Genomic DNA, 180,969 nt, shown 5'->3' with positions numbered 1-180,969 from the left:
CACGGCATCGTGCTGGACAGCGCCCGGCGTCAGGTCACCCGGAACGGCGAGTACATCCGGCTCGCGCACAAGGAGTTCGCGGTGCTCGCGACCCTGATGGCGGCCGACGGCGCGGTGGTCAGCGCCGAGGAACTGCTGGAGCGGGTATGGGACGAGAACATCGACCCGTTCTCCAACACCGTACGGGTGACCATGTCCAAGCTGCGCGCCAAACTCGGCGACCCCCAGGTGATCCGGACCGTGCCGGGCTCGGGATACCTGATATGAGCACACGGCACAGACGTGGTGGAAGCGGCCCGAGGGGATCCCGGACGAGCCGTGCGATCGCAGACGCACGGCTGTTCTCCCGGGCGCTGTTTCGCCGGCCTTCGGCGCGGGCCCGACTCGCCCTGATGTACGGCGGCATGTCGCTCGTCGTCGGCACGGTGCTGCTGGGCATCGTGTACTGGTTCGTCGATCAGCGGCTGTCCCAGCGGTTGCCGATCGCGTTGGCGAGGACGCTGACGGTGGATGCGTCGTCCGCGTACTTGTACACGGGCGGGTGCGGCCCGACGCAGGTGGGCCGGGCCGAGCCCGCGCAGCCACCACCGGGTACGCAGGCCCAGGCCACCACGATCCCTGCGGACGCGATCCGGCGGGCAGTCGACACCGGCCAGGACGTGACGATGAGTCAACTGCTGACCGTGCTCATCGCGGCGCTGCTGCTGCTGGCCGCGACCTCGATCCTGGTCGGTTGGTGGATGTCCGGCCGCGTACTGCGCCCGGTGCACGGAATCACCGCGACGGCGCGCCGGTTGTCCGAGCACAACCTGCACGAGCGGATCGCCATGCCGGGGCCGGACGACGAACTCAAGCGACTCGCCGACACCTTCGACGGGATGCTCGATCGACTGGAGAAATCCTTCGACAGCCGGAGGCTGTTCGTCGCCAACGCCTCACACGAGTTGCGCACCCCGCTCACGATCCAGCGTACGGCGATCGAGATCGGCCTCGCCGACCCGTACTCGCCGGAGGATGTCGTCGAGACACGCGAACAGTTGCTGGCGCTGAATCGGCGCACCGAGCGCCTGATCGACGGGCTGCTGAATCTGGCGGTGAGCGAGCGTGGCAACGTCCAGGCATCGCCGGTCGCGCTGGACGAGCTGACCGCCGACGTGCTCCGTCAGACGCGACCCGCGGCCGAACGCGCCGGAGTCCGGGTCGACGCGAACCTCGCCGGGAGCGTGGTGTCCGGCGACCCGCTGCTGCTGCGCCAGTTGGTCACCAACCTGGTGGAGAACGCGGTACGACACAACCACGCGGGCGGCTTCGTCACGGTCGGCGTCTCGGCCGGCTCCCTCCGCGTCCGCAACACCGGCCCGATCGTCCCCGCCGACCGCATCCCCGAACTCTTCGAGCCCTTCCGCCGCTTCCGCCCCAACCGCACAGGCTCCGCCCAAGGCTCCGGCCTGGGCCTGTCCATCGTCCAAGCCATAGTCCATGCCCACGCAGCCCAGATAACCACAACAGCCAACCACCACGGCGGCCTCACCATAGCCATATCCCTACCGAAACCACCCCCCGCCCCCACCCCCACCTCCACTCCGAATCCCCCCACCCTGACCGCCATCCCCCAAACATGACCACCCGGCCGGCGACTGAGGCCAAATCCCCCACCCTCACGTGCGCAGGAGGCCCCCCTCGGCGACCCGCAACAACGCGTCGGCCACCTGTTCCGCCGCGTCCCCCCGCCCCTCCCGCGCCCACCGCCGCATCGCCACACGAACCGCGACGTTCGCCGCGCCCGCGGCCAGGTCCACCGCCAACCCGTCCGCCCCGGCCCCGGCCCGCGCCGCAATCACCGGCCGCAACCGCTCCTCGCAGTCGTGGTGCACCCCCAACCACACCGCCCGCAACGCCGGATGCCCGTCCGCGGTCCGCAGCACGACTCGCAATTGCGCGTCGTCGACCCCGTCCACCTCCCGCGCATGCCGCATCGCCGCGCGGTAACTGGTGGTCATCGCCTCCAGCAGCCCGACCGCCGGATCACACGCCGCCAGCCGGTCCACCCAGTCCGCGATCCCGGCCGACAACACCGGCGCGACGGTCTCCTCCTTGCTCCGGAAGTAGCGGTAGAAGGTCCGCAGTGCCATCCCGGACGCCTCCGCGATGTCCTCCACGGTCGTCTCGTCGAACCCGCGCTCCGCGAACAACCGGACCGCCGCCCGTGACACCTCGGTCCGGGTATCGGCCTTCCGCCGCTCGGTCAACGAAGGCCGCCCGACCCGGGCGGACCCTCCCCGGCGAGCCGCACGAGGCACCCGGTCCGAACCGACCGAATCCGTACCGACCGAAGCAGCATCCATCCGCTCAGTCTAATGCCGCCGGGGGGAATTAATGGCACAACGTGCATGATAGGCGTAGCGTGCAGGAACGGGGACACCAAGCGCCCGTCCGGAAAGAAGGCATTCAGATGAACCGCTTCGACACCCGCCGCATCCTGGTCACCGGCGCCGGCTCCGGCATCGGCCAGGCGACAGCCCTGCGGCTGCTCCGCGAGGGCGGCCGGGTCGTCGCGGCCGACGTGGTCACCGACGGCCTCGCCAAGACCCGCGAAATCGCCGCGACGGAAGGCACCGCGGAGCGCCTCACCACCCTCGTGGTCGACATCGCCGACGAGACCTCCGCGGCCGAAGGCGTCCGTACCGCCGTCGCCGAACTCGGCGGCCTCGACGTCCTGGTCAACGCCGCCGGCATCCTGCGCACCGAGCACACCCACCTGACCTCGCTCGACCTGTGGAACCGGATCATCACGGTCAACCTCACCGGCACGTTCCTGGTGACGCGCGAGGCGCTGCCCGCCCTCCTGGCCGGCGGCAACGGCGTCGTTGTCAACTTCAGCTCGACCTCGGCGGCCTTCGCCCACCCGTACATGGCGGCCTACGCGGCCAGCAAGGGCGGCATCCAGTCCTTCACGCACGCCCTCGCCCTCGAATACGGCAAGCAGGGGCTGCGTGCCGTCAACGTCGCGCCGGGCAGCATCAAGTCCGGTATCACCGACGCGACTTCGGGATACCTCCCGGCGGACACCGACTGGGAGCTGTTCGCCAAGCTCTCCCCCATCCTGGCCACCGACCTGGAATCCGGCGGCGCCCCGATGGCCGGTCCCGACGCCATCGCCGGCGTCGTCGCCATGCTCGCCTCCGACGACGGCGCCTTCATCACCGGCACCGAAATCCGCGTGGACGGCGGCACACACGCCTGACCGCCATCCGGGTACGCGCGCGCCTCCGGCTACCGCGTACCCGCCCCCGCGCCCCTCAGCCGTCCGCGCCGACCCGACGCGCGAGGGGTGCGGGCAGCGGATACGGCTTCTCCGCCGGCAACAACCGCTGGGCCTGAGCCGCCCGGCCGTCCTTGAGCAGCCCGGCCACCCGCCGCACCAACGGCGTCAGGTCGGTGATGCCGACGATCCACTCGTCGTTGAAGGTACGAATCAGCTCGCGCCCGATCCCGACCTGGATGCTGTAGTGGTTCAACGCCGCGCCGCGCAACGACCGTTCCGGATCCCATTGCACGTGCACCGGCGCGCCCGCCACCGACCCCTCGGTCGACACCGCCCGCGCGAGCGCGTGCTCGAATCCCGCCCGGCTGATCCGCACGGCCAACACCCGCTCCTGGCCCGCCTTCCGGCCCCAGTCACTACGGTGCATCAACCAGCGGAACGACGGCTTGACCCACGTCATCCGCCCGAACGAGAACGGCGCCACGAACCGCCCCTCCCGCAACGCCGGTTCGGCGATGGCCGGCGCATAAGCCTGGTACACCACCAACGAAGCGGCATCGAAGTCGGCCCGAACCCGCCGCAACATCACCATGCCGCGTCACGTTGCCAGGCACTCCGAACCACCGGCCACACATTTTCCACACCACGCTCACGAAGTGCCATCACTCACTACAACCTGTTGGCCGCGCCAAGTGTCGACCCGGTCGCTCAGATGCCGACGTATTCGAAGACGCCGCCGTCCGGGTGCCGTAGGACCGCGCGGCGTCCGTTCGGCGTGGCCGTCGGCGGGGCGATCGACGTGGCGCCGTGGGCGATCAGGTCGGCGACCGTCGCGTCGAGGTCCTCGACGCCGAGGGTGGCGGCCACCGCGGCGAAGCGGGCCGCCGCCTCGTCCGGGCCGGTGAACACCAGGAATGGCCCGGTGGCCGCCAACTCCAGCCCCGCGAAAGCGAATCGGGCCGCCGGTTCACCGCTCAGCCGCTCGTAGAACGCGATCGCCGCGTCCAGGTCCGGTACATGTCGACGCACTGTCACCGATGTGATCGTCATGCGCACAGTCTTTCGTACCCGATCGGAGCTCCCACCGCGGGTCACCCGCCCGCCCCGACCTGCGCGCCGGCCCCACATGCCTCGGACCACCGGCGCCCGGGCGGGTTTCGCGCCTTCAGCGCAGTACGCCGCGTTCCGCTCGCATGTGCGGCGCCACCAGGTTGCGCGGCCGGTTGTACAGGATCACCGTCGCCTCGATCACCGCGACGGCCAGCAGGACCACGACCGCGGCCATCGACAGATATCCCCAGAACGCCGCCGGGCTCTCGTCGTCCGCCGCGAACCACGGCGACACCGCGATCACGATGGACACGCACCACATCTGGATCGCCACCAGCCCCATCGCCCGAACCAGCCCGCGCCGAGCCGGGTCACCCAGCGGCACCGCGCGAAACGCCGACACGATGTCGTCGGCCACACGCGCGCTGCGCCAGATGTCACTGGTGCGGTTGGTCAAGCCCACCGAGGACATGAACGCGAAATAGGACAGCCACAACCGCATGCGTATGCACCTCGTCCCCGCCGGCCCGACCCGTGGCTCCCTGTCGCACGTGTCACCGGCCATTCTCGCGCAGCGCCCTCGGGTCCGACACAGCGGCTCGGAACAAAGCGACCGCGACACATGACAGGCAGCGTGACACGTGCGCGACGGGCGCGTGACAAGCAGCGCCGAGAGGCGCGACGTGTCGCATGACCCGGCACGCGGCAAGCCGCGTGGCGACCCGCCGGATTCGACCGGGCCGGGCCGGCTACTCGATGACGGGGTTGCGCTGCTCGCGCTCCTCGATCGTGCGCCGGTGTTCCTCGACGTTGCCGGTCAGTGCCTCGGTGCGGTGGCCGCGTGCGATGTAGTCGAGCACGATCGCCTCGATCGCGTCCTGTGCGTTGCGCACGCCCGACAGGACCATGACCTCGATCACGACGTTCGCGTCCAGACTGATGTTGACCTTGGCCATCGACGACTCCCTCGACTCGACCCGCTCCGTCCGAACCCGCGCCCGCCGGTGCGCGACACGTGTACCGATGCGCACAACGACCCGATCCCGCGCCCGAATCCACGCACTCGTACCCGCGCACCCAACCATTCGGGCGCCCCGCCGGCCGCCGACCATGCACGTGTCACCCGTGCGAGGGGACTCTATCGGCCGTTAGAGGGGTTGGCGGCGCCGACGCGACTGAATCGACCCGCCGGGGTCCATGCACCGGGCATGTGCGCTTGCGCACGGCCCCTGCCCTCGTGTCGAAGGCGAGTCGAATACCTGTGACTTCGGAAGACCCACTCGTTGTCCTCTCAGGCGTGAACAAGCACTTCGGGTCGCTGCACGTACTGCGCGACATCGACCTGACGGTGTCCCGCAACGAGGTGGTCGTCCTGATCGGCCCCTCCGGCTCCGGCAAGTCGACGCTGTGCCGCACGATCAACCGGTTGGAGACGATCGACTCCGGCAGCATCACCATCGACGGCCGGCCGCTGCCCGCCGAGGGTCGTGGACTGGCCCGGCTGCGCTCCGAGGTCGGCATGGTGTTCCAGTCGTTCAACCTCTTCGCGCACAAGACCGTGCTGGAGAACCTGACCCTGGCACAGATCAAGGTACGCAAGCGCAGCAAGGCCGAGGCGGACAAGAAGGCCCGCGAACTCCTGGACCGGGTCGGCCTCGCCGACCAGGCGCCCAAGTATCCGGCGCAGCTCTCCGGCGGCCAGCAGCAACGGGTCGCCATCGCCCGGTCGTTGGCGATGGACCCCAAGGTGATGCTCTTCGACGAGCCGACCTCCGCGCTCGACCCGGAGATGATCAACGAGGTCCTGGAGGTCATGCGCACACTCGCGGTCGAGGGCATGACGATGGTCGTGGTCACCCACGAGATGGGCTTCGCCCGCTCGGCGGCCAATCGTGTGGTGTTCATGGCGGACGGTCGGATCATGGAATCGCGCAGGCCCGAGGACTTCTTCGACCACCCGGAGACCGACCGGGCCAAGGACTTCCTGTCCAAGATCCTCAAGCACTGACGGGGGTCGGACATGCGCACCCGAACCGGGGCCCAAGCCCGGACCACCCGCATCGCCCGCCGCAACACACCACGAATCGCGGCCCTGTTCGCCCTCGTCCTCGCCGCCCTGCTGCTGGCCGCGTGCGGCAAGTCCGGCACTCCCCCGCCCAAGGGCCCCAAGCCCAAGGATTTGCCGTCCTATCAGGTCGCCACCGACGTCACCGTCGACTCGCCCACCTTCCGCGCGGCCAAGTCGCGCGGGCGATTGATCGTCGGCACCAAGGCCGACCAGCCCTATGTCGCCCAGCAGGATCCGGCGACCGGCTACTACTCGGGCTTCGACATCGAGATCGCCAAGATGGTGGCCGCGTCACTGGGCTTCCCGGCGGACCGGATCGAGTTCAAGACGATCACCTCCGCCAACCGCGAGACGTCCTTGCAGAACGGCGAAGTCGACTACTACGTCGGGACGTACACGATCAACGACAACCGCAAGAAGCTGGTCGGCTTCGCCGGCCCGTACTACATGGCCGGGCAGGCGTTGCTGGTCCGCAAGAACGACAAGGACATCAACGGCCCGCAGGACCTGGCCGGCAAGAAGGTCTGCTCGGTCGCCGGCTCCACCCCGTATCAGCGCCTGGTCACCGACTACCCCAAGGCCACCGCCGTCGCCTACGACAGCTATTCGGTCTGCGTGGACAACCTGATCAGCCTTCAGGTCGACGCCGTCACCACCGACGACACCATTCTCAAGGGCTACGCCGCCAAGGTGCCCGACCAACTCCGGCTCGCCGGAGAGCCGTTCTCGAAGGAGCCGTACGGAATCGGCGTGCCGCGCGGCGATCGCAACTTCCGCCTCGCGCTCGACGACGCGATCGTCGCGCACGAACAGAACGGCGACTGGAAACGCGCCTACGACTCGACCCTCGGCCTCTCCGGCGTACCGGCTCCCCAGCCGCCACCGGTGGACCGGTACTAGCGGAAGGCGTCGACGATGAATGTCCTGCTCGACAACTTCGCCCTGTTCCGCAAGGGCTTCGTGGGCACGCTCGAACTGACCCTGGCCTCCTCGGCGATCGCACTCGGGATCGGGGTGCTGATGGCCGGGTGCCGGGTGTCCCCGGTCCGTCCGCTGCGCATCCTCGGCGGCGTGTGGGTGACCGTGCTCCGCAACACCCCGCTCACCCTGCTGTTCTTCGCGGTCGTGTTGGGTCTGCCGCGATTCGGCGTGGTGCTCCCGTTCTTCACCCTCGCGGTGCTCGCCCTGGGTTGCTACACCTCGGCGTTCATCTGCGAGGCGGTTCGCTCCGGGATCAACACGGTGCCGGTCGGTCAGGGTGAGGCGGCTCGCAGTCTGGGGATGAACTTCGGCCGGACGCTCAGCCTGATCGTGTTGCCGCAGGCGCTGCGCGCGGTGATCCCGCCGGTGGGCAGCACACTGATCGCGCTCGCCAAGAACACCGCGATCGCCGGTTCGTTCAGCGTCGTCGAACTGCTGGGCACGTACCGCACGCTCAACGAACTCGGCTACGACATCGTCGTCACGTTCCTGTGGATCGCGGTCGGCTACCTGATCATCACGCTGTCCATCAGCGCTCTGTTCCGCTTCCTGGAGAAGCGCTTGGAGGTGGCCCGATGAGCACCGAGAGTTCGGCCCTGTACGACGTCCCCGGACCCAAGGCCCTGGCCCGGCACCGCACCTACGGCTGGATCGTGACCGCGCTGTTGGTGGGCGTGCTGGCATGGGTGGTCTACAAGCTGTTCGACACCGACCAGTTCGCCTACGACAAGTGGGCGCCGTTCGAATACGTGGGCGTGCAGAAGCTGTTGTTGCGGGGTCTGCGGAACACCCTTCAGATCTTCGCGTGGGCCGCGGTGCTCTCGCTGGCCTTCGGCGCCGTGTTCGCGGCCGGCCGGCTCTCCGACCACCGGGTGGTCCGCTGGGTCTCGGGCCTGGTGGTGGAGTTCTTCCGGGCCATGCCGGTGCTGGTGCTGATCTTCTTCATCTTCATCGCGATGAAGGTCGAACCCCGTCTGGCGCTGATCGCCGGACTGACCCTGTACAACGGATCGGTCCTGGCCGAGGTCTTCCGCGGCGGCGTCAACGCGGTCCCCAGGGGGCAGAGCGAGGCGGCCTACGCGTTGGGCATGCGCAAGACCACGGTGATGGTGAGCATCCTCATCCCGCAGGCGGTCCGGACCATGCTGCCCACGATCATCAGCCAGTTGGTGGTCACGCTCAAGGACACCTCGCTGGGCTACCTGATCTCCTACGAGGAATTCCTCTACGCCGGCAAGCAGATCGCCACCAACCTCGACTACAGCCTCCCGTTCATCCCGGTGGTCATGGTGATCGCGCCGATCTACATCGGCATGTGCATGCTCCTCTCCGGCCTCGCCCGCTACCTGGAGAGCAGCGGCCGCCGCCGGAACAAGACCGCCGCCTGACGCGATGCGCCGGCACCGGCCCGACTCGCCCGGCCCCGCTCGGCCTCGCCTCGCCCCGCCCCGCCTCGCCTCGCCTCGCCTGCTGAATAATCCTTCGGCGGCGCACCGTTCGTCGCGCTAGGGTCGGCGTGCGGGGGCGGCTCCGCGGTGTGCTTCCTTCTCACTCTTCGATAACCGACAGCGCACCCACTCTCCGCCCTCGCTTCGTCTTTGGTTCGGGGGAATCCGGTTCATGAGTGGTGGCGTTCGCAGCGTCGTTCGCGTCGATACGAGTACGGCGGCCGATGATCTCGACGGCTTGCTGGTTCGCCGGCTCGCGAACGTGTATGTCGATGCGAAGCGGGTGGTCGGGCCGGATCGAGTGGGCGTGAACACCGGCGGGATCGCCGCGCTGGAAGCGGATCTGGTGCAGCGCGGCCATGTGCTGACCGCGCCGTTGCGAACCGCGCTGGGCGGATTGCGGCCGGTGGACCTCGCGACGCACGGAATGCGGCTGCTGGCGCGGCTGGACGCCCGATTGGGCAACGATCGCCGGCATCGGCCGCTGTTCGCCGGCTTCCCGGCGCGGGTGCCGAACTACGCGCAGGCGCGCTACTCCACCCGAATTCGGGCGTTCCTGCTCAACCAGCCGAACCAGCCTTGCGCGATCTGCGGTCGGACCGGCGACATCGGCGCGCTCGCGCCCTGCGCGCACCTGTTGTGCTCGACCTGCGCGCCGGTCCACGAGTTGCGCGCGTGCCCGGTGTGCGCCGAACCGATACGCCTGCGCGAGCCGCACCTGACGCCGGCCGGCAGCCGGACCGCCGACATGCTCGTCCCGATCACCGGCACGCTGGCGCCGCTCCGCCTGGGCGTCGACCGCGACGCGGACGCGCTCGGCGAACTGCTGGCCCTACTCGCCCGACGCACGCCGCTCGGGCCGCAGGACCGGGACGATCTGACCCTGCTCGCCGCGCACGCGCCGGCCGACGCCGAGCGGTGGCTGCCCACCGAGATCCCGGTACGCGAAAGCAAGGCCGTCGTGCTCGCCGGCCTGCTTCCCGACCATCTGCCCGCGGATCGACTGGACACCGCGACCGATGTGCTCCGGGTGTTGTGGGCCTGGTCCGGCGCACACCCCGACCTGCTCACTCCGCCTCGGCTGCGCGCGGTGCCGCGTCGGCTGCGGCGCACGCTGCTCGCGGTGCTGGACGGGCTGCCGCTTGAGCACGTGTACGAGGACCTGTGCCGGCACCGCGAGGCGTGGCTTCGCGCGGGTGAACTGCTGCACCCGTTCGACTACATCGACGCCTACCCCGATGCCGCGCTCGCCTTCGCGGCGCTGCGTGGCACCGACCCGCGGACCCACCGGGCCGGCCCGGCGCTGCTGATCGCCGCCGACGCGCACGGCGACTCGGTGACGGTCGCGGCGAACCGGATCGTGGTGCGCACCTTCGCGTCCCGGGTCGAAACGCTGCTCGCGGCGGGCGACGCGGCCGGCGCGACCGCCCTGCTGGTTCGGCGTCCCGGCGAACTGGTTCGCCGACTGCACCACCTGCTCCGGGTCCGAGCGGGCAACGAACCCACGCTGCCCGCCGAACTCGCCGCCGCGCTGCCGGGCGTGCTGCGTCGGGTCGGCCCCGGTCCGCTGCTGGGCGCGTGGGGTCGGCTCCGGGCCGAGCGTACGGTGGGCGAGCGGCGGGTGTGGTTCCCGCGCGGCAGTGTCGCGGGAGCGTACGCGCGCAACGACCCCGGCGAGCCCGTCCCGGTCGCCCTCAGCGCACCGGTCTGCGCGCTGATCGAGCAAGAACTGACGTGCCGGGCAAGTAAGTTGCCGCGCCACGACGTCGCGTTCCTGGACGCCGGGCTGGACGACCTGATCGCGCCGTTCGCCGAGCACTCCACCGCCAGGGCACTGGTCGCGATCCCGCGCGGAAGCATCCAGCCGATGCCGCCGGGCGGCCGGATCCGACTGTTCCTGCACTGGATGCAGGCCGCGGACCAGCGGGTCGACCTGGACCTGTCGGTCGCGCTGTACGACGCGAACTGGGAATACCTCGGTCTGTGCGACTACACGAACCTGGTCTACGGCCCTGACCGCGCGGTGGTGCACTCGGGCGACTTCACCGACGCGCCCGCACCGCACGGCGCGACCGAGTTCGTCGACCTGGACATCGCCAAGCTCGCCGCGCAGGACGTCCGGTACGCCGTCGTGGTCGTCTTCAGCTACAACGACGTGGCGTTCGACGACCTGCTCGACGCGTTCGCCGGCTTCCAGGACCTGGACGCGGTGGCCGCCGGGCGCCCGTTCGATCCGAGCGCGGTCCGGCAACGCTTCGACCTGACGGGCGACGCGCGGATCTGCGTGCCGATGACCGTCGACCTGACCGCCCGCACCGCCCAGTGGACCGACCTGAATCTGTCCGGCCGGGACGGCCTGCACAACGTCTTCCGGCACACCGACCGCCTCGCCGAACTGGCCCGCGACCTGCGCATCCACTTCGCCCCCGGGGGCCGGGCCACGCTCGGCGACCTGGCCCGGATCATCGCCGCCGCGACCACCGACCGGGTACTGATTCGCGGCCGGCGCACCGAGGAGGTCACCGAGTACCGCCGGGACGCCGACGAGGACGTCGACGCCTTCGCGGCCCGGGTGCGCGAGGGCGTCGGCGGTACCGCGATCCGGCTCGACCCGGCCGAACGACTCGCCGCCGGCCGCGCGTTCGTGGCCCTGGTGCACGGCGACGTCCCGATCGCCGGCCCGGGCACCCTGTACCGCCTCTATCCGGGCCCCTCCGACACCGCGCCCGCCGACATGCGCCGCTGGTCGGCCTCGGATCTCGTCTCGGCCTTCGGCCCGACGGATCAGGGCGTGTCCCGGACGTCAGGCGGCGGGACCGTGGTGAAGCTGCCCTGATCGGCGGAGCGGACCGGTACCGGCGGGTCGGTGACGGCGAGGTCGAGCAGTACGTCCGGGCCCACGCCGGCGTCCGGCGCCGGTACGAGCGTGGCCGGGTCGAGGGCGACTCGGGTGGCCGGTCCGGCTCGGATCGCGGGTAGTGCGCGGTCGCGAACTTCGTCCGGGCCCGTGCTCAGCACCCGAACCGGGCCGCGCGGCGCTCCTGCTTCGGGTTGTGCCGTCCGCGCGTGGATCGCGGCCGCGTCGGGAGGAGGCACCCGACCGACGCGGCCGGTCCACCTCAACGCGCCGCGACCGCCCGCCGCCGGTCCCACACGACCGCGAGATACGCGATCGCGCCCGCGAGCGCGAACGAGAACAGTGAGGCCGAGGTCCACGCCTGCGCGTGGATGTGCAGCGCGTCCTGGATGTGGCCCCAGAACGTCGCCCACCACTCGACCGAACCCGGGTTGATCAGCTGGTACATGCAAAAGCCCAGCACCCACGGCGCGATCATCACCCAGCGGGCCGGCGCGTGGTCGCCCAGGTCCCAGCCGGCCCGACCACGCCCGGCGAACAGGTCCACCGCGAGCACGCCCAGCAGCGGGATGAAGATCGAGCCGATCAGCGACAGGAAGCTCGCGTAGGTGGCGAAGTCGTTCACCATCAGCGCGAACGCGGTGACCAGCGCACCCACGCCCAGGCAGAGCACCCGGCGGTCCACGCGCGGCGCGAGGTTCTGGATGGACATCGCGGTGCTGTAGACGTTGGCGAAGCTCTGGTCCACCTCGCGTACGACCAGGACGGCGAAGAACACCCACCCGGCGGTGACGCCCAGGAACGAGTCGAAGATCTTGTCCGGGTCACCGCCCACCTGGGCGAGGGCGACCAGGCCGAGGAGGTAGCACCAGATGCTGGTGATCGAGAACCCGCTCAACGCGGCCCAGAACGCGGGCTTGGTGCCGCGCGAGTGGCGGGTGTAGTCCGACGCGAGCGGAACCCAGGAGACCGCGACCGCGAGCGCCGCGTCCATCGCCGGGAAGAACCCGGACCACGAGCCCTCGGTCATCGGTGGCAGGCCCTCGCGCCACAACTGGACCGAGAAGTAGAGCATCGCGATGCCCACCGCGATGGTCACGTAGCGGCGCAGGATCCGCAGCATGCCCAGCGGGCGCAGCGTCATCGCCGTGGTGACCGTGCCGGCGGCGACTATGTACAGCCAGTGCGGGCCGTCGCCGTCGGTCATCGCCTCGATGCCGATCGAGATCACCAGCAGCTCGAAGGTGCCCCAGCCGATGCACTGGACGATGTTGAACACCGTCGGCACGTACGAGATCTTCGTGCCGACCAGGCCGCGCAGCACGGTCATCGCGGGCGCGCCGCTGCGGGCGCCGGGGATGCCGGCGATCGCGACCATGAGCGTGCCGATCAGGGTGCCGCCGACGGCCGCGACGATCGCGGCGACCATCGACAGTTGCGGGTAGCCGGCCGGGGCCAGCACGTACAGGGCGCCGGAGAAGCCGAGCAGGCTTACGCCGAGGTTGGCCCAGAACGCCGCCTGGTCGCGAAATCCGAGGGTGCGGGGCGGTGCGGTGTCCAGGACCAGGGGCGCCTCGGCACTGCCGTGTGGCACCTCGGGGCGTGTGTCGTCGATGACCGGAGCCGACATGGCTCTACCTGCTCTCCCTACGCCGGCATTACCCGGACAGGTTCAAGCGGTCGGTGGCCCCGGGCGCGCCGGCTCACCGCCGACACCCCATGCCGCCCTCTCAGCCCGGTTGGTCCGAGCTCCCGCGATGGCGTGGCGAACAGTACGCGCCTCGCGGGCCGCTTGGAAAGGCGGGGTGGGCGAAACCGCCCCGGGGGCCGACGGCCTGCCGGACGCGGCGCGTCGTCGCGTGTGGATTCGGCTCACCATCCCGAGTGGGTGAAGCCCGCCCAGCCGGTCGGGTCGTCCGGCATGATCGCGCGGGCTCGGGCGGCCAGTTCGGCCGGCATCGCGGACGGGATTCCACGCTTGGGGTCGCGCAGCCACAGCTGCGCCGTGCGGACGGCCTGGGCCGGGGGCAGGTCGCGGCGGTCGAGGTAGTGGTGGGCCATGTACAACACCAGCGCGGTGGTCGTCTCGTCCACCGGCCACAGCGTCGACACCACTGTGTGAGTACCGGCCGTCAGGTATTCGGCGCCCACCCGCCAGGTCTCGTCGTGTCCGCCGGCCGGCACGAACGCGATCGGATCGCCCGCGGCCCGGCCGATCTCGATCGGGTACCGCCGGGCCGGCGCGCTCGTCGGCCGCGCCGCGACCTCGCACAGCAGGCGCGGCGCGCCGATGTAGGAGATCTGCGCGTTCTGGAGCGCATGTCGGCGGCGGCCGTCGACGAGCGACCAGGCCGCATGCCACGGCACCATGCCGAACGGTCCGGCGGGCAGCAGGACCAGGGACGGTGCGCGGCCGAACGAGCCGGGCAGCGCGGTCAGTACCGGTTCCATCACCGCGGCCCAGGCCCATTCGCACAGCGCGTCGAGCATGTCGGCCCAGTTCTCCCGGTCGCCCCCGGCCAGGTCCAGGCCGTAGTCGAGCTCGGGCAGGTCGAGCACCCGCGTCGTGCCGTCGGCGCCGCTCAGCACCGCGGCACCCGGTACGAGTTGCACCAGCGCCTCGGTGCCGAGTCGGCCGAGTGCGGCGGCGATCTCACCGGCCGACGGCGGGTCGAGGAGGAGGCGCCACGGTGTACCGCGCGGGTCGAGGCCGATCCGGGCGGCGGCCACCTGCGCGGCCGCCCGGAGCAGGTGGGCGTCCGCCGGTGCGGCCCGGTGCGCACGGCGGAAGCAGATCCGCGCCTGGTCCCAGGACCGCCGATCGCCGGTCGGTGCCGCGCTCGCGGCGTACGCGATGCCTGCCACGTAGGCGAATTCCGGCCAGCGCGCATCGGCGCCGTCCAGCGCGCCGAGCGCGTCGGTCAGCAACTCGATCGCCTCCGCGAACAACTCGCGCACGGCGTCCGCACCCTCATCCGTCGACGCCGCGGCCAGCGCCTCGGCACACCGGGCCCGACCGCGCTCGCCCCGTTCCCACGCCCGCCGCGTCTCCGCGTCGACGTCCTCCACGCTCACCCCCGCTTGCCCCCGCTCGCCGGAACCACGGTACCGGGACGGGAAGCAGCGCTCACCGACGTCGCGGTCGAGGAATCCCCCGATCCCACCCTGCCGACTCGCGCCGCGCCGCCGGCCCGCCACCGCCACCGGAACAACGCGTACCGGCCTGCCTCGTGGCTCTTCCGTCCTGATTTACCGGCGCGTAACTTACTCGTGAGTCACCTTCAGACGCCGTCCCTGGGCGTCGCTTCACCATGCTTTCTCGCGGGTCGGGCCACGCCCCGACCATGACGTCAGGAGACCCTCATGGGTCAATTCCGCATGCGTTCACGCGCGTGTGCGCGTCCACGCGCTCGTGCGGTCGCCGTCGTCTCGGCCGCGATCCTCGCCGGGACCGCCCTCGGTCCCGCCGCGGCGGCCGGCACCGTCCCCACGCACATCCCGACGGCGGCCGTGCAGGCCGCCGCCGGTACGTCCCTGCGTTTCGTCGACATCCCCGGCGACGGCGGCACCAAGCTCGCCGCCAATGTCGTCACACCCACCGGCGGCGCGCCCGGCACCCGCTACCCGGTCGTGGTCCTTCCGACCAGTTGGGCGATGCCACAGATCGAGTACGTCGTCCCCGCGCGAAAGCTCGCGGACAAGGGCTACGTCGTGATCGGCTACAACTCGCGCGGCTTCTGGCAGTCCGGCGGCGAGATCGAGACGGCCGGCCCCGAGGACATCGCCGACGCGTCCAGGGTGATCGACTGGGCGCTGGCCAACACGCCCGCCGATCCGGGTCGAATAGGCATGGCCGGCGTCTCGTACGGTGCCGGGATCAGCCTGCTCGCGTCCGCGTTCGACCCCCGGATCAAGGCCGTCGTCGCGATGAGCGGCTGGGCCGACCTGATCGACTCGATCTACAGCGGCCGCACCGAACACGCGCAGGCCGCAGCACTGTTGGGCGGCGCCGGCTTCCTCACCGGTCGACCCAGCGCCGAACTCACCGAGATCCTCGCAAACTTCCTTTCCGGCAACCTGGCCAAGGAGGCGGAGATGCTCGCGTGGGGTGCCAAGCGCTCGCCCGCGACCTACCTGGACCGGATCAACGCCAACGGCGCGGCGATCATGCTCGGCAACGCCTGGGGCGACTCGCTCTTCCCGCCGAACCAATATGCGGACTTCTACGGGAAGTTGACCGGCCCCAAGAGGCTGGAGTTCCGTCCCGGTGACCACGCCACCGCCGAAGCGGGCGGTTTGCTCGGACTGCCGAACGACATGTGGGCCGATTCGACCCGTTGGTTCGACCACCACCTCAGGGGCGTCGACAACGGCATCGACCGGGAGCAGCCCGTACAGCTCAAGTCCCGTACCGGCGACGGCGGCTACGAGGGCTATCCGAGTTGGCCGGCGGTGCCGTCCTCGACCCGCACCATCGCGCTCAGCGGAACCCAGCGCGTCCTGGCCAACGTCGATTCGGGGGCGGACGGCGGTACGGTCTTCCTGTCCAGCATCCTCGACCAGTTCCTCCAAGTCCCGCCGGTCGCCTCGATCCCGCTGCTGCCCAGGGCGTTCGCAGGCGTCTGGCAGAGCGACCGCTACGGCACGCAGACGAAGGTGCGCGGTACGACGAAGCTGCACACCACGGTCACCGCATCGCACGAAAGCGGAACGATCTTCGCCTACCTGTACGACGTCGGCCCGCTGGGCGTCGGCAAGTTGGTGACCCACTCGCCGCTGAGCTTCCACGGGAAGGCACCCGGAGTGGCCTTCCCGGTCGACATCGACATGTACGCGACGGCCTATGACGTGCCGGCGGGCCACCGCCTCGCGGTCGTGGTCGACACGGTCGATCCGCTCTACCTGGAGCACAATCCGTTCGGCGCCGGGATCGCCTTCTCGTCGCCGGCGAACGACCCGTCCACGGTGACGGTGCCGGTCCGCGACTGAGTCCGCCCGCGCAACGGCCGGTCCTCCCCGACGGAGGACCGGCCGTTGCCGTCCAGGGGGCGTCAGCAGGCGCCGGGGCCGACGCCGTCGATCCGGCCACCGAAGTCGCCGAGGTAGCGCGAGCGCCAGTCGCCGTTGAACACGTCGCGCTTCTCCAGCGGGCTCCAGTTGATGAAACACGCCCTGGTACTGGAGACGGCCGAACCGACGTGATCATGGAAGGCCGGCGGCATATCCCGGTACCCGCTGCGCGAGGTCCACTCCCACGTGCTGCCGTGGAACCCTTCGCCGGTCCAGAAGCAGACCGAACCGTCGGTGCACGACGGCGGCGCGGCCGGCGCGGCACTCGCGCCCGACGCCGGGAGGAGGATGGCGGTCAGCGAGAGGGCGGCGGCAAGCGCCAAGGTACGCATGTGCATCGGTTCTCCACGATCGAAACGGCAACGGCAACGGCGAACTGCCGCGACGCCGCCATGCTCCTGACCCGGCCCCCGAACCCGCCAGACTTGTCGGTTGTTTCCACCCGATCGGGGACATTACCTCCCCATCCGGCCCAGTGCTCCGCGGCCCTGGTCGCCGCGCGGATCAGGCCGCTACGCTGCGCCGGTGACTACTTCCCCTGTCCACCCGCGACCGGCCCTCAGGGCAACTTCGAGCCGCACCGGGCGCTGACATGGCGCCTTTCGTGTACCGCATCACCCCGTACGACCCGGCCGACGCGACCTCCGGCAAGCACATCCGGTACGACTGCCGCGAAGGCGTCGCAGCCGCATATGTGGCAGCACTGGGCGCATTCGCCCTCGACGCCGGAATCGACCGGCTCGCGATCGACAACCCGATGAAGAACGGCTTCCATTCCTTCTCCGTGCGCTCCGGGCTCGGTGGGCACGGACTGGTCGGCCTCTTTCCGTACGACCTCACCGGCTGTCACGACGGCGCCCTCGTTCCGCTCGGCACCGCTCTCGGCCTCGTGCGGGCGATGCTGCTCGGCCACGGCCTCTGGTGTCGACTGATAGGCGACGACGGGTTCTTCGTGCACGTCGGATACGAGCACGACGTCTACGTCGGCAGCGCCGACGCACTTTTCGAAGCCGAGAATCGTGCGCGTGCGCTGGGCCTGTTCGTCGAACAGGTCGACGCCTCACCGTACGATCCGGACACCGACGAACTCGCCGACGACCGAGCCGCCGACGATGCCTTCTGGGCCGAGTCGACCAAACTGGTCGCCGAGCGCGGCGGAGTCCTGTTGGAAGAGCGACGCGTCGGCAACGCGTACCGCTGGCACCGCCTCACCACCGCATCGGAAGTTGACGCGGTCCGGCGAGAGTTGACTCCACGCGCTCGATTGGCGGTGTGGCCGGACCTGACCGAGGACGGCGAGGCGATCCATGCCGCCATCGTGCGCCAGGAACGCCTCGCCTTGCTCGTGCAGCAGTACCCGGGCGGCGGGTTCTACGACGAACGCATCGCCGAATCGACCATGACCCGCCGCCAGATCATTTCGGCTCCGGGCCACCGCGCCGCACTCGTTCCACTGGAACCGTGCGATCGGCATCCGCTCCTGGCCGGCGTTCTCCCCGACTCCGACGGCATCTTGCGAGCCCGGTGGCGAACCAACCGCACACGGGCCGACGAACGTCGCACGTTCATCGCCTCGTTGCGGGTCGGCGACGTCGTCACCGGGGTCGTGGCGACCGGACTCAACGACGCGTCGGGGTCTACGTCGACCTGGCCGGTGCCCCGCACTGTTGTCCGGGCTTTCTCCGCGTCCCCGAGATGTCCTGGACCCGCTTCGAATCGGTCGACGAGGTTGCACCGATCGGCCGGGAAATCCGTGCGAAAGTCCTTTACATCGACTGGGCCTGGGAACAAGTGAGCCTGTCCATCAAGGAACTTCAACCCGATCCCTGGCAGCAGTACGCGGACACCCACAACGTCGGCGACACCATCACCGGCACCGTCACCGCGGTGATTCCCATCGGGGTGGCCGTGGAAATCGGCGACCGCATCGAGGGCTTGGTACACCTCACCGAACCCACGGGCCCACCGGTCGAAGTCGGCGACCGAGTAGACGTGTCCATCGCCGAGATGGACCGCGAACAGCGCAGGATCTCCCTCGTCTTCACTCCGAAACACACCGACTGACCCACCCGGTCGGAGGCCCGTCCCACGACCCGGGATCGGGCCTCCGACCGGAGGGTCGGCTACCGCGGCCGCAGTCGGTCCACCAGCGATATCCAGGCCGGATGTGCCACGGATATCACTGGGGATCGGGGTACTTTGCTGTCCCGGATGCCCAGGGCAGAGCTGATGACCGCAACTTCGACGCAATCGTCATTTCCGGTGTAGCCGGCCTTGATCCCACGAGATTCGCGCTGAACTCGATGGATCCGCGAAGCTCCTGCCGCCAATCCGCGATGGCGCTCTGGGAAGCCATCTGGGACAACGCGGACGTGTGCAGGCGATCGAACGTCGCTCCGAAGTGCTCGACGTCATCGGGTCTGTCGATCAGAAGCGAACCGGCGAACTGTTCCAACCAGGCGGCATACCGACCTCGCTTTGGCTCCAGGATCAAGCACGGCGTGGATGCCATGAATCGCGCCCCGGGCGGGAGGATTTGCACTCTGACATGCGGATGTTCCGAAATGACCTGCACCAGGTGGTCGAGCTGCTCTGCCAGGATCTCCGGACTTCCCACCGGCTGATACAGAGCGCTCTCGGTAATGACGAACCAGGCGGGTCGGCCGCCGCGAAACAGCCGATGCGCCCTCTCCATCCGCAGTTGCTGTCTCTCGCGGGCCTCTACCATGGACAAGGTGGGGTCGTGCATGAGGATGATCGCGAGGGCGTAGTCCGCGGTTTGGAGTTGTCCCGGAATGAACATCGTCTGAAAGCAGCGGACGGTCGCTGTCCCGCTCTCCAGCCGCATCAATCGATGAAGACGTTCAGGCCCCTCGGTAATGAAGGTGTGCCAGGCTTGGCTCATCTGCTCTTCGCCCGCCTCGTCGGAGGCGGTAAAGCCGAGAGCACTCAGCGGCCTCCCGAACAGATCCTCCAGCACCCGCCGATAGTCCGGCGTCGGATACGGCGGATCCGCGCTCTCCCACCGCCGGACCTGACGCACACTCACCGCCAGCCGCATGCCCATCGCGAGGGCATGTTCCTCGAAGGCGTCGGCGAACCCCGCCTGAGAGTGCAGGCCGAGCGTGCGTCGTGCGGTCACCAGCTTGGAGTTGGCTCCGAGTGGTCGTGCGGGCATGTCATCTCCGGTTGGTCCATCCCCACGCGCCGGCCCCGGCGTTCGCGTGAGTCACAGGCATCACGGGGATCACCGTGCGGCGAGCCTCCCGCACACACCGTAGCAAATCGGACACGGCGCTTGTAACGAAACGGAAAGACCCGAACCCATCCCGCGGCCGTCGAGCAGTTTGCCCATTCCTGTGACGACTCGGGTGCTTTCGGTGAGACGCTGCAACAACGTGCAGGAGCGCCGACACCCGAGGAGACCACGCGTGCCGAACGACGACATCTTCCAAGTGGAGACCACCTACGGTCCGGTCACCGGGCTGGTCGCCGACGACGGCACGGCCCGCTTCCTGGGCATCCCGTACGCCGCCGCTCCCACCGGGGTCAACCGGTTCGCCGCACCGGCCCCGCCGGAGGTCTGGCATGATCCGCTCCCGGCCCACACGTTCGGCCCGACGGCCCCCCGGCCGACCGACAGCGCACTCGACGAACTGCTCAGCGGCAAGGACCCGGTGCCGGGAGAAGGCTGGCTCAACCTCAACGTCTGGACCCAAGCCCGCGGCCCGGCCGTCCGCCGACCGGTCCTGGTCTGGATTCACGGCGGCGCCTTCGTGCGCGGCTCCTCGGCCGGAACCGCCTACGACGGCGCCGTATTCGCCCGGAACGGCATCGTGTGCGTATCGATCAACTACCGGCTCGGCGTGGAGGGATTCGGCTACATCGCGGACGCGCCCGCCCCGGCCAATCGCGGGTTGCTCGACCAGATCTTCGCCCTGGAGTGGGTGCGGGACAACATCGCGAACTTCGGCGGTGACCCGGACCGCATCACGGTGGCCGGCGAATCGGCCGGCGCCATGAGCATCCTGGCGCTGCTCTCGACCGGCCGCCGCGATCTGTTCCACCGGGCCATCGTGCAGAGCGGCAGCGCGCACGTGGCCCAGACTCCCGAGGACGCCGCCCTCGTCGTCGGGGCGATCGCGGCGGACCTACGCGTGGAAGCCTCCTTCGCCGGGCTGTCCACCGTGTCGCCCGCCCGCATCGTCGACGCGCAGACCCGGGTACACGACGACATCGTCGCGACCGCGGACCCGGCGAAGTACGGTGACAGCACCATCCAGACCTGCGGCATGTCCCTCGTACCGGTGATCGACGGCGCGCTGTTGCATCGGCGGCCCATCGACACGATCGCCCGCGGTGCGGGCGCGGACATTCCGCTGCTGATCGGCACCAACATCGAGGAAAACCGTCACTTCGTCCCGCTCGCCTCGACCGAGGTGCCACCGGCGGCCTGGCAACAGCGGCTCACCGATTACGGCGTGCCGGACAGCGCCACCATGTACGAGCGCTACCAGGCCGGTTCCGCGAAGCCCTACCCCCGCGACACTTCCCCGGACGTCTTCGCCGCGGTGATGACCGATCGGCTCTTCCGGATTCCCTGCCATCGGATCGCCGAGGCCCGAGCGAATGCGCCCGCTGCCTCCGCCGCCACCCACGTATACGAGTTCGGCTGGCGTACACCCAAGACGCGCGGCGAGGGCCCGCCCCTCGGGGCCTGCCACATCGCGGAGATCCCCTTCGTGTGGCAATCCCTGGACGCCTCCGGCGTGGACGAACTCGTCGTCGCTCCGCCTCGGGACCTGGCCGACGAAATGCACCGACGCTGGGTGGAGTTCATCCTGACCGGAGCACTCACCGAGTGGCCCGCCTACGACACCACACACCGCCCGGTGATGACCTTCCACCGGGACAACGAGCCGCCGAACGAGATCGTCCTGGACCCGCGCGGATACGAGCGGAGTCTGTGGGATGGCTCGCTGGACCCCGAACAGGCGATCCCGTAGCCAAACCCGCTCCCCGGGCCCGAGGCGCCCGGACCGTGGCACGGGTCGAGCCGCGCGGGCCATGGCGCAGTCCGCCCCTCGACCCGCGCCCGGCTCGGTCCGCCGTGCCCGAAAACGGCTTGACGCTCGCCGGCGCCGGCGGTCGGATGGCCATCCATGAGCACTGTGCCGCCCCCTTCCGCCATGCATCCCGACATGCATCCCATCGACGAGGAGCTCGTCCGGGCGCTGATCACCGAGCGCTTCCCGCAGTGGGCCGGGTCGGCCGTACGGCGCTTCCCCTCGGCGGGCACGGTGAACGCGATGTTCCGGCTGGCCGAGGACATGGTCGTACGCCTGCCGCTGGTTGCGGGCGGGGCCGAGGACGTGTTGATGGAGCGCGAGTGGCTCCCGCGGCTGGCGCCCCTTCTGCCGACCGCCGTCCCCGAGGTACTCGGGGCGGGTGAGCCTGCCGGAGGCTATCCGTGGCCGTGGTCGGTGTACCGGTGGCAGGCGGGCGGCAACCCCGAGGTCGGGGCGCTGAAGAATGCCGTGGCGCTCGCCGAGGACCTGGCCGGCTTCGTCACGGCGATGCGCGGCATCACCCTCCCCGGCGGGCCGCAGGCCCATCGCGGTGGCCCGCTCGCCCGGCTCGATGCCTCGACCAGGGCGGCGATCGAGGAATTGCGCGAGATCCCGGAGGAGGGCATCGACTGCGCTGCCGTAACCGCCGTGTGGGAGGACGCCCTCCGTGCTCCCGCCTGGGACGGGCCGCCCGCGTGGCTGCACGCCGATCTGATGCCGGGCAATCTGCTGGTGGACGACACCGGCAGGCTGACCGCGGTGATCGATTTCGGGTGCACGGGAGTCGGCGATCCGGCCTGCGACCTGTTCCCGGCCTGGAATCTACTGCCGGCCGACGCACGGCGGGTCTTCGGAACGGCACTCGGCGTGGACGACGCGACCTGGCGCCGAGGCCGAGGCCGAGCACTCTCTCAGGCGCTGCTCGCCCTGCCGTACTACCGCACCACCAACCCGGCGATGGCCGGCAACGCCCGACACGTGATCCGCGCGGTGCTGGGACGAGACTGATCCTGCGGCGTTCGACCGGCGGCTCCCTGCCAACGCGCGAGCGCTCAGCGCGTACCCACGGTTCGACGTCACCGTGCGCACAACCGGTCCAAGGCCGACTGGCTCTCATCGTCCGCGGCGCGGTAGATCACCAACCGCTGGTCCGGATCCTGTAGTGGCATGAGCACTTCGAATTGCACCGTGATCGCACCGACGTCGGGATGCCGCATCACCTTGTGCCCGCGGCCGTTGACGCTGACGTCCCGCTCGGCCCACAATCGCGCGAATTCCTCGTCGAGATCGGTGAGTTCGGCGATGAGGTCGGTCAACGCCCGATCCTCCGGATGTTCGGCCCACGCAGCGCGCAGGTGGGCGATCCCCTCCCGCACGACGCGTTCGCGGTCGACGTAGAACTCGCGTATCTCCGGGTGCACCAGGCACAGCCACATCGAATTGCGCTGCGACGGCGGCAGGGTGTCGAAATCCAGGAGCAACCTCGCCATCTCGCGGTTCCAGGCCAGGATGTCGTAGCGGTGGTTCATCAGCATGGCCGGCAGCGGCGACAGGTCGGCGACCAGCCGGGCCAGCGGCGGCACCGCAGTGGTGGCGGGCTCGTCCGCGTTGCGGGGGCGGCGCTGCCGGGCCAGGTCGAAGAGGTAGGTGCGTTCGTCGGGGGTCAGGCGCAGCGCCCGGGACAGCGCCTCCACCACGTCCGCCGAGGGCCGCAGCCCGCGAGCCTGTTCCAGCCGCACGATGTAGTCGACGCTGACCCCGGCCAGGTCGGCGACCTCTTCGCGGCGCAATCCCGGGGTCCGCCGGGACTGTCGACGCGACGGCAGACCGAGATCGCGCGGGTCCAGGCGTTCGCGCCGGGTCCGCAGGAACGCGGCCAGCTCGTGTGTTGTGTCCACGGTGCGGGTCGTCATGTTCGATTCAACAGCCAGGGTAGGACTGGCGTTCCCAGGAGCTTCCTTCCCTTACCCCCGGCTCGCGGCGATCACAGACTCGTTCTCGGCAACGGATCACAAGCACAGGAGGACACGATGTCGCTCACCCTCGACACCTACCGGCTGCTGGGCCGCTCCGGGCTGCGGGTCTCACCGCTGGCGCTGGGCGCGGCGACCTTCGGCACCGAGTGGGGCTGGGGCGCCGAGCAGGACGAGGCGCGCAAGCTGTTCGATCTCTACGTCGAGCGCGGCGGCAACTTCATCGACACCGCCAACACCTACACCGATGGCAGCTCCGAGCGCCTGCTGGGCGAATTCACCCGTGGCATCCGCGAAAGCCTGGTGCTGGCGACGAAATACACGGCGCTGCGCCGGCCCGGCGACCCGAATTCCGGGGGCCCGCACCGCAAGAGCCTGTTCGCGTCGGTGGAAGCCAGTCTGCGACAGCTGAACACGGACTACATCGATCTGCTCTACCTGCACGTGTGGGATTTCACCACGCCGGTCGAGGAGATCCTGCGCGGCATGGACGATCTGGTCCGGCAGGGCAAGGTCTTGTACGTGGCGATCTCCAACGCCCCGGCCTGGCAGGTGTCGCGCATGCAGGCGATCGCCGACCTGCGCGGCTGGTCGCCGCTGGTCGCGCTGCAGATCGAGTACAACCTGATCGAGCGTACCGGGGAACGCGACCTGATCCCGATGGCACGTGAGATGGGGTTGGGCGTGGTGCCGTACTCGCCACTGGCCGGCGGGGTGCTCACCGGCAAGTACAGCCGCGACGACCTGACCGCGACGCACACCGCGGTCAACGACGGTACCCGTAAGGATTTCAACATCGCCAACGGCGGGCTCACCGAACGCAACCTGGACATCGCCGATGTCGTGCGGGAGGTCGCCACGGAGCTGGGCCGCACACCCGCCCAGGTCGGGCTGGCCTGGACCCTGCAGAACCCGGGTGTGCCGGCATCGCTCATCGGCGCCCGCACTCTCGCACAGCTGGAGGACAATCTGGGCGCTCTGGAGGTCGACTTCACGGCCTCTCAACTGGCGCGCCTCGACGAGACCGGCGCGATCGAGCTCGGCTTCCCGCACAACATGCTCGCCGGCGACAGGATGCGCGCGGTGACCCGCGGCGACCTGAAGATCGAAACCCGCCACTGATACCCGATCGAGCCCCGAGGACAGCGCTACCGCCGCCCTCGGGGCGATCTTCGAGCCGCCCCACCCATCGGGGTCCCGGATTCTGGGAGGACGCCCTGCGGGCCGCTGCCTGGGACGGACCGCCGGTGTGGCTGCACGCCGATCCGATGCCGGGCAACCTTCCGGTGGACGGTGGCGGCCGGTTGACCTCGGTGATCGACTTCGGGTGTATGGGGGTGGGCGATCCGGCCTGCGATCTGTTTCCGGCTTGGAACCTGCTGCCGACCGAGGCAAGGCAGGTCTTCCGCGAGGCACTCGGTGTGGACGACGCGACCTGGCGCCGCGGCCGGGGCCGCGCACTCTCCCAGGCCGTGATCGCGCTGCCGTACTACCGCACCACGAATCCGGTGATGGCACGCAATGCCCGACACGTGATCCGGACGATCCTTGACATCAAGTTCGCTTGAGGTTCTAGATTTGGGCTCGAAAACGAGCGGCCGGGGCCTCAGGGGCCCGGCAAACACGGACGGAGCGCGGCGGACATGGCGACGTACACCGAGATCGAACGGGCGTACCTGCTCGGACAGGGGCTGGGTCGGCTTGCCACCGTAGGGCCCAACGGCGAGCCGCAGGTGCGGCCCGTCGGCTTTCGGCTCAACGAGGACGGGACGATCGACATCGGCGGGCCCAACCTCAGCGCGAGCCGGAAGTGGCGCAACGCCGAGCGCGATCCGGCCGTGGCGTTCGTCGTGGACGACATGACGCCGGACGAGCCGGGGGCGTACAAGCCGGGCTGGGGGCGCGGCGTGGAGATCCGCGGCCGGGCCGAGTTGCTGCGCGACCACGAACCGCCGTTGGCGGTCGGGTTCTTCAGCAACGAGGTGCTGCGGATCCACCCCGATCGGGTGATCGGCTGGAACCTCGAAGACGCTTCCTGACCCGAACGGGCACGGGAATGGGCATGGACACGCGGACGGTCGGGGCTCCGCGACACTCCGACGGACCGACATCGCCGGCTGCCCGGGTGATGTCGGTCCGTCTGCCTACGCTGGCCGAATGAGGATCAAGCGCGTCGTACCCAGCGTCTCCGCCACCGAGCTCGGCCCGAACCGGGACTTCTATCAGGACTTCCTCGGTTTCGAGCCGGCCATGGACGAGCCCGGGTTCCTGATGTTCCGCTCGCCGAGCAACCCGACCGCGCAGGTGATCGTGGTCACCGACGACTGCGACTGGGACGCCCAGTCCGGCCGCACGGCGATGTCGATCGAGGTCGAGGACGTCGACGCGGCCTACGCCCAGGCCCGCGAACGGGGCTACGAGATCGTCTACCCGATCACCGACGAGGTCTGGGGCGTGCGCCGCTTCTTCATCCGTGACCCCAACGGCTACGTGCTCAACATCAACATGCACATCGCCGATCGAGGCTGAGCCGCAGCCGCTCGGCCATCAGCACCGGCCGAGCCCGCTCGGCCCACCGGGTCACCGGGTCACCGACTGCCGATCGAGGCACCCAGCGCATGGCCGCCGAAGCCGTCGTCCGCATGCTGTGCCGCCCACCAGTCGACCATGTGCTCCGGCGTCATGACGGTCCAGTCCGGGGTGTCCTCGACCATCGCGTAGCCCATCGCCCGGGCCACCCGGACCAGGTCCGCGCCCGCCGGGTGACGCTCCGCCTGATAGCGCGCCAGCACCTCGTCCCACGAACCGTCCCGGCCCACCTCCCGGCACGCGGTCTCGAAGGCCACCGCGTCCTGGATGCCCTTGACCGCGCCACTGGCCACGTGCGGGCGGGCGATCGCCGCCGCATCCCCGGCGACCAGCGCGCGGCCGCTCGTATAGGCGTCCACCACCAGGTCGTTGATCGGCTGGATCAACGTCTCGCTCTCGGGGGTGGCGGTCACCAGGTCGGCCCAGAACGGCGGGAAGTACTTGCGGGCCAGTTCCAACAGAGCCGGCCGCGGGTTGTCCGTACCGCCCACGGCGCTGTACAGGCCCCACGACATCCGGTCGCCCGCACTGCCGGGAATGCGGTACATCACGCCCTGGCCGTTCGGGATGCAGACCGAGATCAGGTGGTCGAGCGGCTCGTGCTCCCACGCGCAACTCCCGCGCCACATCGTGTAGCCCGCGTATTGCGGCACGGCGGCCGGGAACAGCGCGGTACGCACGGCGGAGCCGTACCCGTCGGCGCCGACCACCACGTCGTAGTGCTCCCGAGTGCCGTCCGGCAGCACCACCTCGCCGTCCGCGCCCAGGGTGACCGGCGTGCCGCCGCGGTAGTCCACCTCGGCCGGCACCCGGCGTCGCAACCCCTGCCACAACTGGCCCCAGTTGTACATCCGGAACGCGGCCGACTGGTCCCAGAGCAGCCGGCCCCGGGGCGAACTCCCGTCGTCGACGAGCCATTGGCGCCCGACCACGTTGCGCCAGGGGGTGCTGTCGTCGATGTAGCCGGCGGCCTCCAGTTCCACGTAGCGGTCGACGTGCAACGCGATGCCCACACCTCGGTCGGCGAGTTCGCCGGTGGTGCGCTCGTACACGGTGACCTCGGCCCCGCCGCGCGCCGCCGCCAGCGCGAAGGCGCAGCCCGTGATACTTCCGCCGACCACGGCGACCCTGCCTATCGGCATGCCCATCTCCCCTTGTCCGCATCCGACTTCGTACGGATGCCCGAACGCGCTTGCGTCCGGAAGGACCCTACGGGATGTCGGCGATGATCCGATCACGGACAACGACCAGTTGGGCTCGCCTGGTTTCGTCGAACCGAATCTCGGCTTCCGCGCTGCCGTCGTCGACCGGAAGCCGACGCCGATCCTCGATCAACGCGGTCAGCCGCGGCAACGCACCGACCGCGTGCCGCCCCATGTCGGCGAGCACCGGCAGCGCGTGTGCGCCCACGTACTGATCACCGGCGACCGCGGACAATTCGGCGACGAGACGCTCGGCGATGTCGGCGTCCACGGCACCCCGCAGTCGCCAAACGACCCCCGCCAACTCGTACTTGAGCACCGACTCGGACTCGAACAGGGCCATCGCCTGCCGGCCCTGACGCTCGGTCAACCCACCGCACGCCATCAGCCCGATCAGCGCCCGGCCGACCCGGCGCCGGGACTCGACCACGTCGATCGGCTGTTCCGCCAACCATGGCTCGACGTCCGATCGCCCGCCGGGCGGCCGTCGGGCGGCGAAGACCGCGTGCAACTCCGGCACATGCGCCTCGATCGGTGCCGGCGCACCCGGTTCGTCCGACAGCGCCCGTCCGACGTCGTCCGCGTCCGCCGCCCACAGCTCGACCGCCGCCCGCCACAGGTCGCCCGACAACCGCGCCACCCGCAGCGTCTCCGCGCGAAGCGCCGGGTCCCCACCGGCCGCGACCTCGGTCAGGGCGGGCAACAGCTCGACCGGGGCGGTACGCCACAACCGAATCGCCGCCGACGCCATGTCCAGACCGACCCACCGCACACCCGCGTCCTCGGCCGCGAGGAGCAGTCGCACGACGCGGTGGCACTCTTCCTCGTGATCGTTGCGACCCAACCGCCACGCCCAGGCCGAACCCCAGGACCGAGCGCCGAGCCCGACCCGACGCACCGCCGTCGGCAGATCGGCCGCGATCGCCTCGTCCAGCGCCTGTACCCACGCCCACGGCACGCCCTCCGTGCCCAGCAGTCCCAGCGCCGCGAGTACCCGCACCGCCGGATCGCCGTCCTCCAGCAGCCCCGTGAGCACGTCCTCGAACGCACCGGCCCGACCGAGCAGGGCCGTCACGCCCGCCACCCGCACATCCGGATCGGCCAGGTCCGGCAACCGTGACGACACCGTCTCGGCATCCTGTGTCGCCACGAACAGCGCCACCGCCGCGACCCGCACGCCGGGCTCCGCGTCCACCACGTACACCGCGGCGCGCTCGGCGACGACCGGCCACGTGCGCCCGAACTCGGCCAGCGAGTGGAGCAGTTCGATCGCGCTCACCCGCGTCTCGACCGTTCCGGCGTCGGCGAGCGCGAGCAGCAACCGGGTCACCGGTCCGTCCCGATCGGCGCGCACCGCCGTGAAGATCGCCGTGCGCTCCGGGCCGGCCGCGACCGCCGCTCCCGAGGTCACGGCTCGTCTGATCGTCTCTTGATCCGTCATCGCGCCCGACGGTGTCATATCGGGCCGGGTGGGCGCAGCGAATTGCGCCCACCCTCAGGGGCGCTCGGCCCACGCGCCGGCGCTGCCGCGGACTTCCGCGCATCCGGTCGCCCGGCCGGCTCGGCCGGGACCGGGTGCCCCGACGCGGTCAGGTGCATGGTCATCCGGACCATCACGCCCTGCGCGCACTCCGCCACTTCGACCTCGTCGCACAGCGCGCGGGCGATCCACAGGCCGCGGCCGGGGGTCTCGTGTTTGTCGGTCAGCCGCGGAAAGGCCCGCCGTCCGCAGCCGTTGTGCTCCTCGCCACTCGCGTGGATCTCACACACCACCTGCCCGGCCCGGGGCACGCAGCGCAGCAGGGCCGGCTTCGAGCCGACCGTGACCGCACACGCCGCGATCTCGTGCACCGCCAGGACCAGACAGTCGGGTCGGTCGTCGGCCAGACCGACCGCGTCGGCGTGCCGGCGCACCATCGTGCGCACCAGGCACAGGTCCGAGGCGCCGAAGGGCAGCACCTCCACCGGGCCGCCGCCGGGTCGGGCTCGATCGTGGTTCGGGCCGGTCACTGCGTCCCCCCGCTACGCTCCCCGGACGGACGGTCCCCGTCCACGACCAAGCCACCGGCGCCGCTCCAGCCGAGCAGGTCGAGCACCTTGCGGACGGCCGGACCCGCGGCACGCAGCACCAACCGCCGGTCCGGGCCCAGCGCGGCGGCAGTGCGGTACAACGATTCCATCGCACCCAGGTCGGCGAACTCCAGTGCGGACAGGTCGACCACCAGATCGCGTCCCGACTGCGCCGCCGTCGCCCGCCGCAGCGCCTCTTCCAACAGGGCCCGGGTCGCCACGTCGGCCTCGCCGATCAACCGCAGGCCCTTTGTCGTGTCGGTGACCTGGAGGCTGGGCGGACGGGCACGCCCGGTACCCGCGACGAGCGGGTGCAGGCTTTCCTGGGCGTCGACCTGGACGGAGCTGAACTCGCGCGGGTCGTACAGGCAAAAGCCCATCGCCCGGCGGCCGGGCAGGCCCAGACCCGCGAGTCGTTCGAACTCGTGCAGGTCGTCGTAGGCGACGCCGCCCGCCCGACCCCAGGTCATGTCGCCGCATACCCGCAGGCCCCGAAAGCCGTCCGCGAGTGCCTGTTCCACCGCCGCGAAGAACGTCTGCGCCATCCCCTCGGGGGAGAACTCGCCTTCCCACAGCGGCGTCGCGCCGACATCGACGACCACGAGCGAGCCGTCGGCCTCGCGTTCGGCCGGCCACGCGGGTCCTTCGGACAGCGTACTCATCAACCAGGTCCGGTCCCGCCGACCGAGCAGACACAACACCCGGTCGTCGGCGGACAGACCGTCCCGAACGTAGCTGTGCACCGCGAGCCGGACGATCTCCTCGTCGGCCGACACGAAGCAGCAGTGGCTTCCGTACGCCATCGATCCCACCGCGGCCACCGTGGCCCCGGCCTGGGAAGTGTCCATCCGCGTATGCCCCCCGGTCCTGGTGCGCCTCGGGCGGACCCGGGCGCGCGTCCCGCTCCAGACCGTAGACCCACCGAGCGGTGCCGCCGAGCGAGAACAGTCAAGAAAGCTTCTTTCGGGGGTATCGGCCGACCGGCGGAGGCACAATCGTTGCTTCCCGGTCACCACCTCGGCCGGTCCCGAGTCGCGGCATCAACCTCCCTACGATCGCAAACCCGATCGGGTGATGCCGACACACCGGTTGGCCCAATACCACCCGGGTGCCGACCGTTGGGCGACTAGCGTCCTGACGAACCCACCCGTCCAGGGAAGACATTGATCACGCGTGCCCCGGCGCAGCGCGCCATCGGGCCGGACTCGCCGCGCGTCGACACGGCCGACACGACGCCCCGTCGGGCCATCCGGAAGAACTGCAAGGAGCTTGTTGATTCATGCGCGTTGCCATCACCGGAGCCACCGGATTCCTCGGCCTCCATCTGCTCCGCGAGCTACTCGACCGACACCGCACGATCACCGTGCTGTCCCACTCCGGCTCGCGCGGCACGATGGACCGGATTCGGGCCTTTCTGGAAGTCAGCGCCGCTCCGGACGAGTTGGTGCGGCGGCTCCCCGAACGGCTGCGGATCGTCGAGACCGATCTGACGCTGCCTCGACTGGGTCTGCTCCGAGCAAACTTCACTTCGCTGGCCGACTCGGTCGACGTGATCTGGCACTGCGCCGGCGATCGCCGGGTCGACGCCACGTTGGCCGACCTGCGCCCGGTCAACGTCGAAGGCACCCGGCACCTTCTGGAATTGGCGGAGATCGGGCGGCGCCGACCGCGCTTGTTGCACATCAGCACCGCGTATGTGGCCGGATCCCGGCGCGAGGGCACGGTGAAGGAGGAGCTGTCGGATGACGCCGACGGTTTCGAGAACGACTACGAGCGGTCCAGGTACGAGGCCGAGCTGCTCGTCCGGGACTGGGCCGCACGCCTGGGCCGGTCGGCGATGATCTTCCGGCCGACCACGCTGGTCTCCGACCGGCCGGGTTTGCCGAGAAATGCCTTGCGATACATGGTCGAACGAGCGGAGGTGACCGGCGGTTGCGCGGCACTGGGCTGGGCGGCGCGGTTGCCGCAGCGGGTGCGGCCGGTGGTGCGAGTGGTCTCGGCGCCGGAGGGCCGACTCAACTTCATGCCGGTCCACGAGGCCGCACGGGTGATGACCCGGCTCGCCGACGTCGCCGGGGGCGGTGGTGTGGATGTCTTCCATGTACGGCATCCGCACGATGTGCCGGTCGAGGTCGTTCACGAGGTATTGGCCGAATTCCTGCCGGTCCGGCTGCGGTTCGTGACCGAGCCGCCCATCGAGCCGACCGGGGCGGAGCGGCTCGCGGAGGCGCACCTGGCGTCCACGCCGTATCTGACGCACCGTCGAGGCTACGACGACTCGGGCGTGCGGGCGCTGCTCGGCGAGCCGCGCTCGGCCGTCGGGATCGATCGCGACTACCTGGTGGACTGCGTCCGGCCGGGTCGCAGTGGGCTGCGGACCGGCGGCCGGCCGCACGCGCGCCCGGAGCACGGAGACGCGGAGCAGACCGGGTCGGTCGAACTCGGGTGCGTACTGCGCTTTCGGGGCCTCGTGCCGACCGTCGAGGACCTGCGCGAGGGGGTGGCGGCGCGGCTGTGGCGGGTGCCCATGCTGGCGTACCGCATGGAGGGCGGGTATCGCCGACGCGGCCCGGTGGATCCGGCCCGGCATGTACACGTGCAACAGGTCGGCCCGGATCGCCTCGACGTGGCGGTGGACGCCGCGCTGGCGGATCGGCTGCCGCGGGATCGGCCGCTGTGGGAGACCCGGCTCGTCCACGGCCATGCGCACGACGAATGGGCGGTGATCGTCAAGGCGCACCCCTCTCTGCTCGACGGCGCGTCGTTGGTCGAGGTGAGTCGGCGGCTGTTCGGCGTCGAGCCGATCGACATCGCGCCGGCGCACCCGCACGCGGCCGGCGACCCCGGCGCGCGCGCCCGCGTGCGACGTCTGATCCCGCCGTCCACCCGGCCGTTCGCCACACGGGGGCTGACCGGCACGCGGCACCTGGGCCGGCTGAGTCTGGACGCCGAGCGACTGCGTACGGCCGAGGCCACCCCGGACGAGTTGTTCCTCGCCGCGCTCGCGGGCGCGCTGCGGGACTGCGCGGGCGTCCCGTGGCGACGCAGGCCGCGACCGGTCTGGGCCCTCGTACCGGCCCCCTCCGCCGACGGCGACGCGGACCTCACGGAGCCGGGCGGCCATGCCCGGCCCACCCGGGTACGGCTGCCGTGCAATCAGGCGGACCCGGCGCGCCGGCTGGCCCTGGTCAAGGAGGCGCTCAGGGCGGCGCATCCGGCATCCGGGGCGCGGTGGAACCTGCGGGCGGCGACGTCGCCGTGGCAGGTGGACCTGGCGGCGGGCCCGGTCCACCAGTGGTTGCGTGGACCGTACGCGTTCCGCGGGTCGCCGATGATCGGCGCGATCCCCTTCGACGGCATGCCCCAGGGCATGCCGTTCGGGATGTTTCTCGCCATGTTCGAGGACTCCCTGTGCGTGAGCGCCGTGGTCGACACCGGCCTGACCGCGGGGTTGGCCGAGTCCTTGTGCGCGTCGTGGTCGACGGCGCTGGACGAACTCACGCTCTGAGGCTTCGCGCGGGAGCTTCTCCCGAGCCGGGGCCGTAGTCCGCAGCGGGGCGGCGGATCCGGTTGGGGCGGGGTCGGCCCCCCGGCCGTGGGGTGGCAGGGTGGCCGACGTCAACGTTGCGGGACCCGCGTGTGGCCGCGCCGAGTACTCGTCGGACCGTCGGGGGTGGTCCGGCTACCCCGGCTCGGAGGTGGCGACTCCGGCGAAGCGGGCGGCGGCGATCAGCTGGGGGTCGCCGGTGCGGAGTGCGTCTTCGACCAGGGCGGTGGCCAGCGCCGGGTCCCGCCGGGCGACCGAGAGGTAGGGCAACGCGCGCAGCACGGCCCGGCGTTCGTGCGCGTCGCCGCGCCAGTACAGGGTGCGCAGATGGGCGGACAGGTCGACCTCGGGGGTGCGCGCCGCCAGTTCGGCCAGGGCCAGCACGCGCGCGGCGTCGTCGCAGGTCCAGCCGGGCAGCCCGATCAGCGGGGCCCGGCCGCATGCGCGGCCGGCTGCGGCGAACACGGTGAAGTCGGCGAGGGTGGGCCAGTCCTGGCTGCCCGGTTTGGCGGACGCGGTGAACGCGCTTCGCAGAGCTGCGATCGGCGGGTGGGGCATGGGCGGATTCCTCCCGATGGCCGGCGATGCGGATTACGCATCCGTGGCTGTGCGTTCCCCATCCACGGTGATCGCCAATCGACGAATCGCGGGCGGGCGCATCGGCCGGCGACAGCGGGCGTTTCAAGCCGGTTCGCTTTTTCCGGCGAAAGCCATGAATCGCCCACAAACCATCGCCTGCGCGCCCGGTACCGGCCACATCGCGGCAGCACCCTCCGGCCGCGGAGGCGCACGCGGCGCGCACACGGCGCAAACTTGACCTTCAGCGAACCGTTCGCGAACCGTCAGCGGGCTGACGTGGGCGTTCGCGAGATCTACCGTTGGTTCATGGTTCGTGAACCGCTCGTCGAGGTCAGTGTCGTGATCGCCGCGCCCGCCGAGGCGGTCTGGCGTGCCCTCGTGGACCCGGACACGCGCGCCTTGTGGTGGAGCTACCTGGATCTGGACGCGCGGGTGAACGGTCGGCTGTCCGAGCGCTGGAGCGGGGCCAACGGCGAGGCCCGCCTGACCACCGGCCGCGTGGAGGCGCTCGACCCGTGCCGGATGCTGCGGTTCACCTGGGCCGACGACGACTGGGCGGTGTCCACGACGGTGACCATCGAGCTGACCCGGGCACGCCCGGGCACCCAGCTCCGGGTCCGCGAGACCGGCTGGAACCACCTCCCGGACGGCCCGAGTCTCGCCGCCGCGCACCGCGACGGCTGGGGCGCCCATGTCGAAGACCTCCGCCGCTTCACCGAAGCCGCCGGCGGCCCCCGCTGACCACGCCCGACGACCCGGCGGCTCGGCAATCGGACCGGCAATCGAACCGGCAAACAGGCCGGGCGACAGGCCCGCAACCGGGTCACCCGCGGATCACCGAGACGTCGACGACTCGCCCGTCCGGGTCGGTCAGCCGGTGCCGCCCCGGTGGGAGCAGCGAGGTGTCCAGGGTCAAGCCGAGTCGCAGGTACCCGGTGAGCCGATCGGGCCGCGCCGGATAGAGCTCGACCACGACGCCGTCGGCAAGCGTCGCCGCGTAGTGCTCGGGTCCGGCGCCGTGGCGCTCGCGGACGAGATCGAGGCCGAGCGACCCGTAGAAGTCGCGGCACGCGTCGAGTCGGGACGTATAGAGGACGATCAGGCCCAGCGACATGCCGGTCAGTCAAGCACGGCCGCCCCACGACCATGCGGTCCTCCCGAGGTCGACCGGTCCTCGGCGCGAACGACAACCGACGGCCGACGCGTGGTCGCCGACGGTCGACCTCGGCGTGGGCGGTAGTGTTGTGCCGCCGCTCGGAGGACGAACGGCGGAGCGGACCGGCTGCGGTTCGTGCGACCGGTTCGGCCGGTGGCACGGTCGTGCGGCTGCACCACCCATGGGAGTCATCGTGTTGAACGCCCTCGGCGCCTTCGCCGAACTCACCCCTTTCCTCGTGGTCGCGGCCGGCTTCACGTTCGTGATCCGCGGCATTTTGCGAGCGGACCGGCGCGAGCGTGAGCACTACGCCAAGAAGGACGCCGAGGCGCAGACGCACTCGTCCTGACCGGACGACCGTCGCGAAACCCCGACGGTCGCCCGGAGGCGCCGGGCACCCGTCAATTGCCTGGCCCCGAGCCGGCCCGGCACGCTACGGTTCCGGTCGGCCCACCGGTGCGTAGGTCGCGGATACTCCATGGAGCCCGCAAGGGCGGTGAAATGTACGGGGCCTCGAGTCCCGGTCTCCGCAGCCGCCTGGATCTCGGCGGGCCGATCCTCTTCTCACATCGGCCCGGGTCACCGTTCGGTTGACCCGGCGGCCCGGTCGTTGCCCGGCGCCGCAGGCCGCCGCCCGACCTCTCTCCCCTTCGCGGCCCCGACCGCCCGGGTCCGGCGTACCGACCCGCGCGATGTCGCCCGGGCATGCCGCCCATCGCGCGTCACCGGCTCCGAACCCGCCGGTCGGCCGACCCCCTACCGCGGTATCACTCCGGAGTTGGCGCCGCAGTGTGATGTCCACCGCCGCGCCCGCTCCTACCTTGGGAAACACGGTGCCGAAGCCGGCACCCGCGCGCCGCGCATCGCGCACCGACCGCCCGCGTACCGAACAGCACGTACCGCGTACTCGTGGGCACGCCCCAAGGACCTCGCCATGACGCTCACCCCGGCCCGCCACGCCCCCGTCCCCGTCCGCTCGCGGCGCGTCCTGCGCCGATTCGCGCCCGATTCGCCGCGCCACGCCGCCCGACGCTCCGCGTACGCACTGATCGCACTGCCGCTGGGCCTGTTGAGCATCGGCCTGGTGCTCACCGGTGGGTCGTCCCGCGCGGCTCGACTGCGACTCGCGGCGGCCCGGCGGTTCCTGGATCCGCGGTTGGGCGAGGCAACCGATCGGGCCGCCCCCGGTGCGCTCCGGGTGCTTGGCCACAGCGTTCCCGACGCCGCGCTGGGCATCCCGACCCTGGTCCTGGCCGGGTACGCGTACGGCAACACACTCCGCAACCTGACCTACCCGATCCGGTATGGCGACGGCGACTATCACGACGCGTGGGGCGGACCGACCCTGGGCGGGGTCCGGGCCGTGCACGCGATCGGCGGGCTCGCCTTCTTCGCGGTGTGCCTGTGCCTGATCAAGGCGCTCACCGACGTACAGGCGGGCCTGGCCCGCCGGACGTTCGTGTCACCGGCCTGATCCGCGCGTCCGCCGACCGTACGCCCGTTCGCCCCCACCCCGGAGATCGCCATGAGCGCCGTCCTCGCCCCGCCCGACCGACCGGGCTCTCCGGGCATACCATCACCAACCGTGAAGATCGTTCGACCCTCGACCGTCCTGGCCGCGCTGCGCGAGGCGATGTCGCCGGACGCGGTGGCCCCGCTGCCGCACACCCCCCGCACGACGTGGGTGTTGTCACTGACCGCGCTGCTGATCGCCGTGGCCGGGTGGCTCGACCTGTACCAGCACTACGACGTGTCGGCGCCCGGCGCGACCGTCGCCGCCATCGCCCGCGCGCTCCCGGTCCTGCTGTGCCTGTATCGCCCGCTGGCCGCCTGGTGGCTGGCGCTGGCCGCGGCGATCGCGACGGCGGCGCCGACCCACCCGGTGTCCGACTCCGAGCCGTGGCCGTGGGCGGTGACCTCGGTGTTCTGCCTGGTCGTGGTGCTGACCGTGATCGCGCTGCGGGCGCCGCGCCGCGTGCTGGTCACGCTGTGGCTGATCCTGCTCGCGGCCGGCACGGCCCTGGTGGTGCTCAGGGGTCCGGTCCGGCTCGGCGACCTGCTGCCGATAACGATCCTGTCCGCGCTGGCCCCGCTCACCGCCGAGGCGATCGGCAGCCGAGGCGCCGCCCAGCGCCGGCTGGTCGTGGTCGAGGAGATCAGCCAGGCCGAACACGCCCGGCGTACCCTCCTTGAGGAACGCACCAGGATCGCCCGCGAGTTGCACGACGTGGTGGCCCACCACATGTCGGTGATCACCGTGCAGGCGGACAGCGCTCCGTATCGGATCGCCGACCTGCCACCCGCCGCCGCCGACGAGTTCGGTTCGATCGCGGCCGAAGCGCGCCGCTCGCTCACCGAGATGCGCCGCCTGCTGCACGTGCTGCGCCAGGACACGGACGCCGGCGCCGAAGTCAGCCCGCAACCGGGTCTGGCCGAACTGCCGGTGCTGATCGAGACCGCGCACCGGGCCGGCCTCGACGCGCACCTGTCCGTCGCGGAGACCGTGCCCACGCCGGATCGGGTGCCGGTGGGCGTACAACTGTCCGCGTACCGGCTGGTCCAGGAGTCGCTGAGCAATGTGGTCCGGCACGCGCCGGGCACCACGGTTCGGGTCACCGTGACCGGCGACGCCTCGGCGCTGCGGATCACCGTCGTGAACTCCGCGCCCGAAGCGCCCGAAGCGCCCGGATCACCCGGAGCGGCCGGCGCATCCGGAACGCCCGAGGCACCGGGAGCGAGAGGAAGCGCGGGAGCGCCCAACAGACCCGTCGAGACCCACGACCACACCGCAGATTCCGGCCCGGGCGGCACCGGCACCGGCACCGGCCAAGGTCTGATCGGCATGCGCGAGCGGGCCGCCATGCTGGCCGGCGAGTTGCACACCGAGGCGCTGCCCGACGGCGGCTTCCGGGTCGCTGCCATGCTTCCCCTACCGCCGGCCGACGCCACGCCGGCCACGACCACCCCCGGAGCGGCATGACCACCGTAGTGATCGCCGACGACCAGGCCATGATCCGCGCCGGCTTCGCCGCGCTGCTCGCGGCCCAGCCGGACCTGGAGGTGGTCGGCGAGGCGGCCGACGGCCGCGAGGCCGTGCGATTGACCAGGCAGACCCGGCCCGACGTGGTCCTGATGGACGTGCGGATGCCGAACCTGGACGGCCTGGCCGCGACCCGCGAACTGCTCGGCGAACCGGGCGGGTTCGACCGGGTGCCGAAGGTGTTGATGCTGACCACGTTCGACATCGACGACTACGTCTACGAGGCGCTGCGCGCGGGCGCGAGCGGCTTCCTGCTCAAGGACGCGTCGCCGGCCGACCTGATCGCCGCGGTCCGGATCGTCGCGGCCGGCGACGCCCTGCTCGCGCCCTCGATCACCCGGCGCCTGATCGCCGACTTCGCCCGCAACCGGCCGATCACCCGCGCGAGTTCGACCCGACTGGGCATCCTCACCCCGCGCGAGACCGAGGTGCTCGGGCTGATCGCGCAGGGCCGCTCCAATGGCGAGATCGCCGCCCATCTCGTACTCGCCGAGCAAACGGTGAAGACCCACGTGAGCCGCATCCTGGACAAGCTCGACCTGCGCGACCGCGCCCAGGCGGTGGTCTTCGCCTACGAGAGCGGTCTGATCACCCCGGGCACCCCCGGTGCTTCGAACAACCCGAGCACCACGGGCCCGCCGAACTGACCCGTCCCACAGCCGAACCGGCCCACCCCACAGCGGAGTCGAGCCGTCGACGGCATCCGGGCGGCCCGACGCCGACCCGACGCGGTCGCGTCGGGTCGGCGTCCGCCGGTTCATTCGGTGGGCAGCCCCAGCAGTCCCCCGAGCTTCGGGTCGACCGGCCCGGTGGGACCGGCCAGCTCCTCGATCTCGGGCCGAGCCAGGCGGGTGGGGTCGGCGAGGATGTTGATCTCGACGATCTTGTCGCCGACGATGGTGAAGTCCATCACCCCGAACGCACGACCCCCCGGCGCGTTCAGCAGGCCCGGCGCGCCGTTGATCAGCACGGGTCGGGCGTACTGCGCGAAGCGGGCGAAGCTCAGCGCCTGCTCGACCACCGCGCGGGCGCCGCGGACCAGTTGCGACACGCCGATCGGGCCGCCGCCGGTGTCGGCGCGGAGCAGCACGTCGGGGTCGAGCAGGTCCAGCAGGGCTTGGAAGTCGCCGCCCCGGGAGGCGGCGAGGAAGGCGTCCACGATCCGGCGTTGACGGGGCAGGTCCGGCTCGGGCGCGGCGCCCTGCACCTTGCGCCGGGCCCGGCTGGCGAGCTGTCGGGTCGCCGCGGTCGACTTGTCCACGATCGGCGCGATGTCGTCGAACGGCATCGCGAACATGTCGTGCAGGACGAAGGCCAAGCGCTCGGCGGGCGGGAGCGTGTCCAACACGACCAGCATGGCCAGTCCGACCGAGTCGGCGAGTACCGCGAGTTCCTCGGGGTCGGTCCCGTCCGCGCGGGAGACGATCGGGTCCGGCACGTGGGTGTCCCACATGTCCTCGCGTCGGGACTTGCGCGAGCGCAGCATGTCCAGGCACACCCGGCCGACCACGGTGGTCAGCCAGCCGCCGAGGTTGTGCACATCGCTGATGTCGGAGCGATCCAGGCGCAGCCATGCCTCTTGGACCGCGTCCTCGGCCTCGCTGAGCGAGCCGAGCATGCGATACGCCACCGCCCGCAGGTGGCTCCGGTTCTCCTCGAACCGTTCGGCCAGCAATTCGTGCTCCGTCATCGTTCGTTTCTCCCGTTCCCGTTCCCGTTCCCGCGGCGCTGTGACCGACGGTTTCCAGACGATATGACACCCGGAAACCGTCGCCCCGATGCCCCGGGCCACAACCACGCCGATCGGGATCCACCCGCACGGCCGACCGCCGCGTCGGTGGTGAGGCTCTTGTGAGGGACTTCCCGCCGATCCACCCGCAACGGTGTCCCCCCGGCCGAACCCCTGGTTGCATTGGCGGAGCAACCAGGATCGAGGAGGAGAGTGCGTGTCCAGGCCACGGCGGAGTATGCCCGTGCGGCGTGGCGCGGTACCGCCGAGCGTCCTCGCCCTGCTCGCCGCCGCGTGCTGTGCGGCCTGCGGCGACACCGCGGCCGCGGCTCAGGATCGGGAGATCACCGGCTATTCCGACGGCGTCGTGTCCGCCACGACGTCATGGCAGGGTCGCCCGGTCACCTTCGAGTTGGCCGTGGGCGTCACCACCGCGCCGGAACCGCCCCGGGTCACCGATCGCCTGCCGCAGGTGGGCACCGCTCCGCAGGGTGCGAAGTTCGTCCTGATCGGCCTGCACGCCCGACTGCGCTCGACCGCCGCCGGCGGCTCCACCGGCTTCGACCCGGCGGGCTGCACCTTCGCCTACGGCCAAAAGCTCGCCGACGAGGTGGTGCTCCGTCTCCCGGACGGCCGCCGCGTCCCGGTCCTGAACGCCTCGCCGCAGCCGGACCCCTACCTCGCCTCGGTCGAACTCGCGTTCCAGGTCCCGCGGTCCTTCCGCGCCGGGACCCTCGACCTGACCCCGGCCGGCACCCTGCACGCGACCTGCCCGACCGGCCCGAGCGACATCCCATTGACCTTCCCCACCCACCACTTCACCCTCACGACCGACTGAGCCGACCCACCGGACCCTCCTCGGTGCCGCCCGAACCCGGCCTCCGTACACCGGCACCCGACATCGGTCCCGGCACCCGGCACCCGGCACCCGGCACCCGGCACCCGGCACCCGGCACCAAGCTCACCCGATCCACACCAGGTTGATCACGCTCACCATCACCCGGTTCTCCTGCACGATGTAGGTCGCGAAGCCGTGCGCCGCGAACGCCGCCTCCAGGGTGTCCTTGAGGCCGCCGCTCATCCGCGCGCCCGCATTCCACGGGTCCTTGCGCAACCGTCGCTCCAATTCGACCCAGGCCCGACGCGCGGCGGCCGGCAGGGTGCGCCGGATCGCCTCCGCCTCGACGTGATACTCGACGCCATAGTTCACCGGTGTGCCCGGATCAACCGGCCCACCCGCGGCGGAACGATGCCCGACAGATCGCCGTCTCGGATCCGCCGGGCCCGCTCCAACACGGCCTCGTAGTCCCCGTTGCGGTGGTGCACCAGCCGCCGCTGCCACGGGATCAGCACGTTCGCGAGCTGGGCCAGATCCCCCGCGTCGCGCGCGTGGTCCAGCGCCCGGCCGTACTCGTCCTCGAACTGCTCCCGCGCCCCGTCCGGCAGCTCGGCGCGCAACTGCCCCGGCGTGGGCCACAGCGCGCCGCCGGTAAGGATGGTCACGTCCGGAGCGGATGGATCACGAGGTGCGGTCATGCAACCCAGCGTCGCACCACCGACCCCTCCGGCACCTCGGCACGCCGAAAATCGATGTCCCCGACGACCCGATCCGCCTAGGCTTCCCGACGAAGCAACGCACCTCCCGGTGCGCACACGACCGGTTACTTCCATTTCAAGGACGATGGGACACAGTCCCGACCGGGCGTGGTCATGATCTCGGGAGGACCAATGTCGGGGTGCCCGGTGCGCAGGCCGGGATTTCTTCCACTGATAATGGGGCAGTCCCGGGTTCGAGTCCCGGTCGCCGGTTCGCCGGCGGTAGCTCAGCGGTAGAGCACCTTGAACGCCCGGCCGACCTTGATCTCGGGCACCCCGACGCGGCACCTCCCCCCATCTCCACGGGGGTTCCCATGTCTCGATTCAACCTGCGCGGTGCCCGACCCGCCACCGCCTCGCCGATTCGCAGCACCGGCGAGAAAACGGTCAACCACCAGGGCGGCACGGGTTACACGCGCGACGCACGCAGCGAACTGTTCCTGCTCGCCGTCACGAACTTCGTCGGCAACGACACGTTCTACGAGAGCGGCGGCGCGCGCGACGACCGGTTCACCCAGCTCGTCCAGGAACTGGCCGTATACGACGGCGAATGGCTGCTCGGCCTGCTCACCTGGCTGCGCCGCGATGCCAACATGCGCACCGCCGCCATCGTCGGCGCCGCCGAAATGACGCGGGCCCGCCTGGAGTTCGGGCTGCCCGGGTTGTCCCGGCAGGCGGTGGACGCGGTGTTGCGGCGCGCCGACGAGCCCGGTGAGCTGCTCGCCTACTGGACCTCGCGCTACGGCCGCAACGTACCCAAGCCGATCAAGCGCGGGATCGAGGACGCGGTGCGCCGGCTGTACACGCCGCAGGCGCTGCTCAAGTACGACACCGCGACCAAGGGCTACCGCTTCGGCGACGTGCTCAACCTGATCCACCCGCGCCCGGCCCCGGAAAAGCCCTGGCAGGGCGCGCTGTTCGGTTACGCACTGGACCGCAGGCACCACCCCGACACGGCCACGCCGCCCGCGTCGGACCCGATGCTCACGGCGCGCGCCGAGCTGATGGCCGTACCCGTCGCCGACCGCGCGGCGCTGCTGCGCGCACCCGACGCGGGCGAGCGGCTGCGTGCCGCCGGGATCACCTGGGAAGCGCTGGCGGGTTGGCTCCAGGGGCCGATGGACGCCGCGGCGTGGTCCGCGGTGATCCCGTCGATGGGGTACATGGCGCTGCTGCGCAACCTGCGCAACTTCGACGAGGCAGGCGTGGACGACGTGCTCGCCGGGCAGGTCGCGGCTCGCCTGGCCGACCCCGAAGAGGTGCTTCGGGCCCGACAGTTGCCGTTCCGGTTCGTGTCCGCGTACCGCGCCGCGCCGTCGCTGCGCTGGTCCCAGCCACTGGAGCTGGCGCTCGGCCACGCGCTGGCGAACATCCCGAAACTGCCCGGCCATACGCTGATTCTGGTGGACACCAGTTCCAGCATGGACTCGGGCTTCTCTCGGGACGGCACGCTCCGACGCTGGGACGCCGCCGCGCTGTTCGGCATCGCGCTGGGCCGCCGTTGCGGCTATGCCGACGTGGTGTCCTTCTCCAGCGCCCGGCGCACCTGGAACGACCCGTCCGGCGCGCGGACCAAGGCGTTCCCGCTGGGCCGCGGCGAGTCGCTGCTGCGCTCGCTGGAGCGCTGGCGCCACGACGGCTTCTTCCTCGGCGGCGGCACGGACACCGCCCTGGCGCTGCGTCAGGAGTACCGGGCGCACGACCGGGTGCTGATCGTCACCGACGAGCAGAACAATCACGACGCGCAGGCAATCACCGCATCGCTCCCGGAGAGCACGCCGCTGTACACCTGGAACCTGGCGGGCTACCACACCGGACACACCCCGTCCGGCGCACACAATCGGCACACCTTCGGCGGCCTGACCGACGCCGCGTTCACCATGGTTCCGCTGCTGGAGGCGGGCCGGGACGCCGCCTGGCCGTGGGGGTCGACCGCGAGCTGAGGCGGGTCGGGTGCCGGCGCGCCCGAACCGCTCACCTCCTCAGCTTGTCCCACGCCGTCCGCAGCGCCTCCAACTCCCGCCGCGGAAAGGGCCGTCGCCAGTCGGCGCACCAACCGTCCCCACCGAGGTCGGAGTCCACCCGGTCGAATCCGCGCAGCACGCTTCGCGCGAGCAGCTCGATCGGGTGGCGCGCCTCCCACAACACGTCGCCGGGCCGGGTGCGCACGGACGCGTCGGCGTATTCGACGATCCGGACGTCCACCGCGTCGCCATCCGGACTCAGGTGCCACAGATAGCCGTTCGGTTCGGCTTCGAACATCACCTTGTGATCGCCCGGCTCGCCGAGCGCGAGCCGGGTCACCGCGCCGATCAGTTCCTCGGGCGCGTGGGTGACGCAGGAGACGACCAACTGCGCCTCTCCGGAGGTGTCGGCGATGGTGCAGTCGGCCCAGCCGGAACCCGACAGGGTCCAGGTGAACCACAGCGATGCCTTCATTCCGGACATGTTGCCGGCCGGTTCACGGCCGCGGCTCTAGGATCACCGGATGAACCGCACGAATCTCACCCGGCCGGGCGGCGACTGGGACGCGTTGCGCCTGGACGTACCCGAGTCGGCGCGGCCGTCGCTGCGGCTCCTGGCGGCAGGCAACCGCAGATTCGCCCTGGTCGACGCCTCGTCCGAGAGTGGTCCCGAGGTGGACGCACCACCGCTGCTGCTCGCCGAGTCCGACCCCGGCTGGTACGGCGTCGACTATCGCTGCCCCACCCCGTACCGCTCCCCGCTCGCCCCGCTGCGCGCCGCCGAGGCACGCGCCCTGGGCACCCCGAACGACCCGGTCTGGTACGCCCGTTGGGCGCATCGCATGGCGGACGAGCTGAGCCGGACCGGGCCGCTGTACGGTGGTGCGTGGGTGCTCTCACGGGACATGGATCGCACCCGATTGCGCTTTCCGGAGTTCGCCGCGCCGACACTGGCCACGTGGCCCGAGGGGCGGATCGACTTCAACGCGCACACCTACCACTACTGGGAGATCCTGCCGCTGCACCCGCTCGCGTCGGCCGAGGACGGGCGGGTCAAGGCGTATCGCAAGCAGGTCCGGGACGGCTCGCTGCCCCCTGTCCTGGTCTGGTGGATCAGCATGTTCCAGACGCACGTGGTCCTCGACGGCCACGACCGACTCGCCGCGTCGCTCGCCGAGGGCCGGGTGCCGCCGTTGCTGGTGCTCTCCCGCCCGGCGGAACACGACGTCTACGTGGCCGGCCCGGTGGGCGGGTACGAGCGGCGCATGGCCGCGATCGCCGGTGTGCCCGAGGCCGCCGTCGGGAACGCGATACGCGACGCGGGCCGGCAACTCGCCCGGGACCTGCACCGACTGCGTGAGGGCTACGGCCTGACCCGGGCCTGGCCGCTCAAGGGTGGCGTCCCCGCGTGGCAGCGCCTGGTCGCACGGCACGCCCCCGACTGGACGCGCTGAAACGCGGCTCACCACCGGGCATCGGGTCGACCCGGTCGGTACCGCCGCGGATGCGCACATCCAGCACCGCCGCCGCGCCCACCCGCCGATCGCACACCGCCTCGGCCCGCACCGCCGCGTGATACAACAGCCCCGCCGCCGAACCGCCGGACGCACCCGTCGGACCCACCTCGCGCGGCACCCGGTAGCGCACGATCCACACCACCTGCGCCCCCGGTCCGATCGGCGCACCCGGCTCCGGCTCCGCCACCGCGACTCGCTCCGCGTCGAACACCCGGACCCGGAACCGCTCGGCCGCGCCGCCGCGATTGCGCACCATCAACCGCGCCTCGACCACCTCTCCGGGGGCCGCCGCCACCCGCGCCCGCTCGAATCCGACCTGCACCGCGAGTGCCGGATTCCCCACCCGCTGCCCGGCCAGATCGGCCCCGCACAGCGGCCCTTCGCAATACCCGTGGCGCTCGTCCGCCACCGGAGTCCCACACAGTCGGCAGTGCCCCGTCACACCCATGGCTGCCCCCGAACGTCGATCCCCCGCCACCGAAGACGCCCAACGGACACCCCCCGTTCCGCCCGCACCCCCACACAAGGGAACCCCCTCGCCCCTCCCTTCCCCCCAATCGCATCCTGCACTAACGTGCGCCCACACCCACCACCCCAACCCGCCCACCAAATCCGGCCCGCCCGCCGCCCGAGGACAACAACCCGCGCGACACCCCGACAGCAGCTCGCACCACCAGCCACCCGACCCACCGAGCGCGCCTCCAGCCCGTCCGGCGTTCGAGGACAGGAAATGCCTCCGCCCCCGGACCCGCCACCTCGCGCAACCCCCACCGAATCCATCCCGCAAGCAAAGCGCAGCGACCCGCACGGAGGACCCCCATGGCATCGACCCTCACAGGCGCCAAAATCGTCGTCACCGGAGTCACCGGCCAAGTCGCCGAACCGGTCGCCAAGATCCTCGCCCGGGACAACGACGTGTACGGCGCAGCCCGCTTCCACGACGACGAGGCCCGCGAGCGCCTGGAGGCCGCAGGCGTCACGTGCGTCCGGATCGACCTGGCCGCCGGCGACGTCGCGGCGCTGCCCGCCGACGCCGACTACGTGGTCAACTTCGCCGTCGCCAAGAACGGCGACTGGGACGTGGACCTGGACGCGAACGCGGGAGGCGTCCTGTCCCTGATGGAACACCACCAGGCCGCCCGGGCGTTCCTGCACTGCTCCTCCACCGCGGTGTACCAGCCCGCCGGCCACAAGGAACTCACCGAGAGCGCGTCGCTCGGTGACAACCACGGCGTGTGGTCGTTCCTGGAGACGTACAGCATCTGCAAGATCGCGGCCGAGGGCGCCGCCCGCTGGGGTGCGCGCCGCTTCGACCTGCCGACCACGATCGCGCGCCTGTCGGTGCCCTACGGCGACAACGGCGGCTGGCCCGGCATCCACCTGGAGATGATGCTCGGCGGCGCGCCGATCGACGTGCACACCAACGCGCCGAGCATCTACCACCCGATTCATGTGGACGACATCGCCGGCACGCTCCCCGCACTGTTCGCGGCGGCCACACCCGAGGTCACCACCGTCAACTGGGGCGGCAGCGACCCGGTGAGCATCGAGGAGTGGTGCGGCTATCTGGCCGAACTCACCGGTGTCACGCCCGAGTTCAACTCCACCGACGCGACCATCGACTCGGTCACGCTGGACCTGACCCGGATGCACGAGATCACCGGCCGCACCACCGTGCACTGGCGGGACGGCATGCGCCGAATGGTCGAGGCACTGCACCCGGAGCTGCTCAAGTAACCGGGTCGAACCCGCTCCTCACCCCGCGAACGCATGCTCGGTGACCGGCCCGAGTACCTGGAAGCCCAACTTCCGGTACACGGGCTCGCCCGCCGCCGATGCCTGCAACACCGCGACGGGATGCCCCTCGTCGACCGCCACGTCCAGCGCGGCCCGAGTCAGCGCCGCGCCGTACCCTCGCTGCCGGTGCGCGGCGAGCGTCGCGATGTTGTACACCCCCGCGACCCCGGCGTGCAGGAACACCTCGGCGGTGGCCACCGGCCGACCCTGCGCGTATCCCACCAGGTAGCGCGCGGCGGACCCGAGCGCGGCCTCCGCGGTCAGCTCGACGAACCGTACGACGTCCTGCGCGGACGGCGTCCAGAGCGCGGCGAGCACCTCGGCGTAGTCGAGCAACCCCGCGCGCGTGAGCACCGGTTCGATCCGCAACCCGGCCGGGAACACGGCCTCGGCGGACGTGGTCCCACCCCACCGCGCCCACATCGCCACCTCGCTCTCGTTGATCGGCAGGCCATGCGCCACCAGCCGCTCGGCCAGATCCGTCGGCCGAGACCCCTGCGTGACCCACCACGAGAAGGGTCGCCCGGTCGCCGCGACCCGGCGCACCGTGCGCTCGACGACCGGCCCCACCGTCTGCGCGGTCAGCCGCGCGCCCGCGACGAGGTTGTACGTGTCGTGCGCCAGGCCACTGTCCGCGACGATCACGTGATCGTCCTCGTCCACCCGCATCCCGGGGGTGACCCGGTGCAGGTGGCACGCGTGCTCGGCGAGATTGCGGTCCATCGCTTCGATCGGTGCGCCCATCCGGCCATTCTCACCGGGCCACCGACCCCCGCCCAACCTCATTCGACGCCGAACACGTGCACGAGGTGCGGGGTGTCCGCGAGGGTGTGTGGGCGTACCGGTCCCGAAGGGCAAACGTGCCGAACCCGTGACCGGGCGCCGGCACACTCGGCCGCGTGACCGAATCGCCTGACACCCCGACGCACACCGAGGACCCCGCCTGGCACTCCGTCCGCTGTCTGTTCCATCATCAGCCGGACATCTACGAGGAACGCATCACGTTGTGGCGCGCCGGCAGCTTCGCCGAGGCCATCGCACTGGCCGAGGCCGACGCCCTGGAATACGCCCGCGCCGTGAACGATGCCGAATACCTCGGTCTGGCACAGGCGTTCCGGCTGTTCGACACGCACGTCGGACACGGCATGGAGGTCTTCTCGCTGGCCCGGGACAGCCCCCTGGAACCAACCGAGTACCTGGACGCGTTCTTCGATACGGGAACCGAACGACAGCGGCGGATCACGGCCGACACCGACCCCCCGGACGCCCGGTGACCACACGGCACAACCCGTCGCCCGGTGTTCATCTGCGTCGGGTTCACAATGTCGGCTTCGCACGGGACCATGGAGGGCAACTGCCCTATAGGTAGGTAGGGAGGAGCACCATGGACGGACTCGTCGTGCTCGCCGTGTCCGCGTGTCTGCTCGGACTGACCGTGCTCCTGGTGGTGCGTTCACTCGGCCGTCGTGATCTCAGCACCGCACCGAGGGACCTGCTGCGCGAGGACCGGCTCACCGATCCGAACGAGACGGCGTGGACGCAGGACACCGAATGGCCTCGTCAGGCGAACCGGCACACCGCGCCGGACTCGCACACCTGTCGCTGACCGACCGCATCCGGATCGGCGTCGGGCCGCCACGACGGCGGCCCGACGCCGGCCGGATCCGGCCCGCTCCCGACCGGGCGAGGCCGTCGACGACCGCGGCCGGCCTAAGGCACGTCCGGCAGTTCGCGGCGCACCTTCTCATGTGGCGTCGGCGCTTCGGGCGACTCGGGCGGTTCCGCGTCGGCGGCCACCACCTGGGCTCGGGCCCGGTCGATCCGGCGGTGCCAGCGGGCCACGCCGGGATCGGTGTCCGGGTCGGCGGAGCGGGCGAGCGCGACACCGTAGCCCAACTGGGCGCGCTGCAACCGGCTCTGCGCCCGGGCCGCCTTGCGGCCGTGTTCGCGCCGGGCCGCCTCCACCGCTTCCTTGCGGGTCTTGTTCGAGGCGAGCGCGGCGAGTTCACGCAACGGCAGCAGGTCCGGCTCGTCGCCCACGGCGCGCGCGAACCAGCGATACTCCTGCCGGGCCGCGAGCCGGTAGACGAAGCGCGCGATGGCGAGCACGACCAGCCCGTTGAGCACGATCTGCACGATGGTCAGATACCAGTCGGTGCGCTCCAGGACGATCTCCAGGATCGGCGAGTTGTTCACGAAGTGCAGGGCCCAGGCGACCGTGTACAGCGCGCCGGCCGCCGCGAGCCGTACCGCGATCGGCCGCCGCACGCCGACGACCACGTACGCCACGCCCGCGCCGGTCATCGCGGTGAACGCCGCGTGGCTCCACAACCCGTTGACGACGGCGCGGACGAAGAAGCTGACCACGACGCCGGCGGTCCACGTCTCGCCCGCCTGGATCGCCGCGTTCAGCGCGTACATCACGTTCTCGACCACCTGGAACCCGAGGCCGACCAGCGCGCCGAAGACGAAGCCGTCGAGCACACTCTCGAAGACTCGGCGGTTGATCAGGATCAACACCACCACGCCGAGCAGTTTGAGCGTCTCCTCGATCACCGGCGCCGAGATCGAAGCGCCCCAGTCGGTGGCGAACTTCGGATCCAGCTTGGACAGATAGCTGAGCACGTTGTCGTTGGCCACGAGCGCGAATCCGGTCGCCACCACGCCGCCCCAGAGCACCGCGGCCACGCAGAACGACAGCGGCTCGCGCTCGAACAGGTCCAGATGGGTGATTACCGCGAGCGCCGGGATCAGCCACAACGTGTGGATCAGCGCGCTCAGCCCGAGCGCGCCGGAGGGCGCCGCCGAGGAGAGCCGGACGAAGTTGGGCACCACGCTCGCGGCGCCGAGCGCGAGCACGATCGGATACAGCCAAAACGCCGCGCGCGCGGGCTGCACGATGCTGCCCGCGTCCCGACGGCCCCGGCGATCGGTCAGCGGAGCCACGCTCACGAGTCGGCCACCTCCACCGAGTCCAGCATGGTCGCCACGTCGTCGGCGATGGCCTCGGTCAGCGGCGCGGTGTGCCGAGCGGTGAGCGAGACCCCCAGGCCCTGACCGCCGGCGACCAGGACGGTGAGCGTGCCGGCCACGGTGTTCCCACTGATCGGCGCGACCAGGCCGGCGAGCCCGCGGGCGGTGGTCACCGAGGCCGGGTCGCCGCCGATCCGCCCGCGTCCGGTCGCCTCGTAACGGCGCGCCGCCGCCTTGAACGCGCCCGCCGCCGAGGACTGCCGACCCAGCGGGGTCAGCCGGTACGTGGTCGCGCCCTTGACCAACACGCTGACCAGATCGGCCTGGGAGGCACCCCGGTCGATCTGCCAGCCGGGCGCCGGCTGGTAGCGAAAGGCGCCCAGTGTGACCACCTGACCGGCGCGCACCGGCGCGGCGCCGATGACGGAGCGGTTGAGCAGGTACGGGATCGCGATCAGGAACGCCATCACGAGGACCACCACGATCGTCGCGCGCAGGCCGTGCGTACGCGGTATCGACCCCGACCTCGAACTCGTGCTCGAATCCGGGGAGGGGGGTCGCGGGACGGGCGCGGTGAAAGACAAGCGCAACTCCTGATGGCGGCCGACGGCGTTGTCGCCCGTACCCTCGCCGTCGGTAAAAGTCACGCGTGGCTCCACCGAAGGGATGACTCGGTCACGGTAAAATCACGAAAACGCTGTTTTCGTCCCGCCGATCGATGGACGGCTGTTACAGAGCCGTCGAATGACCGTCTCGCTGTCCGGTTAGGGTCGTTTTTGACAACAGCACTCCCTGACGCCTGCCGGAGCCTTTCCCTTGAACTCCCTTTCCGCACGCCGTCGTCGCGCGACGGCATTGGTCGGTGCCGTACTGCTCGCGGTGGCCGCGTCCGCGTGCGGCTCGTCCGGTGACACGACGGCCGAACACGCCAGGTCCACGGTGGCGCCGTCCCAGTCGGGCGGCGCGCCGAGGCCGCCCGCCAAGCCGAGCAAGGTCGTCATGCCGACCGGCCCCACGACGAACTTCACGACCGCCACGACCTCACCGGTCGGGCCGATCCTGATGACCTCGTACACCGGCCCCAAGTCGGGTGTCACCGGCAAGGTGTGGGTGTGGCTGCCGCCGGAGTACAACGACCCGGCGTTCGCGAAGCACGGCTTCCCGGTGCTCACGCTCTACGCGGGTGGCCAGAGCAGTGGCTACAACACCTGGGCCGACAACCAGTTGCCGATCCAGGAGGAGGCCGTACGTCAGAGCCGGGCCGGCACGACCCATCCGTTCATCATGGTGATGCCGGTGCAGAACCTGGAGAAGGACGAGAAGCGCAGCCTCGACTGCAGTGACATCCCGGGACAGCCCAAGATGGGCACCTGGATGGCACAGGACATCCCCGACATGGTCAAGGCCAATTTCCGCACCCTGCGCGACCCCGCCGGGTGGGGGGTGATGGGTGCGTCCACCGGAGCGTTCTGCAGCATGAAGCTCGCGCTCCAGAACCCGGATCGGTTCAAGGTCGCCGTGCCGATCGACGGCTACTTCAACCCGGATTCTCCGCTGTGGAAGGGCTACGAGGCCGAGCGGCTCGCCAACAGCCCGGAGAAGCTGATCGCGGCGGGCAAGGCCGACATCGACGTGCTCGCGACCGCGGGCGGCGCGGACGCGGGCGAGGTCCGTCTGGTCAAGGCGTTCGTCGCGAAGGCCGCACCACCCGTACGCATCGAGTATTACGAGCAGCCCGCCGGTAGGCATCTGACCGTGCACTTCAAGAAGATGATCCCGGATCTGCTCGGCTGGCTCGGCCGACACATGTCCCCGCCCACCGCCGACTGACCGTGTCCGGATCGTCGCTGAATCCCCCTGGAAGACCACAGTGAGCCTGACCGGTACTCCCTTCTATATAACGACCATCGTGCTGGCCATCGCCGCCCTCGTGCTGGCGCTGGTCGCGTGGAACCGCATTCCCGGGCCGAAGCCCGTCAAGGTCGTCGGCCGGCTGTTCATGCTGGTCACGTGCCAGGCGACGGCCATCCTGATGGTCTTCGTGATGGTCAACAACGCGAACAGCCTCTACGACACCTGGGACGACTTCCTGGGCACCGGTGGCGGCCACGTGACCGAGGCCCGCGAACCGGCCCCGCCGCCTGCGCCCGAGCACAAACTGGTCAGCAAGTTCGAGCCCGCCTCCGACGGCAAGATGGGCGACGGCGTCCAGCAGACCAACCTCAAGGGCCCGCAGTCGGCCGTCGAGGCCGAGGTCTACGTGTGGCTGCCGCCGCAGTACAAGGACCCGGCGTTCGCGGACAAGAAGTTCCCCGTCGTCGAGCTGCTGCCCGGCTACCCGGGCTCGGCCAAGGCGTGGTTCGGCACGCTGGACGTCAACAGCCAGCTCAAGAACCTGATGAACAAGGGCGAGGTGGCGCCGTTCATCCTGGTCTCGCCGCGGACCAAGCTGCTCGCGGGCAACGAGGACACCGGCTGCGCGGACGTGCCCGGCAAGGCCAACGCGGACACCTGGATCTCCGGCGACGTGCGCCGCATGGTGATCGACAACTTCCGCGCCGAGACCGACCCCAAGCACTGGGCCATCGCGGGCTACTCGGCCGGCGGTCACTGCGCGGTCCGAATGGCGCTGCTGCACCCGGACCGTTACGGCGCGGGCGTGAGCCTGTCCGGTTACAACGACCCCAAGGGCGAGTCCGACTCGGTCACGTCCAAGGACCCGGCACTGCGCGTGTCGGCGAACCCGCTGACCATCCTCAAGGGCGCCCCCCAGCCCCCGAAGGTCTCCCTCTACCTGGCCGGCGAAAAGGGCGACGGCTACGGCGACGCCCAGGCCCTGAAAGCCGCCGCCAAACCCCCCACCGCCATAACCCTCGCCGAAATCGGCGGCGGCGGCCACGGCACCGACGTCTGGCGCCGAATGGTCCCCGACGTCTTCCGCTGGCTGACCAAATCCATGACCTGACCACCCCACCTCAAACACCGGCAAACCCACCACAACCCAACCGACACCCGAGCCCAGCCCGGCCGGCGCCTGAGGCCACTCAGCCCGGCCGGCGCTTGAGGCCGCCCAGCCCGGCCGGCGCTTGAGGCCGCCCAGCCCGGCCGGCGCCTGAGGTCAGCCAAAAACCCCATCAGCCCGGCCGGTGCTCGAGGCCAACCCGGCAACCTCCCGAACGTGCCCCCTCGCCCCCTCCGCAAGGAGCGAGTGCAGGGAGAGAAACACCTTCCGAGCCTCCACCGCATTCCAATCCGCCGGCAACAGCTCCGCAGGCAACCCCGGATCCAGATACGGCAACCGCCGCCATTGCGTCAACATCGGCACGTAAGTGCGAAACGCATCGACCGTGTCCACCACCGGCCGCCGCACGAGTTCGGCAGCGGCCGGCCCGTACTCGTCGGTGAACAGCGCGTACTGCTCCTCGATCGCCTCGAAATCCCACCAGTCCCCGACGGCGGAGCCCAACTGCGCGAACGCCGCATCGCCGGTGAACAGGTGTACGTAGTCCGCGAGTTCGACCCGAACCAGGGTGCGCCGCGCGTCCTCCAGGAGCCGGGCCGGCGCGATCCACACCCCCGGCGACACATTGCCGAAGCCCAGCCAGGTCAGCCGCGACCGCAGTTGGTGACGATGCGCGCGCTCGGACTCGGGCACCGAGAAGATCGCCAGCACCCAGCCGTCCTCCAGCCGCGCCGGCTCCAGGTTGCCGAAGATCCGCCGATCGCCCTCGTCGAAGATCGACTCCATCGCCGGACTGAGCCGATACCCGGTGCCGTCCCGCCGCTCCTGGGTGAGCGTGCCGCGCTTCTTCAGCCGCGAGATCGCCGATCGCACCGCCGGTGCGTCCACGCCGAGTTCGCCCATCAACACGATCAGGTCGGCGATCGAGATCCACCCGCCGAGACCACGCACGAACGCGCCGTACACGGTGTTGATCAACGAACTGGGCCGGGCCGGGGTCTCCGCCATGGTCGCCTTCCTCGCGGAGTCTGGTTCGCCGGCGATCCTATCCGGGAGCCGGTCCCGCCTCGGCTACCGGCGTACCCTCGGCCGCGCGCCGACGCAGTTCGCCGCGCCGCAGCTTGCCCGTGTCGGTGCGCGGCAACTCGGGCACGAACTCGACCGACCGCGGGTACTTGTACGGTGCCATGGTCTGCTTCACGAACGTCTGGAGCGCGCGCGCCGTAGCCTCGTCCGCGGTCACCCCCGGGTGCAGCACCACGTATGCCTTGACCACCATGCCGCGCCGCTCGTCGACGGCGCCGACCACCCCGCACTCGGCCACGTCCGGGTGGGTGCACAGCACCGCCTCGACCTCGGGGCCGGCGATGTTGTAGCCGGACGAGACGATCATGTCGTCGCTGCGGGCCTGGTACCAGAGATAGCCGTCGGCGTCGCGGATGTAGGTGTCGCCGGTGATGTTCCAGCCGTCGCGCACGTAGTCGAACTGGCGCGCATCGTCGAGGTATCGGCACCCGGTCGGGCCCTTGACCGCGAGTTGCCCGGGCGTGCCGTCCGCAACCGGTTTGCCGTCCGGCCCCAGGACGACGGCCCGATAGCCCGGCACCGGCAGCCCGGTCGCCCCCGGCCGGATCGCGTCGTCGGCGGCGGAGACGAACACGTGCAGCATTTCGGTCGCGCCGATCCCGTCGATGATCCGCGTCCCGATCGCGTCGCGATACGCCTGCCACACGCCGACCGGCAGCGCCTCGCCGGCGGACACGCAGCGCCGCACGCCCGCGAGCAGGTCGGCGAGTCCGGCGCCGAGGATGGCCCGGTAGGCGGTCGGTGCGGTGAACAGTACGGTGACCCCTCGCTCGGCGACGACGGCGGCGAGTTCCTCGGGAGTCGCGCGCTCCAGGAGCAACGTGGCCGAGCCCGCCCGCAGCGGAAACACCACCAGCCCGCCGAGGCCGAAGGTGAAGCCCAGCGGCGGGGTGCCGGTGAACAGGTCGGTGGGCTCGGGGCGCACGACGTGCGCGGAGAAGGTGTCGGCGATCGCGAGCACGTCCCGGTGGAAGTGCATCGTGGCCTTGGGCCGCCCGGTGGTCCCGGAGGTGAACGCGATCAGCGCGACGTCGTCGCACGCGGTGTCCACCGCCTCGAACACGGTGCTCTTGGCGGCGCAGCGGGCGGCCAGCGTGTCCTCGCCGGGCCCGCCGTAGGTCAGTACGCGCAGGCCGGGCGTTTCGGCCGCGTCGAGTTCGGCGGTGAAGCGGTGGTCGCACAGTGCGGCGGTGGGTCGGCCGATCTCGTGGATGGCGTCGAGTTCGTGGGCGCGCAGCAGCGGCATGGTGGTCACCACGACCGCGCCGGCCTTCAGCGCTCCGAACCAACCGGCGACCAGCCAGGGGTTGTTGGGGCCGCGCAACAGGACCCGGTTGCCGGGCACCACGCCGAGGTCCTCGGTCAGGACGTGGGCGACCTGGTTGGCCCGGGTGAGCAGGTCGCCGTAGGTCCAGGTCTCGTCGGCGGTGAGCAGGCACCGCCGGTCCGACCCGTGGCGCGCGATGGTGTCGTCGAGCAGCGCCACCGCGCAGTTGAGCCGGTCCGGATAGCGCACTTCCGGCAGCTCGAAGATCAGCTCGGGCCACTGCTCGACCGGCGGCAGCCGATCCCGGGAGAACGTGTCGACGTGCGCGGAGGGACGGAGCTCCATGGCCGGCACCTCATCATCCTGTTGCCATCGTGACGACAGTCAACGGTACGCGACATTCGTCCACGAGGACATCCCCTTGCCCCGGCAGGCGGCAGGCGGCAGGCGAGCCGGCGATGGGCCGCGGTGACTCGCGGTGGCCCGTCAGTCGGCGGTGCCGTCGACCACCAGCACCGTGCCCCGGCCGATCGCACAGACCGTCTCGCTGCCGTCGGTGGCCGACATGATCAGGTCGCAGTCGCAGACCGCCTGGCGGCGTCCGGAGTGCACGATTCGTGCCTCGGCGCGCAACACGGCGCCGAGCGCCGGCCGCAGGTATTGAACGGACACACCGCCGGTCAGCACGGCCGAGCCGAGCGTGCTGCCGGCCGCGAAGGTGATCGCGTTGTCGGCCGCATAGGCGAGCACGCCGCCGTGCAAGTAGCCGTTCTGTTGCCGGAGTTCGTCACGGACGTCGACCTCCAGGGTGGCTCGCCCGCCGCCGAACTCGGTGATCCGGGCCCCGACGAGCCGGCTGAACGGCTGGGCGGCGAGCACGGATCGGGCGAAGTCGAGCGCCTCGGGGTCGGTCGGCGCGTCGGTGGGGGTCTCGGTCATCGCGGTATCACCTTTCGCTCGGGAAGCGGGCCCGGCGGGGGCGGACATGGGCAGGTGATCATCGAACCAGATTCCGAATCACCGCCGCCGGGGCCTCGTGTGCACAATCGGAGCATGTTCGAACTACTGCCGGGCGTGGGCGTGGTGTTGCCGCGCGGCGCCGGACTGCTGCGCTTCGGGATGAGCGAGCGGCAAGCCCAATGGGCGCTGTCCACGGTGGTGGACGTGCGCGCCTACTGGTCGTGTGCCGGCACCGGCCCGGCCGACGACGACCACCGGGAGTTCTGGAGCTTCGGCGGCCGATTGGGCACCCTGCGCATCGACGTGACCGGCTCCGAGCACGGGTGCCGCACGATCGCCTTCGAACGGGAGCCCGGCACCGAAACGGAGCCGGTCGCCTGGCGGGACGTCGACGTGTTCGGGTATCCCGCCGTCGAGGTCGAGGCGGCGCTGCCGACGAGGGCGGCACGCGCGGAACTCGGGCTGATCCTGGTCCCGGAGTCGACGGTCGCCGCGAGCCGGATGGCGCGGGCGCGGCTGAGTACCGAGGACGTGTCGGCGTACCGGAACCGCTGACCCTGCCGGATGCAGTTCGTCACACGACGGCGTCATGGCGAAATTGGACAGCCTCCCTTACCGTAGGCGCGCGTTTCGGCCCGGCGGGCCCGGGGTGAGCCCGCCCCCGCCGTGGCCACGGCCATCCTCGGCCCCGAAGAAGGAGAGACGTCATGGCGCGGAACAAGCTGGGTGTGGCCATCGTGGGGACCGGCTTCGGGTGCATCACGCATCTGCCCGCCTTCCGGGACGCGGGCTTCGAGGTGCGGGCGCTGGTCGGCCGGGACCCGGTGCGCACCGCCGAGCGGGCCGAGCGCTTCGGGGTGCCGTACGCGTTCACCGACCTCGACGCGGCGCTCGCCCTGGACGGCGTGGACGCGGTGACCGTGGCCACCCCGCCGCACACGCACGCCGAGATCGTGCTCGCGGCGGTCGCGGCGGGCAAGCACGTGGTGTGCGAGAAGCCGTTCGCGACCGACGCGGCCGAGGCGGCCCGGATGCTGGACGCCGCCGAGAAGGCCGGCGTCGTACACATGCTGGGCACCGAATTCCGCTGGCAGTCCTCACAGGCCCTGCTCGCGCGGTTGATCGCGGCCGGTGCGATCGGCGAACCCCGGCTCGCCACCTGGTTGTTGCACATCCCGGTACTGACCGGACCGGCCGCCGAGGTGCCCGCGTGGTGGGGGCGGGCCGAGGACGGCGGCGGCTGGCTGGGGGCGCACGCCTCGCACTGGATCGACCAGATCCGGCACACGCTCGGCGAGTTCGCGGGCGTCAGCGCGGGCCTGCCGCTGGTCGCGGACCGGCCGGGGCAGACCGCCGAGGACACCTTCAACATCCGCTTCCGCACCGTGACCGGCGTCGAGGGCGCGCTGCAAAGCTCCGCCGGGATCTACGGACCGCCGCTGATGACCACGCGCGTGGCCGGCACCCACGGCACGGCCTGGGTCGAGTTCGACGACGTCTGGCTCGCCGACGCCTCCGGCGACCGCCGCGTGGAAATCCCCGCCGACCTGACCAACCCGGATCCGATCGCGCCCCCGTCCGACCTCATGCACACGGCCTACGACCTCCTTCACTCGATGGGCATCGACCGCGCGCCGTACACCCGCCTCGCCGGCACGTTCGCCGCCTTGATCAACGGCGAGCCCACTCCCGAGAGCCCGCGCCACGCCTGCTTCGCCGACGGCGTCGCCGGCCAACGAGTCCTCGACGCCATCCGCACCTCCGCCGCCGCCGGCGGCCACTGGACCCCGTGCACGTAGAGTCTTTCGCACAGCCGGAATCGCCGATTCCGCCGACGGGAATCCAATAGAAATCCGCGACGCCTCGGAACCAAAACGATCAAGCGTGCCTTCGGGAAATTCCCGCATCGACTCACGGCATTTACACGTGTCAATGGAAAAAGCCCAGGTCTGTTTCCGGTCGACTATCCGACGAGCGAATATCAGTCGACCGTCCCGCACCCATCCGCCCGAAAAGAAAACAATTCGGGCAACGGGGTCGATGATTTCGACGGGGCGCGCCACATCCGGCGGGGAATACCGCCACCAAAATCCGCACGAACGGCTGCGGCCGGGCCGGTCGAGCGATGGCCGAATCCCGTCACGCAAACACGAGGTTGCTTGAGAGATCACCCCTCCCCGGCCATCCTCTGAGCCACCCGAGCGCCCGATCCCGGATGGGCGGCGGGGACCCCGACGGAGGCTGAAAATGATCAAGAAGATCGCCGGCGTACTCACCGCGTGTGCGCTCCTGGTGCTCGCCGTTCCACAATCCGCGTCCGCCATGGTCATTCCGAATCATTTCTCGCGCATGCTCATCGGCAACTGGAAATGTCTGGATGCCGATGCCAACACCATCGGCACGAACGGCGCGACGGTCCAGCAATGGCAGTGCATCGGCAGCCCTGTCGACAACACCACGCCCAGCAATCAATTGTGGCTGGCCGTCCCGCGGGACAGCGGGGGGTACAGCATCTTGGTCGGCGGCACCGGGGTCCAGTGTCTGACGACTATGGGCGCACTGCCGTATTCCCGGGCCGGATTGTGGGACTGCAACGCCGGCACCGCCCAAGCCTGGTATCCGGTCTACAACAACGCGTGGTTCAATCCGGCCACCCAACTGTGCCTGGAAGCCGATCCCAACCAGAACTACAACGGCGGCGGAATGTACATCGCAGCTTGTGCGATCGCCGACGGCAAGCCGGCCCCGCGGCAGACCTTCGGCTTCATCGACTGACGCCCGTCGCGCGGCGCCCGACGTGGTGCGCATCGGCATCCGCCGGTGCGCACCACGCGTCGCGGCAACCGTGTCGACCACGTGCGGACGGCACTTCGGGCGGCGCTCAGGGGCGGTTGTGCGCGCTCAGTGGGGTCGGGTGGGCGTGGTGCAGGGCGGCGAGGCCGTGCAGCACCCGCACGTCCGGCCAGTCCACTTCGACCCGGTACTGGTTCTCGAAGTCGTCGCCGACGAACCGGAACACTTCGCTTCCGGCCCGGGTCCACCGGGTCGTGATCGGCATTCGGGGAAACTCGCCGCCGAACAGGATCGCCGCCGCCATCACCGCCCACACCGGCGAGAAGAGCCACCACCAGCACCAGGCCGGCACGCCGCCCTTGACCGCGTACAGCGGTGCACCGTCCGGCAGTTCCACGTGCCACGAGGTCCGCCGGCAGCCGATCACGCTGCCGCGTCGGCGAGTGACCCGGCCGAGCAGTTCGCCCGACGCGCCGAGGATGCGGTAGACCGCGCTCGCGTCGTGCGCCGACTCGGATCGATCAGCGCTGCCGGACCGGTTCGTCGAAGTGCTCCAGCAGCGCGGCGACGTACTCCTCCAGGCGCCCGGTCACGAGCGCGGGGGTCAGATCGGGTCGACCCGACTCCCGCCACGGGACGGCGACCTTCTCCGCGTCGGGGGCCTGGCCGAGCGCGTCGAGCAGGCGCCAGTACAGGTGTGCCGCCGGGTCGTCGGCGAGTCGCCCGCCGGCCGCGGTGTAGGCGGCGGCGAAGCTCATCCCGGCGGCCGGGCCGTGCAGCAGCGCCAGTGCGGTCGAGCAGTGGGCGACGTCCAGGTCGGCCGGACCCCACGAGGTCTCGACCCAGTCGACCACGCCGGAGACCCGGGTGTGCGCACCGCGGCCGGTGAAGAGCACGTTGCCCGGATGGAAGTCGCGATGCAGGAAGCACCCACGATACGGCGGCGGTTCGCGCCGGATCAGGTCGATCGCGCGCCGCCAGAGCTCGGGTCGCCCGGACTCCTCGGGTACGCGCACCCGCTCGGGGGCGGTCCACGCCTGATAGTCGCGAGGCCGGGTGCGATCGTTCACCACGACCGCGTGCACGGCCACGAGTTGGCGGGCGAGCAGCACGATCCGCTCGTCGGCCCCGTCGTCGCCCAGCCGAATGCCGCCCGGTAGCAGCGACATCAGCAGGGACGGATGATCGCAGAACTCGCCACGCGGATCCACGGCCAGGCACGTCGCCGCCGGAATGCCCGTATGTGCCAGCAGTCCGAGGATCGCCGCTTCACGACCCAACAGCCCCTCGGCATGCATCAGAAAGAACGGCTTCACGAACGACCGCAACACCAGAGCCCGTTCGCTCTCGGGCCCGACCACGCGCAGCCGCCGCATCTCCGAGGTCCACCCACCGACCAGCCGCTCGCTCCCCACCACCCGCTCCCCCGACGGCAACACCGACCCAACCCACACCCGCGTCCGCCGCCACCCCATCCCTTCACCATCCACGCCGGCAGCGTACCCACCGAAACCCGCCGGCCCTGTCTCACCAAATTCGTGTCCGCGTCGAGGCGCTGATCATGTGTCGTGGGGGCTCGGGCGGAGGTCGAGGCGGCGGAGGAGTTGGGCGTTGAGGGCGACCACGACCGTGGACAGACTCATCAGGATGGCGCCGACCTCCATCGGCAGGACCACGCCCGCCCAGGCCAGGGTGCCTGCGGCCAGCGGCACCGTGAGGATGTTGTAGCCCGCCGCCCAGACCAGGTTCTGCCGCATCTTGCGGTAGACGGCCGTGGACAGGCGACGAACGCCCAGCACCGCGCGCGGGTCGTCCGAGGCCAGAACCACGCCCGCCGACTGGATCGCGACGTCGGTGCCCGCGCCGATCGCGATGCCGACGTCGGCGCGGGCCAACGCCGGCGCGTCGTTGACACCGTCGCCGACCATGGCCACTCGCAGGCCGCGGGACTGGAGTTCGGCGACCTTGGCATCCTTGTCACCGGGCAGCACCTCGGCGAAGACCTCGTCCACCCCGAGGTCGCTCCCGACCCACTCGGCCACCTGCCGGGCGTCCCCGGTGAGCATCCCGACACGCACCCCCGCCGCGTGCAACTCCCGCACCGCCGACCGGGACTCGGGCCGGATCTCGTCCTCCAGCACGAGCGTCCCGGCAAACTCGTCGTCGGCCAACACGTACAGCACCGCGGCGCCGCGCCCGACCCGGTCCCCGACGGCCGCCGAGAGCCCGTCGGGCACCCGTACGCCCGCCTCACGCAACAGCGCCGGCCCGCCGACCCGCACCCGGGTGCCGGCCACATCCGCCTCGACTCCCCGGCCGGTCATCGAGCGGAATCCGCTCGCCGCGACCGGCCGACCGCGCTTCTCGGCCGCCCGTACGATCGCCCGGGCCAGCGGGTGTTCGCTCTCCCGCTCGGCCGCGCCCGCGAGCAGCAGCACCGACGTCTCCTCCCGGCCGGGCGCCGCCGCGACCCCGGTCACCGCCGGTGCGCCGCGCGTGAGCGTGCCGGTCTTGTCGAACAGCACGACGTCGACGTCGCGCATCCGCTCCAGGGCGATCCGATCCTTGATCAGGATGCCCTGCCGCGCGGACAGTTCCGTCGAGATCGCGATAACCAGCGGGATGGCCAGTCCGAGCGCGTGCGGGCAGGCGATCACCAGTACCGTGACGGTCCGCTCGATCGCCGACCCGCCCTCGCCGAGCAACGACCACACCCCCAGCGTCAGGACCGCGGCGCCGGCCGCGTAGTAGAACAGCAGCGCCGCTGCCCGATCCGCCAACGCCTGGGCCCGGGAGCGGGAATGTTGCGCTTCGGCGACCAACCGCCTGATGCCCGCGAGTTGGGTCCCTTCCCCGGTCGCGGTCACCGTCACCCGTACCGCGCCGGCCACCGCGACGGTGCCGGCCACGACGGTGTCGCCCGCGCCGTGCGCCACCGGTCGGGACTCGCCCGTGATCATCGACTCGTCGAACTCGGTCCCGCCGTCGGTGATCGTCCCATCCGCCGGGACGCGCCCCCCGGAACGCACCAGGACGGTATCGCCGATCGCCAGATCCGAAACCGCGATCGGCTCGAACTCCCCGTCCGGACGCACGCGTTCCGCCTCGTCCGGGAGCAGCGCCGCAAGGGCGTCCAGGGCCCCCGAGGCGGCGCCGAGGGCACGCATCTCCAGCCAGTGGCCGAGCAGCATGATGTCGACCAGCAGGACCAGTTCCCACCAGAAGTCCAGATCGTGTGTGGCGAGTTCGAGCGTCGAGGCCCAGGACGCGACGAACGCGACGGTGATGGCCATCGCGATCAGCGTCATCATCCCGGGCCGTCGCGCGTCGAGTTCGTCGCGCGCGCCGGTCAAAAACGGCCATCCGCCATAGCCGAACACGACCGTGCCGAGGAGCGGCGGGATCCACGACGATCCCGTGAACGACGGCTCCCGGTAACCGAGTACGTCCGCGAGCATCGGGCTCAGTACGAGCACCGGGACGGAGAGCAGCAGGCTCAGCACGAACTTGCGGCGGAACATCTCGGCGTGGCCGGCGTGACCCTGCTGCCCGTCATGGCCACTGTGGTCGGTGTGGGCTTCGCGCCCTTCGCACCCTTCGCGCCCGGCGGGCTCCGCGTGACCCGCACGTCCCTGGGCGCGTACAGGTCCCGCGGGTTCGGTCCCGGCCACGTGACCCGGGCCATCCGGACGACCCGTACCGCCCGCCGGCGGCTCCGCACGGCCCGGATCCTCGTCCCGCCCGGCTCGGCCGCGCTCCATCTCGTTCCCTCCCTCGTCCACCGTCGATCTCCCATCTATACCACCCAGGGGTATAGTCAACCCTCGATCGACCCGCACTCATTCCTTGCGATTCCGGCGGAACCATCCGCATCTCGGGCCGACGGCGGTATAACCAGAGACCAGCTCCTCTCCCTCGGGAGGCAAAATGGTGCGTCAGCCACGCTCCCGCAGCGTCGACTGGTTGTGGTGGGCGACCTCGTCGGGCGAACTGCAACCCTTCCTGGACCATCCGGATCACGATCAGCAGGAAATAGCCCGGGAAAAGTCGGCGGTCGCGGTCCAACTCGCCCGCCTCGGGGACCCACTCGTGGACTGTCTCGCGGCAATCGCCCCGGACGTCCTCGCCGACGCCCTGTGGCGATTGCCCAACCCCACACGGACCGACACCCTGCGCGCGCTACGCGTACCGCCTGCCCGCCGACCGACGCCCGCGATCGCCGAACACGCGCTCAAGCGGCTGCGCAAACAGACCCCGAGCGTGCGCGGCTACACCGCGCAGGTGGTCACCCTGCCCGTGTTGCGCGTGCTGCTGCCCGCGACCCTGGACACCGACTCGGGCGCGCTGGACGGCGAAATCCTGGAAAGCCTGAAGACCACGGCGTTCACCCCGGATCTGATCAGGCTGACCGCGGTCGCCGACTGGGGGTTCAGTTGCCAGGCCGCCGCGCTGCTGCGGCTGGCGCTGACCGAGGCCGACCTCGCGTTGCCGGGGTGGCCCGCCGACGTCATCGCGGACGTGGTGGCCGCGTGTCGCCGATTCGAGGCGTTCTGCCGGGACCGCACATGCGGCGCCGGCGAGCCCCCGTCACCGCTGCGTTCACTCGACGACGCACTCGGCCGGGCCCGGGCCGCCGCCGACTCGGTGACCGCCGCCGTCGCGGCCGGTCGCGCGCCGGAGGAGGCCGACCTGACCATGCTCGGCCTCGTCGGTCCGGCCGTGGCCGAGGCTCGGGCGGCGGTCGGCGCACTGGTCGAGACCGAGGCGGACACGCTGCCCGAGGACCGGCCCGGGCTGGCCGCCGCGATCACCGCGCACGAAGCCGCGGTACATGCGCGCGACCTCGCCGGCGTGGACCGCTTCCGGCAGCTCGACGGCCCACCGGCACACGCCGCGGCGATCAGTGAACTCCGCGAGTCGGCCGCCGACCTGAGCACCCGTCACGAGAATTGGGACCCGGCCGACCGCCGCCGAGTAGCCGCCCTGGGCGACCTCGGTGGGCTGATCGACGCGATCGCGGACGACCGGGACGACGGGGTCGACGAGTTGGCCGAGACGATCCGCCCGCATCTGCCGGATCCGACGATCGTCAACGCCGCGTTACGCGGCCGGCTCTCCTGGAGCCGGACACCGACCTCGACCGCCGCGGAGGAGGCGCCGCCCGCGGCCGAGGATTCGCAATCGGCGCCGCAGACGTCGATCGGAACCGGCTCGGACTCGGGGCCGGAATCCGACTCGGGCTCCGGTACCGGGCCGGCCCCGGGGTCCGACGCGCAGCCGGCCGACGCCGACGGGGCGTCGGTGGCGGACCAGGTCGGGCCGGACGGGCCGGACGGGCCGAGGAAAGCCGTTGCGGATCGGGAGGACCAGGCGGGCCGGACGGATCGGGAGAACCGGGCAGACTCCACGGATCCGGTGGAGCCCGCCGAGCCCGTGGAGAGCGCTCCCGAACCACCGGCCGATCCCGAGTCCGCGGCGCTGATCGGCGAATCGATCGGCCGAGGCGACTACGCCTCGGCGGTGCAGGCCATGTCGACCGATGTCCCGGAACGCATATCCGCGCTGCGGGCCCTGGCCTACGCCGACGGCGCGCGCTCGGACACCGGCGCCGTCGCGGCGTCGCTGCGCGAGGAACTCGACGAGATGGCGATGCGCGCGCCCAGCCACGACCGTGCGACCCAACTGCTGACCGTGGCCGCCGCGGCGCGGGCCGCCGTACTGTGCGGACACAGCACGTACGGCCTGCTCCAGGAGGCCGCCACCGGCCTGGGCGACCTGCCCGCGGTGGCCACCCTGGCCCGACACATCGCCACCGGCTCCGCCCAGGGGCTGCTCGGCGGCACCCGCAACCTCGGTGCGCTCGAAGCACTCGCCGAGGCCGAGGCGGGCGCCGCGACGTGCGCGGCGGACGCCGCGGAGGCCCTGCTGCACCCGCGCCACCTGCGCTTCCCCCGCGCCACCTCGATCGCCCAACTGTGGTGGCGCCCCGAGGACGGCCTGCTCGGCCGACTGCTGCAACTGGCGGCCGGCAACGAGCGTCGCGACCTGGACGAGGTCGCCGAAACACTGCGCCGACTCACCAAGCACCACGAGTTGGAGAACCGACTCTCCGCGATCGACGAGGAGTTCCGCAACGGCAAGGGCCACCGCCTGGAGGGGCCGGCCAGGCGCCGACTGCTCGAGTACGCCCGCGAGTCACTGGGCACCGTGAGCCGCTGGGTGGATGCCATGCGCCGGGTCACCGAAACCGAGGCGGAGGCCGAGTCCTGGATCGCCGGCCCGCTGACCGACCTGCGACACACCCTGCTCGCCGACCGCCCGGAAGCCGAACGCGAACTCGCCGAACTCGCCGCGCACACCGGCGACCCCCTCACCGCCGGTGCCGCCCGAGCCGCCGCCGCGAGCCTGTCCGCAACCCTGGACCTCCTCGACGGCCACCCCCCGACCGGGCCGGAACCCACCCCCGAAGCCCTCCTCACCCACCCCAAACCCCCCAACCCACCCACACCCCAGTCGCGACACGGATGACAAAGCACGAGGCCACGCAACGGCGACACCGGGCTCGGCACGACGAGGCGGCGCGGCCGGCGCAAAATCGGCGAGGCGGCGCGATACAGGCCGCGTGAGAATAAAGCCGCACGAGGCCGCGAAGCGGAGGAACACGGCACAAGGCTCGGCACGGCGACGCAGCATGCCGTCGCGGGACGACCCGGGGGCGGGGCCTCGCCGGCCCATGGAGCGGGCGGCGGCAGGCAGCTCCGCGGGACGGCACGATACGAGGCGTCATGCGTAGCGCTGGACCGCAGGGGTGGCGCTACGCAAGGCCACGCGGCGACGCGGCGACAGGGCCGCTGCGGGGCCGGGGGGCCGTGGGCCATTCAAGGGACCTCTTCCTCCGGGATGATGTGCATCGCCGCCTCCTCGGCTCCGGCCGCGCCGCCGTCGATGCCGACGTCGTGGGCGATCGCCTCCGATTCGGTGTCCTCGTGGGCGCCCTCGTCGTCGGCGACCAGCCGGCCCGCCCGCGGGTCCGGGCCGCCCTCCCAGTCGTCGGAGACCACGTCGTCGAAGAAGACGTCCGGCTCCTCCTCGGCCAGCAACTGTTCCAGCGACTCGCCGCGTCGCTCCTCCGCCGGCGTGTTGCCGTACCGCTCGGCCGCCGACCAGCGGTCCGGCGGCACGATCCCGGTGTCCAGCGGGTCGTACGACAGGTCGTCGGTCGACAGCGTGTCCTCGGGGCCGAGCACACCGTCGTCGCCCGGAGTGTCCGGGGAGTCTTCGGTCTGGTCCGGAGTGTCGTCGCTCATCGCCTGCCGCCTTCCGCCGTAGTGCTCGTGCCGTGTGTCCAGGACTCGACCCTGTCCCCCGCGACCCGAGTGACTCTGCCCATCACCGGCCGGTTCATTCGGCGCCGCCCGGCCACGTCCCCCGCCTGACAGCATGTCCGGGTGCCGGAAAAACGCGTACGCGCCGCCGCCCTGACCTGCCTACTGCTCACCGCCGCCGCGTGCAGCGCGGACGGCGACGGCAGCGACGAACCAGGCATGGGCCGGGGCAGCCGCACCACCGAACCGACCGAGATCGCCGACATCCGCCCCGAGCCCGCCCTGACCGTGGACTGCCTGCACGCGATCGGCGAGCAACCCGCGCCCACGAGCTCGACCACCGTGTTCCTCGGCGACGTCGCACTGGAGACCGGTCGCAGGCTCCAGGCCGCCAGGGCCGGCGGCGCCGAATACCCGCACCCCCTGTTCGCCAAGTCCGGCCTGATGGTGCGCGACGGCGCGGTGGTCGACATCGAGGTGGTGCCGGCCCCCGGCAACGGCACGTCCATCGGGTGGGGCAACGGTCACCCCTCCGCGGGCGCCGTCCGCGTACCGGGCTGCACCACCGGCTCCGCCGAGACCTCCTGGGTGACCTTCTCCGGCGGCTACTACGTGGACCGCCCCGGCTGCGTCACCCTGGTCGTGCGCTCGCGTGGGTCGCAGACGAAAGTGCACGTCCCGGTGGGTGCCGACTGCCGAGTCGAGCACTCGGCCGATCCCACCCGCGGCTCATCCGACCGGTTGGAGACGCGACCCCCGCCGCTGGGCTCACGGCCCGCGAAACCGCTCGTTCCATCGGTGTAGACACCTCCACCCGTCTCATGCCTGAGGCTGATTTTTCCTGACGGATTTGGACGATCTTTGATCGCCGGCGCAGGGTGGTCCAGGGGGCCAGGGACGGAAGACCCGGTCCTACGGGCCGGGGAGGGAGCGGACGGAATGCACGAGGCGCAAACACGCGAGACCGGCCACGACGAGTGGCAGACCCTGCACACCGGCACCCGGGAATCGGCGGCCCGAGCGCTGCGCGCCGATCTGGCCCGCGCCGGCGTCGCCGAAGCCGATCTGGCCCGACGGGCGACCGAGGCCTGGGCCGGGTCCGTGGTGACCGTACCGAGCACCGGCCGGCAGTTCCGGGTCACCCGGGTCGACGTCCCCGCCCCGACGCTCTCGATCAGCGAACCGCAACGCACCGACGCGGAGCAGACCCTGCTCAACCGCTGACCGAGCCCGCTCCGCGCCACCCCCGGTCACCGGACCACGAAGCCGAGCGAGGCGGGACCTTCCACCGCACCCCCGCGCCGTGCTGTGCTGTCCGCCATGGTCGACGAACCCACATACCCCACGGTTCCGCACCGGCACCGAGGCGTCCCCGCCCACGAGGCGGAAGCCCGCAGCCGAGCCTTCCACGACGTGATGGCCCAACGCCGCACCGTCCGCGACTTCTCCTCCCGGCCGATCCCCGACAACGTGGTCGACTGGGCGATCCGTACCGCCGGCACCGCGCCCAGTGGCGCCAACGTGCAGCCCTGGCGCTTCGTCGTGCTCACCGACCCCGAGCGCAAGCGCCACCTGCGCGAGGCGGCCGAAAAGGAGGAGCGCGAGTTCTACGAGCACCGCGCGTCCACCGAATGGCTCGAAGCCCTGGCGCCGATCGGTACGGACTGGCGCAAGCCCTTCCTGGAGGAGGCGCCGGTCGTGATCGTCGTGTTCGAGGTACACAAGGGCCCGGACTCGCCCCGGCCGTACTACACCAAGGAGTCGGTCGGCATCGCGGTCGGTCTCCTGCTCGCGTCGCTGCACCAGGCCGGCCTGGCCACACTGACCCACACGCCGAGTCCGATGCGCTTCCTCAACGAGGTGTGCGACCGCCCGCAGGAAGAGCGCGCCGCCTACGTCATCCCGGTCGGCTACCCCGCCGAGGACGCGCGCGTCCCCGACATCCGGCGCAAGCCCCTGGAGCAGGTCGTCGTCCGGCTCTGACCACCACGAACGCCACCGCCGGACGGGCCCACCGCACGGCGCCCGTCCGGCACCGAGGACCACCGCGCCCCCGGGCCGCGGAAACCACCGAAACCCCGAAGACCACAGAGGCAACGGAGACCACGGAGACCACCGAAGAACGACGAGAAGCCACCGGATGCCACCCCACCCACACCACCCGAACACCTGCGCCGGTGCCCACCCCTCTGCGATCCTGAACCGGCACGTCCGAATCCGCATCTGCCGTACCCACGGGGGGCGTTGATGAGTGTCGTAGCCGGAAAGATCATCGACGAGTCGATCGTGATCGCCGCCGATTCCCAGGTGACCTGGGGTCAGGCGAAGACCGAGGGCACCAAGCTGTACAAGATCGGCGAGAGCCTGATCTTCGGCGGTGCCGGACTGCTGCGCGACATCAACCTGATGCGCCTGTTCCTGGACACGCACACACCCGCGTCCGCCGAGGAGCGCGACGTCCTGGAGTTCTACGCCGAGTTCGTCGAATGGGGCAAGCGCAAGCTGTCCAGCTTCGAGCCGAAGTCGGAATTCATGTTCGCTTTCGACGGCAAGCTGTTCGAGACGAGCAACGACTTCGACGTCTTCTACTACGACTATGGTGCGATCGGCTCCGGCTGGGAGTACGCGCGGGCCGCCCTGCACCTGGGCCACACCCCCACCCAGGCGGTCGGCGTCGCGTGCGACCTGACCATCTTCTGCATGCCGCCGGTGACCGAGTACCGCATACCGCGCCATCCGCAGCCGTCGCCGGGCCGTGATCACGAAGCCATCTGAATGGGACCCTTCGTCGGGTGCGCCGCAATCCGGAGCTAACCCTGTGTTTACGTGGACTCTCGTAAGCTCTCGGGTATGTCCGAACAGCCCATCCCGGCGGACCTGATCGAATTGCAGCGGGCCCGAGACGCCGCCTACGAGGCCATCGCCCGGCACGCGGGGCAGCTGACCGAAGAGGAACATGCCCGGCTGTGGGCCCGGGCCCGCGACGCCGTCGAGGCGCTGCACGCACACCCGGCGATGACCGCCGGCGGCGACCGCGCCGACCTGGTGACCCGCCTGCGCATGGCCGCCCAGGCCGCCTGAGCTCGAGGTCCCGGTGCCGGCCCGACGTCCCGACACCGACTCGTGGCCGCCGAACCGAAAAACGCCGCCGGCCGCGGCGCGGACCCCGAAGGGTCCGCGCCGCGGCCGGCGGCGAAACACAGGGTGAAGCCGGCGGCTCAGGCCCCCGCGGCGGCCTTGAGCGCGTCCACACGGTCGGTCCGCTCCCACGTGAAGTCCGGCAGGTCCCGGCCGAAGTGGCCGTACGCGGCGGTCTGCGCGTAGATCGGGCGGAGCAGGTCCAGGTCCCGGATGATCGCGGCCGGGCGCAGGTCGAACACGGTGCCCACGGCGGTCTGGATGGTCTCCACCGGCACCGACTCGGTGCCGAAGGTCTCCACGAACAGGCCGACCGGCGCGGCCTTGCCGATCGCGTACGCGACCTGCACCTCGCAGCGACGGGCGAGCCCGGCGGCCACCACGTTCTTGGCCACCCAGCGCATCGCGTACGCGGCGGAGCGGTCCACCTTCGACGGGTCCTTGCCCGAGAACGCGCCGCCACCGTGCCGGGCCATGCCGCCGTACGTGTCGATGATGATCTTGCGACCGGTCAAGCCGGCGTCGCCCATCGGGCCGCCGATCTCGAACCGGCCGGTCGGGTTGACCAGGAGGCGGTAGCCCTCGGTCTCGATGCCCAGGCCGCCCAGCTCCGGCTCCACCACGTACTCGCGGATGTCCGGCGCGAGCAGCGAGTCCAGGTCGATGTCGGCCGCGTGCTGCGACGAGACCACGACGGTGTCGAGGCGGACCGGGCGGTCGCCGTCGTACTCGATGGTGACCTGGGTCTTTCCGTCCGGACGCAGGTAGGGGATGGTCCCGTTCTTGCGCACGTCGGCCAGGCGCTTGGCCAGCCGGTGGGCGAGCGTGATCGGCAGCGGCATCAGCTCGGGCGTGTCGTCGCACGCGTAGCCGAACATCAGGCCCTGGTCGCCCGCACCCTGGCGGTCCAGCTCGTCCTCGTCGCCGTCGACCCGGTTCTCGTACGCCGTGTCGACGCCCTGGGCGATGTCGGCCGACTGTGCGCCGATGGACACCGAGACGCCACACGAGGCGCCGTCGAAGCCCTTCTTCGAGCTGTCGTAGCCGATCTCCAGGACGCGCTCGCGCACGATCGTGGGGATGTCGGCATAGCCCTGCGTCGTGACCTCGCCGGCCACATGCACCTGGCCGGTGGTGATCAGCGTCTCGACGGCGACCCGACTCTTGGGGTCTTCCTTGAGGAGCGCATCCAGGATGGAATCGCTGATCTGGTCGGCGATCTTGTCCGGGTGACCTTCGGTCACGGACTCAGAGGTGAACAGACGGCGGGACACATCGCTCCCTGGGGTTGCAGCGGCTGCTGGCTGGCAGATGGACCCGCCCGTCCGGACAGGTCGGGACGGGCGGGTCCATCCAATACTGGGCCCGAGTTTATCCCCCAGACCCCCGCCGGGGGACGGGGTGTCCCAGGACATGGACGGCGTGGCGTTGCTCACTTTGTGTGAACCCGGCGCGATCGCGCGTTCGAATCGACCGACGAACCCGCCGAAACGGGACAGCGGAACTAGGCGAAACGGGGCACGACGAGGTCCCACACCACGTCCGCCAGGTCCTCTTTCGGACCATGCGGAACCGGCGTTTCACTCCCGTCGGCGGCCAGCACGATCGCCTCGTTCACGTCGGTGCCGAAGGTCAGTTCCTCGCCCACCCGGTTGACCACGAGCAGATCGCAGCCCTTGCGGGCGAGCTTCGCGCGGCCGTTCGCGAGTACGTCGTCGGTCTCCGCGGCGAAGCCGACCACGACCTGACCGGGCCGCAGTCGGTCGCGGGCGAGTTCGGCGAGGATGTCCGGGTTCTTGACCAGCGCGATCGGCTCCGGCTCGGCGTCGGTCTTCTTGATCTTGCCGTCGACCCGGGTCGCCGGGCGAAAGTCCGCGACGGCCGCGGCCATCACCACGCAGTCCGCGTCCTCCGCCGCCTCGACCACCGCATCGCGCAGGTCGAGTGCGGTGCCCACGTGCACCACGTCGGCCCCGGCCGGGTCCGGCAGGCCGGTGTTGGCCTCGATCAGGGTGACTCGCGCGCCGCGCGCGATCGCGGTGCGGGCGAGCGCGTAGCCCTGCTTGCCGGACGAGCGGTTGCCGAGGAAGCGGACCGGGTCCAGCGGCTCGCGGGTGCCGCCGGCGGTGACCACCACGTGCCGGCCGGCCAGGTCGGGCACGCTCGACCCGCGCACGAGGGTGCGTCGGACCACCTGGAAGATCTGCTCCGGATCGGGCAGCCGCCCCTTGCCGGTGTCCTTGCCGGTCAGCCGACCCACCGCCGGCTCGATCACGATCGCACCGCGCCGGCGCAGCGTCGCGACGTTCTCCACCGTGGCCGGGTGCTCCCACATCTCGGTGTGCATCGCCGGGGCGAAGATCACCGGACATCGCGCGGTGAGCAGCGTGTTGGTGAGCAGGTCGTCGGCGAGGCCGTGTGCGGCCTTGGCGAGCATGTCGGCGGTCGCCGGGGCGACCACGACGACGTCCGCGTTCTGGCCGATCCGTACGTGCGGAACCTCGTGCACCGCGTCCCACACCCCGGTGGCCACCGGCTGCCCGGACAGTGCCGACCACGTGGCCGCGCCGACGAAGTTGAGCGCGGAGGCGGTCGGCACGACCCGGACCTCGTGCCCGGACTCGGTCAACCTGCGCAACAGTTCGCACGCCTTGTACGCGGCGATGCCGCCGGCGACGCCGAGCACGACACGGGGTCGGGATCCGGTACTCATCGCTGCTCCTGGTCCTCGTCGCGACCGGCCCGTGTTCCGACCGGCACGGCGAGCCTACGACACCACGTTTCGCGGCCCGATCTCGTGTCGCCCGGGCCGCCGTCGCCGGGGTCGGCGCCGGCCTTCGTCGTGGGCGGTCCGGTCGGGGGCGTCATCGCGGGCGGCCGGGATCTGAGTACGAGTACGGATGTCCCCTTTGGCCCGCGCTGCCAGCATCGGGAGTCGGGAGTCCATCGGGGGAGATGACGTCGATGTCGAACGAGTGGCTGCTGGACGATGCCACGCGGTGTCCGGGCTGTGCGCAGCGACTCCGCGTGCCACGCACCGAGCGCTGCCACGGGTGCGCGCTCCGGCTGGTCGGGCCGGAAGCCGACCAGCTGTGGCAGATCGGGGTGTCGGCGGCTCGGCTTCTGCGCCACCGCGAGGCCCTGCTCGAGCGTATGCGTGCCGAGGCGCGCCAGCCGCTCACCCGCCCGCCGCTGGCGCCCGCGCCGCCGCCGTCCCCGACGCCGGCGGCGACCGCGACACCACCCCCGACACCGACACCGACGACGGCACCGGTGTCACCGACCCCGTCCGCTCCCGCCCGCCCGCCGGCCGCTCGTGTTCGCGAGATGGCCGAGGTCGGGCGCCGCCGAGTCGCCCGGATCGTGCTGGGCGCGGGTGTGCTGCTCGTGGTGCTGGCCGCGGTCGTGTTCGTCGCGGTCACCTGGAATCGCACCGGCACCGGCGGCCGGGCCCTGGTGATGGCGCTCGCGCTGGTGCTGGCCGCGGCCGGCACCACGCTCGCCGAGCGGCGCGAACTGCCCGCAACCGCCGAGGCGATGGCCGCGCTGACGGTCGCCATGGGTCTGCTCGACGGCTACGCGGCGTGGGCCGCCGACCTGGCCGGCATGCGCAACGCAAGCGCGCTGCCGGTCGCGGCGGGCACCCTGCTCGCGGTCGGCGGCGCCGCGGCGCTGGGCTCGATGGTGGCGCCGCTGCGCGCGTTGCGGATCTCGGCGGCGCTGCTGCTCCAGGGTCCGCTGCCGCTGCTGATCGCCTGGTTCGGCGTGGGCAGCGCATCGCTGCTGCCGCTCGCGGTCGGGCTCGGCCTGCAGGCGGCCGTGGACGTCGTGCTGCTGCGCCGGGTCTACGCCGAGGCCGCGCGCGGCCTGCGGATCGTCGCCGAGATCAGCGTGCTCTGCTACTGGCTGACCGCGGTCACCCTGACCTTCGCCGAGGGCGCGAGCGGCGCGTCGGCAGGCACCATGCTGGGGCTCGCCGCGATCGCCGGCGGGATCGCGTTCGTCCTGCGTCGGGCTCCCGTGGTGCGGCACCTGGCGTCCGCGAGCGCGATGGCCGGCTCGCTCGCGGCCACGGCCCTGCTGCTCGCCACCCGACCCGTGGGCGACAGGTTGGATCCGCCGCTCGCGTGGACGGGCGTCGGTCTGCTGTTCGTGGTCCTGGTCGCGATGGCTCCGCTGTTCGCGGTGCCGCGCGACTTCCGGGCCGGGCCGCTCGCGGTGCTCGTACCGCTGACGGTGGCGCCCGCGTTCTGGGTGGTGGCGGCGCCGGCGGTGGCCCTGGCCGGTCCGCTGTCCTGGCCCCGCCGGTCGTGGAGCCTGGACTCGGCCGGCACCGGCAGTCGGAACGCGATCATGCCGACCACCGGCTGGGACTTCGGCGCGGCGCCGCTCGTCCTGCTGCCCGCGGCGGCGCTCGTCGCGCTGACCGCCGTCACCCTGCTGCGCGGCCGGCCCGGACATACGCCCGTCCTGATGACCGGCGCGGTCGCCGTCGAGGGGTTGTTCGTGGTGCTGCCGCCGGCCCTGGACCTGCCGTTGTGGGCTGCGCTCGGCTGGCATCTGGTGGTGGCCCTCGGCTGGGGCTGCGCCTGGCGGGTACGACCGTTGCTGCCCCTGGTCGGTCTGGCGCACGGCGGGTTGGCCCTTGTGTGGGCGACGGCGCACCCGCTGACCTCGATCGTGGTCTGGGCAGTCGTCGCCGCCGGCCTCACGATCACCGCCGTCCTGTCGCCGGGACGGCCCGCGCCCGAGCCGAGCCCGCAAGCCGCGCCGAAGCGCACTGCGGCGACCGGCGATCACGTATCGGTACAAGCCGCCGCCAACCTCTTCGAACCGATCGAGGAGTCGACCGCCTCGCCGACCCGGCAGGCCACCACAACTCCGAGCAGCCCACCCGAAATCAGCACGATCATCCCGGATATCCCGAGTGCCCCGGACACCTCGGCCCATCCACCGCACGACGCCGACGACCCGTACGCCGTGCCGCCGACCCGCCCCGCCGGCGACGGCCCGACCAACCCATCCGAGCACGGCACTCCGCTCCCGGCCCGCCACCTGATCCGTCCCCTCGCCGCCGCCTTCGCCCTCGCCCTCGCCGGCGTCGACGCGGCGATGACCGTGGCGCACGCGGGTGCCTCGTCGGCGCTGGTCGGCTTCGTCCCGGCCCTGCTCTTCGCCCTGGTCACCCTGGTCGCACTCACCCTGCGCCCCACCGCCCCGGTCGCCCGGGCCCTGACCCTGGTCGGCAGCACCGGCTGGGCGATCGGCACCCTCGCCACGTCCCGCGCCCCGGGCCAACTCGCCGTGAGCCTCACCGCGGCCCTGCTGGTGGGCCTGGCCGGCGCCGTCCGTGACCTGCCCGGCATCCGGCCGGCGTGGGCCGGGGCAGCCGCCCTGTGGTGGGTGTGCGCCGTCGCGGCCGGCACGCACGCCATGGGGGCGGATCGGCCCGGCACCGCGCTCGCCGCCGTGATCGCCGCCGCCCTGCTGTTCCCGCTCGCCATCGCCTGCGCCGGCCGGGCCGGCGTGGCCGTCGCACTGGAGGGCACGGGGGCCGCGACCCTGCTCGGCACGCTTGTGGTCGGCCGGGAAGCCTCGCCCGTCGCATTCGCGATCGCGGCGGCGGCCACCCTGTGCGGCGCGCTGTTCGGCCGCACGACGTTGCGACCCGGGTGGGCACCCGCGACCGCCGTGCTGCTGTACGCCACGACGGCGGCCACGCTGTACCGGCTCGACGTCGGCGTGTCCGGCCAAGCGGTGGCCGGCGCGTGCGCGGCGGCCATCCTGCTCGTGGTCGCCACGTACCTGCACGATCTGCCGATGGCCGCGCTCATGATCGAAGGCGTTGCCGTGTTCGCGGCGGCCGTTTCGATCGCGCAGTCCGGCGGCCTGCTGCCGGTCGCGCTCGCCGCCGTCACCGCAGGCACGCTGCACAGCGCGCTTCGCGGGCACGGCGAGACCCGCCCGGTCTGGGCGCCCGCCACCGTCGTGCTGTTCACCGCGACGGTGCCGGCGACGCTGCACCGCCTCGACGCGGCGGACACCGCGACCGCCCTGGCCGCGGTGGGCACGGCCGCCCTCCTGTACATCGCCGCCGCCCGGCTCCCCCGCCCCGCCCCGGCGGCCACGCTCGCCGCCGCGGCATGCGTCCTCGCCGCCGGCATCGCGACCGCCGCCGTGGCTCCCGAGCAGATCTGGCTCGCCCTGGCCGGGGCCGGCCTCGCCGCGTCGACCACCCCGGCCGGGCCGCTGCGCACGCCCGCCCGACTCGCCGCCATGCCAATGCTGTTCGCCGCCTACTGGGTCCGACTGGCGCTGCTCGACGTCACGCGTCCGGAGGCGTACACCGTCCCGCTCGGCCTCGCCCTGCTGGCCGAGGGCCTGCTTCGCCGGCGGACCCACCCGGACACCAACTCGTGGGCCGCGTACGGCGGGCCGATCGCGGTGTTGCTGCTGCCCTCGCTCCCGCTCGCGGTGAGCCAGGGCGAGCCGATCCGGCCGAGCCTGCTGGGCGTGGCGGCGATCGCCACACTTCTGGTCGGCGCCCGCTTCCGACTCCAGGCGCCGCTGTTCCTGGGCGCGGCGGTGCTGGCCACAGTCGGGCTCGTGCACCTGCTGCCGCACCTGTCGCCGGTGTACGACGCGGTGCCGCGCTGGGCCGTCCTCGGCACGGCGGGCCTGCTCCTGATCGTGATCGGCGCCGGCTACGAACGCCGCCTGCGCGACCTCAAGCGCCTGCGCCGCGCGGTGGGGCGACTCGGCTAGGGCGTGTCCGGCGCACCACGTACCGAAGCGACCGCGACAACCCGAGCCACCCGAACAGCCGAGCGGTCGAAGCAACCCGAGCACCGGCCGGGCCCCGGTGCGGTCGGCCGAAAGCCCGCCGCGCCGACCGACCCACCGCCCTGCCCACTCACCGACCGCCTCAGGTAAGCGTCCGCAGCTCGTCCAGCACCTCGGACACGCACGCCGGGTCGGCCCGATAGGGCAGGTAGAACCCCAGGCGGTCGGCGACACCGTGGGCGCGCGCGGCCAGTTGGGCCGCGACGTCCTTGGGTTCGCCGATCGCCACCACCCGGCCGAGCAGCGTGTCGTCGATGGCGTGCGGGATGTCCGGCCAGCGGCCGGCCCGGATCAGCGCGTGCAACTCGGCCTGCAGCGGCCCGTAGCCCTCCACGTCGAGCACCGGCCGGTAGGCGGGGGTGGAGGCGTAGAACGCGACCATCGCCCTGGCCCCCTTCAGCGCCGCGCGCATCTCCTCCTCGGTGCGCCCGGCGGCGACGATCACGTCGAGCATCACCGAGAACTGCTCCCGGGTGCGTTCGGAGAGCACCAGGCCGTCGGTCACCGCGTCGGTGACCGGACCACGCACGAACAGGTCGGTGTTGAGCGGGTGCACGAGCAGCCCGTCCGCGTGCTCGGCGACCATGGTCGTCATCCGCCGACCCACCCCACCCGCGAGCAGCGGCGGCAGCCCGTACGGGTTCGGCCCCGGTCGCAGCGTCGGCGGCATCAGCGTGAGGTCGAAGAACTCGCCGTGGAAGTCCAGCGGCGTCTCCTGCTGCCAGCAGGTGAGTACCGCGCGGACCGCGCGCAACGTCTCCGCCATCCGGGCCACCGGGCGCGACCACTTCGCGCCGTATCGGCGTTCGATGTGTGCCTGGATCTGGGTGCCCAGGCCGAGGCGGAATCGGCCGTGCGAGGCCAGATGCAGGTCGTACGCGGTGTGCGCGAGGTGGGTGGGGCTGCGCGGGAAGGCCACCGCGATGTTGGTCATGATGTCCACGCCCGCCGCGGCGGCCGGTACCAGCGGCAGGAACACGTCGGTGGGGCCTTCGAAGGTGAACACCCCGTCGAAGCCCGCCTCGCCCAGTTCCCGGGCCCGGTCGCCGGCCCGGCTCAGCGGCACATCCAGCAAGGTGTCCACCGGCAGCGCACGCCTGCCGGCCTTCGGCGGCTGCGCGCCGCTCTCGATCCGGTCCACCCTCGTCGCCCACCCTCCGGATCGCTCGCGCGTCGCGCGTGTCGCCGCCCAGAGGTACGCCATCTGCCGTGAAGGGTCAAGGCGCGTGGTCGGGACGCGGCGTGTGCGAGTCGAGACGCACGAAGGGCCCGACGGAACACCGTCGGGCCCTTCGCGTCGAGCAGTTCAGCGATACAGCGCAGATAACGGCGCCGTCGAGTCGCGCGACTCGCTCAGCCCTCGATGGGCTCGGCGGTCAGCATGCCCGAGTTGATCTCGCGCAGCGCGATCGACAGCGGCTTCTCGTGCACGTGCGTGTCCACGAGCGGACCCACGTATTCCAGCAGGCCCTCGCCGAGCTGCGAGTAGTAGGCGTTGATCTGCCGAGCACGCTTCGCCGCGTAGATGACGAGGCTGTACTTGGAGTCGGTCGCCTCCAAGAGCTCGTCGATGGGCGGGTTGATGATGCCCTCGGGTGCGGTGGAAGAAGCTGACAAGGCGGGGGCCCTTCGAAAAGCTGTGAAAGCTGTGGGTGAAAGTCGGGCTGCCTGTCGGCTATCGGGCAGCCCGGACGATCAAGATACGTTCATCAAGGCTAGCAGTTCGCGTACGACGTCTTCGACGGACGTGTTGACCAGCGTCACGTCGAATTCGGATTCCGCGGCCAACTCGACCTTCGCGGCGGCCAGGCGCCGCTCGATGACTTCGGGGGATTCGGTCCCCCGGCCCACCAGACGGCGGACCAACTCGTCCCACGAGGGCGGGGCGAGGAACACCAGGCGTGCCTCGGGCATCGCCTGCCGTACCTGCCGGGCGCCCTGCAGGTCGATTTCGAGCAGGGTCGGAACGTCGGCGTCAAGCCGTTCGAGCACGGGCAGTCGCGGGGTCCCATATCGGTTCCCGGCGAATTCGGCCCATTCGAGCAGTTCATCCGAGGCGATCAGCTTGTCGAACTGATCGCCGTCGGTGAAGTGGTACTCCACACCGTCGCTCTCCCCTGGACGGGGCTTGCGTGTGGTCGCGGACACAGACAGCCAAACCTCGGGGTGACGGCGGCGCAGGTCTGCGACCACCGTGCTCTTGCCGACCCCGGAGGGGCCGGAGAGCACGGTGAGTCGACGGGTGCCGTGCACGGTACGGGGATCGGAGCCGGCGCCCGCGTCAGGACGCGGAGCCACCGAATTCCCGTTCGAGTGCTGCGATCTGGTTCGTGCCGAGACCACGGACACGCCGGGTCTCGGAGATGTTCAGCTTCTCCATGAGCTGCTTGGCGCGCACCTTGCCGACGCCGGGGAGGGACTCCAGGAGGGCCGATACCTTCATCTTGCCCACGACCGGATTGTCCTTGCCCTCCTTGATGACGTCGCTGAGCGAAGCACCGGAGTTCTTGAGCCGGTTCTTCACCTCGGCGCGCTCCCGCCGAGCCGCAGCGGCTTTAGCGAGCGCATCCGCGCGTTCTTCGGGGGTCAGGGGTGGGAGAGCCACGCCGTGTCACCTCGGACTTCGTTGCGATCCTCAAGGCCGCCCGGCTCGGACGGCCACCAACAAACAGTGGAACCTAGCTGGTCAGAGCGTTCGCGGCAACGCGCGACACTCCACCGGGCCGGCTCACGAGGGAGCCTAGTCGGCGAATCGGTCCGCGTCGCCCGAATCGATGGGAAAAGCCCGGCTACCTGCGGCAAAACCCGTACCTGACGGAGCGTCGGACGACTTCGGGGCGGCCGGCGGGCCCGACCGCGCCTCCGCGCCCCCTCCCGGCGCTCTTGCGCGCGGCGGCCGGCTCCGATCCGGTACGCCGGGCCGAGCCGCACGGTCGGATCGCCCGGGTCGACGCACCAGGGCCGCCACAACGGCCCGGGACGGCCCTCGGGGCGCTCGTCGGGCGCGCCGGGCCCCGTGACCCCCGGGAGCCCGGCGGGGCTCCACACGGACGCCACAGCGGCATCCACGAGCCGCCCGGCGTTCCCGCGGCGTCCACCGCGGCGGCCCCGGGACGTCACGGGTGACCCGCCCCGCGCCACGAGCCACTATCGCGCCGCCAGACCCGCCCCGATCGCGTGTGCCGCCGCACCGACGTCCGCCGCGCCCGTGATCGGCCGCCCGATCACCAGCAGGTCCGCGCCGTCGGCCAACGCCTGCTCAGGTGTGGCCACCCGACTCTGGTCGCCGAGCGCCGCGCCCGCCGGCCGCACCCCCGGGGTGATCAGCACGATGCCCGGGCCCACCTCGGCCCGCACCGCCGCGACCTCGCGCGGCGAACACACGATCGCGCGCGCCCCGGCCGCGACCGCGAGCCCGGCCAGCCGTCGGGCCGCCTCGATCGAGGGGCCCGCCAGACCGACCGCCGCCAGGTCCTCCTCGGCCATCGAGGTCAGCACCGTCACCGCGACGATGTTCACTTCCGGCGCCGCGTCCGCCGCGGCGCGGATCATCGCGCTCCCGCCGCTCGCGTGCACGGTCAGATACGTCGGCGCGAGCCGCGCGACCGAACGCACCGCACCCGCCACCGTGTTCGGGATGTCGTGCAGCTTCAGGTCCAGGAACACATCCCGCCCGCCGCTGGCCTCGCGCGCGCCCAGGACGGCGTCCGCGCCGTCCCGCAGGAACACCTCCAGACCCACCTTGACCGTGCTCACATGCGGACCCACGGCCTTGGCCCACGCGAGCGCGCGATCCAGGTCCGGGGCGTCCAGGGCCACCGCCACGGGTGCGAGGTTGCTCATCGAAATCCCACTCTCGTCGACATCGAAAATTCGTCCGCGCCCCGGCCCGGGCCCCGATCCGAGCCCCGGCCCGGACACGGCGATGCCGGCACGAACCCCGTCCGTACCGGCATCCCCGTCACCTGCCACGAACCTCAGCGGTGCGCGTACCCGATCGCCGCCTCCAGCGATCCGAAGCCGCGGGCGATCAGCGCCGCCCGCAACTCGTCCAGGATCCGCACCGGCGCCGACGGGTCGTTGAAGATCACCGTGCCCACCGACACCGCCGCCGCGCCCGCGAGGATGAACTCCAGCGCGTCCAGGCCGGTGCGGATGCCGCCCATGCCGACGATCGGCACCCGCGCCATCTGCCCGTCCAGCATCGCCGCGTGCACCTGGTGGACGCAGCGCACCGCGACCGGCCGCACCGCCGGGCCGGAGAGCCCACCGGTGACGCCCGCCAGTACCGGCTTCATCGTGTCGGTGTCGATCACCATGCCCAGCAGCGTGTTGATCATCGACAGGCCGTCCGCGCCCGCCTCCACGCACGCCCGGGCGATGTCCACGATCGACGTCACGTCCGGCGACAGCTTGGCCAGCACCGGCACCAGCGGGTCGGCCGCGTCGCGAACCGCGCGGATCACGTCGTAGGACGTGGCCGGGTTGCACGCGAACACCTGGCCCCGATTGGCCACGTTCGGACACGAGATGTTGGCCTCGATGCCGACCACGCCGGGCGCGCCCTTGAGCCGCTCGGTCAGCGCCACGAAGTCGTCCACGTGACCGCCCGCGATGGACACGATGGTGCGTCCGCCGCGCGCCGCCAGCCAGGGCAGGTCGCGCTCGACGAACGCGTCGATGCCCGGGCCCTGGAGGCCGATCGAGTTGAGCATCCCGGACGGCGTCTCGGCCATCCGCGGGGTGGCTCGACCCGAGCGCGGGTACGGCATGATCGTCTTGGTGACCACCGCGCCGATCGCGGCCGGCTCGAAGAACTTGGCCAATTCCTTGCCGTAGCCGGCGCAGCCCGAGGCCGTGGTCACCGGATTCGGCAGCAGCGTCGAGCCGAGCCGGGTAGCCAGGTCTATCCCGCCGCCGGGCAGCATGATCGTGGACGGCGGCGCGTCGAAGTCGCCGGCGTCGTCGTTGTCGGCGAAACCGCCGTATCCGTCGGTCATCAGTGGGCTCCCATCGCCGCTGCGCCCTCGATGTCCGCCGGAATCGTGCCGGCGTCGTCCCAACGCACCTTGGTGCCGTCGAAGCACGGACCGTCCACACACGAGCGGACGAACCGGCTGACCCCGTCGTCGCCGACCACCGGGAGCACGCATGTCATGCATACCCCGACACCGCACGCCATCGATTCCTCGACCGCGGTGAACACCCGCGCGTCGTGCTCCGTGGCCACCTCGGTGACCGCGCGCAGCATGCCCATCGGCCCGCACGCGTAGACGACGCCCGCCTGCACGGCGGTGAGCACCTCGGGCAGCGGCCCGGTGACGAAGCCGCGCACCCCCTCCGAGCCGTCGTCGGTGGTGACCACGACGTCCTCGGTGATCGCGAGCGCCTGGTCCACGCCGTACAGCCGCTCCGCGGTCGCCGCGCCGAGCACGAAGGCGACCGAGCCACCATCGGCCACGATCTTCTCGGCGAGCGCGAACATCGGCGCGCTGCCGTAACCGCCGGCCACCATCACCGCGCTGACCGGCTCGGCCGGCAGCGGGAAGGGCGTGCCCAGCGGCGCGACCACGTTCACGCTGTCGCCGACGCGCAGCCGGGCCAGCTCGCGCGTGCCGCGGCCGGCCTCGGCGAAGACCACGTCGATCGTCTCCGCGGCCGGGTCGGCCCGGTGGATCGAGAACGCGCGGCGCAGCAGCATCGCCGAGTCCGCACCACCGATCGCCACGGCGACGAAGTGACCTGGTTCGACGCGGGCGGCGATCCCGGGAGCGCGCAGCACCATGCGGTGATACGCGCCCGCGGGTTCGCGGCCGACGATCTCCGCCTGCACCTGCAGGGGAAGTGCCATCGGTGTCGTCAGCCCTTTCGGTGGGACGTGATGTGGTCGGCGTGCTCCTGGAGCGAGCGCACCCCGATGTCGCCGGCGATCAGCGACTGGATGCCCTGTACCGCCGCGGCGAAGCCCTGCACCGTGGTGATGCTCGGGATGCCCCGGGTGACCGCCGCGGTGCGGATCTCGTAGCCGTCGAGCCGGCCGCCGGTGCCGAACGGGGTGTTGACGATCAGCTCGACCTCGCCGCTGTGGATCAGCTGCACGATGGTCGGCTCGCCGTCGGGGCCCGCGCCCTCGCTGTGCTTGCGCACCACGGTGGCGGGCACGCCGTTGCGGCGCAGCACCTCGGCGGTGCCCTCGGTGGCCAGGATCTCGAAGCCCATGTCGTGCATGGCCTTGACCGGGAAGACCATCGAGCGCTTGTCCCGGTTGGCGAAGGAGACGAACGCGCGGCCCCCGAGCGGCAGCGAACCGTAGGCGCCGGCCTGGGACTTGGCGTATGCGGTGCCGAACACCGCGTCGATGCCCATCACCTCGCCGGTGGAGCGCATCTCCGGGCTGAGCACGGTGTCCACGCCGCGGCCCTTGGTGTCGCGGAAGCGGTTCCAGGGCAGGACCGCCTCCTTGACCGCGATCGGCGCGTCCATCGGCAGCGTGCCGCCGTCGCCCTCGGCGGGCAGCAGCCCCTCGGCGCGCAGTTCGGCGATCGTGGCGCCGAGCGAGACGCGCGCGGCGGCCTTGGCCAGCGGCACGGCGGTCGCCTTGGACACGAACGGTACGGTCCGCGACGCCCGCGGGTTGGCCTCCAGGACGTAGAGGATGTCGCCGGAGAGCGCGAACTGGATGTTGATCAGTCCGCGAACCCCGACGCCGCGCGCGATGCCCAGCGTGGCCGCGCGCAGCCGCTTGATGTCGTGGGCGCCCAGCGTGATCGGCGGGAGCGCGCAGGCCGAGTCGCCGGAGTGGATGCCGGCTTCCTCGATGTGCTCCATCACGCCGCCGAGGTAGAGGTCCTCGCCGTCGTAGAGCGCGTCCACGTCGATCTCGATCGCGTCGTCGAGGAAGCGGTCCACGAGCACCGGGTGGTCGCTGACCAGGCCGGCGTTCTGCTCCAGATAGGCGGCCAGGGAGGGCTCGTCGTAGACGATCTCCATGCCGCGCCCGCCGAGCACGTACGAGGGCCGCACCAGCACGGGGTAGCCGATCTCGGCGGCGATCGCGCTGGCCTCGCCGAAGGAGAACGCGGTGCCGTGCTTGGGCGCGAGCAGGCCGGCCTCGGCCAGGACCCGGCCGAACGCGCCGCGCTCCTCGGCGAGGTGGATCGCCTCGGGCGAGGTGCCCGCGATCGGCACACCCGCGTCCTTGAGCTTTTGCGCGAGGCCCAGCGGGGTCTGCCCGCCGAGCTGGACCAGGACGCCGGCGACCGGTCCGGCCTGGGTCTCGGCATACACGATCTCCAGCACGTCCTCCAGGGTGAGCGGCTCGAAGTAGAGCCGGTCGGAGGTGTCGTAGTCGGTGGAGACGGTCTCCGGGTTGCAGTTGACCATCACGGTCTCGTAGCCGGCGTCGTGCAGCGCGAACGCGGCGTGCACACACGAGTAGTCGAACTCGATGCCCTGCCCGATCCGGTTCGGCCCGGACCCCAGGATGATCACGGCCGGCTTGGTGCGCGGCGCGACCTCGTTCTCCTCGTCGTAGGACGAGTAGTGGTACGGGGTGCGCGCGGCGAACTCGGCGGCGCAGGTGTCCACGGTCTTGTACACCGGACGCACACCGAGCGCCTGGCGCACCTCGCGCACGACCTCCTCGCGCATGCCCCGGATGGCCGCGATCTGCACGTCCGAGAGGCCGTGCCGCTTGGCCAGCCGCAGCACCTCGGGGGTCAGCTCGGCCGCGTCGCGGACCTCGCCCGCGATCTCGTGGATCAGGTACATCTGGTCCAGGAACCACGGGTCGATTCCGGTGGCCTGGAACAGTTCCTCGGGCGTGGCGCCGGCGCGGATGGCGTCCATGACCACGTTGATCCGGCCGTCGGTGGGCTTCTCGGCCGCGACCAACAGGGCGTCCTTGTCCGCGACTTCGGAGACGAAGTCGAACTGCGAGCCCTTCTTCTCCAGCGAGCGCAGCGCCTTGTTCAGCGCCTCGGTGAAGTTGCGCCCGATCGCCATCGCCTCGCCGACCGACTTCATCGTGGTGGTGAGGCGGTCGTCGGCGGCCGGGAACTTCTCGAAGGCGAAACGCGGGACCTTGACCACGACGTAGTCGAGCGAGGGCTCGAAGCTGGCCGGGGTCTCCTTGGTGATGTCGTTGGGGATCTCGTCCAGCGTGTAGCCGATCGCGAGCCGCGCGGCGATCTTGGCGATCGGAAAGCCGGTGGCCTTGGAGGCCAGCGCCGAGGAGCGGGACACGCGCGGGTTCATCTCGATCACGATCACCCGGCCGTCCTCGGGGTTGATCGCGAACTGGATGTTGCAGCCGCCGGTGTCCACACCGACCTCGCGGATCACCGCGATGCCGACGTCGCGCAGGGTCTGGTACTCGCGGTCGGTCAGCGTCATCGCGGGCGCGACGGTGATCGAGTCGCCGGTGTGCACGCCCATCGGGTCGAAGTTCTCGATCGAGCAGACGACCACGACGTTGTCGTGCTTGTCGCGCATCAGCTCCAGCTCGTACTCCTTCCAGCCGAGGATGGACTCCTCCAGGAGCACCTCGGTGGTCGGCGACAGGGTCAGGCCCTGCCCGGCGATCCGGCGTAGGTCCTCCTCGTCGTGCGCGAAGCCGGAGCCGGCGCCGCCCATGGTGAAGGACGGGCGAACCACCACCGGGTAGCCGCCGAGCGTGTCGACGCCGGCGAGCACGTCCTCCATCGAGTGGCAGATCACCGAGCGGGCCGACTCGCCGTGCCCGATCTTCTCCCGCACCCGCTCGACCACGCCCTTGAACAGGTCGCGGTCCTCGCCCTTTTGGATCGAGTCGAGGTTGGCGCCGATCAGCTCGACGTTGTACTTCTCCAGCACCCCGTTCTCGCTGAGCGAGACCGCGATGTTGAGCGCGGTCTGCCCGCCCAGGGTGGGCAGCAGCGCGTCGGGGCGCTCCTTGGCGATGATCTTCTCGACGAACTCGGGGGTGATCGGCTCGACGTAGGTCGCGTCGGCGATCTCCGGGTCGGTCATGATCGTGGCCGGGTTGGAGTTGACCAGGATCACCCGCAGGCCCTCGGCCTTGAGGATCCGGCACGCCTGGGTGCCGGAGTAGTCGAACTCCGCGGCCTGGCCGATGACGATCGGGCCCGAGCCGACGACCAGGACGGACTTCAGGTCGCTGCGCTTAGGCACTCTTGGTCTCCATCAGCGTCACAAAACGGTCGAACAGGTAGGCGGAGTCGTGCGGTCCGGCCGCCGCTTCCGGGTGGTACTGCACGCTGAACGCGGGTCGGTCCAGCAGCCGCAGGCCCTCGACGACGTCGTCGTTGAGGCATACGTGGCTGACCTCGACGCGCCCGTAGGGGGTGTCCGAGACGGTGTCCAGCGGCGCGTCCACGGCGAAGCCGTGGTTGTGCGCGGTGACCTCGACCTTGCCGGTCGTGCGGTCCTGCACGGGCTGGTTGATGCCGCGGTGGCCGTACTTGAGCTTGTAGGTGCCGAAGCCCAGCGCGCGGCCGAGCAGCTGGTTGCCGAAGCAGATCCCGAAGAACGGGGTGCCCTGGGCCAGGACGGCGCGCAGCAGCTCGATCTGGTGGGTCGCGGTGGCCGGGTCGCCGGGGCCGTTGGAGAAGAACACGCCGTCGGGGGCGACGGCGTAGACCTCGGCCGGCGTGGCGGTCGCGGGCAGCACGTGCACCTCGATGCCGCGCTCGGCCATCCGGTGCGGCGTCATGCCCTTGATGCCCAGGTCCAGCGCCGCGACGGTGAAGCGCTTGGTGCCGATCGCGGGCACCACGTAGGCGGCGTCGGTGCTGACCTGCTCGGCGAGGTCGGCGCCGGCCATCTCGGGGCTGGCGCGCACCCGCTCCAGCAGCGCGGCCTCGTCCGCCCGTGCGGCGTCGCCGGAGAAGATGCCGACCCGCATCGCGCCGCGCTCGCGCAGGTGGCGGGTCAACGCGCGGGTGTCGATGCCGCTGATGCCGACCACGCCGTAGCGCACCAGCTCGTCGTCGAGCGAACGGCGCGAGCGGTGGTTGGAGGGCACTCGGGCGGGGTCGCGGACGACGTAGCCCGAGACCCAGATCCGGGACGACTCGGGGTCCTCGTCGTTGACGCCGGTGTTGCCGACGTGCGGGGCCGTCATCACGACGACCTGGCGGTGGTACGAGGGGTCGGTCAGGGTCTCCTGATAGCCCGACATGCCGGTGGAGAACACCGCCTCGCCGAACGTCTCCCCCACCGCGCCGTAGGCGCTGCCGCGGAACGTGCGCCCGTCCTCGAGGACGAGCACCGCAGGCGTCGTGGCCCGTCCGGTCATTGCGGTCACGTGACCGATCCTTCCTGGTGGTTCTTTGTAGCCGTGCCGGCGGTCGCCGGCAGTTCCCCGGCGATCAGCCGGGTGATGGTCTCGATCCACGCGTCGTGGTCGTCCGGGTGGTCGCTGCGGAAGCCGGAGTCGAGCGAGGTGTCGCCGTGCGTCCAGGTGATCACCAGCAGGCCGCCCTCGGGCAGCACCTTCCCGGCGATGCCCTTCTCGTGCCGCACGCCGGTCAGCGCCGCGGCGGGCACGAAGAAGTCGGTCGCGGCGGGGCGCTCGACCACCAGGCCGTCCGGGCGCAGGGTCAGCTCGACCGGGCTGCGGGTGCCCAGACCGTGCGCGACCACCCGGTCCAGCCAGTCGCCGGCGGTGGTGCTGCCGAAGTAGCGCCCGACCAGCGGCGGCAGCAGCGGCGCGGCGCCGGCCTCGGGGGCGGTGGGCAGCGCGGGCAGCGCCGCCTGGCGCTCGCCTCGCTTCTTCCAGGCGCGCCACATCAGCAGGTAGACACCGAGCACGAAGACGAGGCAGATGCCGATCCAGAGGATGCGACCGCTCCAGTTCGTCACCTCCGCCGACTTCTGTTCGGTGCCGGCGAGCAGCAGCAGGTCGTGGTGGGCGGTGCCTGGAGTCACGCGAGCTTCCCGTCGATCACCGTGGGTACGCCGCGCAGGAACGTGGCGACCACCTTGCCGGGGAGTTCCAGTCCGGCGTAGGGGGTGTTTCGGCTGCGCGAGGCGAGTTCGGACGGTTCGACCGTACGCCGTGGGGTCGGGTCGACCAGCACCAGGTTGGCGGGCTCGCCGACCTCGACCGGGCGTCCGTGCCCCTCCAGTCGGCCGATCGCGGCGGGGCGCACGGACATCCGGTCGGCGACGCCGGCCCAGTCGAGCAGGCCGGTGTCGACCATGGTCTCCTGCACGATGGACAGGGCCGTCTCCAGGCCGAGCATGCCCATCGCGGCGACCGCCCACTCGCAGTCCTTGTCCTCGCTGGGGTGCGGGGCGTGGTCGGTGGCGACCGCGTCGATGGTGCCGTCGGCGAGCGCCTCGCGCAGCGCGGTGACGTCGGCGGCGGTGCGCAGCGGCGGGTTGACCTTGTAGACCGGGTCGTAGCTGCGCACGAGTTCGTCGGTGAGCAGGAGGTGGTGCGGGGTCACCTCGGCGGTGACGTTCCAGCCCTTGGACTTGGCCCAGCGCAGGATTTCCACCGAGCCCGCCGTGGAGACGTGGCACACGTGCAGGCGCGAGCCGACGTGCGCGGTGAGCAGCACGTCGCGGGCGATGATCGACTCCTCGGCGACCGCGGGCCAGCCGCGCAGGCCCAGTTCGCCGGAGACGGTGCCCTCGTTCATCTGGGCGCCCTCGGTCAGCCGGGGCTCCTGCGCGTGCTGGGCGACGACGCCGTCGAACGCCTTCACGTACTCCAGCGCGCGGCGCATGATCACCGCGTCGTCGACGCACTTCCCGTCGTCGGAGAACACCCGCACGCGCGCGGCCGAGTCGGCCATCGCGCCCAGCTCGGCGAGCCGCTTGCCCTCCAGGCCCACGGTGACCGCGCCGACCGGGTGCACGTCGCAGCGGCCGGTCTCCTGGCCGAGCCGCCAGACCTGCTCGACGGTGCCGGCGGTGTCCGCGACCGGGTCGGTGTTGGCCATCGCGTGCACGGCGGTGAAGCCGCCGAGCGCCGCCGCGTTCGCGCCGGTGGCGACCGTCTCGGCGTCCTCGCGGCCGGGCTCGCGCAGGTGGGTGTGCAGGTCGACCAGGCCCGGCAGCAGGATCTGCCCGGCGGCCTCGATCACGGTGGCGCCGTCGGTGCTCAGGTCGGTGCCGATCTCGGCGATCACGCCGTCGCGGATGAGCACGTCGGACGCGTCGCCCCCGAGGACCTTGGCGTCCTTGATCAGGTACGTGCTCACTTGGTGCTCTCCTCGGTGCCGGTGCTCGGGGTGCTGGCGGTGCTCGGGGCGCTCAGGGCCGGTTCGTTGCCGCCCAGGAGCAGGTACAGGACCGCCATCCGCACGCTGACGCCGTTGGTGACCTGCTCGACGATGGTCGAGCGGGTCGAGTCGGCGACCTCGGCGGCGATCTCCATGCCTCGGTTCATCGGGCCGGGGTGCATCACGATGGCGTGCTCGGGGAGCATCGCCATCCGGCGCAGGTCCAGGCCGTAGCGGCGCGAGTACTCGCGCTCGGTGGGGAAGAACGCGGCGTTCATCCGCTCGCGCTGTACGCGCAGCATCATCACCGCGTCGCTCTTGGGCAGCGGCGCGTCCAGGTCGTAGGAGACCGTGCAGGGCCAGCTCTCCACGCCGATCGGGAGCAGCGTGGGCGGCGCGACCAGGGTGACCTCGGCGCCGAGGGTGGCCAGCAGGAGCACGTTGGAGCGAGCCACCCGGCTGTGCAGGACGTCACCCACAAGTGTGATTCGGCGGCCTTCGAGATCGCCGCGCCCGCCGGCCAGCCTGCGCCGCATGGTGAACGCGTCGAGCAGCGCCTGGGTGGGGTGCTCGTGGGTGCCGTCGCCGGCGTTGACCACCGAGCCGCGCAGCCAGCCGGAGCCGGCCAGGCGGTGCGGCGCGCCGGAGGCGTGGTGGCGGATGACCACCGCGTCGGCGCCCATCGCCTGCAGGGTCAGCGCGGTGTCCTTGAGCGATTCGCCCTTGGAGACCGAGGAGCCCTTGGCGGAGAAGTTGATCACGTCCGCGGACAGCCGCTTGGCGGCGGCCTCGAACGAGATGCGGGTGCGGGTGGAGTCCTCGAAGAACAGGTTGACCACGGTACGGCCGCGCAGCGTCGGCAGCTTCTTGATCGGCCGCTCGGCGATGTGCGCGAGTTCTTCGGCGGTGTCGAGGATCAGGATGGCGTCGTCGCGGGTGAGGTCCGCGGCCGAGATCAGATGGCGCTTCACTGGCTACTTCTCCGCGTCGGTGGGGGCCGCGGCGGGGTCGGCCGCGCGGGTGCCGAGCAGGACCGCGTCGCGGCCGTCGTACTCGGCGAGGTGGACCTTGACGGTCTCGCGCAGCGACGTGGGCAGGTTCTTGCCCACGTAGTCGGCGCGGATCGGGAGTTCGCGATGGCCGCGGTCGACCAGGACGGCCAGTTGCACCGCGCGCGGGCGGCCGATGTCGTTCAGCGCGTCCAGGGCGGCGCGGATGGTACGGCCGGAGAAGAGCACGTCGTCGACCAGGACGACGAGCTTGCCGTCGATGCCCTCGGCCGGGATCTCGGTGCGCTCCAGCGCGCGGGCGGGGCCGAGCCGAAGGTCGTCGCGGTACATGGTGATGTCCAGCGCGCCGACCGGGACCTTGGCGCCGTCCTCGATCGAGGCGAGTCGCTCGCCGAGCCGGCGGGCCAATGCCACGCCTCGGGTCGGGATGCCCAGGAGCACGACGTCGTCGGCGCCCTTGGCGCGTTCGACGATCTCGTGCGCGATCCGGGTCAGGGCCCGGTTGATGTCCGAGGAGTCCAGGACCGGGCGGGCGGTGGCCGGGTCGAGATCCTTGGGACGGGCGGCCGACGTGCCGCCGGTGTTGCCAGGTGCTGTCATGGAAAACAGACCTCCTTCCCCGTCTCACAGGACGGGCTTTAAAGGACGTCGGGGTACGTCCCTCACAGTATCAGCCAACATCATCGGTCTTTCGGCCGCCCGGACCGAGTGATCGAGCCGGGCGAAAGCGGAGCAAAGGCGCCTCTCACCTGCGCGAATCCGGCTTTGTAGGCCGTTCGGCTTGACGGACGCAAATTACTCTGCGTAACCTCACAATGAGTCACCACCGGGCCAAACGCGACAGTCGCGACGTGCCGAACCTCGCAGCTTCGGGGAGAGTTCGAGGTACAGAAAGCCGGCCCGGAGGTAGCCACCCCATCGGTTCGGCCAACCACCGGTGGACCTTCACGGTCAGTCACCTGTTTTGGGAGCGAGATGTCCAGCGACTACGCCAAGCAGCTCGGGGCGAAGCTCCGCGCGATCCGGACCCAGCAGGGCCTGTCCCTGCACGGCGTCGAGGAGAAGTCCCAGGGCCGCTGGAAGGCCGTCGTCGTCGGTTCGTACGAACGCGGCGACCGTGCGGTAACCGTGCAGCGCCTGGCCGAGCTCGCCGACTTCTACGGCGTCCCGGTGCAGGAACTGCTGCCCGGCGGCACTCCGAACGGCGCCGCCGAGCCGCCGCCGCGACTGGTCCTCGACCTGGAGCGGCTGCAGACCGTTCCGTCCGACCAGGCCGGCCCGCTGCAGCGCTACGCGGCGACCATCCAGAGCCAGCGCGGCGACTACAACGGCAAGGTGCTGTCGATCCGCCAGGACGACCTGCGCACGCTGGCCGTGATCTACGACCAGTCGCCGAGCGTGCTGACCGAGCAGCTGATCGGGTGGGGCGTGCTCAACCCGGAAGCCCGTCGGGCCGTGGAGAACCAGAGCAACGCGTGACCACGAGTTGACGGAGCGTGACCGCGACTCGCGGAAACGTCGAAGGGTCCCGATGCCGTCCGGCTTCGGGACCCTTCACCTTTTGTACGATCGCCCGCCTCAGCCGGATTCGCGAACCATCACGCGCGGGTGCACGACCATTCGACCACCCGGTCGGTAGTCACGGCCTCGGATCAGCGTGGTGATCGCGTCCGAAGCACCCGAGCCCATCGTCCGGGTGTGCATCGAGACGCTGGTCAGCCTCGGCCAGACCAGATCGCAGAACGGCAGGTCGTCGGCGCCGACCACGGCCATGTCCTCCGGCACCGACCAGCCGCATTCGCGCAGCGCCGAGATGATCATCAGGGCGAAGTCGTCGTTGCCGGCGAACACCGCGGTGGGCGGCTCGCTCTCGCTCTGCCACCGGCGCACGATGGCGAGCACGTCCTCGCGGACGTAGCCCACGTCCACCCGACGCAGCGAGACCCCCGCCTCCTCGGCCGCGGCCTGCGCGCCCGCCCAGCGCTCCTCGCCGAGGAAGGCCAGCGGTCCGGACGGGACCAGGCAGGCCAGCCGGCGGTGGCCGCGGTCGATCAGGTGGCGTACCGCGACCCGGCCGGTGTCCCGGTTGTCGAAGATCGCGGTGGGCACGTCGGGGTGCTCCTCGCGCCCCCACGCGAAGATCGCCCGGACGCCGGCCCGCTTGAGCACGTCGACCGCGCCGCCGGTGAGCCGGTTGGATTCGGCCATCACCGCCAGCGGTCGCAACGCGGCCCACTGCCGGGCCGCGTCGGCTCCGCGCGAGGTGCGGTCCGCGTGGATGAGCAGGCTCAACTCGTGCCGGTTGAGCGCCTCGGTCAGCTCGTCGATGAACGCCTCGAGGAGCTGGCCCATCGGTTGCAGCGGCAGCGGGAACAGCACCACGTCGCTGTTGCCCGAGCGCAGCGAACGGGCGGGCGCGCTGGGCGCGTAGCCCAGTTCGCGCACCGCGAGCATGACCCGCTCCCGGGTCTGCGCGCTGACCCGCACCCCGGGCGGCGAGTTGAGCACGTAGCTCACGGTGGATCTGGATACGCCGGCGAGCCGGGCGACGTCGGAACTGGTGGGGGGTTTGGCCCCCGCCTCCGGCGCGCTCATCCGTGACCCCCCGGGCGGCAAGTGACCGACTTCGTGCTCGTCATCTCGACGACACCCCCTACCGCACCCGCGCGCGGGGCCGGCCCGCGCGCAACCGATGTCCACCGGATCACAGGGACGTGCGATCCGATACCGCTTGGTTAGCGGGCACAACCTTGGCCGTAATCGCTCGAATGCGCTACCGACGAGTGTCGGTCGTTACAAGATCACTCACGGTGACGATTCGGTGCGGAATGCGCTTCCTTCAAGCCTTGAACAATCAAATCGTTACCCAGTCGGACTGATTTCACGTTGTGGACCCATTCCCCTGCTTATTCGTGTCACCTAGGCTCCGATCCCAACACCTCGTCAGCAGATTCGAGTCCTCCGTGCAGGGACGGAATCGGATCCCCTCCCTCGGATGGTCCACATGAGTTCGACCACGACAGAGGCGCCCGGCTCCTCGTCACCGGCCCCGGGGTCCGCCTCCGGCGCCGAGCCCACCGGATACAAGCTCGCTCCGCTCTACGCGACCCTGCCCATCGCCAACATCGCGCTGTACATGCTGTGGCTGGGCGTGGGGGTCTACATGCTCCCGGTACAGGTCATTCACATCACCGGCGCACCCGACCCGAACGCGCTCAAGTGGCCCACCTTCTGGGGCGCTCTGCTCGCCACGGTGGGCAATCCGCTGTTCGGCAAGCTGTCGGACATGACGCGGTCCCGCTTCGGTCGCCGCTCGCCCTACATCCTGTTCTGCGCGGTCGTCGGCGCGGTCGCGCTGATCATCCAGGCGCAGGCGAGTTCGATCGCCATGGTGGGTCTGACCTGGGGTGTCATCCAGTTCATCATGAACGGCTACCAGGCCGCGCTGACCGCCGTCATGCCCGATCGGGTGCCGGCCAAGAAGTACGGCATCTTCTCCGCGATGATCGGTCTCGGTGTCCCGGCCGCGACGATTCTGGCCTCGCTGATCATCGCCGGCGTCGATCTGAACCTGATCGGCATCGACGTCCGATTCGGCGGCTTCGACGGTCGTTTCATGAACCCGGTCGACGGAGGCGAGCAGGGCTTCTACCTGATCGCCGCGATCCTGGTCGCCGCCGCTCTGCTCTTCGTGGTCCTCAGCCCGGACAAGTCCACCAAGGACATGCCGCGCGAGAAGGCCGACATCATCGGTTTCGTCAAGGGCTTCTGGGTCGACCCGCGGCAGCACGCCGACTTCGTCATCGCGCTGTTCTCCCGGCTCGGCGTGATGCTCGGCTACTTCCTGATCCTGACCTTCAATTACTTCATCCTGGTCTCGTACATCAAGATCCCACCGAACGAAGTCGGACCCAAGTTGGGCACGTTGACCATCATCGGTGGGGTCGCGACCATCGTTGCGGCGCTGCTGATCGGTCCGATCGTGGACAAGGTGGGGCGGGTCAAGCCCTTCGTGATCGCCTCCGGGATCGGCGCCGCCCTCTCGCTGATGGTCCCGATGATCTGGGCGACCGAGAACGGCATGGTCGCCTTCCAAATCCTCAACGGCTTCTTCTTCGGCGTGTACCTGGCCGTCGACATGGCGCTGATCACCCAGGTGCTGCCCCGTCCCGAGGATGTCGGCAAGGACATGGGCCTGATCAACATCGCCAACGCCGGACCGCAGATCGCCGCGCCGTTCCTGGCGCCCTTCATCGTGAGCGACCTGGACCTCGGCTACGAGGCGCTGTTCCCGGTGGCGGGAGCGATCGCATTGGCCGGCGCGTTGCTCGCGCTGTTCGTCAAGCGCGTGAAGTAGCGCCACGCACCACTTGCGCCGCCGTCCAGCGGGGCGGACCGATCACCGGTCCGCCCCGTCGGCGTGTCCGCACCCGCCCGTTCGGCGCGGCCGAATCACCACCCACGCGTGCAGGCCGCGGCGGCACCGCTGCGTGCGAGGTCGCGCCGGCGTTCACGCGCGCGGGATCTCGTCCGCCGTCCAGCGGCCGGTGAGCACGACGCCCATGTCGTCCCAGGCGTCCTCGATGATCCGGACCAGGCCCGTGGCCTCCAGCGCCCCGCCCTCGGTCCACTCGTCCATCGCCACCCGCATCACCGAGTGGTACAGGGTCACCAACAGCGCCGGCCGCCGATCGGCTCCGGGGGTCAGGCCCTCGCGCCGGGCGATCTCGGCGGCCATCCGTCGTTCCAACTCGATCATGTTGCGCAGCGACGCGGCCAGCAGGACCGGGGTGTCCTCGATCATCCGCCGCATCCGCAGGAACTCCTGTCCCGCGCCGTCGTGTTCCTCGTCGACGACCCGGGCGAACACCTCGGTGCCCGCGCGGCGCAGGGCGGTCAGCGGCGCCTCGTCCGCCGGGCGGGTCGTGAGCGCGTCCAGGAACAGCGCCTCGAACTCCATCGCCCGGGCCAGCGCCACTTCCTCCTTGCCCGCGAAGTAGCGGAAGAAGGTGCGCCTGGACACCTCCACGGCGGCCACGATCTCGTCGATCGTGGTGGCGTCGTAGCCCTTGCGCAGGAACAACTCCTGCGCGGCGTCCACCAACGCCTCGCGCGTGCGTTCCTTCTTGCGCTCCCGCAAACCCGTCGCGGTGCCGGCCGTGTCCCGCACGTTGGGTGATCCTCTCGTTCGCCTCTGCACAGTATGACACTTGCCACTGCGTGCAACTTGAGTGATTTGGCTATATGGCACTGTGTGCCATACCGTTCGATGGCTCGATACGAGGCCGGACACGGATGGATGTAGGGGACGCATGAGTCAGACTTCGACGGCGGCGACACCGGACGCACTCCCGCCGGACCCTTCGAAGACCCCCGTGCGCAAGGGCATGCAGGGGCACCCCTGGCTCACCCTGCTGGCGGTCGCCTTCGGCGTGATGATGGTGGCCCTGGACGGCACCGTGGTCGGCATCGCGAACCCGGCCATCTCCAAGGACCTGGACGCCTCGCTCGCCGACCTGCAATGGGTCACGAACGGCTACCTGCTCGCGCTCGCGGTGTGTCTGATCCCGGCGGGCAAGCTCGGCGACCGCTACGGCCACAAGACGATCTTCCTGATCGGCGCGGCCGGCTTCGCGGCCACGTCGCTGATCATCGCCTTCTCCCAGTCGGTCACGATGCTGATCGCCTTCCGGGTGCTCCAGGGCGTGTTCGGCGCACTGCTCCAGCCCACGGCGCTCGGCCTGCTACGCAACAGCTTCCCGGGCAACAGGCTCAACATGGCGATCGGCATCTGGGGCGCGGCGATCTCCACCGCCACCGCCACCGGACCGATCGTCGGCGGCCTGCTGGTCGAGCACGTCAGCTGGCAGTCGGTGTTCTACATCAACGTGCCGATCGGCGTGCTGACCCTGGTCGTCGGCATCTGGGCACTGGCCAACAGCCGGGTGGCCGGCGCGAGCAACCGGATCGACTACCTCGGCGTCGTCCTGCTCTCGGTCGCGATGTTCTGCCTGGTCTGGGGCGTGATCAAGAGCGGCGAGAAGGGCTGGGGCAGCGCTTACACGCTGGGCTTCATGGCCGCCGCGCTGATTCTGCTCGCGCTGTTCGCGCTGTGGCAGGGCAGGGCGCCCGAGCCGCTGATGCCGATGGTGATGTTCCGCAACCGGTCGTTCTCGATCGGCATCGTGCTGATGATCTTCATGGCCTTCGCGATGTTCGGCGCGATGTTCTTCATCACCTTCTACCTCCAGGGCGTCAACGGGCTCAGCCCGACGGAGACCGGCGTACGGATGTTGCCGATGTCCGTGGTGATGATGATCGGCTCGCCGATCGGCGGATTCGCGATCACCAAGCTCGGCCCGCGCATCCCGATCATCGCCGGCCTGGCGCTGTCGGCGACCGCGATGGCGCTGCTCGCCCGCCTGGGCGAGGACGCGGGTTTCGGCGCCACCATGCTGCCGTTCGTACTGCTCGGCTTCGGGCTCAGCCCGATCATGGTCGGCGCGACCGACATCATCGTCGGCAACGCCTCACTGGAGTTGTCCGGCGTCGCTTCCGGCATCCAGCAGGCCGCGATGCAGGTCGGCGGCGCGCTGGGCACCGCGGTGCTCGGCGCGGTGGTGGCGGCCAAGGTCTCCTCGGTGCTGCCGGACCGGTGGCCGGCCGAGGCCGGCGCCTACGACAAGCTGCCGCACGGCAGCCGGGAGGCGATCGAGGGGTCGGTCGCGCAAGGCTTCCCTCCGGTGGATCCGGCGACCATGAACGGGCCGACCATGGACGCCGTTCGACACGCGTCGAACACCACGTTCCTGGACGGCATGCAACTCGCCTTCACCATCGCCGCGATCACGATGGCGGTCGGGATCGTCCTCGCGCTGTTCGTCCGACAGGGCGAGAAGCGCGAGGGTGCGGTCGCCGTGCACGTGTAGGGCATGATCGACGCGGAGCACCATCCATGGGGCGACGTCGTGGGCAGGACCGTCGCGCCGTTCCCGATCCACATCGGGGGCGGCGTTCCGGTTTGCCCGGCAAATTAGACAGGTATTCTTACCTGGTGCAGCAAGACACCTCCTCCGAGTCCGAACTGGTGACGTTGCTGGTCGGCGCCGTGCGCGGGATCAGCCAACTGTTCTCCGACCGCATGACGGCCGCGGGCTTCGACGAGATCCGGCCCACCCACGGCTTCGCGCTGACCCTGGTCGGCGAGGGCGGTACCACCGCCACCGAACTGGGGCGCCGACTCGGCATGACCAAGCAGTCGGCCGGCGAGGTGGTCTCGCACCTGGCCCGCCACGGCTACGTCGAACGCAAGCCCGACCCCGCCGACCGCCGTGCGCGCCGGATCACCCTCACCGAGCGCGGGCGCGAGTGCCTGCGGGTGATCTGGGCCGAGCTGTCCGGGATCCAGGGCGCCTGGACGAAGGCGGTCGGCAACGATGGGGTCGAGGTGCTCAAGGAAGGTCTACGCGCGGGCATGCGCCAACTCGGCGCGTCCGGCGAGCTGCCGGACAACCTGAGCCAGGCGTGGTGGTGGCGGGAGAACTAGGGCCCGGGCGGACAAGGCATCGAGGGGGTTCGAGCGTTCGCCGGTTCACCGCGGCGGCTCGAAATCCCTGCGGCGGGCGACGTAGGTGTCGGTGACGTAGGCGAGTTCGATCGGCTCCGCGTATGCCCCGACGAACTCGCGTACGCGGGACAGGAAATGCGCCTTCGACTCGGCCGCCATCGCGGCGGCCACGTAGCTGAACGTCGAGCACCGCTCCACCACCTGATCGCGGGTCAGCGCGTCCCGCCAGTGGAACTGTCTGCGCTCGGCCGGCTCGAACCGGTCGCCGGCGTCCAACTCGGCGCGATAGTCGTGAAGTTGATGGAACGGCCACTCGGCCACCCGGTGCAGGCGGGCGATGAACTCCTCGCTCTCGTCGAACTCGTTCCACACCAACGCCAACGCGCCGCCCGGCCGCAGCACCCGGGCTATCTCGCCCAGCGCCGGCCCCGGCTCGAACCAGTGGAACGCCTGGGCGACGGTAACCACGTCGTACGCCCCGGCCGGGGCCGGGATGCGCTCCGCGGTACCGGCGTACACCGGCACACCCTCGACCACCCGGGCGAACGTCTCGCGCATCGCCGCCGAGGGTTCGACGGCGGTCACGCTCGCCCCGCGCTCGACCAGCAGTCTGGTCAACTTGCCGGTGCCGGCGGCCAGGTCGAGCACCCGGGTGCCCGGCCCGATGCCCGCGCCGACACACAGATGCTCCACTGTCTCGTGCGAATAGGACGGTCGCGCCCGCTCGTACCGATCGGTGCCTTGGGCAAATCCTCGGATGCCGAGATCGTCGGTCGTCATGTCGCGCATTCTGACCAACGACCCGAGCCCGGACAAGGGTCTGCTCAGGGTCGGCCGAGCAGGACCGCGGCCGCCAGCACGCACGTCACGACCGCGGTGAGCAGCGTCGCCCGGATCGCCCGGTCGCCGGAGGCGGGGGTGCCCGCCCGGACCGCGCGATAGATCTGACGATGCCGCAGCAGCCCCACCACGTACACCACGCAGCCGGCCGCCATCACCGCGCACCCGGGCAGCATGTACCACCAGCGATCCGGCACGTGACCCGCGCGCACCAGCAGGGCGCCGTTGGCGACGAACGCGAGCGAGGTGCGCGACCACGCCATCCTGGTGCGTTCCGGTTGCAGTCCCGGATCCAGCGGTGCGCCCGGCAGCAGCGCCGATCGCGACATCAGGACGCGAGCATGAGCACGACGCTCACCACGATCACGATCACCAGGCCCGCCGAGAGCACCAGCGGCAGCGCGGAGAACGGCAGCGCGCGCCCGAGCCGCATCGCCCGTTCGACCTGATACCAGCGCCGGTACGCGGTGGCCGACAGGGTCAGCGCCAGTGCGACCAGGGCCAGGCCGAGCACCAACCGCTGCGTGTGCGGAGCCAGGTCCGGTACCAACTGGACCACCGCGACTCCGCCCGCGAGCAACGACAGGGCGGTACGTATCCAAGCCAGGAACGTCCGCTCGTTGGCGAGCGTGAAGCGGTAGTCGGGCTCGTCCCCGATGTCCCGGAGCCTGGAGCCCTTGCGCTCGGATCTCATGATCTTCATTATCGGCATTCGATCACGACCCGGTCGTTCCGGCTGCGCCGGACCCCGGGAAAGCCGTCGAGCCGCCTCCCCGTGTGGGCAGGCGGCTCGAATCCCGGAAGCGGGCGCGGCTAACGCAGCAGCGTCGGCTTGAGCTCCTTTATCCGCGCGAGCAGGCCGTTCACGAAGGCCGGCGACTCGTCCGTGGAGTATTCCTTGGCGAGTTCGACGGCTTCGTCGATGGCCACGACGTCGGGGACGTCGCTCTCCCAGAGCAGCTCGTAGATGCCCAGGCGCAGGACGTTGCGGTCCACGCCGGGCATGCGGTCGAGCGTCCACCCCACGGCGTAGGTACCGATCAGGTCGTCGATCCGCTTGCGGTGCTTCTGGACGCCCTCGACCAGTTGCATCGTGTAGTCGGCGACCTGCGGCTCCGCCTTGTCGGCCTGGAAGCGGCCGACCCAGTCAGCGAGGATGGTCACCGGATCGACGCCGCGCTGGTCGGCCTCGAACAGGATCTGCAGCGCGCGCTTCCGGGTCTTGCTGCGGGCACCGGCCACTAGCTGTTCACGCGGCCCAGGTAGTCACCGGAACGGGTGTCGACCTTGACCTTCTCGCCCGTCGTGATGAAGAGCGGAACCGCGATCTCGAAGCCGGTCTCCAGCTTCGCGGGCTTGGTGCCACCGGTGGACCGGTCGCCCTGGACACCCGGCTCGGTGTACTCGATGAGCAGTTCGACCGAGGCCGGCAGCTCGACGTAGAGCGCGGAGCCCTCGTAGATCGCGACGGTCGCCTCGAAGCCTTCGAGGAGGTAGTTGGCGGCATCGCCGACGGTCTCGGGCGAGATCGGCAGCTGCTCGTACGTGTCCGTGTCCATGAACACGAAGTCGGTGCCGTCCTTGTACGAGAACTGCATGCCGCGCTTGTCCACGGTGGCCGTCTCGACCTTCGTGCCGGCGTTGAAGGTCTTGTCCACGACCTTGCCGGAGAGGACGTGCTTGAGCTTCGTGCGAACGAACGCGCCGCCCTTGCCGGGCTTGACGTGCTGGAACTCGACGACGGACCAGAGCTGGCCATTGTCGAGCTTGAGCACCATGCCGTTCTTCAGGTCGTTGGTCGTGGCCACGAGTGTGGTGTCTCCTGCGTGCTTCCGGGACCGGATGATCGCGCGTCGGACGGGACTGGTATCGATACCGCCCGCTACAGGACGAGCAACTCCTTGGTCGTGATGGTGAGTAGCTCGGGCCCGCCGTCTTCGAGCGGACGAACCACAAGGGTGTCCTCGATGCGGACACCGCCTCGACCCGGGAGATAGATCCCCGGTTCGACGGTGACCGGCATGCAAGCGTCCAGCTTACCGGTCGCCGTCGGACCCAGATGCGGGTCCTCGTGGATCTCGAGTCCGACGCCGTGGCCGAGGCCGTGTTTGAAGAATTCCAGGTAGCCGGCGTGCTCGATCACCTCGCGAGCGGCCCGGTCCACGGCAACCGCCTCGACGCCCGGGGCAAGCGCCTCGCGACCCGCCTTCTGGGCGGCGAACACCACGCCGTAGATCTCCTGCTGCCAGCCGGTCGGCTCGGTGCCGATCACGAAGGTGCGGGTCATGTCGGCGTGGTAGCCGCGGTAGCGGGCACCGAAGTCGATCTTGAGGAAATCGCCGTCCTCGACCCGCCGGTCGCCCGGGTCGTGGTGCGGGATCGCCGAGTTCGGCCCGGTGGCCACGATGGTCGGGAAGGCCACCGCGTCGGCGCCGTGGTCGGCCATCCGGCGCTCCAGCTCCATCGCGATGTGCCGCTCGGTGCGCCCGACCAGAATCGACTCGATCATCTCCCCGAGTGCCCGATCGCCGATCTCGCAGGCGATCCGCAGCGCGGCGATCTCCGCCGGGTCCTTGATCCGGCGCAGATCCTCGACCACCCGGCCGAGCCCGACCAGCGTGGCGGCGGCGCTCTCCTCGGCCAGCACGGCGCCCAGCGCGCGGTACAGCTCGACCGTGACGTGCTGCTCCTCGATCGCGAGCCGGACCGCACCGGCCGCGGCGGCGCGCCTGGTCAGCGCCTGCGCACAGGCCCGCTCGACGAGCAGTTCGACGCCCGGCGCCTCCTCGATCGCCTGATTCGCGTACCGTCCGTCCGTGCAGAGCACCGCGCCCGAGTCGGCGGACCCCTCGCCGGTCGCTCCCGGGGTGTACACCAGCAGCGCCGCGTTCGAACCGGTGAAACCGGTCAGATAGCGCACGTTGACGCGATTGGTGATCAGGGCGACATCCGCACCGGCACCAGCCAGGCGGGAACGCAGCCGATCACGGCGTTGAGCATGGGCCTCGGGCATGGGAAACAGCGTAGTCCCGCAAAGTGGGGCGAGCCCGGCATGACTCGGCGCACTGCATCCTTCGAGCTCCGCACTGCATCCTTCTGGCTCCGAGCAGGGCAAATGGCCGATGTCCGGACAACTGGTGATCTCTGGCTCTACGCTGCCTGCGAGGGGGTGTACTTCAGTGGAAATCAGCGGAAATGACGGGACTCGTGTCGCGCCGGTGAACGAGCTGCTGGTCCGCCAGATCCGGGCGGCGGCGGGGCGATACCTGTCGGCCGGCGCGGAGCGCGGCGAGATCGACCGGCGGCGTGCCGCGGGCAGGCGCTTCCCGGACGACGACGATCGGTTGCAACTGCGCGCGGCCCGGTTGGTCGAGCAGCACGAGGTGCCCGGGCAGGTGTTGCTGGCCACCTCGCCCGAGGAGAGCGGCCCCCGGTTGGCCGAACGGATCATAGGAGCCACCAACGACCTTCAGAGCGTCAACTTCCTCGCCCGCGGGCTACGGGCCGCCGCGTGCGTGGCCCGGATCTGGTACTCGACGGGCGGGCCGGTGCAACCGCAGGCGACCGGCTTCCTGGTCGGGCCGAGCCTGCTGCTGACCAACCATCACGTCTTCCCGGACGCGGCGACCGCGGCCGGCGCGTTCGCCGAGTTCGGCGCGGAGATGGGCATCGACAACGACCTGCCGGTGCACACCACACGCTTCACCCCGGATCCGGACACGCTGTTCCTGACCGACGAGCACCTCGACTTCACCCTGGTCGTGATGCGACCGGGCGGCGACGGCCGGCCCCCGGGGCAGATCTTCGGGCACCTCGGGCTGATCGCGGCAGAGGGCAAGCTGGTGGTGGGCGATCCGGTGAACGTGATCGGCCACCCGGACGGGCGACTCAAGGAGATCGCCATCCGGGAGAACCGATTCACCCAGCGTTTCGACGACTTCCTCCAGTACGAGACCGACACCGAGCCGGGCAACTCCGGCTCGCCGGTGTTCAACGACCAGTGGGAGGCGGTCGGGCTGCATCACAGCGGTGTGCCCGCGCACGACGACAGCGGCACGGTGCTCAACCTGCAGGGCCTGCCCTGGCAGCCCGAGCAGGGGTTGGCGCAGATCAAGTGGATCGCCAACGAAGGGGTACGGATCAGCGTGATCCTGGCCCGACTGGGCGCGCTGACCACGAACGACACGCAGCGGGCGGTGCTCGCCCAGCTGGGTGCCGGGTCGGGTCTGGGCTCGGCGCCGACGATGCGCACGGGTGTGCCCGCGCCGCGCGCGCCGGTGGCGACCGTGCCCGGCGCCGAGTCGGTCGCGCTGACCGGGGCGGCCGGACGGCCGGACGCGTTCGGCGGCCGGGTGCGGCTGGTCTTCATCCACGGGCGCAGCCAACAGGGCCAGGATCCGGCGCAGTTGCGGCGCATGTGGGCCGCCGGGTTGAACAGCGGGCTGACCCTGGCGGGGCTGCCGACGGTGGATCCCCAGGACGTGTGGTTCCCCTTCTACGGTGACCGGCTCGTCGAGGTGATGGAGTCGGCGCTGCCGGTCGAGGCGCCGCTGTCCCCGTCGGCGCGGGGACTGTACGAGCAGTTGCTCGACGAGGCCGCGCGGCGGGCCGGGATGCCGGCGGCGGGGCAGGTCGCGGTGACCGAGAACATCTGGGACCACGTGGTGGGCACGGTGCACGAGCCGCTGGGCTGGATCGCCGCGCACACCGGGGTGGATCGGCTCGTGATCCGGGCGGCGTTCCGCGATGTCGCGGCCTATCTGGATCGGGACGACACGCGCGTGGCGGTGCTCGATCAGGTGTTGGCGGGGCTGCCCTGGTCCGGTCCGGTGGTGCTGGTCGCACACAGTCTGGGCACGGTGGTCGCCATGGATCTGCTGACCCGGCTGGGGCCGCAGCTGCCGGTGGCCGGGTTGATCACGGTGGGCAGTCCGCTGGGCATGGACACGGTGTATTCGCGGCTGCGGGCCGGCGGGGCGCACCTGCCGCCGATCGCGGGGCCGTGGTTCAACGCGTGGTGCCCGACCGATCCGGTGGCGATCGGGTGTCCGCTGGCCGACGACTGGAGCGGGTTGGGCGCGGAGTGCGCGGTGGCCAATCCGCATGATCGTGCGCACGACATCGGCGCGTATCTGGCGCATCGGGAGGTGGCCACCGCGATCGGGCGGTTGTTGGGGTGAGCGGGACGGATCGCTCGCGGGCCGGTCGGCTCGCGGGTCGCCCACGTGGGTGACCCGCGAGCCGACCGGTCAGTCGTCGAGCTCCTCGGCCAGCGCGCGCAGCGCGAGCCGGTAGGAGCCGATGCCGAAGCCGGCGATGGTGCCGCTGGCGACCGCGGCCACCACGCTGGTGTGGCGGAAGCTCTCGCGCGCGTACGGGTTGGAGATGTGCACCTCGATGAACGGCGCGGTGCGCTGGGCGACCGCGTCGCGCAGGCCGTACGAGTAGTGCGTGAAGGCGCCGGGGTTCATCACCACCGGGATGCGGCCGTCGGCGGCCTCGTGCATCCAGCGGATGATCTCGCCCTCGTCGTTGGTCTCGCGGACCTCGATTCGGAAGCCGAGTTCGGCGCCGAGCCGCTCGCACTCGGCGACCAGGCCCTGGTAGGAGGTCGCGCCGTAGACGTCGGGCTCGCGGCTGCCCAGCCGGCCGAGGTTGGGGCCGTTGAGCACGAGTACCCTGCGTGCGCTCACGCGGACACCTCGGCGTAGGCGGCGACCAGGAAGGTCGGGTCGGGGGCCTCCAGAACGACCGGCTTGGCCAGGCCGTCCAGGACGATGAAGCGCAGCATGTCGCCGCGCGACTTCTTGTCCACGCGCATGGTCTCCAGCAGCTGGGGCCAGGCGTCGCCGCGGTAGGTCAGCGGCAGGCCGACCGACGCGAGCACGGTGCGGTGCCGGTCGGCGGTCGCGTCGTCGAGGCGACCGGCGAGTCGGCCCAGTTCGGCCGCGTAGACCATGCCGACGCTGACCGCGGCGCCGTGCCGCCACTTGTAGCGCTCGGCCTTCTCGATCGCGTGCGCCAGGGTGTGGCCGTAGTTGAGGATCTCCCGCCGACCGGCCTCCTTGAGGTCACCGGAGACCACGTCGGCCTTCACCCGGATGGCGCGGGTGATCAGCTCGGCGGTGTCCTTGCCCTGCGGGTCGCGGGCCGCCTCGGGGTCGGCCTCGATCAGGTCCAGGATCACCGGATCGGCGATGAAGCCGGCCTTGATCACCTCGGCGAGGCCGCTGACGTAGTCGTTGCGGGGCAGCGATTCCAACGTGGCCAGGTCGGCGAGCACGCCGGCCGGCGGGTGGAACGCGCCGACCAGGTTCTTGCCCTCGGCGGTGTTGATGCCGGTCTTGCCGCCGACTGCCGCGTCGACCATGCCCAGCAGCGTGGTGGGCATCGCGATCCAGCGCACGCCGCGCAGCCACGTGGCCGCGACGAAGCCCGCGAGGTCGGTGGTGGCGCCGCCACCGATGCCGACGATCACGTCGGAGCGGGTGAAGCCGGTCTGACCCAGCACCGACCAGCAGTACGCCGCGACCGCGACGTCCTTGGCCTCCTCGGCGTTGGGCACCTGGATCGCGATCGCCTCGTAGCCCTGCGCGGCGAGGTCCTCGCGGACCGCCTCGCCGGTGGCGGTCAGCGCCTCGGGGTGCAGGATCGCCACCCGCCGGGCGGATGTGCCGATCAGGCCCGCGAGTTCGCCCAGCAGGCCGGCGCCGACGAGCACGTCGTACGGCTCCGCGCTGCCGCCGACGCGGATCCGGACGGGCTCGGAGAGGTTGCCGCTCATCGATTCACGTCTTTCTCGGGCATGCTCTGCCCGGATCGGTCCGGGTCGGGGGCGGTCCGCTCGGTGAGGCCGAGGCCGACCCGGATCTCGGCGGCCACCTCCTCGGGGGTGCGTCCGGCAGTGTTCACCGTGACGGCGGCGACCTCGGTGTACAGCGGGCGGCGCTGTTCCATCAGCTCGCGCCAGCGGGCCCTGGGGTTGCCCATCAGGAGCGGGCGCGGCGCGTCCAGTCCCACCCGCTTGACCGCGTCCGCGAGGTCGACCTCCAGGAAGACCACCCGATGCCCCTTCAGCAGCGCACGGGTGGCGTCGTCCAGGATCGCGCCGCCGCCCAGCGCGAGCACGCCGGTGTGGCCGGTGAGCGCCGCGGCGACCGCCTGGTGTTCGAGCGCGCGAAAGCGCGCCTCGCCCTCGTCGACGAAGATGTCCGGAATCGACTTGCCGGCGCGCTCCTCGACGTCGGCGTCGGTGTCGCGGAAGCCGACCCCGTGCGCCCGGGCGAGCAGCAGGCCCACCGTCGTCTTGCCCGCGCCGGGCGGCCCGACCAGGACCACCAGCGGACGGGCGCCCCCGTCTTCGATGTGCACCGTCTCGACGCCGGCCGCGTCCCCGATGTCCGCCATGGCGCTACCGAATCTCCAGCGCGTCCAGGTAGCCGCGCACGTTGCGCGTGGTCTCGGCGACCGAGTCGCCGCCGAACTTCTCGGTGACCAGGTCGGCCAGCACGAGCGCGACCATCGCCTCGGCCACGATGCCGGAGGCCGGCACGGCCGCGACGTCGGAGCGCTGGTGGTGCGCCTGCGCGGGCTCGCCGGTGCGCACGTCGAACGTGGCCAGCGCGCGGGGCACGGTGGCGATCGGCTTCATCGCCGCACGCACGCGCAACACCTCGCCGGTGGACATGCCGCCCTCGACGCCGCCGGAGCGGTGCGAGGTGCGCTTGGCGCCGTCGGGGGTGTTGACGATCTCGTCGTGCGCCTTCGAGCCGCGCACCCGGGCCAGTTCGAAGCCGTCGCCGAGTTCGACGCCCTTGATCGCCTGGATGCCCATCAGCGCACCCGCGAGCCGCGAGTCGAGTCGGCGGTCCCAGTGCACGTGGCTGCCCAGGCCCGGCGGCAACCCGTAGGCGAGCACCTCGACCACGCCGCCGAGGGTGTCACCGGCCTTTTGCGCGTCGTCCACCTCGGCGACCATCGCGGCCGAGGCGTCCGGGTCGAAGCAGCGGACCGGGTCGGCGTCCAGGCGCGCGGTGTCGTCGGGGCCGGGCAGCACGCCGGCGGGCGCCTTGGCCGTACCGAACTCGACCACGTGGCTGACGATTCGGACACCGGCCACCTGCTCCAGGAACGACTTGGCGACCGCGCCGAGCGCGACCCGGGCGGCGGTCTCCCGCGCGCTGGCCCGCTCCAGGATCGGCCGCGCCTCGTCGAAGCCGTACTTCTGCATGCCGGCCAGGTCGGCGTGGCCGGGCCGGGGCCGGGTCAGCGCGGCGTTGCGGGCCTGCGCTGCGAGCACCTCGGGGTCGACCGGGTCGGCCGACATGACCGTCTCCCACTTGGGCCACTCGGTGTTGCCGACCATGATCGCCACCGGGCCGCCCTGGGTGCGCCCGTGCCGGACGCCGCCGAGGAAGGTGACCTCGTCGCGCTCGAACTTCATCCGCGCACCGCGCCCGTAGCCCAGTCGGCGGCGTGCGAGCGCGTCCGCGACCAGGTCGGTCGTGATGGGCACGCCGGCCGGCAGCCCTTCGAGGGTGGCCACGAGTGCGGGGCCGTGCGACTCCCCGGCGGTCAGCCAGCGTAGGTTGCCCACGAATGCTCCTTCTTGCGCTTGCCGCATACCGCGTCCGGGGAACGGCGCGGGGCCCGCCCGGATGCGCCCGGCGGGTGTCCACCCGAATCCTTTCATGCCCGCGGCGGCCCCTCATCGCCGCGTCCAGGTGTCGGACAGCCGCTGCGTGGGCAGACGTCGTCTCACCAGGCGAGATGCCATCGGGACAGCTCGGCGCCGCACAACACCCCGCCGAGCGCACCGAGCAGCAACCAGGGTCCGAACGGCAACCGGCTGTCCCCGCGCACGCGGCCCACCGAGATCAACACCCCGGCGGTGAGCCCCGCCAGCAGGAACGCCAGGAACGCGCCGGTGACCAGCACGCCCCACCCCAGCCAGGTCAGATGCATGCCGAGCACGCCGGCGAGCTTGACGTCGCCCATGCCCAGGCAGCCGCGGAAGAGCGCGGCCAGGCACAGGTGATATCCGGCCAGCGTGAGGCCGCCGAGCAGGGCTCGCCGGTAGGCGGTGAAGTCGCCCAGCGCGAGCGACTCCATGCCCAGCAGGGTCAGCCCGGTGGCCAGTGTCACCAGGAGCACCGGGTCGGGCAGCCGCAGCGTGCGCACATCCACGACGGCCAGGGTGACGCCGGCGACCGCGAGCACCAGGAAGGCGAGCAGATCCAGACCCGGCCCGAGCCGCCAGGCCAGCAGGGCGCACACCAGGCCGGTCAGCGCGGCGAGCGGCAGCGGGCCGAACCGCCCGGTGGCGGCCGCCACCGGTTCGACGACCGGGGAGCGTGGGCCCGAGCCGGCGCCCTGGGCGAGCAGGAGATGGATGGGACGGGGCAGACCGAGCCCGGCGACGAAGCCGAGCAGCGCACAGGCGAGAGTGAGTCCGAGGAACACGCCTGTGACGATACGCAGAATCGACTCCCGGTCACGTTCCGTCGTCCCCGGCGTCGGGCCGATGATCGCAATATCGCCGCAGCCTGGGGACGACGCATTCGACCCGGGTCACACCGGTCTGCCGGCCTCGATCCGCCGGCCGTGCCGGCCCCCGGGCGGGCCCGCCCGGGGGCATCCGAACGGCCCGCTCGGGCCGGCCCCGAGCCGGGCATCGGCTCACCCGACCACCGACTCCGGGTCGCCGGCACCGGGCACTGCCGACCGGTCTCCGGCACCCGATCAACTCCGCGTGCTCAACCCCGCCCCGCCAGCGCCGCCTCGCCCGCGGCACGCATCGCGGCCAACGGACCCGGTCGGCCGGTCATCAACTCGACCTGGAGCACGGCCTGGTGCACCAGCAGGTCCAGCCCGCCCACCACCGTGCCGCCCGCGTGGCCCCACGCGCCCGCGAGCGCGGTGGGCCACGGGTCGTACACGACGTCGAAGAGCACGCCGGGCCCGGCCGGTACCTCGATCGCGAGGTGGTCGACGGCGCCCTTGGGCGTGGTCGCCACCACCAGCGGCGCCCGCAGCGCCTCGGCCGCCTCCGCCCACGGACGCACCCGCACCGCGACACCGAGCCGCTCGCCCGCGACCCGCATCTCGCGGGCCCGCTCCTCACCGCGCACGTACACCCGCACCGGCCCGTCGGTGAGTTCGCGCAGCGCCGCCAAAGCCGAGGTCGCGGTGGCGCCCGCGCCGAGCACGGCCGCCGATTCGACCCGGTCCACGCCGCGTTCGCGCAGCGCCGCGACCAGGCCCGGCACGTCGGTGTTCTCCCCCAGGCGCCGGCCGTCGGCGGCGCACACCACGGTGTTCACCGCGTCCACGTCGCGCGCGACCTGCCCGATCCCGTCGAGCAGCGGCCGGATCGCCCGCTTGAGCGGCATGGTCAGCGACAGTCCGGCCCAGGACGCGTCGAGGTCGGCGACGAAGCCCGGCAGGGCCGCCTCGTCGATCTCGAACGCGTCGTAGGACCAGTGGGCCAGGCCCAGTTCGGCGTACGCGGCTCGGTGCAGGACCGGGGACAGCGAGTGCCGGATGGGCGAGCCGAGTACGGCGGCGCGGCGCGGGAGTGCGGGTGTGTCGGTCACTGGCCGGGGTGCTCCTTGATCCAGGCCTGGAGCTTGCGGTTGGACTCCTGGAACTCGGCTTCCGTCTTGGAGAACTCGGTCGTGCCCACCACCGGGTCGACGGTCACGAAGTACAGGTAGTTGCCCGCCGGCGGCGCCAGCGTCGCATCTATGGCGGCCCTGCTGGGGTTGCTGATCGGCCCGGGCGGCAGACCCTTCTTGACCCGGGTGTTGTACGGGTTGCTCGCGTCGTTGAGTTCCTTGTTGGTGAGCTGGACGTTGCTCTTGCCGAGGTAGTAGTTGACCGTCGAGTCCAGACCCAGCGTCATGTTCTTGCCGAGCCGGTTGTAGATGACCTGGGCCACCTTGCCCTTGTCGTCGGTGGTCTTGCCCTCGGCCTCGACCAGGCTGGCGATGATGATCATGTCGTAGGGCGACTTGCCCAGCGCCTGAGCCTTGGCCGGCAGGCCGATCTTGTCGTACTCCTTGACCGCCCTGGCGACCATGTCCTTGAGCACCACGAGCGGGTCCATGCCGGGCGCCGCGACGTAGGACGAGGGGAACAGGAAACCCTCGATGTTGCCCTTGGCGTACGGGGGCAGGCCGAGCGAGGGGTCCTTCGCGGCGGCCTCGACCTTTTCCTTCGGCACCTTGAGCGTCTTGGCCAGCGAATCGAAGACCTGCGCGGAGCGCGCGCCGGGCTTGAGGATGTAGTCCTGCTTGTTCTTCGGATTGACCAGGATCTCGAAGGCGGCCTTGGCGGACATGTGCTTGGCCATCGTGTACGCGCCGGGCTGGATCTTGGACGCGCGCTGGTCCTTGTCCTCGCGGGCGACCTTGGTGAACGCCTCGACGCTCTTGGTGACCCCGGCCCGCTTGAGCTCGTTGGCCATCTGTGGAGTGGCCCACCCCTGCTTGATCTCGACCACGAGCGAACCCGAGCCGTTGCCGCTGTAGTCCGGCGGCGGGCCGAAACGGTCCTTCAGGAAGCCGTAGGCCCAGTAGCCACCGCCGCCGACGATGGCGAGGACGATCACGAGCGCGAGCGAGACCGCACAACCGCTGCGGTTCTTCTTCTTGCGGCCCCGGCCGCGCCGGCCGCCCCGTGAGTTGTCGTCCTTGCCCCGTCGCCGGTTGCGCGGCTCCGACTCCATGCGCAGTCCGAGATCGCTCATGCCGTGGGCCTTTCAGAGTCGGAGACGGACCCGGCCGGGGCGGGAGAAGCGGCCAGGCCCGGAGGACGTCCGGAACCGCGCTCGGTGTCGAGCGCGTTTTGCAGGATCACGATCGCGGCCGCCTGGTCGACGACACCGCGGGCCTTCTTCGCCTTGACGCCGGACGCCTGTAGACCGCGGGTCGCGGTGACGGTGGTCAACCGCTCGTCGACCAGGCGCACCCCGATCCCCGGGTCGAGCGCGCCGACCAGTCGGCCGGCGAACAGCCTGGCCTTGGCCGCCGCGGCGCCCTCCCGGCCGGAGAGCGAGCGCGGCAGCCCGACCACGACCTCGATCGCCTCGTACTCGGCAACGATCTCCAGGACTCGGGCCACATCGCGCTTGCCCGCGGGCACGGTCTCCACCGGGGTGGCGATCAGGCCGTGCGGGTCACTGGCCGCGACGCCGATCCGAACGTCTCCCACGTCGACCGCAATTCGTACTCCGCGTCTCAAGGTCGGTTCTCCGTCACAGACTCTGCGTCACTGAAGCTATTCGGGAACTATTCGGGCACGACGCCCCGTCACACAAGTTCCCCGGTGGTACGGGAGTCCGCTTCCAGACTTCCACACACACCGGGGGAACGAGGGTAGGGGACGACTCAGGAAGCGCGTTCGGCGACCGTCCGAGTGACCGCGGCCAGCGCGTCGGTCACCTTGGTCGGGTCCGAGCCGCCGCCCTGGGCCACGTCATCCTTGCCGCCACCGCCGCCGCCGAGCGTCTGCGCGGCCACACGGACCAGCTCGCCGGCCTTGACGCCGCGCTCGCGCGCGGCCTCGTTGGCGGCCACCACGACCATCGGCTTGCCGTTCACGACCGACACGACCGCGACGGCGGCCGGGCGCGCGGCAAGTCGACCACGCACGTCCAGCGCGAGCTTGCGCAGGTCGTCCGGCGTGGTGCCGTCCGGGAGTTGCGCGGTCGCCAGCGCGACGCCGTGCACGTCCCGAGCGCCGTCCACCAGCCCCGCGGCGGCCTGGAGCACCTGGGCGCCGCGCAGCGCCGCGATCTCCTTCTCCGCGTCGCGCAGCTTGGCCATGATCGAGGCGACCCGCTCGGGCAGGTCTTCGGGGCGGCCCTTCACCACGTCGGTGAGCTGGTTGACGATGGTGTGCTCGCGCGCCAGGAAGTTGTACGCGTCGGTGCCCACCAGCGCTTCGACCCGGCGCACGCCGGCGCCGATGGAGGACTCGCCGAGCAGCTTGACCAGTCCCAGCTGGGCGGTGTTGTGCACATGCGTGCCGCCGCACAGTTCCTTGGAGTAGTCCCCCATGGTGACCACGCGGACCCGGTCGCCGTACTTCTCGCCGAACATCATCACGGCGCCCTGCTTCTTCGCCTCGTCCATCGACATCACCTCGGCGGTGACGTCCAGGTCGCGCGCGAGCACCTCGTTGATCTTCTGCTCGACATCGGTGAGCACGCTGTGCGGCACCGCGCCGGGTGCGCCGAAGTCGAACCGGAAGCGGCCGGGCGCGTTCTCCGAGCCGGCCTGTGCCGCGGTCGGGCCGAGCGCGTCGCGCAGCGCCTGATGGGTCAGGTGGGTCGCGCTGTGCGCGCGGGCGATCGCGTTCCGCCGTTGGGTGTCGATCTGGGCCAACCCCTGGGCACCGACCAGGACTTCGCCGACCTGGACCCGGCCGCGGTGCACGGTGACGCCGGCCACCGGGGTCTGCACGTCGCGGACCTCGACCACGGCGCCGGTGTCCAGCCGGATCCGGCCGGTGTCGGCGAGCTGGCCGCCGCCCTCGGCGTAGAAGGGGGTGTGGTCGAGCACGACCTCGACCTCGTCGCCCTCGTGCGCGGCGGGCGCGGGCACGCCGTCGACGAGCAGGCCGACCACGGTCACCTCGTTGGAGGTGTTCAGGTAGCCGGTGAACACGGTGCCGCCGGCCGCGTCCGCGACCTCGCGGTAGACGGAGAGGTCGGCGAGCCCCTGCTTGCGGGCCTGGGCGTCCTTCTTGGCTCGCTGCCGCTGCTCGTTCATCAGCCGGCGGAAGCCGTCCTCGTCGACCGCCAAGCCCTGTTCGGCGGCGATCTCCAGGGTCAGGTCGATCGGGAAGCCCTCGGTGTCGTGCAGCAGGAACGCCACCTCGCCCGGGAGCACCGCGGAACCGGAACTCTTCGCCTTGACGATCGACTCGTCGAGCAGCGCGGTGCCCTCCTGGAGTCGGGCCAGGAAGCGCTTCTCCTCGGCCACCGAGACCGCGTCGATCCGCTCGGCCTCCTCGATCAGGTTCGGGTACTGCGGACCCATCGCCTTGATCGTGGTCTCGACCAGGTCGTGCAGCGTCGCGCCCTCGGCACCGAGCAGGCGCATGTTGCGGATCGCCCGGCGCATCATCCGGCGCAGCACGTAACCGCGGCCCTCGTTGCCGGGCACCACGCCGTCGCCGATCAGCATCACGGCGGTGCGCACGTGGTCGGCCACCACGCGCAGGGACACGTCGTTCTTGTGGTCCTGACCGTAGGTCTTGCCCGCGAGGTCGGCGGCGCGATCCAGGATCATCCGCGACGTGTCGATCTCGTACAGGTTGTCGACGCCCTGGAGGATGCACGCCAGGCGCTCCAGGCCCAGCCCGGTGTCGATGTTCTTCGCGGGCAGCTCGCCCAGGATCGGGTAGTCGTCCTTGCCGGTCCCGGCGCCGCGCTCGTACTGCATGAAGACCAGGTTCCAGATCTCCAGGTAGCGCTCGCCGTTGACCGCCGGGCCGCCCTCCTCGCCGTAGGCGGGGCCGCGGTCGTAGTTGATCTCCGAGCACGGGCCGCACGGACCCGGCACGCCCATCGACCAGAAGTTCTCCGACTTGCCCAGGCGCTGGATGCGCTCGGGGGGCACGCCGATCACGTCCCGCCAGATGCGCTCGGCCTCGTCGTCGTCGAGGTAGACGGTGATCCACAACTTCTCCGGGTCCAGCCCGTAGCCGCCGTCCTCGATCGAGTTGGTGAGCAACTCCCAGGCGAGGCCGATCGCGCCTTCCTTGAAGTAGTCGCCGAACGAGAAGTTGCCGCACATCTGGAAGAACGACCCGTGCCGGGTGGTCTTGCCGACCTCCTCGATGTCGAGGGTGCGCACGCACTTCTGCACGCTGGTGGCGCGCTTGAAGCTCGGCTTGACCTCACCGAGGAAGTACGGCTTGAACGGCACCATGCCGGCGTTCACCAGGAGCAGCGTGGGATCGTCCGCGACCAGCGAGGCCGAGGGGACGACGGTGTGTCCGCGCTCTTCGAAAAAGCGCAGCCAGCGCTTCCGGATCTCTGCCGATTCCATCAGCTGCCGTCCCTTCGGTCGTACCTTGCTTTGCCTTCGTACAGCCCACGCGGGTCGTAGAGATCACGCCCGTCGTGCCAGTCGTCGTGCGCTTCGCGGGTGCCGGGCAGCACGCGCCGCACCGGGGCGGGCGGCAGCGACGCGGCGGCCACGTCCGCGCCGATGGCGCGGTACAGCTCCTGCTCGCGTTCGGCCATGCCCGCGCGGATCTCGTCCGCGAAGTACTTGATCGCCTCGCCGATGCCGGTGACATTGTCGGCGACGCCCTCGGGCGTGTACTTGTACGCCTTGTCCTTGACCTTGCGCGCGGCCCAGACGCCGGCGCCGGCGCCGACCGCGATCCAGAACAGCCTCGCCATTCGACTCAGCCTCTCCCGCGCATGCTGCGCTGCCGTGCGACCTTCTGCGCCTTGGCCGCGACCCGCACCCGGCGGCTCAGCTCGGCTCGCTGCTGCGCGGACAGCGCGCGGCGGACGCCGTAGCTGAACGCGGCGGTCTTCACGAGCGGGCCGCCCAGGGTGGCGGCGACCGTGGAGGAGAGCGCGGTGGCGTTCGTGGTCATGGTCTGGACGTTGCCCGCGATCTGGTCGACCCGGCCCATCTGGGCGTTGGTCGCCCGGACCGTCTCGGTCACCTCGTCCAGCAGCGGAACGGCTCGATCCGCCACTCCCGCGACCAGGGTCGTGGCCTCCTTGAGCACCTTCGCCAGCTTGACCAGAGCCACCGCGAGAAAGGCGACCAGGATCGCCCAGAAAACCGCGATGATCATCAGCGCGACTTCGCCACCCGACACCGTCATGCGCTCCTTGATGAGTGGGATCAGTCGAGGCGGCAGACATGCGTGGCCCGCCTCGGAAAACCCGACCCTACCGCGACCGCGCGGGTCTCCTCGTCCGAGGAAACCCGCGCGGGCGGTGTGGCGCTTGTCTTGACTTGGTGTCGTTTCGCGATCGCCGGTGCGTCGGTGCCGGATCGGCGCTGTGCGCCGGTCGACGAGTGGCGGTGGTCGGCGCGGTGCGGCGGCTCGACGCACTTCGGCGGTCGACGCGGTGCGCCGCGCCGGCTCGACGAACCACGGCTCTCGGCGCGCTGCGGCGCCGGGCGCGCTCGCGGGTCAGCGCGAGTAGTACTCGACGACCAACTGCTCGTCGCAGATCACCGGGACCTCGCGGCGCTGCGGCAGCCGGTCCAGACGAGCCATCAGCTTGTCCAGGCGGGCCTCGATGTAGCGCGGGGTTTCGGCGGCGGCGAATCCGCCGGCCTGGACCACCTGGAACAGCGGCTTGTTGCGGCTGCGCTCGCGCACTCCGACGATGTCGTCGGGCTTGAGCCGGTAGGACGGCTTGTCCACCTTGCCGCCGTTGACCTCGATGTGCCCGTGGGTGACCATCTGGCGCGCCTGGTAGACGGTGCGCGCGAAGCCGGCCCGCAGCACGAACGCGTCGAGCCGGCGCTCCAGGTCGACCACGAGCTCGTCGCCGGTCTTGCCGGCGTGCTTGTTGGCGCGGTCGAACGCGGCCCGCATCTGGACCTCGGAGATGTCGTACTGGAAGCGCAGCCGCTGCTTCTCCATCAGCCGGGTCTTGTAGTCCGAGGACTGCTTGCGACCACGACCGTGCTCGCCCGGCGGGTAGGGCCGGTTCTCCAGGTACTTCGCGGCCTTGGGCGTGAGCGCCACACCGAGCGCACGGCTGCGCCGGATCTTGGGGCGGGTCTGGTTCAAGGTCGGGTCCTCCGTGCGGGGATGTTTCGGTGTGGGTCGTCCTGGTGGGCCGGCTGTGCGCGGGTCGCCGTCGCTCGGTCCGCCCCGGTCGCGTCGGCGACCCTGCGGGGGCCACCTTCGCCGGGGCCGCCGTGACGCGGGTCGCCTTGCCAAGATCGGGACACTTAGGTAAGCCTAACCTTAACGACGACGCGTTCGGTAGCCCACACAGGGGTCGCAAACGAGCGCCGCACCTGGAGGACGCCATGTCTGTTCCCACTGAGGCCAACGCCGGGCGTACCCATGTCTCTTCCCGACGACCGCAGACCGCCGAGCGCGCCCGCACCCTGGCCGCCTTCGCCGGCTCCGCCACCCTGGAGTTGCCCGGCGACCGGGAGGAACAGGTGGTCCCGGCCGCCCGGGCCATCGAGCCGGACGGCTCGCTGCTGCTGCTGGTCCCGGGCGAGACCGCAGCGGTCGTGTTGACCTCGCGCGAGGACGTGGCCGCGGTGCTGCACCTGGTGGACGTCGCGCCGGTGGCCGTGCCGCACCGGGTCCGGGCGCACTGCTGGATCGCGGGCTGGCTGACCATCCCCACCGGCACCGACGCCGAGCGGGCCGCCACCCGGCTGGCCGAGTCGGTCCCCGACCCCACCGCTTCGCCGCGGCCGGGCACCATCGTGCGCCTGGAGGTGGGCGAAGTACTGGTCGACGACCTGTGGGGCACCGGGCACGTCGAGCCGGAGGAGTACGCCGACGCCGAGCCCGACCCGCTGGCCGGCCACGAGGCCGAGCTGCTCCAGCACCTGGCCGCCGCGCACGGCGACGACCTGTGCCGACTGGCGAGCCTGGCGGGTGCGCCGGCCTGCGACGAGCGGGTCGCGCCGGTGTCGCTGGACCGGCACGGCATCCGGCTGCGCACCGGTGGGCCGGAGCGTACGTGTGACGTCCGGTTCGAGTTCGAGACGCCGGTCTCGGGTCCGATGCAACTGGGCGAGGCGCTGCGTCGCTTGCTGCACGGGGCGCACGGGCAGGCGTGATTCGGAGCCGGTCGTGTCCGAGCGGCTCTCGGTCGCTTCCCCTGTGTCGCATGATGCGTCCTCGGGTGGGCAGTCTCCCGGTCCGGAGGCGGTCGTGCGCGGTCGCGGTGCGCCGGACCCCCGGCCACGTCGCGGTGTGCCGTGTCGGATGCCCGGGACCGACTAACGTTTCCGGTCGCGGCACCGGGTGGCGATCCACCCGGGCGGATCGCCACGGCGGACCGGGCACGAGACCGTCGGCGCGGGACGACCACATCGCGGACGGCGGAAGGGATCACACGGGGTGTCGGAGCAACATTCGCGGCACAGGCCGGAGGAGCCGGCGGAAGACGGCCGCGACCATCCGAACCCCCGCGCACCCTGGGAGCCGGAACCCCGACCGGCGCCCCGATCCGGGGCCAGCCCTTGGCAGGACCGGCTGCGCACCCAATTGCGATTCAGCGGCCACACCGCGAGCATCCCGATCGTGCCCGCCCCGGAGAAGCCGGAGGCCGGCCCCTCGGTCCCGCGTGTGCTCGACCTCGCGCTGCGCACCGGCGAACTGTTGCTCGCCAGCGGCGAGGGCGGCGAGGACGTCGAGGCGGCGATGCTCGGCATCACCGACGCGTACGGCCTGGAACGCTGCCAGCCCAATGTGACCTTCGTCGCGATCACGCTGTCCTACCAGCCGTCCCTGGTCGAGCCGCCGGTCACCGGCGAACGCGTGGTCCGCCGCCGCGCGGTGGACTACACCCGGCTCGACGAGGCGCACCAATTGGTCTCGGACATCACCGGCGCCGAATTGACCCTGGAGGAGGCGTACCACCGGCTCGCCGACATCCGCCGCAACCGACACCCCTACCCGCGCAACCTGTTGCTGCTGTCGGCCGGCCTGATCGCGGCCTTCGCCAGCGTCATGGTCGGCGGCGGGGTGATCGTGGCCATCGCGGCCTGCGTCGCGGCGCTGATCGGCGAGCGGCTGGCGCAGTTGCTCGCCGACCGAGGAGTCCCGGAGTTCTACCAGTTCGTGCTCGCCTCGATGCCGGCCGCGGCGATCACGGTGACGATGATCAAGCTCGGCGTCGGAATCAATCCGTATGCCGTGGTCACCGGCGGGCTGTTCGCGCTGCTGCCCGGGCGGGCCCTGGTGGCCGCGGTCCAGGACGGGCTGACCGGCTTCTACATCACCGCCGCGGCCCGGTTGCTGGAGGTCTTCTACCTCATCGTCGGCATCATCGTCGGCATCTCCATCGTGATCTACATCGGCGACCAGGTCGGCGTGAAGTTCAACGTCGAAGGCACGTTCAACCTCAACGCCAACCCTCGCGCGGTGCAACTCCTCGCGGCGGGCGGGGTGTCGATGACCTTCGCGGTCCTGGTCCAGGTGCGGCGGGTGCTGCTGCCGGTCGCGGCGGCGGGCGGCGCGGTCGGCTGGGCGGTGTTCCAGGTGCTGCGCGAGGCGGGCGCCGCACCGGTGCTCGCGACCGCCGTCGCCACGGGACTGCTCGGGCTGCTCGGACAGTTGCTCGCCCGGTGGCACGGGACGTCGGCGCTGCCGTACGTGATCCCGGCGATCGGCCCGATGCTCCCCGGCAGCGCGATGTACCAGGGCATGCTGGGGCTGGCCCTCGGCCACACCGACAGCGGCTGGCGCAGCCTGGTCAACGCGGCGTCCCTGGCCCTGGCCCTCGCGGCGGGCGTCAACGTCGGCTCCGAGGCCGCCCGCTTCGTCCTCCCCTCCCCACCGCCACGCACGGGCCGCGAAATGCGCCCGGCCTCCAAGCGCACGCGGGGGTTCTGAGCGAGGCGGGGCCGGTGGGGGTGGCAGGGCGCTTCCCGGGTGCGCGGTGCTTTCCGGATGCGCTTCGCTTGATGAGGGCGGGGCACGCGGCGCTTCTCGGGTGCGCTCGGTGAGGGCGAAGGTCGGTGGGTCTCCCGAGGGCGTTCGCGCGGGACGGAGCCCGTCGGGGCGGAGCATGTCGCGCCTTCCGAGGGCGCTCGACCCCCGCACCGCGCCCCGGGCCCGCCCTCCACCGATCGGCACCCGGCGGGTCGTGCCGCCTCGGTGCCGTCTGCGGCGGATCGAGGATCGGGGGCGGGGGTGATCCGTGCGCCGTGCCCCGCTCCATCGTCCGGGCCGGGTCGGCGTGGGTGGTGGGAACGACGTGAGGGGCGGGGGCGTTCGGGGTTTGGGTCGGTGGTTGGATTTGCCGCCTCGGGTCGATGACGGGGTCCGGGTCGCCGGACGGGCAAGAAGCATGGAGGCTCCGTATGCCGGACGCGCAAGCATCCACCGGGCCGCTCGCCGCGCTGCGTACGTGGTCGCCGCCGAACGGGACGGACGTTCGCGCGGTCGTCCTGGTCCTGCCCGGCGGTCGCGCCCGCAGTCGGCAACCCGCGTCGACCCGCAATCTGGCCTATCGCCGGATGGTCCCGATCGCCCGGGGCATCCATCGGGCGACCCGCGCCGAGGGCGCCGCGACCTGGCTGCTGCGCTACCGGGTGCGCGGTTGGAACGAGCCCGATCGCGATCCGGTCCAGGACGCGTGGTGGGCGCTCGACGGCATCCGCGCCCGTTATCCGCGCGCCGAGGTCACCCTGGTCGGCCACTCGATGGGCGGCCGTACCGCGTTGCGCGTGGCCGAGCACGAGAGTGTGCGCACGGTCTGCGCACTCGCGCCGTGGATCGAGGACGACGAGCCGTACGCACACCTGGCCGGCCGGGACGTGGTGATCGTGCACGGCACGGCCGACCACACCACCAGCCCGAAGTCCTCGCACCGCTACGCGCTGGCCGCCCGGGAGGTCTCCGAGCGGGTCTGCCGCTTCGAACTCCCGGACGGCCACGCGATGATGCGTCGGGCCCCGACCTGGACCGAGCTGATCCGCCGCACCGTGGTGGGCTCCGTCACCGGGACACCGGACCCCGGGATAGCCCGGGCGATGACCGCGCCGGACCCGGACGGGCTGCGCGCGATGGTGAGTTGACCCCGACGCCGGGCACGCGGCCCGATGCGCCGATCCCGCTCACTCGGTACCGATCGCGGTGAGCACGTCGGCACGGGCCGCGGTACGCGCCGGCCAGACCGCCGCGACGATGCCGACGCCCACCCCGAGGGCGAGGAATCCGCCGACCCCGGCCCACGGGACGACCAGAACCAGATTCGGCACCTTGCCCCGCAGCGGGCCCAGGATGCCCCAGGCCAAAAACGTGCCCACGGCCACCCCGAGTACCGCGCCGAAGACCGAGATCACCATCGATTCGAGTCGGACCATGGTGCGGACCCGCGAGCGGTCCAGGCCGATCGCGCGCAACATCCCGATCTCGCGCCGGCGTTCGAAGACCGACATGGCCAATGTGTTGATCACGCCGAGTACGGCGATCAGCACGGCCATCGCGAGCAGCCCGTACATGATGTTGAGCAACAGGTCGACGCTGCGGCTGATGGACTGCCGGATGTCGGCACGGTCCTCGACCGTGATCAACGGGTTGTCGCCGATCGCCCGCTCGATCGCGCGGGTGGTCCGCGCGTCGTCGCCGGTGGCGGTCCGCACCATGATCGACCGGATGTCGCGGTGGGCGGAATGCGCCCGCACGAGCGCGGCCGGCACGGTGACCTTGGTCAACTGTTCGAGGTCGCCGTGGAATCCGCCGATGGTGACGCGACCTCGGGTGCCGTCGGGGTAGTCGATCGGGACCACGGATCCGATCCGCCAACCGCGCTGCTTCGCGGTGTCCGCCGTGACCAGGATCTCGCCTCGGCGCAGCGCCGCCGCGGCGTCCGCCGTGCCGCCGAGGTTGAGCAGTTGTTCGATCCCCTTCGGGTCCACCCCGATCACCGCGGCGTTGCGGCCGTCCAACGTCACCGTGTCCCGGAGCAGCGGCGACATCGCGGTGACACCCGGCACCCGGGCGACGGTGTCGAGCACGCTCGAGTCGACGGGCGCGCCGTTGACCGTCCGGATCCGGTAGTCGGCGGCGACCTCGGCGATCGCCCGCTCCTCGACGGCCTGCCGGATCGACGCGCCGAGCATGGTCAGACCGGCGATCAGGGACAGCCCGATGGTCAGCGCCGACGCGGTGGCGGCGGTACGGCGGGGATTGCGAACGGCGTTGCGGCGGGCCAGTCGACCGGCCACGCCGAACGGCCGGTCCAGGAACGGCGCGCTCACCCCGACCACCGGCCGGGACAGCAGCGGGGTGAGCAGCAGGATGCCGACCAGGACCAGGAACACCCCGGCGGCCACCGGCACTCGGCCGCTGTCGGCGGCGGTGGAACGGCCGTACACGGTGAGCGCCACACCGGCGGCCGTCACCAGCGCGCCCATGACGCTGCGACCACGCAGGCCGCTGCGGCCGGCGGGTTGTTCGACGGTGTTCAGTGCGGCGACCGGCGGGATCCGGGATGCCCGCCGGGCCGGCATCCAGGCCGCGAGCAGGGTGACCCCGCAACCCACGAGCAGCGCCACCAGGATCGAGCGACTCTCGACGATCAGCGGGCCGGCGGGCAGGTGTGCGCCGGACCGTTCCAGCAGCGACCGCAGGGCGCCCGCGAGCGCGATCCCGGCGCCGAGGCCGAGCAGCGACGCGGCCATGGCGACCGCCGCCGCCTCGCAGAGCACGATCCGGGTGACCTGTCCGCGTCGGGCGCCGACCGCGCGCAACAGGGCCAGTTCGCGGGTGCGTTGGGCGACCAGCATGGTGAAGGTGTTGGCGATGATGAACGTGGCGACGAACAGCGCGATGCCGGCGAACGCGAGCAGCGCGATGGTCATCTGCCGAGTGCCGGCCTCGATCTGGTCCACCTGCTCTCGGGCGAGCGCCCGCCCGGATTCCACCCGCAGGTTGTCGGCGCGGGGCAACACCCGCGCGGCCGCGTCGCGCAGCGCCGTCTCGCTCGTACCCGGGGCCGCGGTCAGGTCGATCTCGCCGTACCGGCCGGGCAGCGACAACAGTCGCTGCGCGGTCGCGGTGTCGAACAGGACCAGCGAACCGCCCGCCGACACCCTCGGGTCGTCGGTCCCGAACACGCCGGTCAGCCGGGTCTCCACCATCGGGCCACTCAGCGCGACGCGCACGGTGTCGCCGACCCGGAAGCCGGCGCCATCCGCGGTCCGCGCGTCCACCGCGATCTCGCGGCCGTTCGCCGGCCCACGCCCGGCCCGCATCGGAAAGCGCGGGTCGGCTCCGTCGCCGGTCGGCACGAAGTTGGTCCCGAAGGTGGTCCACCCGGACCCGAGCAGGTCGCCGTCGCGATCCACCACACCGGTGAAGCCCTCCAGCACGCCCCGCGCCCGCGCGACGCCCGGCAGCGCGCGCAGGCGGGCGAGGGTGTCCTCGGTCAGCGCCGGGTCCGGGCGGCCGTGCTCTCGGGATCCGGTGCGGTCCACGTTCTCGTCGATCACCGCGACGGAAACGTCGGCGAAGCTCTTGGAGGCGGTGTTCTTGAACGCCCGGCCCAACGTGTCCGACAAGACCAGCGTGCCGGCGACGAACGCGACCCCGAGCAGCACGGCGACGGCGGTCATCGCCAATCTGGCCTTGTGCGCGACGACATTGCGCAGAGCGAAACGAAACATGGGCAGCCCCCGGGAGACCGAACCGAGCAATGGGATGCCGCCATCCTCGGCCGCACCCGCTCCCCGCGTCGTCGCCCACCGGGACGGCGCCCACATACATCCCACGGCCTTTCCCCACTCACCGGATACCCTCCCGACGGACCCGAGGTCCCCCACACGGCCGACGGCACGAGGCAACGCGTGGCGGGATCTCCCCACTCGGCGGTACGAACGAATCCCGCGGCGGTGCGACGTGGGCGGGTGGCGGCCCGACTGGGCGCAATGCGGGCCGGCGCGGAAGCGACCCGGATGCGCGCGACGCCGGCGGGCGCGGGTGGCAGGCGTGGCGCGGACGAGTGGACGCGGGACCGACAGGCACGGTGCGGCACGGGCGAACTCGCGCACAGACCTCGACCCGACGCCCGCAGGTGCGGGGGGTGTCGCGGCGCCGGCTGGTGGCCTCCTCGGGGCCACATGTGGGCGGCCTCCCCGCGCGCACACGATGGCGGCCATCCCGGCGTACTTGGTTGCCCGTACGCCGGCCCGGGGCGGTACGACGCGGCCATGCCCGCTCGGCTCGGCCCGGTCGGCAGTGCGCCGATGCGGGGCCGGTGGTGGGTTATTCGGCGGTGGGGGTGGGGTTGGTGAGGCGGGACCTGGTCCACGTTGCGATGTCTGCGTAGCGAGCTTCGGCGCCGTGGCGGGTGGGTTCGTAGTAGGTGCGGCCGTGGATGGCGTCGGGGGCGTATTGCTGGGCCGCCACGCCGCCGGGGACGTCGTGGGGATAGACGTAGCCCTGCGCGTGGCCGAGTTTGGCGGCGCCCTTGTAGTGGCCGTCGCGCAGGTGCGGCGGCACCGGACCGGCCAGGCCCTTGCGGACGTCGCCGAGTGCGGCGTCGATCGCCAGATAGGCCGCGTTCGACTTCGGCGCCAGGGCCAGGTGGATGGTCGCCTGGGACAGCGTGATCCGGGCTTCGGGGAAGCCGATCAGCGCGACCGCCTGCGCGGCGGCGACCGCGACCTGCAGCGCGGTCGGATCGGCCATCCCGATGTCCTCGCTCGCCGAGATCATCAGCCGCCGGGCGATGAAGCGCGGGTCCTCCCCCGCATCGATCATTCGGGCCAGGTAGTGCAGCGCCGCGTCCACATCGGAGCCCCGAATCGACTTGATCAACGCGCTCGCCACGTCGTAGTGCTGGTCCCCGTCCCGGTCGTACCGCACCGCCGCCCGGTCCACCGCGCTCTCCAGCGTGGTCAGCGTGATCGTGGCCTCGCCCTTGTCGGCCGCCGATCCCGCCCCCGCCTCCAACGCGGTCAGGATCCGTCGGGCGTCACCGCCCGCGATGCGCAGCAGGTGCTCCTCGGCGTCCGGGTTCAGAGTGAGCGTGCCGTTGAGTCCGCGTTCGTCGACGAGCGCGCGGTGCACCACCTCGCGCAGGTCGTCGTCGGTCAGCGACTCCAGGGTCAGCAGCAACGAGCGGGAGAGCAGGGGGCTGATGATCGAGAAGTATGGATTCTCCGTCGTCGCCGCGATCAGCGTCACCCATCGGTTCTCCACCGCGGGAAGCAGCGAGTCCTGCTGGGCCTTGGAGAAGCGGTGGATCTCGTCCAGGAACAACACCGTGTCGCGGCCCTGCGCACCGGCCTGCCGACGCGCGTCCTCGATCACCGCGCGCACTTCCTTGACGCCCGCGGTGATCGCGGACAACTCGACGAAACGCTGCTTGGTGACGTGGCTGACCACGTAGGCGAGCGTGGTCTTGCCGGTGCCGGGCGGCCCCCACAGGATCACCGAGGACGGCGCGGTGACCCGGCTCTCCGACGACACCAACCGGCGCAGCGGCGACCCCTCACCCAACAGGTGCCGTTGACCGACCACCTCGTCCAGGTCGCGCGGCCGCATCCGCACGGCGAGCGGCGCGAGCGAGGGGTCCTTGGCCTGCCGGGCCTCGGCGGCAGCGGTGAAGAGATCGGAATCCACCCTCCGACCCTAACCCTCACCACCGACTCCCGAACGGCCCGGGACGCGCCCCGGAGCACCCACCGCCGACCCCCCTCGACACGACCGTCGTCGCCGTGCGGGGCTCCGCCGTGCCGAGAGACGGTCGGCGCGCCCCATCGCGCGACGCCTCCCCCTCGGCTGCCCGTGCCCCGGCCCGCCGCCGGTACCACGAGCCGAGGTGGCGCCGACACCTCGACCATGGCGCAGGCGTCGACTACCACCACCCGCCGGGCCACCGTCCCTCACCCGCCCAGGTCACCTACCGCCGCCCGGCCCGAATCACCGGCGAGGACCCCGCGTCAGCGAAGCACTCCCGCGGCCTTCGCGGTCTGGAGCCATTCGGGGAATTCGTTCATCAGGTTGTCGAACAGTTCGCTGTCGGGCATGCGCCTCGGATCCGCGCCGGCCTCGAAGAAGCCCGCGTTGTCGACCACGCGGTACTTGGGCGCGGGCAGGTCGTCCAGTCGGTGCAGGAAGCGGAATTCGTCCCGGCCGAAGCCGATGAACTGCCAGAAGATCGGCAGTTCGGCCGCCTTGCAGATGGCCTTCTCCGCGGCCTTGGCGTTGTTCGGCGCCCCGTCCGTCTGGAAGATCACGAAGGCCGGGTCGGTCGCGCCACACGAGCGATAGTGCGCGATCACCGCCTCCATCGCGGACACGTAGTCCGTGGTGCCCATGTGGCCGAGCTTCTTGTGCAGCGCGGCGATCCGGCCACCGTAGTTGTCCAGCGAGATCTCCTCGGCCCGGTACGCCTTCGTGTCGAAGAAGATCACCGGCACCGTGCCGTCGTCGTCGAAGTGCGCGGCTGCGGCCAACACCCGGTCGGCGAGCGCCTGCACGCTGCCGTTCTTGTAGAACGGCGCCATGCTGCCGGAGCGGTCGAGCACCAGGTAGACCGCGGCGCGCACACCCGCCAGCCGGTTCTTCTCCAGGCTGACCCCGGCCGCCTTGTAGAGGCTGACCAACCCCGGTGCGGAGCGTTCGATCTTGTCGAGGGAGACCGCCGAGCCGCTGCCGCTGCGCACGGTGGCCGAGGGTGCGGTGGCGGGCGGCGCGGCAGCCGCCGACGGGTCCGGCTTCGACTTCTTGCGACCGAACAGCGAGAAGGGCATGGCGAGGGCTCCCAGCAGTCGAGCGAGTCGGGTTGCCGCCCCCTCGCGGGGGCTTCACCGGCCCACGCTCCCAGATCGGACACCCCCACGAACAGGGGCAGATCCCTCATGAATCGGCCATGTCACACCCGATCCGCCGCTCCCGCACCTGGGCCGCGGTCAGCCCGGGCGGCACCACCACGACATCGCCGACATCCCCGGCCCACATCACCTGCGGACCGAACGCCTCAGCCAGCGCCGCCACCGCCCGCTCCGCCGCGCCCGCCCCCGGGGCCCGGAAGGTCAGCCCGGACGCCGGCTCGTCGGCCCCGATCCGCTTGCGCTCCCCCGCGACCGCGACCGCGAACCCGCCCAGGTGGTCGCCATCGGCCGACCCCGGCCGCGCCGGCAACGGATCCGGCACCTCCGCGCCGTCGACCCACAGGGTGAACCAGCAACGCGCGGACAGCCCTTCGCCACGCAACACCGCCAGCACGTCGCCGACTCCCGGATAGGACGCGGCGCGCGCCTCCTCCAGCAGGTCGGCCGGCACCGGCGTGCCGAACGACTCGACGAACTCCAGGCCACCCTCGCCATCGGTGAACCAGCGCAGCGGATTGATGTGCACGGTGTGGCTCATGCGACCTCCCCTTTCGAGCCTTTCGAGTCCCGACCTCGACCCACCCCAGCATCTCGCTCGGCTCCGACATGTGCACCGACCGCAACAGCCGCACCGCCCCCACCCGTTCCGCCACCACGCACATCGTCGACAACCGGCCCGTCGATGCCCGACCCGTCGACGCGGGTTCCACCGGAACCCGTCCCACCGTCGCCGAGCGATCCACCCGACACCCCTCCCGGCGGCGCGCCTCCCCGTTCCACCACCACCGCCGCCGTCCGCCGTCGCCGCGACGCGAAGAACCACTCCTGCCATTCCCGCGTGCCCTCGATCGCCTGTACCCGCGTCATCGCGTACAACCGGGTCGGCGGTGATCCGCGATAGCGCAGGTTGGCGAGCGTCCCGTCCGGCTCGGCCAGAAAGCGCACGATGGCGCCCTGCGTCCAGCCGCGCCCCAGCACGATGGACCGCGTCACGTACTCCGCCGGCACCCGTCGCTTCGCCAGCTCCACCGCCATGTCGGCCTCCCGAGGTCGTGCGAACCGGCCCTGCACCGGCTCGACTTCCAAGGTAGGCAGACTCGGATCCGCCCGCTCGAACCCTGTGCAGAAGCGTTTCGGCTACTCCATCGAATCGACAATTCCGGTAACGCCGAAGGGCGGCCGAGCCTGTGGCTCGGCCGCCCTGATCCCCGCTGAAGACGCGGGGAAAGCTCCTACTTCGACTGTCCGACGCTCCCGCGAGAGTTACGCCGTCTTCTCCGTGCCCTCGCCCTTGTCCGCCTTGCCGCCCTCACCGGCACCGGGCTTCGGCTTCGCGTCGATGCCCGCCTCCCGCCGCTGCTGCACCGTGATCGGCGACGGCGCCCCGGTCAACGGGTCCCCACCGGAAGCGGTCTTCGGGAACGCGATCACATCGCGAATGCTGTCGCAGTGGCCCAGCAGCGCCACCAACCGGTCCAGCCCCAACGCGATCCCGCCGTGCGGCGGCGGCCCGTAGGCGAAGGCGTCGAGCAGGAAGCCGAACTGCGACTGCGCCTCCTCCTCCGACATCCCGATCGCTGCGAACGCGCGCTCCTGCACGTCCCGGCGGTGGATACGGATCGAACCGCCACCGATCTCGGTCCCGTTGAGCACGATGTCGTACGCGTTCGACAGCGCCTCGCCCGGGTTCTTGTCGAACCCGTCGAGCCACTCCGCGGTCGGCGCCGTGAAGGGGTGGTGAATCGCGTGCCATCCCTGGTGGTTCCCGGCCGCGTCCTCGATCGGCTCGAACATCGGGAAGTCGACGACCCAGAGGAAGTTCCACTTCGACTCGTCGATCAGCGATCCGCGGCGGGCGATCTCCAACCGGGCCGCGCCCAGCAGTTCGAGCGAGGCGGTACGCCGACCCGCCGCGAAGAAGATGCAGTCGCCCTTGGCCGCACCGGTCGCCTCGACCAGACCGGCCAGGTGCTCCTCGGACAGGTTCTTGGCCACCGGGCCGCGCAGTTCGCCGGTCTCCGCGTCGACCAGCACGTAGGCGAGCCCGCGCGCGCCGCGCGCCTTGGCCCAGTCCTGCCAGCCGTCCAGCTCCTTGCGGGTCTGCGCGGCGCCGCCGGGCATCACCACCGCGCCGGTGAACTCGGCCTGGAACACCCGGAAGGAGGTGCCCTCGAAGTAGGCCGTCAGGTCGACCAGTTCGCAGCCGAAGCGGGTGTCCGGCTTGTCCGAGCCGTAGCGCGCCATCGCCTCGGCGTAGGGCAGTCGGGGCAGCGGCAGCGCGATCTCCACGCCGTGCACCTCGCGCCACACCCGCGCGATCAGCTTCTCGGTCAGCGCCAGGACGTCCTCGGCGTCGCAGAAGGACATCTCGACGTCCAACTGGGTGAACTCGGGCTGCCGGTCGGCCCGGAAGTCCTCGTCCCGGAAGCAGCGCGCGATCTGGTAGTAGCGCTCCATGCCGGCCACCATGAGCAGCTGCTTGAACAGCTGCGGCGACTGCGGCAGCGCGTACCACGAGCCCGGCTGGAGCCGCACCGGCACCAGGAAGTCGCGGGCGCCCTCGGGTGTGGACCGGGTCAGGTAGGGCGTCTCGATGTCGAGGAAGTCGTGGTCCTCCATGACCTCGCGGATCACCCGGGTCACCTTGGAGCGCAGCCGCAGGTTGCGCGCCATCGGTGCGCGGCGCAGGTCGAGGTAGCGGTGCTTGAGCCGCACCTCCTCGTTGACCGCGCCCGGCGTGTACTCCTCGATCGGGAAGGGCAGCGGCGCCGCCTCCGAGAGGATCTCGAAGTCGTCCACGACGACCTCGATCGCACCGGTGGGGATCTCGGTGTTCTCGTTGCCGTCCGGGCGCACCCGCACATCGCCGGTGATCTTCACGCAGAACTCGGAGCGCAGGTTGTGCACGGTCTCCAGGTCGCGGAAGACCACCTGTACGGTGCCCGACGCGTCCCGCAGGTCCACGAACGCCACGCCGCCGTGGTCGCGCCGCCGGGCCACCCAGCCGGCGAGCGTCACGGTGTGGCCGGCGTGCTCGGCGCGGAGCGTACCGGCGTCATGGGTGCGGATCACTGAAGCTTCTCCTTCAAGACGGTGACGACCCGGTCGAGCGGAACCGGGGTCTGGTCCCCGTTCGACAGGTCCTTGATCTGGGCGACGCCCTCGGTGAGGTCACGATCGCCGACGACGATGGCGTAGCGGGCGCCGGATTGCGACGCGGCCTTCATGGCGCCCTTGAGCTTCTTCCCGCCGAAGGCCATGTCGGCGGGGATGTCCTCGATCCGCAGCTGGGTGATCATGCCGAAGACCGCGCGCCGGGCCGCGTCGCCGATCGCGACGCCGTAGACGTCGCAGTCCGCCGGGGTCTCCACGGCCTGGCCCTCGGCCTCCATCGCGAGCATCGTGCGGCCGATGCCCAGAGCCCAGCCCACCGAGGGCAGGTCGGGGCCGCCCAGATCCTCGGACAGGCCGTCGTAGCGCCCGCCGCCACCGATCGCCGACTGCGCGCCGAGCCCGTCGTGCACGAACTCGAACGTGGTGCGGTTGTAGTAGTCGAGGCCGCGAACCAGCCGGGGCGTGTCCTCGTAGGCGATCTCCAGCTCGTCGAGCATGCCGCGCACGAACGTGTGGTGTTCGGCGCACGCCGCGCACAGGTGGTCGGTGATCAGCGGGGCGTCCGCGATCATCGCCTGCACCTCGGGCCGCTTGTCGTCGAGCACGCGCAGCGGGTTGATCTCGATCCGCGCGTGCGTCTCCGCGTCCAGGTCGAGTGCGCGCAGGAACTCCTGGAGCTTGGCCCGGTAGACCGGCCGGCACTCGCGGCAGCCGAGCGAGTTGAGCAGCAGCCGGAAGTCGCGCAGGCCCAGCTTCATGAAGCCCTCGGCGGCGAGCGCGATCATCTCGACGTCGACCAGCGGGTCGTCGCTGCCGATCGCCTCGGCGCCGACCTGGGTGAACTGGCGGGTGCGGCCGGCCTGCGGGCGCTCGTAGCGGTAGTACGAGCCGAAGTACCACAGCTTGACCGGCAGGCGGCCGGCGTACAGGTTGTGCTGGAGCACCGAGCGCATCACGGCCGCGGTGCCCTCGGGGCGCAGCGTGAGCGAACGGCCGCCGCGGTCCTCGAAGGTGTACATCTCCTTGGTCACGATGTCGGTGGACTCGCCGACGCCGCGCAGGAAGAGGCCGGTCTCCTCGAAGGTGGGGGTCTCGATGTACTGGAAACCCGCGTCGCGCAGCTCCAAGCCGAACTGGATCCGGATCCGGTTGAACGTCTCCGAGTACGGCGGAAGCATGTCGAAGGTGCCCTTGGGGGCGTTGAAGGTACTCACGGTATGAAAATCCGTCACATTCCTCGGTGCGGTCCCGCGGGCGGCGTCAGCTCTTGCAGATAAGGGTTGCTCGCACGCTCGCGGCCGATCGTCGTCTGGGGGCCGTGGCCGGACAGGACGACGGTCTCGTCCGGCAGGGGCAGACACACCCGGGACAACGAGCGCAAGATCTGCGCGTGGTCGCCGCCGGGCAGGTCGGTGCGTCCGATGGAGCCGGCGAACAGTAGGTCACCCGAGTACAGGATGGGCGGGATGTCCGCGCTCCCCTGGGTGCCGAAGGCCACCGACCCCTGTGTATGGCCGGGCGCATGATGGACCGTCAGTTCGAGGCCGGCGAGGTCGAGCACGGCGCCGTCGGTGAGCAGGCGCACGTCCTCGGGTTCGGTGAACGTCATCCCGCCGAACAGCTGTTGCCCCACGCCGAGCGACAGACCCTTGGCCGGGTCGGAGAGCATGTCGCGGTCGTCCGGGTGGATCCACGCGGGCACCTTGTGCTCGGCGCAGACCGGCACCACGGAGAACATGTGATCGATGTGTCCGTGGGTCAGCACGACGGCCACCGGGCGCAGCCGGTGCTCGCGGATGATGTCCTGCACGCCGTCGAACGCGTCCTGCCCGGGGTCGACGATGACGCATTCCTCGCCGGCGGCAGGGGCGACCACGTAACAGTTGGTCTGGAAGGACCCTGCGGGGAACCCGGCGACGATCACGTTCGTCCTCTCGGTCTCGGGGTCTTCCGGCGGCGGGGCAAGCACGGAAGTATGCGGCGGACGTGGGAATCAGGTACGAGACTACCGGCGCGCGGGGGCGGATCGCGAACCGGTTCAGGGGGTGCGTGCCTAGACTGTGCGCGAGCTGCGGTCGGTTCCGAGGCTGCGGGATCACCGCAGGTCGGGACCGGTGCATGGATCCCGTCACGGCATCGGGAGCCCTCCTCCGGCCCTCGTCCGGCCGTCGGGCGTCCGGGTCGAGTTCATCCGCATCGAGTCCGTCATCGAGTCCGTTCGAATCCAGGAGAGCACGCGGTGGTCACCAAACAGCAGCGCCAGCGGCAGCTCGCGCGCGAGAAGTTCGAGCGCCAGCAGCAACGACGCGGGACCGCACAGGCACGTCGGCGCCGGCGCAACCAGGTCATCGCAGCGGTCGCGGCGGTGGTCGTGGTGGCCGGTGGCGGGGCGTGGCTCGCGGTGGCGGCGAGTGACGACGACGACAAGTCGACGAACGCGAGTGCGTCGAACACGCCGACCACGCAGCCCTCGGCGCCACAGTCGCCGACCCCCAACGCCAAGCCGAAGACGTGTGCGGCGCCGGCTCCGGGTGAGCCGACGAAGGAGCAGTTCGGCACCGAGCCGGCCATGTCGATCGACACCAACGCGGCGTACACGATGACCCTCAAGACCACGTGTGGCGAGGTGAAGGTGGCGTTGGAGGCGGCGAAGGCGCCGCACACGGTGAACTCGTTCGCGTTCCTGGCGGGCAAGAAGTTCTTCGACCACACCAAGTGCCACCGGTTGACCACGGGCGGTCTGGCCGTGCTCCAGTGCGGCGACCCGACCGGAACGGGCACCGGCGGTCCCGGCTACAAGTTCGTCGACGAGAATCTCGGTACGGCGGGCCCGGACGGTTCGGCGTCCTACCCGGCCGGCACCGTCGCGATGGCGAATTCGGGGCCGGGCACCAACGGAAGCCAGTTCTTCCTGGTGACCGGGGACAGCAAGCTGCCGCCGAACTACACCCCGTTCGGCAAGGTCACCGGTGGGATGGACGTGCTGACGAAGATCGCCGCCGCGGGCACCGAGGACGGCGGCAGCGACGGTGCGCCGCACGAGAACGTGGTCCTCGACAGCGTGACCGTGGCCAAGTAGCAACCGACCGGACGCATGTTCCACGGCGACTCCCGGGGCACGGCCCGGCCCGCGCCCCGGGGTCCTGTGTAAAGTGCGCCGCATTCAGCATCGAAGGAGGCCGCTGTGAGCAGCGACCCGTGGGGCCGCGTGGACGAGCAGGGAAACGTCTTTGTCAAGACGGCGGACGGTGAGCGCTCCGTCGGTTCGTGGCAGGCGGGTTCCCCGGACGAGGCCCTGGCCTACTTCCGGCGCAAGTACGAGGGGCTCGCCGTCGAGGTGGAGTTGCTCGCGCGGCGGGTACGGACCACCGACCTCGCTCCCAAGGACGCCCACCACGCGATCGAGCGCCTGCGCGCGAGCATCGTCGACGCGAACGCGGTCGGCGATCTGGAATCGCTCGTCAAGCGTTTGGACGCGCTGGTGACCGTGGTGGATTCCAAGCGCGAGGAGCGCAAGGCCACCCGCGCCAAGGCACAGGAGGAGGCGCAGGGCGCCAAGGAGCGCATCGTCGCCGAGGCCGAGCAGCTGGGCCAGAGCACGGACTGGCGCCCGGCCGGCGAGCGGCTGCGCGCGCTGGTGGACGCGTGGAAGGCCGTGCCGCGGCTGGACCGCAAGGCCGACGACGAGCTGTGGCACCGGTTCTCGCAGGCCCGGTCCAACTTCGCCAAGCGCCGCAAGGCGCACTTCGCGGAGCTGGACGGGCAGCGCGACAGCGCCAAGCGCGTCAAGGAGAAGCTGGTCGAGGCGGCCGAGGCGCTGTCGACGTCCACCGAGTGGACCGACACCGCGGCGCGCTACCGCGACCTGATGAACGACTGGAAGGCCGCCGGCCGAGCCCAGCGCGACGTCGAGGAAGAGCTGTGGCAGCGCTTCCGGGCCGCGCAGGACGTGTTCTTCGCGGCGCGCAGCGAGGTGTTCGCCGAGCGCGACTCCGAGCAGCGGGAGAACCAGGCCGCGAAGGAGCTGCTGCTCGTCGAGGCCGAGACGATCGTCCCGGTGACGGACGTCAAGGCCGCGCGGGCGGCGCTGCGCTCGATCAACGATCGCTGGGAGGCCATCGGCCACGTCCCGCGCGATGCCCGGCCGAAGATGGAGGCCCGCCTGCAGAGCGTCGAGCGGGCGATCCGCGAGGCCGAGGAAGAGCTGTGGAAGCGGACCAACCCGGAGGCTCGGGCGCGGGCGCAGGCCGCGGTGGATCAGATCCAGGCGTCGATCGACAAGCTGACCCAGCAGGCGGAGAAGGCCCGTGCGGCCGGAAACGAGCGCAAGCTGCGGGAGGCCGAGGAGTCGATCGCGGCGCGCGCGGAGTGGCTGGCCGAGGCGAACAAGGCACTGGCTGAGTTCTCCGGCTGAGCGACACACACGAGGTACGGGCGGACCCGGGTCGGCGACACGCCGACCCGGGTCCGCCCGTTTCCGCACGCCCCGCGCGCTTCCGCGAAGGGTCGAACCGTGCGCGATCGGCTCCACCGAGCCGCCGAACCGGCGCTGCTCGCACCCGATCGCCCGCCGGGCCGGGTCCAGCCGGACCGGACGGTCACGGCGAGCAGTTCGCCGATCCGCAGCGACACACACGGCCGACGACCTCCCCAGCCGCGAGACGGGCGAGCGCGGGACGGGGGTGCGCGGCGACGGACCGGCGCGGGGCGGCCGGGCAAGGGACAGCAGGCGGGCAGGGAACAGTCGGCGGGCCCGGGGCGGGCACTCGCGGAAGGCGGGCGCGGGGCGGGGGTCGCCATGCGGTGTCCGTTGCGGACTCAGGGCCGCCGTGTGGCCGGCGGTGGGGGCGTACATTTCCCGGCACCTGTGGGGTCGGGGTGGGCGCGAGTTCGTGCCGTCGGTTCTCGCGAGTGTGTTCGGGCGTCCGAACCGGGCCTTGTGTCACGGTGGTTCGGGTCCCGCAGGTGATGGCTACGGGTTGCTTGCGGTTTCGATGTCGAGGTGCTTTCGAGCCGTGCGATCCATCATCATGTGACCCGCAATCACCACGGGTTCAGGAAACAGGTACGGGGGAGCACCCATGTCTCAGCCAGATCCGCTGATCGAATTCGCCGCTGCACTGAGAGCGATCCGGGACGCGGCGGGTGAGGTCCCGGCGGCCGAACTGGCCCGGCGCGCGGGTGTCGACGAGACGGTGCTGGCGGCGGCGCTGTCCGGCGCGATGTTGCCCTCGCTCGGCGTCACGATGGCGATCGTCTCGGCCTGCGGCGCGACCCCCGCCGGGTGGGAGGCCAAGTGGCGCGAGGTGGCCGCGGCGCATCTGGCCGGCCCGACTCCGGAGGCGGCCCCCATCGCGCCGTCCTCGCCCCCGCCGCCGCCTCGCCCGAGCGTCGCCCCGTCGATCGGCCGCCCACCCGCCCCGAACACGCCGCCGCCTCCCGCCCACCCGGCCGCGCCCGCGACACCGCCCCCGCCCGCCGCCCCCGGCACACTCCCGCCGTCGCCCCAGGCACCGCCGCCGCCCACCACGCCTCCGGCCGAGGCGGCCCCCGCCAAACCCGCCGCCCCGCCCGCCGCGCCGAGCACGCCTCCGGCAGCCGCCACACAGGCCGCCGACCCGACGCCCGCGTCGCCTCCCGTGCCCGTCGCTCCGCCTGCCCCCGCACAAGCCGCCGCCGCGACGCCGCCGCCCACGCACACACCCGCGTCCGCCTCCGCCGCCGCGTCCGACGAGACCACCATCGCCCCGATCAACGCGGCCCTCGAAGGCAAGTCCCCCAGCGATCCCACCACTCCCCCCGAGCCCGCCCCGGACCCGGCCACCGCCCCGACGCCGCCGGCCGGGTCCGCCCCGATGGCCCCGCCCACGTCCGCATCGGACGAAACCACCATCACCCCCATCCGGCAGCCCGCACAGGCCGAGCCCACCGAATCCTTCCCGGCCCCGGTCAGCACACCGACGCCCCCGCCCACGTCCGCACCCGCACAGGCACAGGCACCCCACGAATCCACCCCGGCCCACCAGCCCGCGCAGCCCCAACCCTCGGTCGAGCCCACTCAGCCCAACCCCAGGCCGGCCGCTCACCCGCAGGGCACCCCCGCCGCGCAGCCCGCGCCTCCCGTGCCCGCGCCCGCCGTACAGCCGCCCGTCATAGAGCGGCCCGCCGATCGGCGCCCACCGGCTGTGGCCCGCGACGAAGGCGGCAACGAACCCGCGGTGCCCTCCTGGGAAGGGCCCGATCGAGCCGTGCTCGCGCCTTTGGAAGGCGACGACCCGCGTACCGTGGGCGGCTATCTGCTGCGGGCCCGGCTGGGCTCGGGCGGGATGGGGCGGGTGTACCTCTCGTACACGCCCGGCGGACGGCCCGTCGCGGTCAAGGTGATCCGGGGCGAGTTCGCCGACGATCCCGAGTTCCGCCGGCGCTTTCGTCAGGAGGTGGCCGCCGCCCAGCGCGTACAGGGCCTGTACACCGCCCCTGTGATCGACACCGACGCGGACGCCGCGCAGCCCTGGCTGGCCACCGCCTACGTCCCGGGCCCCTCCCTCTACGAGGCCGTCTACCGGCACGGTCCGCTGCCCGCGGAGACCGTCCTGGTGTTGCTGGCGGGCGTCGCCGAGGCGCTCCAGTCGGTGCACCGGGCGGGCGTGATCCACCGCGACCTCAAGCCGTCCAACGTGATCCTCGCCGCCGATGGCCCGCGCGTGATCGACTTCGGCATCGCCCGCGCCGCCGACGCCACGCCGCTCACCCGGACCGGAATGAGCATCGGAACCCCCGCGTTCATGGCCCCCGAGCAGGCCCGGGGCCTGCCCTCCAAGCCCGCCACCGACGTGTTCGCGCTCGGCTCGCTGGCCACCTACGCCGCCACCGGGATGTCCGCGTTCGGTGAGGGCACGGACAGCTCGGTGCTCTACCGCGTGGTCCACCAGGAACCCGAATTGTCGGCCGTCCCCGCACAGTTGCTGCCGGTACTGCGTCGCTGCCTGGACAAGGACCCGGAGCAGCGCCCGACCCCGCTCGAGGTGATCGAGCTGTGTCGGGTCGCCTCCGAGGGCACCCGGCTGCAGATCGGCGAGGGCTGGCTGCCGCCGACCCTGGTCGCCGAGGTCACCCGCCGGGTCAACGAGCAACCGCCGAGCGCGCCCAAGGATCCGACGGTGGGCCGTCGACGCAAACGCCGCGCGCTGATCGCGGCGGTCACCGTACTGGTCCTGGCGGCCGCCGGCGGGGGTCTGGCGATCGGCCTGCGCAACAACGACGACGACAAGTCCCCCGCCGCCAAGAACGGGCCGCAGACCCAGACCCCGAACCCGAGCGCCCCCGCCGGCACCGCGCCCACGCCCTCGACCACCACGAGCGCCAAACGCACCGGCACCCCGACCTCCACATCCACCGCCACCGGCGCGCCGTCGATCGCGGCTCGCCCCGGGGAGAGCGCGACCGCGATCGCCACCGCCGGCGGCGTGGCCGAGGGCGGCGTGTTGTTCGAGCGGCAGTTGGACGTGCCCAACGGCTACTGCGTCGGCCTGAGCTACACCACCACGTGGAAGGGCAGCTGCGGCAACCAGAGCGCGGGTGTCCTGTACTTCTACGGCGACGGCAACTACATCCAGGGCCAGGAGATGGTGCTGCTCGACCCGGGGCAGCCCAGCGACTTCCAGACCTGCGTGGGCGAGACCCGATACGCGAACAACAACCAGCTGCCGTTCACCTACCTCAAGGTGGGCTCGGTGATCTGCACCAAGGACGCCACCAATGGCCTGGTCGGCACGGTCCGGATCAACGAGATCCCGTCCACCTCGGGCCCCAGCCAGTACTGGAAGATCTCGATGACCGTCTGGCGCGGCCCACGCGGCTGAACGCGGCTGAGCACGACTGAACGCGGCCGAACCGACCACGACGGGCACGGGGCGGCGCCGGGATCACTCCCGACGCCGCCCCGGGTGCGCGAGTGCGCAAAGCCCGTCCCTGCCGAAACCGCCTACTGCTGCCGCCCGCTGGTCACCCGGTACGCGTCGAACACGCCCTCGACCCCGCGCACCGCCTTGAGCACGTGCCCCAAGTGCTTCGGGTCGCCCATCTCGAAGGTGAACCGGCTCACCGCGACCCGATCCCGGGTGGTGGCCACCGACGCGGACAGGATGTTCACGTGCTGGTCGGACAGCACCCGCGTGATGTCCGACAACAGCCGCGAGCGATCCAGCGCCTGCACCTCTATGGCGACCAGGAACACCGAGGACGCGGTCGGCGCCCACTCGACGTCGACGATTCGCTCGGACTGCTGGGACAACGACTCGACGTTGCCGCAGTCCTGCCGGTGCACCGAGACGCCGTTGCCCCGGGTGACGAAGCCGATGATCGGATCGCCCGGCACCGGCGTACAGCAGCGGGACAGCTTGACCCAGATGTCGTCGACGCCCTTGACCACGACCCCGGGGTTGCCGGTCGAGCGCGGCCGGCGGCGGGTGGTGGTCGGCCGGGTGGCCTCGGCGAGGTCCTCCGACGCGCCCTCCTCGCCGCCGAGCGACTCGACCAGGCGCTGCACGATGGTCTGCGCCGAGACGTGCCCCTCCCCGATCGCCGCGTACAGCGACGAGATGTCCGGGTAGCGCAGCTCGTGCGCGAGGGTGACCAGGGTGTCCCCGCCGCCGGACATCAGCCGCTGCAACGGCAGGCCCTGCTTGCGCATGGCCCGGGTCAGGCCCTCCTTGCCCTGCTCGATCGCCTCCTCGCGGCGCTCCTTGGAGAACCACTGGCGGATCTTGTTGCGCGCCCGCGGCGACTTGACGAAGCCGAGCCAGTCGTGACTCGGCGCCGCGGTCTCGCTCTTGGAGGTGAACACCTCGACCAGGTCGCCGTTGTCCAGCCGGCTCTCCAGCGGGACCAGCCGCCCGTTGACCCGGGCCCCGATCGTGCGGTGGCCGACCTCGGTGTGCACCGCGTAGGCGAAGTCGACCGGGGTCGAGCCGGCCGGCAGCGCTATCACGTCGCCCTTGGGCGTGAAGACGAAGACCTCCTGGCTGGAGAGGTCGAACCGCAGCGACTCCAGGAACTCGCCCGGGTCCTCGGTCTCCCGCTGCCAGTCCAGGAGCTGGCGCAGCCAGGCCATGTCGTTGGCCGGGTTCTCGCCCTTTCGCGCCGGCTTGGTGTCGGTCTTCGCGGCACCCTTGGCGCCCACCGCCTCCGCCTTGTACTTCCAGTGCGCGGCGATGCCGTACTCGGCCCGGCGATGCATGTCGAAGGTGCGGATCTGCAGCTCGACCGGCTTGCCCTCGGGACCGATCACCGTCGTGTGCAGCGACTGGTACATGTTGAACTTGGGCATCGCGATGTAGTCCTTGAACCGCCCCGGCACCGGGTTCCAGCGCGCGTGGATCGTGCCCAGCGCCGCGTAGCAGTCGCGGACCGAGTCGACCAGGACCCGGATGCCCACCAGGTCGTAGATCTCGGTGAACTCGCGGCCACGCACGATCATCTTCTGGTAGACCGAGTAGTAGTGCTTCGGCCGCCCGGTGACCGTGGCCTTGATCCGCGCCGAGCGCAGGTCGCCCTGCACCTGATCGGTGACCAGAGCCAGGTATTCGTCCCGCTTGGGCGCGCGCTCGGCGACCAGGCGCACGATCTCGTCGTACATCTTGGGGTAGAGGATGGCGAACGCCAGGTCCTCCAACTCCCACTTGATCGTGTTCATCCCCAGGCGGTGCGCCAGCGGGGCGTAGATCTCCAGCGTTTCGCGGGCCTTGCGCTCCTGCTTCTCCCGCTTGAGGTAGCGCATGGTGCGCATGTTGTGCAGCCGGTCGGCGAGCTTGATCACCAGGACGCGCGGATCCTTGGCCATCGCGATGACCATCTTGCGCACGGTCTCGGCCTGCGCGGCCTCGCCGAACTTGACCTTGTCCAGCTTGGTCACGCCGTCCACGAGCATCGCCACGGTGTCGCCGAAGTCGCGGCGCAGCGCGTCGAGGCCGTAGTCGGTGTCCTCGACGGTGTCGTGCAGCAGACCGGCCATCAGCGTCGGCGGGTCCATCCCGAGCTCGGCCAGGATGGTGGCGACCGCGAGCGGGTGGGTGATGTACGGGTCGCCGCTCTTGCGCCGCTGGCCGCGGTGCCAGCGCTCGGCGGTGGTGTACGCCCGCTCGATCTGGCGCAGATCGGCCTTGGGGTCGTTGACCCGGACCACCCGCAGCAGCGGCTCCAGGACCGGGTTGTACACGCTGTTGCGCTGCACACCCAATCGGGCCAGCCGGGCGCGGACCCGGCTGGGGCCGTCCACCCGCAACGACCGCGAGCGCTCGGTGCCGCCGCCGCGCGAGGCGCCCGCGGGACTGGGCGCCGCCTTCGCGACCGGCCTGGGTCCCCTGGCCTCGGGTCCGGCCGCGCCGGCGGCGGGGCCGCTGTGGCCGTCGCTGCCGCGCGGGCCGTCGGCGCTGTCCTCGGAGGACGAGGCGGCCTGGGCCGCTCGCTTCCCGCCCGACTCGGCCCCCCGCGCTTCGACAGCGGTCGGCTCGACGGCGCTCGAACCGGCCGCGGCCGGGCGCTCGGCGGATGCCCCGGGCCCGTCGGCCTCGGCCGGCGTCGCCGCGGGCTCCGCCGGCTCCGCGTCGGACCGGGCACGAGTCACCGCCTCGTCGGCTCCTCCGGCGCTCACCGGAGGATGGCCCGAGGGGCCCGGTGTGGCACGTGTGGCGTCGTCCGAGGGAGCCGCGTGTTCGACGGCATCCCCCGAGGACGACGCGACGGGCGCGACCTCGTCCGGCAAGGGAACTCCTCCCACAGATGACGGAACTTCCATGGTACTGACCCACGCCCTCACGACTCGGCCATCCGGAACGGCAGCCGCCGCAACGGCGAAGGCCGAAGGCTCCCCGGTTGGGGCGCCTCCGGCCTCCGACAACACGCCTTCGGCGGCGTGTCACACGACGATGAACGACTCCAGCGTGCCGTGCGGCAGCACCGGCGCGAGCCGCGCCCGGCCGCTCAGGAAGCCGAGTTCGAGCAGCACCTCGACCCCCACCACCTCCGCGCCCGCCCGCTTGATCAGGTCGATCGTGGCCTCGACGGTCCCGCCGGTGGCGAGCACGTCGTCGATCACGAGCACCCGGTCACCGGGCCCGAACGCGTCCTGGTGCACCTCCAGGGTGGCCGAGCCGTACTCCAGCTCGTAGGACTGCGCGTGGGTCGCGCACGGCAGCTTGCCCGCCTTGCGGACCGGAACGAATCCGGCCTGCGCGCGATAGGCCACCGGTGCGGCCAGGATGAAGCCCCGGGCCTCGATCCCGACCACCTTGTCCACCCGGCCCCGACAACGCTCGGCCAGCGCGTCGACCAGGGCCGCGAACGCGACCGGATCGGCCAGCAGCGGCGAGATGTCCTTGAACACCACACCCGGTTGCGGCCAGTCCGGCACGTCCCGGATCCGGCTCTCCAGGAGCTTGCGCAGTCCTTCGTCGGCCATCAGCGCTTCCTCTTGCCGCCGGGACGGGTCCGCGCCCGACCGCGCGAGGCGCCCGCACGCGGCGCGCCACCCTGCGCGGGTACGGTCTCGTCCTCGTCCGGTTCGGCGACCGCGTCCACGTTCGGGTGACCCTCGGCCTGGTCCGCCGGAATCCCGGAGGTCTCGGCGGCCTTGGCCGCCTTCGCCTCGGCCGCCCGACGCTGGGCCACCTTCTTCGCCAGCTGCCGCATCTCGGGCGACCGCTCCTTGAGGTCGGCCAGGATCGGCGTGGCGATGAAGATCGAGGAGAACGCACCGGCGGCCAGACCCACGAACAGCGACAGCGCGATGTCCTTGAGCATGCCCGCGCCGAGCAGACCGCCACCGACGAACAGCAGCGACGCCACCGGCAGCAGCGCGACGACCGTGGTGTTGATCGACCGCACCAGGGTCTGGTTCAGACCCGCGTTGGCCGCTTCGCTGTAGGTGAGCTTGGTCTGCTTCGTGATGTTCTTGGCGTTCTCCTTGACCGTGTCGAACACCACGACGGTGTCGTACAGGGAGTAACCGAGAATCGTCAGCAGACCGATCACCGTGCCCGGCGTCACCTCGAAGCCCACCAGCGCGTACACACCGATGGTGATCACGATGTCGTGGATCAGCGCGACCAGCGCCGCCACGGCCATCCGCCATTCGAAGGCGAAGGTGAGGTAGATCACCACCAGGATCATGAAGATCACCAGGCCCTGGAGGGCCTTCTTGGAGATCTCCTTGCCCCAGCTGGGACCGACCACCTGCGTGTTGACCTTGTCCGGCGCGACCTTGAGGTCCTTGGCGATGGCCGCCGCGACCTGCTTGGTCTTGTCCGCGTCCGACTCCGCGATCTGGATCCGCAGGCCGTCGCCGCCGACCTTCTGCACTATGGCGTCGGTGCCGTCGGTGAACGGCTCCACCGCCTTGCGGGCGTCGTTCTGCGAGGCCGAGGTGTGCTCGATCGTATAGACCGAACCGCCCTTGAACTCGATGCCCTGGTGCAGCCCGCGGCCGAGCAGACCGCCGACCGCGAGCAGCAGGATCAGCGCGGAGATCGAGTACCACAACTTCTTGCGGCCGACGAAGTCGAACGAGACGTCGCCGTGGTGCAGCCGGACGCCGATGTTCTTGAGGTCACCGAAGCGACTCATCACGCCTCCTTGACGCCGGCAGCGCGGCCACGCGGGCGACGGCTGCGGTACGACTGGCGCTGATTGGCACCGAGCGCTTCGGGGTCGAGGCCGGACCACTTGTGGCCGTCCGCGAAGAACTTGCGCTTGGCGAGGATCGTCATGAGCGGCTTGGTGAACAGGAACACCACCACGACGTCGAGCAGCGTGGTCAGGCCGAGGGTGAACGCGAAGCCCTGGACCTTGCCGACCGAGACGACGTACAGCACCGCGGCGGCCAGGAACGACACCGCGTCGGACACCAGGATGGTGCGCCGGGCACGGGGCCACGCCTTCTCCACGGCGGGTCGCAATGTGCGACCCTCACGGATCTCGTCCCGGATCCGCTCGAAGTACACGATGAACGAGTCCACCGTGATACCGATCGCGGCGATCGCGCCACACACCGCCGGCAGGTTGAGTGCGAAGCCGATGCTTCGGCCGAGCAGACACATGATGGCGTAGGTGAGGGCCGCCGAGACCGCCAGACTCGCGATGCTCACCAGGCCGAGACCTCGGTAGTAGAACAGCGAGTACAGGATGACCAGGACGATGCCGATCGCACCGGCGATCAGCCCGCCCCGGAGCTGGTCACCGCCCAGCGACGCGGACACCGTGGTCACGTCGCTCTTGGTGAAGGACAGCGGGAGCGCGCCGTACTTGAGCACGTTCTCCAGGTCCTTGGCCGAGCTGCGGGTGAAGTTGCCCGAGATCACGGCGCTGCCGCCGGGGATCTCCGCCTTCACCGACGGCGCGGAGACGACCACACCGTCCAGGTCGATCGCGAAGCGGTTGGTCGGGTACTTGTTCGCCGCCAGGTCACCGGTGATCTTGGTGAACTTGTCGGCGCCGGCGTCGGTGAACTTCAGCTCGACTTCCCAGCCACCGACACTGCCGTTCTGCGGCAGCTGCGCCTTCGAGGAGGCCACGTCCGTGCCGGGGATCAGCACCCGGCCGAGGATGTACTTCTCCTCGCCCTCGCCCTGATCGCGGCTGCACGCCACGGTCGGCTGGTCCTCCGGGGCCGGCACCGGGCCGAGGCCGCGGTTCTCCGGGAGGGAGCAGTCCAGGTTGTTGTACTTCGCGCGCAGCTCGGGCGTGATGCCGTTCGCGTCGGCTCCGGCCGGCGGGGTGCTCGCCGGAGGCGTTGCGGGCGGGGTGCTCGCCGGCGGCGTCGACGGCGGCGGGGTCGGGGCGCCGGACGCGTCCTTCAGATTCGGGATGACCCGACCCTGCGGCTTGCCCGACTCGGCCGCGGGCGGCGTGCTTGCCGGCGGGGTGCTCGCGGGCGGCGTCGACGGCGGGGTCAGCGGCAGCTTGGTACCACCCTGGGGGGTGATCTGCGTGGCCTCCAGAACGGGGCGGAAGAACAGCTTCGCGGTCTGGCCGACCTGCTCCGCCGTCTCCTTCTCGTTCTTGCCCTTGGGGATGCTGATGACGATGTTGCGATCGCCCTCGGTCTGCACCTCCGCCTCGGACACACCGAACGCATTGACGCGCTGGCGGATGATCTCCACCGCGGTCTGCATGTTCGACTTGTTGACCGCACCGTTGCGGCCCTGGTCGGCCTTGGCGGTGAGCGTGACACTGGTGCCGCCCGCGAGGTCGATGCCCAGACGTGGGGTCTTGTCCCCGGTCGAGAACATGATCGCGTACAGCGCGACGATCACGACCCCGATGAAGGCCAGGACCCGCCCGGGGTGCCCTCGGGAACTCGATTTCGGTGCTGCCACCTTCGCCCAATCTCCCTCTCGATGCCGCCGCGAACGGGCTTGCGCCACGTCCGCCGGCACGGCACGGCGCCCGGCAGGATGCCGGACGCTGTCGTATCCGGGGTGTCACCCCCGGTCACATGACTGTATTGCCCTGCGGCGGCCCGAGGACCACCACACCCACCACGAGCCGAACTAGTCCTGCTTGTCGTCCTTGCGCAGCCGGTCGCCGGTCTCGGACGCCTTGGTCGCGCCCTCGGACTTGGTCGCGCCCTCGGACTTGGTGACGTCCACGGTCTTGGTGTCCTCGGCCTCGGAGTCCTCGGCGGCCTCGGGCTTCTTTTCGAGCTTCACGACATCGTCGCCGGCCTCGGCCTCGGCGTCGTGCTCGTCGTCGTGCTCGTCGTCGGCCTCGCCGTCCTCGTCACCGGAGGACAGGACGGCGGCGATGGCGCTCTTGACGAAGCGGCAGTGCACGTCGGGCGCGACCTCAAGGATGACGGAATCGTCCTCCACCTCGGTGACCGTCGCGTACAGCCCCGCGATCGTGCGGACCTCGGCGCCCGGGACCAGCGAGTTCTGCGTTTCCATGGCCTGTCGCTGGCGCGCCTTCCCGGGCTTGATGATCAGGAAGTAGAACACCACGACGATGATTACTGGCAGGAGGAGGGTAAGCGGGTCCACGGCTTGAAACGATTCCTTCCCAAGGCCGCTCGGCGGCCCGGACGGTGACACTCGGCCGGCCACGGTGCGGCAGCCTCGGCGGAGTCTAGACGGGTACTTACTACAGGAACAACGACTACCGGCCGCGTGCGTTCCCGACACGCACCGGCCTCACTCGGTTGCATCCTTACCGGTCACGGCCCCGTTGTCGAACAACACGCTCTGTTGTGCACCGAGCTGCCCCGGCAGCGCGCCCTGCGGCGGGTTCAGGCCCAGATGCAGCCATGCCTTCGCGGTGGCCACCCGACCGCGCGGTGTGCGGGCCAGGAAACCGCTGCGGACCAGGAACGGTTCGGCGACCTCCTCGACCGTCTCGGTCTCCTCGCCGACCGCCACGGCCAGCGTGGACAGACCCACCGGACCCCCGCCGAACAGCGTGGTCAGCGCCTGTAGGACGGCCCGGTCCAGCCGGTCCAGGCCCAGCGCGTCCACCTCGTACACGTCCAGCGCACGTGCGGCGATGTCCCGATCGACCTTGCCGTTCGCCCGTACCTGCGCGTAGTCGCGGACCCGGCGCAGCAGCCGGTTGGCGATCCGGGGCGTGCCGCGCGAGCGGCCGGCGATCTCGGCGCCGCCCTCGGCGGACAGTTCGACGTCGAGCAGTCGTGCCGAACGATTCAGCACCCGTTCGAGTTCGGCGGGTGCGTAGAAGTCCATGTGGCCGGTGAAGCCGAACCGGTCGCGCAGCGGCGGCGGCAACAAACCGGCCCGGGTGGTCGCGCCCACCAGGGTGAACGGCGGCAGGTCCAGCGGGATCGCGGTGGCGCCGGGGCCCTTGCCGACGATGATGTCGACCCGGAAGTCCTCCATCGCCATGTACAACATCTCCTCGGCGGGCCGCGACATCCGGTGGATCTCGTCGAGGAAGAGCACCTCGCCCTCGGACAGCGAGGACAAGATCGCGGCCAGGTCACCGGCGTGCTGGATGGCCGGGCCGGAGGTGATCCGGATCGGCACCCCCATCTCGGCCGCGATGATCATCGACAGCGTGGTCTTGCCGAGTCCGGGCGGGCCGGACAGCAACACGTGATCGGCGGTGCCACCGCGTCCCAGCGCCGCGGTCAGCACCAGGGACAGTTGCTCGCGCACCCGCTCCTGGCCGATGAACTCGTCGAGGTTCTTCGGCCGCAGCGCGGCCTCGACGGCCTGGTCCTCGCCGTCCGCCTCGGCGGTCACCAGGCGTTCGCCGTCCTGCGTCATCGTCTTCCGCCCATGGTCGTGTTCGTGCGGCCCGCGTTCATCCTGCCCGACCCGGGCGACACGGTGGTGCCGCGTCGGGCGAGAGCGCGCTCCCGCCGGTTCATCTGCGGTTCAGGCCGCGCAGGGCCGCCTTGAGCAGCGCGCCGATGTCGGGCGTGGCCGCGGCCTCCGCCTCGGCGGTCACCGAGGCGACCGCGTCGTCCGCCTCGCGCGTCGCATAGCCCAGGCCCACCAGCGCGGCGTGCAGCTGGTCCCGCCAGCCCGCGCTCACCGGGGCGCCGACGCCGAGCGCGGCGCCGGTGCCGGTGGGCGCGCCGAGCTTGTCCTTCAGGTCCAAGAGCAGCTTCTGCGCGCCCTTGGGCCCGATCCCGGGCACGGCGGTGAGCGCCTTGGCGTCCTTGCCCGCGACCGCGGCGCGCAACGCGTCCGGGCTGTACACCGCGAGCATCGCCAGCGCCAGCTTCGGCCCCACCCCGTTGGCGGTCTGCAACACCTCGAACGTGCGCTTCTCGTCGTCGTCGGCGAAGCCGAACAGGGTGAGCGAGTCCTCCCGCACCACCAGCGACGTGGCCAGTCGGGCCGCCGCCCCGACGCGCAGCGTGGCCAGCGTGGTGGGCGTGCACTGCACGGCCAGGCCGACCCCGCCGACCTCGACGACGGCGGTGTCCGGGCCGAGGCCGGCCACCGTTCCGGAGACGAACGCGATCACCCGAGTGCTCCTGCTTGGCTAGTGGTACGTGGGCCGGCCGCCCGGGGGTCGGCCGGGCAAGGGCCGGTCGTCGAAGGCAACCGGTGGGCGGTTCCGGTCATCGGCGGGTGCCGCGCGGCAGCCGCGTGGTGGGCGTGCGCGCCGCGGCCACCGCCGCCGCGAGCCGGTCGGAGGCGCCGCCGCGCCAGATGTGACAGATCGCCAACGCGACCGCGTCGGCGGCGTCCGCCGGTTTCGGCGGGCCGTCCAGACGCAGGATACGGGTCACCATCGCACCGATCTGGGCCTTGTCGGCACGCCCGCTCCCGGTCACCGCGGCCTTGACCTCGCTCGGCGTGTGCAGTGTCACCGGCAGGCCGCGCCGCGCGGCGCACACGATCGCCACGGCGGATGCCTGCGCGGTGCCCATCACGGTGCTCACGTTGTGCTGGCTGAACACCCGCTCGACCGCGACGCAGTCCGGGTGGTGCCGGTCCAGCCACTCCTCGATGCCCCGCTCGATGCCCAGCAGACGCGCGTCGATCGTCGCCTCCGCCGGAGTGCGCACCACGCCCGCCTCGATCATCCGCAGCGGTTTGCCGACCGCGCCGTCGACCACGCCGACGCCGCATCGGGTCAGACCGGGGTCGACCCCCAAGACCCGCATGCCGCGCCCCTCTCGTGTCGCCTCGCATCGGCTCGGCGATCGCCGTGCCGGCGCCCCTGCAGTCGAGCCGAACACCACCCGATACGAACACCTGTTCGCCCGGGCAAACCCTAGTGCAGCCGCACCGATCCCTTCGGTACCGCCACTCCGTGATCACTCGTTCGAGCGACACGTACGCTTGTCCCGGTCGATAACGCCCCGATGACAGCCCTGTGACGATCGTTCCCCAAGCGGCCCGGTCGCCGCACGGGAGCCCGCACAGGCGCCACTAGGGTCGGTTGGAGACTGCCCTCGCTCGCCGCCCGGAAGGTTTTCATGCCGTCGCCGTCCATGCCGGTCGCCGAGACCCCACCGGCCGCCGAGAAGGGTGCGATCAGGATGCCGGCGCGCCCCGACAGCGCCTTCGCCGCCGGTCTCCCCGACCGCCTGCGAACCGGCGCCGTCGACTTCGCGCACCGCGCGAGCGCCTCCTTCCGCCCGGCCCGCACGGCGGTACTCGGCTACCTGATCGCGCGCGCGATCAACCTCGCGGTGCTCGGCGCGATGGCATTGGCGGCCGGCAAGCCGTTCTGGTCGATGGTCGGCTCGTGGGACGGCGTGTGGTTCCGCGACATCGCGGACTTCGGCTACGTCGACAAGATCCCGGTCTCACCGGCCGGCAAGCCGTACTGGACCAACGTCGAGTTCTTCCCCGGCTACCCCTGGGCGGTCCGCCTCGTCGGCGATGTGACCGGCCTGTCCGCGCTCAACGCCGGCATGGTCGTCACCGCGCTGGCCGGCGTGGTCGCGGCATGGGGGTTGTACGCGCTCGGGCGCGAACTCACCGGCAGCCACCGGGCGGCCACCCTGTTCGCGATCCTGTGGGGCGTCGCGCCGGGCTCGATGGTGCTCACCATGGTCTACTCCGAGGCGCTGTTCGTGGCGTTCGCGTCCTGGGGGCTGTTGGCCGTCGTCCGCCGCCAGTGGACCCTGGCCTGCGTGCTGTGCCTGTTCGCCGGCCTGACCCGGAACACCGCGTTCGGCCTGGTCGCGGCCCTGGGCGTGGCGACACTGGCGATCGTGCTGCGCCGCCGCGAGGACGGCACGCGGGTCGGTCTGCTGGCCCCGGAGGCTCGCCACCCGGTGCTGGCCACGCTGATCTCACCGCTGGCGTGCGTGGGCTTCATCGCCTGGGTGGGCTGGCTGGCCGGTCGGCCCGACGGGTGGGTGTGGATCCAGGACAAGGCGTTCAACCTGCGCTTCGACTGGGGCATAAGCACCGTCCAGTGGATGGCCAAGTACCTCACCCACCTGGGCCGGCCGATCTACGTGGTCTGCACGTTCGTGATCATCCTGTCCGTGGCGCTGATGATCTGGTCCTTCCGGGACCGCCGGGTCCCGCTGCCGGTGCACGTGTACGGCGGCGTGGTGATGTTCCTGGCGCTGACCACGAGCAACGGCTGGTTCTTCCACTCCAAGCCGCGCTTCATGCTCCCGGCCTTCACCATCGCGCTGCCCCTGGCCCGACTGATGGCCAAGTGGCCGCGCGGCGTGGTGATCTCGGTGCTGGTCGCCGGGGCGGCTTTCGCCGGATGGTACGTGGGCTTCCTGCTGTACGTGATAAACACCAACCCGTAGCACCCTCGGCGAGTGCGCGAACGCGCGTGGGGCCGGCGGCAGTTGCCGCCGGCCCCACGCGCGTTCGCGAAACGCGACCGGCCGTCGTCGCGGTCCTCGCCGGCCGCGACCGACGCCGCGAGCCCTACTCGGCGTTGATGCTCTCCATGACCGCATCACTCACGTCGAAGTTCGCCCAGACTTCCTGGACGTCGTCGCTGTCCTCCAGCGCCTCGATCAACCGGAAGATCTTGCGGGCGCCCTCTTCGTCCAGCTCGACCGAGACGCTGGGGATGAAGTTGGCGTCCGCCGAGTCGTAGTCGATCCCGGCGTCCACGAGCGCGGTCCGCACGGCGACCATGTCGGTCGCCTCGCTGACCACCTCGTAGGTGTCGCCGAGGTCGTTGACCTCCTCTGCACCGGCGTCGAGCACCGCGCCGAGCACGTCGTCTTCGCCCAGGTCGTTCTTCGGCACGATCACGACACCCTTGCGGGTGAACATGTACGACACCGAGCCGGGGTCGGCCATCGAGCCGCCGTTGCGCGTCATCGCGACCCGCACGTCCGACGCCGCACGGTTGCGGTTGTCGGTGAGGCACTCGATCAGCACCGCGACACCGTTCGGTCCGTACCCCTCGTACGTGATCGACTGGTAGTCGGCGCCGCCGGCCTCCGCACCGGAGCCGCGCTTGACCGCGCGGTCGATGTTGTCGTTCGGGACCGAGGACTTCTTGGCCTTTTGAATGGCGTCGTAGAGCGTCGGGTTGCCGGCGATGTCACCGCCGCCGGTGCGTGCCGCCACCTCGACGTTCTTGATCAACTTGGCGAAGAGCTTTCCGCGCCTGGCGTCGATGACGGCCTTTTTGTGCTTGGTGGTCGCCCACTTCGAGTGGCCGGACATCCGCCTCTACTCCTTCGGGTCGCGGGTGCGCTGCACGGGCCTGTACAGGCTGGAAGATCCTACCGGCGCGCGGACTCAGAGCGTGGCACGGACCATGTCCACGAAGTACGCGTGCACCCGCCGGTCGGGGGTGAGCTCCGGGTGGAAGGACGTGGCGAGCAGGTTGCCCTGGCGCACCGCGACGATGCGGTCCGCGTACGGCTCGGCGGTCAGCCGGGCCAGCACCTCGACCTCGGCGCCGACCGACTCGACCCACGGGGCGCGGATGAACACGCCGTGGATGGGGTCGCCGCCGGCCGGGCCGGCGAACGGGACGTCGGCCTCGAACGAGTCGTTCTGCCGGCCGAACGCGTTGCGCCGCACGATCATGTCGATCCCGCCGACCGTCTCCTGGTCCTCGCGGCCGTCCAGGATCTTGTCGGCGAGCATGATCATGCCCGCACACGAGCCGTAGACCGGCATGCCGTCCGCGACCCGCTCGCGCAGCGCCGGGAAAAGCCCGAAGGACACCGCGAGCTTGGACATCGTGGTCGACTCGCCGCCGGGTATGACGAGCGCGTCGAGCTCGGCGAACTCCTCGACCTTGCGCACCGGGCGTGCGATCGCATCGAGTTCGGCCAGCGCGATGGCGTGTTCGCGCACGTCGCCCTGAAGGGCGAGGACACCGATGATGGGAGTGGTGGACACGTCAACCCCGTCCGGTCGTAGGTACCGAGCCGGGCCCGGACGCGTTCGCGTCCGGGCCCGGCTCACGGCTTGTTCGAGTGCGCGACGTGCTGGTTCGCGTACGCGCGGTGCTGTTTCGAGGCGCGAGGGCTCGAAGGCGCGAACTACCAGCCGCGGCCGGCGTAGCGCTGCTCGGCCGGGAGGGTGTCGATGTTGATGCCGACCATCGCCTCGCCCAGACCGCGCGAGACCTTGGCGATCACGTCCGGGTCGTCGAAGTGCAGGGTCGCGTCCACGATCGCCTTGGCCCGCTTGGCCGGGTCGCCGGACTTGAAGATGCCCGAGCCGACGAACACACCCTCGGCGCCGAGCTGCATCATCATCGACGCGTCGGCCGGGGTGGCGATGCCGCCTGCGGTGAACAGCACGACGGGCAGCTTGCCGGCCTCGGCGACCTCCTTGACCAGCGCGTACGGCGCCTGGAGGTTCTTCGCGGCGACGAACAGCTCGTCCTCGTCCAGCACCGAGAGCTGCTTGATGTCCTTGAGGATGGTGCGCATGTGCCGGGTGGCCTCGACCACGTTGCCGGTGCCGGCCTCACCCTTGGAGCGGATCATCGCCGCGCCCTCGGTGATCCGGCGCAGCGCCTCGCCGAGGTTGGTCGCACCACACACGAAGGGGGTGGTGAACTTCCACTTGTTGATGTGGTTCGACTCGTCGGCCGGGGTCAGCACCTCGGACTCGTCGATGTAGTCCACACCGAGCGACTGCAGGACCTGGGCCTCGGCGAAGTGGCCGATCCGGGCCTTGGCCATCACCGGGATGGACACGGCGCCGATGATGCCGTCGATCATGTCCGGGTCGGACATGCGCGCGACGCCGCCGTCCTTGCGGATGTCGGCCGGCACGCGCTCGAGCGCCATGACGGCGACCGCGCCCGCGTCCTCGGCGATCTTGGCCTGCTCGGCGTTGACGACGTCCATGATCACGCCGCCCTTGAGCTGCTCGGCCATGCCGCGCTTGACCAGGTCGGTGCCGGTCTGGGGGCTTGCGGGGGTGGTGGACACGGATGACCTCACACAGGTGCGAACGACGACGGTTGGCTCCATCGTACGGGTGAGGTGGATCCTAATGTCATGCCACCCCGGCGAATTACCCGGGCCAATCTGTCCACGGTGGCCTTTGCGTGGCTCCCGTCAGGACCCACCGGGCTGCAAAGTACGCGGCTCCTCGTCGTCCATCTCGAAGGTGACCGGGTACGGGGCATGGCCCGCCAGCCGCAGATAGCGCACCAACCGGTGTCGGCGCACCGCGCGCGCGCCGCGGACCGCGTCGTTGTGAAAGCGCCGGGCCATCGGTACGCGCCGCACGGCGGTCTGCAGTTCGGCGACCAGTTCCGCGCCGCCGGGCCGGGCCCGCAGGTCCTCCGCCTGGGCGGGGTCCTCGAACAGGAACCGCAGCGCGCGGGTCAGGTCGCTCTCCGCCACCTCACGCTCGTCCTCGGCCGCGTTCCGCGCCTCGTGCGCGGCGCCGGCCAAGACCAGCGAGGAGGCCGGATCGAGCAGCCCGGAGGTGGCGATCTCCTGCGCGACCGCCGAACGCCGCAACAACTGCGCGTCCAAGGCGGCCCGACTCGAGTCCACCCGCGCGTGCAACCGGTCGAGCCGCCCGGCGGTCCAGCTGAGATAGACACCGACCGCAACCACCGCGAGCACAATCCAGATGACAGTCATCACCCGGCGACCCTAGTACCGCCGACCCGACCAACCCCCGGCCCGCCCGACACTTCGGGCCACCCTTCACCTCGGCAGACCAACCGGACAGCCCGGCCGGCGCTCCAGGCCAAGCCCGCTACGCGGCCGGCGCCCCCGCGGTGACCGTCTCGTACACGCCCAGGATGTCCGTCCCGACGGTCTCCCAGTCGTAGCGCTGCACATGCTTGCGCCCGACCTCGCGCAACGCGTCCCTCCGCGCCGGATCCCGAAGCAGCGCGACCGCGGCGGCGGCAAGTGCCGAGGCGTCCTCCACCGCGAACAACTCCCCCGCCCGCCCACCGTCCAGCACCTGCCGGAACGCGTCCAAATCGCTCGCCAGCACCGGCGCCGACGCCGACATCGCCTCGACCAGGATGATCCCGAAGCTCTCGCCACCGGTGTTGGGTGCCACGTACACATCCACGCTGCGCAGCAGTCGCGCCTTGTCCAGGTCGCTGACCATGCCCAGGAAGGTGACCTGTCCGCGCAACGCCTCCGGCAGGTCCTCCACCGCCTCCTCCGCGTCCCCGCGCCCGGCCACCAGCAGCCGCACACCCGGGAACGCCTCGACGATCCGCGGGAACGCCTCCATCAGCGTGGGCAGTCCCTTGCGCGACTCGTCGATCCGGCCGATGAAGCCGATGGTGGGCGCCTCGGCGGTGCCCTGCCACATGGGCTCCACGGGCGCGTCGGCGAAGAAGCCGACGTCCACGCCGTTGGGGATGACCACCGCGTCACCGCCGAGGTGCTCGACCAGCGTGCGGCGCGCGTACTCGCTGACCGCGATCCGGGCGCTGATCTTCTCCAGCGCGGGCTGCAGGATCGGGTAGGCCGCGATCATCGCGCGCGAGCGGGTGTTCGAGGTGTGGAAGGTGGCCACCACCGGGCCGGACGCGGCCCAGCAGGCGAGCAACGACAGGCTGGGCGTGGCCGGTTCGTGGATGTGCAGCACGTCGAAGTGGCCGTCGTGGATCCACCGACGCACCCGCGCGGCGGACAGGAAGCCGAAGTTGAGCCGCGCCACCGAGCCGTTGTAGCGCACCGGTACGGCCCGCCCGGCCGGCACCACGTAGTCCGGCAGCGGGGTGTCGTCGTCCGCCGGCGCCAGTACCGACACCTCGTGCCCGCGCGCGATCAGGTTCGCCGCGAGGTCCCGCACGTGGTACTGCACACCGCCCGGCACGTCCCACGAGTAGGGGCACACGACGCCGATCCTCACTTGGCCTCCCCGATCCGGGCGAGCCGGCGTCGGTCCAGATCGGCGAGCCACAGCGGCTGAAGCATGTGCCAGTCCTGCGGGTCGCGCGCGATCGCTCGGGCGTAGGCGTCCGCGACCCGCTGGGTCATCACCGCGATCTTCTCCCGGCGGTCGCCCTCGCCGGGCACCTCGATCTCGGGATGGAGCGTGGCCCGGAGAATTTTGCCCTCCCACGCGAGGGTGACCGGGATCAGCGCCGCGCCGGTCTGCACGGCCAGCGCGGCCGGGCCGGCCGCCATCCGGGTCTGCTCGCCGAAGAAGGTCACCGGCACGCCCGCGGTGGTCAGGTCGCGGTCGGAGAGCAGGCACAACAGCCGGCCCTCGCGCAGCCGGCGCGCCAGCGTGCCGAACGTGTTGCCCTCGCCGCCGGTGAGTGGCAGCACCTCCATGCCCAGCGACTCGCGATAGTCCAGGAAGCGCTTGTACAGCGACTCCGGCTTCAGTCGTTCGGCGACCGTGGTGAACGGATAGCCCTTGAGCGTGATCCAGGCGCCGGCGTGGTCCCAGTTGCCCATGTGCGGAAGCGCGAAGATCACGCCCTTGCCGCGGGCGCCGCACTCGTCCAGCAGGGTCAGGTCGCACTCCATCCGGGCCAGTACCGTCTCGCGGTCCCAGACCGGGAGCCGAAACGCCTCCTGGTAGTAGCGCAGGTAGGAGCGCATGCCCTCGCGGGAGAGCGCGCGAAGTTGCTCGGGCGTGGCATCGGATCCCGCGACGCGACGCAGATTGGCCTCCAACTGCAGCACGCCGCCGCCGCGCCGCCGCCAGACCAGGTCGGCGATCCGCCGGAAGGCTGCCGCGGCGACCGGTTCGGGCAGTCGCTTGACCACGGACCAGCCCAGGGCGTACCCGGTGTCGGCCAGCCGCTGCCCGAGTTCGGTCATGCCTTGTCACCTCCGGACACCGCGTTGTCGATCGCGGATGCCGAGCGATACACCGCGATCATCCGCTGGAAGACCGTGATCAGGCTGCCCACCGCGATGAACCACAGCGCGGCCTCCTGGATGTATGGGACACCCATTCCGTCGAGACCGGTCGCCACCAGCGAGATGACCAGCCGCTCGGCCCGCTCGATCAGTCCGGAGACGTCGCAGGCCAGGCCCAGGCTCTCGGCCCTGGCCTTGCAGTACGACACGACCTGGCCGGACCCGAGGCAGAAGATCGCCAGGATGCACATGCGCAGGTTGTCGCCGTCGCCGGCGAACCAGATGGCCAGCGCGCCGAAGATCGCGGCGTCCGCGACCCGGTCCAGCGTGGAGTCGAGGAAGGCCCCCCATTTGGTCGAGCGGCCCAACTGGCGCGCCATGTTGCCGTCGACCAGGTCGGAGAAGATGAACGCGGTGATGACGAGCGTGCCGGTGAGGAACCAGCCGATCGGGAAGAACACCAGCGCCGCGACGACCACCCCGAGGGTGCCGATCAGCGTCACCGTGTCCGGACTCACGTTGTGGCGCAGCAGAAAGCTCGCGAACGGGGTGAGCACACGCGTGAAGAAGGCACGAGCGTATTTGTTGAGCATCGCCTTCCCGAAGGATTGCCGGGGCGGCGGGGGATCCGGTGGACTCGACCCGCCTGGTGCGCCCATCGTACTGACGCGCTCGCACCTGCCGAGCCCCCCGTCGCCCGGGCGTGCCGCGTTGGAGAACATCACGTACGGCGAGGACACTTGTACTCGGTCGGACGTCGGGGCAATGCTGCCGTTCAGGAATCGATTTGCGGACGTTGGCGTACCGACGACCGACTTGCACCTGCGCGTCCGGGACGTCGACGACGACCGCACAGATGGACAACCAGGAGGTGGCACATGGCGGATAAATCCGGAGCAAGCGCCGGAACCGTCGGCAGGGTAACCGCGCCGGCGAGCCCGGAGTCGGTGCGCAACGTGGTGCTGGTGGGCCACACGGGGGCGGGCAAGACGACATTGGTGGAGTCCCTGCTCGTGGCGACCGGGACGATTCCCCGGGCCGGTCGCGTCGAGGACGGGACGACCGTGTCCGACTTCGAGGACATCGAACACCGCCAGCACCGCTCGGTGGCGCTGGCGTTGTCCCCCGTCGAATTCGACGGCGTGAAGATCAACCTGCTCGACACCCCCGGCTACGCGGACTTCGTCGGCGACCTGCGGGCGGGCCTGCGCGCCGCGGACGCCGCGCTGTTCGTGGTCTCGGCGGCCGACGGTGTGGACGGCTCGACCCGGATGCTCTGGGACGAATGCGCCTCGGTCGGCATGCCCCGCGCGATCGTGATCACCAAGCTCGACCAGGCGCGCGCCGACTTCGACGAGATGGTGCTGATCTGCCAGCGGGTGTTCGGCGACCCCGACTCGGACACCGTGCTGCCGCTGTACCTGCCGCTGCACGGCGAGGACGAGGGCGTCGCGGGCCTGATGGGCCTGCTCACCCAGCGGGTCTACGACTACTCCTCCGGCACCCGCGAGACGCTCGACCCCGACCCCGAGCACCTGCCGCTGATCGAGGACGCCCGCAACCGGCTGATCGAGGGCATCATCGCGGAGAGCGAGGACGAGTCCCTGATGGACCGTTACCTCTCCGGCGAGCAGATCGACATCGACACGCTGATCGCCGACCTGGAGACCGCGGTCGCCCGCGGTTCGTTCTACCCGGTGCTCGCGGTCGCGCCCGACGGACTGGGCACCATCGAACTCCTGGAAGGCATCGTCCGGGCCTGTCCGGCGCCGCCCGAACACGAGGTGCTGCCGGTCACCACCCCCGACGGCAAGCCCCGCGACCCGCTGACCTGCGACCCCGAGGGCCCGCTCGCCGCCGAGGTGATCAAGACGACGTCCGACCCGTACGTGGGCCGGATCTCGCTGGTGCGGATCTTCTCCGGCACACTGCGCCCGGACATGACGGTGCACGTCTCCGGGCACGGCATGGCCGATCGCGGACACGAGGACCACGACCTGGACGAGCGGATCGGCGCGATGTCGATTCCGCTGGGCAAACACCAGCGCTCGCTCAACCGCGGCATCGCCGGCGACATCGTCGCGATCGCCAAGCTGACCCGGGCCGAGACCGGCGACACCATCTCGGACAAGGACGATCCGCTCCTGATGGAGCCGTGGATGATGCCCGACCCGCTGCTTCCGGTCGCCATCCGCGCACACAGCAAGGCCGACGAGGACAAGCTCTCCCAGTCGCTCGCCCGCCTGGTCGCCGAGGACCCCACACTGCGCCTGGAACACAACACCGACACCCACCAGCTGGTCCTGTGGTGCATGGGCGAGGCGCACGTCGAGGTGCTGCTCGACCGGCTGCGCAGCCGCTACGGCGTCGCGGTGGACGCGGTCACCCACAAGGTGTCGCTGCGCGAGACGTTCGCGGAGAAGGCCAGCGGACGCGGTCGGCACGTGAAACAGTCCGGCGGACACGGCCAGTTCGCGATCTGCGAGATCGACGTCGAACCGCTGCCGGGCGGGTCCGGATTCGAATTCGTCGACAAGGTCTTCGGCGGCGCGGTACCGCGCAACTTCATCCCGTCCGTGGAGAAGGGCGTCCGGGCACAGATGGAGAAGGGCGTCGCGGCCGGCTATCCGATGGTCGACCTGCGGGTGACGCTGACCGACGGCAAGGCACACTCGGTCGACTCGTCCGACATGGCCTTCCAGATGGCGGGCGCGCTGGCGTTGCGCGAGGCCGCCGCGAGCACCCGGATCCACCTGCTGGAGCCGGTCTCGGAAGTACAGGTCACCGTCTCCGACGAGTACGTCGGCGGCGTGCTCAGCGACCTGAGCTCGCGCCGGGGCCGGGTGGTGGGCACCGAACCGATCGGCTCGGGCCGCACCCTGATCCGCGCCGAGGTCCCGGAGATCGAGATCAGCCGCTACGCGATCGACCTACGCTCGATCAGCCACGGCACGGGCCAATTCGCCCGCACCTACTGCCGACACGACCCGATGCCCCCACAACTGGCCGCGAAGGTCACGGCCGACACGGATTCCTGACCGAACGCCCCCACGGCGGACCGGGGCACGCAGCCGGGAAAGCTCACCGCGCCGCGCATGAAGCCCCGGTCCCGACGCGGCCGGCCCGACTGCACTGCCCCACCGCCGGCGGGCGGGCGGGCCTGTCGGAGGTGGGGCGACCGGGCGTGCGGTGAACCCGGCCACGTGGCGGACGGGCGCGGAGCGCCTCGGTGCTCGGTGGGCGGTCGGCCTCGCGTGCGGGACGGGCCGCTGTCGGCTCCGCTCAGGGAATCGGCAGTGGCTCGTCCAATGCCACCAACGACAGCAGCACGGTTGCCGACGTCCAGGCCAGGGGCGCCACCGAGGCCGGCTTGCCGTTTTTGTCGACCTTCTCCGGCAGTGATCCGAATGCCGTCCGGTGGTCGGCGAGCCAGTCCAGCCGGCGTTCCGCACCGGCCCGATCGCCGCTCGCCGCACTGAACAGGGCGAAGGACGCGGTTTCCGGCGTCCAGGCCGCGGTGGGGTCGCCGGCCCAATGTTCGCCCGGCAGGATGCCTCCGTTGGGCAGGGTGAGCAGCTCCGCGGATCGGCGGACCGCGTTCGCGACCTGGGCGTCCGCGCCGGCGAAGGGCGGGCCCAGCCAGGTCACCGCCGTGTCCGCGCCGCCCTTGGCCGTCGGCGTGCGTGGGTAGTCGTGCGGCCCGAACACCTCCCGGATGCCGCGGTCCAGGCGGTCCGAGGCGCCTGTCCATCGCTGCGCGTCGGGCGCGCTTCCGGTCCGCCGCGCCAGGTCGGCGGCGGCTCGCAGTCCGGCCGACAGGGGCGCCGCGGTGCCCAGGGTGACCTGGTCGGTGCGCGTTTCCCAGTAGTCGGGACCCCGTGGCGGCAACCCGTTCGTGCGCAGCCGACCCGCCGCCGCGTCACCGGCCTTGCGTACCGTCGGCCACAGCTCGCCGAGCGCCGCCACGGTCTCCGGGGCCTTGGGATCCTGGTGGACGTACCAGAACCAGACGGCCCACGGCACCCATCCGTTGCCGTCCAACTGGGCCGCCCGCTTGTCGCCGACCGGCCCGCCGTCCAGCCGGTAGCGCGCCTCCCAGGTGCCGTCGGGGCGCTGTAGCGCGGCCAATCGACGCAACACCGCGAGCGCCTCCCGGTCGTGCCCGGTGGCGGTGAAGGCCGCCGCGACCCAGGCCGCGTCGCGTGGCCAGACGTACTTCCAGATCCCGAACCAGGCCGCCGCCACCGACCCGTCGGGCTGGGTCAGCACCCGCATGTCGAGCAGCGCGCGCTCGGCCATCGCCCGGTATCGCGGGGTCGCGCCCGGAACGGTGCCCTGCGCGAGCCAGGCCCGCTCGGCGTCGGTGGGCGGCGCCGCGGGCGCGTCGACGGGGAGCGCGATCGGCCCCTCGGGCCCGGATATGACGCCGCCGAGGAGCAGCGGCCGTGTGGTGCGCGGCGGCGGCGCGGCGCCGCCGACGGTGAGGATGATGCCGAGCGCGATGAGCAGGCCGACCATGGCGATGCCGATCGAGCGGGCCCTGCCGAGGAAGCGGGGCCGGTTCGGGGCGCCGGCGGCGGTGCCGCCGGCGGTCCGGCCGGCGTCGAGGGGTCGAGCCCTGTCGCCCATGTGCGCCGTCTCCGCCCCCGTGCCCCTCGCCGCCTTCGTCGCGGCCGGGCCGATCCCCGTTCGGCTCAGTCTAGGCATGATCGGATCATCGTTCGAACCGCCGTACGATCCCCGCCGCGGCCCCGCCCCCGCCGTACCCGCTTCGAGGCCGGCCGCGTGCGGTCCGGCCCCCGGCCGCCACCGCCGCTTCGAGGCGGTGCGCGGGCTCGGCGCCGTCGACCGCGCCGGACGCGCCACCCGCCCCTCGCGCCGTCGCCCGCATCGCGCCCACCTCGTCGTACGACCCGTGCGCATCCGCCGCGGCGGCGGACGGGACGGATCAGCTGAAAGTACGACGAGTCTACGAAGAGGGATCCGGATCGGGCTCGGCGGTCGGTGCCAAACCGGTCGAACAGGTGAAATGACGGCGATCGGCGAACGACACCCAGGCGGCCATGATCAACCCGGTCACGGCGACGAGCACATACGCGTTGCCCACGATCAGCTGCCACCCGTGCAGCTTCAACTCGCCACCGTCGCCGAACGGCACCGTCCACACGATCCCGCTCGGCAGCACCCCGGACACCCGGGCGCGCTCCATCGGATAGGCCGCGGCGACCGCGAGTACCGCCACCAACGAGCCCCAGGCAACCGCCGACCGGATACGCCGGACCCGATCGACGAGCACGATCACCAGCGGCAGCGCCCACACCCAGTGGTGGGTCCAGGAGATCGGCGACACCAGCAGCGCGGTCAGCGCACACAGGCCCATCCCGGTCAGTGCCGCGCCGCGCCGCGCCGCCACGACCGCGAGCGTCATGCCCAGCGCCGCGACCAGGACCGCGAGCAGCGGCCACAACCATCCCGGCGGCGACTGTGCGCCGAACTGCCGGGTCACCGCACCATGTACGGACTGGTTGCCGGGGAACTGGGCCAGCCCGATCCGGGTGTCGTCCAGGAACAACCCACCCCAGTAGTCCGCGCATTCGCGCGGCAGCACGGCGAACGCCGCCGCGACCGTGCCGACGAACACGCCCAGCGCGGTCAACCCCTCGCGCACACGTCCGGTCAGCAACAGGTATGGGATGAAGATCGCCGGAGTGAGCTTGAGCCCGGCGGCCAATCCGACACCGACCCCGGTGAACCGGGCGCCGCGCGGGCGGGCGAAGTCGGCCAGCACCAGGACCAGGAGCAGCAGGTTGACCTGCCCGAAGCGCAGGTTCTCCTGGACGGGCTCGGTCCACAACAGGGCGGCGGCGCTCAGCGCGGTCGCCCGTACCCGGTCGTCGCCGCGCAGCCCCAGGATCCCCCAGGCAAGCCAGGTCGCCGTACCGAGCAACGCGAGATTGCCCGCCACCCCGACCACCTCGACCGCGCCCCAAGGCAGCCAGGCCAACGGCGTGAAGGTCAGCCCGGCCCACGGCGTATAGGTGAACGGCAGCCGCCCGGGTCGGATCGTGTACAGGTCACCGTGACCGGCGAGTACGTCCACGCCACCCTGGCGATAGACCCGCAGATCGCCCAGCCACCACATGTCCGCGGATCCGAATGCGCCCAGGAGCAGATACACGGTGAGCGAGCACGCGGCCACCGCGAGAGCCGCCCGGCGGGTCACCCCGCGACGTTGACGGTGTCCGGCCGCAGGTGCGCCGGCATCGCGCACGCGGGAGTTCCGCCGGGCATCCGGTCGCGGTTGTCCGCGACCAGGCGGTACACACCATGCGCGGCGATGCTGACCGGTTGCACCCGCAGCGCGGCGCCGGCCACGGCCCACGGGCCGCCAGCGTTCATCAGCAGCTTGGCCACCGCGTGGTGTCCGCCGTACACGGTGCCGACGGGGGTCACCCACAACACCTCGTGCTCGGCGCGGTGCTGCTCGACGCCGAGTTCCTCGAGTTCGGCGAACTGCCAGGCCACCACGTCGGCGTCGAAGGGAATGTGTTTCCGCGCGAACTCCACCGACCGGGTACAAAAACCGCAGTCGCCGTCGTACACGAGAACCGGTCGTGCGCTCAAAACTCTTCTCCTTGACAACAACCGCTTGGATCCTGCCATCGGACCGACTCCGCGCACCGGCGCCGCGCGGACCCACTGCGCCCGCAACGAATCCGCGCCCCCGGGATGCCGAGCCACCCGGTCAGTCGATCGGCCACGCGGAGGCCAACATCTCGCGGGTGTCCGCGAGCAGTTGCGGGAGCACCTTGGTGTGCCCGACCACGGGCATGAAGTTGGTGTCGCCGCCCCAGCGCGGCACCAGGTGCTGGTGCAGGTGCGCCGCGATGCCCGCACCGGCGACGTGGCCCTGGTTCATCCCGATGTTGAACCCCTGCGCGCCGGACACCTTGCGCAGGGTGGCCATCGCGAGTTTGGTGAACCGGGCGAGCTCCGTCGTCTCCGCGTCGTCCAGGTCGGTGTAGTCCGCGACGTGCCGGTAGGGCACCACCATCAGGTGACCGCCGTTGTACGGGTACAGATTCAGCACCGCGTAGACCTGCTCGCCCCGCGCGACGACGAGCCCGTCGACATCACTCAGCGACGGAATCCGGCAGAACGGACACCCGTCGTCGGGAGTCGGCCCCGACGGCTTGTTCTCACCCTTGATGTACGCCATCCGATGGGGAGTCCACAGCCGGGCGAAGGCGTCCGGCCCCCCAACCCCATCCTGGATCTCGGGCTCGCTCGTCATGCCAGGAAGCATATGCCGCCGCCCGCCCCGACCATCATCGGCCCGACGGGTCTCCCTCCGGCCCGCGCGACGACATCGGTGATGGAGCCACCGTCCACGGGCTCGGCGATGCGCGGGGGCGTCCCGACCGCTGTCGGCACGCCCCCGGACCCGCACACGCGCGGATCAGATCTGGATGCGGTCCTGGACGGCCTTGACGATCTCGGCCACCGCGGCGTCGACCGCGACGCCGTTGTTCTGCTCACCGCTGCGGTAGCGGAAGCTCACCGCGCCGGCCTGCACGTCCTCGTCGCCCGCCAGGAGCATGTACGGGATCTTGAACTTGTTGGCGTTGCGGATCTTCTTCTGCATGCGGTCCGCCGAGTCGTCGATCTCGACCCGGATGCCGTGTGCCTTGAGCTTGGCCGCGACCTCTTCGAGGTAGGGGACGTGCTCCTCGGTGATCGGGATGCCGACCACCTGGACCGGCGCGAGCCACGGCGGCATCTTGCCGGCGTAGTGCTCCAGCAGGACCGCGAAGAAGCGCTCGATCGAGCCGAACAGCGCGCGGTGGATCATCACCGGCTGCTGCCGGGTGCCGTCCGACGCGGTGTATTCGAGGTCGAAGCGCTCCGGCAGGTTGAAGTCGACCTGGATGGTCGACATCTGCCAGGTGCGCCCGATCGCGTCCTTGGCCTGGACCGAGATCTTCGGGCCGTAGAACGCGGCGCCGCCCGGGTCGTCGACGAGTTCGAGGCCCTGCTTCTGCGCGGCCTGGCGCAGTGTCTCGGTGGCCTCGGTCCAGTTCTCCTCGCTGCCGATCGACTTCTCCGGGTTCCTGGTGGACAGCTCCAGGTAGAAGTCGTCGAGCCCGTAGTCGCGCAGCAGGTTCAGCACGAAGGTCAGCAGCGAGTCCAGCTCGCCCGCCATCTGGTCGCGCGTGCAGTAGATGTGCGCGTCGTCCTGGGTGAAGCCGCGGGCGCGGGTCAGCCCGTGCACCACGCCCGACTTCTCGTAGCGGTAGACGGTGCCGAACTCGAACAGGCGCAGCGGGAACTCCCGGTACGAGCGCCCCCGGGCCCGGTAGATCAGGTTGTGCATCGGGCAGTTCATCGGCTTCAGGTAGTAGCTCTGGCCCTCGTCCAGCTCCATCGGCGGGTACATGCCGTCGGCGTACCAGTCCAGGTGGCCGGACACCTCGAAGAGCTTGCCCTTGGTGGCGTGCGGCGTGTACACGAACTCGTAGCCGGCCTCCTCGTGCCGACGCCGCGAGTAGTCCTCCATCGTGCGGCGGATGATGCCGCCCTTGGGGTGGAAGACGGCCAGGCCCGAGCCGATCTCCTCCGGGATGGAGAACAGGTCCAGCTCGGCGCCGAGCTTGCGGTGGTCGCGCTTCTCGGCCTCCTCGAGGAAGGTCGTGTACGCCTTGAGTTCGTCCTTGCTCGGCCACGCGGTGCCGTAGATCCGCTGGAGCTGCTTGTTCTTCTCGCTGCCGCGCCAGTAGGCGGCGGCCGAGCGCATCAGCTTGAACGCGGGAATGTTGCGGGTGGTGGGCAGGTGCGGGCCTCGGCAGAGGTCCTTCCAGCACAGCTCGCCGGTCTTCGCGTTCAGGTTGTCGTAGATGGTCAGCTCGCCCGCGCCGACCTCGGCGGAGGCACCCTCGGCGGCCTCGGCGGCGGCGCCCTTGAGCCCGATCAGCTCCAGCTTGTACGGCTCGTCGGCCAGCTCGGCGCGCGCGTCCTCGTCGGTGGTGACCCGGCGGGCGAAGCGCTGACCCTGCTTGATGATCTCCTGCATCTTCTTCTCGATGCGCTTGAGATCGTCGGGGTGGAACGGCGTCTCGACGTCGAAGTCGTAGTAGAAGCCGTCCTTGATCGGCGGGCCGATGCCGAGCTTGGCCTCGGGGAACAGCTCCTGTACCGCCTGCGCCATCACGTGCGCGGCGGAGTGACGCAGGATGTTCAGGCCGTCCGGGGAACCGATCCCGACCGGCTCGATCTCGTCGCCGTCGACCACGACGTACGCCAGGTCCACGAGTCGGCCGGCCACGCGGGCGGCGACCACCGAGCGGTCGCCCTCGAAGAGCTCGGCAGCCGTAGTGCCCGTGGTCACCACCCGCTCGTCCCGGTCCGGGTCGCGGCTGATGGTCACTCGGGCTTCGGACACCGTTCGTCTCCTGACATGTGGTTGGCGGGTGCTGCGCGGCGAGTCTCGGCGCGCTCGCACACCGATGCTATCGAGCCGGGAGCGCGAACCTTGCCTCGGTTTCCCGGCCCCGGGCGGGCGCCGGTCCGTACCCCGCGCGCCGACGGGAAGACGCCGGCGAAGATGTCGGTGGAGACACCTGCGCAGTCATGTCCACCGTCACGTCCCCGTCACGACGACGAAAGATCGTGCCCCGACTTCCCACAGGGTCACTCGTTCGGGTGAGAATAGGGCCCGTGACGCAACGGATGGCCTCGCTGGCAGTCCCGCTGCGGCCGGTGATCCGGCTGTTGGCCGGGGCTGTACTGGCGTGCGCCGCGCTGCTCGGCAGCGCGTTCCCGATCCACGCCGAGTCGGTGCCCTCGACCGCGACGATCCCGACAGTGTGTCCCTTCCATCACACCGCGCACCAGGACCGGGACAACGGCGGGCCGGACGACAAGGGCGACGGTTCGGGGCGGTGCGGCGATCGCTCGCACGCGTGCGTGCCCGCCACCGTTCCGCCGCTGCCGCCGGTGGTCGCGCCCGCGCCCAGCTCGATGCTCCCGCCGTGGTTGGCCGAACCGGACGCCATCGGTATCGCGCTCGCGCCCACGCCCGCCAAGGACGCCCCCGACCTGACGGTGCTCTGCGTCAGTCGTACGTGATCCGCGCGGCACACCCTCGCACGGTCCACAGACGAAACCCGGAATCGGAATAAGGCGGAGCCATGGGGCAACAGTCCCCCAACACCTCGAAGAAGCAGAGCAAGGCGCAGCGAACGGCCAGGATGGCGGCGACGCGTGAGCGGGTGGCCGCTCAGCGCGAGCAGGAGCGCAAGGCCGCCAAGCGCCGCTCGGCGATCATCTTCGCCGCCTCGGGCATCGCGGTCATCGCCTTGGTGGCGGGACTGACCGCCGTGGTCATGTCGTCCAACGACGACGGCGACAAGAAGTCCAGCGCGACCAACGTCATCGCCGACGTCAAGCCCGACCCCAACACCAAGAGCGACATAGCCGGGGTCACCGCCTACACGGCGTCGCAGGGGCACATCGCCAAGCCCAAGGACGTCACGTACAAGCAGACCCCGCCGGTGGGCGGCGAGCACGACCCGGTCTGGCAGAACTGCGGGATCTACGACTCGCCGATCCCCAACCGCAACGGTGTGCACTCGCTGGAGCACGGCACGGTGTGGATCACCTACCAGTCGAACCTGCCCGCGGACCAGCTGGAGATCCTGAAGTCCAAGGTCAAGGGCAAGACGTACATGATGCTGAGCCCGTACGACGGCCTGGACAAGCCGGTCGTCGCCTCGGCGTGGGGTCTGCAGCTCAAGCTGGACAACGCGAGCGACCCGCGCCTGGACCAGTTCATCAAGGCGTACAAGGAAGGCAAGCAGACCCCGGAGCCCGGGTCGCCGTGCACGGGTGGCGTCGGGAAGCCGACCTCGTGAGGCCCCGCGCACGCGTCGCACTGATCGTGGCGACCGGGCTGCTCGCGGTACCGGCGCTCGCGGCCTGTTCGTCCGACGACTCGACCAAACCGGCCGCGGCGGCCACGCCCACGCGTGCGCTCGGCCCGGCGCCGGCCGCGGTGCCGAACCCGCCGGCCGACGATTCCGTGGACGCCGGGTTCGCGCGCGACATGCGCACGCACCACGCCCAGGCCGTGCAGATGGCGATGATGGTCCGCGATCTGACCCAGGACGACGCGACCCGCAAGCTCGCCTACGACATCGCGCTGACACAGCAGGAGCAGATCGGCCGGATGGCGTCCTGGCTCCAGCTGTGGGGCCTGACCCTCGGCTCGACCCGGCCGGTCATGCAGTGGATGACGCCGGGCTCGATGCCGGGCCACTCCGGGCACGGCACGCCGGCGGCCGGCGCGGACACCCAGCTGATGCCGGGCATGGCCACGCAGGCGCAGTTGGACAAGTTGGCGACGTTGCACGGCAAGGACGCCGAGGTGATGTTCCTCCAGCTGATGATCACGCACCACGAGGCCGGCGTGGCGATGGCCCGCGAGGGCGTCGCGCGCGCCCAGGTCCAACAGGTCCGGGATCTGGCGAACACGATGGTGGTGGGCCAGAGCTCGGAGATCGACCTGATGCGATCGATGCTGACGGAGCGTGGAGCCGCCTAGCGGTTCAGCGGTTCGGAACGCGCGGGTGGGTGCGCACGCACGGCTCGGCGCGGCCGGCGGAAAGACGAGTGGGGCGCTGGATCGATGGTGATCCCGCGCCCCACTGTGGTCGATGGCCGGCTCTGTGTCGACGGTGACGTCTTCGTCGTGGCGAGGTCTGTGTGGTCGGTGGCGAGGTGCCGCCGCCGGGTCAGGCCTCGACGGTCGCCGTCGCCGTCGCCTCGCCGGCATGGCGCCTGCGGCGGACCTCCCGCACGACACGTGCCGGCACTCCCACGATCAGCGGCACCGAGGCGCCCAGCGCCATCCCGCCGAGGGCCACCAGCAGCGGGCTGTCCTCGACGAGGCGCCCGGCCAGCGTGCCGACCGTCATCGCGTAGGACACCGAGATGGTCGCGCCGACCAGCGTCGCCGCGCGGAACTGCGGTCGCGGGTAACCCAGTCGGCCGGCGAGCATGTTCACCGCGGTTCGGCCGCCGGGCAGGAAACGGGCCGCGATCAGCGCGGACATCCCGCCCTTGGCCAGCGCGCCTCGGGCCAGATCCATCGCCTTCTGCCGGCGCGGCCCCAGCACGGCGTCGCCCCCGCGACGCAGCCGTGCGCGGCCCACCGCGTAGGCGAACTGGTCCCCGACGAAGGCGCCGATCCCGGCGGTCAGCAACACCAGGACGATGTACCGAAGGTCACCGTCGGCGACCGCTGCCGCGGCCATCACGAGTTCGTCACCGGGCACGATCGGCAGCACGGCGTCGACGGAAACGATCAGCGGCATCGCCAGCCACAACCATGGAGAGAACAACAGGCCGGTTCCGGCGCCGGTCACTGGTGTACCCCCGCGTGTACCCCCGCGCACGCGCAGTGGATCGGTAGACAGGTATCGGTCACCGGGAGATCATCGCGCGATCCCCCATCCGGCGGAGCATCGGGTCCTTGTCACCGCCGCCCACGTGACGTGATACGGCCCGAAAAACACCCATCTCAGAGGCCCGATCCGCGCAAAAGTGACCTCGTCATTGTGTCGACTTCCCGATTTGCACGTCACACATTCGGCGCACCCTCGGAGGAGTGGCCACCCCCGAAGCCGACCACAACACCCGCCGCCGAGCCCGCACTCCCGCAAGCAGCCCCCCTCGGCCCGGCCGGCGCTCAAGGCCGAAGTCGGCCCGGCCGGATCTTGCGGCCAAAGCCAGTCCCGGACCGCGCTCGCGGCCACCTCCAGCCCCGCAACACCCGTGCCCGAGTACCCCTCGTATTCGGCCGAAGACCACTCGCCTCTCACGAGGTAGCCCGCTCGACCAACGTCGTCGGCAACACCACGGAGCCGCCGACGGCCCCGCCCGAGATCCGCTCGAGCAACAGCCGGGTCATCAACCGCCCCTGCGCCGCCACCTGTTGCCGCATCGTGGTGAGCGCGGTCCACCCCGCGACGTCCGCGTCGTCGAACCCGACCACCGCCACATCCTCGGGAATCCGCCTGCCCCGCTCCGCCAACACCTCCATCGCACCGACCGCCATCAGATCGGACGCCGCGAACACCGCGTCCAGATCCGGCTCCTCGGCCAACAGCCGCCGCATCGCCGCGGCCCCGCCGGCCCGGCTGAAATCGCCGTGCGCGACGAGCGATGGCCCCGGTACCGCGTCCAGGTAGCCACGCAGCCGGTCCACGCCCGCGCACATGTCCTGCGGTCCGGCGATGGTGGCGATCCGCCGCCTTCCGCGACCACTCAGGTACTCGACCGCGGCGCGCGCGCCGCCCACGTTGTCCGCGTCGACGTAGACGAAGTCGGCGCCCGGGCCGAGCGGCCGACCGCCGACGACCACCGGGATGCCCGTGTCGTGCAGCCGACCCGCCAGCGAGTCGTCGCCATGCAGCGACACCAACAACGCCCCGTCCACGTGGCCACCGCGCAGGTACCGCTCCAACCGATCCTGCTGCTCCGGCGTGCGCACCATCATCAGCACCAACTGCTGGTCGGTATCCGCCAGTTCGGCGCCCACCGAGCGCACGATCGCGGACAGGTACGGATCGCCGAACAGCCGGGTCTCCGGCTCCTGGACGACCAGAGCCACCGAATCGGTACGCCGGGTGACCAACGTACGCGCCGCGCGATTGGGCACGTAGCCGGTCCGCACGATCGCCGCCTCGACCACCTCGCGTACCCGAGGGCTGACCTTCGGTGAGCTGTTGATCACCCTGGAGACGGTGGCCCGGGACACCCCGGCCACCGCCGCCACCGTCTCCAGGGTCGGCGGTTCGGCCGTCGGAGCGGCCTCGCCCCGGCCGTCAGTGCTGGTCAATGCTCCCCATCCCGTCCCGCGCCGAACCGGCCCGGAGTTCCCGATTGCCGGCGATCACCGACGCATACCACCGTGCGCTGTACTTGGGCGTACGTCCACCGGTCGCGAAGTCCACGTGCACGATGCCGAAGCGCTTCGCGTAGCCGTACGCCCACTCGAAATTGTCCAACAGGGACCACACGAAGTAGCCCCGAACATCCACACCGTCAGCGATCGCCCGCCGCACCTCCGCGATATGCGCCGCGATGTACTCCGCCCGTTCGACGTCCTCGATCGCACCGGTCGCGTCCACGTGGTCCTCGTACGCCGCGCCGTTCTCGGTGATCATCAGCGGCAGATCCGGGGCCTCCACCCGGATCCGCGCCAGCACGTCGTACAGTCCGCTCGGGTCGATCCCCCAACCCATCGCGGTACGCGCGCCGGGCGCCTGGGTGAACCGCAGGTCCGCACCGGCCGGCCAAGGCGAGTACGCGCTCGCGCCGTGGCCGTCGTCGCGATGCCCGGCGGTCTCGGTGCCCGCGTCGCCGTCATCGCCGCCGACCAGCAGGGGGCTGTAGTAGTTCACCCCGAGCATGTCGATCGGTCGGGCGATCTCGGCGAGGTCGCCGTCACGGACGAACGCCCAGTCGGTCACCGAGGCGGTGTCTTCGAGCACGTCGGCCGGGTACGCGCCGCGCAGCAGCGGGCCGAGGAAGATCCGGTTGGCCAGGCCGTCCACCCGACGCACGGCGTCCAGGTCCGCCGGCCGGTCCGAAGTCGGGCGTACCGCAGCCGTGTTGAGAGTGATCCCGATCCGGTGTCCGGCCGGCAGTTCGGCCCGCAACGCCCGCACTCCGAGCCCGTGCGCGAGCAGCAGATGGTGATGCGCACGCAGGGACAGCTCCGGATCGGTCAGTCCCGGCGCGTGTACGCCCGAGCCGTGCCCCAGGAATGCCGAACACCACGGCTCGTTGAGTGTGGTCCAGTCGCGCACCCGGTCACCGAGCCGCGCCGCGACGATCCGCGCGTACTCGGCGAACCTGGACGCGGTATCGCGCGCACCCCAGCCACCCGCGTCCTGAAGCGCCTGCGGCAGATCCCAGTGATAGAGCGTCGGATACGGATCCAGGCCGTGCGCGAGCAGTTCGTCCACGAGCCGGTCGTAGAAGTCGAGTCCGGCAGCGTTGCCCGGCCCGCTCCCGCTGGGCTGAACCCGCGCCCACGCGACGGAGAACCGGTACGCGCCCAGGCCGAGTTCGGACATCAGCGCGACGTCTTCCCGGTAGCGGTGGTAGTGGTCGGTGGCCACGTCACCGGTGTCCCCGGCGTGCACCCGTCCGGGAGTACGACTGAAGGTGTCCCAGATCGACGGCCCGCGACCGTCCTCGGCCACGGCCCCCTCGATCTGGTAGGCGGCGGTGGCCGCGCCCCAGACGAATCCGGGCGGGAAGCCGCCGACGGGCAGGGTTGCCGGCGCTGTTCCGGTGGACAGGACGTGGTCGGTCATGATGGTGATTGCCTTTCTCCGGTTGACTTGACGCTGCTCGGCACCCATCGGCGCCGGATCGACTCCGCGGCCTCGGGCCGATGGACCCGGCTCGATCGGTCCTCGATCGATCACCCCTTGACCGCGCCCTGCATGATGCCGCCGACGATCTGCCTGCCGAGCAGGCCGAAGACGACCAGTACCGGCAGCGTGCCGAGCAGCGTCCCGGCGAGGATGATCGACTGGTCGTGCACGTATCCCCCGCCGAGCGAGTTGATCGCGACCTGCACGGTGGGATTGCTCGACGACAGCGCGATGATCGGCCAGAAGAAGTCGTTCCACGTGGTCATGAAGGTGAGCAGGCCGAGTACCGCCATCGCCGGACGCGCGATCGGAATGACGATCGACCAGAAGATCCGCGCGTATGACGCGCCGTCCACCCGACCGGCCTCGATCAGTTCGTCCGGCAGCGCCTCCATCAGGTACTGCCGCATGAAGAACACGCCGAACGCGGTGACCAACGTGGGCAGGACGACGGCTTGCAGCTGGTTCACCCATTCCAGCTTCGCCATGATCATGAACAGCGGGATCAGGCCCAGTTGCGGCGGAATCATCATCGTCGCCACGGTGATCCCGAGCAGGATGCCCCGCCCCCGGAAGCGCAGCTTGGCGAAGGCGAACCCGGCCAGCGTCGAACACAACACGGTGCCCGCCGCGACCGTCACCGACACGATGGTCGAGTTGATCAGCGCCTGCACGATGTCGGCCTCGTCGAGCGCCTTGTCGAAATTGCCGAGCAGATTGCCACCGGGCGTGAACGGCGGCGGCACGTGGTTGATGTCCGCGTTGCTGCGGGTGGCGGCAACGATCGACCAGTAGAACGGGAAGACCGAGAGCAGCGTCGCGAAGCCCAGGATCACGTAGACGAGAGGACCACCGTGCAGTTGACGCGTGCGCTTGGAGCGACCGGGCCGACCCGACCGACGGAGCCGGCCGGGTCGATCGGCCGGTTCGGGCGACGGGCTCTTGGACGGTGCGCCGGCCGGGTGTGCGCTCCGGCGAAGTACGGCGACGGGCGTGCGTGCCATGTCAGCGGCCCTCTCGGGTCTCGCGGCGCGAACGGCTCGCGGAGACAAGCGCGTTGATGCCGATGACGACAAGGATGATCAGGAACGTCGTCCACGCGATCGCGGATGCCTTCCCGAGCGCGTAGTTGCTCCAGCCGGTCTCGTACATGTAGAGCCCGATGGTCTGGTACTGGTGCGAAGCCCCGCCTCGGACGCCGATCGGGCCGCCTTGGAGCAGCAACGGCTCGGCAAAGATCTGCATCGCGCCGATCGTCGAGACCACGACGGTGAACACGATCGTGGGTCTCAGTCCCGGGAGGGTGACGTGCCGGAACTGATGCCAGGACTTCGCCCCGTCCAACGCCGCGGCCTCGTAGCGGTCGTGCGGGATGGCCTGCATCGCGGCGAGGTAGATGAGCGCGTTGTAGCCCACCCAACGCCAGGTGACGATGGTCGAGATGGCTATCTGGGAGGTCCAAGTGCCGTTGTACCAGTCGACGTTGTCGATCCCGAATAGCCCGAGGAACCAGTTGATCATCCCGTAGTCGCGCCCGAACAGGCCGCCGAACACAAGCGTCGCGGCGGCGACGGATGTCGCGTACGGCATCAGGATCGCGACCCGGAAGAAGGTCCGCCCGCGCAGCCGATGGTTGAGCAGATGCGCCAGGCCGAGCGCCATGCACAGCTGCGGGACCGTGGAAATCAGCCCGATGGTGAAGGTGTTGCGCAGCGCCTTCCAGAAGAACTTGTCGTGCCAGAGGTTGGTGTAGTTCTCCAGCCCGAGCCAGGTCAATTCGTCCGGATTCTGCAACCGGACGCGGTGCAACGAGATGTATCCGGTGTAGAGGAGCGGGAACAGACCGAAGGCGATGAACAGGACGAAGAACGGCGCGACGAAGGCGTAGGGGGACGCGGTGTTCGCCCGGCGCCGCCAGCGCTGACGGGGGGTCATGACCGGCCGACGAGCCTTGCGTTCGGGACTCGGCGGGAGCCGGTCCGGGGACTCGGTCGGGGGACCGCTGGGGAATTGGGCTGCATGGGCAGGGGGTGGTGCCGCCATCGGAATCACTCCGGGGCCGGGAGGGGTGGGCGGGCGGTGGGGTGGGATCGGACCGAGGAACGGGCGGTCGGTCGGTCCCACTGAGAGGCAGCGCCGGATCGGACGGCCGTCGTCGGTGATCGGTCGTCGATCACACAGTCACGGGTCGGGGATCACGGGTCGCAGGCCGGGATTGCGGGTCGCAGCACGGGGGTTGCGGGTCGGGCGTGGCGCCGGTCACGGGTGTTGGGTCGCGCACGGGTCGCCGACTCGGCGCCCGGAGTTCGTGTCCCAACACCCGCGACCCGCAACCGGCCCGTCCATGGCCCGCAGACCCGCAGCCCGCAGATCGGGGGCGCGTCGCGGCGCACGCGGCGCTGCTCTTGGTCAGCCGGCGAGCGCGTTCTTGACCGCGTCGCGCGCCTGCTTCCACGCGTCGTCGGGTTTGACCCCCTGAGCCTCCACGGAGGTCAGTGCGGTGCTGATGTTCTCCTTGATATCGTTGTGCCGAACTCCGGTGATCTGTACCGGCATCCGCTCGGCCGCCGCGCTGAAGATCCCGCCGATCGGCGCACCGTTGAAGTAGGCGTCCGTGGTCGCCTTGATGCTTTCGATCGCGCCGGCCTTGGACGGGAAGTTGCCCTGCTTCCGGAACATCTTGGCCTGCTGCTCGGGCGCGGTGAGCCAACCGACCAGCTCCGCCGCCTCCTTGTGGTGCTTGCCGCCCTTGGGAATCGCGAGGTACGAACCGCCCCAGTTGCCGGTACCACCCGGCCCCGGTGCGACATCCCACTTGCCCTTGCCCGCGTCACCGGCCTGGGTCTTGATGAACCCGATCATCCACGCCGGGCACGAAATCGACGCGAAGCCGTCGGCCGCGAACGCCTGGTTCCAGTCACTCTGGAACTGCTGCAACGCGGCGGACATCTTTGCGTCGGCGGCCTGGGTGGCCAGATCCCAGGCGTGCTTCACGACGGGGTTGGTGTCGTAGATCGGCTTGCCGGCCTCGTCGTAGTACGAGACCGCCTGCTGCCCGATGATCGCGTTGTACAGACCGGTCACGCTGTCCAGGTAGTGCGTCTTCTTCGGCGCCTTCGCCTGGAACTGCCTGCCCAATTCGACGTAGCCCTCCCACGTGGACCAGCGCCGCGCCAACTCCTCGCGGTCGGTGGGCAGTCCGGCGGCCTGGAACAGGTCGGTGCGATAGCAGATCGCCATCGGCCCGGTGTCGGTCCCGGCCCCCAGCACCTTCCCGTCGCCGGTGGTCGCGGCCTTGCTCTTCCACGGCAGGTACTCCGCGTTACCGGCGGAGAGACCCAGCGAATTCAGATCCATCCACTTGTCGGCCTGGTTCTTCACGACGTCGGCTATCCGCCCGACCTCGATGCCCTGGATGTCGTCGATTCCACCGCCACCGGCGAGCCGGGTCTGCACCGTACGCCAATAGTCCTCCTCGCGTTCGGTGTCGTGCTGAACGATCTTGATGTTCGGGTGCGTCTGCTGGTACTCGGCGTACAACCCGGCTTCCTCGAAGCCGAACGTGCCGAACAGCCCCAGATTCAGGGTGACTTTGCCATCGCCCGAGCCGGAGTCCCCATCACCCCCGCACCCGGCGAGCATTGACCCGACCAACAGCGCGGTGCACAGGGCCGACAACGCCCTGACTCGACCACGAACGTAGCGCGTGCGCATGGGAAGACCTCCTGATGCCTTGCATCCGGGACGGGTACGAGCGGGGTACTTCGTGCGGCAGTACCGAAGTGCGGCGGTGCGATCAACGATTCACGGCAACCCGAAACACACACCGTCGAGGGCGCCGAGTCTTGAACTGTGAGAGCGCTCTCACGACGTGCTCAGGAGCTTGGCCCGCCCCAGAACCCATGTCAATACTTCGACACCTGAACGTGACATCTCACAGCCCGGCCGTGCTCCTAAGACTCCTGAACCCCCGCCCAACCCCCAGCCGCTCACCGCGCACACCTCAATCCCACCAAAAAAGGCCCGCGCACGGCCGCCGCCGTCGGGGACGCGCAGAGGGGGCTGAGGCTGCGGCGTGAAGGTCGGCTGGGACGTCCGGAGCGAGGCCCACAGAGGGGAACAAGGCCGTCGACCTCACCGACAGCGAGTGCCCACCGGTCGGCGTCGGGGGCCTCCGGACGGCTCGGATCGTGCGCGGTATTGGGTCGCCGAAGTGGATGGGTCGGACGCCCATGAAGGTCCTGCCCGGGGTGCCCTGCTTCGCCACGCCGCCGGGCACCGGCCCGTCGCCTTCACGGGTCCGTGACTAATTCGAGCCGATGGACGCCGCTGTACGTCGCACACGAGCTCTTCGAACGACGATGCCCGTCCGAGCCGCGGACCGGGTCCCAACCTCGCCGAAGCCACACCGGGAAACGAAGTCCGAGGGCTTGCGAATCAGGTGATTTCGGATCGCTGGGCGATGGCCGCAAACGCCCGCCGCTGTACAAACTGCCGTAAACGCGTCAGAGGCCCGGATCATTTTCATGATCCGGGCCTCTGACCTGTGTGGGCGATACTGGGATCGAACCAGTGACCTCTTCGGTGTGAACGAAGCGCTCTCCCGCTGAGCTAATCGCCCGGGCGCAGGGAGAACATTACCGCATGCGTGGGGGCGGTTGTGCCCACCCCTTCGCGGGGGTTGGCCTCGCGGCTCCGGATCGCGCATTCGGCGGGGGAAGGTGGCACCGGCCGGGACTCGGAGCGGGCCGGGAGGCCGTGGGCGGAGGCGCGGGCAGGGACTGCGGCAGGAGCCGGGACCGGATTGCGAGGTGCCCCCGGTGAAGGGTCGGCCGTCGTTCCTGACGCGCTCGCGACAGGTGCGTCGTTGCGCGTGTGCTCCTGCGGGAGGCCCGTCGTGGGGGACGCTGGACTCGGCACTCGGTGCCCGTCGCGAGGGCCCGCGACTCGGGGGTTCGGTACCGTCGCGAGAAGGTCGGGGCCGGGGGCTCAAGACCGCCGCGAGGGACGCGAAACTCGGTTGCCGGGGAGCCGCGGACCCGGCGCTCGGCACCCGCCGCGAGGGACCCGAGGCTCGGAGTTCGGAGCGGCCCCTTGCGGACGACTCAGCCCCCGGGCACCTCGCAGACGCCTGCCGTGGTCGGTCGGGATCCCCTCACGTTCGTCAGCCCCCAGGCGCGCCAACCCCTGGGTGGTCGTCCCCGGAGCCCTCTGCCCTCACGTGCGTCAGCCCCCGGGACCGTCAGCCCTCGGGCCCGCGTCGGACTCGTCAGGCGCCGGGCGGTCCGCCCTCGGGCCCTCGCCCCGGGCCCGTCACGCCTCCGGTCCCGTCAAGACCCCGGTACCGCTCAGCTTCCTCGGATCGTCAGTGCTCGGATCGTCAGCCCTCGGCTGGTCAGCTCTCGGGGACCTCGACCGTCAGAGCCGTAAACCTCCGATTGGTCAACCCCCGAGACGGTCCCGGCCCCGTCGGTCCCGGCCCCGTCACTCCCCAACCGAATCAAAACGGAAGAGCCATCCCGTATTTCCACAAATACAGTGCCACCGCCGCCGCGATGAGGATGAGGCCGATGGCGAGCATGATCATATTGCGCCGGCGGGTTTTGGGGTCGAGGGCGCGGTTGGCGGCCTTGGTGACCTTGTCCTTGGTCCACAGGAGGGTGCGTTGGGCCCAGACGAATTCGGTGCCGAGGACGGCCAGGCCGAGGAAGATGACCGCCCAGCCGGGGCCGGGGAGCGGGAGCATGATGATGCCGCCGACGATGATCGCGAAGCCGATCACGGCGACGCCGATCTGCCAGGTCATGTGCAAGGGCTTGGAGCGCTTGATGAAGGCGGGTGCGCGGGAGCCGAATGGTTTCGCCTGCTTGTCGGCCGGGCCGCTCGGGGCGTCCTGGTCGGCGGTGGGCTCTCGTGTGGCGTGCGCGTTGTTGTCCGCGACCCCCGTGTCCATCCTTGGTCTACCTCTCTCGTCGTACCGGCCGTCGTTCACCGGGCACCTCCGTGTGGCCTGCGGCCGGAGCCGACCATGGCTCGGCCTGGCTTGACAACGCTACAAGGGGGCAGAGGTTCGGTGCAGGCCCGACCGTACGGCGCGGACTCGCTCCGAGCATGACGGGCATGAACTGAACGCCTGTTCCCTTCCGGAAATCATGCGGGCGAACGTTACACCTCCGCATCGCTCTTAAGGAGTACCCAGACGCCCGTATATCGGGCAGAGACGTTTACAGGAGGTCCGCAGGTGGGATGTTGCGAACGCCGACGTGCGAATCCCCGAGCGCACACTGAGCGAAAGGCCATGGCGCTTATGAACACCACGGTCAGCTGTGAGCTGCACCTGCGCCTCGTCGTCTCGAGCGAGTCTTCATTGCCAGTCCCTGCGGGGCTGCGCTACGACTCTTCGGACCCGTACGCCGTGCATGCGACCTTCCACACGGGTGCCGATGAGACGGTCGACTGGGTCTTCGCCCGCGACCTTCTCGCCGATGGGCTGCGTCAGCCCTCCGGCACCGGCGACGTTCGTGTGTGGCCCTCCCGAAGCCACGGACAGAGCATCGTCTGCATCGCCCTCAGCTCGCCCGAGGGTGAAGCCCTGCTCGAAGCGCCCGCGCGGGCGCTGGAGTCGTTCCTGAAGCGTACGAACGCTGCCGTCGCCCCCGGCAACGAGCATCGCTTCTTCGACCTCGACCGGGAACTGTCCCAGATTCTCGCCGAGAACTGAGCCCCGGGACCGCGGGCACGCCCCTGTCCGCAGCGCCGGGTACGTACGTCAGCGCTCCGCCGCACCCACCGTCCACAAGGTGGGAGCGGCGGAGCGTTCTCACGTCGGGCCGCAGCCGCCGGACGAGTGAATCGCACACGCCGCGCGATCGGTCGATCCGAATATGTACACGATCCGCACATGGCGCAAAGAAAGCGCACAGTCGAACACATTTTCCGGCATGGGAATGCGCTCACATTCACCATCCCGTGGCGTGTCCTGTTGTGCACAGCGTGTGTTTACTCCGCCTCTCGGTAACGGCCGACAACCGGCGGTAATCCGCAAATCGGGATTCCCCGACTTCAGATCCCGCGCTTGCGCAGCAGTTCCTCGATCTCCGCGAACTCGTCGTCGACCGCGCCGCGCGCCGCGCGCCGAGAGCGCGGCGCCGGGGCCGGCTTCGGCTGCCGGCTCCGGGGCAGGGCACCCTCCGCACCACCCGTACTGCCGCCCGCGCCGGTTCCGCCCATGAGCGCGGACAGATCCGCGGAGGAGGAAGCCGCCGTACCCGTCGACTCCGGGTTCTTGCGGCTGATCATGCGGGTGATCATCAGCAACATCACGGCGAACGCGAGAATCGCGACGCCGCCCCATGCCTTGATCCCGAAGGCGAGGTCGGTCGCCCAGTCGGCGGCCGCGCTGCCCACCCGGCGGCCCAGCGTGGCCAGGCCGGTCAGGTACAGCCCGATCGGGAACAGCGCCGCGGCGGTCCACCGCGTCGCGTTCAGGAAACGTCGTTGGCGTACCTTCTGTACCGCGATGACCAGGCCGAGACCCGTCAGCGCCATGCACAGGGCGCCGGTCACCACATCTGCGCCGGACATGCGCTCGGCCTCCTCCTCGTGCGAAGCGTTCGAAAAGTTCGAGTCATTCGAAACGTTCGAAGCCTCGGTGTCGGTTCCGTCGGTCTTGTCGGTCCTGTCGGTCCTGGTACTTCCCCCATCGTCGTCGCCTCCGCCTCCGGATGCCATGATCGGCGGTCGGTTCAGTACTCGGGGAGGACACCGACCGATCCATCTCCTCCCCGTGGAGTACACCCAGGATCAGGGATGTGCCCGACCCTCACAGGATGGGTTTCCCCCAATAACGCGTACGCGGCGCGAATCCCGCCGTCGTGCAGACCTTCGCGTGGGTGTCGTCCGGGAGTTCGATGGCGACCTCGTGCAGGCCCTGCGTCGCCGTCACGTGGCCGGCCGCGCGCAGCAGGGTCGCCGCGTCGGCCGGGGTCGGCGCGGTCAGCGCCAGGATGACGCCGTGGGCGACCCACACCACCGCGCCCTCGCCCAGCGTGTACGGCGCGGGCGCGGTGGGGTGGTCCAACCGCGCCTGGGCCCGAGCCTGCGCCACGGGGGCGGCCCAGCCCGCCGCACGCAGGTCCGCCGCGTACCGGTGCAGTTCCGCCGCGCACCACGCGTCGCGTTCGTCGGTGTCCATCATCCGTACGCCGGGCGGCAGTCCGGTGGCGCGCACGGGAGCCGCGAGTCGGCGGCTGTCGGGGGCGTAGCCCAGCGCCTGGACGAGGCCGGTCGCCGCACGGTTGCCCTCGGGGACGGCCGCCGCCATCCGAGTGCAGCGCAGGCCGCGCATGATCTCCTCGGCGGCGAGCATCGCGACGCATCCGTGGCCGCGGCGGCGGCGCGACGGCAGCACCTGGATGTGCAGGATCCATCCGGTGCCGGCGCCCCACGGGCCCAGCGGGGTCAGGTGCACGCCGCCGACGGATCGGCCGTTGGCGCAGATCGAATACACGCCGTCACGACCTGGTCCGGCCGGTCGCAGAGTGGTGGTCATCTGGTGGCCCCCGCCTTCCCGGGCGCAGCGCCCCGTTACCGGCAGTGCTGCCCGCGCGTGACCCCGGCCAACCTGCTCGGGGCTGGTCGGGAGCCACGCGCGCGATCACGCCGCCGCGAACGCGGTCCATGCGTCGTCGGCGCGACGGGGTCGCCCCTACGGCGCGATCACGGGTCGATGTCGGCGGCGGAGCGGGCCGCGAAGATGTCCATCGCCTTGCGGGTGAGCGGGCCGGGCGCCGCCGGGGTGTGCTCGTCGATGTGGTGCACGGCCTGGATGTCGCGCAGCGACGAGGTCAGGAACACCTCCTCGGCGTCGGCGAGCATGGCCAGGGGTATGTCGATCTCCTCGGCGCCGACCCACTCCAGCACCAGCGCGCGGGTGACCCCGGCCAGGCAGCCGGCCGACAGCGGTGGGGTGACGACGCGGCCGTCGAGTACGGCGAACACGTTCGAGCCGGTGCCCTCGCACAGGTTGCCCGCAGTGTTCGCGAACAGCGCCTCGCTCGCGCCGCGTTCGGCGGCGTAGCCGAGCATCACCACGTTGTCCGCGTAGCTCGTGGTCTTGAGGCCGGTGGTCGGCGCGTGCTCGTTGCGGGTCCACGGGACGGTGACCACGGCCGTGCTCTCGCCCCGGGCCTTGGCCGCGCCGAGGGCCACCACCAGCGTCGGCGCGGCATCGCCGCGTTCGGAGCCCAGCGGCGAGCGGCCGCCCGTGTAGGTGATCCGCAGCCGGCCCACACCGGGCAGCGGGTTGGCCGCGAGCACCTCGTCGCACGCGCGCCGGATCAACTCGGAGTCGGGCGCGGGCAGCCCGAGACCGCGCGCGGAGCGGGCCAGTCGATCCAGGTGCCGGGTCGTCGCGAAGGCCCGCCCGCCGGTCGCCTTCATCGTCTCGAAGACGCCGTCGCCGACGGTCAGACCGTGGTCGTCCACCCGAACCACCGCTTGCTCGTCGTCGACGAGGCGATCGTTCAGCCAAATTCTGCTCATGCGCCCTCCGAGGCGTCCATTGCGTTGTCCGGGGTCTCCGGCACACCCGAGTGGTGCGCGTCCCGCGCGGCACGCTCGTGTTCGGGGCCCGGCGGATAGTCCCGCCCGGCCACCGCGAGCAGGTTGTGTGCCTTGAGTTCGGTCTCGTCCCACTCGCGCTGCGGGTCGGAGTCGTACGTGATGCCGGCACCGGTGCCGAAGCACAGCCGGCCGTCCCGGACGAAGAAGCTGCGTATGCCCACCGCGAGCGAGCCCTCGCGGCGGTCCGCGTCGACCCAGCCGATCGCGCCGCAGTACGGGCCGCGCGGGACCGGTTCGAGTTCGTCGATGATCCGCAGCGCGCTGCTCTTGGGCGCACCGCTGACCGATCCGGGCGGGAACGTCGCGGCGAACAGCTCGGGCCAGCCCACGCCGGGTGCCAGGGTGCCGGCGACGGTGGAGACGAGGTGGACCAGGCCCGGGTGCTTCTCGACCACGCACAGGTCGGGCACGGTGACCGAGCCGATCGCGCTCGCCCGGCCGAGGTCGTTGCGGACCAGGTCCACGATCATCACGTTCTCGGCGTAGTCCTTGGCCAGCAGGTCGGCCTCGGTGCGGCCGGTGCCCTTGATCGGGCCGGACCAGACCCGGTCGCCGGCGCGGTGCAGGTAGAGCTCGGGCGACGCGCACGCGACGTGCACGTCGTGTTCGGGCAGTCGGATCACTCCCGCGTACGGGGCGGGGTTGCCGTGCGCGAGGCGGCCGGCCAGGCCGAGGATGTCGGCGTCCTCGGGCAGCGGCGCGCTGAGCAGGCGGCACAGGTTGACCTGGTACACGTCACCGGCGGCTATGTGTTCGCGGATCCGGCGTACCCCGGCGCGGTAGGCGTCGGCGCCGAGCGAGTCGGTCCACGCGTGGGCGGGCGGTCCGGTCCACGGCGCGGTCGGCAGCGGGGCCGGGCGCACCTCGTCGAAGCGTGCGCACAACAGGTCGCCCTCGAAGTCGGCGACGACGGCCCAGAACCCGTGCGAATCCAGGGCGGCCGGGTCACGGGTGACGTCACGCAGGCCGGTGGCCAAGCGCCCGCCGAGGTGGGCGAGGGGAGGTGGCTGACTCACTGGTTCGTTCCGAGGTCGCGACCGCGGCACCTGTGGCGGATCGGCGCGCGGATCAGATCGTCCATTGTAGAAGGGCGCGGCAACGCCGCGAACGGCCCGGCACCGGCGGCTTCGACGGCCCCGGGTGGGCGCGCCCCACCCGCCCGGAACTGCCCCGAACCGGTTCCGCGTTCCCGTGTGCCGGTCGGGCACGGCATGATGCGGCACGGTGGGTAGGGATCCGGCAGCCCCGAGTCCGGTGACCGCACCCCATCCGGTCGGTTCGCCCCGGCCCTCGAAGTCTCCACGGCACCACGCGATCGAAGGACGTTCATCCGTGCACTGTTCCGCCTGCGACACCTGGTCTACGCGGGCCGACCGCTGTTCGTACTGCGGCGCCGTCCCGGCCGCCGCCGCGCCGCAGCAGCCCGGCACCGAGACCCCCGTGGTCGCCGGGCCCGCCGCGGCTCCCGCCACTCCCGCGGCGCCCACGCCGCCGGATCCGTACGCCGCACCCGCGCCCGCCCCGGCCGGCGCGTACGCGGGTGCCTATCCGCACGCGCCGGGACAGTTCGCCCCGCAGACCCCGTACGGCATGCCGGGTGCGTATCCGGCCTCGCCCTACCCGGGTTGGCTGCCGCAGCCGTTTCGCGCGCTGCGTGGACTCGCCGTATCGCTGTACATCCTGCTGCCGCTGTCCGCGGTGTTCGCGGGGCTGTGCGCGGCGGCGTTCTTCCACCGTGCGGACGTCCTGCGGCGGATCTCCGACGCCGGCGAGCTCGGCATGACCGACGCGCTGCGCACCAAGGCCGAGGACTCGGACTCGCTCGTGGCGGCGGCGACCACGTTCCTGGTCCTGTCGATGATCGCGACCGCCGTGCTGTTCATCATCTGGATGTACCGGGCCCGCGCCAACGTGGACCTGTTCGGCCCCTCGAAGCAGCACCTGTCCACCGGGTGGGCGATCGGTGGCTGGCTGGTACCGGTGGTCAGCCTGTGGTTCCCCAAGCTGATCCTGCACGACGTGTGGCGCGCGAGCGATCCGCGGACCGCCGAGCGCGGCGGCCGGACTCCCGGGCGGTTGCCGCTGCTGTGGGCCTGGTGGGTGCTGCTGGTGGCCTCGGGTGTGCTGTTCTTCGCGAGCCGACTGTCCTACCCGCTCGACGAGGACGTCGAACTGTCCGACGCCGACCGGCTGCGGACCATCGACTTCCTGTCCGGGGTCGCGGACGTCGTACTGATCCTGGCGGCGGTCGCGGCGATTCTCGTGGTCCGCAAGATCACCACGTTCCAGCACGAGCGCGAGGCATTGGCCTTCGCGTCGGGCCTGGTCACCGGTGGGGTGCCGGGCACGATGCCGGGGATGCCGGCGGCCTTCGCCGGTGGCGCGCCCACGCCGTGGGCGGCCTATCCGGCCCAGGCGCCGACCGCGCGGTACTTCGCGCCGCCGGTACCGCAGGCTCCCGGTACGCCGGGCGCTCCGCCGGTGCCGCAGGCGCCGACGGTGGTGGCGTCGGCTGTGGGTCCTGATGGGGCTGCGGCTTCCGATGGGGCTGCGGCGCCGGTCGATTCGGCAGCGGTCGCCGGTGCTGCGGCTGTTGCGCCTGCCGAGGCTGCTGTGGCCAACGGGGCTGCTACCGGGGCTGCCTCCGCGCCGGCCGCTCACGAAGCTGCGGCGGCCGCCGACGCGACCACGGTGCTGCCGGTCGACGGGGCACCGGCCGTGCGGCCCAAGCAGGTCCCGCCGCCGCGGCCCACCGCCGCGCCGACCGCCGGCGTCGTCGAGCCGGTTTCGACACCCGCCGTGGCCGAATCGCAGGAGCCGGTGTCCCTGAGCAAGCCGACCGAGGCCGTGGAGCCCGCTGTCGAGCCCGGCCCGGAGCCCGCTGCCGAAACCGTCGTCGAGCCGGCTCCCGAGCCTGTCGCCGGTCCCGCTGCCGAGTCCGCCGTCGACGACGTCACCGAGGACGAAGGCGAGCACGCGCCATCCGGCGAGGACGAAGTCGAGAACGAAGTCCGGACTCCGGCCGAACCCGAGGCCGAGCCGACCCCGGCTCCGGACTCGACCCCGGTCCCGGTTCCGGCCGCGGCAGTGGGGACGGAGACAGCGGCCGAAGCCGAGGTCGCCGCCGAGACCGCGCCGGCCGATTCGGCCGAGCCGATCGACGCCGGCGAGTCCGTACCCGCCGCCCCGCCCGTCGAACTCCCCCAGGTCCCGGCCCAGGCACCGGCGCTGGCGGACCGTGTCCAGGACGTGCAGCCGGCGTCCCCGGCGGCGCCCGTCGAGGATGCCGGGAACACCGACAACGCTCGGGACACGGTTGACGCCCCGGTCGCTCCGGTTGCCGAGCCCACCGCCTCCGGCGAGCGCCGCAGTTGAGCTGAGCCAAGGGGCCCATCCGGGTTCCGAAGAGGCCCCGGGCCCGATCGAGGGCTTGCCGAGGTACCTCGGAGGATCCCACCGAGCCGCGCCGAAGGCCGGTTCGAACCCTGGTGGTTCGAGCCGGCCTCGGTCGTTTTCGCAGGTTGCGCGGGTCGTGCGGCGGGGTCCGCGGGGAATCGGTTTTTGTGATGGCCCTCGGATCCGCTAAAGTTCTCAACGTCGCCGGGACGCGGAAACGCAGCTCGGGCCGACAGGCGGACGTGGCTCAGTTGGTAGAGCATCACCTTGCCAAGGTGAGGGTCGCGAGTTCGAATCTCGTCGTCCGCTCGGAAGAAGTAGAGGAATGTGGTGGGCAACCACTATGGTTCCTTCACTTGGTGGAGTGGCCGAGAGGCGAGGCAACGGCCTGCAAAGCCGTCTACACGGGTTCAAATCCCGTCTCCACCTCCAAGAGACCCCAAGGCTCCGTGCCGAGGGTGAACTTCCCGCGCGATTAGCTCAGCGGGAGAGCGCTTCCCTGACACGGAAGAGGTCACTGGTTCAATCCCAGTATCGCGCACGCCGCACCACCGAACACGC

General features: G+C 71.1%; 165 protein-coding genes, 4 tRNA genes and 1 pseudogene. 62 read left to right on the top strand and 108 right to left on the bottom strand.

What is annotated here, in order from left to right:
• Together A3IC_RS0120215 and A3IC_RS72575 are read left to right on the top strand one after the other, a co-directional pair.
• Window positions 1–267 (top strand): winged helix-turn-helix domain-containing protein (locus A3IC_RS0120215; RefSeq protein WP_020551867.1); only part of this gene is annotated, 267 nt, incomplete at its 5' end.
• 137 nt (window positions 268–404) lie between these two features.
• Window positions 405–1,622, top strand: coding sequence for a sensor histidine kinase (locus tag A3IC_RS72575; RefSeq protein WP_106668949.1), 1,218 nt, complete (start codon window positions 405–407; stop codon window positions 1,620–1,622).
• A gap of 36 nt (window positions 1,623–1,658) precedes the next feature.
• On the opposite strand, the gene A3IC_RS55500 is transcribed toward A3IC_RS72575, so the two are convergent.
• Window positions 1,659–2,249 carry a TetR family transcriptional regulator gene (locus A3IC_RS55500; protein WP_020551865.1) on the bottom strand — a complete coding sequence of 197 codons (591 nt, stop codon included), beginning with the start codon at window positions 2,247–2,249 and terminating at the stop codon, window positions 1,659–1,661.
• Between the two features lie 203 nt (window positions 2,250–2,452).
• Between A3IC_RS55500 and A3IC_RS0120200 the strand changes: the two genes are divergently transcribed.
• The gene (locus A3IC_RS0120200) at window positions 2,453–3,244 is read left to right on the top strand and encodes an SDR family NAD(P)-dependent oxidoreductase (protein ID WP_020551864.1); all 792 of its coding nucleotides are present in this window, start codon (window positions 2,453–2,455) and stop codon (window positions 3,242–3,244) included.
• Between the two features lie 55 nt (window positions 3,245–3,299).
• Here A3IC_RS0120200 and A3IC_RS0120195 read toward each other — a convergent pair whose 3' ends face one another.
• The 4 genes from A3IC_RS0120195 to A3IC_RS0120180 all read right to left on the bottom strand — a co-directional run bounded on the left by A3IC_RS0120195 (window position 3,300) and on the right by A3IC_RS0120180 (window position 5,271).
• Window positions 3,300–3,857, bottom strand: coding sequence for a DUF4291 domain-containing protein (locus tag A3IC_RS0120195; protein WP_020551863.1), 558 nt, complete (start codon window positions 3,855–3,857; stop codon window positions 3,300–3,302).
• A 116-nt stretch (window positions 3,858–3,973) separates the two neighbouring features.
• Window positions 3,974–4,315 carry a VOC family protein gene (locus tag A3IC_RS0120190; protein ID WP_020551862.1) on the bottom strand — a complete coding sequence of 114 codons (342 nt, stop codon included), beginning with the start codon at window positions 4,313–4,315 and terminating at the stop codon, window positions 3,974–3,976.
• A 115-nt stretch (window positions 4,316–4,430) separates the two neighbouring features.
• The gene (locus A3IC_RS0120185; RefSeq protein WP_020551861.1) at window positions 4,431–4,817 is read right to left on the bottom strand and encodes a hypothetical protein; all 387 of its coding nucleotides are present in this window, start codon (window positions 4,815–4,817) and stop codon (window positions 4,431–4,433) included.
• Between the two features lie 247 nt (window positions 4,818–5,064).
• Complete coding sequence (locus A3IC_RS0120180) at window positions 5,065–5,271, bottom strand: hypothetical protein (protein ID WP_026218499.1); 207 nt, start codon at window positions 5,269–5,271, stop codon at window positions 5,065–5,067.
• Window positions 5,272–5,552: 281 nt separating this feature from the next.
• Here A3IC_RS0120180 and A3IC_RS0120175 point away from each other — a divergent pair, with 281 nt between their 5' ends.
• The 5 genes from A3IC_RS0120175 (at window position 5,553) to A3IC_RS55495 (ending at window position 11,648) form a co-directional block, all read left to right on the top strand.
• Entirely contained in the window at window positions 5,553–6,323 is a 771-nt protein-coding gene (locus tag A3IC_RS0120175) for an amino acid ABC transporter ATP-binding protein (RefSeq protein WP_079026558.1), read from the top strand.
• 12 nt (window positions 6,324–6,335) lie between these two features.
• Window positions 6,336–7,283, top strand: coding sequence for a glutamate ABC transporter substrate-binding protein (locus A3IC_RS0120170; RefSeq protein ID WP_020551858.1), 948 nt, complete (start codon window positions 6,336–6,338; stop codon window positions 7,281–7,283).
• A 15-nt stretch (window positions 7,284–7,298) separates the two neighbouring features.
• Window positions 7,299–7,943, top strand: coding sequence for an amino acid ABC transporter permease (locus A3IC_RS0120165; protein ID WP_020551857.1), 645 nt, complete (start codon window positions 7,299–7,301; stop codon window positions 7,941–7,943).
• Window positions 7,940–8,752: an amino acid ABC transporter permease gene (locus A3IC_RS0120160; RefSeq protein WP_020551856.1), complete on the top strand. Its 813-nt coding sequence runs from the start codon at window positions 7,940–7,942 to the stop codon at window positions 8,750–8,752. Before A3IC_RS0120165 ends, A3IC_RS0120160 begins: the two co-directional genes overlap by 4 nt.
• A gap of 232 nt (window positions 8,753–8,984) precedes the next feature.
• On the top strand, window positions 8,985–11,648 hold the full coding sequence (locus A3IC_RS55495) for an MXAN_6230/SCO0854 family RING domain-containing protein (RefSeq protein ID WP_079026555.1): 2,664 nt from the start codon (window positions 8,985–8,987) through the stop codon (window positions 11,646–11,648).
• On the opposite strand, the gene A3IC_RS0120150 is transcribed toward A3IC_RS55495, so the two are convergent.
• The 3 genes from A3IC_RS0120150 to A3IC_RS0120140 all read right to left on the bottom strand — a co-directional run bounded on the left by A3IC_RS0120150 (window position 11,597) and on the right by A3IC_RS0120140 (window position 14,744).
• Window positions 11,597–11,908 carry a hypothetical protein gene (locus A3IC_RS0120150; RefSeq protein ID WP_158696021.1) on the bottom strand — a complete coding sequence of 104 codons (312 nt, stop codon included), beginning with the start codon at window positions 11,906–11,908 and terminating at the stop codon, window positions 11,597–11,599. The two genes, A3IC_RS55495 and A3IC_RS0120150, sit on opposite strands and share 52 nt — an antisense overlap.
• A gap of 23 nt (window positions 11,909–11,931) precedes the next feature.
• Window positions 11,932–13,299 carry a purine-cytosine permease family protein gene (locus A3IC_RS0120145; RefSeq protein ID WP_020551853.1) on the bottom strand — a complete coding sequence of 456 codons (1,368 nt, stop codon included), beginning with the start codon at window positions 13,297–13,299 and terminating at the stop codon, window positions 11,932–11,934.
• Between the two features lie 242 nt (window positions 13,300–13,541).
• Entirely contained in the window at window positions 13,542–14,744 is a 1,203-nt protein-coding gene (locus tag A3IC_RS0120140) for a CHAT domain-containing protein (protein ID WP_020551852.1), read from the bottom strand.
• A 288-nt stretch (window positions 14,745–15,032) separates the two neighbouring features.
• Between A3IC_RS0120140 and A3IC_RS0120135 the strand changes: the two genes are divergently transcribed.
• Complete coding sequence (locus A3IC_RS0120135; protein WP_020551851.1) at window positions 15,033–16,658, top strand: alpha/beta fold hydrolase; 1,626 nt, start codon at window positions 15,033–15,035, stop codon at window positions 16,656–16,658.
• Between the two features lie 62 nt (window positions 16,659–16,720).
• Here the strand turns inward: A3IC_RS0120135 and A3IC_RS0120130 are convergent, their stop codons facing one another.
• Window positions 16,721–17,077, bottom strand: coding sequence for a peptidase inhibitor family I36 protein (locus tag A3IC_RS0120130; protein WP_020551850.1), 357 nt, complete (start codon window positions 17,075–17,077; stop codon window positions 16,721–16,723).
• A 254-nt stretch (window positions 17,078–17,331) separates the two neighbouring features.
• On the opposite strand from A3IC_RS0120130, the gene A3IC_RS55490 reads away from it, so the two are divergent.
• Together A3IC_RS55490 and A3IC_RS0120120 are read left to right on the top strand one after the other, a co-directional pair.
• A complete protein-coding gene (locus A3IC_RS55490; protein ID WP_020551849.1) occupies window positions 17,332–18,534 on the top strand; it encodes a hypothetical protein in 1,203 nt (400 codons plus the stop codon).
• Window positions 18,531–18,803, top strand: coding sequence for a S1 RNA-binding domain-containing protein (locus tag A3IC_RS0120120; RefSeq protein ID WP_020551848.1), 273 nt, complete (start codon window positions 18,531–18,533; stop codon window positions 18,801–18,803). The genes A3IC_RS55490 and A3IC_RS0120120 overlap by 4 nt, the downstream gene beginning before the upstream one ends.
• 59 nt (window positions 18,804–18,862) lie before the next feature.
• Here A3IC_RS0120120 and A3IC_RS71140 read toward each other — a convergent pair whose 3' ends face one another.
• Both A3IC_RS71140 and A3IC_RS71135 read right to left on the bottom strand, forming a co-directional pair.
• Window positions 18,863–18,952, bottom strand: a complete 90-nt coding sequence (locus A3IC_RS71140) for a DUF397 domain-containing protein (protein ID WP_245599356.1) — start codon at window positions 18,950–18,952, stop codon at window positions 18,863–18,865.
• Entirely contained in the window at window positions 18,919–19,917 is a 999-nt protein-coding gene (locus tag A3IC_RS71135; RefSeq protein ID WP_245599354.1) for a DUF5753 domain-containing protein, read from the bottom strand. The genes A3IC_RS71140 and A3IC_RS71135 overlap by 34 nt, the downstream gene beginning before the upstream one ends.
• Window positions 19,918–20,170: 253 nt before the next feature.
• On the opposite strand from A3IC_RS71135, the gene A3IC_RS0120110 reads away from it, so the two are divergent.
• Both A3IC_RS0120110 and A3IC_RS0120105 read left to right on the top strand, forming a co-directional pair.
• The gene (locus tag A3IC_RS0120110) at window positions 20,171–21,745 is read left to right on the top strand and encodes a carboxylesterase/lipase family protein (protein WP_020551847.1); all 1,575 of its coding nucleotides are present in this window, start codon (window positions 20,171–20,173) and stop codon (window positions 21,743–21,745) included.
• A 183-nt stretch (window positions 21,746–21,928) separates the two neighbouring features.
• A complete protein-coding gene (locus A3IC_RS0120105) occupies window positions 21,929–22,816 on the top strand; it encodes an aminoglycoside phosphotransferase family protein (protein ID WP_020551846.1) in 888 nt (295 codons plus the stop codon).
• Between the two features lie 68 nt (window positions 22,817–22,884).
• On the opposite strand, the gene A3IC_RS0120100 is transcribed toward A3IC_RS0120105, so the two are convergent.
• Window positions 22,885–23,721 (bottom strand): helix-turn-helix domain-containing protein, encoded by an 837-nt coding sequence (locus A3IC_RS0120100; RefSeq protein ID WP_020551845.1) that lies wholly within the window; start codon window positions 23,719–23,721, stop codon window positions 22,885–22,887.
• Between the two features lie 117 nt (window positions 23,722–23,838).
• On the opposite strand from A3IC_RS0120100, the pseudogene A3IC_RS0120095 reads away from it, so the two are divergent.
• The 4 genes and pseudogenes from A3IC_RS0120095 to A3IC_RS0120080 form a co-directional block, all read left to right on the top strand.
• Window positions 23,839–24,792 (top strand): annotated as a pseudogene (locus A3IC_RS0120095) (aldo/keto reductase); the annotation flags it as partial.
• The gene (locus tag A3IC_RS71130) at window positions 24,678–25,349 is read left to right on the top strand and encodes a phosphotransferase (RefSeq protein WP_086018455.1); all 672 of its coding nucleotides are present in this window, start codon (window positions 24,678–24,680) and stop codon (window positions 25,347–25,349) included. The pseudogene A3IC_RS0120095 and the gene A3IC_RS71130, both read left to right, overlap by 115 nt.
• A 75-nt stretch (window positions 25,350–25,424) precedes the next feature.
• Window positions 25,425–25,820: a PPOX class F420-dependent oxidoreductase gene (locus A3IC_RS0120085; RefSeq protein WP_020551842.1), complete on the top strand. Its 396-nt coding sequence runs from the start codon at window positions 25,425–25,427 to the stop codon at window positions 25,818–25,820.
• A gap of 118 nt (window positions 25,821–25,938) precedes the next feature.
• The gene (locus A3IC_RS0120080) at window positions 25,939–26,310 is read left to right on the top strand and encodes a VOC family protein (protein WP_020551841.1); all 372 of its coding nucleotides are present in this window, start codon (window positions 25,939–25,941) and stop codon (window positions 26,308–26,310) included.
• A gap of 59 nt (window positions 26,311–26,369) precedes the next feature.
• Here the strand turns inward: A3IC_RS0120080 and A3IC_RS0120075 are convergent, their stop codons facing one another.
• From A3IC_RS0120075 to A3IC_RS0120060, 4 genes are all read right to left on the bottom strand, one after another.
• Window positions 26,370–27,512, bottom strand: coding sequence for an FAD-dependent monooxygenase (locus A3IC_RS0120075; RefSeq protein ID WP_026218494.1), 1,143 nt, complete (start codon window positions 27,510–27,512; stop codon window positions 26,370–26,372).
• Between the two features lie 67 nt (window positions 27,513–27,579).
• A complete protein-coding gene (locus A3IC_RS0120070) occupies window positions 27,580–29,013 on the bottom strand; it encodes a hypothetical protein (RefSeq protein WP_158696020.1) in 1,434 nt (477 codons plus the stop codon).
• A gap of 14 nt (window positions 29,014–29,027) precedes the next feature.
• A complete protein-coding gene (locus A3IC_RS0120065; RefSeq protein ID WP_020551838.1) occupies window positions 29,028–29,582 on the bottom strand; it encodes an ATP-binding protein in 555 nt (184 codons plus the stop codon).
• Window positions 29,579–30,490: an MEDS domain-containing protein gene (locus tag A3IC_RS0120060; RefSeq protein WP_020551837.1), complete on the bottom strand. Its 912-nt coding sequence runs from the start codon at window positions 30,488–30,490 to the stop codon at window positions 29,579–29,581. The genes A3IC_RS0120065 and A3IC_RS0120060 overlap by 4 nt, the downstream gene beginning before the upstream one ends.
• Before the next feature lie 431 nt (window positions 30,491–30,921).
• Between A3IC_RS0120060 and A3IC_RS62450 the strand changes: the two genes are divergently transcribed.
• Entirely contained in the window at window positions 30,922–33,150 is a 2,229-nt protein-coding gene (locus tag A3IC_RS62450) for an SDR family oxidoreductase (protein WP_020551836.1), read from the top strand.
• Between the two features lie 174 nt (window positions 33,151–33,324).
• On the opposite strand, the gene A3IC_RS68775 is transcribed toward A3IC_RS62450, so the two are convergent.
• Window positions 33,325–33,747, bottom strand: coding sequence for an EboA domain-containing protein (locus A3IC_RS68775; protein ID WP_020551835.1), 423 nt, complete (start codon window positions 33,745–33,747; stop codon window positions 33,325–33,327).
• Between the two features lie 327 nt (window positions 33,748–34,074).
• Between A3IC_RS68775 and A3IC_RS68770 the strand changes: the two genes are divergently transcribed.
• The gene (locus A3IC_RS68770; protein ID WP_158696019.1) at window positions 34,075–34,509 is read left to right on the top strand and encodes an SRPBCC family protein; all 435 of its coding nucleotides are present in this window, start codon (window positions 34,075–34,077) and stop codon (window positions 34,507–34,509) included.
• An 82-nt stretch (window positions 34,510–34,591) separates the two neighbouring features.
• On the opposite strand, the gene A3IC_RS0120040 is transcribed toward A3IC_RS68770, so the two are convergent.
• Window positions 34,592–34,882 (bottom strand): VOC family protein, encoded by a 291-nt coding sequence (locus A3IC_RS0120040; protein WP_020551833.1) that lies wholly within the window; start codon window positions 34,880–34,882, stop codon window positions 34,592–34,594.
• A gap of 235 nt (window positions 34,883–35,117) precedes the next feature.
• Between A3IC_RS0120040 and A3IC_RS69735 the strand changes: the two genes are divergently transcribed.
• The 4 genes from A3IC_RS69735 to A3IC_RS0120020 all read left to right on the top strand — a co-directional run bounded on the left by A3IC_RS69735 (window position 35,118) and on the right by A3IC_RS0120020 (window position 38,611).
• Window positions 35,118–35,273 (top strand): hypothetical protein, encoded by a 156-nt coding sequence (locus A3IC_RS69735; protein ID WP_169400934.1) that lies wholly within the window; start codon window positions 35,118–35,120, stop codon window positions 35,271–35,273.
• Window positions 35,274–35,858: 585 nt separating this feature from the next.
• Window positions 35,859–36,398: a hypothetical protein gene (locus tag A3IC_RS62445; protein ID WP_020551831.1), complete on the top strand. Its 540-nt coding sequence runs from the start codon at window positions 35,859–35,861 to the stop codon at window positions 36,396–36,398.
• 111 nt (window positions 36,399–36,509) lie between these two features.
• Window positions 36,510–37,904 (top strand): sensor histidine kinase, encoded by a 1,395-nt coding sequence (locus tag A3IC_RS55460; protein ID WP_020551830.1) that lies wholly within the window; start codon window positions 36,510–36,512, stop codon window positions 37,902–37,904.
• Window positions 37,901–38,611: a response regulator gene (locus A3IC_RS0120020; protein WP_020551829.1), complete on the top strand. Its 711-nt coding sequence runs from the start codon at window positions 37,901–37,903 to the stop codon at window positions 38,609–38,611. Before A3IC_RS55460 ends, A3IC_RS0120020 begins: the two co-directional genes overlap by 4 nt.
• A gap of 110 nt (window positions 38,612–38,721) precedes the next feature.
• Here A3IC_RS0120020 and A3IC_RS55455 read toward each other — a convergent pair whose 3' ends face one another.
• On the bottom strand, window positions 38,722–39,654 hold the full coding sequence (locus A3IC_RS55455) for a sigma-70 family RNA polymerase sigma factor (protein ID WP_020551828.1): 933 nt from the start codon (window positions 39,652–39,654) through the stop codon (window positions 38,722–38,724).
• A 256-nt stretch (window positions 39,655–39,910) separates the two neighbouring features.
• Between A3IC_RS55455 and A3IC_RS66780 the strand changes: the two genes are divergently transcribed.
• Window positions 39,911–40,531, top strand: a complete 621-nt coding sequence (locus tag A3IC_RS66780) for a hypothetical protein (protein ID WP_158696018.1) — start codon at window positions 39,911–39,913, stop codon at window positions 40,529–40,531.
• Window positions 40,532–40,654: 123 nt separating this feature from the next.
• Here A3IC_RS66780 and A3IC_RS0120005 read toward each other — a convergent pair whose 3' ends face one another.
• Both A3IC_RS0120005 and A3IC_RS0120000 read right to left on the bottom strand, forming a co-directional pair.
• Entirely contained in the window at window positions 40,655–40,903 is a 249-nt protein-coding gene (locus A3IC_RS0120005) for a type 2 periplasmic-binding domain-containing protein (RefSeq protein ID WP_020551826.1), read from the bottom strand.
• Window positions 40,900–41,196 carry a DUF6247 family protein gene (locus tag A3IC_RS0120000; protein ID WP_020551825.1) on the bottom strand — a complete coding sequence of 99 codons (297 nt, stop codon included), beginning with the start codon at window positions 41,194–41,196 and terminating at the stop codon, window positions 40,900–40,902. Before A3IC_RS0120000 ends, A3IC_RS0120005 begins: the two co-directional genes overlap by 4 nt.
• A gap of 407 nt (window positions 41,197–41,603) precedes the next feature.
• On the opposite strand from A3IC_RS0120000, the gene A3IC_RS0119995 reads away from it, so the two are divergent.
• Entirely contained in the window at window positions 41,604–43,232 is a 1,629-nt protein-coding gene (locus A3IC_RS0119995) for a TROVE domain-containing protein (protein ID WP_020551824.1), read from the top strand.
• 31 nt (window positions 43,233–43,263) lie between these two features.
• Here A3IC_RS0119995 and A3IC_RS62440 read toward each other — a convergent pair whose 3' ends face one another.
• Window positions 43,264–43,728, bottom strand: coding sequence for a hypothetical protein (locus A3IC_RS62440; RefSeq protein WP_020551823.1), 465 nt, complete (start codon window positions 43,726–43,728; stop codon window positions 43,264–43,266).
• Between the two features lie 49 nt (window positions 43,729–43,777).
• Here A3IC_RS62440 and A3IC_RS55440 point away from each other — a divergent pair, with 49 nt between their 5' ends.
• On the top strand, window positions 43,778–44,707 hold the full coding sequence (locus A3IC_RS55440; RefSeq protein ID WP_020551822.1) for a hypothetical protein: 930 nt from the start codon (window positions 43,778–43,780) through the stop codon (window positions 44,705–44,707).
• Here A3IC_RS55440 and A3IC_RS0119980 read toward each other — a convergent pair.
• Window positions 44,643–45,179 (bottom strand): hypothetical protein, encoded by a 537-nt coding sequence (locus A3IC_RS0119980; protein ID WP_020551821.1) that lies wholly within the window; start codon window positions 45,177–45,179, stop codon window positions 44,643–44,645. The two genes, A3IC_RS55440 and A3IC_RS0119980, sit on opposite strands and share 65 nt — an antisense overlap.
• Window positions 45,180–45,589: 410 nt before the next feature.
• Here A3IC_RS0119980 and A3IC_RS0119975 point away from each other — a divergent pair, with 410 nt between their 5' ends.
• Window positions 45,590–46,507, top strand: coding sequence for an NAD-dependent epimerase/dehydratase family protein (locus A3IC_RS0119975; protein WP_020551820.1), 918 nt, complete (start codon window positions 45,590–45,592; stop codon window positions 46,505–46,507).
• 18 nt (window positions 46,508–46,525) lie between these two features.
• Here the strand turns inward: A3IC_RS0119975 and A3IC_RS0119970 are convergent, their stop codons facing one another.
• Window positions 46,526–47,311: a GNAT family N-acetyltransferase gene (locus tag A3IC_RS0119970; RefSeq protein WP_020551819.1), complete on the bottom strand. Its 786-nt coding sequence runs from the start codon at window positions 47,309–47,311 to the stop codon at window positions 46,526–46,528.
• Between the two features lie 155 nt (window positions 47,312–47,466).
• On the opposite strand from A3IC_RS0119970, the gene A3IC_RS55435 reads away from it, so the two are divergent.
• Both A3IC_RS55435 and A3IC_RS0119960 read left to right on the top strand, forming a co-directional pair.
• Window positions 47,467–47,841: a hypothetical protein gene (locus A3IC_RS55435; protein ID WP_020551818.1), complete on the top strand. Its 375-nt coding sequence runs from the start codon at window positions 47,467–47,469 to the stop codon at window positions 47,839–47,841.
• A gap of 110 nt (window positions 47,842–47,951) precedes the next feature.
• Window positions 47,952–48,173: a hypothetical protein gene (locus A3IC_RS0119960; protein WP_020551817.1), complete on the top strand. Its 222-nt coding sequence runs from the start codon at window positions 47,952–47,954 to the stop codon at window positions 48,171–48,173.
• 104 nt (window positions 48,174–48,277) lie between these two features.
• Here the strand turns inward: A3IC_RS0119960 and A3IC_RS0119955 are convergent, their stop codons facing one another.
• Window positions 48,278–49,519 (bottom strand): PrsW family intramembrane metalloprotease, encoded by a 1,242-nt coding sequence (locus A3IC_RS0119955; RefSeq protein WP_020551816.1) that lies wholly within the window; start codon window positions 49,517–49,519, stop codon window positions 48,278–48,280.
• The gene (locus tag A3IC_RS0119950) at window positions 49,516–50,187 is read right to left on the bottom strand and encodes a hypothetical protein (RefSeq protein ID WP_158696016.1); all 672 of its coding nucleotides are present in this window, start codon (window positions 50,185–50,187) and stop codon (window positions 49,516–49,518) included. Before A3IC_RS0119950 ends, A3IC_RS0119955 begins: the two co-directional genes overlap by 4 nt.
• A 169-nt stretch (window positions 50,188–50,356) precedes the next feature.
• Here A3IC_RS0119950 and A3IC_RS0119945 point away from each other — a divergent pair, with 169 nt between their 5' ends.
• Window positions 50,357–51,370 (top strand): alpha/beta hydrolase, encoded by a 1,014-nt coding sequence (locus A3IC_RS0119945; RefSeq protein WP_026218490.1) that lies wholly within the window; start codon window positions 50,357–50,359, stop codon window positions 51,368–51,370.
• 40 nt (window positions 51,371–51,410) lie between these two features.
• Window positions 51,411–52,505: an alpha/beta hydrolase gene (locus A3IC_RS0119940; protein WP_026218489.1), complete on the top strand. Its 1,095-nt coding sequence runs from the start codon at window positions 51,411–51,413 to the stop codon at window positions 52,503–52,505.
• A 153-nt stretch (window positions 52,506–52,658) separates the two neighbouring features.
• On the opposite strand, the gene A3IC_RS55430 is transcribed toward A3IC_RS0119940, so the two are convergent.
• From A3IC_RS55430 to A3IC_RS0119925, 3 genes are all read right to left on the bottom strand, one after another.
• Entirely contained in the window at window positions 52,659–53,510 is an 852-nt protein-coding gene (locus A3IC_RS55430; RefSeq protein WP_020551812.1) for a PaaX family transcriptional regulator, read from the bottom strand.
• 37 nt (window positions 53,511–53,547) lie between these two features.
• Window positions 53,548–55,200 carry an AMP-binding protein gene (locus A3IC_RS0119930; protein WP_020551811.1) on the bottom strand — a complete coding sequence of 551 codons (1,653 nt, stop codon included), beginning with the start codon at window positions 55,198–55,200 and terminating at the stop codon, window positions 53,548–53,550.
• A gap of 141 nt (window positions 55,201–55,341) precedes the next feature.
• A complete protein-coding gene (locus A3IC_RS0119925; protein ID WP_020551810.1) occupies window positions 55,342–55,794 on the bottom strand; it encodes a PaaI family thioesterase in 453 nt (150 codons plus the stop codon).
• A 114-nt stretch (window positions 55,795–55,908) separates the two neighbouring features.
• Here A3IC_RS0119925 and A3IC_RS0119920 point away from each other — a divergent pair, with 114 nt between their 5' ends.
• From A3IC_RS0119920 to A3IC_RS0119910, 3 genes are all read left to right on the top strand, one after another.
• Complete coding sequence (locus A3IC_RS0119920) at window positions 55,909–56,370, top strand: hypothetical protein (protein WP_158696015.1); 462 nt, start codon at window positions 55,909–55,911, stop codon at window positions 56,368–56,370.
• Window positions 56,371–56,522: 152 nt separating this feature from the next.
• Window positions 56,523–57,614, top strand: coding sequence for a Gfo/Idh/MocA family protein (locus tag A3IC_RS0119915; RefSeq protein WP_020551808.1), 1,092 nt, complete (start codon window positions 56,523–56,525; stop codon window positions 57,612–57,614).
• Window positions 57,615–58,062: 448 nt separating this feature from the next.
• Window positions 58,063–58,590: an RICIN domain-containing protein gene (locus A3IC_RS0119910; RefSeq protein WP_020551807.1), complete on the top strand. Its 528-nt coding sequence runs from the start codon at window positions 58,063–58,065 to the stop codon at window positions 58,588–58,590.
• 106 nt (window positions 58,591–58,696) lie between these two features.
• Here the strand turns inward: A3IC_RS0119910 and A3IC_RS0119905 are convergent, their stop codons facing one another.
• The 3 genes from A3IC_RS0119905 to A3IC_RS0119895 form a co-directional block, all read right to left on the bottom strand.
• Window positions 58,697–59,005 (bottom strand): hypothetical protein, encoded by a 309-nt coding sequence (locus tag A3IC_RS0119905; protein WP_020551806.1) that lies wholly within the window; start codon window positions 59,003–59,005, stop codon window positions 58,697–58,699.
• A gap of 124 nt (window positions 59,006–59,129) precedes the next feature.
• Entirely contained in the window at window positions 59,130–60,083 is a 954-nt protein-coding gene (locus tag A3IC_RS0119900) for a phosphotransferase family protein (RefSeq protein WP_052173633.1), read from the bottom strand.
• Window positions 60,084–60,167: 84 nt separating this feature from the next.
• Window positions 60,168–62,129: a copper-translocating P-type ATPase gene (locus A3IC_RS0119895; RefSeq protein WP_020551804.1), complete on the bottom strand. Its 1,962-nt coding sequence runs from the start codon at window positions 62,127–62,129 to the stop codon at window positions 60,168–60,170.
• Window positions 62,130–62,535: 406 nt separating this feature from the next.
• Between A3IC_RS0119895 and A3IC_RS55425 the strand changes: the two genes are divergently transcribed.
• On the top strand, window positions 62,536–65,136 hold the full coding sequence (locus tag A3IC_RS55425) for a hypothetical protein (protein ID WP_158696014.1): 2,601 nt from the start codon (window positions 62,536–62,538) through the stop codon (window positions 65,134–65,136).
• A gap of 350 nt (window positions 65,137–65,486) precedes the next feature.
• On the opposite strand, the gene A3IC_RS0119885 is transcribed toward A3IC_RS55425, so the two are convergent.
• On the bottom strand, window positions 65,487–65,915 hold the full coding sequence (locus A3IC_RS0119885; protein WP_020551802.1) for a DUF5709 domain-containing protein: 429 nt from the start codon (window positions 65,913–65,915) through the stop codon (window positions 65,487–65,489).
• A gap of 141 nt (window positions 65,916–66,056) precedes the next feature.
• Here A3IC_RS0119885 and A3IC_RS62435 point away from each other — a divergent pair, with 141 nt between their 5' ends.
• The 5 genes from A3IC_RS62435 (at window position 66,057) to A3IC_RS0119860 (ending at window position 69,014) form a co-directional block, all read left to right on the top strand.
• Window positions 66,057–66,737 (top strand): hypothetical protein, encoded by a 681-nt coding sequence (locus A3IC_RS62435; RefSeq protein WP_020551801.1) that lies wholly within the window; start codon window positions 66,057–66,059, stop codon window positions 66,735–66,737.
• A gap of 135 nt (window positions 66,738–66,872) precedes the next feature.
• Window positions 66,873–67,157 (top strand): hypothetical protein, encoded by a 285-nt coding sequence (locus tag A3IC_RS0119875; RefSeq protein WP_020551800.1) that lies wholly within the window; start codon window positions 66,873–66,875, stop codon window positions 67,155–67,157.
• Between the two features lie 96 nt (window positions 67,158–67,253).
• Window positions 67,254–67,916, top strand: a complete 663-nt coding sequence (locus A3IC_RS0119870; protein WP_026218486.1) for a nitroreductase family protein — start codon at window positions 67,254–67,256, stop codon at window positions 67,914–67,916.
• A 264-nt stretch (window positions 67,917–68,180) separates the two neighbouring features.
• Window positions 68,181–68,708: an Ntn hydrolase family protein gene (locus A3IC_RS0119865; protein WP_020551798.1), complete on the top strand. Its 528-nt coding sequence runs from the start codon at window positions 68,181–68,183 to the stop codon at window positions 68,706–68,708.
• A 75-nt stretch (window positions 68,709–68,783) separates the two neighbouring features.
• The gene (locus A3IC_RS0119860; protein WP_020551797.1) at window positions 68,784–69,014 is read left to right on the top strand and encodes a hypothetical protein; all 231 of its coding nucleotides are present in this window, start codon (window positions 68,784–68,786) and stop codon (window positions 69,012–69,014) included.
• 137 nt (window positions 69,015–69,151) lie between these two features.
• Here A3IC_RS0119860 and metK read toward each other — a convergent pair whose 3' ends face one another.
• Both metK and coaBC read right to left on the bottom strand, forming a co-directional pair.
• Window positions 69,152–70,345, bottom strand: coding sequence for a methionine adenosyltransferase (gene metK / locus A3IC_RS0119855; RefSeq protein WP_026218485.1), 1,194 nt, complete (start codon window positions 70,343–70,345; stop codon window positions 69,152–69,154).
• Between the two features lie 230 nt (window positions 70,346–70,575).
• Window positions 70,576–71,784 carry a bifunctional phosphopantothenoylcysteine decarboxylase/phosphopantothenate--cysteine ligase CoaBC gene (gene coaBC, locus A3IC_RS0119850; RefSeq protein WP_040876873.1) on the bottom strand — a complete coding sequence of 403 codons (1,209 nt, stop codon included), beginning with the start codon at window positions 71,782–71,784 and terminating at the stop codon, window positions 70,576–70,578.
• Window positions 71,785–72,035: 251 nt separating this feature from the next.
• Between coaBC and A3IC_RS0119845 the strand changes: the two genes are divergently transcribed.
• On the top strand, window positions 72,036–75,836 hold the full coding sequence (locus A3IC_RS0119845; RefSeq protein WP_040876872.1) for an SCO7613 C-terminal domain-containing membrane protein: 3,801 nt from the start codon (window positions 72,036–72,038) through the stop codon (window positions 75,834–75,836).
• 160 nt (window positions 75,837–75,996) lie between these two features.
• On the opposite strand, the gene A3IC_RS0119840 is transcribed toward A3IC_RS0119845, so the two are convergent.
• The 13 genes from A3IC_RS0119840 to pyrR all read right to left on the bottom strand — a co-directional run bounded on the left by A3IC_RS0119840 (window position 75,997) and on the right by pyrR (window position 89,757).
• Window positions 75,997–77,055 carry a TIGR03617 family F420-dependent LLM class oxidoreductase gene (locus A3IC_RS0119840; protein ID WP_020551793.1) on the bottom strand — a complete coding sequence of 353 codons (1,059 nt, stop codon included), beginning with the start codon at window positions 77,053–77,055 and terminating at the stop codon, window positions 75,997–75,999.
• A gap of 212 nt (window positions 77,056–77,267) precedes the next feature.
• The gene (gene rpoZ, locus A3IC_RS0119835; RefSeq protein WP_020551792.1) at window positions 77,268–77,531 is read right to left on the bottom strand and encodes a DNA-directed RNA polymerase subunit omega; all 264 of its coding nucleotides are present in this window, start codon (window positions 77,529–77,531) and stop codon (window positions 77,268–77,270) included.
• 78 nt (window positions 77,532–77,609) lie between these two features.
• Window positions 77,610–78,167 (bottom strand): guanylate kinase, encoded by a 558-nt coding sequence (gene gmk / locus A3IC_RS0119830; protein WP_040876892.1) that lies wholly within the window; start codon window positions 78,165–78,167, stop codon window positions 77,610–77,612.
• Window positions 78,168–78,195: 28 nt separating this feature from the next.
• Complete coding sequence (mihF, locus tag A3IC_RS0119825) at window positions 78,196–78,519, bottom strand: integration host factor, actinobacterial type (RefSeq protein ID WP_026218483.1); 324 nt, start codon at window positions 78,517–78,519, stop codon at window positions 78,196–78,198.
• Window positions 78,520–79,061: 542 nt separating this feature from the next.
• Entirely contained in the window at window positions 79,062–79,757 is a 696-nt protein-coding gene (gene pyrF, locus A3IC_RS0119820; RefSeq protein ID WP_020551789.1) for an orotidine-5'-phosphate decarboxylase, read from the bottom strand.
• A 134-nt stretch (window positions 79,758–79,891) separates the two neighbouring features.
• Window positions 79,892–80,914 carry a dihydroorotate dehydrogenase gene (locus tag A3IC_RS0119815; RefSeq protein ID WP_020551788.1) on the bottom strand — a complete coding sequence of 341 codons (1,023 nt, stop codon included), beginning with the start codon at window positions 80,912–80,914 and terminating at the stop codon, window positions 79,892–79,894.
• On the bottom strand, window positions 80,914–81,765 hold the full coding sequence (locus A3IC_RS0119810; protein ID WP_020551787.1) for a dihydroorotate dehydrogenase electron transfer subunit: 852 nt from the start codon (window positions 81,763–81,765) through the stop codon (window positions 80,914–80,916). The genes A3IC_RS0119815 and A3IC_RS0119810 overlap by 1 nt, the downstream gene beginning before the upstream one ends.
• An 8-nt stretch (window positions 81,766–81,773) precedes the next feature.
• Complete coding sequence (gene carB, locus A3IC_RS0119805; RefSeq protein WP_020551786.1) at window positions 81,774–85,085, bottom strand: carbamoyl-phosphate synthase large subunit; 3,312 nt, start codon at window positions 85,083–85,085, stop codon at window positions 81,774–81,776.
• On the bottom strand, window positions 85,078–86,211 hold the full coding sequence (carA, locus tag A3IC_RS0119800) for a glutamine-hydrolyzing carbamoyl-phosphate synthase small subunit (RefSeq protein ID WP_020551785.1): 1,134 nt from the start codon (window positions 86,209–86,211) through the stop codon (window positions 85,078–85,080). Before carA ends, carB begins: the two co-directional genes overlap by 8 nt.
• A gap of 5 nt (window positions 86,212–86,216) precedes the next feature.
• Window positions 86,217–86,843 carry a PH-like domain-containing protein gene (locus tag A3IC_RS0119795; protein WP_020551784.1) on the bottom strand — a complete coding sequence of 209 codons (627 nt, stop codon included), beginning with the start codon at window positions 86,841–86,843 and terminating at the stop codon, window positions 86,217–86,219.
• A complete protein-coding gene (locus A3IC_RS0119790) occupies window positions 86,840–88,126 on the bottom strand; it encodes a dihydroorotase (RefSeq protein WP_020551783.1) in 1,287 nt (428 codons plus the stop codon). The genes A3IC_RS0119795 and A3IC_RS0119790 overlap by 4 nt, the downstream gene beginning before the upstream one ends.
• Window positions 88,123–89,118, bottom strand: a complete 996-nt coding sequence (locus A3IC_RS0119785; protein ID WP_020551782.1) for an aspartate carbamoyltransferase catalytic subunit — start codon at window positions 89,116–89,118, stop codon at window positions 88,123–88,125. Before A3IC_RS0119785 ends, A3IC_RS0119790 begins: the two co-directional genes overlap by 4 nt.
• A gap of 3 nt (window positions 89,119–89,121) precedes the next feature.
• Window positions 89,122–89,757, bottom strand: coding sequence for a bifunctional pyr operon transcriptional regulator/uracil phosphoribosyltransferase PyrR (pyrR, locus tag A3IC_RS0119780; protein ID WP_020551781.1), 636 nt, complete (start codon window positions 89,755–89,757; stop codon window positions 89,122–89,124).
• 375 nt (window positions 89,758–90,132) lie between these two features.
• Between pyrR and bldD the strand changes: the two genes are divergently transcribed.
• Window positions 90,133–90,636, top strand: a complete 504-nt coding sequence (bldD, locus tag A3IC_RS0119775) for a transcriptional regulator BldD (protein WP_020551780.1) — start codon at window positions 90,133–90,135, stop codon at window positions 90,634–90,636.
• 99 nt (window positions 90,637–90,735) lie between these two features.
• On the opposite strand, the gene A3IC_RS55415 is transcribed toward bldD, so the two are convergent.
• Entirely contained in the window at window positions 90,736–91,752 is a 1,017-nt protein-coding gene (locus tag A3IC_RS55415; protein ID WP_020551779.1) for a LacI family DNA-binding transcriptional regulator, read from the bottom strand.
• A gap of 409 nt (window positions 91,753–92,161) precedes the next feature.
• Between A3IC_RS55415 and A3IC_RS0119765 the strand changes: the two genes are divergently transcribed.
• The gene (locus tag A3IC_RS0119765; protein ID WP_158696013.1) at window positions 92,162–93,514 is read left to right on the top strand and encodes an MFS transporter; all 1,353 of its coding nucleotides are present in this window, start codon (window positions 92,162–92,164) and stop codon (window positions 93,512–93,514) included.
• A 153-nt stretch (window positions 93,515–93,667) separates the two neighbouring features.
• On the opposite strand, the gene A3IC_RS55410 is transcribed toward A3IC_RS0119765, so the two are convergent.
• Entirely contained in the window at window positions 93,668–94,327 is a 660-nt protein-coding gene (locus A3IC_RS55410; RefSeq protein ID WP_020551777.1) for a TetR/AcrR family transcriptional regulator, read from the bottom strand.
• Window positions 94,328–94,469: 142 nt separating this feature from the next.
• Between A3IC_RS55410 and A3IC_RS0119755 the strand changes: the two genes are divergently transcribed.
• Window positions 94,470–96,086: an MFS transporter gene (locus A3IC_RS0119755; protein WP_026218479.1), complete on the top strand. Its 1,617-nt coding sequence runs from the start codon at window positions 94,470–94,472 to the stop codon at window positions 96,084–96,086.
• Window positions 96,087–96,211: 125 nt separating this feature from the next.
• Entirely contained in the window at window positions 96,212–96,703 is a 492-nt protein-coding gene (locus A3IC_RS55405; protein WP_020551775.1) for a MarR family winged helix-turn-helix transcriptional regulator, read from the top strand.
• A 45-nt stretch (window positions 96,704–96,748) separates the two neighbouring features.
• Here A3IC_RS55405 and A3IC_RS55400 read toward each other — a convergent pair whose 3' ends face one another.
• From A3IC_RS55400 to A3IC_RS0119720, 6 genes are all read right to left on the bottom strand, one after another.
• Window positions 96,749–97,504, bottom strand: a complete 756-nt coding sequence (locus A3IC_RS55400; RefSeq protein ID WP_020551774.1) for a class I SAM-dependent methyltransferase — start codon at window positions 97,502–97,504, stop codon at window positions 96,749–96,751.
• 44 nt (window positions 97,505–97,548) lie between these two features.
• Window positions 97,549–97,893 carry a YidH family protein gene (locus tag A3IC_RS55395; RefSeq protein ID WP_020551773.1) on the bottom strand — a complete coding sequence of 115 codons (345 nt, stop codon included), beginning with the start codon at window positions 97,891–97,893 and terminating at the stop codon, window positions 97,549–97,551.
• The gene (locus tag A3IC_RS0119735; RefSeq protein WP_020551772.1) at window positions 97,893–98,267 is read right to left on the bottom strand and encodes a YidH family protein; all 375 of its coding nucleotides are present in this window, start codon (window positions 98,265–98,267) and stop codon (window positions 97,893–97,895) included. Before A3IC_RS0119735 ends, A3IC_RS55395 begins: the two co-directional genes overlap by 1 nt.
• Window positions 98,268–98,377: 110 nt before the next feature.
• Window positions 98,378–98,806 carry a transcription antitermination factor NusB gene (nusB, locus tag A3IC_RS0119730; RefSeq protein ID WP_020551771.1) on the bottom strand — a complete coding sequence of 143 codons (429 nt, stop codon included), beginning with the start codon at window positions 98,804–98,806 and terminating at the stop codon, window positions 98,378–98,380.
• The gene (efp, locus tag A3IC_RS0119725) at window positions 98,806–99,372 is read right to left on the bottom strand and encodes an elongation factor P (protein ID WP_020551770.1); all 567 of its coding nucleotides are present in this window, start codon (window positions 99,370–99,372) and stop codon (window positions 98,806–98,808) included. The genes nusB and efp overlap by 1 nt, the downstream gene beginning before the upstream one ends.
• Window positions 99,373–99,446: 74 nt before the next feature.
• Complete coding sequence (locus tag A3IC_RS0119720) at window positions 99,447–100,577, bottom strand: M24 family metallopeptidase (RefSeq protein WP_020551769.1); 1,131 nt, start codon at window positions 100,575–100,577, stop codon at window positions 99,447–99,449.
• Window positions 100,578–100,782: 205 nt separating this feature from the next.
• Here A3IC_RS0119720 and A3IC_RS0119715 point away from each other — a divergent pair, with 205 nt between their 5' ends.
• Window positions 100,783–102,744 carry a S1 family peptidase gene (locus A3IC_RS0119715; RefSeq protein ID WP_020551768.1) on the top strand — a complete coding sequence of 654 codons (1,962 nt, stop codon included), beginning with the start codon at window positions 100,783–100,785 and terminating at the stop codon, window positions 102,742–102,744.
• A 69-nt stretch (window positions 102,745–102,813) separates the two neighbouring features.
• Here the strand turns inward: A3IC_RS0119715 and aroQ are convergent, their stop codons facing one another.
• From aroQ to rpsD, 12 genes are all read right to left on the bottom strand, one after another.
• The gene (aroQ, locus tag A3IC_RS0119710; protein ID WP_020551767.1) at window positions 102,814–103,257 is read right to left on the bottom strand and encodes a type II 3-dehydroquinate dehydratase; all 444 of its coding nucleotides are present in this window, start codon (window positions 103,255–103,257) and stop codon (window positions 102,814–102,816) included.
• Window positions 103,254–104,348 carry a 3-dehydroquinate synthase gene (aroB, locus tag A3IC_RS0119705; protein ID WP_020551766.1) on the bottom strand — a complete coding sequence of 365 codons (1,095 nt, stop codon included), beginning with the start codon at window positions 104,346–104,348 and terminating at the stop codon, window positions 103,254–103,256. The genes aroQ and aroB overlap by 4 nt, the downstream gene beginning before the upstream one ends.
• The gene (locus tag A3IC_RS55390; protein WP_020551765.1) at window positions 104,345–104,971 is read right to left on the bottom strand and encodes a shikimate kinase; all 627 of its coding nucleotides are present in this window, start codon (window positions 104,969–104,971) and stop codon (window positions 104,345–104,347) included. Before A3IC_RS55390 ends, aroB begins: the two co-directional genes overlap by 4 nt.
• A gap of 4 nt (window positions 104,972–104,975) precedes the next feature.
• Complete coding sequence (gene aroC / locus A3IC_RS0119695; protein ID WP_020551764.1) at window positions 104,976–106,160, bottom strand: chorismate synthase; 1,185 nt, start codon at window positions 106,158–106,160, stop codon at window positions 104,976–104,978.
• A gap of 161 nt (window positions 106,161–106,321) precedes the next feature.
• Window positions 106,322–107,026: a prepilin peptidase gene (locus A3IC_RS0119690; RefSeq protein ID WP_020551763.1), complete on the bottom strand. Its 705-nt coding sequence runs from the start codon at window positions 107,024–107,026 to the stop codon at window positions 106,322–106,324.
• Between the two features lie 293 nt (window positions 107,027–107,319).
• Window positions 107,320–108,159, bottom strand: coding sequence for a shikimate dehydrogenase (locus A3IC_RS0119685; protein ID WP_020551762.1), 840 nt, complete (start codon window positions 108,157–108,159; stop codon window positions 107,320–107,322).
• Complete coding sequence (gene mltG / locus A3IC_RS55385; RefSeq protein ID WP_020551761.1) at window positions 108,156–109,313, bottom strand: endolytic transglycosylase MltG; 1,158 nt, start codon at window positions 109,311–109,313, stop codon at window positions 108,156–108,158. Before mltG ends, A3IC_RS0119685 begins: the two co-directional genes overlap by 4 nt.
• The gene (ruvX, locus tag A3IC_RS55380) at window positions 109,310–109,807 is read right to left on the bottom strand and encodes a Holliday junction resolvase RuvX (protein WP_052173627.1); all 498 of its coding nucleotides are present in this window, start codon (window positions 109,805–109,807) and stop codon (window positions 109,310–109,312) included. The genes mltG and ruvX overlap by 4 nt, the downstream gene beginning before the upstream one ends.
• A gap of 146 nt (window positions 109,808–109,953) precedes the next feature.
• Window positions 109,954–112,623, bottom strand: a complete 2,670-nt coding sequence (gene alaS / locus A3IC_RS0119670; protein WP_020551759.1) for an alanine--tRNA ligase — start codon at window positions 112,621–112,623, stop codon at window positions 109,954–109,956.
• Complete coding sequence (locus tag A3IC_RS62430; protein ID WP_020551758.1) at window positions 112,623–112,982, bottom strand: DUF6167 family protein; 360 nt, start codon at window positions 112,980–112,982, stop codon at window positions 112,623–112,625. Before A3IC_RS62430 ends, alaS begins: the two co-directional genes overlap by 1 nt.
• A gap of 5 nt (window positions 112,983–112,987) precedes the next feature.
• Window positions 112,988–113,422 carry a DUF948 domain-containing protein gene (locus A3IC_RS0119660; protein WP_020551757.1) on the bottom strand — a complete coding sequence of 145 codons (435 nt, stop codon included), beginning with the start codon at window positions 113,420–113,422 and terminating at the stop codon, window positions 112,988–112,990.
• A 315-nt stretch (window positions 113,423–113,737) separates the two neighbouring features.
• Window positions 113,738–114,346 carry a 30S ribosomal protein S4 gene (rpsD, locus tag A3IC_RS0119655; protein WP_020551756.1) on the bottom strand — a complete coding sequence of 203 codons (609 nt, stop codon included), beginning with the start codon at window positions 114,344–114,346 and terminating at the stop codon, window positions 113,738–113,740.
• A gap of 245 nt (window positions 114,347–114,591) precedes the next feature.
• On the opposite strand from rpsD, the gene A3IC_RS55370 reads away from it, so the two are divergent.
• The 3 genes from A3IC_RS55370 (at window position 114,592) to A3IC_RS0119640 (ending at window position 118,332) form a co-directional block, all read left to right on the top strand.
• A complete protein-coding gene (locus A3IC_RS55370) occupies window positions 114,592–115,365 on the top strand; it encodes a DUF2470 domain-containing protein (protein ID WP_020551755.1) in 774 nt (257 codons plus the stop codon).
• 466 nt (window positions 115,366–115,831) lie between these two features.
• Window positions 115,832–117,145: a threonine/serine exporter family protein gene (locus A3IC_RS55365; RefSeq protein WP_245599353.1), complete on the top strand. Its 1,314-nt coding sequence runs from the start codon at window positions 115,832–115,834 to the stop codon at window positions 117,143–117,145.
• Window positions 117,146–117,615: 470 nt separating this feature from the next.
• Window positions 117,616–118,332 (top strand): alpha/beta hydrolase, encoded by a 717-nt coding sequence (locus tag A3IC_RS0119640; RefSeq protein WP_020551753.1) that lies wholly within the window; start codon window positions 117,616–117,618, stop codon window positions 118,330–118,332.
• 39 nt (window positions 118,333–118,371) lie between these two features.
• Here the strand turns inward: A3IC_RS0119640 and A3IC_RS0119635 are convergent, their stop codons facing one another.
• From A3IC_RS0119635 to A3IC_RS0119600, 8 genes are all read right to left on the bottom strand, one after another.
• Window positions 118,372–120,924, bottom strand: coding sequence for an ABC transporter permease (locus A3IC_RS0119635; protein WP_020551752.1), 2,553 nt, complete (start codon window positions 120,922–120,924; stop codon window positions 118,372–118,374).
• Window positions 120,925–121,522: 598 nt separating this feature from the next.
• Window positions 121,523–122,884: a replication-associated recombination protein A gene (locus tag A3IC_RS0119630; RefSeq protein ID WP_020551751.1), complete on the bottom strand. Its 1,362-nt coding sequence runs from the start codon at window positions 122,882–122,884 to the stop codon at window positions 121,523–121,525.
• A 320-nt stretch (window positions 122,885–123,204) separates the two neighbouring features.
• Entirely contained in the window at window positions 123,205–124,017 is an 813-nt protein-coding gene (locus tag A3IC_RS0119625; protein WP_020551750.1) for a vWA domain-containing protein, read from the bottom strand.
• 106 nt (window positions 124,018–124,123) lie between these two features.
• Window positions 124,124–124,636 carry a hypothetical protein gene (locus tag A3IC_RS66775; protein WP_020551749.1) on the bottom strand — a complete coding sequence of 171 codons (513 nt, stop codon included), beginning with the start codon at window positions 124,634–124,636 and terminating at the stop codon, window positions 124,124–124,126.
• Window positions 124,633–125,133, bottom strand: a complete 501-nt coding sequence (locus A3IC_RS0119615; RefSeq protein WP_158696012.1) for a hypothetical protein — start codon at window positions 125,131–125,133, stop codon at window positions 124,633–124,635. The genes A3IC_RS66775 and A3IC_RS0119615 overlap by 4 nt, the downstream gene beginning before the upstream one ends.
• Window positions 125,134–125,361: 228 nt before the next feature.
• Window positions 125,362–127,170, bottom strand: a complete 1,809-nt coding sequence (gene aspS / locus A3IC_RS0119610) for an aspartate--tRNA ligase (protein WP_020551748.1) — start codon at window positions 127,168–127,170, stop codon at window positions 125,362–125,364.
• Window positions 127,167–128,426 (bottom strand): histidine--tRNA ligase, encoded by a 1,260-nt coding sequence (hisS, locus tag A3IC_RS0119605; RefSeq protein WP_020551747.1) that lies wholly within the window; start codon window positions 128,424–128,426, stop codon window positions 127,167–127,169. The genes aspS and hisS overlap by 4 nt, the downstream gene beginning before the upstream one ends.
• A 14-nt stretch (window positions 128,427–128,440) precedes the next feature.
• Window positions 128,441–129,136, bottom strand: coding sequence for an MBL fold metallo-hydrolase (locus tag A3IC_RS0119600; RefSeq protein WP_020551746.1), 696 nt, complete (start codon window positions 129,134–129,136; stop codon window positions 128,441–128,443).
• A gap of 315 nt (window positions 129,137–129,451) precedes the next feature.
• Here A3IC_RS0119600 and A3IC_RS0119595 point away from each other — a divergent pair, with 315 nt between their 5' ends.
• The 3 genes from A3IC_RS0119595 (at window position 129,452) to A3IC_RS73555 (ending at window position 135,074) form a co-directional block, all read left to right on the top strand.
• Complete coding sequence (locus A3IC_RS0119595) at window positions 129,452–130,291, top strand: peptidylprolyl isomerase (protein ID WP_020551745.1); 840 nt, start codon at window positions 129,452–129,454, stop codon at window positions 130,289–130,291.
• 105 nt (window positions 130,292–130,396) lie between these two features.
• Window positions 130,397–131,626 carry a DUF349 domain-containing protein gene (locus A3IC_RS0119590; RefSeq protein ID WP_020551744.1) on the top strand — a complete coding sequence of 410 codons (1,230 nt, stop codon included), beginning with the start codon at window positions 130,397–130,399 and terminating at the stop codon, window positions 131,624–131,626.
• A gap of 667 nt (window positions 131,627–132,293) precedes the next feature.
• Window positions 132,294–135,074: a protein kinase domain-containing protein gene (locus A3IC_RS73555; RefSeq protein WP_425387345.1), complete on the top strand. Its 2,781-nt coding sequence runs from the start codon at window positions 132,294–132,296 to the stop codon at window positions 135,072–135,074.
• A 122-nt stretch (window positions 135,075–135,196) separates the two neighbouring features.
• Here the strand turns inward: A3IC_RS73555 and A3IC_RS0119575 are convergent, their stop codons facing one another.
• From A3IC_RS0119575 to ruvC, 8 genes are all read right to left on the bottom strand, one after another.
• Window positions 135,197–137,974: a RelA/SpoT family protein gene (locus A3IC_RS0119575; RefSeq protein ID WP_020551743.1), complete on the bottom strand. Its 2,778-nt coding sequence runs from the start codon at window positions 137,972–137,974 to the stop codon at window positions 135,197–135,199.
• Window positions 137,975–138,127: 153 nt separating this feature from the next.
• A complete protein-coding gene (locus A3IC_RS0119570; RefSeq protein ID WP_020551742.1) occupies window positions 138,128–138,670 on the bottom strand; it encodes an adenine phosphoribosyltransferase in 543 nt (180 codons plus the stop codon).
• Window positions 138,670–139,833 carry a protein translocase subunit SecF gene (gene secF / locus A3IC_RS0119565; RefSeq protein ID WP_020551741.1) on the bottom strand — a complete coding sequence of 388 codons (1,164 nt, stop codon included), beginning with the start codon at window positions 139,831–139,833 and terminating at the stop codon, window positions 138,670–138,672. Before secF ends, A3IC_RS0119570 begins: the two co-directional genes overlap by 1 nt.
• Window positions 139,833–141,584: a protein translocase subunit SecD gene (gene secD / locus A3IC_RS0119560; RefSeq protein WP_026218471.1), complete on the bottom strand. Its 1,752-nt coding sequence runs from the start codon at window positions 141,582–141,584 to the stop codon at window positions 139,833–139,835. The genes secF and secD overlap by 1 nt, the downstream gene beginning before the upstream one ends.
• 174 nt (window positions 141,585–141,758) lie before the next feature.
• Window positions 141,759–142,247: a preprotein translocase subunit YajC gene (yajC, locus tag A3IC_RS55360; RefSeq protein ID WP_052173620.1), complete on the bottom strand. Its 489-nt coding sequence runs from the start codon at window positions 142,245–142,247 to the stop codon at window positions 141,759–141,761.
• A gap of 150 nt (window positions 142,248–142,397) precedes the next feature.
• A complete protein-coding gene (ruvB, locus tag A3IC_RS55355; RefSeq protein ID WP_020551738.1) occupies window positions 142,398–143,486 on the bottom strand; it encodes a Holliday junction branch migration DNA helicase RuvB in 1,089 nt (362 codons plus the stop codon).
• Between the two features lie 100 nt (window positions 143,487–143,586).
• Window positions 143,587–144,195, bottom strand: a complete 609-nt coding sequence (ruvA, locus tag A3IC_RS0119545) for a Holliday junction branch migration protein RuvA (protein ID WP_020551737.1) — start codon at window positions 144,193–144,195, stop codon at window positions 143,587–143,589.
• 97 nt (window positions 144,196–144,292) lie between these two features.
• A complete protein-coding gene (ruvC, locus tag A3IC_RS0119540; RefSeq protein ID WP_020551736.1) occupies window positions 144,293–144,841 on the bottom strand; it encodes a crossover junction endodeoxyribonuclease RuvC in 549 nt (182 codons plus the stop codon).
• A gap of 315 nt (window positions 144,842–145,156) precedes the next feature.
• Here ruvC and A3IC_RS55350 point away from each other — a divergent pair, with 315 nt between their 5' ends.
• Complete coding sequence (locus tag A3IC_RS55350) at window positions 145,157–146,458, top strand: mannosyltransferase family protein (protein ID WP_052173619.1); 1,302 nt, start codon at window positions 145,157–145,159, stop codon at window positions 146,456–146,458.
• A gap of 124 nt (window positions 146,459–146,582) precedes the next feature.
• On the opposite strand, the gene A3IC_RS0119530 is transcribed toward A3IC_RS55350, so the two are convergent.
• The 7 genes from A3IC_RS0119530 to pgsA all read right to left on the bottom strand — a co-directional run bounded on the left by A3IC_RS0119530 (window position 146,583) and on the right by pgsA (window position 152,601).
• A complete protein-coding gene (locus A3IC_RS0119530) occupies window positions 146,583–147,338 on the bottom strand; it encodes a YebC/PmpR family DNA-binding transcriptional regulator (RefSeq protein ID WP_020551734.1) in 756 nt (251 codons plus the stop codon).
• Window positions 147,339–147,413: 75 nt separating this feature from the next.
• Window positions 147,414–148,025, bottom strand: a complete 612-nt coding sequence (gene pdxT / locus A3IC_RS0119525; protein ID WP_020551733.1) for a pyridoxal 5'-phosphate synthase glutaminase subunit PdxT — start codon at window positions 148,023–148,025, stop codon at window positions 147,414–147,416.
• 143 nt (window positions 148,026–148,168) lie between these two features.
• Window positions 148,169–149,113, bottom strand: coding sequence for a pyridoxal 5'-phosphate synthase lyase subunit PdxS (pdxS, locus tag A3IC_RS0119520; RefSeq protein WP_052173616.1), 945 nt, complete (start codon window positions 149,111–149,113; stop codon window positions 148,169–148,171).
• Window positions 149,114–149,200: 87 nt separating this feature from the next.
• Entirely contained in the window at window positions 149,201–149,737 is a 537-nt protein-coding gene (locus A3IC_RS0119515) for a LemA family protein (protein ID WP_020551731.1), read from the bottom strand.
• A gap of 118 nt (window positions 149,738–149,855) precedes the next feature.
• On the bottom strand, window positions 149,856–150,977 hold the full coding sequence (locus A3IC_RS0119510) for a glycosyltransferase family 4 protein (protein ID WP_020551730.1): 1,122 nt from the start codon (window positions 150,975–150,977) through the stop codon (window positions 149,856–149,858).
• Window positions 150,974–151,900 carry a phosphatidylinositol mannoside acyltransferase gene (locus A3IC_RS0119505; RefSeq protein ID WP_020551729.1) on the bottom strand — a complete coding sequence of 309 codons (927 nt, stop codon included), beginning with the start codon at window positions 151,898–151,900 and terminating at the stop codon, window positions 150,974–150,976. Before A3IC_RS0119505 ends, A3IC_RS0119510 begins: the two co-directional genes overlap by 4 nt.
• Entirely contained in the window at window positions 151,897–152,601 is a 705-nt protein-coding gene (pgsA, locus tag A3IC_RS0119500) for a phosphatidylinositol phosphate synthase (protein WP_425387344.1), read from the bottom strand. The genes A3IC_RS0119505 and pgsA overlap by 4 nt, the downstream gene beginning before the upstream one ends.
• Window positions 152,602–152,820: 219 nt before the next feature.
• Here pgsA and A3IC_RS0119495 point away from each other — a divergent pair, with 219 nt between their 5' ends.
• Window positions 152,821–154,980, top strand: a complete 2,160-nt coding sequence (locus tag A3IC_RS0119495; RefSeq protein ID WP_026218469.1) for an elongation factor G-like protein EF-G2 — start codon at window positions 152,821–152,823, stop codon at window positions 154,978–154,980.
• Between the two features lie 244 nt (window positions 154,981–155,224).
• Here A3IC_RS0119495 and A3IC_RS55345 read toward each other — a convergent pair whose 3' ends face one another.
• From A3IC_RS55345 to thrS, 5 genes are all read right to left on the bottom strand, one after another.
• Window positions 155,225–156,649, bottom strand: coding sequence for a glycoside hydrolase family 15 protein (locus A3IC_RS55345; RefSeq protein ID WP_158696011.1), 1,425 nt, complete (start codon window positions 156,647–156,649; stop codon window positions 155,225–155,227).
• A 262-nt stretch (window positions 156,650–156,911) separates the two neighbouring features.
• Window positions 156,912–158,165 carry a glycosyltransferase 87 family protein gene (locus A3IC_RS55340; RefSeq protein ID WP_020551725.1) on the bottom strand — a complete coding sequence of 418 codons (1,254 nt, stop codon included), beginning with the start codon at window positions 158,163–158,165 and terminating at the stop codon, window positions 156,912–156,914.
• Window positions 158,162–158,566 (bottom strand): thiol-disulfide oxidoreductase DCC family protein, encoded by a 405-nt coding sequence (locus A3IC_RS0119475; protein ID WP_040876870.1) that lies wholly within the window; start codon window positions 158,564–158,566, stop codon window positions 158,162–158,164. The genes A3IC_RS55340 and A3IC_RS0119475 overlap by 4 nt, the downstream gene beginning before the upstream one ends.
• Window positions 158,567–158,687: 121 nt before the next feature.
• Entirely contained in the window at window positions 158,688–159,248 is a 561-nt protein-coding gene (locus A3IC_RS0119470) for an HIT family protein (RefSeq protein ID WP_026218467.1), read from the bottom strand.
• A 153-nt stretch (window positions 159,249–159,401) separates the two neighbouring features.
• On the bottom strand, window positions 159,402–161,381 hold the full coding sequence (gene thrS / locus A3IC_RS0119465) for a threonine--tRNA ligase (RefSeq protein ID WP_026218466.1): 1,980 nt from the start codon (window positions 161,379–161,381) through the stop codon (window positions 159,402–159,404).
• Window positions 161,382–161,656: 275 nt separating this feature from the next.
• Here thrS and A3IC_RS0119460 point away from each other — a divergent pair, with 275 nt between their 5' ends.
• The 3 genes from A3IC_RS0119460 (at window position 161,657) to A3IC_RS0119450 (ending at window position 163,541) form a co-directional block, all read left to right on the top strand.
• Window positions 161,657–162,067: a hypothetical protein gene (locus A3IC_RS0119460; protein ID WP_158696010.1), complete on the top strand. Its 411-nt coding sequence runs from the start codon at window positions 161,657–161,659 to the stop codon at window positions 162,065–162,067.
• Between the two features lie 62 nt (window positions 162,068–162,129).
• Window positions 162,130–162,852 (top strand): thioredoxin-like domain-containing protein, encoded by a 723-nt coding sequence (locus A3IC_RS0119455; protein WP_040876869.1) that lies wholly within the window; start codon window positions 162,130–162,132, stop codon window positions 162,850–162,852.
• Entirely contained in the window at window positions 162,849–163,541 is a 693-nt protein-coding gene (locus A3IC_RS0119450) for a DUF305 domain-containing protein (protein WP_020551719.1), read from the top strand. The genes A3IC_RS0119455 and A3IC_RS0119450 overlap by 4 nt, the downstream gene beginning before the upstream one ends.
• A 190-nt stretch (window positions 163,542–163,731) precedes the next feature.
• On the opposite strand, the gene A3IC_RS0119445 is transcribed toward A3IC_RS0119450, so the two are convergent.
• The 8 genes from A3IC_RS0119445 to A3IC_RS0119410 all read right to left on the bottom strand — a co-directional run bounded on the left by A3IC_RS0119445 (window position 163,732) and on the right by A3IC_RS0119410 (window position 173,341).
• Window positions 163,732–164,364 carry a DedA family protein gene (locus A3IC_RS0119445; RefSeq protein ID WP_040876868.1) on the bottom strand — a complete coding sequence of 211 codons (633 nt, stop codon included), beginning with the start codon at window positions 164,362–164,364 and terminating at the stop codon, window positions 163,732–163,734.
• A gap of 452 nt (window positions 164,365–164,816) precedes the next feature.
• On the bottom strand, window positions 164,817–165,839 hold the full coding sequence (locus A3IC_RS0119440) for a LacI family DNA-binding transcriptional regulator (RefSeq protein WP_020551717.1): 1,023 nt from the start codon (window positions 165,837–165,839) through the stop codon (window positions 164,817–164,819).
• On the bottom strand, window positions 165,826–167,325 hold the full coding sequence (locus tag A3IC_RS0119435) for a glycoside hydrolase family 1 protein (protein WP_052173638.1): 1,500 nt from the start codon (window positions 167,323–167,325) through the stop codon (window positions 165,826–165,828). Before A3IC_RS0119435 ends, A3IC_RS0119440 begins: the two co-directional genes overlap by 14 nt.
• A 110-nt stretch (window positions 167,326–167,435) precedes the next feature.
• Window positions 167,436–168,392 (bottom strand): carbohydrate ABC transporter permease, encoded by a 957-nt coding sequence (locus tag A3IC_RS0119430; protein ID WP_020551715.1) that lies wholly within the window; start codon window positions 168,390–168,392, stop codon window positions 167,436–167,438.
• 1 nt (window position 168,393) lies between these two features.
• Window positions 168,394–169,323, bottom strand: a complete 930-nt coding sequence (locus tag A3IC_RS0119425) for a carbohydrate ABC transporter permease (protein WP_020551714.1) — start codon at window positions 169,321–169,323, stop codon at window positions 168,394–168,396.
• A gap of 474 nt (window positions 169,324–169,797) precedes the next feature.
• Window positions 169,798–171,102 (bottom strand): ABC transporter substrate-binding protein, encoded by a 1,305-nt coding sequence (locus A3IC_RS0119420; RefSeq protein ID WP_052173612.1) that lies wholly within the window; start codon window positions 171,100–171,102, stop codon window positions 169,798–169,800.
• A gap of 835 nt (window positions 171,103–171,937) precedes the next feature.
• Window positions 171,938–172,009 (bottom strand) — tRNA-Val (locus A3IC_RS0119415).
• An 879-nt stretch (window positions 172,010–172,888) separates the two neighbouring features.
• Window positions 172,889–173,341, bottom strand: a complete 453-nt coding sequence (locus tag A3IC_RS0119410; protein ID WP_020551712.1) for a TIGR02611 family protein — start codon at window positions 173,339–173,341, stop codon at window positions 172,889–172,891.
• A gap of 354 nt (window positions 173,342–173,695) precedes the next feature.
• Here A3IC_RS0119410 and A3IC_RS0119405 point away from each other — a divergent pair, with 354 nt between their 5' ends.
• Window positions 173,696–174,109 (top strand): SsgA family sporulation/cell division regulator, encoded by a 414-nt coding sequence (locus A3IC_RS0119405; protein WP_026218464.1) that lies wholly within the window; start codon window positions 173,696–173,698, stop codon window positions 174,107–174,109.
• Window positions 174,110–174,450: 341 nt separating this feature from the next.
• On the opposite strand, the gene A3IC_RS0119400 is transcribed toward A3IC_RS0119405, so the two are convergent.
• The 4 genes from A3IC_RS0119400 to A3IC_RS55330 form a co-directional block, all read right to left on the bottom strand.
• Window positions 174,451–174,972 carry a hypothetical protein gene (locus A3IC_RS0119400; protein WP_158696009.1) on the bottom strand — a complete coding sequence of 174 codons (522 nt, stop codon included), beginning with the start codon at window positions 174,970–174,972 and terminating at the stop codon, window positions 174,451–174,453.
• A 238-nt stretch (window positions 174,973–175,210) separates the two neighbouring features.
• Complete coding sequence (locus tag A3IC_RS62420) at window positions 175,211–175,939, bottom strand: GNAT family N-acetyltransferase (RefSeq protein ID WP_079026540.1); 729 nt, start codon at window positions 175,937–175,939, stop codon at window positions 175,211–175,213.
• Between the two features lie 167 nt (window positions 175,940–176,106).
• On the bottom strand, window positions 176,107–176,931 hold the full coding sequence (locus A3IC_RS0119390) for an aminotransferase class IV (RefSeq protein WP_020551708.1): 825 nt from the start codon (window positions 176,929–176,931) through the stop codon (window positions 176,107–176,109).
• Window positions 176,928–178,028, bottom strand: a complete 1,101-nt coding sequence (locus A3IC_RS55330) for a chorismate-binding protein (protein ID WP_079026539.1) — start codon at window positions 178,026–178,028, stop codon at window positions 176,928–176,930. The genes A3IC_RS0119390 and A3IC_RS55330 overlap by 4 nt, the downstream gene beginning before the upstream one ends.
• Window positions 178,029–178,344: 316 nt before the next feature.
• Here A3IC_RS55330 and A3IC_RS0119380 point away from each other — a divergent pair, with 316 nt between their 5' ends.
• The 4 genes from A3IC_RS0119380 (at window position 178,345) to A3IC_RS0119365 (ending at window position 180,949) form a co-directional block, all read left to right on the top strand.
• Window positions 178,345–180,387 (top strand): DUF4328 domain-containing protein, encoded by a 2,043-nt coding sequence (locus A3IC_RS0119380; RefSeq protein WP_020551706.1) that lies wholly within the window; start codon window positions 178,345–178,347, stop codon window positions 180,385–180,387.
• A 257-nt stretch (window positions 180,388–180,644) separates the two neighbouring features.
• Window positions 180,645–180,717, top strand: a tRNA-Gly gene (locus tag A3IC_RS0119375).
• 49 nt (window positions 180,718–180,766) lie between these two features.
• Window positions 180,767–180,840 (top strand) — tRNA-Cys (locus tag A3IC_RS0119370).
• A 37-nt stretch (window positions 180,841–180,877) separates the two neighbouring features.
• Window positions 180,878–180,949 (top strand) — tRNA-Val (locus tag A3IC_RS0119365).
• The last annotated feature ends 20 nt before the right edge of the window (window positions 180,950–180,969 follow it).

Origin of the sequence: Embleya scabrispora DSM 41855 (genome assembly GCF_000372745.1) — a bacterium.
GTDB classification, from domain to species: domain Bacteria; phylum Actinomycetota; class Actinomycetes; order Streptomycetales; family Streptomycetaceae; genus Embleya; species Embleya scabrispora.
The sequence above is the reverse complement of the archived record's forward strand: the minus strand, read 5'-3'. Positions and strand labels throughout refer to the sequence as shown.

What these genes read in the sequence shown, in the direction of transcription:
- A3IC_RS72575 (WP_106668949.1), top strand. Translation starts at nt 405, where the DNA reads ATGTCGCTCGTCGTCGGCACGGTGCTGCTGGGCATCGTGTACTGGTTC.
- A3IC_RS0120200 (WP_020551864.1), top strand. Translation starts at nt 2,453, where the DNA reads ATGAACCGCTTCGACACCCGCCGCATCCTGGTCACCGGCGCCGGCTCC.
- A3IC_RS0120195 (WP_020551863.1), bottom strand. Translation starts at nt 3,857, where the DNA reads ATGGTGATGTTGCGGCGGGTTCGGGCCGACTTCGATGCCGCTTCGTTG.
- A3IC_RS0120190 (WP_020551862.1), bottom strand. Translation starts at nt 4,315, where the DNA reads ATGACGATCACATCGGTGACAGTGCGTCGACATGTACCGGACCTGGAC.
- A3IC_RS0120185 (WP_020551861.1), bottom strand. Translation starts at nt 4,817, where the DNA reads ATGCGGTTGTGGCTGTCCTATTTCGCGTTCATGTCCTCGGTGGGCTTG.
- A3IC_RS0120180 (WP_026218499.1), bottom strand. Translation starts at nt 5,271, where the DNA reads ATGGCCAAGGTCAACATCAGTCTGGACGCGAACGTCGTGATCGAGGTC.
- A3IC_RS0120170 (WP_020551858.1), top strand. Translation starts at nt 6,336, where the DNA reads ATGCGCACCCGAACCGGGGCCCAAGCCCGGACCACCCGCATCGCCCGC.
- A3IC_RS0120165 (WP_020551857.1), top strand. Translation starts at nt 7,299, where the DNA reads ATGAATGTCCTGCTCGACAACTTCGCCCTGTTCCGCAAGGGCTTCGTG.
- A3IC_RS0120160 (WP_020551856.1), top strand. Translation starts at nt 7,940, where the DNA reads ATGAGCACCGAGAGTTCGGCCCTGTACGACGTCCCCGGACCCAAGGCC.
- A3IC_RS55495 (WP_079026555.1), top strand. Translation starts at nt 8,985, where the DNA reads ATGAGTGGTGGCGTTCGCAGCGTCGTTCGCGTCGATACGAGTACGGCG.
- A3IC_RS0120145 (WP_020551853.1), bottom strand. Translation starts at nt 13,299, where the DNA reads ATGTCGGCTCCGGTCATCGACGACACACGCCCCGAGGTGCCACACGGC.
- A3IC_RS0120135 (WP_020551851.1), top strand. Translation starts at nt 15,033, where the DNA reads ATGGGTCAATTCCGCATGCGTTCACGCGCGTGTGCGCGTCCACGCGCT.
- A3IC_RS0120130 (WP_020551850.1), bottom strand. Translation starts at nt 17,077, where the DNA reads ATGCACATGCGTACCTTGGCGCTTGCCGCCGCCCTCTCGCTGACCGCC.
- A3IC_RS55490 (WP_020551849.1), top strand. Translation starts at nt 17,332, where the DNA reads ATGGCGCCTTTCGTGTACCGCATCACCCCGTACGACCCGGCCGACGCG.
- A3IC_RS71135 (WP_245599354.1), bottom strand. Translation starts at nt 19,917, where the DNA reads ATGCCCGCACGACCACTCGGAGCCAACTCCAAGCTGGTGACCGCACGA.
- A3IC_RS0120105 (WP_020551846.1), top strand. Translation starts at nt 21,929, where the DNA reads ATGCATCCCGACATGCATCCCATCGACGAGGAGCTCGTCCGGGCGCTG.
- A3IC_RS0120100 (WP_020551845.1), bottom strand. Translation starts at nt 23,721, where the DNA reads ATGACGACCCGCACCGTGGACACAACACACGAGCTGGCCGCGTTCCTG.
- A3IC_RS0120085 (WP_020551842.1), top strand. Translation starts at nt 25,425, where the DNA reads ATGGCGACGTACACCGAGATCGAACGGGCGTACCTGCTCGGACAGGGG.
- A3IC_RS0120080 (WP_020551841.1), top strand. Translation starts at nt 25,939, where the DNA reads ATGAGGATCAAGCGCGTCGTACCCAGCGTCTCCGCCACCGAGCTCGGC.
- A3IC_RS0120075 (WP_026218494.1), bottom strand. Translation starts at nt 27,512, where the DNA reads ATGCCGATAGGCAGGGTCGCCGTGGTCGGCGGAAGTATCACGGGCTGC.
- A3IC_RS0120070 (WP_158696020.1), bottom strand. Translation starts at nt 29,013, where the DNA reads ATGACGGATCAAGAGACGATCAGACGAGCCGTGACCTCGGGAGCGGCG.
- A3IC_RS0120060 (WP_020551837.1), bottom strand. Translation starts at nt 30,490, where the DNA reads ATGGACACTTCCCAGGCCGGGGCCACGGTGGCCGCGGTGGGATCGATG.
- A3IC_RS62450 (WP_020551836.1), top strand. Translation starts at nt 30,922, where the DNA reads ATGCGCGTTGCCATCACCGGAGCCACCGGATTCCTCGGCCTCCATCTG.
- A3IC_RS68775 (WP_020551835.1), bottom strand. Translation starts at nt 33,747, where the DNA reads ATGCCCCACCCGCCGATCGCAGCTCTGCGAAGCGCGTTCACCGCGTCC.
- A3IC_RS68770 (WP_158696019.1), top strand. Translation starts at nt 34,075, where the DNA reads ATGGTTCGTGAACCGCTCGTCGAGGTCAGTGTCGTGATCGCCGCGCCC.
- A3IC_RS0120040 (WP_020551833.1), bottom strand. Translation starts at nt 34,882, where the DNA reads ATGTCGCTGGGCCTGATCGTCCTCTATACGTCCCGACTCGACGCGTGC.
- A3IC_RS62445 (WP_020551831.1), top strand. Translation starts at nt 35,859, where the DNA reads ATGACGCTCACCCCGGCCCGCCACGCCCCCGTCCCCGTCCGCTCGCGG.
- A3IC_RS0120020 (WP_020551829.1), top strand. Translation starts at nt 37,901, where the DNA reads ATGACCACCGTAGTGATCGCCGACGACCAGGCCATGATCCGCGCCGGC.
- A3IC_RS55455 (WP_020551828.1), bottom strand. Translation starts at nt 39,654, where the DNA reads ATGACGGAGCACGAATTGCTGGCCGAACGGTTCGAGGAGAACCGGAGC.
- A3IC_RS0119995 (WP_020551824.1), top strand. Translation starts at nt 41,604, where the DNA reads ATGTCTCGATTCAACCTGCGCGGTGCCCGACCCGCCACCGCCTCGCCG.
- A3IC_RS62440 (WP_020551823.1), bottom strand. Translation starts at nt 43,728, where the DNA reads ATGAAGGCATCGCTGTGGTTCACCTGGACCCTGTCGGGTTCCGGCTGG.
- A3IC_RS55440 (WP_020551822.1), top strand. Translation starts at nt 43,778, where the DNA reads ATGAACCGCACGAATCTCACCCGGCCGGGCGGCGACTGGGACGCGTTG.
- A3IC_RS0119975 (WP_020551820.1), top strand. Translation starts at nt 45,590, where the DNA reads ATGGCATCGACCCTCACAGGCGCCAAAATCGTCGTCACCGGAGTCACC.
- A3IC_RS0119970 (WP_020551819.1), bottom strand. Translation starts at nt 47,311, where the DNA reads ATGGGCGCACCGATCGAAGCGATGGACCGCAATCTCGCCGAGCACGCG.
- A3IC_RS0119960 (WP_020551817.1), top strand. Translation starts at nt 47,952, where the DNA reads ATGGACGGACTCGTCGTGCTCGCCGTGTCCGCGTGTCTGCTCGGACTG.
- A3IC_RS55430 (WP_020551812.1), bottom strand. Translation starts at nt 53,510, where the DNA reads ATGGCGGAGACCCCGGCCCGGCCCAGTTCGTTGATCAACACCGTGTAC.
- A3IC_RS0119930 (WP_020551811.1), bottom strand. Translation starts at nt 55,200, where the DNA reads ATGGAGCTCCGTCCCTCCGCGCACGTCGACACGTTCTCCCGGGATCGG.
- A3IC_RS0119925 (WP_020551810.1), bottom strand. Translation starts at nt 55,794, where the DNA reads ATGACCGAGACCCCCACCGACGCGCCGACCGACCCCGAGGCGCTCGAC.
- A3IC_RS0119920 (WP_158696015.1), top strand. Translation starts at nt 55,909, where the DNA reads ATGTTCGAACTACTGCCGGGCGTGGGCGTGGTGTTGCCGCGCGGCGCC.
- A3IC_RS0119915 (WP_020551808.1), top strand. Translation starts at nt 56,523, where the DNA reads ATGGCGCGGAACAAGCTGGGTGTGGCCATCGTGGGGACCGGCTTCGGG.
- A3IC_RS0119910 (WP_020551807.1), top strand. Translation starts at nt 58,063, where the DNA reads ATGATCAAGAAGATCGCCGGCGTACTCACCGCGTGTGCGCTCCTGGTG.
- A3IC_RS0119900 (WP_052173633.1), bottom strand. Translation starts at nt 60,083, where the DNA reads ATGGGGTGGCGGCGGACGCGGGTGTGGGTTGGGTCGGTGTTGCCGTCG.
- A3IC_RS0119895 (WP_020551804.1), bottom strand. Translation starts at nt 62,129, where the DNA reads ATGTTCCGCCGCAAGTTCGTGCTGAGCCTGCTGCTCTCCGTCCCGGTG.
- A3IC_RS55425 (WP_158696014.1), top strand. Translation starts at nt 62,536, where the DNA reads ATGGTGCGTCAGCCACGCTCCCGCAGCGTCGACTGGTTGTGGTGGGCG.
- A3IC_RS0119885 (WP_020551802.1), bottom strand. Translation starts at nt 65,915, where the DNA reads ATGAGCGACGACACTCCGGACCAGACCGAAGACTCCCCGGACACTCCG.
- A3IC_RS0119875 (WP_020551800.1), top strand. Translation starts at nt 66,873, where the DNA reads ATGCACGAGGCGCAAACACGCGAGACCGGCCACGACGAGTGGCAGACC.
- A3IC_RS0119870 (WP_026218486.1), top strand. Translation starts at nt 67,254, where the DNA reads ATGGTCGACGAACCCACATACCCCACGGTTCCGCACCGGCACCGAGGC.
- A3IC_RS0119865 (WP_020551798.1), top strand. Translation starts at nt 68,181, where the DNA reads ATGAGTGTCGTAGCCGGAAAGATCATCGACGAGTCGATCGTGATCGCC.
- A3IC_RS0119860 (WP_020551797.1), top strand. Translation starts at nt 68,784, where the DNA reads ATGTCCGAACAGCCCATCCCGGCGGACCTGATCGAATTGCAGCGGGCC.
- coaBC (WP_040876873.1), bottom strand. Translation starts at nt 71,784, where the DNA reads ATGAGTACCGGATCCCGACCCCGTGTCGTGCTCGGCGTCGCCGGCGGC.
- A3IC_RS0119845 (WP_040876872.1), top strand. Translation starts at nt 72,036, where the DNA reads ATGTCGAACGAGTGGCTGCTGGACGATGCCACGCGGTGTCCGGGCTGT.
- pyrF (WP_020551789.1), bottom strand. Translation starts at nt 79,757, where the DNA reads ATGAGCAACCTCGCACCCGTGGCGGTGGCCCTGGACGCCCCGGACCTG.
- A3IC_RS0119815 (WP_020551788.1), bottom strand. Translation starts at nt 80,914, where the DNA reads ATGACCGACGGATACGGCGGTTTCGCCGACAACGACGACGCCGGCGAC.
- A3IC_RS0119810 (WP_020551787.1), bottom strand. Translation starts at nt 81,765, where the DNA reads ATGGCACTTCCCCTGCAGGTGCAGGCGGAGATCGTCGGCCGCGAACCC.
- carA (WP_020551785.1), bottom strand. Translation starts at nt 86,211, where the DNA reads ATGACCGGACGGGCCACGACGCCTGCGGTGCTCGTCCTCGAGGACGGG.
- pyrR (WP_020551781.1), bottom strand. Translation starts at nt 89,757, where the DNA reads ATGACAGCACCTGGCAACACCGGCGGCACGTCGGCCGCCCGTCCCAAG.
- bldD (WP_020551780.1), top strand. Translation starts at nt 90,133, where the DNA reads ATGTCCAGCGACTACGCCAAGCAGCTCGGGGCGAAGCTCCGCGCGATC.
- A3IC_RS55415 (WP_020551779.1), bottom strand. Translation starts at nt 91,752, where the DNA reads ATGAGCGCGCCGGAGGCGGGGGCCAAACCCCCCACCAGTTCCGACGTC.
- A3IC_RS0119765 (WP_158696013.1), top strand. Translation starts at nt 92,162, where the DNA reads ATGAGTTCGACCACGACAGAGGCGCCCGGCTCCTCGTCACCGGCCCCG.
- A3IC_RS0119755 (WP_026218479.1), top strand. Translation starts at nt 94,470, where the DNA reads ATGAGTCAGACTTCGACGGCGGCGACACCGGACGCACTCCCGCCGGAC.
- A3IC_RS55400 (WP_020551774.1), bottom strand. Translation starts at nt 97,504, where the DNA reads ATGACGACCGACGATCTCGGCATCCGAGGATTTGCCCAAGGCACCGAT.
- A3IC_RS55395 (WP_020551773.1), bottom strand. Translation starts at nt 97,893, where the DNA reads ATGTCGCGATCGGCGCTGCTGCCGGGCGCACCGCTGGATCCGGGACTG.
- A3IC_RS0119735 (WP_020551772.1), bottom strand. Translation starts at nt 98,267, where the DNA reads ATGAAGATCATGAGATCCGAGCGCAAGGGCTCCAGGCTCCGGGACATC.
- A3IC_RS0119720 (WP_020551769.1), bottom strand. Translation starts at nt 100,577, where the DNA reads ATGCCCGAGGCCCATGCTCAACGCCGTGATCGGCTGCGTTCCCGCCTG.
- aroB (WP_020551766.1), bottom strand. Translation starts at nt 104,348, where the DNA reads ATGAGCGGCAACCTCTCCGAGCCCGTCCGGATCCGCGTCGGCGGCAGC.
- A3IC_RS55390 (WP_020551765.1), bottom strand. Translation starts at nt 104,971, where the DNA reads ATGGCGGACATCGGGGACGCGGCCGGCGTCGAGACGGTGCACATCGAA.
- mltG (WP_020551761.1), bottom strand. Translation starts at nt 109,313, where the DNA reads ATGAGCGATCTCGGACTGCGCATGGAGTCGGAGCCGCGCAACCGGCGA.
- alaS (WP_020551759.1), bottom strand. Translation starts at nt 112,623, where the DNA reads ATGGAATCGGCAGAGATCCGGAAGCGCTGGCTGCGCTTTTTCGAAGAG.
- A3IC_RS62430 (WP_020551758.1), bottom strand. Translation starts at nt 112,982, where the DNA reads ATGGCGAGGCTGTTCTGGATCGCGGTCGGCGCCGGCGCCGGCGTCTGG.
- A3IC_RS0119660 (WP_020551757.1), bottom strand. Translation starts at nt 113,422, where the DNA reads ATGACGGTGTCGGGTGGCGAAGTCGCGCTGATGATCATCGCGGTTTTC.
- A3IC_RS55370 (WP_020551755.1), top strand. Translation starts at nt 114,592, where the DNA reads ATGTCTGTTCCCACTGAGGCCAACGCCGGGCGTACCCATGTCTCTTCC.
- A3IC_RS0119640 (WP_020551753.1), top strand. Translation starts at nt 117,616, where the DNA reads ATGCCGGACGCGCAAGCATCCACCGGGCCGCTCGCCGCGCTGCGTACG.
- A3IC_RS0119635 (WP_020551752.1), bottom strand. Translation starts at nt 120,924, where the DNA reads ATGTTTCGTTTCGCTCTGCGCAATGTCGTCGCGCACAAGGCCAGATTG.
- A3IC_RS0119625 (WP_020551750.1), bottom strand. Translation starts at nt 124,017, where the DNA reads ATGCCCTTCTCGCTGTTCGGTCGCAAGAAGTCGAAGCCGGACCCGTCG.
- A3IC_RS66775 (WP_020551749.1), bottom strand. Translation starts at nt 124,636, where the DNA reads ATGAGCCACACCGTGCACATCAATCCGCTGCGCTGGTTCACCGATGGC.
- A3IC_RS0119615 (WP_158696012.1), bottom strand. Translation starts at nt 125,133, where the DNA reads ATGGCGGTGGAGCTGGCGAAGCGACGGGTGCCGGCGGAGTACGTGACG.
- A3IC_RS73555 (WP_425387345.1), top strand. Translation starts at nt 132,294, where the DNA reads ATGTCTCAGCCAGATCCGCTGATCGAATTCGCCGCTGCACTGAGAGCG.
- A3IC_RS0119570 (WP_020551742.1), bottom strand. Translation starts at nt 138,670, where the DNA reads ATGGCCGACGAAGGACTGCGCAAGCTCCTGGAGAGCCGGATCCGGGAC.
- secF (WP_020551741.1), bottom strand. Translation starts at nt 139,833, where the DNA reads ATGAGTCGCTTCGGTGACCTCAAGAACATCGGCGTCCGGCTGCACCAC.
- ruvB (WP_020551738.1), bottom strand. Translation starts at nt 143,486, where the DNA reads ATGACGCAGGACGGCGAACGCCTGGTGACCGCCGAGGCGGACGGCGAG.
- ruvC (WP_020551736.1), bottom strand. Translation starts at nt 144,841, where the DNA reads ATGCGGGTCTTGGGGGTCGACCCCGGTCTGACCCGATGCGGCGTCGGC.
- A3IC_RS55350 (WP_052173619.1), top strand. Translation starts at nt 145,157, where the DNA reads ATGCCGTCGCCGTCCATGCCGGTCGCCGAGACCCCACCGGCCGCCGAG.
- A3IC_RS0119530 (WP_020551734.1), bottom strand. Translation starts at nt 147,338, where the DNA reads ATGTCCGGCCACTCGAAGTGGGCGACCACCAAGCACAAAAAGGCCGTC.
- pdxS (WP_052173616.1), bottom strand. Translation starts at nt 149,113, where the DNA reads ATGGAGCCAACCGTCGTCGTTCGCACCTGTGTGAGGTCATCCGTGTCC.
- A3IC_RS0119515 (WP_020551731.1), bottom strand. Translation starts at nt 149,737, where the DNA reads ATGACTGTCATCTGGATTGTGCTCGCGGTGGTTGCGGTCGGTGTCTAT.
- A3IC_RS0119505 (WP_020551729.1), bottom strand. Translation starts at nt 151,900, where the DNA reads ATGACCGAACTCGGGCAGCGGCTGGCCGACACCGGGTACGCCCTGGGC.
- pgsA (WP_425387344.1), bottom strand. Translation starts at nt 152,601, where the DNA reads ATGGGCGCACCAGGCGGGTCGAGTCCACCGGATCCCCCGCCGCCCCGG.
- A3IC_RS0119495 (WP_026218469.1), top strand. Translation starts at nt 152,821, where the DNA reads ATGGCGGATAAATCCGGAGCAAGCGCCGGAACCGTCGGCAGGGTAACC.
- A3IC_RS55345 (WP_158696011.1), bottom strand. Translation starts at nt 156,649, where the DNA reads ATGCCTAGACTGAGCCGAACGGGGATCGGCCCGGCCGCGACGAAGGCG.
- A3IC_RS0119470 (WP_026218467.1), bottom strand. Translation starts at nt 159,248, where the DNA reads ATGCTTCCTGGCATGACGAGCGAGCCCGAGATCCAGGATGGGGTTGGG.
- A3IC_RS0119455 (WP_040876869.1), top strand. Translation starts at nt 162,130, where the DNA reads ATGGGGCAACAGTCCCCCAACACCTCGAAGAAGCAGAGCAAGGCGCAG.
- A3IC_RS0119435 (WP_052173638.1), bottom strand. Translation starts at nt 167,325, where the DNA reads ATGACCGACCACGTCCTGTCCACCGGAACAGCGCCGGCAACCCTGCCC.
- A3IC_RS0119430 (WP_020551715.1), bottom strand. Translation starts at nt 168,392, where the DNA reads ATGGCACGCACGCCCGTCGCCGTACTTCGCCGGAGCGCACACCCGGCC.
- A3IC_RS0119425 (WP_020551714.1), bottom strand. Translation starts at nt 169,323, where the DNA reads ATGACCCCCCGTCAGCGCTGGCGGCGCCGGGCGAACACCGCGTCCCCC.
- A3IC_RS0119420 (WP_052173612.1), bottom strand. Translation starts at nt 171,102, where the DNA reads ATGCGCACGCGCTACGTTCGTGGTCGAGTCAGGGCGTTGTCGGCCCTG.
- A3IC_RS0119410 (WP_020551712.1), bottom strand. Translation starts at nt 173,341, where the DNA reads ATGGACACGGGGGTCGCGGACAACAACGCGCACGCCACACGAGAGCCC.
- A3IC_RS0119405 (WP_026218464.1), top strand. Translation starts at nt 173,696, where the DNA reads ATGAACACCACGGTCAGCTGTGAGCTGCACCTGCGCCTCGTCGTCTCG.
- A3IC_RS0119400 (WP_158696009.1), bottom strand. Translation starts at nt 174,972, where the DNA reads ATGTCCGGCGCAGATGTGGTGACCGGCGCCCTGTGCATGGCGCTGACG.
- A3IC_RS62420 (WP_079026540.1), bottom strand. Translation starts at nt 175,939, where the DNA reads ATGACCACCACTCTGCGACCGGCCGGACCAGGTCGTGACGGCGTGTAT.
- A3IC_RS0119390 (WP_020551708.1), bottom strand. Translation starts at nt 176,931, where the DNA reads ATGAGCAGAATTTGGCTGAACGATCGCCTCGTCGACGACGAGCAAGCG.